This is a genomic window from Nocardia sp. NPDC005825 (genome assembly GCF_040630175.1).
Lineage (GTDB): Bacteria > Actinomycetota > Actinomycetes > Mycobacteriales > Mycobacteriaceae > Nocardia.
This window is the reverse complement of sequence record NZ_JBEXXC010000008.1, coordinates 1-225,719: the sequence shown is the minus strand read 5'-3', so window position 1 is coordinate 225,719 and position 225,719 is coordinate 1. Positions and strand designations below refer to the sequence as shown.

The window sequence follows — 225,719 nt, the reverse complement described above, 5'->3', positions numbered from 1 at the left end:
GAAGCTCTGATCCACTTCGACCGGTCCCAGGACGGCGAAGGCGGCTGGCAGGCCCTGCGTGACCGCGCTGCCGCCCTGCCCCACCGCCGTGACCGCCTCGGCCTCCTCGCCGCTCTCGGCCGCACGCTCCTGCGCGCCGGCGCTCCCCAGCACGCCCACGAGGTCTTCCGCCTCGCCCTCCGCACCCCCGACCCCGCCCGCAATGCCGTCGAGATGGTAGTCGCCCTAGAGGGCTGCGCCCGCGCCTATCACGTTGCGGGCGAACACTATTCCGACCACGTGCACCGACTATCGGCCGCGGCCCGCTGGATCCGCGACGCGTACGCCCTTCCCCAACTGACCGACCACGTCGGCATTCCCGACCCCACTCAGGACTCCGACGACCCCGCCATCTCCACGGTCGGTTCCGTCCTCGATATCGACGAGGCCATCGCCTACGCCCTCTCCACCCCGCCACTCCCCGCCGAACTCCCCGATTCCCCCGTCTCCCGCCTGACGAAACGCCAACTGGAAATCGCCCGCCTCGTCACCGAGGGCATGACCAACCGCATGATCGCCAGTCGCCTCGGCATCGCCGAATGGACAGTCGTCAACCACCTCCGCCAGGTCATGACCAAACTCGACTGCCCCTCCCGCCTCCACGTCGCCCTCGTGATCAAACAACAAGCCCAGCAAACCGCCTGACCGTCCTATCAACTCGGGTGCGGCGCACCACCGAAGTCGAACGCGATGAACAGCAGGGCCAGCGGAAGAGCGACGATCGCGAACCACAGTGTCGCGGGCAGAGCCGCAGCCCGCGTATACCGATACCGTGACCCCACCACCCCGATCGCGATGATCACGGCGAACGTCGCGACCCAACTAGCCCAATACCCGACCGACCCCACCCCGTACTCCACCGGCCCGTCCTCCGTGACGGTAGCGGCCCGGTGCGGGTCGGTAATCCCCACACTGCGCTGAAGCACGATGATCGCGCACGGGTAGGCGAAACCCAGTACCGCCCCGACGATTCCGCCCGCAAAGCTCCCGACCGCTTCCAGCGCAGCCCCACGATTCCTATCCATGCGCGGAACTCTCGCCGCCCCCACTTACCGAATTCTTAAGACCCACAGGGGTTCTGTCGGGACTTCCTTATCGCGTGTTGGTCCAGAGCCTGACCGGCTGCAGGTCGTCCTGGTCGGCCCATTCGGGTTGCGGCGGCGGCGCCTGCACCGCGTTCTTCTTCTCGTCTCGAAGGAACTGTTCGTACACCTTGTGCGCCTGCGCTTCCGCATCGGCGCGCGCCGCCCGGTACTGCTCGATGATGGTCCGCTCGAGCTGCTGGGTCCCCTCGGCGATGGCATGCGGCGCCAGCTTGATCTGGGTGATCTGCCCGTAGGCGTCCACCTCGATCGCCATACTCCGGTCCGCGGCGCGAGCCTGCGCTCGGACCACCCCGATGGCCTCATCGATCTTCTCGGCCCGCGCGCGACGCTGGTCCACGTGCTTCGCTCCCCTTTTTCCCGATCGTCCATGCCGGGATATCTCCCCCCGACTGCCGACACTGTACCGACACCGAGCGCCCGATTGGTTCGCAGATCGTACCGACCGCTAACATTCAGTAGCACTATGGCCAGTGCTGGGGGAGTCATGAAGCGAAAGCTGTTGGTGGGGAGGTAGACATGGTTGCCTTCGATCCTGAAAAGTTGCGCACGCTCGCGACCGATACACGCACCCATGCCGGTGCGATCGGCAAACTGAACCCGATCGGCGAGCACAACCGTGACGCCGCTCCCGGCGCGATGCCGTTCTCCGCCTTCGCGAGAAACGTCCAGAGCGTACTCAAAGCGATGGATCGGGTGGTGACGCTCCATCAAGGCAGACTCGACCAGTTCGCGACTCTGACCGATAACGCAGCCGGAACAGTCGACGGGATGGAAGAGGCGAATGTGGCCGGATTCAAGGGGATCAAGTGAGCGGGGAGAAGATCACCATCTCCACGGTGCTCGGGTGGAAACTCGATTCCGCACGCTTCGCAGGCGCGGACGCGATGAACGCCGGTATCACCCTCGAGGCCGAATCCCTCAACGCCGACAAAGCGATTCAGGGTTCTGATCCCTACTTCGGTGAAGCCGGTGGCAGTGCCGCCCGGACCATGTCGACCAAGTTGAAGAACGAGGCGGTCACCAGCGGTGATGTCCTCGATGCCATCCACAAGCAGATCGACGCCACGGCTGCCGCACTGCAATCGGATATCAAGAGTTTGCAGTCGGCCGTCGACGACGTCAAAGACTCGGAGTGGAACCTCTTCTACGACGACGAGACCGGTGACGTGAAGTCATACGACTCGAACTGGGAGACCATCAAAAAGGCCTGGGGCAACCCGGCTTCCGTCGCTTGGAAGACCGCCGCCTGCCTCAGCTTGGGCGCGAGTCTCAAGCAGGCGTTCTGGGATGTGCAGGCAACCGACAAGATCGGCGCGCGCGACCTCGCCACGCAACTCGAGCACGTGTCCGATGCTGTCAAGGTGGTGCTGGCCGGCATTCCGGAGGACGCCGCGCTCCGGGATATTCTCCTGAAATACCAGGTGGACGCCACGAAGTCCGAGATCGTGGTCTGGCCCGACTCGACCACGCTGAACCTGATCAGGTTGTACAAGCCCGACATGCAGCCGGTAGAGATGACCGTCGAGGAAAAAGCCGCGATGGATAAACTCTGCAACCCGGCCTACGGCGGCAATCCGATGAACTACATGAAGTTCAACGACATCAAGGACGAGGCCGAAGAGTTCGGAAAGAACAACAAGTACACCGACGTGAATCCGGACTCTAAGGATGATGGTCACGGGGACGCGGCCCGGCATGCCTACTGGAACGCGCGCATGACCCAGGAGTTCGGTGCCGACTGGGCGAAGCAGTACGCGACTGCTCACGAGGGCGTCGGCGGAAACGGTCCGCAGCGCGAGGCGATGGACCTCAAGAACAACGATGTCGGCCGTCAGATCGGTCTGGCGAACATGGATGCGTCGAAGGACGACCTGAAGTCAGCGGTCATCGCAGCGGTCGACAAGGGCGATACCGTTGTCATCCACCATCCCGACCCCAACCCCAACGCTCCCGCCCAGATCGCCTTCAGCAATACCGTTCCCTGGACAGATACGACAAGTCCAGAACAAGTGGATATCCCACTTCCGGGCAAGGGAAAGTGAGTGCGAGACAAGTGAAAAAAGCCACGATCGTTGTCGGCATCCTGATCGCTCCACTGCTGGCCGGATGCGCCGCCAAGCCTGACAAGCCTGCCGCGAAAACATGTCAATCCGAAATCCGCCTCGACAGCAAGCCGGAGCCGCTCGGCTCGAGCAAGGCGCTGTCGGCGGAATTCAAGACCGCTGGGTACAGGGAGCAACCCATCAGTTTTGGTGAGGTCACTCGTGCGGCTGGTTGGTCCGATGACTGGGACACGGTGATCGACGTGTCCTCGGCAATGGACGACAACTGGCTGAACAAGATGGCGGAAACCCCACCCGGCACCTGCTGGAAGGGTCTACCGCCCCGGAACGGCTCGGATCCGGCATCTTTCGGGTACTACGTCTTCCTGAAGGACCGGCAGGTGGTGCAGTCCGTGACGTGGGATACCGGGTACAGGGTCCTGGAGTTCCGCGCGAACGAGCGACTGACCCACGAAACCATGCTGAACGCTAAAAGCGGAGGACTCAGAACGTACTGAGGCCGCCGTTCAAGGCCCCTGACTCACGAGTCACTCGTGGAATTCGAGGATCGGGCCGAATCCGGCGAGCTGGAACACGATGTCGACGAACAAGTCGGGTGGATGGCTTGCGGCGATCGCGGTGCACCAGGTGTCGGATGTTGGGGTGGGGGTCTGGCCCATTGTGGACCAGCCGGTGAAAGGTGTTCCGGTGTAACGGAAAGTCGCGCCTGTCTCGTGCAATTGGTACAGCTCGCTAGCGGTGGCGGCGATGGCGACGGTTGCGGGGTTGCGGTCGAGTTGTTCCCAGCCGGTGAGTGGGGTCCCGGTGTAGCGGAAGATCGCGCCTGTTTCGTGGAGTTGGTAGAGCTTGTTGGCGCCGGCGGCGATGGCGACGGTTGCGGGGTTGCGGTCGAGTTGTTCCCAGCCGGTGAGTGGGGTTCCGGTATAGCGGAAGATCGCTCCCGTTTCGTGCAGCTGGTAGAGGTCTTGGCCGCCGGCGGCGATGGCGACGGTTGCGGGGTTGCGGTCGAGTAGTTCCCAGCCGGTGAACGGCGTTCCCGTGTAGCGGAAGATCGCACCGGTCTGATGCCGCTGATAGAGCCGGTCGGCGGAGGCGGCGATCGCGCATGTCACCGGGTTGGCGTCGATGGCCTGCCAACCGGTGAAGGGGGCCGCGTCGGGACCGAGCACGAAAAGCGCACCCGTCTCATGCATTTGGTACAGGTCGGCGTCATTCGCGGCGATCGCTGCGGTGAGGGGATTTCTGTCCAGCTGCTCCCAGCCGGTCAGCGCGGGACCGGTGAAGCGGAAGACAGCGCCGGTGTCGTGCAGTTGGTAGAGCCTGCTCCCGACCGCGATCGCGCGGGTCGCCGGATTCTTGTCGATTTCGTTCCACTCGGACATGGTCGGTACCTGCCTGCCGGTGTGGTGGTCAATGGGAGGGCAATGCGAACCAGTCTCCGCTCCAACCGGTTTCGCCCGCGCCGCTGAAGGCTATGGAGATCGGCTTGTCATCGTTGCCGATGGCGAAGAAGTCGAGGAGGAACGGCTTTCGGCTGACGACGGCGAGCTGTTGTGTCCGGTGATCGAGCAGCGTGGTCCCGGGCACCGGGCCCCAGCAGGCGCCCCAGCCGCCCCGGGCACTCCAGCCGTTGCCGAGTTGCCGCCCGTCGGGAGCGACCGCCGTGACGAACATGACGCCGGCCGGCTTCGACACGAGCACCGTCAACTGCTGGGTGGTGTGGTCGAGGGCCAGCCGAGTCTCGCCGCCCAGGGTGGCGGGCAAGGTCACCCAGTCCTCTCGCCAGCCGTCGGCGGCGTTCCAGAACGTACTGATGACTCTGTCGTTGTTGTTGATGGCGAACAGGTCCAGGTTGCCGGGCTTGCGGGCCACCGCGCTGATCTGCTGTGTCCGGTGGTTGATCAGGGGGTTGCCCGGCAGTGTCATCCAGTCGCCGCGCCAGCCGTCGGTGGCGGTCCAGAACGTGGTGATGGGCTTGTCGTCATTGCCGATGGCGAACAGGTCGAGGTTGCCTGGTTTACGGGCGACGGCGGTGATGCGCTGGGTGGTGTGGTCGAGAAAGGTGTTGCCGGGCAATGTCATCCAGTCACCCCGCCATCCGTCCGTCGCGGTCCAGAACGTGGTGACAGGTCTACCGTCGTTGCCGATGGCGAACAGGTCTATGTTTCCGGGTTTACGCGCCACCGCGGTGATGCGCTGGGTGGTGTGATCCAGAAAGGTGTTGCCGGGCAACGTCATCCAGTCGCCGCGCCAGCCGGTCGGATTGTCCTGAGATCCACTCGCGGCACTCCAGAACGTGGTGATCGGCCGTCCCTGATTGTCGATCGCGAACAGATCGAGAACCCCGGGTTGGCGCGCGATCGCGGTGATCTGTTGTGTTCGGTGGTCGATGAGGGTGTTGCCGGGCAAGGTCATCCACTCACCGCGCCAGCCGTCGGTGGCGCTCCAGAACGTGGTGACGGGTCTGTCGTCGTTGCCGATCGCGAACAGATCCAAATGCCCGGACGCCCGCGTCACGGCCGTGATGTGTTGTTTCGTGTGATCGAGCAGCATGGTCGCCTCTCCCATGGCAGGTGCCGTCAGATCATTTCGATGGGAAAGCTCTCGGTTCAGCGGTAAGGCCTACTTCGGACAGCATGCGGAGACGTGGGCTACAGCCCGGCTGAGATATTACGCCGCACTGGATATAGCCTGGGCCGATTCCGATAACAGGTCTGTGCCCCCGGGATGGCACGTGCAGCATCTACAACAAATCGACCCCGCCGTGAGCTGCAAATTTCCGCCGACATAGCGATCACGCGGCGGATCCATCGCCGGTCGCCAATATAGGGCCAACTGAACGGGTGGGCCGCTAGCGCCCCGGATTCGACTCCGTTGTCTTCAGCGCGAAGAGTGGCGACGCGCGACCGGAAAGCCCGGACGGTGGCTCCGAAGAGGAGAAGTAGCCTCCGCGGTCCGTCCGTGGTGAGCGGTGATGCCAAAGCCGCGCATTTCGATTCCGAACGTACACACTGACATGCCGCATGCCGCGCTGATCGAACCGGCCGGCGCGGGGTGCGGCGGCCGGAACGTGGTGCGGTGCAGAACACCAACGGTCTTGTCCGCAAATACCTTCCCCGGCATCTGGATAGCGCTGACCCGGGTCGGCTATGGCGCCGCGCGCCAGAGCGTTTCGATGGGGAGCGCGCGGAGGCGATCGCCGAACGACAGGGAGTGTTGCCCTGAATAGAGGACGTAGCCGGCGACGAAACGATCACCGAGGCGTTCCTGGAGATGGCGGAGTCCGGCGAAATCGGGCTTGTGGAGAGTGGCGGCGGATTTGACTTCGATACCAATGACGCGGCCGTCGGCGGCTTCGAGCACCGCATCGACTTCGACTTTGTCCTTGGTGCGGTAGTGCCACAGTGTCGCGCGCTCGTCGTTCCAGGTGAGTTGGCGCGCCAGCTCCATGAGGACGAAGTTCTCGAGGACGGTACCGGCCGCGCCACCCGGGTCAGCGAGTCGAGCAGGACCCTGGCCGAGCAGGTGGCACAGCAGACCCGTGTCGACGAACGCGAGTTTGGGGGTGCCGATCGCGCGATAGGTCGCGCCGCCCGACCAGGCGGGGATGGTCTTGATGAGGAACACGGTTTCGAGCAGTGCGAGATAGCGGGTGACCGAAGAACGGTGTAGGTCGAGCTCACCGGATAGCGTTGCGGGAACCAGCAGATTGGCACTGCGAACAGCGAGCAGCTGCAACAGCTTCCGGAGCTGGGGTGTGCGCTCGATGGCGGAGATCTCCTGGACATCACGTTTGATGAGGGTGTCGAGGTAGCTCTCGAAGAACGCGGCTCGTCGGCGGTCGGTGCGTCGGACCGCTTCGGGGAAGCCACCGGTGGCGGCGCGTTCGAGATAGTCACGACGGCGCAGATCCGAGTCATGAGTGAGCTGGTGGCCGTGTGCGAAGGTGAACATATGGCCGCACCTTTGCTGCGCACTTGGACGCCAATACGCTGCGCATCTGGCCGCTTGCCGTCTCCGCCTACAGGCCAGCCGAAATTCAAGGATGGCGACCCGGCCCAGTGCGGACGGGCGCTCGCGCCAGAAAACCCGCCGGAGGCGGACGCTGAGGACTGGTTCGTCGATCGACCACGACCAGCTTGTGTTCGGTGCAGTCCGCCTGCGCCGCAACCGCTTCGGTCGAACTCGCAGACAAGGGATGTCTCTAGGCGATCCGCATTGGGTCGGGGCAGGAACGATCTGATGCGAGATCCAAACCGTCCGAGTTGTCGCATTGGTGCCCCCGGTCGGGTTCGAACCGACACTGTGCGGATTTTAAGTCCGCTGCCTCTGCCAATTGGGCTACGGGGGCGTCTGGGTCAGACTACCGAGCCGTACGTCCGTACGGGTAGCAGGTATTCGGGTGGGGGAGGGTTCACAGGGGAGGGGATTACCCGGTGTGGGCGATCATGATGGGGGTTTGGACGGACAGCAGCAGGGACTGGCTGGTGGAGCCGAAGATCTTGCTGGTGAAGCCACTTCGGCCGCGGGTGCCGACCACCAGGAGTTGGGTGCCGGAGGAGAGTTCGAGGAGAGAGCGTTCGGGGGTGTCGTGGGTGGTTTCGCGGTCGATGCGGACGTTGGGGTAGCGCTCCTGCCAGCCGGCGAGAGATTCGGCGAGGACGTAGTCGTCGAGGGCGTCCATCTCCGGGTCGTCGGAGGCGCCCTCGGCGTGCAGGGCGATGACTGCCACGCCGCGCACGGACGCCTCCTCCAGGGCGGCCTGGATGGCGGGCTCGCTGATCTTGGTGCCGTCCACGCCGACCAGGATCGGGCGGGTCGGCAGATCCACGGGGAGCGGGACGCCGTCGCGGACCACCACGAACGGGCAATGGGCGCGCCGCGCCAGCACCGAGCTGACCGAGCCGAGCAGGGCGCGACGCAGGGTGCCGCCGCCGCGCGCGCCACCGACCAGCATGCGGGCGGAGTGGGTGCGCTCGAGCAGGGTGGGGACGACAGCGCCATTGGCCAGTTCCGTCGTAATGGTGAGACCGGGGGAGGCTTCGGCGGCCGCTCGGGCGGCGGTGTCCAGCAACCAGTTGCCGTGTTCCTCGTACCGCGCGTAATCCTCGGTGGTGAGCACGGTGCCCAGGCCCAAGCCCTCGTCGGTGGTGATCTCGAGAACGCGCAGCAGGTGCAGCGGCGCGTGGTGCAGGGCGGCGGTGTGCGCGGCCCAGGCCACGGCGGAGCCAGCCGATTCGTCCACGGCGACGATCACGGTTTCCCCGGTCGACATTGCTACGTCCTCTCCCACCGGCGAATCACACGGTGCGGCTACGAGATAGCTGAACGATCGCTACCGACCCTACGCCGCCCTCGTCGGGGAGCGTCCGAGCGGCACCGCGACATGCCTCACCGAAGAACCCGCGGCCGCGACGAGGGGTGTACGGGCTCGGCGCGGCCGCGAGCGCGGGTCGCGAGGCGACCCGGGGACATCCTGATACCTGAACCGCTGTTGAGGTCAAGTCGCGCTCAGGGGCGCTCGGCGCCGGGCGGCCACAACACCGTGACCGGCAGCCCGCGGGCCCGAGCCGTCGCCACCACATCCGCGGTGCCGCCGAAACCCCGCGCGGGCAGCCCGTCCCACACTGCGAGCAGTTCATCCGCCTCGTCCAGCATGCGCAGACTCCCGGCCTGATGCGCCGCGGAATTCGACTCCTCCCGATCCAGGGCGATCACCCGATCCGCCGCGGCGAGTAGCCGGTCGTACACCGGATGGTGGACAGCGGGCAGACTCGCCCGATACCGCCACGCCGGAATAACCGCGATCAACCGCCCGCCCACATCCAGAATCGCCTGGGCGAACAGCGAATCCGGTCCGTCCGCGAGGCAACTCACGCCGGTCAGCCCCGGCCCGCCCGGCCGGACGCGCGCCGCGACCTCCAGCCGCAGCGCCCGATCCACCAGCGCCAGCGTGGCCGGGGGCAGCCCGCGGTGCCCGGTGATGGCGACGCTCGTCATCGATCGTCACGTCCGTACAGAGTCGCGAGGGCGTCGTCGAGCGCCCTGGCCTCGACGGTACGCGCGGGCAGGTCGGCGCGGAATGTCCTGGCCAGCCTGGTGATTCGCTCACTGTGATAGGTGAGCCCCACGCTCAGCGCCTCGGCGGCGAGCGCACAGCCCGCCTCGATGTCGCCGCCGCGGGCCAGCACTCGCGCGTGCTCCACCTTTGCCAGCGCCCGCGGCTTCTCCGCGGTGAACGCGGCGTCCGCGGTCTCGAACGCCACCCGCGCCGCCCGATGATCACCCAGCCGGGCCAGCGCACTGGCCTGATACCGCGCCGCCTTGGGCCCGTCGAACACGAACACCCACGGCCACCGCGGTTCCCCGCGCTGCCGATCCACCAGCCGCTCGGCCCGCCGCAACGCGCCCAGCGCCGCCGCCCGATCACCCGTCTCCGCGTACGCCACGGCCAGCAGCGACGACATCCACGCCCCGGCGCTGTCGGGGGCATCCGTCCCCAGCTGCCCGGCAGCCGTGCGCAACAAGGTCAAACCCGCTCGGCCGTCACCCATTTCGACCGCGTAGTGCCCGAGACTCGCCGTCATGTACGAGACCAGCAGCGGATGATGCGTCCGCTCGGCGTGCCGGATGGCTTCCACGTACCGCCGCCGCGCCGCCGCGTCATCCCCGCGGTCGGCCGCCAGCCACGCTGCCAGCCCGGCGATCTCGGACAGCGCCCGGAATCCGCCGGAGGTGCGTAGTCGATCCCGCACCACACCGGCTACCAGCGCCAGGTGCGCGTCGACCACGGGCGCCAGCCGATCCGAGGGCACCGAGGATTCCATCCGCCGGTAGTTGGCGGTCGGCCCGGCCAATGTGTCGATGAGCTCGGATTCGGTTGGCGCGGAGTTCGACAACACCGCGTTCGTGGTCGCCACGAGCGCACCGGACAGGAATTGCTTGCGGTTCACGCCCGCGTCATCCGCCGCGCGACGTGGAGTGCTGAACCCGAGTTCGGCATCGGTCGCCACATTCAGGACGGCCCGCAACGCGGACCGGTAATGCTTTCTGGGCCATGTCGTTTCGCCTCGCTCCCACTTGCCGACGTGTCGCTCGTCGACGGCCCCGCGCTTGCTGGTGGCCCGGAAGACGTGATCGTTGACGGCGTTCGCCAACTCCTGTCGGGTCATCGAATGTCCCGGCGCACCGGGGGATTCCATGCGCAGTCGAGCCTCGATGAGCAGCTCGTTCCGTCCGGTCACGGCATGCGGCCTCTCTGCTGGACCTCTCCCGAGAATAGGTCTTCCACGGGTTTGCCGTGCCGCGCTGACCCGGATTTGCCCCGTACTTTCCCCATCGCACGCCATCGATCAATCGGATTCGGCGGACCAACGTTGAAGTCGGCACAGTCGCCGTCAGTGAGCACACCTGAGGAATAGCCATGACATCGGAACCCCACGCCATCGGATGGTTGCGGAGCGACATTTCGGGCGAACGTCGCGAATGGGATGAGGCCCGGATTCGCATCATGGCGCACCGGCTGGGCTATGACCTGCGCAAAACGGTGGTCTTCGGACCGTGGACCGACCGACCGGTCCATCGTTTGCGGGTGCTCGTCTCGCGGCTCGCCCTGGAGGCCGTGATCGTGCCCAGCGTGGAGCACTTCGAAGGCGGTTGCGTGCCCGCGGAATTGGTGGCGGTCACCGATGTCATCACGGTGACGCCGGAGAACACATACGCCCGCTACGCGACAGGGGAGTTGCCCGCGCGGTCCTGGGCGCGGGGGCTGCCATCGCGGTGACCCAGTTCACATCTACGCCTCTTGCAGATACCCCTGGGGGGTATTAACTTGATCTTTCGTAAGGCAGTGAAAGCAGCTGAGAGGGACAAGAAGATGACCACCCAGGCCCACACCGGACACCACAACCACGCGGCCCACGGCGAGCGCAACGCGCATGCCGGCCACGAAGGCCACGGTGCCCATGCCGCCCATGCCGATCACACGGCGCACGCCGGGCATGCCGAGCACGCGGCTCACGCCGATCACAACGTCCATGCCGGACACGGCGACCACGCCGGCCACGACGCCGGAGCCCCCGGCGGTCTCCAGGTCACCCAGGACGGCTACACCCTCGATCTCGCCGAAAAGGTCGTCGCCGCAGGCGAAACCGAGTTCCGCTTCCGCATCCTCGGCCCGGACGGCGCACCCGTCACCGAGTTCGACGCCATCCACGACAAGGAACTGCACCTCATCGTCGTGCAGCGTGAGCTCACCGGCTTCTGGCACGTGCACCCCGAACGGCAGGGCGACGGCACCTGGACGGTCCGCCTGAACCTCCCCGAGGCGGGCGCCTACCGCGCCTTCACCGACATCGCGCCGCGCGCCCTGGGCCGGACCATCACGCTCGGAGCGGATTTCGCCATCGCCGGTGACTACCGGCCCGGCACCGCGCCGCAGCCCGACCGCACTTTCGCGGTCGACGGCTACGAGGTCACCCTGGACGGTGACCTGGTCGCGGGGGAGGGCCGACTGCTCACCCTCACCGTGCGCAAGGACGGCGAGCCGGTCACCGACCTGCAGCCCTACCTGGCCGCGTACGGCCACCTGGTGATCCTGCGCGCCGGGGACCTGGCCTACGTCCACGTGCACCCGAACGGCGAGCCCGGCGACGGCGTCACCGCGCCCGGCCCGGACGTCACCTTCCACACCGCCGTCCCCGGACGCGGCACCTACCGCCTGTTCCTGGACTTCAAGCACGGCGACAAGGTTCGTACGGCCGCCTTCACCCTCCCCACGGTCTGATCCTCGAGGCCCCCAGCACTCTCGAGGCAGACGGTCACTGACAAGCACGACCGGATACCTGGAAAGGGCACCCGCCACAGCGGGTGCCCTTCCGGCTTTCCGCACCTCTTCTCGCAGTTCAGGCCCTCACAGGGAACTCCCAGCCGTCTCGAAGCTGTGGGCAAAACCCGCGGCATAGGCTCCGCGACGACAGAGAGAAAATCGGGCTGGAACAGCAGAAAGCGGGTGGCATGTCGACCATCACCGGTGTTGCGGACGATGCGGCCGTACCCAAGGACGGTGACGTGTCCCCGGCCGCCGGGCGGCCGCGCTGGGAACTACCGGCCACCGCCGCGCTGCTGACCGCCACGGCCGTCGTCTACCTGTGGGGACTCGGCGGGGCGGGCTGGGGCAACGGCTATTACGCCGCGGCTGTGCAGTCGGGCACCCAGAGCTGGAAGGCGCTGCTGTTCGCCTCGCTGGACCCGCAGAACTCCATCACCGTCGACAAGCCGCCCGCCGCCATGTGGGTGATGGCCTTGTCCGGCAGGATCTTCGGCTTCAACGCCTGGTCCATGTTCGTGCCGCAGGCGCTGATGGGCGTCGCGTCGGTCGCGCTGCTCATCGCGGCGGTGCGACGCTGGGCCGGACCCGCGGCCGCGCTCATCGCCGGTGCGGCGCTGGCGGTCACCCCGGTGGCGGCCATGATGTTCCGCTTCAACAACCCCGACGCCCTCATGGTGCTGCTGCTGGTGGCCGCCGCGTACTGCACGGTGCGGTCCATCGACGCACCGGGACAACGCTTCTGGTCCAGCGGCACCGGCTGGCTGGTCGGCGCGGGCGTGCTCATGGGGTTCGGCTTCCTCGCCAAGATGATGCAGGCGTTCCTGGTCCTGCCCGGCCTGGCGCTGGTGGTGCTGGTGGCCGGCGCGGGCGGATGGCTCACGCGCATCACGCGATTGGCGTCCGCGGGCGTGGCGCTGGTGCTGTCCGCGGGCTGGTACGTGGCGCTGGTCGAACTGTGGCCCGCGAGCTCGCGGCCCTTCATCGGCGGATCCACCAGCAACAGCCTGTGGGAGCTGGCCGTCGACTACAACGGTCTCGGCCGGATCCTGGGCAACCACAACGGTGGCGGCGGCGGACCCCGCAACATGCCGTCGACCGTGCCCACACCCTCCGCCGTGCCCACGCCGTCGGCGGTGCCGAATCCCTCCGCCCTGCCCACCCCGGGCGCGCACCCCGATCCCTCCCAGATGCGCGGCGGCTTCGGCGGATTCGGTTCGCAGCCCGGCATCACCCGCCTGTTCTCCGGCGAATTGGCCACCGAGTTCTCGTGGCTGCTGCCCGCCGCGCTCATCGCACTGATCGTCGGGTTGTGGCTGACCCGTCGGCAGCCGCGTACCGACCGCGTCCGCGCAGGCCTGCTGCTGTGGGGCGGCTGGCTGCTGGTCACCGGGATCGTGCTCAGCTACATGAGCCGCAGCTTCCACTCCTATTACTCGATGGAACTGGTCCCCGCGATGGCCGCTGTCCTCGGCATCGGCGCGACCCAATTGTGGCAGCGCCGAAGCCATCTCGCGGCGCGCAGCACCCTCGCAGTCATGGCTCTCGCCACGGGTATCTGGTCGTTCGTGCTCCTGCACCGCACGCCCGAATGGCTGCCGTGGCTCCGCTGGACGCTCACGGCCTTGGCGGTGGTCACCGCGGCCACGCTGCTGATCGCCCCGAAACTGCCGCGGTTCACCCTCGCCATCGGTGTGTTCGCGCTGCTGGCCGGGCTGCTCGGCCCCACCGTCTACACCCTCGAGACCGTGTCCGGCGTGCACAGCGGTGGCAGCCCGATCGCGGGCCCGGCCCGGAGCCAGCGCGGCGGTCCCGGCCAGAATGCCGGTGGCCCAGGACAATACGGCGGCGGACAGCGCGGCGGGGTCGCCGATCCGCAGATCGTCTCGCTCGTCGACGGCAGCGATGCCCGCTGGGCGGCGGCCGCGATCGGCGCCCAGGATGTCGGCACCCTCGAATTGACCACCGGCAAGGCGCTGCTCGCGATCGGCGGCTTCAGCGGCCGCGACCCGTCGCCGACGCTGGCCCAGTTCCAGCAGTACGTCGCCGACCATCAGATCGGTTACCTGCTGATCCGCCCCCGTCAGGGCAACGAGTCCGAGCCCGGCGGCGCCTCGAACCAGGAGCAGCCGACCAACCCCCAGTCGGGTGGCAACACCCATGCCGGTGGCGGACACCAGCCCCGCCAGGACCAGAACGGCCAACAGCCGGGTGGTCAGCAGTCGGGTGGTCAGAACCCCGGCGGGCAGGGCTCCGAATCCAACGGATCCACCGGCGCCGAGATCACCGCCTGGGTGAAGGCCAACTATCCGGTGACCATGGTCGGCTCGGTGGAGGTGTACAACCTCAACCCCTGACCCCCGACCGCCCTCTCCCTCCCTATCGCTCGCATGCACGGGTGCAGGCACCCTCCCGTAAGCCGCCCGCACCGGTGCATGCTTCTCAGTACCCGGCCGATGGAACGAAATCGCGACCGGGACCGACCAGTCCGGTGAGACGAATCGGTGGATGCGAAGGGCGGGGGCGGCCGTGCGAAGTTACAGTGACGAGCGAGAAATCGGGTCCGGCGGGAGGTCGGCGATGGATGGGGTGCGGGCGCGGGTGGGCGTGCTCGGTCCGGTGCAGCTGACCATCGACGGGGTGGCGCAGCAGCTGGGCGGGCCCAAGCAGCGGGCGGTACTGGCCTACCTGGCCATCAACGCCAACCGGCCGGTCTCGGTGGACGCGCTGGCCAGCGCCGTCTGGGAGGACAATCCGCCGCCCGACGTGCGGGTCAGCCTGCACGCCATCGTCTCCAACCTGCGCAAACCGCTGCGCGACGGCGGCATCGACGCCCGGACCATGCTCCAGCACATGGGCACCGGCTACCGCATCGTGGTCGAGGACTCCGCCTGCGACGTCTTCCGCTTCCGGACCCGCCGCGAGAACGGCATGCGCGCGCTGGCCGCCGGACGCTTCGCCGCCGCCACCGAGGCGCTCTCCGACGCCCTCGCGCAGTGGCGCGGCCCGGTGCTGTCGGATCTGCGCGGACTCGGGTTCGCCGACGCCTACGCGGTCGCCCTCGACGACGAGCGGATCGGCGTCATCGAGGCCCGCGCCGAGGCCGATATCGCGCAGGGCCGCGCCGAGGGCGTGGTCGCCGAACTGAACCTGCTGGTCCGCGACCATCCGCTGCGGGAATCGCTGTGGGAGCAGCTGATCACCGCGCTCTACATGACCGGCCGCCAATCCGACGCGCTGGAGGCTGCCCGCCGCCTGCGCGGCATCCTCGCCGAGGAGCTCGGCATCGATCCCGGTCACCGCATCCGGGAACTGGAATCGCGGATCCTGCGTCAGGACCCGCTCAGCGTGCGCCAGGTCGCCGCCGCCTCGGCCACCCGCGCCACCACCATCGTGGACCGCAGCTGGCACGAACCGCAGGCGCTGCTGCGCGACCGGTCCGGGCACGTGCACCCGGTGGTCGGTTCCACCACCCGGATCGGTCGCCTGTCCGACAACGACATCGCGCTCGCCGACGGCCGGGTCAGCCGCCATCACGCCCTGCTCATCGACAACGGTCACACCTGGGTGATCAAGGACCTGCACTCCTCCAACGGCGTGTATGTCAATGGTGCGCGCATCGTGGACAGCGGGTTATTGTCCGACGGAGCGGTGTTGCGCATCGGCGACACGGAACTGGTGTTCGTGCTGGTCCGCACCGATGACAGCACCGGTTGAATTAACTGACCCTTCACCGGTGAGCCCCCTCACCGCCACGAATCCCCAAGGTCGGTCGGCGATCCTCGTGATAGCCGTTCCGATGCTCATTAGGGGATGCCATGGATCGGAGGCGTTTTCTGAAGCACGCCGCGCACGCCGGTGGTGCGGCCGGAGCCATGTCGATGCTCCCGCCGAGCCTGGCCCAGGCCTGGGCCGAACCCGCCCCGCCCGGCGGCTGGGACCGCATCGAGCACGTGGTGATCCTGATGCAGGAGAACCGCTCCTTCGACCACTACTTCGGGTCCATGCCCGGCGTCCGCGGATACGCCGACCTGAACGCGCTGCAACTGTCCACCGGCCGCTCGGTCTTCCACCAGCCCGACGGGGGCCGCGTCGTCCTGCCGTACACCACCACGCTGCAGAACATCGACGGCACCGACCACGGAACCCGCACCGGCCACGACGCTTTCGCCGCCGGCCGCAACGACGGCTGGATCAAGGCCAAGGGCGAGGGCACCATGGTCGGCTACGACCGCGACAGCCTCGGCTTCTACTACCAGCTCGCCGAGGCGTTCACGCTCTGCGACGGCTACCACTGCTCGGTGAACGGGCCCACCGACCCCAACCGCATGTACCTGTTCACCGGCACCGTGGAAAACCCGCTCGCCCTGGACAATTACGCGGAGAACCTGCAGGTCTCGCTGTTCTCCGACGACCTGAAACTGCGCTGGATGCGCAGCCTGCCGGTCACCGGCATCGTGGACGCGGTCCTGGGCCTGGTGCACGGCCTGACCGGCGCGCTCCCGACGCCGGTGGCCGCCGCGCTGGCCGGACTGGTCGGGCCGCGCACCGGCAACCTGTTCCTCTACGACGCCCTGCTCAGCCCCGACGCCGGGCGCTACGTCAACGACATCATCTTCGGCCTGCCCTGGACCACCTACGCCGAACGACTCCAGGACCGCGGCATCGGCTGGCGCGTCTACCAGGAGTGGGACAACTACACCGACAACGCGCTCGACTTCTTCCTGCCGTACCGCGAGGCCGCGCGCACCGCGCTGAAGTACACCAACGGCGGGCGCGGCGTCGCCTTCGAGAACTTCTTCCGCTACTACTCCGACCTGGAACGGGATCCGAGCCTGGAACCCGCCTACGCCGCCGCCCTGAAACGGGGCATGGACGAACTGTCGGCCGGGCAGCGCGCGCTGGTGGAGCGCGGGCTGTTGCGTTCGCGCACGGGCACTCTGGTGGATTCGTTCCGTACCGACGTGGCCACCGGACGACTGCCCACGGTGTCCTGGATCGTCGCGCCCTACGTCGACTGCGAACATCCGGTGATGGGCCCGCGCAATGGTCAGGCCCTGGTCCGCGGGGTGCTGGAGGCGCTCGCCGAACACCCGGACGTGTGGAACAAGACCGTCTTCATCCTCAACTACGACGAGAACGACGGGTACTTCGACCACATCCCGGCCCCGACCCCGCCGCCGGGCGCCCCGGGCGAGTACTTCGGCCGCCACAATGTCGGCCTGGGCGCGCGGACCCCCGCGATCGTCGTATCGCCGTGGAGCAAGCAGGCGGTCTCCTCCGAATTGTTCGACCACACCTCGGTGCTGAAGTTCCTGGAACGCGTCACCGGCGTGGCCGAGCCGAATATCAGCCCGTGGCGGCGGCAGATGTGCGGCGACCTGTCCGCCCTGTTCGACTTCGGCTCCCGGCGCACCCTCATCCTGCCGAACGCCTCCCCGCGCGCCGAACAATCGATGTCCGGTGTGGCGCAACCGCTTCCGTTCGTCCAGCGGATGCCCAAGCAGCAGAGCGGCAGCCGGTCGCGGGTGCCGCTGCCGTACCGACTACAGGCGCGCTGTGCACCGGGGGCCGACGGCGGGGTCACCCTGACCATCGACAATGGCGGGACCGCGGCGGCGCACTGCCTGGTGTACCCCAACGCCTTCGCCACCGATTTCACGCCGACCCGCCTCGACCTCGCCGGCGGCGGCTCGGTCACCCACGACCTGCCGGCCGTGAACGGCCACTACGACTACACCCTCTACGGCCCGGACGGCTTCCAGCGCCGATTCGCCGGAGACCTCGGCGGGCCGTGTGGCGGGCTGCGGGTCACCGCCACCGCCGCGGGCTCCGGGAAGCGCGCACTGGCGTGGACATTCGAAAACCCTGGGACGAAGCCTGTTTCGGTGCGGGTGGTCTCGAACGCGTACCGCGGTGACGGCCCCTGGACCATCGATATCGCCGCCGGGTCGACGGAGCGCCGGGACATGCGCTGCGAGAGCGACGCCGAGGGCGCGGGCTGGTACGACCTGTCGGTATCCGCCTCCGCCGACGCCGGATTCCTGTGCCGCGTCCGCGGATTCGTGGAGACCGGCGCTGCCGGGAAGACCGCCGACGATGCTGCGCCCTTCACCCGGCTGCTGCTGGACCGATCCCTGTACGAGCCCGGCCGGGATTTCGTCGTGAGCTACGGCCTCGCCGACGCGGTGGCCGGGCACCGGCTCGCCGTCTACGCCGATCCCGGCGGATTCAGCACCGCCGTCCCCGCGACGCCGGTGCTGCGCGGCCTCGCCCTGGGGAACGGGGTGACCCGGGATCAGGTGGTCCTCGGCGTCACCGAGCAGGCGGCCCCGGACGCCGCGGGCACTCCCATGGCCGGTGTGCGGCAGGTGGCCGCCGTCGACCCCGGCCCGCGGCTGGGACCGCTGCCCACCGGCTCCTACCTGCTGCATCACCTCGATGACGCGGGTCGTCCGCTCGCGCATCCGGTGCGTTTCCGGGTGCTCTAGGACCGATCCGACCGGCTGGTACATCAGGACGACTTTGCAACAGGTTCTAGACATATTGCGTGTTTTGTCTTACGGTCGGTTCATGAGTTCAATGGCGTCTCATGCGGTGCGATTCGAATTGCGATCCGGGGAGACCTGGCGCGATCCGTATCCCATGTATTCCCAACTGCGCGACCATGATCCGGTCCACCGGGTCGTCCCCGAAGGCCGCGAATCCGATGACTTCTACGTCCTGACCCGGCACGCGGACGTGTACGCGGCCGCCCGCGAACCCGAGAACTACTCCTCGGCCTCCGGACTGACCGTCGACTACGTGGACCTGGTGGCCGCCGGCTTCGGCGCCGCCAAGCCGTTCGTGTTCATGGATCCGCCCGACCACACCGACTTCCGCCGCCGCGTCTCGCCGGGATTCACACCCCGCCAGGTGAATTCGGTGGAGCCCGAGGTGCGCGCCTTCGTCATCGAACGCATCGAACGGCTGCGCGCGGCCGGCGGCGGCGACATCGTCAAGGAACTGTTCAAGCCGCTGCCCACCATGGTGGTGGCGCACTACCTCGGTGTGCCGGAACAGGATCGGGGCCGCTTCGACGACTGGACCGAGAACATCGTCGGCGGCGCGGTCGCCGGGGCCGGACTGGCGGCGGGCGACCAGAACGCCTTCACCGCGGTCGGGGAGATGGTCGGCTACTTCAGCGAACTCATCGACCGCCGCCGCAAGGAACCCGGCGACGACACCATCTCGCACCTGCTGGCCTCCGGGCTGGGCGAGGACGGCGACAACGAGGGCCTGCTCGCCATCCTGGGCTTCGCCTTCACCATGATCACCGGCGGCAACGACACCACCACCGGAAACCTCGGCGGCGCGGTGCAACTGCTCACCGCCTACCCCGAACAGCGTCGCCTGCTGGTCGAGAACCCGGCCCTGATCACCGACGCGGTCGAGGAATTCCTCCGCATGACCTCCCCGGTGCAGGGTCTGGCCCGCACCGCCACCCACGACATCGAACTGCACGGCGTCACCATCCCCGAGGGCCGGCGCGTGCTGCTGTGCTACGGGTCGGCCAATCGCGACGAACGCGAATTCGGCCCCACCGCGGGCGAACTCGACGTGCGACGCAACCCCAAGCGGATCATGACCTTCAGCCACGGCCACCACCACTGCCTGGGTGCGGCCGCCGCGCGCATGGTCGCCCGGGTCGCGCTGGAGGAACTGCTGTCGCGCTGCCCCGACTTCACCGTCGACCTCGACGCGGTGCAGTGGGCGCACGGCAACTACGTGCGCTGGCCGATCTCGGTGCCGTTCCGCGCGCAGGCCTGAGACTCCGGGCCGTCCGCAGCCTCGGACGGCCCGGTTGCACCGCCCTCGTATCGCGCGGGCAGAGTGTGAGGGCACGGGTCCGGCGTCACTGTCGCCACCGGACCCGTGACCGGAACACGGGACACGGGAACGGGTCCGGATCGGATGGGAAGGGACACCGCATGAGCCGAGACTGGCTGGCCGACGGACGGGCCGACCTGGCCGCCGAACGCATTCTCGACGCGGCCGCGCGCCTGTTCGCCGAGCGGGGCGTCGCCGCGGTCGGCATGGGCGATATCGCCAAGGCGGCCGGATGCTCCCGCGCGACCCTCTACCGCTACTTCGAGAACCGCCAGGCCGTGCGCCTGGCCTTCGTGCACCGCGCCACCCGCCGCATCGCCGCGGGCGTGTTCGAGCAGGTCGCCACCGTCGAGGATCCGGGCGAACGGGTGGTGGCCGCCATGCTCGGCTCGATCCACGCGGTCCGCGCCGACCCCATGCTCATCGCCTGGTTCCGGCCCGGTGAATCCGGTGCGGCCGGGCGCATCAGCCAGGACTCCGACGTCATCGAATCGATCGCCGCGGGGCTGTTCGCGCCCACGCCGCTCACCGATCCCGAACGCAGCCGCCTGGCTCGCTGGCTGACCCGGATCATCGTGTCCTTCCTCGCCGCACCCGGCCGCGACGACGCCGAGGAACGCGCCATGCTCGAGGAATTCGTGGTGCCGGTGGTCAGCCGCGCGTTCGTCTGAGCCCGCGTCCGGCTCCGGTCAGCGGCCCGTCCGGTGGCCGAGGTGATGACCGAAGAGACGGTCCGACAGCATGGTCGCGAGATCGTCGACGGCCTCGCGCGCCACCCGCATCGGCAGCACATGGAAGACGTGCCAGAGATGCGGAAACTCGCGATGCCGCAGGGGCGCGGCGACTTTCGCGGCCAGCGCCGCGAACTCCCGCGCGTCCCCGGCGAGCAGATCGTCACCCGACGAGTGCATCACGATCGGCGCGAGACCGGTGATGTCCCGATACAGCGGGGAACGAGCCTGCCGCTCCTGCTCGGGAACACCGGGCAGGTAAGCGTCCATGAACTGCGCCATCAACGGCGGATTCAGCAGCGGCTCCCGGCTCGGATCACAGTGGAACGCCGAAGAACTCGCGGACATATCCAGGACCGGGCAGATCAGTCCCAGGATCGCGGGCTGCGGCTGATCCTCGTCGCGCAACCGCATCGCCAGATCCAGCGCCAGCCCGCCACCGGCCGAATCACCCACCACGGCAATGCGTTCGGCCGGAATGCCCTGCGCCACGAGCGCTCGATAGGCCGCCACCGTGTCCTCGATGGGTGCCGGGTGCGGGTGCTCGGGAGCCAACCGGTAGTCGAGGGAGTGGACCGTCGTGCCCATGGCCGCCGCCAGCGCGCCGGTCAGGGGCCGGACCATGCTCGAGTTGCCGATCACATAGCCGCTGCCGTGCAGATACAGCACCGCCGCGTCGGCGGGAGCCCCACTCGGCGTGAGGGTTTCGACCGGGACGCCGCCCAGCCGACCGGCCGTGACGGCGACAGCGCGGGGTGCGCGGGCGAAGGCGGTGCTCGCACCGACCCGGGCACGCACCCGGTTCCAATCCGGAGCCGGGCCGAACATCCAGTGGCCGATCAGGCGGGAAACGAAGCGCCACACTGCTTTCTCCACGATCATCACTTCCCGCTCGGAACACTGTGCTTCAGATGGTAATCCACCGGATCGGGCGTGCCGCGGATCAGCTTCTCGTAACGGCCCGGCGTCCACGGCCACAGCTCCGGCAGCCCGTCCTTGCCCAGGTACCAGCTGGTGCAGCCGGTGGTCCACACCGTGTTCGGGGCGGCGGCGCGCATGCGCGCGTTGTAGCGGTCGGTGGCGGCGTGGGTCGGCTCGATGGTCGTGAATTCGCCTGCGCGCCAGCGTCGCAGCCAGCCCACGATGCGCGCGGACTGCGCCTCGGCGACCGCGGTCAGCGGATGGTTGGCGAAGGGGCTGTGCGGGCCCACCAGCATGAACAGGTTGGGGAAGTCCGGCATCATGACGCCCTCGAAGGCGCGCGGCCCGTCTGTCCACGCCTGGTCCAGGGTGCGGCCGTGGGCGCCGGTGATCGCCATCGGGCGCATGAACGCGTGCGAGTCGAATCCCGTTGCCAGCACCAGGATGTCGAGCTCGTGCAGGCGGCCGTCCGCGGTGACCACACCGCGCGCCTCGACGCTGTCGATGTGCTCGGTCACCAGCGTGACATCGGGTCGCTGCACCGCCTGGTAGAAGCGGTCGGACACCACCAGCCGCTTGCACATGGCCTGGTAGTCGGGGGTCAGTTTGCGGCGCAGTTCGGGATCCTCGACCGAGCGCAGATGGCGTTCCACCACCCACTGGATCAGCTTGCGCACCCGCCCGGGATGGACCAGGCCCTGTGAGAACACGGCGAACGCCCCGCGATTGAACCAGTAGGGGGCCAGGCCCAGGGCGGGCACCAGCTGGTACAGCCGTTTGGACACCGCGGTGTACGGGCGGTTCACCGTCGGCAGGATCCACTGCGGCGTGCGCTGGAACAGCACGACTTCCGAGGCCACCCCCGCCAGCGCGCCCACCAGCTGGGTGCCGGTGGACCCGGTCCCGATGACGCCCACCCGTTTGCCGCGCGGCTCGACCTCGTGCCGCCAGCGCGACGAATGCATGACCGGGCCGTCGAAGTCGTCCAGCCCAGGGATGTCGGGCCGGGTCGGGTGATGCAGGAATCCCGTTGCGCACAGCACGAAGTCGAAGCGTTCGGTGGCGCCGTCACCGGTGGTGACCTGCCAGCCGTCGCCGTCGAACACCGCGCCGGTGACCTCGGCGCCGAAGCGGGTGTTGCGGTGCAGACCGTGTTCGCGCGCCACGCCGACCAGGTAATCCTTGATCTCCGGTCCGGACGAGTACAGCTGCGTCCATTCGGGATTCATAGCGAATCGGAACTGGTAGTACCGCGACGGCACATCGCACACCAGGCCCGGATAGCTGTTGTCGCGCCAGGTCCCGCCGTAGTCGTGGGCCTTCTCGAAGATGGTGAATTCAGGGAATCCGGCGCGTTGCAGGGCCACGGCCATGCAGATGCCGGAGATTCCGGCGCCCACGATGGCGATCCGCGGTGAGTTCATGGGACGGCAGCCTAGACACGTGTCTCTCGGGTCGGGAAGGGTTTGGCGAATATCGGTAGACATTCCGTCATTCGCTAGACACAGTGTAAAGCGAATGCTACCGTGTGCGCCAGGTCACAACGTCTAGGCAAGGAAACACGATGCGCGCACTCCAGTGGACCGGCCCGGAAAAGGTGCAGATCAACGACATCCCGGTACCGGACATCGGACCCACCGACCTGCTGATCAAGGTCGGCGCGGCGGGCGTGTGCCATTCGGACCTGACGCTGGTGAACTTCCCCATCCAGCTGCGCGAGGACCCGCTCACCCTCGGCCACGAGGTCGCGGGCACCATCGAGGCCATCGGCTCGGACGTCAACGGCCGCGAGATCGGCGAACGCGGCCTGGTCTACCTGTTCTGGACCTGCGGCGTCTGCCGCGAATGCGTGAGCGGCAACGAGAACGTCTGCCTCGCCGCCGGCCGCGTCGCCATGCCGCCCACCCCGGGCCTGGTCCTCGACGGCGGCATGGCCGAATACATGCGGATCCCGGCCAGCGCCTTCGTGCCCATCGGCGACCTCGACTTCGTGCAGGCCGCCCCCGTCGCCGACGCAGCCCTCACCGCGTACCACGCGATTCGCGGCGCCCGGGAAGCCCTGCGGCCCGGCGGCACCGTCGTCGCCATCGGCATCGGCGGACTCGGACACGTGGGCGTGCAGATCCTGCAGGCCACCTCGGGCGTCCGGGTGATCGCGGTCGACCAGGCCCAGGAGAAGCTGGACCTGGCCCGTGACTGCGGCGCCGACATCGGCTTCCTCTCCGGCGACGACACCGCCAAGCAGATCCTCGACCTCACCGACGGACGCGGCGCGGACGCCGTGTTCGACTTCGTCGGCGCCGACTCCACCGCCAAACTCGCCTGCGAGACCGTCGCCCCCAACGGCGCCTACCGCATGGTCGGAATCGGCGGCGGCGCACCGGAGATCACCGCCGGACCCGCGGGCGGCCCGGGCTGGCCCTGGGGCGCGACCGTGCGCAAGTCGCTCGGCGGCACCCGCGGCGACCTGCACGCCTGCGTGGCCCTCGCACAGGCGGGCAAGATCCACATGGAGGTCGAACGCTTCGACCTCAACGACGGCCCGGAAGCCCTGCGCCGCCTGGACGCCGGACACATCCGGGGACGCGCCGTCCTCGTGCCGTAAGCGGCGAATCAGTCCTCGGCGGGCTCGATCTCGCCGAGGAACTTCGCGACCCGCGCCGCGATCTCGTCGGGGTACTCGCCATTGATGGCGTGCGACGCGTCCGGCCACACCTCGAACTGGCCGCTGGGCACCAGCTTTCGCGCCCGGTCCGCCAGCTTGCGGGAATTGTGCACGATGCTGCGGCCCGCGAAGATGCCCAGATAGGGCTGAGTGAGCGCCGAAAGCTGTTCCCGGGAAATCCGATTCGTCATCGGCAAGTACGCGGCGAAGTCCTTCATGCCCGACGCGATCAACCGCCCCTCCGGCATGTCCTGCGGCGCGGACACGCCACCGGAGATCCAGCTCAGCAACCCATTGCGCCACTTCTCCGGCATGCCGGGCAGCACCGAGCCCAGCGAGATGACGATCATCTTCCAGGTCATCGCGCCGAACACGAACGGCGCGTCCAGGGTGATCAGCGACGCGACCCGCTCCGGGTGGCGCACCGCCAGATTCACCGCCGACCATCCGCCGATCGACACCCCTAGCACGTGCACGGGCCGAGACTCCAACTCGGCCAGCGCCTCCGAGAGCCAGGTCGCCTGATCCGCGTCGTCGGTCAACTGCTTGGTCTGCACGCTCAGGCCCGGCTCACCCAGCAGATCCAGCGTGATCACCGGACGCACCGCCATCAACCCGGGCAGATTCGCCGCCCACAGCGGGGTCGCGGCCTGCCTTCCCGGCAGCAGCACCAGCGGCGTCGCGTCCCCGTCGCCGAACCGGTAGGCCCGTACGACGCCGAAACTCGTCGGCACATCGATCGTCTCGCGCACCGGCGGCAACTGCTCGAACCCGTCCTGGTACGCCTGCGCGTACCGCCGATACCCCGCCGCCTCGCGGAAGTACCCGACCCGCTTGCCCTTGAACTTCGGACCCACGTTGCTCTCGGGAAACTCGACCATGGAATCCAGGCTAATCTCCACGGCATGGGGAGGTTCTGGCCGATGCTGGCCATCACGACATGCATGCTGCTCACCGCCTGTGGGTCCGGCGACACCACCGCGGATTCGCAGGCTCCGGCGTCGACTTCGACGCCGGTCGCGGCGAAGACGACCACCAAACCGGCTCCGGCCACGACGGTGGACACGGCAGCCCTGCCGATGTGCGGTGACATTCGCGGCGCGGGCGCGGGCGCGCACGAGGTGCTGCCGGACTGCCGATTGACCTCTCGCGACAGCGCGGGGCTCTCGTTCATCGTGCGGCACAAGGCGAGTGCCGGCGGGCACGACCGGACGAACATCGAGGTCACGGGGAGCGGCGGAAAGTCCCTTCAGACCCTGTACATCCAGGACACCGAGGTGCCCTCTGAGCCGTACCTGGCAGACCTGGACGTCGACGGCCGTGACGAGCTGATCGTGCCCATCTCCACCGCGATCGTGGGGAACTCGAACTACGTCATCTACCGGCCCAAGACCGACAAGCTCGAATTCGTCGAGGCCGGACGCGTTTTCGGCATCGGAGTCGATCGCACGGCGAGCGGCTACATCGCGGGGGAGGCCAAGAACGGTCCCGCGGACAAGTACATCGAATTCCAGAAGTTCGTCGGATCGAAGCTGGTGTTCGTCGCGGAGATCATCCGGACCTACGACAAGGACGGTCACAGCACCTGCCGCGTCGACGACGAAAAGGGTGTTCCCGAGTCCGAATTCAGCGATGACGAAGTGATCCGGCGCTTCTGCGGTGAGCAGCTGCTGCGCACGGCTCCGGTCGGCTGATCTACTGCAATCCCGTGATGCGGCGTTGTAGCCAGCGGCGGGCTTCCGCGTCCCGGGCGTGCACCAGAATCTTGCGGCGGCCGCTCGGGGAGAGCGCGGACAGCAGGTGGGCCAAGCGCTTCCGGGTATCCCAGCTGAGCAGGTAGCGGACCGCGCCCGCGGTGGCGCGCTCGTCGGCCAGCTCCACCGCCAGCGCGAAGTCGGCGTGGTCCTCGAGCAGGAGGAACTGCGCCGGAATGCGTTCGTGCGCAGGGTATCCCGAGTACCTCCCGGTGCCGCCGGCGAACCAGGAGCACAGTCGCAGGATTCGATCGACGGGATCCGGGTACGCCATGAGGAGCAGGGCGCGGGCCTCCTCCACCTGGGGTCCGGTCAGACCGCCGCCGGTGGTGGACGTATCCAGGAAGAGACCGGCGAAGGGGATGAGCGGTTCGGGAATCTCGGCCACCCAGCGGTATGCGATGCGGTCGCTCTCGGCCTGGCGCTGCTCGGCCGCGCGGAACTCCTGCAGCGGCACCGGGACGCCGCGCACCGCCAGCCATTCCAGGGAGCGCATCCCGTCCGCGAGCCGCGCGTCCTGCGGCCAGCCGGGCCAGCGGATCGAGTAGCCGTGATGCAGGGTCACGGAGGTGAGGGGGCGTTCGTCGGCGTCGAAGAAGTCGAGGACGGCGTCGCCCCAGCACATGCACACGAAGCCGGGCAGGTCGGAGACGCGCAGCGCCTCCCGCAGCGCTCGCACGGCAACCGGGTCGCGCTCCTCGATCAGGGTCGGCGCGTCGCCCGGCATCTCGCGGACCCGGACTCCCCGGGCGCCGGCCAGCACCCGGTCCAGCGCTTCGGGATCACCGCCCGTGGCCTGGCCCCCGACACCCATACCGAAACAGTAATCCGACCCGACGGTCCCCGGCGTGGCGCGGTGACGGCACGCTGGGATCTTGCCGTTGTCCAGCCAGTTGCTGAACTGGTACGTACCAGCCGATGCTACGGTTTCGTGTGATGCCGATAACTCCGGCCACCAGCGACGGCACACCGACCGGGAGCCTGCCGGTGACCGATCGGTGAGAACTACTTTGTTGCCGAGAAGCCAGATTTAGGAGAGATAGTGGCGCTATCGGACTCCCCGCGAGACACTGCCGGTCCCGCTGCCCCGCGCGGAAGCGGATTGTTCCGGACCAAGTCGGTCGAACAGTCGATCCGCGACACCGACGATCCGGACGCCAAGCTCCGCAAGGATCTGACCTCGTGGGACCTCACGGTCTTCGGCGTCGCGGTCGTGGTCGGCGCGGGCATCTTCACCCTGACCGCGCGTACCGCGGGCAACATGGCCGGGCCCGCCGTCTCGCTGGCCTTCGTGTTCGCCGCCGTGGCCTGCGGCCTGGCCGCCCTCTGCTACGCCGAGTTCGCCTCGACCGTCCCGGTCGCGGGCAGCGCGTACACCTTCTCCTACGCCACCTTCGGTGAGCTCATCGCCTGGATCATCGGCTGGGACCTGATCCTGGAATTCGCGCTCGGCACCTCGGTCGTGGCCAAGGGCTGGTCGCAGTACCTCGGCACGGTCCTGAACACCCAGCCCATCTGGCACATCGGATCGGTCAAGTTCGACTGGGGCGCGGTGCTGCTCATCGCCATCCTCGGCGTGCTGCTGGCCATGGGCACCAAGCTGTCCTCGCGGGTGTCCGCGGTCGCGGTCGCCATCAAGCTGGCCGTCATCGTCCTGGTGGTCGTGGTCGGCGCGACCTACTTCAAGGCCTCCAACCTGAAGCCGTTCGTCCCCGAATCGGTCCCCAATGCCGACAGCGGCGCGAGCGCGGTGCACCAGACCCTGTTCCAGCTGGTCACCGGCGGCGGCAACAGTCACTTCGGCTGGTACGGCCTGCTCGCCGCGGCCTCCATCGTGTTCTTCGCGTTCATCGGCTTCGACGTGGTCGCCACCGCCGCCGAGGAGACCAAGGACCCCGCCCGCAATGTGCCGCGCGGCATCCTGGGCTCCCTGGCCATCGTGACCGTCCTGTACGTGGCCGTGTCGCTGGTGCTCACCGGCATGGTGTCCTACAAGGACCTGCAGGGCAATGACGCCACGCTCGCAACGGCTTTCGCCATCCACGGCGTCACCTGGGCCAAGAACCTCATCTCCATCGGCGCGCTGGCCGGTCTGACCACCGTCGTCATGGTGCTGTTCCTGGGCCAGACCCGGGTGCTGTTCGCCATGGCCCGCGACGGGCTGATGCCGCGCAAGCTCGCCCATACCGGCTCCAAGGGCACCCCGGTCCGGATCACCGCCATCGTCGGCGTCGTCTGCGCGGTGCTGGCCGGGTTCGTCGACTTCGGCACGCTCGAGGAAATGGTCAATATCGGCACGCTGTTCGCGTTCGTGCTGGTGTCCATCGGCGTGGTCGTGCTGCGCCGCACCCGCCCCGACCTGCCGCGCGGATTCCGCGTGCCGCTGGTGCCGCTCATCCCGATCCTGTCGGTGCTGGCGTGCGCGTGGCTGATGTTCAACCTGTCGGTGGAGACCTGGCTGCGGTTCGTCATCTGGATGGCGATCGGCATGGTCGTGTACTTCGCCTACGGGCGCCGGCACTCGCTGCTGAACAGCCGGGATGTGAAAACCGGTAGCTGATCGGGTGCTCAGGTTCGGTGCCGGTGGTGTGTCGTCACGGATTCACCTCCCGGAATGCGGTTCAATTGCTCTCGAATAGTGAGAGTTGTGCCACAAGTTCCGCCCATCAGCACCGCTTCAGCATCCCGAGAGGAACCGATCGTGAGCATGCTCCTCGCCGTGCATGACGCTTACACCTCGGTTGTCGCGCAGATCGGCAACCCCACCCCGGAGACGCCGCCGGTGGCGGACAAGCTGATGAAGCTGGTCCGCTACTTCACCTGGTTCACCATGCTGTCCGGCGTCACCGCCATCACCTACGGCGGCGGCCGGTTCGCCTGGGAGAAGTGGAGTGGCGGCGGGCTCGAGTCACCGAAGATGGTGGCCGGGGCCATGATCGGCGGCGCGACCGCCACCAGCGCCGGCACGATCATGAACGCTGTCATCGGCAGCTAGCAGGACGACTCTCGGAGCTCGGGTCCTCCGCCCCGAACGCCCACGAGACGCCCCCCGACGGGTGCGCCGGAAAACCGGCGCACCCGTTCGCGTTTCGACACCTAGCCCTGGGCCAGCATCTTGTTCATCTGATCGATCTCCTGCTGCTGGGCGTTGACGATGGCCTGCGCCATGGCCTTCGCATCGGCGTTGGCGCCTTGCGTCAGTTCGGTGTTCGCCATGGTGATCGCGCCCTTGTGGTGCTCGATCATCATCTGCATCCACAGCTTGTCGAACCCGGGGCCGGACAGGCTCTCCAGCTTCGCCATCTGATCCTTGGTCATCATGCCGTCCATACCCGCGTGGCCGCCCATATCGGCGGACGGGGCGGGCTTGCCGAAACTCTGCAGCAGCGTGGTGATCTGCTGCATCTCCGGGGTCTGCGCCGCCTCCACGGCCTTGGCCAGGGTGAGCAGCTCCTGGTTCTGCGAGCGGGTCGGAACCAGCTTCGCCATCTCCACGGCCTGCGCGTGATGCGGGTACATCATCTGCAGGAAGGTCACGTCGGCGTCGTTGAAGTCGCTGCGGGTGGCCGCCTGTGTCGAGGTGCCTGTCTTGCCGTGATCCATGCCGGGCATGGTCCCGTGATCCATGGCCGCGGTCGTGGTGGTGGCCTTCGAGCCCTCGCTGTCATTACTGCTACAGCCCGCCGCGACGAGCGCGGTGGCGGCGGTGACGGCGATCAGGGCGAACTTGAGACGGGTGCTGAACATGGTTGAACTCCTTGGGGTTTGGTGAGTGATCCGGATCCGGGCATGCCGAAGCCCGCGTCCGCGCGAGGTAACGCGGCGCGGCGGGCCCATCAGATCCGCAGAATCGCCAGGTCGGCCAGGGAGAGAACCGTCCACGGAGGTGGACGGGCGGGGAATCCGCGCGGATGGCGCGGGGTCGAGACGAGTGTGTCGCGGCGGCCGGGTCCGACCCAGGCCAGCAGAGCCAGCCCGAGGCCGAGCAGTAAGGCCGTCAGGACGAACAAGCAGCCGTGCATACCGGCGTGGCCATTGCCGCAGTCACCACCGCAGCCCGGCACGGACATGAACTGATCCATTGCCGTCGACACCACGATCGGTGCGGCCTCAGGCAACATGTCGGGCAGGGGTATCGGAGCATCGTGCGAATCGGCCATCGCGCTCATGGCGGGACCGGAATCGTGGCTCATGCCGTCGTGGTTCATGCCGAACACGAGGGCGTGCATGGCCACCAATCCGGCCAGCAGTGCGAGCAGCCCGAAGGCCCGGATGAACCGGGTGCCGGGGGACCGTTGCTCGACCACCCGGACATTCTACGCACGTGGGTCATACCCCCTCTCGGTATCTCCGCCGGGACGCGCCGGACTCGCCGCCGCGAGGATCGGCGGGGCGGCCGGTAGCCTGGCGGCCGTGTCACAGCGCGAACTGGTCATTCTCGGAACGGCCAGCCAAGTACCGACCAAACAGCGCAACCACAACGGCTATCTGCTGCGCTGGGACCGCGAGGGCCTGCTGTTCGACCCGGGAGAGGGCACCCAGCGGCAGATGAGCTTCGCGGGCGTGGCCGCCAGCGGGATCACCCGCATCTGCGTCACCCACTTCCATGGAGACCACTGCTTCGGCCTGCCCGGCGTGCTGGGCCGGATCAGTCTCGACGGCGCACTGCAGCCGGTGGACGTCTACTTCCCGGCTTCGGGCGAGGTGTTCTACGAGCGGCTGGTGGCCTCCGCCGAGCACGACCGGCTGGGCGAACTGCGTCCGCACCCGATCACCGAGGCCGGTGGACTACCGGCGCAGGGAGCCGGTTTCACGCTGCGGGCGGCGCCGCTGTCGCATTCGGTGGAGGCGTTCGGGTACCGGCTGGACGAGCCGGACAGTCTGCGCTTCATTCCCGAAAGGCTGCGCGAGCTCGGGCTGGCGGGGCCGGTGGTCGGGGAATTGCAGCGGCGTGGCGCGGTCGAGATCGGCGGGCGCACGGTCACTCTCGACGAGGTGAGCGAGGTGCGCCCGGGGCAGAGCTTCGCCTTCATCATGGACACCCGTCTCTGCGACGGCGTCCACGAGCTGGCCCAGGGCGTCGACATGCTGGTCATCGAGGCGACCTTCGTCGACGCTGACGAGCAGCTCGCCGTCGAGTACGGCCACCTCACCGCGGGCCAGGCGGCGCGGGTCGCGGCCAGGGCGGGCGTGCGCACCCTCGTGCTGACCCACTACTCCCAGCGTTATCGCACCCTGGATCAGCATTTGGCCGACGCCCGGGCGCATTTCGACGGCGAGATCGTGATGGCCGAGGACCTCATGCGGATTCCGGTGCCGCCCCGCCGCTGAAGGGTGCGAAGTTTCGTCGCGGCCCCGCCGCGGGGCCGGGCGCGGGCATGATGGTCGGCATGGACGCGCACAAGGAGCTCATCGCACTCGCCGACCGGTACTGGGACGCCATGCTGGAATCCGCGCCCAGTGAGGCGACCCTGTTGGGGGACAGGCGATTCGATGATCGGATCGAGGATCTGTCGGCGGGCGCGGAGGAGCGGTTGCTCGGCACTTGGCGGGGGCTGCTGGCCGAGGTGGACGCGCTGGACGCGGCGGGGTTGAGCGCGGAGGACCGCACCACGCGGAGTCTGCTGCGGACCGAATTGGCTTCGGCGGTCTCGTATCTGGAGTGGCGGCCGGTGGAGATGGCCTCGGACCAGATGACCGGGGTGCACTCGGCCATGTTGACCATGGCGCCGCAGGTGAACGCGCCCGCGCCGGAGAACGCGCGCAATCTGGTGCTGCGGTACCGGCAGTTCGGGACCCTGATGGCGCAGGCCGTGGAGCGGTTCCGGGCGGGGCTCGCCGCAGGGCGCACGCCCGCGCACATCACCATCGAGCGGTCGATCAATCAGCTCGACGGGTACCTGTCCGCCGATCTGGCCGACGATCCCTTCGTCACCCTCGCGGGTCCGGCCGACTGGGATGGTGAAAACGCTTGGCGCGCCGAGCTGACCGAGGTCGCGCGCGACGTCATCCGTCCCGCGTTTGCCGCCTATCGGGAGGCGCTCGACACCGAGCTCCGGCCGGTCGCCCGCCCCGACGAGCGGCCCGGCCTGTGCTGGCTCGGCGACGACGGCGCGGACATCTACCGCCGCCTGCTGCAACGGCACACCACCCTGCCCGACCTCGGCGCGGACGAGATCCACCAGCTGGGCCTGGACGAATTGGCCGGGCTGCGGGCCGAATACGAGGAGATCGGCGGGCGCGAGTTCGGTCTCACCGACCAGACCGCCATCTTCGCCCGGCTGCGCGAGGACACGGCGCTGCGCTACACCGACGCCGCGGACATCATGTCCGACGCCCGTGCCTGCCTGGCCGCTGCCGAGGCCGAGATGCCCCGCTGGTTCGGCCGGCTGCCGCGCCAATCCTGCGACATCCTGCCCGTTCCCGACTTCCTCGCCGCCGACGCGCCCGCGGCCTACTACTTCCCCCCGGCCGCCGACGGCTCCCGCCCCGGCGCGTACTACGTCAACCTGCGCGAACCCGGCACCCGCAACCGCTACGAGACCGCGGCCGTCGCCTACCACGAGGCCATTCCGGGCCACCACCTCCAGCTCACCATCGCCAACGAGCTCGACCACCTCCCGCCCTTCCAGCGAATGTCGTTCTCCAACACCGCCTTCGTCGAGGGCTGGGCGCTCTACACCGAACGCCTCGCCGACGAAATGGGCCTCTACCCCGACGACCTCGCCCGCATCGGCATGCTGGCCGCCGACTCCTGGCGCTCCTGCCGCCTGGTGGTGGACACCGGCCTGCACGCCAAGGGCTGGACCCGCCAGCAGGCCATCGACTTCATGGTCGCCAACGCCCCCGTCGGCGTCGAGGAGATCCGCGTCGAGATCGACCGCTACATCGCCATGCCCGGCCAGGCGGTCGCCTACAAGGTCGGCCAGCTCGAGATCCGCCGCCAGCGCGCACAGGTCGCCGAGCGCCTGGGAACCGCCTTCGACATCAAGGCCTTCCACGACAAGGTCCTCGGCGCCGGCTCGGTCAGCCTCCCGGTGCTCCGCGATCTGGCGGCTGCGTTGTAGAGGAGCCGGGCGAGAGCCTGGAGACCCCGGAAACAGGGGCATGTGAGCGCTTGTGTTTCAGATCAGGATTCGCGGTGGGAACGGAGGTCGTCGAAGAGAGAGGTTTCCACTGTGGGTTCTCCCAGTGCGCAGCACGGCCGCCGGATCGGCTGGGGCACGGCGGGATTCGCCGCCGCGATGGCCGTGGTCACGGTGGGCGCGCCCACCGCGTCGGCCGAGATCCTGGCGTTTCACATTGTCAGTTCCGAAACCTATTACACCGGAACCGCATACGGCGTCGGCGCAAGCCTGAACTACGGCGATGCGGACAAATGGGTGAGTTTCTATGACAACGGCCAGTGCATTACGGGCGTGGAATCGGCACACGTCGGCGACAGCGAGTTGCGGCCCTGGGCCAGCATCAAATGGGTCCCGGCGACGGCCGGACATCACGTTCTCTCCGTCGAGTACGCGGGGCAGAAGATGACGGTCGCTGTCGACGTTCAGTCGGCCCCCGCGGGCAGTACACCCGCCACACCGCCCGCGACATCCCCGTGCGGATTGGCCGGGCAGCTCGGCACGGGCAGTGCCGGATTGTCGGGCAGCGCCGGACTGTTCTGACTCCGCATGCCCGGGCCGCTCCGCGCGCCGCGTCGACGGCCGTGGGAATAGCGGCCCGGGCGATGTGTTCGACTCGTTGGTGAGTCGGGTTGTGGAGAAGGGGTTGCCGGTGACGGCTACGGATGTGAAGTCGTCGATCGGATTGCGGTCGGAGCGGGGGCCGATCCTGGCGGCGTTGATGTTGTCGACGTCGCTGGTGGCGCTGGACTCCACGGTGATCGCGACCGCGGTGCTCACCATCACCGACCAGCTCGGCGGATTCGCGCAGTTCCCTTGGCTGTTCAGCATCTATCTGCTGGCGCAGGCGGTGACCGTGCCGATCTACGGGAAGCTCGCCGACATGGTGGGGCGGAAACCGGTGATGCTGTTCGGGATCGGGGTGTTCGCGCTCGGGTCGCTGCTGTGCGGGCTCGCCACCAGCATGCTCGGACTCATCGTGTTCCGGGCGGTGCAGGGCATCGGGGCGGGCGCGGTCAGCCCGATCGCGATGACCATCGCCGGCGACGTCTACACCGTGCAGGAGCGAGCCAAGGTGCAGGCGTACCTGGCCAGCGTGTGGGCGACCTCCTCGGTGGTGGGTCCACTGCTGGGCGGGGTGTTCTCCGAATACGTCAGCTGGCGGTGGATCTTCCTGGTCAACCTGCCGCTGGCCGCGTTGGCCGGTTGGATGATCCAGCGCAAGTTCACCGAAAGCGCTCCGCGGCAGAGCCATCGGATCGACTATCTCGGAGCCGGGCTGCTGACCGTCGGCGCGGGCGCGCTGATCCTGGCGCTGCTCGAGGGCGGGCAGGCCTGGGCCTGGGGTTCGGCCGCCAGCCTGGCGCTGTTCGGCGGTGGCGCGGCAACGCTGGCGGCGTTCGCGCTGGTGGAGCGGCAGGCCGCGAATCCGATTCTGCCGCTGTGGATTTTCACCCGTCGCGTGGTGGTGGCCAGCAGCCTGGTCTCGTTGCTGGTCGGCGCGATCCTGTTGGGGCTCACCTCGTATGTGCCGACCTTCGCCCAGGGCGTACTGGGCAGCGGCGCGATGATCGCCGGGCTCACCGTGGGCGCGCTCACGCTCGGCTGGCCGCTGGCGGCGTCCCAGGCCGGGAAGGTGTACCTGCGCATAGGTTTCCGATCGACCGCCATGATCGGCACCGTCCTCGCCACCGTGGGCGCGGCATCACTGCTGCTGGTGGGGGCCGGCTCGAGCCTGGCGCAGGTGGCCATCGGCTGCTTCATCGTCGGGATGGGCATGGGCCTGGTCGCCACCCCGACCCTGATCGCGGCGCAGTCGCAGAGCGAATGGTCCGAGCGCGGCGTGGTGACCGCCACCAATATGTTCGCCCGGTCGCTGGGCAGCGCGGTCGGGGTGGCCGTGTTCGGCGCGGTCGTCAACGCGCGCCTGGGCGACGCCGACCATCCGGCCGCGGCGGATCTCGCGCCCGCGGTGCATCTGGTCTTCGTGGGCGTGGCCCTGATGGCGGCGGTCATGATCGCGGCGGCCGCGTTCATGCCCCGGGGCGACGGGAGCGCGGCGGAAATCCATTCGGCGTGAACGGGAATTGCGCGCGGGTCATCTTATTCCGGAAAAAGGGCCACCGGCGGTGCCGAATGGAATAGTCCGGCAATGATCTAGCACACTGTAGGTGTGGTTGAGGTCGAGGACGTATTGCGCCGGTTGCGGCGGTATCCGGATGTCGAAGCGGTGAACCTGTACGCGGTCGATGCCGCTGACCGGCTCATGCTCGATGTCGCCGCCGATTCGCTGGCCACCGTGGGAGATCAGCGGGTGGCGGTGATCGACGACGGCTACGGCGCGTTGACGCTCGGCGCGATCGCCGCGCACGACCTGCGCGGCGTGCGCGTGCATCAGGATTTGCTGACCGGAGAATTGGCGCTCGCCAACAATGCCCGAATTGTCGGACTATCCGATCGCTATTCCACCGAGGAATTGGGCCCGGACCTCCTCGCCGATGTGCGCGTGGTGTTGTGGCGGCTGCCGCGGGCCCTGTCCGGCCTGGCCGAGACCGCCGACGCCATCGCGCGTTTCGCGCTGCCCGAGGTGGAGGTCTTCGCCGGCGGCCGCGACAAGTACCTGACCCCGGCCATGAACGAGGTGCTGGCCGAATCCTTCGGCTCGGTCCGCGCCAGCCGCGGCCGTCAGAAGTCCCGCATCCTGCTCGCGGCCGATCCCAAACCCGTTGGCGAACCCCGTTTTCCGGTGCGCAACCGCCTCGACGAACAGGACCTGGAGGTGGTCGCGCACGGTGCGGCCTTCTCCGGCCCGCGCCTGGACATCGGCACCCGCTTCCTGCTCGACCACCTGCGCCGGATGAAGCCCGATGCCCGCGACGCCATCGACCTCGGTTGCGGCACCGGCATTCTCGCGGTCGCCCTGGCCAAGGCCCGCCCCGGCATTCGGGTTACAGCGACCGACCAGTCCGCCGCCGCCATCGCCTCCACCCGCGCCACCGTTGCCGCCAACGATGTCGCCGACCGGGTCACCGTGCTGCGCGACGACGCCATGTCCAGCGCCCCGGACAACAGCGCCGACCTGGTGCTGTGCAATCCGCCCTTCCACATCGGCGCGGCCGTGCACACCGGTTCGGCGATCAAGATGTTCCAGCAGACCGGCCGCGTCCTGCGCCCCGGCGGCGAACTCTGGACCGTCTACAACACGCACCTGAACTACCGCAGCGTCATGGAGCGCATGGTCGGCAGAACCGATGTGATGGGCCGCAATCGCAAATTCACCGTGACCCGGTCGGTGTGTGGTCTGCGCGACGCCGAACAATAGGGTTCATGGGACGAATCGATCTTCGAATCTTCACCGAACCCCAGCAGGGCGCGTCCTACGACACCCTGCGCACGGTCGCCAAGGCCGCCGAGGACCTCGGCTACGACGCCTTCTTCCGCTCCGACCACTATCTGAAGATGGGCGACGCGGACGGCCTGCCCGGCCCCACCGACGCCTGGATCACCCTGGCCGGGCTGGCCCGCGAGACCAGCCGCATCCGGCTGGGCACCCTGGTCACCTCGGCGACCTTCCGGCACCCGGGCGTGCTGGCCATCGAGGTGGCCCAGGTCGACGCCATGTCCGGCGGCCGCGTCGAATTCGGTTTCGGCGCGGGCTGGTTCGAGGCCGAACACGCCGCCTACGGCATCCCGTTCCCGGCCGAGAAGTTCCCGCGCTTCGAGGAGCAGCTGGCCATCGTCACCGGCCTGTGGTCGACGCCGGTGGGGGAGACCTTCTCCTTCGCGGGCGAGCACTACACGCTCACCGACTCCCCGGCGCTGCCCAAGCCCGCGCAGGACCGGGTCCCGGTCATCATCGGCGGCATGGGCGCCAAGCGGACCCCGCGCCTGGCCGCGCGGTACGCGACCGAGTTCAATGTGCCGTTCCAGTCCGCCGAGGCCAGCGCCGACCAGTTCGATCGGGTCCGCATGGCGGCCAAGGACATCGGCCGCGATCCCGCGGACATCACCTTCTCCAACGCCCTGGTCGCGTGTGTCGGCGCGAGTGATGCCGAGGTGGCGCGGCGTGCGGCCGCCATCGGGCGCGAGGTGGGCGAGCTGCGCGCCAACGGCCTGGCGGGCAGCCCGGACGAGGTGGTCGACAAGCTCGGCCGCTACGCGGACATCGCCGGGACGCGCCGGGTCTACCTGCAGGTGCTGGACCTGTCGGATCTGGACCACCTGGAGCTGATCGCCACTCGTGTGATGGGTCAACTGAACTGATCCTTCGGTAAAGCTGAGGTAAAGTCCGTTTGGTCTGATCTGGTGGGGTTCGGGAACTCCGGGCCCCCACCACGCGTTGGACGAGTAGCTTCACTGGCCACGACCGACGTGAGCCGCGACTCCAGAAAGGGACGCACGGAAATGCGCTCCACATCCAACCCGGTCTTCCGGAACTTGCAGCCGCAGCAGGGCGGCTATGCCGGCTTCGGCTCGGCGCCTGGAGCCGGACAGTTCCCCAGCAACCCCTACGGCCAGCAGCCGCCGCAGTACCCGGGCGGGTACCAGCAGCCCTACCAGCCGGCCGTGCCCACCACCCGTCCGATGACCATCGACGATGTCGTCCAGAAGACCGGCATCACCCTCGGCGTGGTCACCCTGACGGCGATTCTGTCCTACGCGCTCACCTCGGCCAACCACGGCCTCGCCATGCTGTTCCTGCTGGTCGGCGGTCTCGGCGGCTTCGCGCTCGCCATGATCATGACCTTCGGCCGCAAGCAGGACAACCCGGCGCTGGTGCTCAGCTACGCGGCGCTGGAAGGCCTGCTGCTGGGCTCGTTCTCGTTCCTGTTCACCAATGTGGAGATCGGCGGCGTCGGCGGCTCGGGCCTGATCGCGCAGGCGGTGCTCGGCACCTTCGGCGTGTTCTTCGGCATGCTCGTGGTCTACAAGACCGGCGCGATCCGCGTCACCCCGCGCTTCACCCGCATGATCGTCGGCGCCATGATCGGCATCCTGGTGCTCATGCTCGGCAACCTGGTCGCCGGTTTCTTCACCTCGGGCGGCTTCGGCCTGCGTGACGGCGGCCCGCTGGCCATCGTCTTCAGCCTCGTGGTCATCGGTGTCGCGGCCTTCAGCTTCCTGCTGGACTTCGACGCCGCCGACCAGCTCATCCGGGCCCAGGCTCCGGAGAAGGCGGCCTGGGGCGTGGCGTTCGGCCTGACCGTCACCCTGGTCTGGCTGTACCTCGAGATCCTGCGCCTGCTGAGCTACTTCCAGGACCGCTAGTCCGGAAGGGCTGACGGACAGCTGAATACGCGAGTGGGCGGGCATCGGGAATCCGGTGCCCGCCCACTGCTGTGTAGCCAAGCCTGAGAACAGCTTCATGCTGTGTAGCCAAGCCTGAGAACAGCTTCATGCTGTGTAGCCAAGCCTGAGAACAGCTTCACTCGTTGGTCACCACCTCCTTCAGCACGTCGGTGGCGACGTGATCGGTGCCGCAGTGGTCGGCGAGGATCGCGACGCTGGAGCAGTTCCGCACGCGCAGCGGCAGGATCGCCTGATAGGCGTCCGACTCGTACCAGTCGAGAACGGCCTGGTGGTCGGGGAATTCGATGACGATGGCGATCGCGTCGGCCGGGCCCTCGATGACCCGCTGGGTGCCGCCGTGGACGATGAACCTGCCGCCGAACGGTTCCAGCGTGGAGTCGATGCGCTCCAGGTATTCCACGATCTCCGCGTTGAGGTCCACGTCCCACAGATTGGCGATGGCGTAACCGGGCATTTCGAGCTCCTCGATCGGATTGCTGTGCTGCCCTTGATGTTTCCGCCTATGCGGAACGAAGTCGATTACCTGCCGGGTAATACCGCCGGTCCCGGCCCGGGAAAACGAAAACGGGCCGCCCGACCGTGAGGTCGAGCGGCCCGCGTCAGTGCGGAGTGATCAGCTCAGGCGCTCGATGATCATCGCCATACCCTGGCCGCCACCGACGCACATGGTCTCCAGACCGAACTGCTTGTCGTGGGTCTGCAGGTTGTTGATGAGGGTCGCGGTGATGCGCGCGCCGGTCATACCGAACGGGTGGCCGAGGGCGATGGCGCCACCGGACACGTTCAGCTTGTCCTCGTCCATGTTCAGCTCGCGAGCCGAACCCAGGACCTGAACGGCGAAGGCCTCGTTGATCTCGTACAGGTCGAGGTCGTTGATGGTCATGTTCGCGTTCTTCAGGGTGTTGCGCACGGCCTCGATCGGGCCCAGGCCCATGACCTCGGGCGACAGGCCGGAGACGCCGGTGGCCACGACGCGGGCCAGCGGGGTCAGGCCCAGGGCCTTGGCCTTGGTGTCGGACATGATGACCAGCGCCGCCGCACCGTCGTTCAGCGGACAGGCGTTACCGGCGGTGATGGTGCCGTTCTCGCGGAAGACCGGCTTCAGCTGCGAGATCTTCTCGTAGGAGGTGCCGGCGCGCGGGCCGTCGTCGGTGGTGACGACGGTGCCGTCGGGCAGGGTCACCGGGGTGATCTCACGCTCGAAGAAGCCGGCCTTGATGGCCTCCTCGGCGCGGTTCTGCGAACGCACGCCCCAGTGGTCCTGGTCCTCGCGGGAGATGCCGGTGAAGGTGGCGACGTTCTCGGCGGTCTCACCCATGGCGATGTAGACGTCCGGGAGCAGGCCCTCGGCGCGCGGGTCGGTCCAGGTGGCGTTGGAGGCCTTGGTCGCCTGGGTGCGGGCCTCGGCGTCGGCGAAGCGCGGGTTGTGGCTGTCCGGCCAGCCGTCCGCGGTGCCCTTCGGGAAGTTGGAGACGGTCTCGACACCGGCCGAGATGAACACGTCGCCCTCGCCCGCCTTGATGGCGTGGAACGCCATGCGGGTGGTCATCAGCGAGGAGGAGCAGTAGCGGTTGACGGTGACGCCCGGCAGGGAGTCGTAGCCGAGCTGCACGGCGACCGAACGCGCGATGTTGAAACCGGCGTAACCGGCGGGCTGGCCGCAGCCCAGCAGCAGGTCGTTCACATCGTTGACGTCCAGGCCCGGCACCTTGTCCAGGGCGGCCTGCACCATCTGCGCGGCCAGGTCGTCCGGTCGCATGCTCACCAGAGAACCCTTGCCGGCGCGGCCGATCGGCGAGCGGGCGTACGAAACGATGACGGCCTCAGCCATGAGGACTCCTTTTTTGCTGGGGTGATCCTCTTCGAATTTACGACGGGTGTGTTGAGCGTCCTACATCCGGTATGCCCGTATCCCATCCACTGGTCTGTGGGATATCGCTCACTCGGTCAGGCGGGCACGTCGAAAGCGCTGTGGGACGGGATGTTCGCCATGTCGGTGTAGACGGTGACGACGATGTGGCCGGGTCCGGTGTCCTGGAACAACGCGTAGTGCTCGCTGCCGTAGAAGCCGGCGAGGACGGGAACTCGATATTCGCCGGCGGCGCCGGTGTTCATGTTGCGCCAGGCGACGGTGGCGGTGGTCTCACACGTCGGAGCGAAGGAGAACTCGCCCGGATCGAACCCGGCGACCGGCAGCGCCTGCACGTTCAAGATCGCCCGGCCCGGCCACTGCGAGCTGGTGTCGGCCCAGGATCGGATATTGCCGCCGCACAGCATCGCATCGTGGTACATGCTCGGGACCTGCGGAAACTCGATGGTTCCGGCGGTGGCGGGAGCGGCGGAGATGATCATGGTCGGGCTGCCGAGAACGGTCAGCAGGGAGGCGGCGGCCAAGCTCGTCGGCATCCTCATGGGGCGATGGTAATTTCCGGCAAGCGTGATATCGCCGACGTGCGCGAAGGCCCGCATATCCTTTCTGCAACGATGATGGGTATGCGCATCGCTAACCATGTCGTCGATCTGATCGGAAACACCCCGCTCGTCCGGTTGAACTCCGTGGTGGGGCCGAACTCGGGACTGGTGGCGGCGAAGGTCGAGTACCTCAACCCGGGCGGCAGCTCGAAGGACCGCATCGCCGTCAAGATGATCGACGCCGCCGAGAAGGCCGGGCTGCTGAAGCCCGGCGGCACGATCGTCGAACCGACCTCCGGCAATACCGGTGTGGGCCTGGCCCTGGTCGCGCAGCAGCGCGGCTACAAGACCGTGTTCGTCTGCCCGGACAAGGTCAGCGAGGACAAGCGCAACGTGCTGCGCGCCTACGGCGCCGAGGTCGTGGTCTGCCCGACCGCGGTCGCGCCGGAGGACCCGGACAGCTACTACAACGTCTCCGACCGCCTGGTCCGGGAGATCCCGGGCGCCTGGAAGCCGGACCAGTACTCCAACCCGGGCGGCCCGGAATCGCACTACGAGACCACCGGTCCCGAGATCTGGCGCGACACCGAGGGCAAGATCACCCACTTCGTGGCGGGCGTCGGAACCGGCGGCACCATCACCGGCACCGGCCGGTACCTCAAGGAGATCTCCGGCGGCAAGGTCAAGATCGTCGGCGCGGACCCGGAGGGCTCGGTCTACTCCGGCGGCACCGGCCGCCCGTACCTGGTCGAGGGTGTCGGTGAGGACTTCTGGCCGACCGCCTACGACCCGGCCATCCCGGACGAGATCATCGCCGTCTCCGATGCCGACTCCTTCGAGATGACCCGCCGCCTGGCCCGCGAGGAGGGCCTGCTGGTCGGCGGCTCCTGCGGTATGGCCGTGGTCGCGGCGCTCAAGGTCGCCGAGCGCGATCCGGACGCCGTGGTGGTCGTGCTGCTGCCGGACGGCGGTCGCGGCTACCTGTCGAAGATCTTCAACGACCAGTGGATGAGCTCCTACGGCTTCCTGCGCTCGCGCCTGGACGGCACCACCGGCGGCGAGGTGCATGTGGGCGATGTGCTGCGCGGCAAGTCCGGTGAGCTGCCGGACCTGGTGCACACCCACCCGCAGGAGACCCTGCGCGACGCCATCGAGATCCTGCGCGAGTACGGCGTCTCGCAGATGCCGGTCGTCGGCGCCGAGCCGCCGGTGATGGCGGGCGAGGTCGCCGGCTCGGTCACCGAGCGCGATCTGCTCTCGGCCGTGTTCGAGGGCCGCGCCAAGCTCACCGACCCGGTCTCCATGCACATGAGCCCGGCCTTCCCGCTGATCGGCGCGGGCGAGCTGGTCTCGGCCGCGACCAAGCTGCTCGAGAGCACCGACGCCCTGATGGTGGTCGACGACGGCAAGCCGGTCGGCGTCATCACCCGCCACGACCTGCTGGGCTTCCTGAGCACCGACGCACTGGTCTAGTTCACCGCGAACACCCACCGCCCGCCGGAACCCGTATGGTTCCGGCGGGCGGTTCGCTGTCCCGTTCGTGATGCCCGGCGGCGACCTCGGCCAGGTCGGTGAGGCTGGGGCAGCGGCGCAGCACCCGTTCGGTCCAATAGCTGTGCAGCCGAATCCTTTCCCAGTCGCCGGGGCGGATGGGGCCGGGGTGATCCCAGATCGAACTGGCCGCGCGGCCGAGGTCGTGCAGCAGGGCGGCGGCGCGCAGGCTCGCCCGATCGGCGGCGGTCAGGCCCGCGAGTTCGGCTGCGGCGTCGGCGATTTCGGCCACGTGCGCCGAATGTCCCAGCAGGTAGCGGCCTTTCGGATCCACCACGATCGACCGGCGTGGAAGACCACCCGCCGATCGGCTTCGTCCAGACGTTGCTGGGCGGCGACCGCGTCGGCAACCAGGCAGACCGCCAGATCCTTCTCGAACGGCATTCCGGTGGCCAGATCGGTGCTGGGGACAGGGCCGCCGGCACCTCGGTGACCCGGTGGATGCCGTGTTCCGACCTTGATCGGCGCGGTACATCGTTGCGGGGTCTTTATCGGCCGTGAGAGTTGTGGCGTGTGTGATTTGAGATAACCACTGAGATTTGCTGGACCGTTACCAAAGGCCTCCGGAACACCGGTGAAACCCCGCGAAATATGCCAAATGTCGGTATATCGCGATCCGAGGGCGAAATAGTTCTGTGATCTGAAACACTTAGCGGTTTCAATTGAATCACCAGGTCAACGCATGTATTAATGCAGGTCCCAGGGGTGCGCCTGGGGCCGATTCACCTGTCGTTCATCTTTGATTCAAGCTGTGTTCACTATGCGCAACCAAGCTGTGACCTTGTCGGAAACAGACCGCAAGTCTGGATGGCGCAAGGAGATGTGAACACACATGCGGAACGTGATCACCACATCGGTGCGCTGAGGCCCACGGCCGGGAGGCCGTCGCCCTCGCTGTCGCCCTCTAGGTAGGGCGCCAATTGCATAGACCCGTAACGGGTTTCACAACAGCATCCACAACAGCCCGCAGTGTGCAGGTGAGCGTCGGTAGACGCCCGCGTGACCAAGCGCTGCCATTTCAGGCCCGCGAGCCCGAAACCGAACAGGAATCCAAATTCGCCATGCCCAAGAATGTTATGTCTGCTCTCAGTGACCCTGCCAAACGTAGCAAGGTAGTTGCCACCGCTCGGACGGCCGGTGCCGCCGCTCTCGCCCTCGGCGTGTTCGGCTCCATCTTCACCGCCGCCGGCGCCGCCAACGGTGATGTCGAGCCCGCTGCGCTGAAGCAGACCCTGGCCGCCGCCACCGCGCCCGCCGCAACCGTCAAGTTCGCGTCGGCCGGCGAGCACCAGGCCGCGGCTCCGGCCCCGGCCCCGATGCCGGCCCCGGTGCCCGAGGCGGCGCCGGCCCCGGCGCCCGCTCCCGAGCCGGCTCCGGCCCCCGCGCCGCCGGTCTACGCCGACAACCTGGACGGCTGGATCCGCCAGGCGCTGGACATCATGGCCCAGCGCGGCATTCCGGGCAGCTACGACGGCATCTTCCGCAACATCATCCGGGAGTCCAGTGGCAACCCGCAGGCGATCAACCTGTACGACTCGAACGCCGCCATGGGCATCCCGTCCAAGGGCCTGCTGCAGGTGATCGACCCGACCTTCGCCGCCTACCACGTCGACGGCACCCCCTTCGACGTCTGGGATCCGGTCGCCAACATCGTCGCCGCCTGCAACTACGCGGCGCACCGCTACGGCTCGATGGACAACGTCAACAGCGCGTACTGATCCACCGCTCCGGCGTTCGACGACACCACGATGGCCCGCCCGATGAGGGGCGGGCCATTCGTCGTATTCGGGCGGCTGTCCGATCCGATTGGGCAACACTTTCGCAAACCGCCGGATCCAGGGATCGACTCGGCGTATAACGGCCCCGTGGAGCAGTTCCGGCACCCGGCCGGAACAGATAGCGAAGGGACGGGGTCATGCACACCTCGAGTTCGGCTATCGATATCCAGATCGGGCGAGGGCTCTCCGACGCATGGAGTTCCATCGCCACCTGGGTGCCCAAATTCGTCGGGTTCCTGGTCATCCTGCTCATCGGCTGGTTCGTGGCGAAACTCGTGGCCCGGCTGGTGACCCGAATCCTGCACCGAGTCGGCTTCGACCGCTTGGTCGAACGCGGCGGCATCAAGGACATGCTCGCCCGCGGGCGCTACGACGCCACCGGCATCATCGCCAAGCTGGCCTACTACGCGGTGCTGTTGATCACACTGCAGCTCGGCTTCGGCGTCTTCGGCCCGAATCCGGTGAGCACCATGCTGAATTCGGTCGTGGCCTGGCTGCCGCGACTGGCCGTCGGCATCATCATCGTCTGCATCGCCGGCGCCATCGCGCGCGTCGTCCAGGACATGGTGTCGAACATGCTGAGCGGTCTCGACTACGGCCGCATGCTGGGACGCATCGCGGCCGTGTTCATCTGGGGCATCGGCATCATCGCCGCGCTCAATCAGATCGGCGTCGGCACCTCGGTCACCATGCCGATCCTCATCACCGTCCTGGCCACCGTGGGCGGCATCCTCGTCGTCGGTGTCGGCGGCGGCCTGATCCGGCCCATGCAACAGCGCTGGTCGGGCTGGCTGGACACCATCGAGGGTGAGATGCCCGAGGTGAAGGGCCACGCCCAGGCGTATCAGCGCGGCCGCGAGGATGCCGCGCGTCAGCGTCAGGCCCAGGAGGCCATGGCCGCGCAACGGGCCGCCATGGCGCAGCAGCCGACCATGGCGGGTCAGGGCATGGGCCAGATGCCTCCGGGTAAATGGGCCGAACCCGGCAGTGGCGCAATGGGTTACGGACAGCAGGGGTATCAGCAGCAGGGTGGGTACGGGCAGGGCGGCGGCCAGATGCCTCCGCAACAGCCCGGTCAGATGCCCCAGCAACAGCCCGGTCAGATGCCTCCACCGCAGCCCGGGCAGATGCCTCCGCAGCAGACCGGCCAGATGCCGGCGCCCGGAACCGGCCGGATGCCGTCACCGCAGAGCGGCCAGATGCCATCGCAATCCGGCCAGACGCCCCAGAGCGATCAGCCGACGCCCCCGGCGCCGCGCCCCGATCGGGGCGGCCAGCTACCGCCGCACGGCGACCAGGATCGCGGCGACATGTAGCCGACGGTCTTCCGGGGTCAGGGAGCTCTCAGTAGCTCCCTGATCTCGTTTCGGGGTTCAGGAGGCGCGGGCGAGCGAGCAGACGGCGGCCAGGCGGAGATGCAGCCAGTCGGCGTCCTGCCAGTCCAGGGGAGAGCGCGGGAGGGCGGCTTGTTCGGCCTCCCGGAGGTCCTCGAGGATGCCGCGGGCGTACCCGGCGAGCAGCACGCTGACCGGGACCAGGTTGGAGTTCTCCACGCCCAGGTCGAGGATGTCGCGGACGGCGGCGGCGTGCTGATCGATGACCGCGCTGACGCCGGGGAAGACCGCCGCGGCTTCCAGGGCGGGGGCTCCGTGGGTGCGCTGCAGTCGATTCAGGGTTTTACGCGCCGAGACGACGAGCAGAGCGGAGCCGGGCACAAACACCCGGCGATGCTAGCAACCCGCCCGCGGCCCGCGGATCGAGTGTGATATATCACGCATTCATCCGGAAGTCCCGCTCAGCGGAAGGCTTTCGAGCCGGTCAGCGCCTCGCCCAGCACCAGCTGGTGCACTTCCGCGGTGCCCTCGTAGGTGAGCACGGATTCCAGGTTGTTGGCGTGCCGCAGCACCGGGTACTCGAGGGTGATGCCGTTCGCGCCCAGGATGGTCCGGCATTCGCGCGCGATCGCGATGGCCTCCCGGGTGCTGTTCAGCTTGCCCGCGCTGATCTGCTCGTTGGAGATCACGTGCCGGTCCTTGAGCCGCCCGAGGTGCACGGCCAGCAGTTCACCCTTGCCGAGTTCGAGCGCCATGTCGGCGAGCTTGGCCTGGGTGAGCTGGTAGGCGGCGAGGGGCTTGTCGAAAACCTCGCGGGTGCGCGAGTATTCGATCGCGGCGGACAGGCAGTCGCGGGCCGCGCCGAGCGCGCCGAAGATGATCCCGAACCGCGCCTCCGACAGACAGCCCAGCGGTGCCGCCAGGCCCCGCGCCTCGGGCAGCTGCGCGTCGGCGGGCAGCCGGACGCCGTCGAGGGAGAGTTCCGCGGTGATCGAAGCCCGCAGGGACAGTTTGTGTTTCATCTCCCGCGCGCTGAATCCCGGTGTGTCCGTGGGCACCACGAAGCCGCGGATCACGTCCCGCTCGCCCTCGCGCGATTGCGCCCACACGATGGCGACATCGGCGACCGACCCGTTGGTGATCCACATCTTCGAGCCGTCGAGGATCCAGTCGTCCCCGTCGCGTCGCGCCCGTGTCCGCATGCCGCCCGGATTGGATCCGAAATCGGGTTCGGTGAGCCCGAAGCAGCCGATCACCCGCCCGGCCGCCATCTCCGGCAGCCACCGCAGCTTCTGTTCCTCGGACCCGTACTTGTGGATGGCGGTCATGGCCAGTGAGCCCTGCACCGACACCATGCTGCGCACCCCGGAGTCGACGGCCTCCAGCTCCAGGCAGGCCAGCCCGTACGCCGTCGCCGATGTGCCCGCGCACCCGTACCCCTCCAGATGCATCCCCAGCAGCCCGAGCTTGCCCAGCTCCGGAGCCAGCTCCCGCGCCGGGAACGTCCCCTCCTCGAACCATTCGGTCACCCGCGGCCGCAACCGTTCCGCCGCGAACGCGCGCACGGTCTCGCGGATGGCGCGCTCCTCGTCACTGAGCAGGGAGTCGATGGCGAACAGCTCGTCTACGGTGACCATGCGCCCACGATAGGACCGCCCGCGCGAGGCCCACAACGCCGCGCCGATACCGACCCGGGGGCGGGGCGGACCGGCCGCGTCCTTAGGCTGTTCGCATGAGCGATCAGCTGGGTTTCTCCACACGGGCGGTGCACGCCGGGTTCGATCCGGACCCTCAGACCGGTGCGGTGAACGTGCCGATCTACGCGAGTTCGACCTTCGCCCAGGACGGGGTCGGCGGCATGCGCGGCGGCTACGAGTACGCGCGCACCGGAAACCCGACCCGGACCGCGCTGGAGGCCAACCTGGCGGCGCTCGAATCCGGCGCCTACGGGCGGGCCTTCGCCTCCGGTATGGCGGCCACCGACTGCGCGATCCGGGCCAACCTGCGCCCCGGCGACCACATGGTGATCCCGAACGACGCCTACGGCGGCACCTTCCGGCTCATCGACAAGGTGTTCACCCAGTGGGGCATCGAGTACTCGGTCGCGCCGATCTCCGACGTGGACGCGGTGGCCGCTGCCATGCGCCCCAACACCAAGCTGGTGTGGGTGGAGACCCCCACCAACCCGCTGCTGAACGTCGGTGACATCGCGGCGCTGGCCGAGGTCGCTCACGCGGGTGGCGCGAAGCTGGTCGTGGACAACACCTTCGCCTCCCCGTACCTGCAGCAGCCGCTGCTGCTGGGCGCGGACATCGTGCTGCACTCGACCACCAAGTACCTGGGCGGTCACTCCGACGTGGTCGGCGGCGCGCTCATCACCAACGACCAGGAGCTGGACACCAAGTTCGCGTTCCTGCAGAACGGCGCGGGCGCGGTCCCCGGCCCGATGGACGCCTTCCTCACCCTGCGCGGCATCAAGACCCTGGCCCTGCGGATGGATCGGCACTGCGACAACGCCGAGACCATCGCCGAGTTCTTGGCCAACCACCCCAAGATCGCCCAGGTCATCTACCCCGGCCTGCCCGAGCACCCGGGCCACACGGTGGCGCAGAAGCAGATGCGGCGCTTCGGCGGCATGATCTCGGTGCGGGTGCACGGCGGCAAGGAAGCGGCGCTGGAGTTCTGCTCCAAGACCAAGATCTTCACCCTGGCCGAGTCCCTCGGCGGCGTGGAATCGCTGATCGAGCACCCGGGCGCCATGACCCACGCCTCCACCGAGGGCTCCGCCCTCGAGGTCCCCGCCGACCTGGTCCGCCTCTCGGTGGGCATCGAGGACATCAGCGACCTGCTCTCCGACATCGAGCAAGCCCTCGCCTGATCGAAAACATGAAGCGCCGCACCAAGATTTGGTGCGGCGCTTCGTCGTTTGCTCGCTCCCAACCGCCGGCACGGGTGGGACCGTCAACGGCTCTCTGCCGCCCGCTGAAGTCGCGGAGAGGCGGGGGAGCTGTCAGCTGTGGTAGGGCTCCGCGGAGACCAGGGTCACCTTCATGGTCTTGCCGTTGGGCAGAGTGTATTCGCGGGTGTCGCCGACCTTGGCGTCGATGAGGGCGCCGCCCAACGGGGAGTTGGGGGAGTAGGTCTCGAGGTCGGTGCTGCCGAGGCCCTCTTCGCGGGTGGCGATGAGGAAGGTTTCGGTGTCGGACTCGTCGCCGTCGTAGTAGACCTTGACGACCGAGCCGGGCAGGGCGACGCCGGACTTGGTGGGCGCGACGCCGACCTTGGCGTTGTTCAGCAGTTCCTGCAGCTGGCGGATCCGCGCCTCCTGCTGGCCCTGCTCTTCACGCGCCGCGTGGTAACCGCCGTTCTCCTTGAGGTCGCCCTCTTCACGGCGCTCGTTGATTTCGGCCGCGATGACGGGACGGTTGGCGATGAGCGCGCCGAGTTCGCTCGTGAGCCTCTCGTGCGACTCCGGGGTCAGCCAAGTCACGGTCTCAGTCATCTCGATCACTCCCTAGTAGTTGTCCCCGGCAAGCCGGGATTCCCTGATGCCCGCTCCTGAAACCCATCCGGAGATGGGCACACAGCAGCAATGGACAGCCAGAGCGATCCCTGGGGAGAGTCCCGACAGCGCCGGCCGTCAATGCAGCAAACACGGCTCCGAACGCCGGAACCGTGTATCGGGTCATTTTAGCACGATTTGAAAATGCGCAGGTAGAAGCGGCAATGCGGGTCGCATACCCGACTTTTCACCCGGCGCGCAGGTAGGCCGGCACATGCTCGGTGCAGCCGTAGACATTGGCCGCGCCGGCCCGGCGGGCGGTCTTGATAGTGGTGTCCATGCGGACGGTGCCGGCGTCGGAGCCGGGAACCAGGATCTCGCGGCGGCCGACCTCGTCGGTGTCGCCGTCCATGGCGCGCACGATGCAGGCGACCGCGGTGCCGGGATCCTTGCGGGTCACCTTGAACTCGATGGTGGTGGTGGAGTCGTCGACGACGGTGTAGCCGAGGCGTTCCGGTTCGATGTCCTGCGGCCCGTAGGTGCGGAAGCCCAGGTAGGCGACCACGAGTCCGCCGACGAGGACGATCGGTCCGAGGGCCCAGGGCAGCCAGCGGCGGTTCTTCCGCGGCTTTATCCCGTACCTGTCGGCCGGTCTTTCGCTCATATCGGGGACGCTCCCGGGGGGTAGGTCGGAACAAACAACGATCGGATGGAACTATAGGGAATGGATATCCGATGCCTGTGTCTGGACTCGGCACGTGCCAATTGATACAGCTCGACGCTACGAGGTGAAACGTGATCGGTGAGGTGAACGAGAAGTGAGTGGTCTTCGCCTCATGGCGGTGCACGCCCATCCCGACGACGAATCCAGCAAGGGCGCGGCCACCACCGCGCGCTACGCCGCCGAAGGCAACGAGGTGCTGGTCGTCACCCTCACCGGCGGGGAGCGCGGCGACATCCTGAACCCCGCCATGGACACTCCCGGCGTCAAGGACCGCATCACCGACGTCCGCCGCGAGGAGATGGCCGCCGCCGCCGAGGCGCTGGGCGTCCGCCAGACCTGGCTGGGTTTCGTGGATTCCGGTCTGCCGGAAGGTGATCCGCTGCCGCCGCTGCCCGAGGGCTGCTTCGCGCTGGTGCCGCTCGAGGAGGCCGCGGAGGCGCTGGTGCGGGTGGTGCGCGAGTTCCGTCCGCACGTCATCACCACCTACGACGAGATGGGCGGCTACCCGCACCCGGACCACATCATGTGCCACCGGGTGTCGGTCGCGGCCTACGAGGCCGCCGGTGATCCGGAGCGGTTCCCCGACGCGGGTGAGCCCTGGACGCCGCTGAAGCTGTACTACGACCACGGCTTCAGCCTGGCCCGGCTCGAGGTCTTCGCCGCCGAGTACGAGCGCATCGGCGAACCGTTCCCCATGCAGGAGTGGATGGACCGGATGCGCAAGTACGCCGCCGAGCGCGGCGACATCATGGCCCGGGTGACCACCCAGGTCGAATGCGCCAAGTACTTCCCGGCGCGGGACGACGCGCTGCGCGCCCACGCCACCCAGATCGACCCCAACGGCGCCTTCTTCGCGGTGCCGACGGAGATGCAGCAGCGGCTGTGGCCGACCGAGGAGTTCGAGCTGGCCAAGACCCGCGTCAAGACCGCGATCCCGGAGACCGACCTGTTCGCGGGCATCGACGACGCCGACACCGAGGACGCCGCCCGATGATGATCACCCTGCTCGCTCAGACCAACAATTCGCCGACCGGCCCGGAGTTCGGCAAGGCGTCGCCGCTGGGGCTGGTCATCGTGCTGGTGTTGCTGGCGGGCACGATCCTGCTCATCCGGAACATGAACAAGCACATCAAGAACCTGCCTACCGAGTTCTCCCCGGAGCACCCGGAGGCGGATCAGGAAGCCGACGAGGGCACCGAGCACGGGATCGCCGCGCAGGAGGACGACGACGCGTCGCCGCGCAGCGAGTCCAAGCCGGAAGCCACCAACGGCACGGCCTGACCCCGACGATGTGCAGCGCCCCCGGTCGACGGACCGGGGGCGCTGTCGTTTCCCGGCGCCCGGAACAATTCCGGTCACGCCGCCGTTTTCGCTCCGGAGAGCGAAACAGCCGGAGTGGAAAGGGAAATCGCGATGCCGAGCCCGGAGATGCGCGAGTTCATCGAACAGTTCGAGCAGCGCCGGGCGGCCCGGCCCGATACCCCGCCGGCGCTGGCGGAACTCCGGGCCGGTTTCCTGCCCGCGGGCCGGAAGTACGAGGTTCCCGATGATGTTCGGGTGAGCGCGGTGTCGGCGGCGGGCGTCCCCGCGTACTGGCTGGACGCGCCGGACACGTCGCCGGACCGGGTGCTGGTGTTCGTGCACGGTGGCGGCTTCACGCTGGGCTCGCTGGACAGTCACGGCGAGCTGGCGGCGCGGCTGGGGCGGGCGGCCGGGGCGCGGGTGGTGTTCCCGGAATACCGGCTGACGCCCGAGCATCCGTATCCGGCGCCGGTCGAGGACATCCGCGCGTTGTGGCGCTGGCTGCGGGAGGACCAGGGTGTAGCCGCGAGTTCTGTTGTGCTGGTGGGTGATTCGTCGGGCGGCAATCTGATCGCGGCGCTGCTGCTGGAGTTGCGGGACGCCGGGGCGGAGCTGCCCGCGGCGGCGGTGCTGCTCTCGCCCGCGTTGGATATGAGCGGGTCCGGTGTCTCCATGACCGAGCGTGATGGGCAGGACGCGATCTTCACGCCGGGCATGCTGCGCGGGATCTTCGCGACCTATCTGGACGGCGCGGATCCTCGGATCCCTTCGGCCTCACCGCTTTTCGGGGATCTGGCCGGGTTGCCGCCATTGCTGATCCAGGCCGGGACGGCCGAACTGCTGCTCAGTGATGCCGAGGGTTTCGCGGCCGCCGCGCGCGAGGCGGGCGTGGAGGTGGCGTTGACGCTGGGTGAGGGTCTCCCGCACGTCTACGTGATCATGCGCGACACCCCGGAAGCGGCCGCGGCGACCGAGGAGATCGCGGCTTTCGTGCGCAAGCGACTGGGCTGAGCCGGTTTCGGTCCGGGGTCGCCCGGTCTCACTCGAGGGTCGGCTGGTCGTAGAGCGTGAATCCGCCCTTGCCGTCGGTGTCCATGCCGAGGAATCGCCCGGCGTGGAAGGGATTGTTGGCGAGCAGCCGGACCACCGTGTTGTCCGGATCGAAGAGGTCGAGGACCGCGCCGTACTCGCCGCGGTCGAAGACCTCGCCGCGGGTGTAGTCGAGTTCGTCGGCGCGGGCGGCGAAGGCGTGCAGGTCGTCGACGGAGTCGACTTCCAGCGCGAAGGCGTCGAACCCGCCGAGATCCGGTTGCCCGGCGCAGTATTCGCGTTCGCGCAGCGCGATGCCGAATCCGCTGGGGTGCATGAGCTGCGCGCCGCGCAGGTCGCCCTCTTCCCGGAATTCCCCGGCCAGGCGCAGGTCCAGGAGGTCGGTGTACCAGGCGACGCTGCGCGCCAGGTCGCTGACCGGCAGCTTGACGTGGCGGATGCGGACGAGTCCGGCCATGGTGGCTCCTGATTCGGTGCGCGCGGTGTCGTGGGGCGGGAACCCCGCAAGGATGCCACTTCCCGGCCGCCGTGGCGTGGAACGACGCCGAAAACGCCGGTCCTGGAATACCTCTGGGGGGTATGTGGTTGCGGTGAGTCCACGCTCGATCTCGTCAGAAGGTGGCATTCATGGCTACGCCGACCCTGGACCGGTCCGCCGACGCGGCCAATACCGTTTCCTCCCATGTGGTGGGGGTGATGGTGGAGGCGGCTCTGCGGGCCGGGGCCGACAAGGAGCAGCTCGCCCGGCTGCTCGGCCAGGATCCGGCGCTGCTGTCCGACGACGCGCTGCGCATCTCGACCCTGAAGGTGTCGCGGCTGTGGGAGTTGCTGTACGGGCTGGCCGGGCCCGAGGCCGGCGTCCTGGCCGCCGAACGGGCCGAGCGCGGACGGCTCAATGTGTGGGATTACCTGATCGGCACCGCGCCGACGCTCGCCGAAGGGCTGCGGGATGCCGCGCGCTACAACAACGCCATCTGCGACCGCCGCGTCGACCTCGAGGTGATCGAGGACGGCGCACTGCTGACCGTGCGCTACGGCATCTTCCCGCACGCGGGCGCCGCGCAGACCGCGCACCGGGAGTTCGTGATGGCCGTGATCGTGCGCCGCGCCACCGAGAGTTTCGGCGCGGCGGGGCTTCCCGTCCGCGTCGACTTCACCCACCCGGCCCCGGCGGACCGCGGTTACCTGGTCCGCGCCCTCGGCACCGCGAACCTCCACTTCGGCCGGCCCGCGGACGCCATCACCTTCATGGGCTCCCCGGCCGATGCCGGGCGGACCGCGAGTGACCCTGTCCTGCAAGCGATCCTGCGCTCCCACGCCCAGCAGGTCATCGACTCGATCGCGTCCGAACCGGGGTGGCTGGACGCTTTTCGCGCGGCTCTGCACGCGACGCTGCCGGACTCCGGCGGGGACGGCGTGCGCCTGGAGAAGGTCGCCCGCGCGCTCCGTCTGAGTGAACGCACCCTGCAACGCCGCCTGGCCGAGCACGGCACCGGCTGGCGCACCGAACTCGAAACCCTCAGGCGCGATACGGCGCTCGCCCTCCTGCGCGACCCGGCCGTGCCGGTCCGCGTGGTGGCTCTGCGGCTCGGCTACCGCGATCACCGGGTCCTGGCCCGGGCCTTCCGTCGCTGGACCGGCCAGTCGCCCGCGGGTTTCCGCCGCAGCCTGGCGCGGTGACCGGGCCCGGCAACGGGATCCACCAGGGCCGGATCAGGCCGGGTCGGCGGTGAGGTGGAGGTAGGCGGTGTCCAGGGGGATGTCGACGGCGAACCAGGCGGCCGGGCGGTCGTCGTCGCGCGGGCACCATGCGGTGGCCACGCACAGGCGGGCGGCCTCGTCGGTGGCCAGGCCGGGCAGGTGCCATTCGATCCGGGCCGGATCCCGGTAGCGGACACCGTATTCGGCGTCGTGGTCGTCGGCATGGATCTGGTGCGCCCAGCTGCCGGGCATGAGGCGCGCGTCCTCGGCCTGCATGGCCAGCAGTTCGGAGTCCGGGCCGCCGATGCACACCATGAAGTGGTCGTTCTCGATGCTCACCGCCGCGAGGCACTCCCCGGTGTCCGGTCCGCTGGTGGTCCCGGCGGGCAGATCGGTCAATTCGGCCGTGAACACCAGTCCGGGGACCGCGCTGTGCGCCTTCACCTGCCAGATCCCGGCCCACAGCGCGACCGGCGCGCCCCCGTCCCAGGCGGGCATCTCGATGCTCCCGACCAGCAGGTCGACGGTGGCGTCCCGATGCCGCCACCGGTGCAGATGCGACCCGTTGGGCAAGCGCCACAGCGTGTTCGGACCGGCGGGCAGCAGCTCCGACCCGACGGTGACGCCGAACCCCACGATCCCGAGCGGGGTGTCGATCACGGCGGGACGACGGTCTACCTGAGCGAGATGGTCGGTGGGGAGCATGAACCCATCATGCAGGGTGTGTATCGGAGCCCGCTGACCGGTTGCACCCGTTAGTTTTTCGTAAAGGAAATTTCCGGGTGTCCGGCGCGGGATTAGCGTTTGTGGTGTCGAACAGCTGCGGTTCCGGGGGGTGGGGTTGATGGCGGCGGACGTGATCGGCAAGTTCGCGCGGGTGACGGCCGCGATCACCCCCGACCACCTCGGCGAGGTATTGATCGAGGTGCGGGCCGGGTCCGAACGGTTCCTGGCGCGTGCCGCCGACAGCGAGTCGACGATTCCCAAGCACGCTCAGGTGCTCGTGGTCGGCAGTCTGGGTGGCCGGACCGTCGAAGTCGTTCCCGTGAAATGAAGGTGCATCGTGGACATCCTGGTCATTGGTTTGGTCGGGTTGGTGTTCGTTGTTCTGCTGGCCGGAATCGGGTTGCTGCGGCTCGCGTGGCGCGTCGCCGAACCCGATGAGGCGCTGATCATCTCGGGCTTCCGGGCCGGATCGGGGCCGGGCGGGTCGGGGGAGAGTATGGGGTTCCGGATCGTCACCGGGCGCGGGTGCCTGGTCGCGCCGGGATTGACCAAGGTACGGCGAATCTCGCTGGAGGCGCACGAATCCCAGATCGTGGTGCCGTGCGTGAGCCGGCAGAAGATCAATCTGCAGCTGACCGGTGTGGTGATGTACAAGGTCGGCGACGACTACACCTCGATCGCCAACGCGGCGCGGCGGTTCCTGGACCGGCCCACCGACGAGCTCGAGACCAAGGTGCAGAACGTGTTCATCGGTCATCTGCGCGCCATCGCGGGCTCGATGACCGTGGAGGACATGATCAGTGATCAGGACAAGTTCTCCGAGCAGGTGCGGGACCGCTGCTCGCACGAGATGGAGTCCTTCGGCCTGGTGATCGACTCGTTCCAGATCCAGTCCATCGCCAGCGAGTCGAATTACATCGCCAATCTGGCCATTCCGCATCAGGCGGAGGTTGAGCAGCACGCCCGCATCGCGCGCGCCAATGCCGAACGCGAGGCCATCGCGCAGGAGCAGGCGGCGCAGGCGCAGGTCGCGTTGTCGGTGCGCGACACCCAGATCAAGAAGGCGGGATATCAGGCCGAGGTGGATCGGGCCACCAAGGACGCCCAGCAGCAGGGCCCGCTGGCCGAGGCGACCGCCCGGCAGGCGGTGGTCGAGGTGGAAACCAAGGTCGCGCAACTCGAGGCGCAGCAGAAGGAACAGCAACTCCAGGTGGAGGTGCGCAAGCCCGCCGACGCCGAGGCCTACAAACAGACCACCCTGGCCACCGCGGCTCGTGACGCCCGCATCAGTCAGGCCGAGGCCGACGCCGAGGAGACCCGGCTGCGCGCGGAAGCCGCTGCGGCGCAGACGAAGGTGCAGGCCCTCGCCGAAGCCGAATCGATCAAGGCGCGGGCGGCCGCGCAGGCCGAGGCGACCCGGCTCACCGGTCAGGCCGAGGCGGACGCGATCAAGGCGCGCGGTCTCGCCGAGGCCGACGCCGTGCGCGCCCGGATGGCCGCCGAGGCGGCGGGCATCCAGCAGCGCGCGGAGGCGATGAGCAAGAACCAGGAGGCGGTGATCGCCCAGCAGATCGCCGAACACCTGCCCGAGATCGTGGCCGCCGCGGCGAAGCCGTTCGAGCACGTCGGGCAGTTCACGGTGCTCAACGGTGCGCAGGGCGTGACCTCGGCGCTGGCCGAGATCATCCAGCAGGCCGGGACTCTCGCCTCCATGGCGCGGGAATCCCTGATGCCGGTGCTCGAACCGGAGACCGCGTCGCCCAACGGCGAGGTCGGTCTCAGCGTGAACGGCCGCTGATCACGGCGGTCAGCCGCTCGTGATCGAATCGACGAGCGGCCCCGCCATCAGGCCGTACATCAGGCACAGGAAGATCGTGTGGGTCACGCAGAAGAACGCGAAACGGCCCACGGCGGCGGTGGAATCGAAGTGCTCGGCCAGCGTGTCCCGCACCCGCTGGGGGGCGCGGACGTCCCAGCTGTTCACGCGCAGGTAGCGGCCCAGATAGATGCCCACCGAGACGGCGAGGACGATCAGCACGACCAGGACGCGGGCGGCGGTGGAGTGCATGGCTCCGTCGTCCGCGTCACCGAAGAACGCGATGACGACACCCATTTGGACGATCAGGACGCTCAAAACCAGGTTCACCACACCGGCCAGGGCGAAGGACAGGACCGCGACGATGTCGTACCAGAGCGGGACCGGATCGTTCGGCCAGCGATGGTTCAGATTGAGTTCGGTGATCAGGTAGCTCGAATTCGGCAGCAAGAGTAGCCAGATCAGCAAACCTGCCGCACCCACCGCGATCGCGATCCCGCGGTTGGTGGCTACATCGACCAGTCCGGTCACCACGATCAGGCTCAGCAGGATGCCGAGTGGCACGATCGAGAGGAAGAAGTTCCACAACATGGGCCTGTAGACCGGTACCCGATAGATCCGTGCGCGCAGGAAGATGAGTAGCAGCGCATAGGCGTTGAGTCCTAGAACATAGAGCAGCAGTAGTTCCCCGGGCTTCATACCGGAAACCTATCGTTCGCAAGAGCAAATATTCGGCAATGGCTCGGCGGGAAGAATCCCACCGAGCCATCACCGATTCGGTCGCGGCTGTTCGGACATCAGGCGGCAGCCGAGACCTCCTGGTCGCGCCGGGCCGGGGACCGGAAGGTCGCCAGGGCGAGCGCCGCCGCGCCGACGGCGATGATGCCGGCGGTGACGAACGCCGCCGAGAAGCCGTCGGTGAGGGCGGCGGCGTCACCGAGCCGGTCGGCGCCCGCGTTCGCCGCGATGGCGGTGACCACGGCCAGGCCCAGGGCCGAACCGATCTGGTAGCCGGTGTTCACGATCCCCGAGGCTAGGCCGCCCTCCTGCGGCGGCGCGGCCGAAATGGCCGTCTGCAGTGTGGGAATGAAGGCCAGCGACATGCCCAGCGCCGCCACCAGCGAACCGGGCAGCACGTCGATCCAGAAGTTGCCGTCGGGACGGATGAACGACAGCCACGCCAGTCCGGCGGCCAGGACGACCAGGCCCGCGACCGTCATGGTGCGAGCGCCGAAGCGCGCGAACAGTTTCGGCGAGATCGCGATCATGCCGACCATGATGAGCGCGGTCATGGGCAGCAGCGCCGCACCCGACGGGAACGCCGAATAGCCCAGCACCTGTTGCAGATACAGGTTCAGGAAGAACCACATCGGCACCCACGCCGCGCCCAGCAGCACCTGAGCGAGGTTGGCCGCGCCGAGGTCGGGTGCGCGGAAGATGCTCAGCGGCATGAGCGGTTCGCGGCGGCGGGCCTGGATCGCGATGAACGCGCCGAGCAGGGCGACGGCCGCGGCCAGCACCACCCAGGTGGAGGTGGCCGACCAGTCTCCGCGTACCACGGCGAAGACCGCCGCGCCCAGTCCGAGCGTCGCTGTCACCGCGCCGAGCAGATCCACCGACGCGTGCGGGGCCATCGCGCCGTCGGGCACCAGGGCAGGGGCGGCGAGCAGGGCTACCAGCGCGATCGGGATGTTGATGTAGAAAACCCAAGGCCACGAGGCATATTGGGTGATCAGACCGCCGAGGAACACGCCGGCCGTACCGCCCGCGGGCGCGGCGGCTCCGTAGACGGCGAACGCCTTGGTCAGCTCGCCCGGGTTGCCGCCGAACAACATCATCAGCAGGGTCAGGGCGGACGGTGCGATGAGGGCCGCGCCCGCGCCCTGCACGCCGCGTCCGATCAGTTCCACCGCGGCGTTTCCGGCGAGTCCGGCGACCAGCGAGCCGACCGCGAGGATGCCCCAGCCGGTCTGGAAGATCCGTCGGGCGCCGACGATGTCGGAGAGTTTTCCGCCGAGCAGCAGCAAGCCGCCGAAGACGACCACGTAGGCATTGAAGACCCAGGACAGGTTCTCCTGCGAGAACCCCAGCGCGTCCTGCATTTCCGGCAATGCGACGCCGATGATCGAGGTGTCCATGATGACGATGAACTGGGCGAGGGCGATGAGCCCCAAGGCGATCCAACGCCGCGACGGGGGCGGCGCGGTGGTGTGGGTGGACATAGGAATCACTCCCTGGCAGAGGTATCGGGCGGCCGGGTGGCCGCTGAGGTTCCAACTCGTCCATTGGTACCCCCGTGGGGTATATGAAGAACAGTCCGGAACAGTGTGACCCTTCTCATACCCATTGGGGGTATGGGTACCAATGCGGGTGCTGGTCTGCGCGAAAAGGCCATTGGCGCCGACACTTTCGCGAGATTTGGGCGGGGACACGCCCCGGCGACAGTTGACACCGACCCGGTGTCGGCTGTGAGGATTGGCCGATGATGAAACGAACGATCAATAGCTTGACCGCCGTTGCCATCCTCGGAGCCGGCGCGGCGGTCGCCGCGGCACCGGCCGGCGCCGAACCCGGCAGCCCCTGCCAGCTGGGCTGGTCGAATGTCGAACCGCGTTCCTGCGTGCAGAACAGCTTCAACACCGGCCCGGTCTTCACCGTCGGAAACGGTGTCTGCGCGGGCATGTTCTCGGTCGGCGGCACGGCTTTCGATGGCCCGCTCTACCAGTACTCCGAAGCGCCGGGCACCTCACACTCGGTGATCCTGCGCATCAGCCAGGGCTTCTCCCTGCTGGGCAATTGGGCCCCGACACTGCTGGCCTGTGACGTCAATGCCGTCATCGACTGGACCAATGCCGACACCGGCCAGCAGGGCAGCGTCACCCGCTTCATCGCCGCGGGGCAGAGCAGCACCTATCCGGCCATCTTCCCGGTCAACACCGGACCGGGCCGCGTGCACCTGACCATCCGCACGGACCGCCCGAACGTCCCGGTCAACCTCGACGTCGTCGTGCCCTAGCGTCGAATTCGGCCACGATCGGGCTCCCACTCGAATCTCGGATTCGGGTGGGAGCCTTCGTTCATCGGGCCGTCAGGAACTGGTGCAAGCCCTGGGCGACGGCAGCGTCACCCTGGACGGTCGGGTGGCCCGGCTGCCCGTACCAGTCCGGACCCGGGGTGAAGATGCCGTTCAGCCACGGGTCGGGGGAGCACAGTCCGTGGCCCGCGGTGACCGCGGCGGCATCGAAGTACTCGACCCCGAGCGCGGCGGCCCCGTCCCGCGGAGCGGTTCGGAGACTGTCGAACACGTCGGTGACCGCCCCGGCCCGGGGCAGGCCGACCGGAACACCCAGCACGCCCATGCAGATCGCCTGATCACCCGGCGTGTGCAGCTCCTGGTACCCGACCAGCACGATGCGCGCGTTCGGCGCGTAGTAGCGGATGTAGGTGACGATGTCGCGCAGGTGGTCGACGTAGTCCTGCCCGGTCAGCAGCGCGGGCGGATTGGCATTGGTGGCGGCGTCGGCCGTACTGCACCCGCGCAGCACATCGAGCAGACACGGCACCAGCTCGTTCTGTGCGGCATGGTCCGCGCCCCAGGCATCGTTCAGACCGAACTGCAACAGCACCGCTTGGGTTCGCGGCCCGAACGCCCCGTCCGCGGCCGCCTGCCGCGCCTCGGTCAGCGCCGTCCAGAACCGGTCCTCGCCGTGCCGCCACATGTACGCGCCGACGCAGGACACGTCCGCCACATCCTTGGTCGCCGACAACCCCATCCGGTCCGCCAGCTGATTCGGCCAGGAGGTCGGCAGATGCGGGCAGGCCACGCCGGTCGGCTGCGGCTGCATGGTCGACCAGGTGGCATTGGCCGTATTCGAGTCACCCATCACGACCAGCGTCTTCCCCGCATTCGAGGCGGCCGGATCGGTGTCCGCCCCGGCCACCGGTGCGGTGAGGCCGCTGATCAGCGCCGCCCCTCCGAAGACCATCGCGACGGCGGAGAGAAAACGGCTCATGGTCCTCGGCATTTCGTGCGGTAGAGATTCGGGCGCCCGTACGGGTCGCCAGATCCTAGCGCGACCCGTAGGGCGGAACCGCTTATTCGGGGGTGACGATGGCGAAATCCGGGTTGGGTTCGTCGAACAGAGCGGTCAGCTTGACGAAACTCTGGGCGTCACCGGCAATGGTGAGCGCGCCGGACTGGACCGCGGCCCCGATGTCCTGGCCGTCGAGCAGGACGCCGATCAGGGTGGCCCGGGTGAGGGTGAAGGTGACATCGGCGGGCGGGAGCTTGTCGCCGTCACGGCGGTCGAAGTGGATGAGCACGCCGTTGCGCAGCTCGAGGCGGTGGGTGCGCTTCTCATCGGTGAAAACCCAGTCGCTGACGGCCTTTTCGTGCCAGGCCTTGGGGCCGTCCAGGCGCAGCGACAGGGCGTCGAAGACCTGGTCGACGGTCAGCGCCGCCATCATGGACGGGGAGCTGGCCTTGGTGGGGGTGCCGACATTGCCGTTGCGCAGTTCGTAGGCGCCCATCAGGAAGAAGTTGCGCCAGGTGGCGTTCTCGGCGCCGAAGCCGAGCTGGTCGTAGGTGTCGGCCAGCAGCGACTTCGCGGCCGTGTTGGCGGGGTCGGCGAAGACGACGTAGTTGAGGACCTGCGCGACCCAGCGGTAATCACCCGCGTCGTAGGCCGTGCGCGCCTTGCGCAGCACCTCCTCGGCCCCGCCCATGAATTCCACGTGCCGAGTGGCGGATTCGACCGGCGGATGCTCCCACAGATGCGCGGGATTGCCGTCGAACCAGCCCATGTAGCGCTGGTAGATGGCCTTCACATTGTGGCTGACCGACCCGTAGTAGCCCCGCGCGTGCCAGGACCCGGCGACCGCCGGGGGCAGCTCGATGGTCTCGGCGATCTCGCTGCCGACATAACCCTGGTTCAGCCGCCGCAGTGTCTGGTCGTGCAGGTAGGCGTACAGGTCCCGTTGCAGCGCAAGGTATTCCACCAGCCGCTCGGTATCCCAGGTGGGCCAGTGGTGGGAGGCGAACACGACATCGGATTCGTAGCCGAACAGGTTGATCGACTCGGTCAGGTACTGCGACCAGACGTGCGGGTCGCGCACCAGCGCGCCACGCAGGGTCAGCAGGTTGTGCAGGGTGTGAGTGGCGTTCTCCGCCATGCAGAGTGCGCGGTGGCCGGGGAAGTGGAAGTTCATTTCCGAGGGCGCTTCCGTGCCCGGGGTGATCTGGAAGACGATGCGGACTCCGTCGACCGTCATCTCCTGACCGGTCTCGGTGATGTCGTGGGTCGGCGCGATCAGCGTGACCGTGCCCGTGGAGGTGGTCTGTCCGAGGCCCGCGCCCACCTGGCCCTTGGGTCCGCGGGGGAGCGCCGCGCCGTACATGTAGGCGGCGCGGCGGGCCATCGCCGTTCCGGCGTAGACGTTCTCGGCGACCGCGTGCTCGAGGAATCCGGCCGGCGCGATGACCGGGAGACGGCCCGCGTCCACGTCCGCCTGGCTGGTGACGCCATACGCGCCGCCGAAGTGGTCGACGTGCGAGTGGGTGTAGATGAGGCCGGTGACCGGCTTGTCGCCGCGGTGCGCGCGGTAGAGCTCGAGTCCGGCGCGCGCGGTCTCCTCCGAGATGAGCGGATCGATCACGATCACGCCGGTGTCGCCCTCGATCAGGGTCATGTTCGACAGGTCCAGCCCGCGGATCTGATAGATCCCCGGGGTCACCTCGTAGAGGCCCTGCCGGATGTTCAGCCCGGCCTGCCGCCACAGGCTGGGATTGACCGAGGACGGGCAGGAGTCGTGCAGGAAGCTGTAGGAGTCGTTGTCCCACACCACATTCCCGTCGGCGTCCTTGACCACGCCGGGCTCCAGGGCGGCGATGAAGCCGCGGTCGGCGTCCTGCTGGTCGGTGGTGTCCCCGAACGGCAGATCGGCGCTGACCCGCTTGTTCTGATCGATGATGAACCGGCTCGGTTCGGTCGTCGTGCTCACTGCCTGCCTCCTGTTCCGCCGGGTGGATCCGGCGAGATGGACGATTCGGATTCGTGGAGCTGGGTGTCGAGCGGTGTCAGGGCGTGACCGCGAGGGCTCCGCCGAACTGGGTGATGAGCAGGATCGGGGCCCAGATCGGCGCGGTGAGCGCGATCAGGGGTGAAGCGAGGATGCCGAGCAGGATCAGCACGGAGTCTCCTAGTGGTCGGCGTGCAGGACTTGGAGCCAGAACACCGGCAGGTACTGGCTGACACAGTCGGCCAGAACCGTTGCGCCGGGCGTGAATTGGGCGTACGCCGGGCCGGTGGTGAAGTCGGGGGCCGCGGCGGCCGGGTCGCCGCCGGGCGGCGACCATGAGCCGGGCGGGTAGTTGACCACGGGGGGCAGGCCGCGGACCGTGGGCGGGTCGATGCTGTAGAGGCCGCACTTCCACCATTCGCCGGGCGCGGACTCGACCTTGATGACGCCGCCCGGTTCGGGGGTGAACTGCGGCTGGGCCGTCGCGGTCGCGGCGGTGAGCGCGCAGGACGCGGCGCAGACGGCCAGGGTGATCGGAACGCGTAGCGGGCGCACGGGGGGCTCTCCTAGTAGCTCACGACATCGGGATGTGGCGACGATGGGCTGCCGACGGTGTTCGACGCTAGTGTGCGAGTGGTGGTAGCTGTGCGATTGCCACTCACCTTGTTTGGATGATTTCGTTGCGAAAAAATACAACCAGTCGGAACTAGTCTCTCCTAAACTTCCCACTCGGTACAGAGGAAAGTTCAGCTAGACCGAGTGTCCGCCCCGCTGTTGTCGACACCGAAGAAGGGTCGTGTGGTTGTGAACCTCGAGAAGAGTGGCGAGCACCGAGGGTTTGCGGTGATGTCGCGAAGGTCTGGGCTCGGGATCGCGGCGATCGGTTTGGCCGCGCTGACCGCTGTCACGCTGACCGCGTGTGACAGCTCCTCCGACTCGAAGAACGGTTCGACGAGCTCGACCGCCTCCAGCGCGTCGGAGACCAAGGTCGCGGAGTACCCGTTGGGTAAGCCGATCACCGTCACCTCCGACAATTTCGTGCGCGCCGAGAGCGACCGCCAGTTCGACATCGGTGTCAAGGAGGGCGCGTTCGGCAAGTGGAACCACTTCCGCGAGCTGATGCCGATCGACGCCCAGGCCGTGGTGCGCGCCAATCGGGACACCTTGTACTCCAACGCGATCGTCGACCTCGACGCCGGTCCGGTCACCGTCACCATGCCCGACGCGGGCAGCCGGTTCATGTCGCTGCAGGCGATCGACGAGGACGAATACACCCCGCAGGTCAGCTACAAGCCCGGCAAGTACACCTTCGACAAGGACAAGGTTGGTACGCGGTACCTGATGCTGGGCGTCCGGATCTTCGTCGACCCGAACAGCCCATCCGATGTCGACGCCGTGCACAAGCTGCAGGACCAGATCGGCCTCGAACAGTCCGGCGGCCCCGGCACATTCGAGATTCCGCAGTGGGACCAGGCGAGCCAGGACACGACCCGCGCCGCGCTGATCACCCTCGCAGCCGGTCTGCCCGACACCAAGAACTCCTTCGGACCCCGCGGGCAGGTGGACCAGGTGCGGCACCTGATCACCGCCGCCTCGGCCTGGGGTGGCAACCCCGAGCAGGACGCGCTCTACCTCAATGTCACCCCGCCGGAGAACAATGGCCAGGTCAACTACAAGCTGCACGTGAAAGACGTTCCCGTGGACGGCTTCTGGTCGGTCAGCCGTTACAACGCCCAGGGTTACTACGACGCCAACGCGCAGAACGCGTACACCGTCAACGGCACCACGGCCGAGAAGAACGCCGACGGCTCGGTCGACATTCAGCTCGGTGGCTGCGACGGCCAGGTCGCCAACTGCCTGCCCATCGTGCCGGGCTGGAACTACATGGTCCGCCTCTACCGCCCGCATCAGAGCATCCTCGACGGCACCTGGACCTTCCCGCAGGCCGAACCCATGCGCTGATCCGCGCCGGACGGCCGCGATCCGGCCGCCGATATGGCCCTGCACCGGGTCGTGTCGGCGGCCGTCTTGTCGGTTGGGTCACAGGAGGGTTGCCTGCCATTCTTATTGCAGTCAGACTGCAATAAGAATCCACTGCGAGCCCATCGCATCCAGGGCTCGAGCCGTAGCGACCTCGAATAGCTGGGAGGCAGCCGACATGCTGGTGACTGAGGTGACAGTGCAGAAGTCCGCTCCGCGAACCCGATCCACCGCGGCCGAGATGTGGGGCAAGTTCCGGGCGCTCGGCGGGCCGGGGCATCTGCTCGACGGCGCGGCGCCCGCCATCGGCTTCCTCCTCGGCTACGCCGCGGTGAACGCCAAGATCGGCGTGCTGGCCGCGCTCGGGGTCGCCGGTCTGATCTCCCTGTATCGCCTGGTGAAGGGAGACTCGGTCAAGGTGGTGTCCGCATCCCTGGCCCTGGTCGTGGTGTTCTCACTGTTCGTCGGCATAACCGGCGAGGGGCGCGGGTTCTATCTGCCCGACCTCATCATCTGCGCGGTGTGCACCGTCGCGTTCGGGATCAGCCTCCTCGCCGGGCGGCCGCTGAGTCACTGGGTCAGCCGCAAGCTGGGCCTCGAACGCGCCGAGGCGCGTGACCCCGACGGCCGGATCGCGCTGCACCGCAAGGTGTCTCTGGCCTGGTTCGCCTTCTGGGCGCTGCACCTGGTGATCATGGTTCCGCTGTACCTGGCGAACAAGGTGGTGGTGCTCGGCGCCGTCGCCCTGGTGCTGGGCAAGCCCGCGCTGGTCGTCATGTTGGCGGTCACCTGGCTGTGGCTGCGCCGGTCTCGCTGAACCGATCTCCGCCCGGGAGGCGGTGAAACGGACGCCGCCGCCTCTGCGCTACTCGGTATTGCCGACTACTGGTACTGTGCGCTACAGTCTAGTGGTAGTCAGTACCACTGAATAGCGTGGTCCGATGAAAGGAGGCGGCTACGGACAACTTGACCGAGATGCTCAAGGGGACGCTCGAAGGGTGCGTTCTCGAGATCATCGGAAACCAGGAGACCTACGGCTACGCGATTACCCGCCGGCTGAATGAACTGGGATTCGTGGACGTCATCGAAGGCACGGTCTACGCCATCCTGGTGCGCTTGGAGAAGAACGGTTTGGTCGATGTCTCCAAGCGACCGTCCGAGGTCGGTCCACCGCGAAAGTTCTACGCGCTCAATGACGCAGGACGTCAGGAGCTCGCGACGTTCTGGGAGAAATGGGAATACGTCTCGGCGCGTATCGATGAGCTCAAGGGGAGTGGGAAATGAAATTCTGGGAAACCGTCACGGGCGGCGACCTCACCAGGGAGTACAAGTCTTTCGACGCTCGGGCCGAGGCGCTCCCCGCCGAGTATCGAACGGCGTGGGATGCGATCAAGATCCAGCTCTCTCCGTACTCGGACTTCTCGGGCCGCAACCTGATGCCCATCCTCGACGGTGCTCTGGGGCTGCTCGAAGAGGCGGCGGAGGACGGTCAGAGTGTCCACGAGGTGGTGGGCGACGACATCAAGGGCTTCTGCGCGGCGATCGCGGGCGGAGAGGGATCCAAGGGCTATCGCGATAGATGGCGAAAGCAGTTGAACGACAACGTCGCCAAGAAGCTCGGCCGGCTAGGAGGATAACGTGGGCATCCGCGACATCATCGAAGGTAAGCGGGAGTGGCGGGCGCATGTCGCGCGGGTCAAGGCGCTCCCTGCGGACTACCAGATCGTCTACAAGGAGATTCAGAAGTACTTCTTCAAGGTCGGCCCGGTCGACCTGGTCGGCGGGAACCTGCTCCCGGGGCTTCTCGACTTCTTCGAGGAGGGCGCCGCGGCGGGCACCGGAGTCATCGACCTCATCGGCCCCGACGTCGCAGCCTTCTGCGACGACCTGATCAAGGACTCGGACACCTACGCGGACATCTATCAGGAGTCCGCCCGCAAGGATGCGGCCAACTGAATCTCTCGACGAAGCCGCCGTGGCCCTGATGGTTCACGGCGGCTTCGGCTTCGAGATCGGGGGATAACAAAACGGACAAGTCGTCAGCAAAGTGGTGGCTAATCTATGTGTTCGTGACCTAGCGTCTGACTTCGGACATTCTTCCGTGCTCGTTTTCATCGTTCTCGATTCGTAGGAGCTGATGAGATGCTTGCTGGAATCGCCCGCTCAGCGGTGGTTGCCGCGGTGGCCGCCCCGCTCCTCGCCTTCGCCGCCGCGGGCCCCGCGGCGGCGGCCGAGCCCGCCGCGGCGGCCGTGGATCGGCCCGTCGCGGTGCAGAACGTGGACGCGCCTTATATCTCGATCACCCTCTGCGTCCACATCCCGACCCCGGGATCGGCCACCCTGGACTGGTGCATCTAGCTGATCCACTGTCCTGGAACGGGTTCGGCACCGCCGCGCAATGCGGTCATCCAACGGAGAGGAACAGCTATGCAGGCCGGCGTCCGCGTCGCCACGCTCAGCGTCATCGCTGCCGCGTGGATTCTTCCCGCTACCGGTCCGCTACACGCGGATCCCGGGGCGTGCACCGTCCCCACCGACACCACGAAGCACAACCTGATCCTGTACGGCGGCACGCCCGCCGCCCCCGCCGCCCCCCGTGGCCAATCCATGACCATCGTGCGGTTCCCCAGCCAGAGCGCCCTGCAGTACATGGTCGCCGGAACCGGGGCCTGGCATGACGGCAGCTACACGTACACCTCGACCGAGCCCGGCGTCGCCGTCCTCGACGCCACCGAGACTGCCGCCGACGGTCCGGTCACCTACTCGGTCACGCTGCGCTGCCAGACCAACGAATCCGGCTCGTTCTCGTACACCGGCCCGGGTTCGAACACCGACAATGCCGCTCCGGGCAATCCGGCCACCTATCGATTCGCCCGCACCGCGATCTGATCATGGCCGAGGATTCCAAACCATCCGTGCTGTCGCGCATTTCGATGAAGCAGTGGTTCTCCATCTTCCTCGTGGTGCTGGCGGTGGTGTTCATCGTCGAGAACCGCCACCGCGTGGACATCGAGTTCCTGCTGCTCACCATCCGCTCGCCCATGTGGCTGGTGCTGCTGGTGACCTTCGTGGTCGGGTGGATCGCGGGCATCCTCATCCGACGGCGCTGACGCCTCCCGCCGATCCGCCGACGACGCTGTCGCCGACCGGATGTGGGAGGCTGGGGATATGAACCGATTGGGCAGCGCCACCTCGCCTTATCTGCGTCAGCACGCCGGGAATCCGGTGCACTGGCGGGAATGGGACGCGGCGGCGCTGGCCGAGGCGGCCGAGCGGGACGTGCCGATCCTGCTGTCCATCGGGTACGCGAGCTGCCACTGGTGCCATGTGATGGCGCACGAGTCGTTCGAGGACGAGGCGACCGCCGCGATCATGAACGAGAACTTCGTGTGCATCAAGGTGGATCGGGAGGAACGGCCCGATCTGGACGCGGTGTACATGAACGCGACCGTCGCCATGACCGGGCAGGGCGGGTGGCCGATGACCTGCTTCCTGACCCCCGACGGGGAGCCGTTCTACTGCGGGACCTACTACCCGAAGACGCCTCGGCACGGGATGCCGTCCTTCACGCAGGTGCTGACCGCGGTGGGGGAGACGTGGCGGAATCGGCGGGACGAGGTGAACACCGCGGCGGCGCAGGTCGGAGAGGCGCTGCGGCAGCAGACGGCGGGGTTGCCGGACGCCGGGGTCGGGATCAGCGCCGACCTGGTGCAGCACGCGGTCTCGGCGGTGTTGAAGGATGTGGACCCCCAGCACGGCGGGTTCGGGGGCGCGCCGAAGTTCCCGCCGTCGGCGCTGTTGGAGGGGCTGCTGCGGCATTACGAGCTGACCGGGGATCTCGGTGTGCTGCAATCGGTTTCGTTCACCTGCGCGGCCATGGCCCGGGGCGGGATCTACGACCAGCTGCGGGGCGGGTTCGCCCGGTATTCGGTGGATGCGGCCTGGGTGGTGCCGCATTTCGAGAAGATGCTGTACGACAACGCGCAGTTGATCCGGGTGTACGCGCACCTGGCCCGGCGCGGGCTCGACGTGCCCGGCGGTGAGCAGGGCGGAGAATCGCTGGCGCTGCGGGTGACTCGCGAGACCGTGCAGTTCCTCATGACCGATCTGGGGACCGAGCAGGGGGCCTTCGCGTCCGCGCTGGACGCCGACACCCACCTCGAACCGGGGCAGCCCGGGGTCGAGGGAGCCACCTACGTCTGGACGCCCGCGGAACTCAACGGGGTGCTCGGGGCGCTCGACGGGGCCTGGGCCGCAGAGATCTTCGGGGTGACCACGGCCGGGACCTTCGAGCACGGCACCTCGGTCCTGACCCGGTACACCGACCCGAAACCGGTGGACCACGAGCGATTCGAGGCCATCCGGGCCGCCATGTCGGCGGCGCGGGAACTGCGGCCGCAACCCGAACGCGACGACAAGGCGGTCACGGCCTGGAACGGCATGGCCATCGTCGCTCTCGCGGAAGCCGGTGCCGCGCACGGGCATCCGGAGTGGATCGCGGCGGCGGTCCGGTGTGCGCGGTTCCTGCTCGACACCCACGTGACCGACGGACGGGTCTGCCGCGCCTCGCTGGGCGGCGTGCCCGGTACGGCGGCGGGCGTGCTCGAGGACTATGCCTGGCTCGCGCTGGGACTGCTCGCATTGCATCAGACCGCCGACGGGGACTGGCTCGCCGAGGCGCAGCGCGTCCTCGACGCGGCCATCACGCACTTCGCCGACGCGGACACCCCGGGCAGCTGGTTCGACACCGCCGACGACGCCGAGACCCTGCTGACCCGGCCGCGTGACCCGCTGGACGGCGCAACCCCCTCGGGGACTTCGGTTCTCGCCGAGGCCCTGCTCACGGCCTCCGCGCTCACCGACCCGGATCGGGCTTCCCGCTACCGGCAGCTCGCCGACCAAACCCTCGCGCGGGGCGCGGTTCTGCTGGCTCGTGCGCCCCGCTCGGCGGGCCACTGGCTCGCGGTGGCCGAGGCCGCACTGCGCGGGCCGATCCAGGTGGCGATCTCGGCCGGCCCCGACGGCGAATCCGGCTGGGCCGCAACGCTGGTGGCGGCTGCCCGTGCCGCCGCGCCGGGCGGCTCGGTCATCGTCTCCGGCGCCGTCGACTCCCAGCCCCTGCTGGCCGACCGCCCGCCGGTGCGCGACACCTCCGCCGCCTACATCTGCCGCGGCTCGGTCTGCGACCTCCCGGTCACCACGGTCGACGACGTCCGCGCCGGACTGCTTCCGCCGGAATCGGCCTGACGGTCTGCCGGCGGTCCTCCCGTACCCGTGCCTTCCGAAGGCGCGGACACGGGTCTGGATTGTCAGGCCACGCGAGATCGCATGGCCTGGACTCGGTTTCCCGCCAGCACGGCGGCCGGAACGGCGACCAGGACCGCGAGGATATGCGCGGCGCGGAAAAGCCCGATCAGCGCGGAGGCCGGGTTCCAGCCGGTGAACAGCACACCCGTGGAATCGGCCGCGAGCAGCGCGTCGAGCGGCTCCGCCACCAGCGAAGCCAATCCGACGGTGCCCAGCCCGACCACGAGAATCCCTCGCGCCCATCGGCTTCCGAACAACATGCGTGCCGCGAGCCAGAAAACCGTCAGATAGATCGCCGCCCGAACCCCCAGCCCGGCCGCGACACCCGACAGCCCGACCCCGGGATCCTCGAGCACCCGCGCCGCCCGCACCAGCGTCTCCGCCACCCCGGCGACCAGGGCCACCACCACCGCCCGATACGCGAGCACCGCCCGCTCGGGCCGCTCCCACCCTGCCGCCGACTTCCGCTCGAACGCGCCGATCTCCTCCATGCACTCACTGTCGGGGCTTCGGCCTCGCCGGGAATCACCCTCGGGTACGAGCCTGCGTCGATCGCGTAGTACGACAGTGGGATCGAAGGGCCCGGCGGATCGACCCGGTATAGCCAACGCGCATATTCCGTTGCCCGGAGGGACTGGGCGGTCCTACAGTCCGGGGCGTGTTGAGGTTATCCGTGTATTGCCAGGTCCCGCCGAGTTCGCACCCCACGTTCGCGTGGATTGAATGATCAGCGATCGGCGGGTTCCGGGGGTTGGGGTGCGGCCGGTCGGGGGTCGTCCTGCGGGGCGGTGCCGTTGCGGTGGATCGACGCGGGGGACGCGGGCACGGCGGCCGGTACATCGGTCCAGCCCGGAGTGGGTTCCTTGCGGCCGCGGAGGTGGAGAGTGTCGTGCAGGATCCACTGTGTGCGCTCGGCGTCGGAGGCGGCTTCTATGACCGCCTGAGACGCGAGAATCCGGCGGGGAACCAGTTTCGCCTCGGTGGTCAGACGGGCGGCCTCGTTGACAGCGTCGCCGATGACCGTGAATTCCAGGCGAGTGTCGGTGCCGACGTCACCGGCGAAGACGCAGCCGCGGGCGATGCCGATGCCCACCTCGAGTTCGCCGAGCGCGGCCACCTCGTCGCGGATGCGGCGGGCCGCCTGCAGTGCGGGGGTGGCGTTGTCGTCGAGGGCGATGGGCGCGCCGAAGATGCACAGCGCCGCATCGCCTTCGAACTTGTTGACCAGACCGTGGTTGTCCTCGGTGGCCGCGACCACGATGGTCAGCAGCCGGTTGAGCTTGGCCACGAAGTCGTGCGGGGCGAGCTCGGTGGCCAGCGCCACCGAACCGGTGACGTCCACGAACAGGGCCGTCGCCTCCCGCATGTCGCCGGTGAGGCTGGGGCTGCCGGACAGCGCCCGTTCCGCCACCTCGTCACCCACGTGCCGCCCGAAGACGGTCCGCATGCGCTCGCGCTCACTGAGATTGGCGGCCAGCTCGTTCACCGAATGCTCGAGCCGGCCGATCTCGCTGGTGCTGTTGATGGTCACCCGCGCCTCGAGATCGCCGTGCGCGATCCGATCGAGCGCGTCGCGCAGGGTGTGCATGGGCGTGGCCACCGCGCGCGCCAGCGCCGCCGTCGCCACCACACCCGCGGAGAGGCCGACGATGGCCAGATAGATGCCGGTCCGGATGCGGTCGTCACTGTCGGTCGAGGGATCCGCGAGCACGGTGACCAGCATGAGCAGCGGCACCGCGCCCGCCACCGCGAAGGTGACCAGCACCCGCGCCAGCACGGTATTGCTCCAGTGCGCGGTCTCGTCGAGCACCTCGGCCACCACCGGAATGGTCGGCCGGATCAGCCGGTCCACGATCAGATAGGTGAGCGCCGCCGACTCCAGCCCGCCGAGGGTGAACATCGACAGCACCACCGGGAAACTGCGGTCCTCGGTGGCATGGGCGAAGATGGCGGCCGCGATGATCACGCCCGGCAGCCAGATGGCCAGCGCCCGGATGGTGATGGCGAGCGGCAGCCGCAGTAGTCGCCGGGCCTCGTGTTCGGTGGGCGGCCGGTGCTGATCCAGCCAGCCGAAGTAGTGCCGCCGGTCGCGCACCGCGAGCACGATGCCGGCGAGCGCGCCGATGGCCGGATAGATCGAGACCCCGATGAAGGTGGAGATCCAGTTCGAACCGAGCCGGCTCAGGAAGCCGCTCAGGAACAGTTCGGTGGTGATCACCGCCAGGCCGCCGAGGTTGCACGCCATGACGACAGCAGACAGACCCCCCGGCGCCCGCAGCGCCCACAGGATGAGTCTGCTGGTCACGCAGCAGACTTTAGGGAACTTTCGGCCGAGATTGCACCTTTGTGGGGAATTACTCGATCAGCTCAGCACGACCAGCCAGACCGCGACGTAGTGGCACAGCGCCGCGATCACCGTTGCGGCGTGGAAGAACTCGTGGTGGCCGAACACCTCCGGCCACGGATCGGGCCAGCGCGCGGCGTACAGGATCCCGCCCACGCTGTAGGCGATCCCGCCCGCGAGCAGCAGCATCACCGGCGTCCAGCCGACATTGCCGATGAGCGTCCCGGCCACCGGGACGATCGCCCAGCCGAGCAGGAGATACAGCGGCACCCCGACCCAGCGAGGGGCGGTGGGCCACAGCATCTTCAGCGCCACCCCCGCCAGCGCGCCCGCCCACACGATGGCGAGCAGCACGTTCCCGGCGGTCCCGCGCACCCCGAGCAGCGCGAACGGCGTGTAACTGCCCGCGATGAACAGGAAGATCATCGAGTGGTCCGCCCGCTTCATCCACATGCGGGCGCGCGCGGTCTTCCAGTTCACCCGGTGATAGGTCGCGCTGATCCCGAACACCCCGCACACGGTGATGCCGTAGACCAGCGTCGACCACGCGGCCTTCCCGGACACCGTGCTCGCCACCGACACCAGCACGATCACCGCGATGGCGGCGACGCCGACGGCCCAGGCATGGATCCAGCCGCGCAGGCGGGGCTTGATGGCGGCCAGTTCGTCGCGGACGGTTTCGACCAGACCCGCGGTGTGATCAACGGGCTGCACGATGTCGGCCATATGTTCCTCCTCGGTAACCTACGGTACCGTAGGTTGTCTTCGATGCACGAGGTGACCGCTGATCTCGTAACGGTCGGGGTAACTCGTCGGGTACGTCCAGAATGGGTTCGGCACCCGGCTGTTGGCCGGTGCGAAAGTTTCTACGGCTCTTTCGACCGGCAAAATACGCGGGGAGGCGGGTGAGCGTAGGGTTGCGGCCGTGAAGTTTGTGGGTCAGGTGCGTGGACTCCCATATCGCGTATACGAAGCACGGCTGGCCAGGCAGCTGGCGGGTAAGCAACATCCGCGGCACGTCGCGGTGATGTGTGACGGCAATCGCCGCTGGGCCAGGGAGAACGGGTTCAGCGACATCTCGCACGGCCATCGGGTCGGTGCGCTGAAGATCGCTGAGCTGGTCGGCTGGTGCGGTGAGGCCGGCATCGAGATGGTGACCCTCTACCTGCTCTCCACCGAGAATCTGCGCCGCGATTCCGACGAGCTCGAGACCCTCTTCGAGGTCATCACCGACGTCGTCGACGAACTGTCTGCGCCGGAACAGGATTGGAGCGTCCGCATCGTGGGCGCGCTCGATCAGCTGCCCGCCGAGTTCGCGCGCCGGCTCAGCGAGGCGGCCAAGAGCACCGAGGGCCGCACCGGGGTGCACGTCAATGTGGCCATCGGCTACGGCGGTCGCCAGGAGATCGCCGACGCCGTCCGCTCTCTGGTCCGCCAGGAGATGGACGCGGGCGAGACCGGCGAGGATCTGGTGCAGTCGATCACCGTCGACGCCATCGGCCAGCACCTCTACACCTCGGGTCAGCCCGATCCGGATCTGGTCATCCGCACGTCCGGTGAGCAGCGCTTGTCCGGATTCCTGTTGTGGCAGAGCGCCTATTCGGAGATCTGGTTCACCGAGGCGTACTGGCCGGAATTCCGGCGCGTGGATTTCCTGCGGGCCCTGCGTGATTACGCGGCCCGGCATCGCCGCTTCGGAGTTTGACCACCCCGGTCAGCGAGAATGCGGCGGGTAGTCCCGCAACAGTCGGTCAACGGTTCCGTTGCAGTGCAACGGCTTAGGCATTCGCGGGGCGGTCGCTGCCGTACCGTCTGGTGGTATGAGCGAGCTGCGTGAGGACTCGAGCGGCCTAGCGGAATCCCAGGTCGTCGCGGTGCCGTACCTGAGCTATGAGGATTTCGGGCGGAGATTCCTCGAGTACGCCGCCTCACCGGAGCGGATCGCGGGGGCGTTCGGGAAACTCACCGGGGAGGCGTTCGAATTCGGGCCGATCGGCGCGGGACCGGGAAAACTGGCCAAACTCTCGGCGACCGTGCGGCTCGGGCAGCCCCGGCTCAATCGCGAAGTGGACGACATCATCTCGTTCGACCTGGTGATCCCGCTCAAGGTCGACCTGCTCATCGACCTCGCGGTGGACCGCTACCCGTTCCGGGTGGACGGCACCATCCATCTGCATCTGACGGTCCGCACCGCCGAACCGCTGCGGGTGCTCATCGAGATCGCCGAACCGCAGCCCAGCAATGTGCGGATCAATGTGGCCAGCGCCACCCGCCGCGGCGAACTGCTGCGCATCATCGCCAGCGTGGATCACGAGATCCGGCGATTCGTGGCGCGCTACATCGCCACCGAGATCGAGAAGCCGCACATCAAGGCCGCCACCGACATCGATGTGGGCGCGCGGCTGGACGCCGCCTGGACGCTCTGACGAGTTTCAGAGCTTCCGCAGCCGCAGCCGGTTGATGGTGTGGTCGGAGTCCTTGCGCAGCACCAGGGTCGCGCGCGGCCGGGTGGGCAGGATGTTCTCCACCAGGTTCGGCCGGTTGGTGTTGTGCCAGATCTCCTTGGCCTGGTTGGTGGCTTCCTGGTCGTTGAAGTTCGCGTAGTGGTGGAAGTGCGAGTTCGGGTCCTGGAAGGCGGTCTTGCGCAGCGACAGGAAGCGCTGCACGTACCACTTCTCGATGTCCTCGATGCGGGCGTCGACGTAGACCGAGAAGTCGAACAGGTCCGACACCATCAGGCGCGGACCGGTCTGCAGCACGTTGAGGCCCTCGACGATGAGGATGTCGGGCTGGCGCACGCAGTGGTATTCGCCGGGCACGATGTCGTAGGCGATGTGCGAGTAGACGGGCGCGCACACCTCGGACGCACCGGATTTCACCTCGGTGACGAAACGCAGCAGCTTGCGCCGGTCGTAGGACTCCGGGAAGCCCTTGCGGTGCATGATGCCGCGCCGGGTGAGTTCGGCTGTCGGGTAGAGGAATCCGTCGGTGGTGACCAGATCCACCCGCGGATGGTGGTCCCAGCGCGCCAGCAGCGCCTGCAGCACACGCGCGGTGGTGGACTTGCCGACCGCGACCGAGCCCGCCACGCCGATGACGAACGGCACCTGACGGTCGGGGTGGGTCTCGCCGAGGAAGGTGGCGGTGGCGGCGAACAGGCGCTGCCGGGCCGCGACCTGCAAGTGGATGAGTCGGGCCAGTGGGAGGTAGACCTCGGCGACCTCTTCGAGGTCGATCTGCTCCCCGAGACCGCGCAGGCCGACCAGTTCCTCTTCGGTCAGCACCAGGGGAGTCGCCTTGCGCAGGGTGCGCCACTGCTTGCGGTCGAATTCCACGTAGGGGCTGGGCTCGCTCATCCGTGCCATTACTCGTGTCCTTGCATTCGACACTCGTGTCCTGGGATCTGACACTCGCTCCGCGTCGCCAACACTCCACGCATAGCCGAATTGTGCTCGGCTCCAACATCGAGGTGAACACCAGGTGTTGCTACTGGCCGGTAACCAGAGTGAGATAGGCGACATCACAGCCGCCGGGCGTGTCGGGTGAGGCTGCGCAGCACCGGGATCCGGGCCGCTCACGCGCGCGGCATCCCCTAGGGTCGAGATATGGCAGCGCATCCCTTGGTGACCGAGTATCTGCGGCTGGGACTGGCCTTCGACCGGTTGGAGGAGGGGTTCGTCGACGCCTATACCGGCGATCCCGCCCTGCGGCGCGAGGTGGAGAACGCGCCGAAGCCCGAGCCGCGCGATCTGGCGAACCGGGCCGCGGCGCTGCGCAAGGAATTGCCCGAGGCGGGCCTGTCAGCGGAGCGGGTCGAGTTCCTCGACGTCCACCTGCGCGCGCTGGAATGCTCCGGGCGCAAGTTCGCGGGGGAGGACATCTCCTTCGTCGACGAGGTGAGCGCCTACTTCGACGTGGACATCGCCCCGGGCGACACCGAGGACTACCGCGAGGCGCACCGGCAGCTCGACGAGGTGCTGCCCGGCGACGGCCCGCTGCTGGATCGCATCTCCGCGCACCGCCGCCAGGACGAGATCCCGCCCGACCGCCTGCGGGAATGCGTGGCCGCCTTCTCCGGCGCGCTGCGCGAACTGGTCCGCGACCGCTACCCGCTGCCCGACAACGAGCACGTGGAATACGAAGTGGTGGGCGACAAGCCGTGGTCGGGCTTCAACTACTACCTGGGCAACTACCAGTCCCGGGTGGCCATCAACTCCGATCTCAAGCAGCACCTGTCGCAGCTGCCCGCGCTGATCGCGCACGAGTCCTACCCGGGCCACCACACCGAGCACTGCCGCAAGGAGGCCGGACTGGTCGGCGCCGGGCAGGACGAGCAGACGCTGTTCGTGGTGAACACCCCGCAGTGCCTGATGGCGGAGGGGCTGGCCGATCTGGCCCTGAAGTCGATCGTGGGCCCGGGTTGGGGCCGCTGGGCGCAGGAGATCTACGCCGATCTGGGACTGCGTTTCGATGGTGAACGCGCCGAGCGGATTTCGACGGCGTCAGCGAACCTGTTGAGCGTGCGCCAGGATGCGGCACTGTTGCTGCACGACCGCAAGCGTGATTCGACCGAGGTCGCGGAGTATCTGCAGCGCTGGAGTCTGGTCACGCCGGAGCGGGCCACGCAGTCGCTGCGCTTCCTGTCCTCACCGCTGTGGCGGGCTTACATCTCCACCTATGTGGAGGGCTATCGACTGCTGGGCGGCTGGCTGGATCGGGCGGGCGATGCCGCCGAGCGGTCCGAGCGTTTCCGCCGTCTGTTGGACGAACCCCTCACGCCCGGCGCGATCCGCCGCATGTGAGGGGTACTCCCCGAAGAGTCCGGAAGGGTCAGGCACCCCAGGCGTTGCAGGACGCGCCGCCGCTGGAGGCGGTGCACAGGGTGCGGAGCAGGGTGAACAGGATGTCGGTCGGGCCACCGGTCGCGATGTTGAACAGCATGTGATGAATCCTCGAAATCTGGGTAGGGCCAAGGACACTGACCCATCTGGGTCAGCCGTGCGTCACCTTACCCAGATTTGTTGCTCCGCCATAGCCTGTATCTGTGATTCTGTCCACTCGAAGGACTGTTAACGCGGTTGGCTAGGATGGGAGGACCGCGACTGGCGCACTCGAGGTGGAAGTAACCACCGGGAAGCACCCCAAGTCCGGCACCGCGCGCCTGGGTGCCTGGCGATCCCCGAATCCCGATTCGGGGTACCCGGACGACGGAGGTGCGCCATGCACGATTCTCTGAACCCACTGACCGACTCCGCGGCGGCGGCCAATACACTCGGCGGCGTGACGACCCAGACGAGCGCCTCTGTGAACAGCCAGTCCCTCGCCGAACTCGACCCCGAGGTCGCGGCCGCGATGGGCGGCGAACTCGCTCGCCAGCGCGACACCCTCGAGATGATCGCCTCGGAGAACTTCGTGCCGCGCGCGGTCCTGCAGGCGCAGGGCAGCGTGCTCACCAACAAGTACGCCGAGGGCTACCCGGGCCGCCGCTACTACGGTGGCTGCGAGAACGTCGACATCGTCGAGGATCTGGCCCGCGCCCGCGTCAAGGAGCTCTTCGGCGCCGACTTCGCCAACGTCCAGCCGCACTCGGGCGCGCAGGCCAATGCCGCGGTCCTGTCCGCGCTGATGAACCCGGGCGAGAAGCTGCTCGGCCTGGACCTGGCCCACGGCGGTCACCTCACCCACGGCATGCGCCTGAACTTCTCGGGCAAGCTCTACGAGGTGCACGCCTATGGCGTGTCCAAGGAAGACCACCGCGTCGACATGGACGAGGTCCGCAAGATCGCCCGCGACACCCGCCCGAAGGTGATCGTCGCCGGCTGGTCGGCGTACCCGCGTCACCTGGACTTCGCCGCCTTCCGTGAGATCGCGGACGAGGTCGGCGCGTACCTGTGGGTCGACATGGCGCACTTCGCCGGTCTGGTCGCGGCCGGGCTGCACCCGTCGCCGGTCCCGCACGCCGACGTCGTGTCCTCCACCGTGCACAAGACCCTGGGCGGCCCCCGCTCCGGCCTGATCCTGGCCAAGCAGGAGTTCGCCAAGAAGCTGAACTCCAATGTCTTCCCGGGTCAGCAGGGCGGCCCGCTCATGCACGCCATCGCCGCCAAGGCCGTGGCCTTCAAGATCGCCGCCGGCGCGGAGTTCGCGGAGCGTCAGGCCCGCACCATCTCCGGCGCCAAGATCCTGGCCGAGCGTCTGACCCAGGCCGACGCCAAGGACAAGGGCATCACCGTCCTCACCGGCGGCACCGACGTGCACCTGGTCCTGGTCGACCTGCGCAACTCGCAGCTTGACGGCCAGCAGGGCGAGGACCTCCTGCACGAAATCGGAATCACCGTGAACCGCAACGCCGTTCCGTTCGACCCGCGCCCGCCGATGGTCACCTCCGGCCTGCGCATCGGCACCCCGGCGCTGGCCACACGCGGCTTCGGCGACGAGCAGTTCACCGAGGTCGCCGAGATCATCGCCGCGGCGCTGACCGGCTCCGCCGACCTGGACTCGCTGCGTCAGCGCGTCTCCAAGCTGGCCCAGGACTTCCCGCTGTACGACGGCCTCGAGGACTGGCGTCTGCTGGGCTGATCCCCGCCGAACGACCGAGCGCCCGCCACAATCTCACGATCGTGGCGGGCGCTCGTCGTTTCAGAAGGTCCAGAACCTGCGCGGGCCGCCGGTGAGCTGGGGAGCGTCGGCGGAGACGGTGGCGATCAACTCCTTGGGATGCGGGTTGACCCAGTGGCGTTCCGTCGAACCGTCGCGGAACACGACCGTGGGCACGGTCTCGTTGCCGTCGGCCACCGATCGGACGAACGCCGCCGCGTCGGGGTCCTGCCAGATGTCGACCTCACGGTGAACGATGCCGTGCCGGTTCAGGACCCGGCGCATGCGCGAACAATAGGGACAGCCGGGACGCCGGTAGACGATCAGCTCCGCGGTGGCATCAGCGCTCATTCCCGGAGTGTAGGACCGCGGCGACGGAACGGCCTATGCTGCAAGGGGATCGGAGGCGGGGATGACGACCACCGTTTTGCTGCTGGGATTGAAGTCGGCCGTGGTGGACGAGGTGCGCGAGCGCGTCGGCCTGCCGGAGGTCGATATCCACGCGGGCACGGGACTGGCCGATCTGCGGGACACGTTGGCGCGCACCCCGATCGACCACGTGATCATGGGTGCGGGCCTGGATCTCGAGGACCGGCTGCGCATCGTGCGCGCCGTCTTCGAATCCAGTGACCGCACCACCGTCCACATGAAGGACTTCGCCTCGGGGCCGCAGGGATTCGCGCCGTTCGTGCGTGCCGTGCTCACCGGACTGCACGGCACGCCGGCCGGCTGAATTCCGCTGTCGTCTCAGGCGTGCTTGGTGAGGTAGTCCACGTACATCGGCCGCAGCACCTCGCCCAGTTTGCCTTCCCCGGCGTGGAAGTAGTCGTCGAGCAGGGCCGCGGTATTCCAGATGTCGACCTCGCCCTCGCCCTGCTTGCCCGCCGCCACCTCGGCGCCGGGAATCGCCTTGAGCAGCTGCCACAGGAATTTGACGTCGCCGCGTCGGGCGGCCAGCTTCACGGCGCGGTCGTGCAATTCCTTGGTGGACAGCGTCGCCAGATCCGGAGTTTCGGCCATGGTCTCGACTGTAATGGAGCACATGACACAGCAACCGGGATACCGGGTCAAGCGCGTCTACGACGCCCCCGATGCCGCCGACGGCCGCCGCGTGCTGGTGGACCGGCTGTGGCCGCGCGGCATCAGCAAACAGCAAGCGGCCATTGACGAATGGGCCAAAGACGTGACCCCGTCGAACGAACTTCGCAAGTGGTATCACGCCGCGCCGGAGACACGCCGTGCCGAATTCGAGCGCAAGTATCGAATCGAGCTCGGGGCCGATGCGGCCCGCGAAGGTCTGGCGCACCTCCGGGAGGAGGCCGCCACCGGTCCGTTGACCCTGGTCACGGCTACGAAAGAGCCGGAGCACAGCCATGTCCCGGTACTTCTCGCAGAATTGGGCGAAACGCCCTAACGGGACTCCCGTTAACCCGATCTTCACGAATGCGCCCGATAGTCCGGCGGCCGGATCGCGAATTCGGCGGTAGCGTCGGGGGTGCGGGCCGCGTAGGTGTGGCTCGTACGGGAGGTCCTGATCGTGACTGAGCAACTCAGTACGAGGGGGCCGGCACCCGGCCCTCGGGTCGTACGACCCCAAGGCTGACCGGCCCAGCGAGAACGCTCGCGCGGTGTCGCGCGAGTGGCAAAGGAGCCCACCGTGACTGATGCACGCTCCGTCAACGCTCCCACCAGGGACGCCGGCTCTGACCAGAGCCCGCGGCCCACGACACGGGGAGTTCGCGCCTCGCAGTCGTCCGATTCCGGACCGAAAACCTTCGTAGTCGACACGTCGGTGTTGCTGTCCGACCCCTGGGCCCTGACCCGCTTCGGCGAGCACCACGTGGTGCTGCCGCTGGTGGTGATCAGTGAGCTCGAGGCCAAACGGCACCACCACGAACTCGGCTGGTTCGCTCGCGAGGCGCTGCGCATGCTGGACGATATGCGCTTGGCGCACGGTCGGCTCGATCAGCGGGTGCAGGTCGGCACCCAGGGCGGGACACTCCAGGTGGAGTTGAACCACACCGACCCCGCGGTACTGCCCGTCGGATTCCGCACCGACAGCAACGATTCCCGCATTCTGGCGTGCGCGCTCAACCTGGCCGCCGAGGGCCAGCGGGTCGCACTGGTATCCAAGGACATTCCGCTGCGGGTCAAGGCCGGCGCGGTCGGCCTGCAGGCCGAGGAATACCACGCCCAGGATGTCGTCATCTCCGGGTGGACCGGCATGGTGGAGCTCGAGGTGGCCACGGCCACCGTCGACAAGCTCTACGCCGATTCGGTCATCGATCTCGACGAGGCTCGGGACATGCCCTGCCACACCGGGATTCGCATGGTCAGCCCACGCGGCAGCGCCCTGGCCCGGGTCACGCCGGACAAACGGGTACAGCTGGTGCGCGGCGACCGGGAGGCGTTCGGACTGCACGGGCGCTCGGCCGAACAGCGGATCGCGCTCGATCTGCTGCTGGACGAGAGCGTCGGCATCATCTCGCTCGGCGGGCGGGCCGGTACCGGTAAATCCGCGCTGGCGCTGACAGCCGGACTGGAGGCGGTGCTGGAGCGCCGCACGCATCGGAAGGTGGTGGTGTTCCGCCCGCTCTACGCGGTGGGCGGGCAGGAGCTCGGCTATCTGCCGGGCTCGGAGAGCGACAAGATGGGGCCGTGGGCGCAGGCCGTCTTCGACACCCTGGAGGGGCTGGCCAGCCCCGAGGTGATGGAGGAGGTGCAGGCGCGCGGCATGCTGGAGGTGTTGCCGCTCACCCACATTCGAGGACGCTCGCTGCACGACTCCTTCGTGATCGTGGACGAGGCGCAGTCGCTGGAACGCAATGTGCTGCTCACCGTCCTGAGCCGGTTGGGCAGCGGATCGCGGGTGGTCCTCACCCACGATGTGGCGCAGCGCGACAACCTGCGGGTGGGCCGGCACGACGGCGTGGCCGCGGTGATCGAGAAGCTCAAGGGACACCCGCTGTTCGCGCACGTCACCCTCACCCGCAGTGAGCGGTCGCCGATCGCGGCGCTGGTCACCGAGATGCTGGAGGAGTTCGGACCGAATTCCTGACATTCGGTAGGTAGTTCACCCGCCTGGTCGGAGAGCGACGCGCTCTCCGACCAGGCGTTTTCTCGGCAAGAGGCGGTGGCGAGAGCCATCCCTGGTGTGACAACGAGACCACGGTCGCCGAGAAGTAGCGGCGATAGCTTTTTCGAATTGTTGCCGAAGGTCCCCATATTTGCCGATCTGCCGCTAGGTTGTTCGCGTGCACAACGTTTTGGCCGATCGGGACCTGCTGGATTCACTCGCGGCGGAGGTGGAGAACAACCTCACGCGGCATATCGACCTCAGCCCGGAGTGGCAGCCCCACGACTACGTGCCGTGGTCCGACGGCCGCAACTTCCAGGCCATGGGCGGAACCGATTGGGACCCGGCGCAATCCGAGCTGAGCGAGGTCGCCAAGACCGCCCTCACGGTGAGCGTCCTGATCGCCGACAACCTGCCCTCCTACCACCGTGAGCTGGGCAAGTACCTGCGCACCGGCCCCTGGTGGCGGTGGGTCGGCCGCTGGACCGCCGAGGAGAACCGGCACGAGATCCTCATCCGCAACTTCCTCATGGTCACCCGCGCCGTCGACCCGATCGCGCTGGAGCGCATGCGCATGGCGGCCATGACCGCCAGCTTCAACCGTCCCGGCATGCACCTGCTCGAGGTGCTCGCCGTGGCCGCCTTCGAAGAGGCCGCCGCCGCCGTCCGGCACCGCAATACCGCCCGCCTCGCCGACGACGTCATGGTCGCGTCCATCGCCGACCGCCTGGCCGCCGACGACGAACTGCAGGCCGTCTTCTTCGCCAACCTGATCTCCGCCGCGCTGGACCTGGCCCCCGACCAGACCCTGCGGGCGATCGCCAATCGCGTCGCCGACTTCCAGGTGCCGGTGATCGAACTGTCCGACGGCCGCTCCAGCGACGAGGTGCTGGCCGCGGCCGGGATCTACGACCGCGCCCAGGAGCCCGAGCTGGTGTTCGGACCGCTGCTCGAGCAGTGGAAGGTGTTCACCCGCACCGACCTCGGCGAGGAAGGCGAGAAGGCGCGCGCCGAACTGGCCCACCTGCGCCCCTGAACCAAGCCGACGCGGGTGGATCGGTCGACGCGCCTGAATGGGCACCGCGACCGAACCGCCCGCCGTGCCCCGGAACCGCCGGGGCCCCCAGCCTGACGCCGCGCCTCGTGCGCGGTTTCGATGCCGACGCCCGCCGCGAGAATCGTGGCGGGCGTTGTGCTTTCGCGGGGCAGCCGTTGTGCCGACGCGGCTCAGTGCGGGAGTATCGCGCGCACCACGCCGGTCGCCGTGCCGCGCAGGACGTTCTCCCACGAGAAATGGTCGTGCCACAGCGTGATGCGGCCATTGCGGAACTCGAAGGTGCCGCACACCCAGAACGCGATCTCGATCGGGCCCACCCGCAGGTAGTCGGTGCGCTCGGTGAGCACCACCCCGTCGTCGGTCGCGGCGATGTGGTGCATATCGGCCCGGAAGCCGAAGCGCGGGTTGTTGAACAGGCCCAGCACCCAGCGCACCCGGTCGATACCGCGCACGTCGGGCAGCGAGGTGTTCTTCCAGACGATGCCCGGGTCGGCCAGTTCGAGGGCCTCGGGCACGATGTTCATCTCCAGCGCGGCGAAGAATTCGCGCACGGTGGTGACCGGATCCTGCTTCAGCTCGGGTAGCTCCGCCATCTGCCGAGCGTAAGCCGAATCCGGGCCGCGGCACAGACATTCCCGGCAACTACCGCCGTGTCGCGATGAGCGACGCCACCCCGTCCAGGATGCGCTCGATGCCGTAGTCGAGGGCATTGTCGCGGCCCGCCGTGGCCGCGCTCCCGGTACCGGGGACGGCTTCGGCGAGCGCCACCGCCGCGTGCGGGAAGCGGTCGGCCTGGGTGAGGAACACCGCGGTCATCTCCCGCGCCAGCTCGCCCTCGAGGTCCACGCCGGCGGTCCCGGTCTGCAAGCCCATCCCGCGTACGTGGTTGAGCAGCAGGACGACGGTGTCGAGGCGTTCCGCGTGGGTCAGGCCGCTGCGGTCCAGCACGGCGAGAGCGGTCTCCAGCCAGGCCAATTCGTTGGGGCCCATCACCCGGACACCGGTGGCCAGTTCGTTGAGCCAGGGGTGGGCTACGGCGTTGCCGAAGAAGGTTCCGGACCACTCCCGCAGGTAGGCCCGCCACGATTCCGGATCGGCGGGGTCGGTGTGGTTCTCCGGCGGTGAGCTCAGGGCGGCGTCCAGCATGAGCGCGGTGAGCTCGGTCTTGCCGGGGACGTAGCGGTACAGGGCCATCTTGGCGCAGCCGAGCCGTTCGGCGAGCCGGGCCATGGACAGGCTGGCCAGGCCTTCGGCGTCGGCGAGGGCGACCGCCTCGGCGACGATGCGCTCGAGGGTGAGCGAGGGTTTGGGCCCGCGCCGGGGGCGGTCGGGGGTGCCCCAGAGCAGTTCGCGGGTGGTGGGTGCCGGCATGGTCGCCATCCTTCCGGATTTCTGGGTTGACACCTAACTGCGTCCACCATACTCTATTAATCATCAACAGCGTCTGCCGGACGCAGTTACTGAAGGGGTCATCATGCGCAACACCACCGTCCTCGTCTCCGGAGCCAGCGTCGCCGGTCCCGCCCTCGCCTACTGGCTGCACCGCTACGGCTTCCAGGTGACCGTGGTCGAGAAGGCGCCCGCCCTGCGCACCGGCGGACAGGCCATCGACTTCACCGGCGAGACCCACATGACCGTGCTCGAGCGGATGGGCGTGCTCGCCGACATCGAACGCCGCCAGACCGGCAAGACCGACATGGTCATGCTCGACGAGTCCGGGCAGCAGCGGGCCCTCATCTCCGGCGACTTCACCGGCGGCGACGTCGAGATCCTGCGCGGCGACCTGGCCGCGATCATGTACGAGCACACCGCCGGCACTTGCGAATACCTGTTCGGCGACACCGTCACCGCGCTCACCGAGACCGCCGACGGCGTGGACGTCGAATTCGCGCACGCCCCGGCCCGGCGCTTCGACCTGGTCGTCGGCTGCGACGGAATCCACTCGCGGGTACGGAAACTGGCCTTCGGACCCGAATCCGAATTCCTCGCCTACCGGGGTTACTACTACGCGCTCGCGGGCGCGTCGCTGTGGGAGGACGCCGACGCCCCGCGCGAGCGGGCGGTGTCCCGCGGCTGGACCGCGCCCGGGCGGCTCGCGGTCGATGGCGGGGCGAAGGCCGCGCAGATGTACATGTTCGCCTCACCCGAACTCGATTACTCGCGAGACGATTTCGACGAGCAGCGCCGGATCGTCGCCGAGAAGTTCGCCGGCATGGGCGGCGACGTGCCCGCCATGCTGGCCGACCTCCCGCACCTGGACGGGTTCTACCTGGACTCGCTGAGCAAGGTGACGATGAAGAACTTCGTGTCCGGACGCGTGGCCCTGGTCGGCGACGCCGGGTACGGCAACACCCTCGCCGGATTCGGCACCGGGCTCGCCGTCGTCGGCGCGTACGTCCTGGCCGGGGAACTGGCCGTCGCCGACGGCGACCACACCGTCGCCTTCGCTCGCTACGAGGACATCATGAAGCGCTACCTGCGCAAGGCCGACGACGCCCGCCCCGGCCCGTTCCTGGCCCCGAAAACCGCCCTGGGCCTGCGTCTCCGCAACTGGTTCCTGGGATCCTGGGCCTTCGACATGATGCTGAAGTACGCCGATTCGGCGAAGAACGACATCGAACTGCTCGACTACCCGGCGCTGGTCTCCCACTGAGCCGGTCGCCGTGGGTTCAACGCCAGGGCCCGAACAGCCCGTTCGCGTAGTCGGTCAGCGCGTTCTGCAGGAACGGCCCGAAACTCACTCGGGCCACACCCAATTCGGCGAAGTACTCCCGCCCGCCCTGGGTGGGGATGCCGATGGCATTGACCGGCAACGGCAGTTCACCGGTGAGCCGCCGCAACACCTCCGGCTCGTGCCGGCCGACCGGATAGAGCACGTCGGCCCCGGCGGCCGCGGCGAGACGCAACCGCTCGAGCGCGCTGTCCAACCGCTCCGCCGGAGTCCCGGTATCGGGACGCAGGAACACATCGGTGCGCGCGTTCAGCACGACATGCACCCCGGTCGCATCGGCGGCCTGCCGCAACTCACCGACCAGATCCGCGTGCTCCTGCGGCTCCCGAAGTCGCCCGCCCTCGCTGTGCACGGTGTCCTCGATATTGAGACCGACCGCCCCGGCCTCCAGCAGACCCTCGATCAGGGTCGCGGGCTTCTGCGCATACCCGGACTCGATGTCCACCGAGACGGGAACATCCACGGCGGCCGTGATCTCCCGAATCCGCGAGGTCACCTCGGCGAAGGTCATCCCCTCCCGATCGGCCTTCCCCAGCGAATTCGCGAGCGGATGGCTCCCGACGGTGATCGCCGAGAACCCGGCCTCCCGAACGAGAGTCGCGGACCAGGCATCCCACACGGTCGGCAGGATGACGGGATTACCGGGCTGGTGCAGAGCGAGAAAATCGGCGGCTTGCTGCTCGAGGCTCATGATTCGATCCTGCCTGACGGTGTCGGTCGGCGAAAGGTGGACTGCGCCACCGGCACCGGTCTCACGCCGGTGCCGGTGGCGCCGAGGTCAGTTGCCGTCGACCTTGGCCATCGAGAGCACGTTCAGGCGGCGGTCGAGTTCCTCGAGGGACAGGTTGTCGCCGATCAGGCCGCGGTCGATGACCGTCTGGCGGATCGTCTTGTGTTCCTTCAGGGCCTGCTTGGCCACGGCGGCGGCTTCCTCGTAGCCGATGGCCGAGTTCAGCGGGGTCACGATGGACGGGGAGGATTCCGCGAGGTGCCGCAGCCGGTCGACGTCGGCCACGAGACCGGACACGCACTTGTCGGCGAACAGGCGGGAGACGTTGGCCAGCAGGCGGATCGATTCGAGAACGTTGCGGGCCATCACGGGGATGTAGACGTTCAGTTCGAACGCGCCGTTGCCGCCGCCCCACGCGATGGCGGCGTCATTGCCGATGACCTGCGCGGCCACCTGCGTAACCGCTTCGGGCAGGACCGGATTCACCTTGCCGGGCATGATCGAGGAACCGGGCTGGAGATCCGGCAGCTGGAGTTCGGCGAGGCCGGTGAGGGGGCCCGACCCCATCCAGCGAATGTCGTTGGCGATCTTGGTGAGGCTGATCGCGACCGTACGCAGGGCGCCGGACAGCTCCACCAGCGCGTCGCGGGCGGCCTGGGCCTCGAAGTGGTCGCGGGCCTCGGACAGGTGGTCGAGGTCGGTCGCCTTCGTCAGTTCCGCAACGACTTTCGCGCCGAACCCGGCGGGAGCGTTGAGACCGGTGCCGACGGCGGTGCCGCCGATGGCCAGCTCACCGACGCGCGGCAGGGTGGCCAGCAGCCGTTCGACGCCCGCGCCCACCTGGCGGGTGTAGCCGCCGAACTCCTGGCCCAGGGTGACCGGGACCGCGTCCATCAGGTGCGTGCGGCCGGACTTGACGACCGACTTCCACTCCCGCGACTTGTCCTGCAAGGCCAGCCGCAGATGGTCCAGGGCGGGGATCAGTTCCTTGATCACGGCCTCGGTGGCCGCGAGATGCGTTGCGGTGGGGAAGGTGTCGTTGGAGGACTGCGACATGTTGACGTCGTCGTTGGGGTGCACGGTCACGCCGTCGCGGGCGGCGATGCTCGCGATCACCTCGTTGGCGTTCATGTTCGAACTGGTGCCGGACCCGGTCTGGAACACGTCGATCGGGAACTGGTCGTCGTGGCGGCCGTCGGCGATCTCGTTGGCGGCCGCGATGATGGCGTCGGCCTTGGTCTTGTCCAGCAGGCCCAGATCGCGGTTCACCGCGGCGCAGGCCGCCTTCAGCAGGCCGAGCGCGCGAATCTGCGCGCGCTCCAGGCCGCGTCCGCTGATCGGGAAGTTCTCCACCGCGCGCTGCGTCTGCGCGCGCCACAGGGCGTCGACGGGGACACGAACCTCACCCATCGTGTCGTGCTCGATCCGGTACTCGGTCATGAATTCGACCCTAGGCCCGTCCCGCGCCTCGCGGGAGTGCCACGCCTGAGGGAATCGGCACACGCGCGCCGGGAATAGGGCCGCCCGCGCACCGGACGCGAAACCGCCCCGGTGGATGTATCCACCGGGGCGGCAATCAGTTTGGCGATGCCGATCAGGGCAGCGGCGGGGTGGCGTGCTCGTCGCCCACGAAGTCCACCGACGCGTACTCGCGCAGCTTGGTCAGACGGTGGAAGCCGTCGATCATGCGGATGGTGCCGGACTTGGCGCGCATCACGATGGACTGGGTGTAGGCGCCGCCACCGTAGTAGCGCACGCCCTTGAGCAGGTCACCGTCGGTGACGCCGGTGGCGCTGAAGAACACGTCGTCGCCGGAGACCAGGTCCGTGGTGGACAGGATCCGGTCCAGGTCGTGGCCGGCGTCGATGGCCTTCTGCTTCTCGGCATCGTCCTTCGGGGCCAGCCTGGCCTGCAGCGCGCCGCCCATGCAGCGCATGGCGGCCGCGGCGATGATGCCCTCGGGGGTGCCGCCGATACCGATCAGCATGTCGACGCCGGACTCCGGGCGAGCGGTGGCGATCGCACCGGCCACGTCACCGTCGGAGATGAGGCGGATGCGGGCGCCCGCCTCGCGCACGGCCTTCATGTGCTCGGCGTGGCGGGGACGGTCCAGGATGCAGACGGTGAGGTCCGAGATCGCGGAGTTCTTGGCCTTGGCGACGCGGCGCAGGTTCTCCGAGATCGGGGCGCTCAGGTCGATGACATCGGCGGCGTCGGGGCCGACGGCGATCTTCTCCATGTAGAACACGGCCGACGGGTCGAACATGGCGCCGCGCTCGGCGACCGCCAGCACGGAGATGGCGCCGGGGGAGCCCTTCGACATCAGGGTGGTGCCGTCGATCGGGTCGACCGCGAAGTCCAGCTCGGCGCCGGTGCCGTCGCCGACCAGCTCGCCGTTGTACAGCATGGGCGCTTCGTCCTTCTCGCCCTCACCGATCACCACGATGCCGCGCATGGAGACGGTCGCGACCAGCTGACGCATGGCGTCCACGGCAGCGCCGTCGCCGCCTTCCTTGTCACCCCGGCCTACCCAGCGGCCCGCGGCCATGGCGCCGGCCTCGGTGACCCGGACCAACTCGAGTGCGAGGTTGCGGTCCGGTGCCTCGCGGCGGCTGGATGCGGTCATGAGAGGAGCCTCCTTGTTGTCAACTGCTGCGTAAATTGTCGCATTGCGGTTTTGGGCTCCACGCAAGTACTGACGTTTCACTTTCGCGCTGGTCGTGGACGTTTACGGGAAACGCCGCACACGAACGGGTTCGTAGAGGGCACTGTGAGCCGGGTCGCATCCGGGGCCCGTGGATACTGTGTGCGTGTCGTACCAAAAGCCGCGCAGCCAGAACGACTACAAGGACCTCATCTGGTCCTTGCTCCCGCTGGTGCTGATCTGCCTGGTCATCGCGGGCATCGCGAGCCAGTGCTCCTTCACCACGAAGGGGCCGACACAGGGCCAGATTCCGAACTTCGACGTGAAGACCGCCCTCGCCGACGACGCGCGGCACCTGTCGTTCCCGATCCGGCTGCCCGCCCTCCCCGACAGCGGCCCGGACAAGTGGACCCCCAACTCCGGCAGCCACGACACCATCACCGGCACCGGCGGCGGCGACCTCAGCACGGTCGGGTTCATCAGCCCCGAGGGCACCTACATGCAGCTGACGCAGACCAACGCCACTGTGGACGCGCTCGCCAAGAAGTACGCACCCGTGAAGGTCGCCACCGGCAGCGAGCAGCGCGCCGACCACAAGTGGAGCGTATTCGCCGAACCCGGCTCCGAGCCCGCCTGGATCTCCGACTTCGGCGACGTCCGGATTCTGATCAAGGGCGCGGGCAACGGAGCGGCCTTCAACACGCTGTCGACCGCCATCGGCCAGGCCCAGCCGCTGCCGCGCGGCTGATCTCGGCGACGCCGGGCCCGCTGTCCGGGCCGGGCGTCCCGCGTAGTCGCGTCTACTCCGCCGAAGTGCGGTGCGCGAGGGCGTCTTCCACGCGCTTGCGGGCACCCGCGAGATGCTGTTCGCAGCGGGTGGCCAGCGCCTCGCCGCGCTCCCACAACGCCAGCGACTCGTCCAGGTCCATGCCGCCCTGCTCCAGCATCTTGACCACGTTCACCAGTTCGTCGCGAGCGCGCTCGTAGCCGAACCCGGCGATCTCGGTGCGTTCGTCGTCGGTCATCAGGAGTCCTTCCGGGTCGGGCGGGGAGCCAGGGATTGGGAGCCGAGGGCCGCGGCGGAGATCGCGCCGTCGGCCACCCGGATACGGAGCTGGGTGCCGGGCGGCGAGTCCTCGATGGCCCGGACCACCTCGCGGTCCTTGCCGTTCACCCGCTGCACCACCGCGTATCCGCGGGCCAGCGTGGCGGCCGGGCCGACCGCCGCGAGCTTCTCGCGCAGGTGCCGGGTGGTGGTGGACTCGCCCGAGAGCCGATGATCCACCGCGCGCTGGGCGGCGGTGCGCAGACGCTCCACCTCGTCGTGCCGCTGGTCGAGCAGGCGCAGCGGGTCGGCCAGCACCGGGCGCGAACGCAATTGGGTCAGGGCGCGGGCCTCCCGGTCCACCCAGCCGCGCAGGGCCGCGTTGGCGCGCGACCGAAGCTCCTGCAGCAGCGCGGTTTCCGCGGCCGCGTCGGGGACGATCCGCTTGGCGGCGTCGGTGGGGGTGGCGGCGCGTAGATCCGCCACATAATCCGAGATCGGATTGTCCGGTTCGTGGCCGATGGCGCTGACGATCGGGGTCTTCGCGGAAACGATGGCGCGGCACAGGGTCTCGTCGGAGAACGGCAGCAGATCCTCCGTGCTGCCGCCGCCGCGCGCCAGCACGATCACATCGACCTCGGGATTCGCGTCCAGCGCCGTGATGGCCTCCAGGATCTGCGGCACCGCGGTCGGGCCCTGCACGGCGGTATTGCGGATCTCGAACCGCACCGCGGGCCAGCGCTGCGTCGCCACCGTCACCACATCGTGCTCGGCGGCGCTGGCGCGGCCGGTGATCAGGCCGATCCGATTGGGCAGGAACGGGATCGGACGCTTGAGCCGCGGATCGAACAGGCCCTCCGCCGCCAGCAGCGCCTTCAACCGCTCGATGCGGGCCAGCAGCTCGCCGATGCCCACCGGGCGAATCTCGGTGACCCGCAACGACACCGTGCCGCGGCCGGTGAAGAACGACAGCTTGCCGTACACGACGACCCGGCTGCCCTCCTGCAACGGCACCGCGGCACCGCGCAGCAGCTCCGGATCGCAGGTCACCGACAGCGACATGTCCGCGGCCGTGTCCCGCAGCACCAGAAACGCGGTGCGGGTGCCCGGGCGCAGATTCATCTGGGTGATCTGGCCCTCCACCCACACCGCGCCCAGCCGGTCGATCCACTGCGCCACCTTGACGGCGATGGTCCGCACCGGCATCGGGTTCTCGGCGGACGAGCTCGGCGGCTTCGCGGCGCCCGGCGTCGTTTCGGTGCTCACGCCGACGATTCTGTCAGTGCCCACCGACGCGACAGCGCAGCGCCCACGACGACACAGCGCCGACCGTCCGGGGCGGGTGCCCGTGCGGTCGGCGCCGATCGAGTGATTACTGGGCCGAGACCGTCGCGATGCGGTTGGTCAGCATGGTGACGAAGGGTGCGCGGTCGAGCGTCTGCTTCTCGTAGTCGAGGAGGGTTGCCAGATCGTCCACCGACAGCTGACGTAGTCGCGCGCGCAGCTGGGCGATGGTCATGTCCGCGTACGCGAAGCGGGTCGCCACTTCGGGCTCGGTGACGGTGGTCTCGGGCTCGGCGGCGACCTCGGGCTCGGCCGGGGCGGGCTCGGCGTCGGCCACGAGTTCCAGCTTGGCCGGGGCGCTGCCGTTGTGGCCGTTGGTGGCGGCCTTGGAAGCCATTGCGGGCGCGGCGGTCTCGGTGGCCTCCGGTTCGGCAGCCTCCTGCGCGGCCGATTCGGCGGGCACCGGAGCGAATTCGGGCTCGGTGAAGAGATCGAAACGGCTCCGGTACGCCGATTCGGCGCCGAAGCTGGAAGTTTGCTCGTTGTCATCGTCCTCGTCGAAGGTGGCCCACGCGGGCTGCTCCTCGGACTGGGTGAGCAAACGGTCGAAGACGGCGTCGCCCTTGAGGGCGAGGCTGGTCACGAACTGCTGGAGGTGCATGGTGGTCTGCAGCATCTGGCTGATCGCGGTGATCGGGAAGTTGATCGCGGTCGCCGGTAGCCGACGAGTTTCCTCGAGGGCGTAGACGGCGGCCCCGGCGGCGACCCGGGCCAGGAACGGAGGTCGGAACATGCCCCTAGCCTGCCCGAAACGCCGTGTGATGCAAAGGTGACAGCGCACGAAAAATGATTGTGATGCCAACCTCCGCGCGAATGCGCGCCGAGCCGCACACGTATTCTGTGGGGCATGTCCTCGGGTATCCCTTTGAACGTCGGAATCGTCCGGTCCGCGGCGGGTGATGCCGGCGCGCCGCTGAGTCCTTCGCACAAGCGCGTACTGCTCGCCGAACCCCGCGGTTATTGCGCCGGTGTGGACCGGGCGGTCGAAACCGTGGAGAAGGCGCTCGAAAAGCACGGCGCCCCCCTCTATGTCCGCAAAGAAATCGTGCACAACCGGCATGTGGTGGAAACCCTGCGGGACCGCGGTGTGATCTTCGTCGACGACACCGAGGAGGTGCCGGAGGGCGCGCTCGTGGTGTTCTCCGCGCACGGCGTCTCCCCGGCCGTGCACGAATCCGCCGCCGCCCGCAAGCTGCACACCATCGACGCCACCTGCCCGCTGGTCACCAAGGTGCACCAGGAGGCCAAGCGCTTCGCCCGCGACGACTTCGACATCCTGCTGATCGGCCACGAGGGCCACGAGGAGGTCGAGGGCACCGCCGGTGAGGCGCCCGAGCACGTGCAGCTGGTGGACGGCCCGGACGCCGTCGACGCCGTCACCGTGCGCGACGAGAACAAGGTGATCTGGCTCTCCCAGACCACGCTGTCGGTCGACGAGACCATGGAGACCGTCAACCGGCTGCGGCAGAAGTTCCCCAAGCTGCAGGATCCGCCCAGCGACGACATCTGCTACGCCACCTCCAACCGCCAGACCGCGGTGAAGGCCATGGCCCCCGAATGCGATCTGGTGATCGTGGTCGGCTCGCGCAACTCGTCCAACTCGGTGCGGCTGGTGGAGGTCGCGCTGAGCGCGGGCGCCCGCGCCGCGTACCTGGTGGACTACGCCCGCGAGGTGGATGCCGCCTGGCTGGAGGGCATCGGCACGGTCGGCGTCACCTCGGGCGCCTCGGTTCCGGAGATCCTCGTCGAGGGCGTGCTGGAACTGCTGGCCGAGCACGGTTTCGGTGAGGTGGTGCCGGTCACCACCGCCAACGAGACGCTGGTCTTCTCGCTGCCGCGCGAACTGCGCGCCGCGCGCGGGTAATCCCGCGGCCGGGTTATCCGGCTCCGAAAACACATTCGCGCCTGCCACATTCGTTGTGGCGGGCGCGAATTGCTATCCGGATGATCTTATTTCGTCCCGAATTTCGTGATTGCCGGAAATATACGGCGATCGTCGCTCGGGTGTCGCGGTCAGCGTTCGATGCGGCCGGAATCGCGTTCGCGATAGCGCACATTCGGACGCGGATGCGGGGGCACCTCGCCCGGCTGCGGACGGCGACGACGGCCGCCCTCGGCCGCGGGGGCCGGATTGGCGGCGGGCGCCGCGCCGCGTCCCGCGGCCTGCTCGGGACTCTGGGCGCGCCGGCGGCGGCCCTCGCCCGCGGCGGGCTCCGGCGCGGGCTGCGCGGGCCGGCGTTCCCCGGTGCGGGTGCGGTCGGCCGGGGTGGCGCGACGCTCGCCGCCGCGGGGCGGCTCGGCGGGGACCGCGCGGCGTTCCCCGGTGCGCGGCTGCTGCTCGCCGTACTGGCCGCGGCGGCGGCCCTCGGCGGGGGCGGCGGACTGGTCCGGGCGCGCCGGGCGGCGGCGGCCCTCGGTGGCGGGCGGGGTGCGATCGGCGGCGGCCGGATCGGCCTCGCGGGAGCGGCGGCGGGTCTCACCGGACTGCCGGTTCGCGCCCACCCGCGGCGGTCCGGCGGCGACCCGGCCGGTGGCGCGGCGGGACGAACGGGCGGACTCGGTTTCGGTGGGTTCGGTCACGCCCGCGTCCGTGGTGTCGTCGCCGGGCCGGAAGCGGCGTCTGGCTGGGTCCTTGGCGTCGGCGGGCCGGGTGCGCTGGGCGCGGGCGCCGCCGGGGCGGGTGGCGCGACCCCGGAGTGTGCGGGCCTCGCCGTCGGACCCGTCGTTGCTCTCCTTGCGGTGCATGGCGATCCGGACCGCGCCGACGATCAGCACCAGCGTGGTGGCCAGCGCCATCGTGGGGAACCGGTTCACCAGCGGGATGGCCAGATTCAGCAGGATCTCGCGCAGCTTGAAGCTGCGGGCGGAGCCCAGCAGGAGCTGATACGACACCGGCACCGCGATGAACAGCAGCAGCGGCGGCAGCACCAGCGCGGTGAACAGTCCCCGGAAACGGACCGCGAGCACGGCCAGCAGACAGCCGATCACGTACAGGCTGGCGAACGTGCCGGTGAGCTCGTCGCCGCCCATCGAATCGATCAGGAACCCGACGAACGTGCACGTCACGGCGATCAGGACCGCGATGGGGGCCGAGACGCCGGGAACCGACGGCAGGATCGAACGGTGCGACGGGGGCACCTCGGTTCGCTCGCGTTGGGTAACTGCCACGTCAAGCACACTAAGGCATGTCGGTGTTTCACGAGGCAGGCGACATCAGGCAGGTATTCCGAATCGCATGAACCAGGAGTTAGCTGTGGCGCGTGCGCCCTGGGACCGAGCGGTTGCTCAGGCCTCGTCCGCCGCGTCGCCGCGGAACCGATATTCGTCTCCGGAGAAGCCGACCGCGCGGGGCCAGCTGTCGATACTGCGGACCTCCGGCGGGGCCGCGTCCGCGACGCCGAGATCGTGCATCTTGCGGGCCGTCACCAGCACTCGCGACTCCATGGACGCGACCGTGTGGTTGTAGGCGTCGACCGCCTTGCCCAGCTGGGATCCCAGCCGGTCCAGGTGGCGGCCGGTGGTGCCGAGCCGGGTGTAGAGCTCGCGGCCCAGCTGCTGGATCAGGGCCATGTCCGCGGACATCGCCTCCTGCCGCCAGCCCAGCGCCACCGTGCGCAGCAGTGCCATGAGTGTGGTGGGCGTCGCCAGGACCACGTTGCGACCGAAGGCGTACTCGAGCAATCCGGAATCGGCGGTGAGCGCCGCGTCGAGGAATGGATCACCGGGGACGAACAGCACCACGAAATCGGGGGAGGGGTCGAAAGCCGCCCAGTACTCCTTGGCCGCCAGCTGATCCACATGATTGCGCAGGTGCCGCGCGTGCAGGGCCAGGTGATTGGCGCGTTCGCGCGGGTCCTCGGTCCCCGCGGCGTCGAGGAACGCGGTGCACGGCACCTTGGCGTCCACCACGATCTGACGGCCGCCGGACAGCCGCACCACCAGGTCCGGCCGCACCACCGTGTCGCCGCGGCGGGTGACCTGGGTGTCGAAATCGCAGTGCCGGGCCATCCCGGCCAGCTCCACCACCCGTTCCAGCTGGATCTCGCCCCAGCGGCCGCGCACCTGGGGGGCGCGCAGGGCGGCCACCAATTGACCGGTCTGCGTGGACAACTGATGCGACATCCGCTGCATGCCCGCGACCTGTTCGCGCAGGCCCGAATACGCGTTGATGCGGTTGTGCTCGACCTCCCGGATATGCCGGTCCAGACTGCCGACCGCGTCGCGCAGCGGTTCCACCAGCGCGCCGATCGCATGCGATTGCCGCCGCGCCGCGTCCTCGCTGGCCGCCCCGAGTGATTGCCGCAACAACCGCTCGTTGTCCCGCATGGCCGCCAGTCTCGCCTCGGCCATCGCACCCCGCTGCCCCGCCCTCGCGGCATGCCCGAGCCAGCCCAGGGCCAGCCCCGAAACGAACACCAACAGCAGCGCTAACAGCATCGGTGCGGTCATGGCCTGTGATAGTGCCGTACGGCACCGACAATCCGGTGAATCCGGCACCGGTGCCGTGTCTTTGGGGTGCGAAGTTGCCGGGGACGCGCCGAGGGCGGATGAATTTGTCGGAGCGATCGCCTAGCGTTCTCCGACATGCGGATCCTGCACACCTCCGACTGGCATATCGGGCGCACCTTTCACGGCGTCGATCTGCTGACGGATCAGGAGTGCTCGCTGCTGGCCATCGCGGAATTGGTGCGGGCCGAGGGGGTGGACGTGGTCGTGCTGCCGGGGGACGTGTACGACCGTTCCATTCCCAGCGCGGATGCGATCGCGGTGTGTAATCGCGGATTCGAGGCAATTCGGGCAGCGGGGGCGACGATTATCGCGACCTCCGGAAATCATGACTCGCCGACTCGGCTGGGTGCGCTCGGGAGTTTCGCGGCGGCGGGCGGATTGCATTTGCGCTGCCGGATCGCGGATGTGGCGCGACCGATCGTGCTGTCCGACGAGTTCGGTGAAATTGCCTTTTACGGCATTCCGTACTTGGAGCCGGAGATCACCCGGGTGGAATTGGGCGTACCGCAGGCGCGTTCACACGCCGAGATTCTGGACGCGGCCATGGCGCGGGTGCGCGCGGATCTGGCCGGGCGGACCGGAGCCCGTTCGGTGGTGCTGGCACACGCGTTCGTGGTGGGCGGTGAGGCGACGGGCTCGGAGCGGTCCATCTCCGTCGGCGGGGTGGAGACGGTGTCCCTGTCGGCGTTCGACGGGATCGACTACACGGCCCTGGGCCACCTGCACTCGCCGCAGACGCTGTCGGAGTCGGTCCGGTATTCGGGATCGCCGCTGCCGTACTCGTTCGGTGAGCGCTCGCACCGCAAGGCCGTGTGGATCGTGGATCTCGACGCCGCCGGGCTCGCGGAGGTGCGGCGCCACGACCTCCCGGTGGTGCGGGGGCTGTCCCAGCTCACCGGACCGCTGGAATCCCTCCTGGAATCGCCGGAGCACGCCGGAGCCGAATCCCACTATGTTTCGGCCACCCTCACCGACACCGCGCGCCCCGTGGACGCCCTGCGCCGGCTTCGCGACCGCTTCCCGCACGCGGTCCACGTGGAATGGCAACGCCCGGAAGGCAACCCGGAACTCCGCTACCGCGAACGCGTCCACGGCCGCCGCGACACCGAGATCGCCCAGAGCTTCCTCTCCGACGTCCGGGGCGTCCCGACCGCGGGAGAGATGACCTGGCTCGAACGCGCCCTCTCCGCCGCCACCCGCGAAAAGGACGGCCCCCGCCGCGTTTCCGCGCCGGATGAGCGCACGGTGGTGCCCGCCGCGGCCGAGGCGGAGCGGGTGGTCAGTGCGGCCGGGTTCGACGGGTCGGTGCGTGGGGCGGACGCGGCGGATGCGGATGCCGCGCTCGGGCTGTTCGATGTGGAGGAGTTCGGTCTCGGGACGGGTGAATCCGGCGAGACCGCGGACGGGATGACCGCGTGAGCGTTGGGGTGCGGGGCATTTCGGCGTGTCCCGCCGGTGCGGGCGCGCGATCGGTTGTCGAATGGGTCGAGGCGTTGCGGGAAGGGGTCACGGCATGCGGCTGCATCGGCTGGAGCTGACGGCGTTCGGTCCGTTCGCCGAGACGGCCGTGGTGGATTTCGACGAGCTGGGCGCGGACGGGCTGTTCCTGCTGCACGGGCAGACCGGGGCCGGGAAGACCACGGTGCTCGACGCCATCGCCTTCGCGCTGTACGGGAAGGTGCCCGGCGCGCGTGAGGAAGGCAAGCGCCTGCACTCCGATCACGCCGACGAGCAGACCCCGCCCCGGGTGCTGCTCGAAGCCACCGTCGGCGGCCGGACGCTGCGGCTGATCCGCTCCCCGGAATTCCAGCGGCCCAGCAAGCGCGCCAAATCCGGGTGGGTGAAGGAGAATTCGGTCGCCACGTTGGAGTGGCTGGACGGCCGTGGCCAGAACCTCTCGCGCATCCCCGACATCGGCGACGAGGTGCTGCGCCTGCTCGGCATGAGCGCCGACCAGTTCTTCCAGGTCGTCCTGCTGCCCCAGGGCGATTTCGCGCGCTTCCTGCGCGCCGACAACGAGGAACGCGAGAAGCTCCTCGAAAAGCTCTTCGACACCGAACGTTTCGGCACCGCCGAACAGTGGCTCATCGACAAGCGCCGTGCGAGCACCGCCGAACTCGACACCCGCAAACACGGCGTGGATGCCCTGATCGCCCGCGTCGGTACCGCCGCCGGTCTGCCCGCCACCGACTCCGCCACCATCCTCGAGTCGGTCGCCTGGTCGCAGTCCCTGCTGACCACCGCCCGCACCGCACTGACCGCCACCTCCGTGGACCTCCAACAGCGCCGGCAGGATTCGTCGAAGGTTCGCGCCGCCGCCGAGGCCGAGCGCCGCCGCCACGACCTGTTTCGTCGCCGCGCCACGGCCCAGGCGCAGCTCGCCGACTTCACGGCGACCGCCACCCACCGCACGGCCCGCCAGTCGGAACTCGACCGGGCTCGTCGCGCGGAACCGGTCGCCGCCGCTCTCGCCGAGGCCCGCACCGCCGCCGTCGCCTTGCGCCGCCGCACCGACGACGCCACCCGTGCCGCCGAACAACTCGCCGATCGCCTCCTCGACCCCGCGACCGCCGAACTCCCCGGAACCACCTGGGCCGCAGCCGACCTGGTCGCCGCCGAGCTCGCGGGCACGGACCTCGCCACCGACCTGACCGACCTCCCCGGACCTGCCCGGGTAGCAGCCGATCCGGCCGCCACGGAACGTCCGGGCAACGACCTCGCGACCGACCCGGCCGACGTCCTCGGGACCGAAGGCCGGCCGGACTCCACGGGGACCGGTCGGCTTGGCGAACGCGATGAGCCAGGTCGTGACGGTGATGTCGCCTGGGACAGCGGCAATGCCACGAATCCGACTCGGTCGTCGGTCGATACTCCGGGGCGGGTTGCCGGTGGTGGGCTCGAGGCGGCGGTGCAGCGGTGGAGCGCGCAGGTGGGGGCGCTGGACGAGGTACGGGCCGATGCGGAGTCGGCAAATCAGCTGACCCGGGAATTGTCGGGGCTGCGGACCGAGCAGAAGGATCTGACGGCTCGGGCGGCGAAGCTGATCGCGCGGTTGGGGGAACTGCCGGAAGCTGTTGCCGGGGTCGAGGTTCGGTTGCGTGGGTCCTCGGACGCGGCGGCCGCACTGGCCGGGCTGGAGGCCGAGTGCCTGCGCCTGCGGACGTCGGCGGAGGCCGCGGTCGAGCTGGAGCGGAAGCGGGGTGAGCTGGCGCGGGCGGGGACCGGGTTCGAGCGGGCGAGGACCGCGCACGCGGAGGCGTGGAAGCGGACGCAGGCGCTGCGGGAGCAGCGGATGGCGGGGATGGCCGCGGAATTGGCGGAGGCGCTGGTCGAGGGGGAGCCGTGCGCGGTGTGCGGGTCCGACGCGCACCCGAATCCGGCCCGGCCCGCCGAGCACGCGGTGTCCAAGGCGGACGAGGACGCGGCGCTGGCCGCCGAACGGGCCGCGGAGGCCGCACGGGAGCGGGCGGGTCAGCTGGTCGCGGAGCTGGAGCGGGCCGTCGAGGTGCTGGTCGAGCGGGGCGGCGACGTCGACAAGGCGGAACTGGCCGCGGCGCTGGACGATTCGACGCGGCAGTTCACCGCTGCCCAACGAGCGGCGGGGCTGGTGGACGGGCTCACCGCCGAGCTGAACACGCTGCGCGCCGATCAGACCCGGCTCCAGAACGAGGCGCGCGAGTGCGAGAGCCGCGTGAGCGTGACGACCGAGCGGATCGTGGCCACCGATCGTCGGCTGGCCGAACTCACCGAACGGCTGCGTGCCGCCGCCGGAGCCGACGGCACCGTCGAGCGGCGGCGGGCGCGGCTGGCGGCCCTGGTCGACGAGGCCGGTGTGGTCCGCGCGGCCCGCGTCGAAGCCGTCACCGCCCGCGAGCAGGTGGCCGCGGCCGCCGTACGGGTCGAAAAGCTGTCGTACGAAGCGGGTTTGGTGGAATCCGCGCCCCCGGTGATGGGGGAGTCCGGCCCGGATTACGCCGTGCTGGGCGAGTACGCCCGCGCGGTGGACGCCGCCTCGCGCACGACCGCGCAGCAGTCGGAGATCGAGGACGAACTCGTGGCCGCCGACCGCGCTCGCGCCCACGCCGAGGCCGTCCTCGCCGAACCGGAGATCCGCGCCGCCGGGGACACGGAACCGGGCGATCCGGGCGAGCTGGAAAACGCTGTGGCCCAGTCGGAATCGGAACTGAACCGGGCGGTGGCGGCGCACGCCGAAGCGGAGCGGCGGGTCGAGCAACTGACGGCCCTCTGCGCTCAATTGCAGACCGACGTAGAACACATCGCACCCCTGCAACGCGCTCATGAAGAACTGGCCCGTCTGTCCGAGGTGGTCGCGGGCCGCGGCGAGAACAACCGCCGCATGTCCCTGCGCTCCTACGTCCTGGCTGCCCGCCTGGAAGAGGTGGCCCTGGCCGGATCGGTGCGCCTGCGCCGAATGTCCGGCGGCCGCTACGAATTCGTCCACACCGACGCCGCCGGCCCCCGCGGCCGTCGAGGCGGCCTGGGCCTCGACATCCGCGACGACTACACCGGCGCGGTCCGCCCCGCCAAGACCCTCTCCGGCGGCGAGACCTTCATGGCCTCCCTGTCCCTGGCTCTGGGCCTGGCCGACGTCGTCTCCGCCGAATCGGGCGGCCTGGTCATGGACACCCTCTTCATCGACGAGGGTTTCGGCAGCCTCGACGCCGACACGCTCGACTCGGTCATGGGCGTCCTCGACGAACTCCGCTCCGGCGGCCGCGTGGTCGGCGTGGTCAGCCACGTCGACGAAATGCGCCAGCGCATCCCCAGCCGTCTCCACGTCATCCGCGGCCGCACCGGCTCCCGCCTGGAAACCTCGGTCGGCGCGTAGCCTCCACCGGACCGGGCCCGGTTGTGGCTGCCGACTTACGTCCGAGGTACCCGGTCAGGCGCGAGAGAAGCGAACTTCGGCCCGGGCGCGGGCTTTGGCGGCCTCGACCTCGCGGTCTTTCGGCGGGGCGTTGGTGGTCAGGCCCTCGAGCAGGCGGGTGGTGGCCGCGGTGATCTCCTCGACGGCGAGGTCGAAGGCGGCCTGGTTGGCCTGGGAGGGTTTGGCGGTTCCGCTGATCTTGCGGACGTATTGCAGGGCCGCCGCGTGCACCTCGTCCGGGGTGGCCGGCGGCTCGAAGTTGTGCAGGGTGTGGATGTTGCGGCACATGGTTGCGAGCGTACGCCGGGGCACCGACACCCCCGGTCAGAGCGATGTCGCTGGTCGGGAGGGTGCGGATCAGGCGGATTCGTGGTCGAGCAGCCAGCGTTTGACGGGCAGTCCGTAGCGGAAGCCGCCGAGGCTGCCGTCGGTGCGGATGACCCGGTGGCAGGGGACGAACAGGGCGGCCGCGTTGCGGGCGCAGGCGTTGGCGGCGGCGCGGGTGGCGGCGGGGCGGCCGGAGATGACCGCGAAGTCGGTGTAGGTGACCGGCTCGCCCGCGGGCACCTTGCGCAGGATCTCCCAGGCGTGGGTGAGGAACGGCCCGGAGACCTGCCGGACGGGAATGGCGTCGATGGCGGTCAGATCACCGGCGTGATAGTCGGCGATGGCCCGCGAGACCGGCCCGAGCGAATCGCGGGCCCGCAGTTCGGCGGGCCGGATGCTGGGGTGGATGAGCACGCGCAGTTCCTCCGCCGAGGCGGTCCAGCCGGAGGCCAGGACCACGCCGTCGGCGTCGACCAGGGCGGTGAACGGACCGGCCGGCGTGACCGTGGTGGCGTAATCGGCTGGTGCGCGGGTGACTTCGGGGCTCACGAGGGGGATCCTCCGGTTTCGCGTCGGCGTGATCAGGGGTGGGGCGGGGTGGCTCGGGTGCGGCCGGTCGCCTCCGGCTTCGTTGAAGCGCGTGGTTCGGGGTTGGCCAGGGCGTGCTTCCACAGGTGCATGGTCAGGTAGGAGCGCCACGGCGACCAGCGGGCCGTCGCGGTGAGATCCACGCCGAGCAGCGCGGCCCCGCGCCGCACCACCAGGTCGGACGGCAGCAGCACGTCGGGGTCGGCGAGCAGGCGCATCGTCACGTAGTCGGCCGTCCACGGCCCGACCCCGTCGAGGGCGAGCAGGTCGCGGCGGAGTTCGGCGGCGGTGCGTCCGGAGTGCAGCACGAGGTCTCCGGAAGCGAGGGCCTTGGCCGCGCCGACGATGGCCTCGATCCGGCGTCCCGGCCCGGTGAGCACCTCGGAGCCGTGTTCGGCGATGGCCTCGGCGGTGGGGAACAAGTGCGGGATGGGCCCGTCGATGGGCTCGCCGAGCTGCTGCACCAGTCGCGCGGTGTGGGTATTGGCGGCCGCCACCGAGATCTGCTGCCCGATCATGGTGCGCAGCAACAGCTCCGGACCGTCCAGGCAGCCCGGCACACGGATGCCCGCGGGCAGCACGATGTCGTTCGCCCGACCATCGCCGTTCGAACGCGGCACGAATCCGCCGACGGGCGACACGGCACCGTTCGCGCCCACGGCGCCGTTCGAGCGGTGGGCTGTCGGATCCGCCCCCGGCACCTCACCGGGTAGGCCGAAACGTAACGGCATCCCCGCCATGCCCGCCGTCAACGCCTCGTCGATACCGACCGGATCGGCGTCGAGGTCGAGGAAGTGCCGGATGCGCGCGACGGTCGGCGCGAGGTCCCGCATGTCCTGCAACGACAGCGCCGCCCGCACGTGCCCCGGCTGAATCGACAGTCGAATGGTGGTGTGACCGTGCGGCGTTCGCAGACTGCGCGTGTACACCCCGTTCTCGTACAGCTCCAGCCCGGGCACCGCGTGCGCCGCGAGGAACCACTCCAGCCACGACCGGTCCAGGGGTTCCCGGTAGGGCAGTCGCAGGGTGAGCAGTCCGTTGGTGGCGGGCAGGGTGTCGCCGTTGCGGCGTCGCGATTCCTCGCGCAGCGCGGTGGGGCTGACCGCGAAGACCTCGCGCACGGTGTCGTTGAACTGCCGGATGCTGGCGAATCCGGCCGCGAACGCGATGTCGGACATGGGCAGCCGGGTGGTCTGGATGAGCAGTCGCGCGGTGTGGGCGCGGTGGGCGCGCGCCAAAGCCAGTGGGCCCGCGCCGAGTTCGCCGGTGAGCACCCGGGTGAGCTGGCGTTGCGAGTAGCCGAGGGCGTTGGCGAGGGCGGGCACGCCGCCGCGTTCGATGACGCCGTCGCCGATCAGTCGCATGGCCCGGGAGGCCAGGTCGGCGCGGGTGTTCCACAGTGGTGACCCGGGCGCGGCGTCGGGCAGGCAGCGGCGGCAGGCCCGGAATCCGCCCTGCTGGGCGGCGGCAGCGGTCGGCAGGAAGGTGACGTTCGCCCGTTTGGGGGTGATGGCCGGACAGGAAGGGCGGCAATAGATTCCGGTGGTGCGTACCGCGGTCACGAAGTGACCGTCGAACCGGGAGTCCCGGGTGGCCACGGCGCGGTAGCAACGCTCGAAGTCCAAGTCGTTCGCACTCACGCATACCACCATGGCAGCCCGAGCGTCCCCGCGCTAGCGGGAATCAGCCATCACCGTCGGCGGAAAACCGCCACCCGGGCTCAACAGCAGCGGTTCGCCGGATTCTTGTCCGCGGCGGCGTGCCGGTCGCGCCAGTAGTCCCGTTCGCTGGGAATCGCGCAGCCGGGGTGGTGCAGGCGCTGATGCTGCACGTAGCGGGCGTAATCGTTGCCGCCGAGGATCGAGTTGAACCACCAGGCAACGGCTTTCACTGCCCGGATGAGGGCGAGCCCCGCCCGCCGCAGTGGACCTGCGGTGGACGGGGCGTCGGGGGTGGTCATCGGGGCGTCAATGCCTCGCGCCGGGTGCGACGACCTTGCCCTCGGCGATCAGGGCGTCCCATTCCTGCTGGACCTCCCGTTCCGCCTTGCCGGCGATGAACCCCTTGGGGCCGAACAGTTTCGACGGCACTTCCTCGGTCTCGGTGGTCGAGCTGCCACCCGCCCGGATGGCCTTCACGCAGACCCAGACGCCGACCAGCGCCACGATCAGCACCATCACCGCGAACACGATCGACAGCGTGCCCTGGATGAAGGTATTGCGGATGATCTTGTCCATATTGCTGATCTGCACGTTCAGCGCGTCGACATCCTTGATGCCCTTCGGCAGCTGACCGCTGTCCCGGGCCGCGATGTAGGCGTTCTGCTTGTCGATGGTGTTGTAGTGCAGCGTCCAGTAGCCGATCTTCGGATCACCGGAGAAGATCTTCTGGAACGAGGCCGTCATGGTGACGATCAGGTCCCAGACCAGCGGAACCGCCGGGATCCAGGCCCATTTCAGCAGGCCCTTCTTCACCACGATCACCAGCACCACCGTCAGCGCGATGGCCGCGAGCAGCTGGTTGGAGATGCCGAACAGCGGGTACAGCGTGTTGATGCCGCCCAGCGGGTCGGTGACGCCCATCAGCAGCACCGAACCCCACGCGGCCACCACGAGTCCGGAGCAGATGAACACGCCCGGCCACCACGACGGGTCGCGGAACTTCTTGGCGACGCCGCCCAGGTTGCCCAGCGAGTCCGAGAGCATGAACCGCGCGACCCGGGTGCCCGCGTCGATAGTGGTGAGGATGAACAGCGCCTCGAACATGATGGCGAAGTGGTACCAGAACGCCTTGAGGCTGTTGCCGCCGATGAATTTGTGCATGATCTCGGTCATGCCGATGGCGAGGGTGGGCGCGCCGCCGGTGCGGGAGTAGACCCGGGACTCGCCCGTGCCCGCCGCCACGTCGTTCAGGTACTGCGCGTCGATCGGGTTGCCGCTGAGGCCGAGCTTGTTGACGCTGTCGGCGGCCGCCTGCGCGGAGGTCATATTGGGGGTGTTGATCGCGAAGTACAGGTGCTGGTCCAGGATCGACGCCGCGATGATGGCCATGACCGCGACGAACGACTCCATGAGCATGCCGCCGTATCCGATCATCCGCGCCTGCGACTGCTTCTCCAGCAGTTTGGGCGTGGTGCCCGAGGACACCAGCGAGTGGAAGCCCGACAGCGCGCCGCACGCGATGGTGATGAACAGGAACGGGAACAGGCTGCCCGCGAAGGACGGTCCGTTGGAGTTGCTCGCGAACTGGGAGACCGCGGGGGCCTTCAGTACCGGCATGGTGGCGAGCACGCCGAGGGCGAGCAGGCCGATGGTGCCGATCTTCATGAAGGTCGACAGGTAGTCGCGCGGGGCGAGCAGCATCCACACCGGCAGCACCGAGGCGACGAAGCCGTAGATGATCAGCATCCAGGAGATGGTGGTGCCCGACAGCGTGAACAGGTCACGGCCCCAACCGGATCCGGCGACCCAGTTGCCGGAGATGATGGCCAGCATCAGCGCCGCGAAGCCGATGATCGACACCTCGCCGACCTTGCCCGGACGCAGGTAGCGCAGGTACAAGCCCATGAACAGGGCGATCGGGATGGTCATGGCGATGGAGAACACGCCCCACGGGCTGCCGCCCTCGAGGACGTGGGTGGTCTTGTTCTCGGTCGCCGCAAGGGCATTCACGACGACGATGCCGAGCACGGCGAGCAGGATCATCATGATGACGAGCACGGCGACGATGGCCGCCACGCCGCCGACCACACCGAGTTCGTCGCGCGCCATCTGGCCCAGCGAGCGGCCGCGGCGCTTCACCGACGCCCACAGGACCAGGTAGTCCTGCACCGCACCGGCCAGCACCACGCCGACGATGATCCAGATGGTGCCGGGTAGGTAGCCCATCTGGGCGGCGAGCACCGGGCCGACCAGCGGGCCGGCACCGGCGATGGCGGCGAAGTGGTGGCCGAACAGGACCCGCCGGTCCATCGGCATGTAGTCCTTGCCGTTCTCCATCTCCTCGGCGGGAGTGGCGACGTCGTCACGCGGCTTGGTGATCTTGTATTCGATGAGCCGCGCGTAGAACTGGTAGGCGAGCACGTACGTGCACAGGGCCGCGATGACGATCCACACCGCGTTCACGTTCTCGCCGCGCATGAACGCGAGGATGGCCCAGGCGATCGCGCCGACGACGGCGATGGCGAGGAAGATGCCCTTCTTCGCCGTTGTCATGGGTGTCCGGTCCACGACGCCCACCGGTGGCAGGTCGGGATCCGTCCGGAGGTACTCGATGGTCGCCATGCGCCAACTCTCCCGTGCGGTACAACGGTCACTGATTCAAATGGTCACAACGTAGCCCAACCGACATGCCTCTGAACCGGCTTTGACCAGCCGTTCACCTGCAGGTCGGACCGCCGGGTTCGGTTGGCCCGGGGGACGCTGTACCGGGCTCGGCGGGGGTGTTGCGATCCGGTGCGATGCCCGCGAGTTCGCGTGTTTTCGACGTGTCGCGGGTAGCTCCCCGTATGCTGCCATGCTGGTTCGAGATCTACGTCACGGTGGTGGCATTAGTTCGTTTAGTTCACGGATATATCCTTCCGGCCGCCCCGTCGCCCGAGTCATGACCCGCCGTCCGCGACCGGAGGAGACGCGATGCCGCAGCACCTCGGCCCGTCCGGCGCGCGGGAGATCGGCGGCGCGCGCGGCGGTTTCGACCGGCGGACCCTGCTGCGCTCGGCCGCGGCCGGTGCACTGCTCGCCGCCGGCGGCTGCGCGGGCGGGGACGACGACGCGGTCACCTTCTTCTTCCAGGCGCGACCCGAGGAGGCGCGGACCCGGCTGCGGATCATCGACGAATTCCAGCGGCGGCGACCCGATATCCGGATCCGCACCATCATGTCCGGGCCGGATCCGTTGCAGCAGATGCTCACCTACTGCGCGGGCGGCAAATGCCCGGACGTGCTGATGGCGTGGGAACTGCTGTACGCGGGGCTCGCGGATCGCGGGGTCCTGGCCGACCTGCGTGAATTCCTGGATCGGGAACCGGATTACGCGGCGCGGCTGCGGGCCGACGGGTACGCCACGCTGTGCGACACGTTCGTCTGGGGCGGCGGGCAGTACGCGCTGCCGGAGCAATGGTCCGGGGTGTTCCTCTACTACAACCGGAAGCTGTTCGCCGAGGCCGGGATCCAGCCGCCGGTGCGCTGGTCGGAGGCGTGGAGCTTCGACGAGTTCCTCGCGGCCGCGCGGACGCTCACCCATCGGGACGCCGACGGGCGCACTCGCCAATGGGGTTTCGTGGACGCGTGGGTGCCGTACTTCTCGGCGGCCTGCTTCGGGGTGAACAACGGCACCGAATGGTTCAGCCCGCCGGTGCGGCCGGACCACACGAATCTGGGGGATCCGCGGTTCGCGGCCGGACTCCAGTTCTATGCCGATCTCGCGGTGCGGCACCGGGTCGCGCCCAGTGTCGGTGACCGGCAGTCCGTTTCGGCCCAGGACCTGTTCCGCAGCGGGAAGGCCGCCATGCTCATGGGCGGGCACTGGCTGTACTCGGAGTTCACCGACCGGGACGGGCTGGACTTCGATGTGACGGTGTTGCCGGTCGGGCCGCACGGGGGACCGGGGGCGATCACCGATATCGGCAGCACCGGGCTGGCCATCGCGGCGAGCAGTCCGCGGCGGGAACAGGCGTGGGAGTTCGTGAAATTCGCGACCGGGCCGGAAGGGCAGGCCATCATCGCCGAATCGGGTCTGTTCGTGCCGGTATTGCGGTCGGCCATGCGATCGCCGGGCTTCGCGGCGGCGCATCCGGGGGTTCGGAATCTGGAGGTCTTCACCGAGGGGCCGGAGAATTCTCGTCCGCTGGCGGTCACGCCCTTGTGGGGCAAGGTGGAAGCGCTGCTCGAGCGGGGCTGCAATCGGGTGTTGCGGGGTGCGGCGACGGCGGAATCGCTGGGCGGGCAGACGTCTTCCGATATCGACCAGTTGTTGCGGGCGGCGGTATGAGACGGGGATCGGAGCTGGATCGGCGGCGGGCGCGGGCCGGGAAGTTGTTCGTAGCGCCGAATGTGGCCGCGATCCTGGTGTTCATGCTGTTCCCGCTGGGGTTCTCGCTGTATCTGAGTTTTCACTCGTGGGATCTGTTCAGTCCGCCGCGGTTCGTGGGGGTGGCGAATTACCGGCGGTTGTTCTCCGAGGATCCGCTGTTCTATATCGCGCTGCGGAATACGGCGGTGTTCACAGTGCTGACGCTGGTGCCGACGGTGGTGATCAGCCTGGCCGTGGCCGCGCTGCTGAATCGGAAGCTGCGGGCCATCGGGGTCTTCCGCACCATCGCGTTCCTGCCGTTGGTGGCGTCGACCGTGGCGATGGCGGTGGTCTTCCGCTTCATCTTCGCCAGTGATGACGGCCTCGCCAATATCCTGCTGGGCTGGATCGGCGTTGGTCCGATCCCGTGGTTGACCGACCCGCACTGGGCCATGGTGTCGTTGAGCCTGGTCACGGTGTGGAAGTCGGTGCCCTTCGCGACGGTGATTCTGCTGGCCGCCATTCAGGGCGTCCCCGAAAACCTCTACGAGGCAGCGAAGATCGACGGCGCCGGTGGTTTCCGGCGGTTCGTCTCCATCACCATTCCGCTGATCCGAGGCGCGCTGTCGTTCGTCCTCGTCATCACGGTCATCAACTCCGTCCAGGCCTTCGACCAGGCGTACGCGCTGACCGGCAGCAACGGCGGTCCCGAAACCGGCACCTATGTTCTGGGAATCATGCTGTTCCAGAACGCCTTCCGCTTCTACGAAGTCGGCTACGCGTCGGCTCTGGCCTGGATAATCTTCGCGATCCTGCTGGCTTTCACCCTCATCCAGCAGTGGTTGTCTCGTCGCGCCGAGGTGGACCGATGAAACGCCGTCTGACCGCAGCCGTCCTCAGCTACCTGGCCTTGATCGCCGTGGCCTGGTGCGCCCTCACCCCGATCCTCTGGTCCATCTCGGCCTCCCTGAAGTCCGACGGCGAACTGACCGACGCCGCCCCGCTGCCGTCCCACCCCCAATGGTCCAACTACCGAGAGGCTTTCGCCTCCATCCCGCTCGGCCACATGCTCCTGAACACCGTCGTCTACGCGGCCTGCGTGACAGTCGGCCAAGTCTTCTTCTGCTCCCTGGCCGGTTACGCCTTCGCCCGCCTGGAGTTCCCCGGCCGCGAGGCCCTCTTCCTCGGCTACCTGGCCACCCTCATGGTCCCGCTGACCGTCACCGTCATCCCCCAATTCCTGCTGATGCGCGCCTTCGGCTGGATGGACACCCCCTGGTCCATGATCGTCCCCGGCCTCTTCGGCAGCGCTTTCGGCACCTACCTCATGCGCCAGTTCTTCCGAACCCTCCCAGTAGAACTGGAGGAAGCCGCCACCCTCGACGGCTGCACCCCCTGGCAAACCTACTGGCGAGTCCTCCTCCCACACACCAAACCCGCCGTCATGGTCCTCGCGGTCCTGACCTGGATCACGGTCTGGAACGACTTCCTCTGGCCCCTGATCATGATCCAACGCAACGACTACGCCACCGCCACCCTCGGCCTAGTCCGCCTCCAAGGCCAATACTCCACCAACTGGCCCCTCCTCATGGCCGCCGCCACCGTCATCCTCCTCCCCCTCCTCCTCATCTACGCCTTGGCCCAACGAGCCTTCGTCCGAGGCATAGCCCTCTCCGGCCTCGGCGGCCGCTGACCTCACTCGACCACGAGCGAGAATTGCGCGGCGAGCTCAGCGATGGTTCCCGACCCGCTGCCGGACTGCCGTTCCGCCGCAATCGATGTCGGCGCTTTCACGCTGTGGGGTGACATGGTGCTGAGCAACCGAGCCAGCCCCTCGTTCGAAATGTCGTGAAACTGAATCTTGAACTGCGTATCGGCAGGGTGCCGCGGTTCGTCATAGTCGACCGCCCCCACATGAACATGCACGTTGCCGCCGGGTTTGCCTACGCGCGTCAGGACACCGACCGGAAGCGCAACCCCGGCGGTCTCGACGGTCGTCGGCTCGCACCACTGGGTGCAATCCTCACAATCGCTGGTGCAGAGAACGCCGCAGCCGTCAGGGCACGTGATTTCGATTCCGCAGATTCCTGAACATGTCGCCATGAGCTCCTCCTAGACGAATTGACTGAGCACTCGACCGGGAACTTGCTTCACTGCGGGGACCATGCGCCCATTGATTCTATTCCGACCTATCGGTCTCGTATCGCCGAATCGGCCGACCGGCGCCAGACGCCGCCCCTACGGCGTCTCCATCGCGGATCCCCTGGTCAGGCCGACATTCGATCCCCGCCTCCATGCCCTCCACACGTCGGACGGTGCATCAGCCGCGGTAACCGGTGCCGGGGATGCGGACCTGGTACTGCGGGCATAGATAGGTCTCGGGCACGGCTTCGGTCGCCGGGACACTCCAGATGTCATGTTTGGTCCTGACGGCCAGATACTGGTCCTTGGCTTCGCGATAACACCGCATCCCCATGATCGGTCCGCTCACCGGGGAGTAGTCGGCATACAGGCAGGTGAAGCAGCACGCCAGCGATGTGCCCTGCGGCAACGCCGTGATCAGTTGCTGTAGTCCGGCTTCGAAAGCGTCGCAATCGGTCTCGTACTCCGCGCCATCCAGCGCCAAGCTGAGATGCAGCTTGTCGCGCTGCGGTTCCGGCATGAGATCCAACGTGAACCGGATGGCCTCCACTCTCCTGATGCCCGAAACCACGACAGTGCACGGCACCTCGCCGCTGAGCCTGCATCGTGTCAGCGCGTCGAACCGATCCTCCAACGACAGCACCTCCCGTGCCCGCGGATCCGGCGGATCCGGCTCGATACAGTCGAGGTCACCCCCACTCAGCGGTATCCCCCGAACCACCGTCGAGATCTCGTACCCTCCTGCCCACCCCGCCACCTCATACGGCTCGATCCGCCACCTGATCACCTCACGCCCGCGCGCGTCCTCATAGCTGCCGGGAAACGCCCACGGTGGCATTCGATCCTTCACGAATCCAATTGTCCTGCTGTAGGTCTGACAGCCGGTTGCTTTCGCGAAGGAATGCAGCCGCCGCAGTAGGGCAAGATCGACGGATGTTCGCCACCGCGTTCCTCCAGTACTCCGGTAAGGGACCGATGCGGCACGAGGAGATGTTGCTGGAGCTGGGGCTGAAGCGCTGCGGGATTCCAGTGCAGTACTACACGATCAAGCGGATCCACCGTCGGCAGCTGCCGTTGGGCCCGGACGTGTTCATCGCCGGCGACATGGACGCGATGCACGGAGCCATGCGCCAGCTGGCCATCCCGGTGCCCGAACCCGACGACTATCCCGCCTCCCTGACCGAGTTCCTCCGGCGAAGGGTGTGGACCGCGACCTTGGGAGAAGTCGAGCGTGCCTTCGATAGCGGCTCCCTCCCACCGACGTTCATCAAGCCCGGCGACAAGCGAAAGAGCTTCACCGGCACAGTCTGCTACTCGGAACGAGACGACCGCGCCTGGCGTGGTGCCCTATTGCGATCGAATTGGCGGTTCTCGCCGCGCGGGTCGAATCCGTGTGGGACACCTGGCAGAACAGCGGTGACAGGTACAGCGGGCCCGGAGGAAACCTATGCTCGTTTGGATCATTCCGCCCGACGCGCCTGCCGACATGGGTTCGCGGTGACGGACCTCGCGGTCGGTCCGGAACGTCGGGGTTGTCGGTCATGGCGGAGGAAATGGAGGGGTTTCTGATGAACGGGTATTCGCGATGGCGCGATATTCGCAGGGAGTTCGTCGAACGGGCAGGCGGCGACGAAGCCGTTGCCGCCGGGAAAGAAGCGCTACTGGCGGAAGTGACCAGCCATCGGCTTGCCGAGATTCGGCGTTGTCACCGTGGGTGATCCGATCGAGATCGATGCAGAGGCTCTGGCGATCGCCGCCGAGATACTGGGTACCGCCACCGTGGAGGCGACAGTCAACACGGCACTTCGCGAGGTAGGGGACCGCCTGGTTCGCATCCGTGCTCTCGCGCTGTCCGGAGACGCAGCGGCGAGTGGGGAATTCTAACTAGTCAGGATGTCATTCAACGCTTTCGTGATGGCCTGTCGTAGAGAGTCGTGCTGGGGGCCGAGGAGGTGTTCGGGGGCGTTGCGGACCGCTCCGTAGAGGTGGACGGGGCCCCTGCGGAGTTGGTCCGGTTCCCAGCGGTAGCGGGCGTGGACATGGGCGTGGAGGTGGTGCCAACTATTGCCGAGGACTTCGTAATTGATGCGCCAGAAGTCGGGGTCCGCTGCGCGACAAGCTGTTTCGACCGCTTCGCCGAGGATGATCAGGTCGTGCATGAAGGTCAGGCGGTCAGCGCGGGGGAGTTCGGTGAGTTGATCGGCCTGGCCGTCATGGATCAGGAGGCAGTAGCCGGGGAGGTGTTGGGTGGAACCGATTACCGCCCAGCCGGTTCGCATGCGTGTGAGGACTGTCGGGCTGGTGCCTTGGCGGGCGGCGCCGAGCGAATCCGTGCGGTAGTCGATAGGTGTGTCGCTGATTTCGTCGCTCATTTCCCCTCCGAGCAAGGACGAATCGTCTGTCGATCATTCCTCGAGAGCGGAATCGGCGCTCGCGGTTGAGGAAATCGATCGGTGTTATGGGAACGATCACGTTCGGGTTTAGACGCTGGTGGCGGTGGTCGGCGAAAGGGCTTTCGAGGTCGTCGCGGTTTGCGGACGGTTAGCGTGGGTATCGGTTTGTTACATGCGAGAGAAGACGGAATCGAGCAACGCCGGGCTTCCGTTGCGGAGGTCGGTTGCCGCGAGTGCCATGGGCAATGCCACCGAGTGGTTCGACTACGGGGTGTATGCGGCCACGGCCGGGTATCTCACGTCCGCTTTCTTCCCGGGATCGCTGGGGACGCTGGGGACCATGCTGGGGTTCGCGGTCTCGTTCCTGCTGCGGCCGCTGGGCGGCATGGTGTGGGGGCCGCTGGGGGATCGGATCGGGCGGAAAGCCGTGCTGGCGACCACGATTCTGATCATGTCGGCGGCTACCGGGGCCATCGGTCTGCTGCCGACTCATGCTGTGGCCGGGGTGTTCGCGCCGATTCTCCTGATTCTGCTGCGCGTCGTGCAGGGCTTCTCCACGGGCGGCGAATACGGCGGCGCCGCAACGTATCTTGCCGAATGCGCGGAGGATCGCCGCCGCGGATTCCTGGGCAGCTTCCTCGAGTTCGGCACCCTCGCCGGATTCGTCGGCGGTTCGGCGGTCGTGCTGGCCTGTCAGCTGGCCCTCGGCTCGGACGCCATGTACGCGGGCGGCTGGCGCATTCCCTTCCTGTTGGCCGTGCCGCTGGGCCTGACCGGCTGGTACCTGCGCGGCAGGCTGGACGAGTCGCCAGTGTTCACCGAGCTGTCCGAGGAGGAGACCCCGCCGGGCGGGCTGCGCGCGGTGCTCACCACCTACCGGCGTGAACTACTCACCTTGATCGGCCTGGTCGTGGCCCTCAACGTAGTGAACTACACGCTGCTCACGTACCAGCCCACCTACCTGCAGCGGACCATCGGCCTGGGTGAATCCACCACCACCGCCATGATGTTGATCGGCCAGCTGGTGATGATGGTGTCGCTGCCGTTCTTCGGCCGGCTCTCGGATCGGGTCGGCCGGCGTCCGATGTGGCTGGTCTCGCTGGTCGGGCTCGCGGTCGCCGCCATACCCATGTATTGGCTGATGGGGCGTGGAACCGTCTGGGCTGTCATCGGATTCGTGGTGCTCGGACTGTTGTATGTGCCGCAGCTGTCGACGATCAGCTCCACTTTCCCGGCGATTTTCCCGACTCACGTCCGGTACGCCGGATTCGCCTTGGGTTACAACGTGTCCACCGCGCTGTTCGGCGGTACCGCGCCGCTGGTGAACGAGGCCGTCATCGAACACACCGGTTGGTCGCTGTTCCCGGCGGGCTATATGGTCGCGGCTTCTCTCGTCGGACTGGTCGCCTGCGCGTTCCTCCGCGAAACCGCGGGAACCTCGCTGCACGGCACCGAGATTCCCGAAGCCGAGCTCGTACCCGCGATGGAAAGGTGACCGCGATCGCGCGTTTCGCGGCGCGGCGGCTACGTGTCGGCAATCGGGCCTTGAATAATCCGGTGGATGGACATGATCCGCTGGAATCGTCGATCCGTACTGGCTTCGATCGCCTTGTTCTCGCTCGGAGCCGGGGTCGGGGCGCGGCCGGCGGTAGCGCGGGCGGCGGCGGGGACCCGGTACACGATGACCGCGTTCACCAACAGCAGTGATTCCGAGCTGTATGTCTACGAATCCGAGGACGCGACCAACTTCGAGCTACTCGGAGCGAACGCCTATCGGCCGCCGGCCGGGCTGGTTCGAGACCCCAGTCTGCTGAGACATACCGATGGGTCGTACTACATCACGTACACCACCGCCGGAGACGGCCACACGATCGGATTCGCGCGCAGTACCGACCGGATCAACTGGACCCACCTGTCCGACTACCCAGTGCCGGTGCCGAAGGCCGAAGCCGCCTGGGCGCCAAAGTGGTTCACCCACATGTCCGGCTTCGTCGGTGTGCTCGTCTCCATCTCGCAGGGCCACGGATTCACCCCCTACCTGATGATCGCGTCCGACCCGGCGCGCCCGATCTGGAGCCCGCCGATTCCGCTGATCGGAATCGGACCGCAGCAGCCCGGTCACCTCGGCTTCATCGACACCACCATCGTGGCGAACAACGGGAGCTACTACGCGTTCGCCAAGAACGAGTCCACCAAGTTCATCGAGCTCGCGGTCGCCCCGCATCCGCTCGGGCCGTACCGGTTCATCGGCCTCGGCGACTGGGCCGGATGGGGCGCGCCCCGGGAAGGACAGTGCGTGGTCGCACTGCCGAGCGGCGGCCATCGGATCTACTTCGACGCGTACACCGAAGCAAAGTACTTCTACAGCGACAGTTTCGACGGATTCCGCACCTGGACGGCACCCGTCGAGCTACCGGAACTGTCGGGAACGGTCCGTCATTTCACGGTGCTGTCCGAGCGGACGATCGCGCGGTGACCCTCACTCCGTGGCGGCCGCATAGCGGCGGGCGAGAGTCCGCAGATGTGCGACGAGTTCCGGCGGCTCGGTGACGCGGAAGTCCATCATCAGCATGCTGAGGTAGATGGCGATCGTCTCCAAGCGGTCGGCCCCGGTCAGCAGCAGGCAGGAGGAGTCGTCGAGCGGCTCCACCACACCGACCGTCGGGTTGATTCGGGCGATGACCGTCTCGGCGGGTTCCAGCACCGTGACGCGAGCGTGGACCTGCCAACCGGTGGAGGCTATTTCGCGCAGCACGAAGGCGACGAGGTCGGGGTCGGGGAGCGCTCGTGCGGCGAAATGGCGTGTGCCGGGCTGGATCTCGGACATCGACGCAACGGGCAGCGCCTGCCAGGCATGGGTGGCGAGGCTGTAGGCGACCAGATACCAGCGGCGCTGCCAGCTGATCAGCCGGTAGGGCTCCAACTCCGCACCATCGGCGTGGAGGGTCGTGGCGCCGCGGATGGCGGTCGCCAGGGTGGCGAGCGTTTCGGCGGGCACGGGGGCGTCCGGCTCCCGGGAGCCGGTGACGGCCGGGCCGATATCGGTCACCGTGCGCAGGGCGGCGACCTTCCGCTGCAGCCGTTTCGGGAGGATGCGGTCCAGTTTCGATTGGGCGCGTTCGAGATTGGCCTGGATATCGGTGATCCCGGTGCTGCCGTCGGCGGCCACGTTCATGGCGACGGCCACCGCGACGGCCTCGTCGTCATCGAGCAGCAGCGGGGGCATGGTGGCTCCCTGGCCGAGCCGGTAACCGCCGACCGGCCCGCGGGCGGCGTGCACGGGGTACCCGAGATCGCGGAGTCGAGCGACGTCCTGACGCAGGGTGCGGTCGGTGACGTTCATGCGTTCGGCCAGGTCACGACCGGTATGGGCGCCTTCCTGGAGGAGCGTCAACAGGCGGAGCAACCGGGTTGTGGGGGAGGTCACACCGAATCCCTTCACTCGGCTCTGGTAATTAGGAAGAAATCTAGCCTAATCGGGTCATATCTTTATCTCAACGGATCGAAACGACCTGAGAGGCAAGAACAATGAACGCGAACCCGCAGACCGACAACTCGCCCGCCGCCACCCTCGCCCCGGTCTGGCGTGACGTGCTCGCCGCCTCCCACCAGGCGCTCGCCGACGTCGTCGCCGGAGTCGCCCCGGACCAGTGGGGCAACCCCACCCCTTGCTCCGACTGGACGGTCACCCAGGTGGTCCAGCACGCCGCGGGCGACCAACTGGCCTACGCCAAGTTCCTCGGCATCGGCGACGGCCCCGCCTACAACCCCTTCGAGCCGTCCGGCAGCATCGACGGCGCCGCCACCGAACTGGTCTCCGCCGCAATCGAACCCACCGCCACCGCCTGGGCCACCGTCACCGACGGCACCGAAACCGTCCCCACCCCCCTCCCGCACGGCGAACTCCCCACCCCGGTCGCCGCCGTCATGTGCGCCCTCGACGCCGCCGTCCACGCCTGGGACATCGCCATCGGCACCGGCCAGCCCTCGCCCCTCACCGACGAGCTGGCCGCCCACCTGCTCACCGCCTCCCGCGGCCTCATCGAGCCGCTGCGCGACTACGGCGTCTTCGCCCCCGTCGTCACCGACGCCCCCGCGACCGACAGCCCCGTCGTCGCCGAACTGCTCGCCTACCTCGGCCGCACCCCGCGCGCCTGACATCGGTAGTGGAGGCAGGCCGTCGGCGCGCCTCCACTACTCCCGTCAGTGAGGCGACAACTCGAACTCGTTCGGCTTCTCCAATGCACGCCGTGCACTCGCCCTCCGGCCTTTGACCGGGAGATACAGGGTGTTTCCGCCGCTGGTTGTCTTGTGGATCCACCCTTCCGATATCAGCTTGCTCAGAGCGTGCGGGACGAGATTGCGGCTCGCCTGGTCCAATCCCCGGGTGAGCGCGCTCTCTCGGCGGCCGGACCCGCGCTGGTTGTAGATCTTTTTCAAGATCGTCAGTGCGACTCGATCGGTAGGGTCGATGCTCAGTTGCAAGATCCCGGCGGTAGTGGACGATTGCTGAGAGAATTGCTCGATACTGCATTTGGAAAAGTAACTTTCGAGCCACTCGGGCAGTGATGAAGCTCCGTCCAGGAATCCGATGATGCATTTGCTGAAATGGGGTACATCGGCGCCTTCTTCGGTGGTCGAAATGTCCAGCACCTGAATTACGCAGTCTTGGTACGAAAGTCGTTTACTCAGCTTATCGCTGGTCATCTGAAGGTCATGAAACCAGACGCCTTCGATGATAAAGCTGTCGAGGGACTTCTCCGGAATATCGTTCGACCCCAATGTGGAAACTACTCGGAGTGTATCCGCCAATACTGCATCGAAATTGCCCTGATCCTGTCGTCTTTTGGCGGAGGCCAGCACGGATCTCGCGGATGTCTTGTTGTTGCCCTCAGTGGTCTTTTCTCTGCTTTCGATAGCGCTGGCTGCAACCTCGATACTGAGATCGCTCGCTGATGTCACCCAGGATGCGGCCATCGACAAGGGATGCTCGGCAAACGGATTAATAAGGTGTGCGGCAAGATCCTCGCCATACGCGGTGTCAGCCAGGTCGCGGTCGACGAAGACTCGAGTATCTGAGTCGTTCTCCCCTGCGATTGCAAGCCCGGGTAGACGCATCAGGAGAAGATTTCCTTCTTCGTCGGGTTGCCTGTTGTAGATCTCGATGAAGGCCTTTCGCATGACATCCATGCCCATGGGCGTCGTCTCATCGCCTTGGGATTTGGCGAGAGTCGCGACTCTGGAGATGATCGATTTGATGACGGCGGGGCGTACAGCGGTCAATCCGCCCGCTTCCCGCTGGCAGATCGCGTCGAAGAATCCCCTCCAGGCCACTGCCGCGCTGAGCTGCTCCGACGAGTCGAAATCGGCGAAATCCCGGCGTCGGACGAGGTAGCCGATGAGCAGCGGTCGCGTCGGTATCCATTCGGGCACAGCCCAGTCCTCGACCTTCGCGGCGCTCAGGTACTCGGAGAGTTGTTCGTCGGTGAAGTTGTCGATCTTGAGGATGCCCGTATCCGGGTGGAACCCCAGCGCGTCCGGCATCTCGACGTATGAGGAGAAGTATTGTGGGCGTCCGCATACCACGACCCCGGTGCCCGCTGGTGTCTCCTCGACCAGTCGGCGAATCGGAAACAGAGCCTTCCTTCGGACATCTTTGAGGTCGGACGCTCCGCCCAGCCATCGCGACGGAACCACTTCGTCGAATCCATCGAGAAGAAGGATGCAGGACCCGGCGCGCCACGCGGATATCAGATTTCGTTCGCTGCCGAAACCGACCTCCTCCGAGTGGCGTCGAAGGATCTCAGCCGGCGTCTTGAGTCCTGCGCAGTCCCGAAGGTTTATGTGAACCGGGAACGGAGTCGCTCGTTTGCTCCGGATATGTTTGTCCCGGAGGTCCATGTACAGTTCGCGGAGCGCGTGACTCTTCCCGACACCGAAGTCGCCGACTACCACCGAGCGAAATCCGTCGATCAGTTTCGTCGCCAGCTCGGGCGTTTCCATTCGATTGTTGGCGGCATCGAAGTAGCAGACCTTGACGTTGATCTCCGGTGACCCGGAGTCTGTTCGGTACGACGAAATGCTGCCGAACGGCGCATTGCTGCGGCAGCGTAGATAGTCTTCTGAATTGCACAGGCGGCTCTGTAACACCGAAATGCTTACGGCATGTATTGTTCCGCCGAACTTGCGGGATACATCCTGGACCGCTCCTCGTTGATCGGCAGTCGGTTCTTCTCGTGTGACGAACCACCCGGTGCGCGCCTTGAACTTGTTCTCCGGGATCTTTCCAAGATCTGTCAGGAGTTGCGCGATCTTTTCTGCGTCCCCCTTTGCCTTCTCCTTCTTCTTGCTGATTGTGAATTCATAGGCATGAATGGCGTCGTCGGTGATGAACACTCCATCGCGTTCGCTTCCGCGATGCATGATGGAACCCTGGAGACCAGTTGGGTTGTGAATCGCCCGAGCTATTCCGAGTGCCCTTACCTCGAATTCGCGTGGATCTTCGTCCGAGATTTGCATCGTCGCCCCCGGTGCTGAGATCAGATGGAGAAAGCCTACTCGTCTGCTTGTGTCCCGTGGCGGTATTCGTGCGTGCCAATAAATGGGCGGAACGGTCGGTTCTAAGTTGTTTGGGTCCGACGGGGTGACGGCGAAGGGAGAGCGTCCGGGTAGACTCCTGCTCTCGTGAGTCTCACCCTCGGAATCGTCGGCCTGCCCAACGTCGGAAAGTCGACGCTGTTCAACGCTCTGACGCGCAATGACGTGCTGGCCGCGAACTACCCGTTCGCCACCATCGAGCCGAACACCGGCGTGGTGCCGCTGCCCGACCCGAGGCTGGCCACGCTCGCCGAGATCTTCGGTTCCGAGCGCCAGCTCCCCGCCGTCGTGACGTTCGTCGATATCGCGGGCATCGTCAAGGGCGCGTCCGTGGGCGAGGGCCTGGGCAACAAGTTCCTGGCCAATATCCGTGAGGCCGACGCCATCTGCCAGGTCGTGCGTGTGTTCGCCGACGACGACGTGGTGCACGTCGACGGCAAGGTCGATCCCTTCGCCGATATCGAGGTCATCGAAACCGAGCTGATCCTCGCCGATATGCAGACCTTGGAGAAGGCGGTCGTGCGCCTCGACAAGGAAGCCCGCATCAAGAAGGACCGCAAGCCGGTCGCCGATGCCGCCAAGCAGGCGCAGGAAATCCTGGACGGCGGCCGCACTTTGTTCGCCGCGCAGAATGAGCTGGATGTGGAGCTCCTCAAGGAACTCTCCCTGCTCACCATCAAGCCGTTCCTCTACGTCTTCAACGCCGACGAATCGGTCCTGACCGACGAGGCGAAGAAGGCCGAACTCAAGGCCGCCGTCGCCCCCGCCGACGCCGTCTTCCTCGACGCCAAGATCGAGTCCGAACTCATCGAACTCGACGACGAGTCCGCCCTCGAACTCCTCGAGTCCATCGGCCAGTCCGAGCCCGGCCTGCACGCCCTGGCCCGCGCCGGCTTCCACACCCTCGGCCTCCAGACCTACCTGACCGCAGGCCCCAAGGAATCCCGGGCCTGGACCATCCACCAGGGCGACACCGCACCCAAGGCGGCAGGCGTCATCCACACCGACTTCGAACGCGGCTTCATCAAGGCCGAAATCGTCGCCTTCAACGACCTCGTCGACGCGGGTTCCATGGCGGCGGCCAAGGCCGCGGGCAAGGTCCGCATCGAAGGCAAGGACTATGTCATGGCCGACGGCGACGTGGTGGAATTCCGCTTCAACGTTTAGTCCCCCCTCGGACGCGTGGTCCGCAGGCAAACCGCCACGCGCACAGACTCATTGAGCCCCGCCCGGTGTTCCGGGCGGGACTCAGCTGTGTCGATGGCTGTCCGCGGTGGCCGGTTCGGTCAGCGCGGTATGCGGCAATAGAGTGCGTCGCGAGAGCCGGCGAGGACGAGGTGAACGTTCAGGGCGGGCCAGCCATGCACCGGCATCAGCCGGGGCAATAGGCAGTCTCGGCGGCGTTCACGAAGGCCATCGCCGAGCCGAACTCGCCTGGCTCTTCGCTCAAGAACTCGGCCAGACTGTGCTTCGATAGGCCGCCCGCGAGCAGATCGCAGACGGCACGGCCACCCTCGGAGATGCCCGGGAAATCCGAGATGATGTCGGGAAGTACCTGAATGCCATCCCGCTGGATGAGCAGGAACCCGAAATGCGCGTCCTGTAACGGGCCGTAGTTGTGGGGGCCCGCGACCGGCCGAAGCTCTGCCGACGGCAATGCCGAGGCGGGGGCGGCGAACAGAACAGCGGCGGCCGCGGCGGCGAGCCCCGTAGCGATCTTCGCGAAGAGCAAGACGATTCCAATCGTGGAACAACTGCGCGACCCGGTGATCGCCACGACGATCGTAATTGAGGTCGCCGAACTTGCCGCGATGAAATGGGATGGTGGGGCGTCAGCGCACGACCGAGTAACGTACGCAGGCGAATTCGCCGTTATGGGCGACTTCCGTGGTCTTCAGTTCGAGACGGCGGGGGAGCAGGGGTGCGCCCGCGCCCAGCGTGACGGGGGCGATGGAGACGATGATTTCGTCCAGCAATCCCTGATCGGCGAATTGGCCGACCAGCTCGCCGCCGCCCATCAGCCAGAGGTCTTTGCCGTCGGCGGCCGCGGCCATCTCCTTGTGTACGACCTCCACCAGCTCCGAGGTCAATCGGACGTCGCGGCCGTCGTCGAAGGCCGGGAACTCGCGATGGGTGAACACCCAGGTCGGCATGTTGTAAGGCCAGGGCTCGGTGGAATTCTCATTGATCCATTGATAGGTGCTGGCGCCCATGGCGATCGCGCCCGCACCAGCCGCGAACCGGTTCAGTCCCAGCGGGCCGTCCCAGTCGACCTGTCGAGACAGCAGCCAATCCAGGTTGTGGTCGGGGGTCGCCAGGAAGCCGTCCAGGCTTGTAGCGGTGTGGTAGACGGTCTTGAAGGTCACGTCATCCTCTCTGGTGTAGCCATTCGATGGGATCGCCGTCGACGATTTCGGTTCCGGCGACGGACAACTCGGTTCGCAGCCAATGCCGTACGAGATACCGGCGGTGGATGGAGTAGCTGAGGACGTGGGCGATTACGCTGCCGACGACGAAGCTCTGCGGCGGCTCGCACAGCGCATCGATCAGAGTGTCGTCCCACCCGCCACGCCGGGTGAGATCGCGGATGGTATCCAGCCACCGAACCGCAACGCGCTCATGGCGTTTCACCAATTCCGGGAGAGCGTCGTCGGCGGCCGTCGGGATGTCCTCGCCGTCGATCGCGGCCAGCCACACCTCCTTCGACTCGATGAGATGGGCGAGCACGGTGGCAATGGATTCCTCGGGCCCCCGGAACGACTCCACCAGCAGGCCCGGAAATCGCACCCGCTGGTACTGCGATTCGTCGAGTTGCCCTGCCACACTGAGGAGTTCGCGGGTGTCGTCGATATCGTGATGGATCAGCACGGTCGTGGGATCCAGCCCGGCCTGTTCTTTCGGCGCACTCGTCACCCACAGCGACATGGGCGGGTGAAAGTGGATGCCATTGCTCGTCGGCAACCACCGTCGGCGCTCGTCCGCGGGAGTCAGGCTCGGCGGATGCCCGAAGGCGGCGCTGAACGCGCGGCTGAAGCCCTCCACCGAGTCGTACCCGGCCGCGTACGCGACGTCGGTCACCGACTTACCCGTCGACAGCTCCCACGCCGCCCGCTCCAGCAGCACCCGCCGCTTCAGCGCCACCGGCGGCTCGCCGGTACCGCGCGAGAACTGCCGGGTGAAATGGAACGGCGTAACGAAGGCATCAGCCGCCATCGCACCGAGCGTGGTGTTGTTCTCGTCCAGCACCGCGTCGAGCAGTTCGCGTAGTCGATCTCGTCCGGTCTTGGCCACACGACGAGTCTGCCAACGCGGCCCCGAAACCCGCTTGACCGATCTTGCTCAGCCTCCGACTCCACCTCGGCCACGGGTTCAGGCCGTACTCACACTGCAAAATGACGCGTTCCGGCAGCGACGGATCAGCGGTCAGCGGCATTACTCCCTGCCTGGTCGGCTACACAGCGTGTCGTTCTTGTCGGGTTACCAGGCGGGTTGGTAGTGCTGGCACTACCTCCCACCGGGCGGTGGCCGTAGTGGCGATTCGGATGCTGGCGGGATGGAGCGCGGCGGTGCGGATTTCTACCGTGGTGGTGCTGTAACCGCCCGATTGTCCGAAGGGAATCCGTTGAAAACGAAGATGTTTGGTGCCGCCGGGCCGATACTCGTCGCGGCTCTCGTCACGACCGCCTGCCAACCCGACCGGCCCGCCATCTCAGCACCGAGCGCGACGACGACATCGGCCACCGCTGTCGATAGAACCACGCTCCAGCGCGATGCCGACGCGATTCGTGACATCGGGATTACGGGTGTGCAGGCAAGGCTGGTCGCCGCCGACGGCGGTAACACGGTGGTGACCAGTGGTGTCGCCGATACCGCGAGTCGGAGTCCGGTCTCGGGCGATGGGTATTTCCGGACCGCCAGCGCTACCAAGACATTCACCGCTACCGTGCTGCTGCAGCTGGTCGGTGAGGGCAAACTCAGCCTTGATGACACGGTCGAGAAGTGGTTGCCGGGCGTGGTGCGCGGTAACGGCAACGACGGCACGAGGATCACGGTGCGCCAACTACTCAACCACACCAGCGGACTGGAGTACCCGAATCCGTACCAGCTGGCCTCCCCGGAGGACTACCACCGCTATGCCCTCGATGTCCCGACCCCGCCCGAACAGGTGGTGGCCACCGCTGTCCAGAGTCCGCCGACCTTCGCCCCCGGAACCGGCTGGCGCTACAGCAACACCGGCTACCTGCTGGCGGGCATGATCATCGACAAAGTCACCGGCACACCGTGGTACGAGGAAGTCCGCAACAGGATCATCACCCCTCTCGGCCTCGAACACACCAGCTACCCCGGCAACACGGTCACGATCCCCGCCCCGCACGCCATCGGATACACGCAATGGCCCACAGGCGGATTGGTCGACACCACCGAAAACCGGATCGGCCTGTTCGCCGCCTCCGCGGGCGCGCTGATCACCACCACAGCCGACCTCAACACCTTCTTCCGGGCATTGCTCGGCGGCAAACTCTTGAAGCCCGAACAACTCGCTGAAATGAAGAAGACCGTCGACACCGACTCCGAGGTCAAATCGATCTTCCCCGGTGCCCGCTACGGCCTGGGCCTGTTCTCGATCGAATTGTCCTGCGGTGGACGGTATTGGATGCACGGCGGCGACATCCCCGGCTACAAAACCAGAGACGGCGTCACCGACGACGGCACTCGCAGCGTCGTGGTGTCCATGTCCACCCTCCTGCAAGACACCGAAGCCCACCAGATCGCCCAGGAAAACACCGCCATGGCCCTCGTCGACCACGCGTTGTGCCGTACGGGAAACAACTAGGTGCGGCCGCGGCTGGACCGGTGGAGCGGATACCGAGGTTGTTTGGTTCCGGAACGTGAGTCGAGGGGGTATCAGGGTGTTTGACGTGCGGATACTGGACGGCATGGTGGTCGAATTCCGAAGCGGAGTAGCGTCACCGTCGAAGACCAAGTAGCTCGAGTGCGGAACTTCCGGACGAAGGGGCGACTCATGGCAGCCGATGTCGATTTTTGTGTTGTGGGTGCGGGTTTTGCGGGATTGACCGCCGCGCTGCGGCTGAAGCAGGCCGGCCGCTCGGTCGCTCTGCTGGAGGCGCGTGACCGGGTCGGAGGTCGCACCTTCACCGAGTTCCTGCCCGACGGGACCTGGATCGATCGCGGCGGCGCGTGGGTCGGCCCCGGGCAGGACCGTATCAAGGCCCTGATGGCTGAATTCGGCGTGACCGAATACAAGGAGTATGTCGATGGCGACGCGATGATGATCGTCGACGGCAAGAAGCACCGTTACTCCGGCACCATTCCCTGGGCGATGAGCCCGTGGGCGATCGCCAACCTCGGAGCCGGCCTGTTCGAGGTCGGGCAGATGTGCAAGTCGATCCCGTTCGAGGCTCCGTGGGAGGCCGAGAAGGCCGGCGAGTGGGATCGAATCTCCTTGGGGGAGTGGCTGAGTCGAAATATTCACTCCCATCAGGCGCGCGAGATGCTCGACATGGCGTTCGCCGGCATTTACACCTCGGCCGCCTCGGAGGTGTCGTTGTTGTGGGCGCTGCACCAGATGGGCTCGGGCGGCGGGCCGGTGTTCGTCATCTCCAACAAGGACGGCGCCCAGGACGCCAGGGTGCACGGCGGTATGGGTGCGATCTATGGGCCGATGGCCGCCGAACTCGGTGACGCGCTGCATCTTTCGAGTCCGGTGGATCTCATAGCGCAGGACGAGGACGGCGTCGGTGTCCATTCCGGGCGGCTCACCGTCCGCGCTCGGCACGCGATCGTCGCCGTGCCGTTGGCCGTCGCCACGCAAATCGCCTACGAGCCAATGCTTCCCGTCGACCGCACCTTCCTGCACCGGCGCATGCCCAGTGGTGCTGTCTACAAGATCTCGGTCGTCTACGACACCGCGTTCTGGCGCGCTGACGGCCTGTGTGGACAGTCGGCCGCGCCCGGCAGCCCGGCCACTCTGACCATCGACGCCTGCACGGACACCGGCACCCCCGGCATCATGTGCGTGATCACCGAAGGTCCCGCGGCTCGCAAGCTCGGGCTACTCGATCCGGCGGAACGCAAAGCTGTGGTGATCAACGAACTGGTCGACCGGTTCGGGGCGAAGGCCTCGTCCCCGGTCAGCTACCACGAGCAGAACTGGACGGTCGAGCGCTACTCCGGCGGCGGAATGATCAGTCATGCGCCACCGGGTGTGCTCACTGAGTTCGGTCACGCGCTACGCACCCCCTGCGGGCGGATCCACTGGGCCGGGAGTGAGAGCTCGGCGATCATGTGCGGCTGGATCGACGGTGCGGTGCGATCGGGGGAACGTGCCGCCGCAGAGGTAATGGCCGCTGAAGGCGTTGTGGCGAGGTAGGTTTACCGCGGCCATGAGGACATGTCGGATCCTGACCGCCGGCACGGCGACCGCCACACACTGTGGGTGCACGGCGCGCCGACGTCGGAAACCTCGTCACCGGGTCGTCGGGCCACTACGGTCGATGCATGTGTCGCATAATCGCTGGTCTTCCTGGTCGGCCGCAGTGATCGGCACTGCCTCGGCTCTGCGGTGTCTCGGTGCGGCGGCGTTGCTGCTGGCCGCGGTGACGCCCGTATCGGCCGCGCCCGCGAGCGCGACGCCGAGTGCGTCGGAGTTGGGGCATGTGGGACGGTGGATCACCGATGAGGACGGCCGTGTGATCACCCTGCACGGCGTGAACCTCGTCTACAAGTACCCGCCCTATTTCCCGGCGGCGGGCGGCTTCGGGGACAGTGACGCACAAGTCCTCGCGGACAACGGGATGAATGTGGTGCGGCTGGGATTCGCGTGGAGTGCGGTCGAGCCGCAGCCCGGCGTCTACGACGAGGACTACATCGCGCAGATCCATCAGACCCAGCAGGTGCTGGCCCAGCACCGGATCTACGCCCTGGTCGATTCCCATCAGGACGGGTTCAACGAAATGGTCGGCGCGAGCTGGAACGGCTTCCCGGACTGGGCGGCCTTTCCCGACGGTCTCCCGACGCCGCCGAATCTGGGCCTGGCCGGCGCGTATCTGCTGAGCCCGGGGCAGAACCGGACCTGGGCCAACTTCTGGAGTGATCATCCGGCCTCGGACGGCATCGGTGTGCAGGAGCATTACGCCGCGATGTGGTCGCATGTGGCGCAATACTTCGCCGGTGAGCCCTATGTGCTGGGCTATGATCTCGTCAACGAGCCGTGGCCGGGCGCGAGGTATCCGGAGTGCATCGTGAACGGATGCCCCGACTTCTCGCGCGACGCGCTCGCCGCCTTCCAGGGCAAGGCGATGCAGGCCATCCGGCAGGCCGACCAACGGCACCTGCTGTTCTACGAACCCTTCCTGACCACCGACTTCGGCGCGCCGGTGCGCATCCCCAACCCGACCGGCGACCCCAACGCCGGGCTGAGCTTCCACGACTACTGCCTCGGGCCCATCCGCACCTGCCCGGCAAACGGTTTCGACAACACCCGGGCCGAGAACACCGTCGGGCTGGTGACCGAATTCGGCGCGACCGACGACCAGGCGATCCTGGCCCGGGTGACCGGCAGCCTCGACGACAACATGGCCTCGTGGATGCTGTGGTCCCACAGCCAGAATCAGCTGCCCTCCCATCCCCAGGCGCCTCCCACCGGCGCGAACCTGATGAGCCCCGGCGTCGGCGTCGTGCGCCCCTACCCGCAGGCGGTCGCGGGCACGCCGCAGAACTGGCAGTACGACCCGGGCACCGCGACCTTCACCCTCCGATACGACACCGCACCCGTCGACCCGGGCCGGCCCTTCGCCGGTGACGCTCGAACCGAGGTGTTCCTGCCCGGCAGCAACTATCCCAACGGCTATCAGGTCCAGGTCGACGGCGCCGATGTCGTGTCCGCGCCCGATGCCGAATTGCTGGAGCTCAGGGCCGCCCCCGGGCAGGGAACCGTGCAATTGACGGTGACCGCCCGCTGAAGACCGGTTCGCCTCGTCTCGGTCGTGGAAGTCGTTCTGTGCCAAGATCATCGCCACCGCCACCGCCACCACAACGACCACGAGCCCGGTGCGCTGGTGAGCGCACCGGGCTTCGGGTCAGGCGGGGCGTGGCGAGGGTGGGGGTTGCGTGCAGGGGGTGGTTCGCCAGGTGGGGCGGCGGTGGAACGGGGGTGGGGGCGGGGTGGTGGGGCGTTTGTCGGCGGGCACGGGCTTGCTCCTTCGGGGGCGGCTAGTTGGTGGTGGGGCGGGTGGCCAGGACTGCGGCGGTGGCCAGCAGACTCAGGGCTGCGGCGAACCAGAGGACGGTGGTGAGAGGGAAGGTGTTGGTGAGGAGGCCGCCGAAGAGGGCACCCAGGGCGATCGCGAGATTGAAGACGGCGGTGTTGAGGGCGGTGGCGGGTTCGGCGGAGTTCGGGGCGGCGCGGAGGATCCAGGTTTGGACACCGACGGGGATGCCTCCGAAGGCCAAGCCCCACAAGAGCATCAGGAAGGTGCCGGTGATGGGGACGGTGCCCAGTGCAGCGATCAGGACCAGGACCGTGGCGAGGGAGACGCTGATGGCGACGATGGTGGCGCGGACGTTGCGGGCGGTGGCCGCGCCGGTGGTGAAGTTGCCGATGATGCCCGCTACGCCGAAGGCCAGCAGGACCGGGCCGAGGAGAGACCTGTCGATTCCCATGTGGGACTCGACGATCGGGGCCGCGAAGGTGAAGGCGGCGAAGTGGCCGCTCACGAGTAGGAACGTGATGAGGACGCCGGTGCGGACCACGGGGTTGCGGAACTGATCGGCGAGGGTGCGCAGATGGACGGGGGTGTCGGCGGGCAGGGCGGGGAGGAGCCAGAGCAGGGCGGCGACCACCAGCAGGCCGAGACCGCCGAGCAGGCCGAAAGCGATGCGCCAGTCGGTGAGTTCGCCGATCAGGGTGCCTGCGGGGATGCCCAGGACATTGGCCGCGGTGGCGCCGCCGAAGGCGATCGCGGTGGCCTTGGGAACGTCTTTGCCGGGGACCATGCGGACGGCGATACCGGCTGCCAGGGACCAGAATCCGCCGATGGCAATGCCGATCAGCAGGCGGGAGATCAGCAGGACCGCGAAGTTCGGGGCGAAAGCGGATAGCAGGTTCGCGCCGACCATGAGAGAGATGAGACCGAGCAGGACGTGACGGCGGTCGAGGCGGCCGATGGCCACCGGAAAGATCGGCGCGGTGGCGGAGGCGACCAGGCCGGGCACCGTAACCATCAGGCCCGCAGTGCCTTCGGAGATATCCAGGGCGCTGCTGACCGAGGTGAGCAGCCCGACGGGGAGTTGTTCGGAGGTGACGACAGCGAAGGTGCCGACGGCTACCGCTCCGACACCGAGCCAGCGGGTGAGCGGCACCCGCTCGTCGGTGCCCGAGGGGGCAATGGTGGTGGTCATTGTCTTACTCCTTGGCGTTGAGAGGGTTGCTGACGCGTTCAGACGGTTCCGCCGTCGACGCGGATGACCTGCCCCGAGATCCAGGCGGCGGCATCGCTGGTCAGCCATGAGACGACCGCGGCGACATCCTCCGGTTGCCCGAGACGACTGCGTGCCGAGGACGGCAGCGGGACGCCGGCAGCGGGATAGATGGAGTCCGAAACAGGCCCTGGCGCAACGGCATTGACGGTGATGTCCCGGCCCGAGAGTTCTCGCGCGGTGGCCGACACGAGGTGCTCCACCGCGGCCTTCGCCGCCCCGGACATTCCCGACGCGTTGGGCCCGGTACACACGAGCGCACCGGTGATGACGACATAGCGGCCGTTGTCCGCGAGATGCCCCGCCGCGGCCCGCAAGGTATTGAAGGCGCTGCGCGTGTTGTGGTCGATCAGCAGATCGAAGTCCGCGTCGGTGTGCTCGGCCAGCGGTTTGTGCACGACCGCCCCGACGGCGTGCACCACGAGGTCGAGGCGACCGTGGCGGGCGACCACACCCTTGAAAAGGCTGGTGACGTCACAGGATTGGATGGCGTCGGACCGGATTGCCTCCGCCCGCACCCCGTAGCTGTCCAGTGCGGCCAGGGTCCGCGCGGCGGAATGCTCGCCGTGGGCGTAGCTGATCACCGTCGTCGCGCCGCGAGCGGCGAGCAACTCGGCGCACGCGGCCCCCTGATCATGGCTGCCGCCCACGACCAGCGCGACCTTACCGAGGAGATCCCTTGTGCCGGTCGGCTTTTGCTGCTGTTCCGGGATGGTCGTAAGGGGTTGCACCGGAGTTCCTTTCGTAGCAGTCGGTGTGTTGCCACAAGCCTGCTAGGTCCGCGGGGAGAGCGGAAACAAAAGAACTCGGTACCCGTCACCGAGGAAACCGGTAGCCGAGCGAACGATAGTGTGGCTGCTGTGATCGACCTGGATATCCGTCAGTTGCAGTCGTTCCTGGCCGTCGCGGCCGAACTCAACATCACGCGTGCGTCCGCTCGCCTGCACCTGAGCCAGCAGACCGTCTCCACCCAGATCCAGCAGCTCGAACGGGCGATCGGCGTGACACTGCTGGTCCGGACCTCGCGTGGGGTCCTGCTCACGCCTGCCGGCGAGGAACTCGCGCGCGGCGGCAATGCCGTGGTAGCCGAACTGGGTGATCTCACCGATCGAGTCCGTGCCGCCGACCGAGTCCGCCTCGGCCGCCTGCGCCTGGCCTGTTGCCCCTATGCCACAGCGCTGTTCGCCACCGAGATCGCCGATGCCATGGAGGCCGCGGTCCCCGGACTCGAGGTCGAATTGACCACCGTGCACACTCCGCCGGAGGAACGCGCGCTCCTGCTTTCCGGCGAGGTCGACGCCGCATTCATCTGGCTCCCACTCGGCGACGACCGATTCCAGTACGCGGCCGTCCGAAGCGATCCGCGCATGGTCGCCCTGTCGCCGAAACACCCACTGGCACAGCAGGAATCGGTGACACTCGCCGAACTGGCCGACGAGCCGGTGCTGCGCCCGGACATCTACCTGTCCGAACAAAACCTCTGCCACTGGCTCGCCGACCCGCGCCCGGACGGCACCCCTGCCCTGCGCGGATCGGTCGTCGACAAGGTCGAGGACGCCCTGATGATGGTCGCGCGCGGCAAGGGCATCTGGCTCGCCCCCGAACCCCTGACTCGCTGGATCCCCAGCACCGCCGTGGTGTGGCGCCCAGTGATCGACGCACCCGCGTCCGACCTCGCCATCGTCTGGACCGGCAGCGCCCCACAGCATCTCATCGCCCGCATGATCGCCGAGGTCCGCACGATCATCGGCAGCCCCGAAACCGCCCTCGTTTGATCCCGGATCAACGGAGGGGCGGTACGCCATCACGGATTCGAACCCCGAACCCGCTGATCGAGAGTTCCCACCCGCTGGTTCTGCGCGCCACGCCCGACCTCCCGACTCGTGCTCGCGGGTGCGCACCCTACGAGACACGGCTCCAGGTGCTGTAGCAGTTGGGCTGGTTGGTCAGGAGGCTCGGGCGGTAAGGATTCTGTAGCCACATCTCCGCTACCGATGGTTTCGCCTGCGCGTGGTCGGGTATGCGAAGTGTCCCGATGAATGGGATGCCTCGTAGTCGATTCGGGCAAATGGCTGCTTCTGTGAGACGCGACACTCCGAATGCCGGTTCTTCGGCAGACCTGAAGTGGCGTTCGCCACGATGAAAGGCCTTCCCACCCATGCGAATCCGATCTCTTCGACTATCCGTTGCGCTGATGGCGACCGCGGTCGCGGCCACAACCGCTACCGCCGGCGTCGCATCCGCCGATATCGACCTCGGAAACACCGGCAGCAGCTCCGGCAGTAGCAGCGGCGAAATGGTCATTACCCTGGTGCGCCACGCCGAGTCCGCCGGTAACGTCTCCGGTCTGATCGACACCAAGGTGCCCGGACCCGACCTGACCGAACGCGGCCGGACACAGGCCGACAACTTGGCCACCCAGCTGGCCGACAAGAAATACGACTGCGCCTTCGCGTCCAACATGGTGCGTACCGAGCAGACTGCGGCACCGACTGTCGCCAAGCAGAACCTGAGCCTCAACATTCAGCCCGGTTTCCGGGAGATCGAGGCAGGCCAGTACGAGGGAACTCCCGAGGCCCAGGCGATGGCGGGGTACCTCCAGGCGCCGCTCAAGTGGCTCTCCGGCGACCTGAGCGCCCGAATTCCAGGCTCCATCGACGGCAACGAGTTCGACGGCCGCGTCGATCAGGCACTGCTCGAGGTGCAGCGCCGCCACTGCGCCAACCCGGTGATCTTCTCGCACGGCGCCACCATCATGTTCTGGTCCATGCTGAATGCCAGCAACGCCGACAAGAACAAACTCGGCACCGATCCGATGCGCAACGGCGGCCACGTCGTCCTCAAGGGCAGCCCGCAGAAGGGCTGGACCATTGTCGAGTGGGTCGGCCATCCGGACCTCGGCTGATTCACCCTTCCGCGCCCCGGATGTCACCGACACAATCGATGGCACCGGGGCGCAGTTGTAACTCGGCCCAGGGTCCCCGTCTTGCGCTGGTGGATGGCGTGGGCGTAGTAGCTGTGCTGTGATCGGCCGTGGTTGCCGGCGATACGCTGTTGGTATGCAACCGCCCGAGGTCGCCCTCGAAAACTTCGACGCCGTGTACGACTACTACCGCGATCATCGACAGAATCTGTTGAAGGCGAAGGCGGCGTACTGGTTGCTCGGGCGTCGCTTCCAGCCGCGGGTGGGTTTCGCGGCGGGGGCCCGGAAAGAATTGCGGGACTTCATCTCCGAAGGTCGGCCGCTGGTCATCTCGATCAATCATCTGTCGGAGAAGGACCCCTACACGGTGAGCGCGGCGGCCTGGCGCAGTCCATTGCGGCCCGTCATCGGGCACACCAGGGTGCTGGCCAAGCATGAGGTCTTCGCCCAACCCAAACTGCGGAGCACGCTCGACATGATGGGCGGCATGCCGGTATTTCGCAGCAAGGACCATGAGAACTCCTCGGTCAACGCCGCTTCGAGGCGGTTGATCGACACCTGTGCGGAGGTCATGGCGCGGGGCGACAGCATCGCTTTGTTCCCCGAAGGCACCTGCAACTACGTCGACCACACGCGAGTACTGGAACTGGGCGGGGGTATCGGGCACATCGTCTGTCGTGCTCGCGAACTCGGCGCGGACCCGGTGCTGGTCAGTCTCGGACTCAGTTATGGCCCCCGGGAGGATCCCGCCGCCGAACTGAGCACAGCGGATGTCCGGTCGGCCAGCTTCTACTTCGGGAGGCCGGTCGGCGAACTCCCCTCACAACCCGCCGACATCACTGGCCTGGTTCGCGAGGAGTTGCAGGCCGCTCTCGACGGTGCGGTCGCGGCCTACTGAGCGACGGTCCAGCGAGATCACCATGAGCCGACGTCGGTGGCGGCGGGCGGGTGCTTCGCGTTCAGTCAGGGCCGGCGCGAGTACGAGCAGTCGACGTGACTCTGGCGTTCAGGCATGGTGGTGTTCTTTCGCCTCGAAACCGCTACCGCCACTTAATCTTCCGCGCCCTTGGGCATCAGCGGACATTCTTCGACCGGGCAGTGTCACGGGTCTTGCCCCGTTCGTTGGTAGAGTCCGGGAAAAGGGAGGCTGAATGGGATTCGCTGCACAGCATGATCGTTCGGCGGTTGCCCTGATCCAGCGTCGGATACGAGCGGGGGTGCTCATAGTCCTGGGACTCGCGTTGATGTTGGGCGTACTGGTAGCCCCGCTGGTCCTCGCTCTGCAGAAACTCTCGGATCTGATGGCTGGTCATTTGTCATAGTGACGAGCGTGTCCGACAGCCTTGTGTTGCATTCGGCAGTTGCGGACATTCGACCGGCTGTGTACCAGGCCGGGAGGGCCGGGGCCGATTCATGGGAGGCGGGCATCCATTGATGAAACAGGTAGCCGGAGAAGATGTTTCGTCGACCGAAGCAGACTCGGGGCCGACATCTCGATCATCGCGCAAGCAGCGCATCATTTGGGCCATCGCCGTTCTCGCGCTGTTCGGGACGGGAACCGCCATGCTGGGCGTGGACCCGGACCGTTACTACCGGCTCGACAACCTGCAACCATGGTCCACGCTTACGTGCTGGACAGCCGCGTTCGTCCTCCTTGTCGCCTTCGCACGTCGACTCGCCCGCAACCGCATGCTGTGGATGGTCTGTGCCACCATCCTCGGCATCCTGACCTTCCCCCTCTGGCTGATTTCGCTGCTGCTCGTTTCCTCCTCGTCATCCCGCGATGACTTCACCCGAATCGTGCAGGTCCAGCCCAGTCCCGACGGCCAGGTACAGGCCGTCACCGAAACCTTCTACAACATGATCGACCCCTCCTGCCGAGTGTGGCTCCGCGAACCCGACGGCCTGTTCGCCCGCCGAGTCCTGCTCTGGCAACAGACTGAATCCGGCTGCGCGCACATCCGGTTCCTCGACAACACCACCATCGAAATCGACCGGCGCGATGGCCGGCCACCCGTGACCACTACGTTCGATCCGGACCGCATGCAGGTAGCCAAGTCCTTCACGCGGTAGCGCAGTGCCGAGTGCTCGGGCGACGCCCTGACACTTCGCCCTCGCATGCGCATGCCCTAATGTGTTCGCTGGATCGTTGCTTTGCTCACCGAGAAAAAACTCCAGGAAGGCGAAGAATCACGATGACCAACGAACATGTCGAGCACCACGAGCATGCCCACGTTCACGGTGAGGGTTGCGGGCACGTCGCGATCCCCCACGGGGACCACGTCGACTACGCCCACGACGGGCATCTGCACCGCGCCCACGACGGGCATTACGACGAATGCGAACCCGCCGGGCACCAGGCGCACGCCCATGCCGACCATACCCACGGCGACGGATGCGGGCATGTCGCGGTCCCGCACGGAGACCATGTCGACTACCTGCACGACGGTCATCGGCACGCCGCCCACGGCGACCACTACGACGAGCACTGAGCCTGCGGGCGGCGAAGCTGGGCGAGACCGGTAGTCTGCCGGTAAATCCCAACGCGCACAGACTTATTGAGCCCCACCCGGTGTTCCCGGGCGGGGCTCAGCGCGGTTCGGGCTGTCTACGGTGGCCGGTTCCGCTGCTCGGACAATTCCTCGTCGTCATCGAGCTCCACGACCGGCGCCGCGCCGGAGTCCGGCGGAGCCACTCGCGGGCGTCATGCCCAGCGCGGCGCAGAGCGCGGTGATCGTGGGGGCGCCGTCGAGTCCGCCGTCCTCTCGACGGTAGAGGCGGCACGACACGCTCGGGGGCTGTCCCGGCACCGCGAACGGGTCGCGGCCGTCGACCAGAAGCGTGGGTGATCCGGTCATTCCCGCGGTGGCGGCCTCGGCGGCGTCGTCGATGACTCGGTGCTCGATCTCGATCTCGGCTCCGGCGTCGGTGAGGGCGTCCCGGAGTCGTTGTTCGAGCACGGCCACGTTCGGGCAGTCCGTGACCTGGAGGATTTCCAGCTTCATAGCCTCATTCTCTACCCGGCTACAGCGTCGAGGCCGCTTGGAAAGTCACAGGCCCGAGGTCCCGGTCCAGAGGTCTTTGGACCCCTTTTCCTCGGTGGGCCGCCCGGGAATCCTTGAATCGCGGGGTGGGGATCCCAAGCGAAGGACCAGCAGTGAACAGTTTCCCGGCATCGGCTTCGGGGGCCGACAGTCCGCGCTCGCAACCAGGTGGGGATCCGTCCTCGATGGCGAAGATCCTGGTGGTCGAGAGCAGTCCGGCCCCGGCCGAGCTGCTGGAACTGACGCTGGCCTCGGGGGGATATCGGGCCGTGCGGACGATCAGCGCTCGGCGGGCGTTGAACAACGCGCTGCTGACACCGGACCTGGTCATAGTCGGCCCGTCACTGGCCAACACGAACCCGCCCGTCCTGTGCGGGCTGCGGGCGCGGACCGACGCCCCGATCCTGGCCATGAGCAGTGACACCGATGCGGACACCGTGGAACGGGTCCTGACCGGCGACACGTCGGAATGCCGGGTGATCCCGCTCCCGGCCCGGGACCTGCTGACCCACGTCGCCGCCCTGCTGCGTTCCGCCCCGGCCCGGAGCCTTTCGCGATGGCCGTCCGATTCGTCAGCACCGGCGAGCGCCTACCTCGGATGGCCCGCGACCCGGCCGACGGAGCGGGCGCGCACAGCTGGACCTCCCGGTTGGGATGAGAACAGCAATCGCATCGAATCGGACAGAAAGCCACTGACATACCTGGTCGCCACGTTCCTGATCGCGGCGATGGCAGTCTGTTTTTCGCTGATCCTGGCATAGCGCATGCTGCGCGCCGAGCCGGAATTCATCCTCCCGTTCCTGACCGTGCGCGCCGAACAGACTCGTCACCGCCGGCCGCGTGTAGCGGTCAGGTGCAGGTGGTGGGTGCGGGTCGACCGGTGAAGCGGTCGTGAATCCAGGTCATGGTGGTGGTGAAGAAGGTGGTCAGCAGGTTGAGGCCGTGGCCGATGATGGTGCCGGGCAGGATGGTCGGTAGCTGGGTTTGGGTGAGTTGGATGGTGGCTCCGTCGCTGCACCAGCGGGCGGCCAGGTCGCGGACCGGTGCGGCGGGGACGATGTCGTCGTTGTCGCCGGTGGTGACGAGCATGGGGACCGTGGGGGTGCGGTTGCCGAGGGTGAGGTTGGCGAGGATGCCGGCGATGGTGGGGTTGCTGTTGAGGACTTCGGACAGTGGCCGGCCGGTGATGGTCCATTCCGAGGTGTGGTGCAGGCCGTAGCGGAGGACGGTTTCGGCGGCGCATTGGTTGGCGACGTCGTTCATCATGGCGCGTCCGGCCGGATTGATCAGGGTCGAGAGTTGTTGTGCGGCTTCGGGGTAAACGGCTTCGAGCCCGTTGAGGACGTAGCCTGTCGCGCCGATGAGCAGACCGCCGTCGGCATGGTCCACCACGGCGAGCGGGTCGGCGGGCGTGGCGCCCGCGATGATGCCCTTGATGTCGAGTTCCGGCGCATAGTCGGCGACGTGTTCGGCGACGCTGCCCGCGGCATGACCGCCTTGGGAGTAGCCGGCGAACACGATCGGGCCGTGCGCGGGGATCGCGGGGTTGCCGAGTCGTTGGGCGGCCCGTGCCACGTCGAGAGCGGTGTGGGCTTCGGCGATCGGGTTGATGAAGGCGGTCGTTCCGGCGACGCCCAGTCCGGGGTAGTCGGGGACGACGACGCTGTATCCCTCTGCCAGCAGCGCGTAGAGGAAAGGCTGCTCGTATTCGGCCATCACGTCCAGTGGCGGGGTGTATTGGACGAGTCCGGGGATCTGCAGCGAAGGTGCGCATTGCCGGCCCTGGCCATGAGTGCCGTTGAGGTACACCACCAGTGGTTGCGGCCCGGGGCCCTGCCATGACGTGGCCGGTGTCAGGAGCAGCCCGGTCGCGAGGGCCGGGGCATCATGGGCGTCGCTGGTGTGGAACATGATTCGGGTCGCGGTCCCGGGGTAGACGCCGCTGGGGCTCGGCAACGACAGCGTCAACGGCGCCGGTTCGCTGCGGATCACATCGCCGGGATCGCCCGGCGGCAGTGGATCGGGTGTGTCGTAGAAGGCGGGGATGGTCGGGGGCGTCGCACTCGCGGGGGCCGCGAACGCGGTGGTCGCCGGGAGTGCGGTCAGTGTCACGCAGAGAATGCGGAACAGAGTGCGGCGCAGCGTCATTGCCGATACCTCGAAGTCGATTGTCGCGGTGGTCTAGGAGCGCGCGGCGGAATCGCGGCGGACGCGAGCGTCGTAGGCGTCACGGGCGGCGGTGTCCAGGCGCTGCAGTACCCGGTCCCTGGTGAGATGGCCACGGACGGCGGCCAGTAGGCGGTCGGGCAGCAGCGCCGCGGCGAGTTCGTAGGCGCGCATCCAACCCGGGACCGCGACCAGGGTGCGACGGTGGGCACAGGATGCGACGACGGCGGCCGCGATGCGCTCGGGATCGACAGTAGGCAGCACCCCGCCGAGCTGTACTCCGGCGACCAGGTCGGTGCGGACCGCCGAGGGCAGCACGGCGGTGACGGTGACGCCGGTGCCGTGCAACTCGTCGCGCAACGATTCACTGAACCCGATCACCGCGTGTTTGGAGGCGCAGTAGGAGGCCAGCCCGGCGGCGGGCACCTCACCGAGATACGAAGCGACATTGACGATGTGGCCGCGGCGGCGGTCGAGCATTCCGGGCAGGGCGAGTTTGGTGCCGGTGAGCACGCCCTTGACGTTGATGTCCAGGATGGCGTCGGTGACCAGGTCGTCTTCGTCGGCGAAGCGGCCCATCGGCATGATCCCCGCATTGTTGACCAGGATGTCCAGCGGCCCCTCGATGGCCGCGAGGAACGCGGTGAACGACTTGCGGGAGCGTACGTCCAATTCGTAGCCCTTGCCGCCGATCTCGGCCGCGGCCCTCTGCGCCGCGGCCGCGTCGATATCACCGATCCAGACCAGAGCGCCTTGGGCGGCAAAGGCTTTCGCGGTGGCGAGGCCGATGCCGCGGGCGCCGCCGGTGATCGCGACGGTCGCGCCGCGCAACTGCATCGGTGTCATGTCAGCGTGCCTCGACGGTCTCGTACCAGTGCGCGATGAGCGGGTATGCGCCCTTGCCGTTGTTCCAGGTCTTGCGGGCCAGGTGCACGCCCGGCACGATCTGCACCACCTCGTCGCGAATATTGCGGAACCGCTGGGGATTCGACTCGATCGGCGAGAAGTCCAGAATCAGCGCGTCGGTGCCGGGCGAGGAGTACGCGCCCTCCACGTAGGTGATCATGTCGAGTCCCTCGTACAGGCCCCCGACCCTGGTCAGCAAGCCCGGGAACACGAATCGGGCGACAGCTCCGAATCCTCTCGTGAATTGGTTGGTGCTGTCGCCCTGCGCGTTGTACTTCTTGCCGAGCCAGAAGTTGGACGAGTCGACTCGCACGCACGCCGCCTTGATCACGGTGAAGATCGCGCGGCCGACCGGGTCCAGACCCTCCCAATCGCCCCAGCCGATCACGTGCCCGCGCGACGGGCCCACCGGATGCGGCGGAGTGCCGAGCGCGAACAGCTCCGCGATCTCGGCCTTGGTTTCCGGCTTGTCGAAGTCGCGCGTCAGCCGCGCGAACCAGCCGAGGACGGCGTCCTGCGCGCCCTGCAGGTCGGTGTCCGCGAGGGTGCGCAGCTCGGTGACCCGTGCGGCCACCGGAGAGACGGTGATGGTGTTCGTGTTCTGAGCCATAACCAGTATGGAACGCCAAAATGAACGATGAGTCAATAACTGACTGTGAATTCATTTGTTGACTGTAGGATCATCGCGGTGCCCACCGCTACGATCGCCGACATGGCCCAGCCCCTCTCGCGCGTCGAACGCCGCAAGCAGGAAACCCGCCGCGAGATCCTCGATACCGCCCTCGCGTGCTTCGGCGAACGCGGCTACCACGCCACGGGCATCTCGGACATCGCCAAACGGGTCGGCATCGCGCAGGGCACCTTCTACTTGTATTTCCAGAGCAAGCACGACATCGCCGAGCAGGTCCTCGACGACCTCCTCGAACGCCTGACCACGGCCCTGGCCGAGACGCCGCCCGAAGCGCCCGCGAACCTGGCCGACTACCGGGCTCAGGCAGACCGCATCGCCGAATCCCTCACCCGCGTCTTCAGCGACGACCCCCGCGCGGCCCGATTCCTGCTGCTGCAAGCCGCCGCCATCGACGACGACATGGCCGAACGCGTCCTCGGCTTCCACGACACCGCCGCCGGGTTGCAGAGTGTCTACCTCCAGCACGGCGTCGACGCCGGCTACTTCCGCGCCGACCTCGACGTCGAATCCGCCGCCCGCGCCGTCAACGGCATGCTCTTCGCCGCCGTCCAATACCAGCTCCGCGATCCGGGCCCGCAGGCGTTCGACCGCCTCACCCGCGCCGTTCGCGAGATCATCTACCGCGGCCTCGCGGGCGAAACCCCACCCGAAGCCACGCCCCGAAGCTCATAGCCTGCGTATAGGTTTTCACGAAAACCGGTGAGCCCCGGCCGAATCCGGACCGGGGCTCACTGGTTTCGGAGTTCGGCTGGTCAGCGGCCGGCGTGATCGTCCTGGCGGTGGCCGGCGGAGTTGCCGCCAACGGGGACGGTGAGGAAGCGTGGGTTTTCCACGTCCTGGGGTTGGCAGTTCGCGGGGGCGTTGACGGGGTTGCAGCGGGCGGGGGTGCCGCCGGGGACCTGGACGGCGTAGGTGTTGTGCAGTCGCGGGTCGGGTTCGGGGTAGTCGGTGCTGACCCATTGGGCGCCGGAGGCGAAGGCGGCGTCGCGGGCGGCGGTGTTGTTGGTGCGGGCTTCGATGGTGTTGATGTCGGAGCGGGTGCGGACCATGTAGCCGGCCTGGACGAGTTCCTTGATGCGGGCGGCGTTCTGGACCGACTCGTCGGCCAGGATCACCGCGGCGTCGGGGTTGCCGGGCTGCGAGGTGGGGAACAGGACGCGACCGGTCAAGCTGCCGTCCGCGCGCAGGTAGTCGCGGCGATGGCGGTCGCCGGCCAGGCAGTTGCAGTCGACGAACATGAACTTCCCGCGCGACTCGGCGAGCGTCGGCCACTGCTTGTCCAGGACGGCCGCCTCGAGGGTGGGGTAGTTGCCCTTGACGTCGTCCGGGGTGATGATCTGCTGTTCGAAGAACACCGATCGGATCTCCGCGTCCACCCGGTCGTAGTCGGCCGGACCCCATTGCGGCATAGGGGGATTCGGGTCGGTGCGCAGCAGGTCGATGTCCTTGAATTCGACGAAGACCATGATCGGCAGGTGCCCGGGGTTCCGGCTCGACCACTGCTTCAGTTCGGTCAGGCACGAGGTGAACTTCACGCAGTTGGTCTGTTGATCGACCTGCGGGACGTGAAAGACCTTCAGACCGGGCTCGGCCCACGCGGGGTCGGCCATCCGGGTCGGGGCGCCCACTTCGGCCAGCATCGGGGTGTTCACGAAACGCCCGCCCGCCGGATCGGCGTTGACATCGAGCTCGACATGCCGGACGCCGAGCCGGCTCAGCTGCTCGGTGAGCGACTTGTGCTGGTAGTCGAGCCCGGCCTTGATCTGGTCGATCGGATACTGAGCGCCCAATGACGGCGGCAGCCCCTGCGGGATCAGACCCGAGTGATAGCTGTTGTGGGTGCCCATCGACTGGATCTGATTCATCCGCAGGGTGTCGTCGAGGGCGTAGGGCTTGCCGAGGCCCGGATCGGGCGCGGCGTGGGCCGCCACGACCGGGAACAGGCCGGCGAGGACCGTGGCGGCTGCGGCCAGGCACCACCGCGAGCGGCGTCGGGGACTTCTCATGGACAACTCTCCGTTCGGATAGCGGCACATAATCGCAGGTCAGGGTGGCCTGCGGCGGATGCCGACTGCTATCGATCGCAAATGCTAAGTGACCACTAAGCATTTGCAAACGGATTCGATCCCGGCTGTCCGGTGAGTGGACACGGACCGGTCCGCAGGGCGGGTGGCGGCGAGCCAATACTGTCGATGGACAGCACTGGATCGCGCAGTTCGACGAAAGGTCCGCGATGACTTCCGCACAGCCGGCCTCGCCCGATGGCCGCAAGGGCCGAGCCAGGCCGCGTCGCCGCTACATCCCGGGCGAGGAGACGCAGGAGCGGATCCTGACCGCGGCGGTCGACCACTTCTCCCGCTACGGGTACGCCAACGCCTCCATCGCCCGGATCGCCAAGGATGCGGGTATCAGCGATGCCGCGGTCATCCACCACTTCGGCACCAAGGAGGAACTGTTCCTCACCGCGATCGACCTGCGCGAGCAGCCGTTCGTGCCCATTTATGAGCGGCCGGTGTCGGTACGAGAACTGTTCGCGCAGTTCGTCACCGCGGTCCGCGAGAGCATGCGGCACCCGGAACTTGTGCGGTTTCGTGCGGTGCTGTCCGGGCAGGCTTTGCTCGAATCGAACCCCGCCGCAGAACGACTGCGCACCAACATGACCCTCATCCTCGAAGCCCTCGTTCCCGTCCTCGAACAAGGCATCGCCACCGGTGAACTCGAGCCGGGCACCGATGCTCGCCAGACAGTCCTCGAACTGCTGGCACTCAACGACGGGCTGCGACTGCAATGGGCCGCCCAGCCCGACGAGATCGACCTGCCCAGCGTCTTCGAGGCCGCGGCCGACGCTCTATTCGCCCGCGTTTCCATTGATGGGCAGGGGCTTTCGCCGACCGGCGCGCAGCGGTCGAGCTAGCGATCCTTGACGATGACTCCGAGCGTGTGCGCGAACGCCGGAGTCAGATCGAGCAACTGGGTGCGGGTGACGAGTGCGCCGGACAGTGACTCGATCCCGTCGGCGATATCGATCGACCGTGCCTCGCGGAGATCCACGTTCGTCAATCGGGCCCGGCGCAGCGAGAGCCCCTCGATCTCCGAGCCGGGGAACGAGACCGAGGTCAGCTCAGCCTCACTGATATCCACGTGGCGCAGTACGCAATCCACGAACGACACGTCCCGCAGCTCCGCTCCGCGCAGATTCACCGATTCGAACTTGCAGTTGTGGAAGGTGACCCGGCGCATCGTCGCGCCGAAGGCCTCGATCCCGGAGAACGCGTCGACCACGAATTCGGCGTCCATCCATGAGGTTTCGGACAGATCCGTGCGAATCCAGCGGCTGCCCTGCACCCACACGTCGTTGAAACGCGCGTGCCGGAAAGCACCGCCGGTAACGGTAGTGGCGGAGATGGCACACTCGGTGAACACGGCATTGCGGACATCGGGTTCGTCCAGTTCGAGACGGTCGAAATGCGCGCATTCGTAGGCGCCCTCGTCGGTGGCGTCCGTACGCGGCTCCAGGAAAGGTGCGAAGGGCAGGTCGGAGAGTTCGCGTGGCATATCGGATTCCTCTCCGCCGGGTCAGAGCCAGCCCGAAGGCGTGCCGCGACCGCCGTGTCCGCCGGTGGGGGCGATTTCGGCGATGCGTGCGAGATCCTCGGCGGTGAGCGCGATCTCGGTGGTGGCGATGTTCTGCGCGACACGGTCCGGATTGCGGGAGCCCGGGATCGGCACGATGTGATCCCGCTGCGCGAGCACCCAGGCCAAGGCCAGCTGGGACAGCATCACGCCCTTGCTGACCGCGAGTTCGATGAGCTGCTCGACGATATGGGTATTGGCGTCGTAGTTTTCCGGCTTCCACCAAGGCATGTGACCGCGGAAGTCGGTCGGGGCGTAGTCGCCGGATGGTTTCGCGGTGCCGGTCAGGAAGCCGCGAGCCAGCGGCGAGTAGGCGACGAACCCGATGCCGAGTTCCTCGAGCAACCCGAACAGCGGTTCGGCGTCCAGGGCGAAGATCGAGTATTCGGTTTGCAACACCGAGATCGGATGTACGGCATGCGCTTTCCGGATCGTCTCGGGTCCGGCTTCGGACAGGCCGAGGTATTTCACCTTGCCCGCGTCGACGAATTCGGCCATGGTCCCCACCACGTCCTCGATCGGGACGGCCGGGTCGACCCGGTGCTGGTAGAGCACGTCGATGTGGTCCACGCCGAGGTTGCGTAGGCTGGCGTCGACCACATCGCGGATGTGATCGGGGCGGGAGTCGGTGCCGAAATCGGGAGTGAAGCCGAATTTGGTGGCGATGACGACCTCGTCGCGGACCGGCGCCAGCGCTCGGCCGAGCAGCTTCTCGCCCTCGCCCCACCCGTACATCTCGGCGGTGTCGAAGAAGGTCACGCCCAGTTCGTGGGCGCGGCGGATCGCGGTGACCGACTGGTCATCGTCACTGGGTCCGTATCCGACCGCGGTGCCCATCGATCCGTATCCGATAGCCGACACCTTCAGGCCCTGGTTGCCCAGTGTCCGGTGCTGCATGACTGCCTCCTCGAGAATCAAACCAAACTGTTTGGTTTGACGATAGGGCAGGCGTCTGCTGGCGTCAAACCAAACAGTTTGGTTCTGTTAGGCTCGGTGCATGACTCCCCGAGCCGACTCGACCCGTGACCGCATCCTGGAGGCGGCCAAAGCCGAGTTCGCCCGATACGGGATCGCCGGGGCCCGGATCGACCGCATCGCGAAGGCGGCCAAGACCAGCAAGGAACGCGTCTACGCCTACTTCCGCGGCAAGGAGGAGCTGTACCGGTTCGTCGCGGCCAGGGAGCTGGACGCGGTCGCGGAAGCCACTCGGATGGACGCCACCGACCTGCCCGGCTATGCCGGACGAGTCCACGACTACTTCACCGGTCACCCTGACAATCTGCGCCTGATGCGGTGGGGTCAGCTCGAATTCGCTGACAACGCTCCCGACAACGCCACCCGCGACATCGTCTCCCGCAAGACGGATCAGCTTCGTCATGCTCAACGGCAGGGGCACCTCGACAGCTCCTGGGACCCGCTCGACATCCTCATGTTCGTCAATCAGCTCGCCATGGCGTGGGCTGATCAGCCCGAGCTCCCCACCGGGGCGGAGGCGCGAGCGGCATTCCTGGCAGCCCGTCGCGCGGCCATTACCGCCGCTGTCGGAAGACTCTTCCCCGCAGTCTCTTCCTCGTCCGCCCAGCAGGAGTCCGGAGCCGGGCTTCGGGGTTGACATCGATCCTGTTCGGTCGGTTAGGCTCTGACGTGATGACTACCGGGACGGGCTTGCGCCGCACACGGATTGGTTACCCGGCGCTCTTCTGAGCACCGAGAGGGCCGGTGTCCACGGCCCGCCTGTCGAGCGAGGGCTTCGCCGGATCGCGCGGGCTCCGCCTTCGTCGTGTTGAGCACAGGACATCAACTACGACAGAAGGATTCATCGATGACTGAAACGCGCGGTATGTCCATCGACGTGCGGACGCCCGATGGTGTCGCCGACGCATATGTGGCCTGCCCCGACGATGGGGACGCCCATCCGGGAGTGCTGGTGATCCAGGACGGTTTCGGGGTGCGCCCCAGCCTGCGGGCGCTGGCCGATCGTATTGCCGCCCACGGCTATACCGTCCTGCTGCCGAACGCCTACTACCGGCACGGGCGCACACCGGTGATCGAATTGCCGGACCTCATCGACCCGGCCCAGCGGCCCGAGATCTTCCAGCAGCTCTTCCCCATGATCCGCGAGCTGACGCCGGACGTACTGCGTTCCGACGTCGGCGCCTACCTCGCGTGGCTGGCGGCATCGCCGCGGGTCACCGACGGGAAGGTCGGTATCACCGGCTACTGCATGGGCGCGCGGCTGGCCGTCATGTCCGCCGCCATGTTCCCGGACCGAATCGCGGCGGTGGCCGGATTCCACGGCGGACCACTCGTCACCGACACCCCGGACAGCCCACACCTGACCGTCGGAAACATCACCGCGGAACTGTATTTCGCCCACGCGGGCGAAGATCACCACATGACCCCGGAGCACATCGCCCAGTTCGACAAGGCGCTCGAGGCCGCCGGTGTCCGCCACCGCACCGAGGTCTACGCGGGCGTCCAGCACGGCTACACCCAGGCCGACACCGCGGCCTACGACTCCGCGGCGGCCGAACGGCACTACCGCGAACTGCTGGCCCTCTTCGACCGCACTCTGCGCCGGTAGCGGAGGATAGCGGCAAACTCCGAGGTCGGTCGCGCAGGGAGGCTGTTAGGGTGAAACATCATGAGCCCGTACGCAATTGGGTCAATATCGCACCGTGACGTGGCAGCCGCCGCTTCCGGGCTGCCGACCTCCGCTGTGTTGGTCTGCTGACTGGTGATCGTTCCTATCGGCCCGATTCAGCGGTGGCCGCCCACGCCCCCTTCGTCGTGACCGTTGCCCATATCGCCTTCGTTGTTGTGATCATCGGGGAAGTACGTGCAATTCGGATTGTTCACGTCGGGGTACGGGCAGAGCTCTGAATCGTTGCCCGTGCCCACGGTGCCGGGATCATCCGGATCGGCGGCGGCGATGCCGGAGCCGAACGAAACCGTGAGAATGGCCGTAGCCAGCCCCAATGCCGCGCGCTTGGATCTCATGGGAGGCCTCCTCGTGTCGAGTGCCCACAGCGAACGCACACTTCGGAAGCTAGCCCAGAGTTAGCCCCTCTGGCGTGGATGTTGCAGCACTGTGTTCTAACGGGCCGGGGGCCGGATTCTGGCGGGTCGGGGTCCCGGGGGGCCCGTGCTCACTCGCGGCGAGGGCCGCGGGGGTCATGATGGTGGAATGAGTCTCGGATTCCAGGAGAACATCCCGACCGACCTGGATACCGGCTTGCTCCGGGCGGCGATCGCCATTGCCGGGCGGGCGCGGGAACGGGGGAATCATCCATTCGGGGCATTGCTCACCGGACCCGACGGGGTGGTGTTGCTGGAGGCCGAGAACACGGTGGTGACCGGACGGGACGCGACCGGGCACGCGGAGACGAATCTGGTGCGGGCGGCCAGCGCCGCTTATGATGCCGAGTTTCTGCGTGGCTGTACGGTTTACACCAGTTGTGAGCCCTGCGTCATGTGCGCCGGGGCGATCTATTGGGCGAATATCGGGCGGGTGGTTTATGCACTCGGGGAAGACCAGCTTCTGGGGCTGACCGGGGCGAATCGGGAGAACCCGACGATGGCGCTGCCGTGCCGGGCGGTATTCGCGGCGGGGCAGCGGGGGATCGCCGTGGTGGGGCCGGTCGAGCTCGCGGAGGCGCGGGCGGTGCACGGCGGGTTCTGGCGCGGAACGACGGCGTAGTAATACCTTCCAGCGCATAGGTATTCGACGTTTCCGGAGGTCGCGGCGGGATCGCCGGATGGTAGCGGACGGTCGGCTCGGAATCGGCTGAATGACACCTGTGAAAATAGCGGCGCGACGCGCGGAAAAGCGCTCGAAATTTACATGCCGCCTGCGGCGCGGTGCGCTGGTGTTCCGCTATCGTTCATCCCACTATCCGATGCTGCTACTGGCGCGCCAGGGCTGGTTCGTCGATTCCGGAGTGGGTGGCCGGGGCGGCCAATGCCTGACGCGACCCCCGACCGTCTCCGAAAGATCGAGGGAACGTGCCCGTACCCGTTACTCTGACCGGCCGTCTGGTACGGCTGGAACCCCTTGCGCCGCAGCATGCGTCGGGTCTCGCGGAGGCCGCGGCAGGGAATCGCGACGATTATGCGTTCACTCCCGTCCCGCACGGTGTGGACGAAGCGCTGGAATACATCGCTCAGGCGCTGGCCGGGCATGCCGCGGGCACCTCGGTGGCCTTCGCCATCGTGGCCATGGCCGGCGGCCGGATACTGGGCTCCACCCGGTTCACCCGCTTCGACTACTGGCAGGGTCCGGTGGTGTGGCCGCTGGTTCACGGTGCGCCCAGCGACGATCCGCTGCTGGCGGTGCCCGACGCCGCCGAGATCGGGAACACCTGGCTGTCCCGGGAGGCCCGCGGCGCGGGCATCAACCTGGAGTCCAAGCTGCTGTTACTCCAGCACGCCTTCGAGGTGTGGCGGGTGCGGCGCATCGCCATGCGCGCCGACGTCCGGAATCTGCGCTCCCGCATAGCGATCGAACGGCTCGGCGCCACCAGCGACGGGGTCCGGCGGGCCCATTCGCGGGGGCTGGACGGCGAGGTGCGCAGCACCGCGTTCTATTCGATCCTGGAGGACGAGTGGCCCAATGTCCGGGCCATCATCGAGGGCGAGCTGGCGGCGCTGCCCGCGCCGGGGACGCGCAGTCGTCTGGTCGGCGCGTAGGCGGCAGAAGCGCCCGCGAACCCGTTCGGACCGGCCGGAAGACCGGTCGGTCCGACCTATGGCCGGCGACTATAATTCCGGGTGTTGCACCGGTCGGGCGTCGAGGAGAGATCTGTCCGAGTCTGGTCACTCGGCGAGCCGGCATCACCTCGGATGACCATGCCAGCAACCCTTCTCCGGAAGGAGCGGCGCATGCCCGACCCCATGCGCACGAAAGTCTGCCTCTCCGACAGCGTGTCCGGATCCCCGGTCCTGAGCCTGTTCCTCGTCCCCGAACCCCGCGTGCCCGGAGCCGGAGTCCTGCACCTGGTCGAGCAGACGCCGCTCGCCGCCGGACCCCGCTGGTCGCCCGCCCCGATCCCGAGCCCCAACCCCCACCTCGTCGAGTGGTTGCACGCGCACGGCGTACCCAGCATCCGAACCCGATTCCTGGCCTTCACCGCAGGACAGCACGACCCGCACCGGATGCACGTGGTGCTGCACGATCACTTCATCGCCGATCCCGAGCCCCCCATGGGGCTGGACGCGGACGATCCCGACGAACTGGCCCGGCTCGAGTTGCTCCCCGAACATTGGCTCGGCCCGCGGCGCATCGACGACTTCCACAACTACGCGGTCCGGTCCGCCATGCTCGCCGTCTACCGGCATTTCGGCGTGGACCGGCGCATCCCGCTGATGTACCACGGTTACGCCGAGCCCGAGGACGGCTGGTTCGAGATCCCGGCCGCGGAGGCCTAGTCGAACGGGACGACGGTCAGCAGCCACCACGGCCGCTGCGGCGAGCGGAACTCGAAGGTCTGCACGTACATCCGCCGCTCCTTGCGGGTCAGCGGATCGTTCATCAACACCGTGCGCTCGTAGGGCGCGGCCGGGACGACCCCGCTGTCCCACAGGCGATCCCAGTCGGGGGAGCGGCGGGCCAGATTGACGATCTCCTCCACCCGATCCGGCCGCAGCTCGGGGGCGGCGGCACGGAACGCCGACACCATCACCTGCGCCTCGGCCTCCCAGTCGCCCAGCCGATAGCGGGCCATGGGTTCGAGCAGGATCGCGGTCATCAGATTCGCGCCCGGACCGGTTCCGGGGAACAATTTCCGGAAGGCGTCGTTGGCTGCGACCACGTCGTAGCCGCCGTCGTGCAGGCAGGCCGGATGCGGGAGGCTGTGTAGCACCGCGAGATCGGCGTCGGGCGGCGGAGAGGGGTCGAACACCCTAGGCAGTGTGCGGGATAGCTCTTCGGAATGACTTCGTATCGAGTTAAGCCGGATCACAAGACTGGGTGCTGTCGCAGAATTTCTGCCATATTGAGAGGATCCTGTTTGGTTTTATTCGAAGTGGGTACGGGGGTCGGACACCGGCTATGGCGCTGATACGGATCGGGGTGCTGGGCCCGCTGCACATCAGCATCGATGGCCAGCGCGTGCCCCCGGGTGCGCCCATGCAGTGCGCGGTACTGGGCCGGCTGGTCGCCGCCGGCGGCCGCGTGGTGCCCACCGAACGGCTCATCGACGACCTCTGGCACGGCGACCCGCCCGCCAAAGCCGTTGCCGCGCTCCAGGTGTACATCCACAACCTGCGCCGCGTCTTCGAACCCGACCGGCCGCGCCGCGCCCACTCGCGCGTCATCGTCTCCGAATCCCACGGCTACGCGCTCAACCTGGAACCCAACCAGGTCGACTCCTGGCTCTTCGAACAACTGCTGCACGGCCACGAGGCCGCCATGCGCGATCCCGCCGGACGACCCGAACCCCTCGAACAGGTGCGGGTGCTCGACTCCGCGCTCGCCTGCTGGCACGGCGGCGCCTTCGAATCGTTCCCCGGCATGACCTGGGCGACCCAGGAGACCGCGCGGCTGCAGGCGCTCAAGATGACCGCGGCCGAACTGCGCGCCCAGGCGGCGCTGGAGATGAACCGGCCCGCCGAAGTGGTGCTGGCGCTGCGGCCCATCCTCGAGGAGCATCCCGGCCGCGAGGAGACCGCCCGCCTGCTGGCCCTCGCCCAATACCGACTGGGACAGTCGCTGGACGCGCTCGCCACCGTGCGCCGCAGCCGTGAATTCCTCACCCTCGAATTCGGGGTCGATCCCGGACCCGCGCTGCGCGATCTGGAAACCGCCATCCTCACCCACTCGGTGGACGCCGAGACCACACCGCCCGCCGTGGTGGTCCGACCCGCCGAACCCGAACCCCTGCCCGCCCCGGAACCCCTGCCGGACAGCGGATATGCCACCCAACGCGACGCCGTGCTGGCCGCCGCCGAAGCCGCCGCCGAAGGGCACGTGCGGCTGGTCTGGCTGTCCGGCGAGGCCGGGGCCGGGAAGACCACCCTCGCCACCGCCATCACCGCGCACCTGAGCGAACGCGGCTGGACCACCGTCTTCGGCCGCTGCCCCGAGGTCGACTCCGCGCCGCCCGCCTGGTCCTGGGCCGAAGTGCTCACCGGAATCGACGCCGCTGACCCCGAAACATTCACCGCCGCAGACGCTTTCACCCTCGCCCGGCGGGTGGTCCGGTCCTGCCGGGAACGATCCGCCGGGACACCCGTCGCCATCGTGCTCGAGGACGTGCACGGCGCGGACACCGCCACCCTGCAGGTACTGCGGCAGGTGGTGAACTGGCTGCGCGACAGCCCGATCCTCATCATCGCCACCCTGCGCGGCACCGAGGCCGGGCCCGGCGTCCGCGACACCGCCGCCGCCCTGGCCCTGTTCACCGCCGACCGCATCGAACTCGACGGACTCGACATGGCCGGGACCCGCCGCGCCGCGGCCGCCGCCGGACTCACCGCCCTCGACGACCGCACCGTCGAACTGCTGCGCCGCCGCACCGGCGGCAACCCGTTGTTCGTCCGCGAACTCGCCAAACTCATTGCCGCCCAGGGTCTGACCGACGCACTGCCGGACAGCGTGCGTGACCTGCTCGGGCGCCGGATCGCCCAGCTGCCGCCGGGGGTGGTGGACCTGCTGCGGCACCTGTCGGTCTGGGGCGACAGCGATATCGCGACCCTCGCGGGCTCCACCCGGCAGTCCCACGACGCCGTCATCGATCTCGTCGCCGCCGGTGAGACCGCGCGGCTGCTGCGCACCGACCGGGCCGGGCGTGTCACCTTCGACCACGCGCTCGTCCGCGAGACCGTCTACTACGACCTGCCCGCGCTGCGCCGCACCCGAATGCACCGGGCCGCTTTCGAATACCTGCGCCACGACCCCGACGCCGCGACCCGCAACCCGTTGGCCTCGGAACGTGACGCGGATGCCGGAAGGTTGTCGACCCATCCCCCAACCGACGGCGCGGGCTTCCCCATCGAGGCGGACCGGGCGCTGTCCGCGCTGCGCGGCGCCGACGAGGTGGTCGCCGCCCTCCTCGGAATGCCGCGGTACGCCAACGGATCTCGCATCCATCGCACGCTGTCGGCCCTGCGCGGCGCGGACGAGGTCGCCGCGACCACCCCCGTCGTTCCGGATCCGCGCGCGCCGAAACCCGATCCGTCGGCACTCTCGGCCGCGTCGCTGCGGATGGCGGGATTGTTCCAAGCGGGAATCAGGCACGCCGCCGGCGACGCCGCCGCGTCCTTCACGCACGGAACCGCGGCCGCGGTGAATGGATTGCCCGGCGCCACGAGCGCAACACCCAGCGCGGCGAACAAGTCGGCCATGGCAGCGTTGAGTACGTCAGCGGTGGGCGGGTTCGCGGCCGAGTTCCCGTTCGCCGGAGCGTATTCCGACGCCGAGGAGCCTCAGGTTCCCCACGGGCGGGATATCGATGAGCTCGCCCATCACGCGGCGCTCGGCGCCGATGGCGAGACCGCGACCGTGGCGCTGCCCTATGTGCGGGCGGCGGCGCGACGCTGCGTGGAGCGGCGGATGCGGGCCGATGCGGTGCGGCGGTGGCGGTCGGTGCTGGCGTTGCACGATCTCGCCGGGCACACCGGGGACGGTGCGGCGCAGCGGGATCGGCTGGCGGTGCTGGAGGCGCGGTGTGAGCTGGTGGTGGCGCTGGCCTACGACGGGCAGCACATCGCGGCACGGGCGGCGCGGGCGCAGGCACTGGATCTGGCCCAATCGGTCGGTGGGACAGCGGTTCTCGCGCACGCCGTCACCTGCTGGCCGACGCCGCTGATCTGGTCGGTGCACGACTGGCACACGCCGGATCCGGGGCTGCGGGGGCCGTTGCGGGCCGCGTCGGCCGATCCGGTGCAGCCGGTGCGGACCCGAATCATGTTGCAGGTCACCGCTGTTTTCGATCGCGCCGTCGAGGATCCGGCCGCCGCCTGCGTACTGGCGGCCACCGCGATGGCGCTGGCCGAACCGCTCGGCGACCCGGATCTGCTGTGCACGGTGCTCAACGCGCAGGCGTTCGCGGCCTTCGCGGCGGGCGGTTTCCTGCGCGCCCACGACCTGCGGCGCTACGCCACCCACCTGCTGCGCATCTCCACCGAGGCCGAACTCACCGAATTCCGCGCGCTCGCCCACTATCTGCTGTTCCGCGCCACTCTGGCCGACGCCGACCTGGTCGCCGCCGCCGAACACGCCGCCCAGGCGGGGGCCTACGCCACCGACGGGCAGCTGCGGCACCTGCTCGACGCCATCGCGCCCTTCGGCATGGTGCTGGAGTTGTTGCGCGGCAACACCGATGAGGTGCTGCGGATGCTCGCCGAGGGCAGCACGGGCATCGACGACCTGGTGGCGCACTCGCTGGAGGGCGCGGCCGAACCGACCCGCGACACCAACGCGCTGCACGTCGGCATCGCCGTGTCCATCGGCTGGCTGCGCGGCGATATGTCGGAGTACCTGAACGACCTGCGCGAACGCACCGCGCTCAAACCCGAACTGTTCGTCCACGGGTACGCGCTCGCGCTGGTGAACGCGGGCCGCCCCGAGGAAGCCCGCCGCACCCTCGCCGCCGCGCCGCCCCTCGCCCCGCAGTTCTGGTCCACCTTCACCGCGGTGAAGGCCCGCCTGGCCATCGCCCTCGACGAACCGGCCGACGCGCGCGACATCTACACGCAGCTGCTGCCCTACGCGGGCACCGTCTGCGGGCTGGAGTCCGGGGCCTCGGCCATGGGGCCCATGGACTTCGTGCTCGCCGAACTGGCCGCCTACCTCGGCGACCACACGCGCGCCGCCGGGCACCGGTCCGCCGGGACGGAACTCCAGACCCGGCTGCGCACCCAGCTGGGCGAGCTCGCGCCCGCAGGCCTGGGCCTGATGCGGGCCGGGCGACTCGGCGCGATCGGCCACGGCCGCCTCGAACCGGCCGCCGAATCGGCCGTGCGGGCGGGCGAGGGAACTTCCCACCGGTGTGAGACGTCCTAACCTTCGAGGCCGGTCACCGGCCGAAGGGGGAGGGCGAAATGACGAAGTGGGTGCGCGGCCGCCGGACGCTGGTGGCCGTCCTGGTGCTGGCGGTGGTCGGCGGCCTCGCGGCCGGGGGAGTGGCCGGGGTGCGCTGGTGGCAGCACGGACACCCCGGGACGAATCCGTTCACCGGTCCGCGAAACCTGGCCGGCGGCCTCGTACACGATTTTCCGGCGATCGATTCGACCGGTTTGACCGCCGCGCAGAACCGCGTCGTGGATGTGCTGCGTCAACAATTCGAGGAACAGAGCGGGCGCGACAAATACTCCGAGGGTATTGCCGAACCGTGGTGCGCCGACTTCGTGAGCTGGGTGATGCGTGCCGCCGGGCAACCTTTGCACAATCCGAATTCCGGATCATGGCGCATACCGGGCGTATACACGTTGGAGGAGTACTACCGGGGCAGCACCGTTTCGAGGAGGCGAACGCAGGTTTTCTACCGAGTGTCGGAGACGTTGTCCTGTACACCGATTCCAGTGTGTTCCATCAGCACACAAATATTGTGATCGCGGTGGATTCGGATACGATCACCACGGTGGGTGGCAATGAAGCCGGAGAATCCGGTGGCGTCGCCATCCACGAATTCCGCCCATCCGGCACAACGGGGCTGGTCGGTTTCGGGCGATTGGGAACACGCTGATTCCACATTCTGGAAACACGCGGGGCGGGGTGTACAACCGAGCGCATCTTCCGCCTACGATGGTTTCGGCGGCGCCCGGCAGCGTCGCCGATTGATCCCTGTCCTGCTGCCCCCTCATCGGCAGGACAGGGGTCCCCGCCCGACGAAAGAGCTGGATGACGTTGCCCGACGCACCGACCTGGATCGATTACGCCGAATTCGGCGAACGTTTCGTGGCGGCGGCGGTGACGGAATCCCGGATCGAATCCGCGGTCTCCAGTGTGGCCGGTCGGGGCATCACCATCGGGCCCTTCGGAATCGGGCCCGCGGGACTGGCCCGCTTCGTGGCCAAGGGCAGTATCGGCAAGCCCACCATCATCCGGCGCGCCCCCCACGTGCACTTCGACGTCATGCTCCCGGTCACCCTGCGGGTCGACGTCACCCTCGGCGGGCAGCGGCTGCGGCTGGAGGCGGTCGTGGAGATCGACCTCACCATGCACGCGCGCACCGCGGATCCGCTGCTCATCGTCATCGACATCCCCCCGGTCACCGGCCGCGACGTGAGCTTCGTCATGCGCGCGCAGGCCATCGGCACCGCCTGGGAAGTCCTGCTCAACCCGATCGCGCAGCTGGTCCAGCGCGAGGTCGCCAACCGGATCAACACGATCCTGGCCGACCCGGACTCCCAGCGCGGCCGCACCTTCGACGTGCAGGCCATCCTGGACGGCACCCGCTCGCCCTACAAGGGCCGCCCCACCCACGAGTGGATCGGCTACGACGAGTTCGGGCACCGGTTCTTCGACCTGATCGTCACCGCGGACCGGGTCCGGCAGGTGGTGGAGTCGATGGCCGGTAAACCCATCGAGGTCGGGCCGCTGCGCACCGGCCCCGGCAACAAGGCCGAGGTCTGGGTGCAGGGCAGCGTGCGACTACCCAAGGTGGCCGCCGCCGCAACGGTCATCCCGACGGCCCCGACCGCGCCGCGGATCGCCGAATTGCCCAGGGCCGCAGCCGAATCCGCCGCGGCCGCGCAGGCCGCCGAAGCCGCTGCCGCCGAAGTCCACGATCCCGCGCTGGTGCGCTTCGACCTCACCATTCCCGTGAGCCTGGACATCAGCGTGGACGTGCTGAAGACCAATCGCTACCGGGCCGAGGTGAACGTGCCCGTGGCCCTCACCGCGCGCGCCGCCGAACCGTTGCTGATCGTCATCGACGCCGCCCCGCCCCGGGCCCGCGACATCGATCTGGAGATGACCGCCGAGGGCTGGCGGGCCGCCGCTCTGGGCAAGCTCGCGGGTATGCGCAAGCAGATCGCCGCGCAGGTGGCGACGGTCGTGCGGAGCGAGGTCGCGGATGTCTCGCGCCGGACCATCGACGTGGGCGCGCAGCTGAACAAGACCCGCGTCTGACGGTCTCGGCAGCCACGAGAATTCATAGCTATTTGTTCGCTGTCGGCCGGTCGTTGCCTGATTTTCCATTGATGTGACATATGGTGCCGATGTGCTCGATGAGTCTGGCGATTCCAATGTGAATATGGTGAAATGAGGGCACGTTCAGGGGCTCCCGGCGCGCGGATGATCTTGTTGTCATCGGGGAAGGTGCGCCGGGTACGCCGCAGGTGGACCGCATAGGTCCAGAGCCAGACTCCTCCAGCACTCGATCGGAATGTTCGACCAGTGCGCGAAGGAGCCGTGATGAGTTCTGCCCCTGTCAACCGACGGAATTTCCTCTCCGGGGCGACGGCCCTGGCCGCCGGGATCACCGCTGGAATGGCCCTCCCACCCGCCACCGCCGCCGCCAAGGAATCCCTCGGCACCCTGCTCGACTACGCGGGCGGCGTCCCCGCGGCCCAATCCATCAGCGACGACGGCCATATGGGCGTCATCCGCTACGTCTCCGACCGGCGGCCCGGCGCGGAATGGATGGAAGGCAAGCCGCTGCTCGCCCGCGAGGTCGACGCGTTGCGTGCCGCCGGCCTGTCGGTGGTGTCCTGCTACCAGTTCGGCAAGGGCCCGACCGCCGACTGGCGCGGCGGCTACCCGGCCGGATTGAAGCACGCCGCACGGGGATTGGTGCTGCACAAGGCCGCGGGCGGACCGGACAGCGCGCCGATCTATGCCTCCATCGACGACAACCCCAGCGACGAGGAGTTCGAGTCGATGATCGAGCCCTACCTGCGCGGGTGGGAAACCGTCATCGGGCACGGGCGCACCGGCGTGTACGCCAACTCGCCGACCATCGACAACATTCGCGACGTCGGGCTGGGTTCGTTCTTCTGGCAGCACAATTGGGGCACCCCGAAGGGCTACGTCCACCCTGCCGCCACCCTGCACCAGTTCGAGATCGACAAGCGCGAGGTGGGCGGCATCTCCGTGGACGTGAACTCCGTGCTGGCTCCCCAGTACGGCCAGTGGTGGTAGTCGCCTAGGTCTGGCAGTGGCAGGTGGGGTCCTGCGCCAGATCGGGCTCCTCCGCGACGACCCGGAGCATCAGATGGGGATCGTTGTGTTCCTCGCCGTCGCCATTGGCGAAGGTCTGCCCATTGCCGTTCCAGGAGAACAGCGAGAAGCGGGACAGGCCGGAGAAGGCGGATCCCAGGCTGCCGAAGGAGGCCGAGGAGATGAGAGAGCCGAACGAGCCCACCGACCCGATCGACAGCACCGAGCCCACGCTGCCGATGGACAGGATCGAATAGGCCGAGCCGATCGACAGGATCGATCCCTCCGAGCGAATCGAGAGGATCGATCGGCGCGAATGCAGTCCCCGTAGGGGGTTGGAAACAGCGGCCATACTTAGCGGTCTACCACAGGAATCCGCTCCTGCAAACGATTTCGCCCCCGCCGCTCCCGGGCTTTCGCTCGGGAGGGACGGGGGCGAATTCTCGGCGTGCGCCGAGACTAGACCGTGAAGAAGCCGATGGTCGGCAGGAAGGAGCAGGTGATCGGCTGCGCCTCCGGGTCGGACTGGGTGGTCAGCGAACCCGAGACGATGGCGACCACGCGACCGGCGCCGGTGTTGGCGATGGCCGACAGGGTGGCCGGGCCGTCCGGGTTGATCTTGGCGTCGTCGGTCAGGTTCATGGTGCCGGTGGCGCGGGTGTCCAGGTTCAGCCACTGCACCGTCATCGGGGTGGGCTGCGGGTCGGTGGGCCGCTTGGTGCCCAGCGCGGTGAACACGAAACCGGCCTGGCCCTGCGCGGGGCCCGGCGGGGGCAGCTGCGCGGGACCGGCGACGGCCAGCGCGGTGCCCACCGAGTCGGCGGACGAGGAGATGCAGCCCTTGCCGATGGTCGGCCACAGGAACTGCGAGATGACCGGACCGTCCTCCGGAATGTCCGGGCCGCCACCGCCACTGCCGTCGAGGAACTTGATGACCGCGAGCAGCGTGGTCTTCACCTGCGGCGGCAGGTTGCTGTTCTCCAGCAGCTGCTTGGCCTGGGCGAGGATGGTGTTCTTGGGGCCGGCATCGGCGATATCGGCGGGCCCGGCGGCCGCGCCCACGATGGCGGGGATCAGCGAGGCCAGGGCGTCGACCGGAACCCCTTCGGGGATCATCGGAATCGACACCGCGCTCAGGGGCGCGGGCGCGGGCTTCGCCTCTGCCGCAGTCGGCACGGCGACGGTGGCGCAGGCCGCCAGGGCCAGCGCGGAGACTGTGAACCGCGTTCCTCGGGTGCGAAGCACTGGTGTAGCCGTCCTTACCTCGGGTACAACTAGCGGCGATGGAGCCCCATCGCTCCGCGCCACTCTAGGGACCGGGCTGCCGTGTTGTACAGCCAGCGTGTGATCTTGGCGAACTTGATCAGCTGACGCTATCGAACGAGCGACCAGAATGCGTGTTACTGATGGGGCCAGTGATGCAAATGTTACGCACAGTGTCCGATGCGCGGCGCAATTCGGGGTACGACTAGGCTGGCCGCGGCCGTAGACCGCCTGAGCTGAAAGACGTGCCGCGTGAAACGACACTTCCACATGGCCGCCGCGGCACTGGGTATTTCGGTGCTGGCCCGCCTGCTGTGGGTGCTCCTGTTGCCCAATGGCATGAACTTCGTGGACCTTCATGTCTACGTCGACGGCTCGGCGAATCTGGGTAGCGGGCATCTGTACGAGTACACCGATGCCAGTAAGACGCCCGACTTTCCACTGCCCTTCACCTATCCGCCGTTCGCGGCGCTGGTGTTCTACCCCTTGCATTTCCTGCCCTTCGGCGTGGTCGCCATCGGGTGGCTGCTGGCGACGGTGGCGGCGCTGTTCGGCGTGGTGTGGTTCGCGCTGGAGATGATCCTGGGTTCCGAGGCCATGCGCGAACAGCGTTGGCGCACAGCCGCTGTCGCGTGGACGGCGGTCGGGATGTGGCTCGAGCCGGTGCGTACGACTTTCGACTACGGCCAGGTCAATGTGTTCCTGGTGCTGCTGGCCATGCTCGCGGTGCGCAGCTCGCGGTGGTGGGTGTCGGGCACACTGGTCGGCGTCGCGGCGGGCATCAAGCTGACCCCCGCGGTCACCGGGCTGTACTTCGCGGCCCGCAAGCGCTGGTTCACCGCGGCGTGGTCGGCGGTGGTCTTCTTCGGCACCATCGGCCTGACCTACCTGCTGACGCCGGGGGAGACCAACAAGTACTTCCGGGAGCTGCTCGGCGACGCCAAGCGGATCGGCCCGGTGGGTTCGTCGACCAATCAGTCGCTGCGGGGTGCGCTCAGCCGCCTGCTCGGCCACGACGTGGTGTCGGGTCCGGTGTGGATCGCCGCGGTGCTGGTGACCGCGGTACTGGCGTTCTTCGCTTGGCGCGCACTGCGTTCCGACGATCGGCTGGGCACGCTGATCATCGTGCAGCTGTTCGGGTTGATGGTGTCGCCGATCTCGTGGTCGCACCATTGGATCTGGCTGGTGCCGGTGATCCTGTGGCTGATCTACGGTCCGCTGCGCGACGCGCCCGGGGCGCGGGTGCTCGCGGGGTACTGGCTCGTGGTGACCTTGATCGGCGTGCCGTGGGTGCTCGGGTTCTTCCAGGATTCGATCTGGACCATCTCGCGGCCGGGCATCCTGTCCTGGCTCGGCGCGGTGGATGTGATCGGCGTGCTGGCGCTGTTCGCCTGGATCATCTGGGCCGGTCGCCTCGCGAGTCGTAGCCGGACGGACGCTGAAGTGAAAGTCGCGGTGTGAAATTCGCAATAGGCGAGTCCCGGTGCCCACGTTTCTTGGGTGCGCGAGATATTCGTTACTACGGCTACGCTTATCCGCGCGCCGTCAGGCGAGATCGCCAGCCGTGAACTCCGGTCGGTGACCAATCCGACCCGAAAGTCCGTCTGTGAATCGACGTTTCCACCTGGCTGCCGTCGCCCTCGGCATCTCGGTGCTGGCTCGTGTGGCCTGGGCGCTGTTCTGGCCCAGCAACCTGATCCTCGTGGACCTGCACGTCTATGTCGAAGGCGCCGCGAATCTCTTCGGCGGGAACCTCTACGAATGGACCGATTCCTCTCGGTCGCCACAATTTCCGCTACCGTTCACGTATCCGCCGTTCGCGGCGCTGCTGTTGTATCCATTGCATTTCCTGCCCTTCGACGTGGTCGCCGTGGGCTGGTTGCTGGCCACCGTCGGGGCGCTGTTCGGCATCATCTGGATCGCCCTCGAGATGATCCTTGGCCCGGAGGCCATGCAGGAACAGCGCTGGCGCACCTCCGCGGTGGCGTGGACCGCGGGCGGCATGTGGCTGGAACCGGTGCGGTCCACCCTCGACTACGGCCAGGTCAACGTGTTCCTGGTGTTCATGGCGATGGCCGCGGCGCGCAGCACCCGGTGGTGGCTGGCGGGCGCGTGGGTCGGTCTGGGCGCGGGCATCAAGCTGACCCCGGCGGTGACCGGGCTGTACTTCGTGGCCCGCAAGCAGTGGCTCGCGATCGCCGCCTCGGTGGGCGCGTTCGTCGGGACCATCGGGCTGACCTACCTGCTCACGCCCAACGAGACCAAGAAGTACTTCGGTGAGCTGGTCGGCGACCCGCACCGCATCGGACCGGTCGGCTCGGTGGTCAACCAGTCGCTGCGCGGCGCGCTCAGCCGCCTGGCCGGGCACGATATCGGCGGCGGGCTGCTGTGGAAGACGGCAGTGCTGGCCACGGCGGTGCTGGCCTTCTTCGCTTGGCGCGCACTGCGTTCCGACGATCGGCTGGGCACGCTGCTGATCGTGCAGCTGTTCGGCATGATGGCCGCGCCGATCTCCTGGTCGCACCACTGGATCTGCCTGGTCCCGCTGGTGCTGTGGCTGCGCTTCGGCCCGCTGCGCGACGCTCCGGGCGCGGGCCTGATGCGCGCGTTCTGGCTGTTCAACACGATCGTCGGCATCCCGTGGCTGCTGGGCACGCTGCAGACGAACATGTGGGAGATCTCCCGGCCCTGGTACCTGGCCTGGGCGGGTACGGCCAATGCGGCCGGGGTGCTGGTGCTGTTCGGCTGGATGATCGCGGTGAAGCGGCTCAGCCCTGCTCCCGCAGTCGATCGATCTCCCGTGCGAGAGCCATATCCAGTGGCGTGAGGCCGCCGGCGGAGTGGGTCGAGAGCGTGAAGGTGACCCGCCGCCAGCGGATGTCGATGTCGGGATGGTGGTCGGCGGCCTCGGCCGCGGCCGCCACCCGGCGGACCAGTTCGATTCCGGCCAGGAACGAGTCGGCCTGGATGGTGCGGCTGATGCTGTCGCCCTGGCGGGTCCATTCGGGCAGGTCGGTCAGTGCCTTGGCGATCTCGTCGTCGGAGAGCAACACAGGACTCATAAGTCCTGGTCTACTCCGATTTCAGGCGGCGCGTGCGGCTTTGAGGCACTTCTTGAGTTCCTTGCCGCAGCAGCCCGCGGCCTCTGCCTTCTTCATCTTCATGATGACCACAGGGCATTTCATGCACCGCGTTTTCTTGCGGCAGCATTTCTTCTTCGGCTTGAGACGCGAGACGTCCTTTGCCTTGACCTTGCCCATGTTGGTTAGCTTAACCTAACCTCTGGCCGTTGAACAGGTGACCCACGTCGCCCGGTAATGTGTAGCTCGCCGCATGCCCGGTGGAGTTCGCCATGTCTCGTCGTAGGCAGCCCCACGCATGAGAACCCATCCGGGTCGGCTACAGACTTTTCACCAGGAGGAATCAAACGTGTCGTCTGTCGAGTTCCGCAACGTCGCCATCGTGGCGCACGTCGACCACGGCAAGACAACACTGGTCGACGCCATGCTCCGGCAATCCGGTGCGTTCGCCGAACGCGCCGAACTCGTCGACCGGGTGATGGACTCCGGTGACCTCGAGCGCGAGAAGGGCATCACCATTCTCGCCAAGAACACCGCTGTTCACCGGCATAATGCCGACGGATCGGTCACCGTCATCAATGTCATCGACACCCCCGGCCACGCCGACTTCGGTGGTGAGGTCGAGCGCGGCCTGTCGATGGTGGACGGCGTCGTGCTGCTCGTCGACGCGTCCGAGGGTCCGCTGCCGCAGACCCGCTTCGTGCTGCGCAAGGCCCTCGCTGCCTCGCTGCCCGTGATCCTGGTGGTCAACAAGACCGACCGCCCGGACGCCCGTATCGAAGAGGTCGTCGAGGAATCCCACGACCTGCTGCTGGACCTGGCCTCCGACCTCGACGACGAGGCCTCGGAAGCCGCCGAGCTGGCCCTCGACCTGCCGGTGCTCTACGCCTCCGGCCGCGCGGGCGTCGCCTCCACCAGCCGCCCCGAGAACGGCCAGGTGCCGGACGCGGAGAACCTCGACGAGCTGTTCGAGGTCCTCATGAAGTACGTGCCGGCCCCGAAGGGCGACGCGACCAAGCCGCTGCAGGCCCACGTCACCAACCTCGACGCCTCCCCGTTCCTGGGCCGAATCGGCCTGGTGCGCATCTACAACGGCACCCTGAAGAAGGGCCAGAACGTGGCCTGGATGCACGGTGACGGCGTCAAGACCGTCAAGATCACCGAGCTGCTCAAGACCGTCGGCGTCGACCGTCAGCCGGGCGAAGAGGGCGTGGCCGGTGACATCGTCGCCATCGCGGGCATCCCGGACATCATGATCGGCGACACTCTCGCCGACGTCGAGAACCCGGTCGCGCTGCCGAAGATCACCGTCGACGAGCCCGCGATCTCGGTCACCATCGGCACCAACACCTCGCCGCTGGTCGGCCGGGTGTCGGGCCACAAGCTGACCGCCCGCATGGTGAAGTCGCGCCTGGACCAGGAACTGGTCGGCAACGTGTCGCTGCGCGTGCTCGACATCGGCCGCCCGGACGCCTGGGAGGTCCAGGGCCGTGGTGAGCTCGCGCTCGCCATCCTGGTCGAGCAGATGCGCCGCGAGGGCTTCGAGCTCACCGTCGGCAAGCCGCAGGTGGTCACCAAGGTCGTCGACGGCAAGACCCACGAGCCGTTCGAAGAGCTGACCATCGACTGCCCCGACGAGTACCTGGGTGCCGTCACCCAGCTGCTGGCCGCCCGCAAGGGCAAGATGGTCCAGATGAGCAACCACTCCGCCGGGTGGGTGCGCATGGAATTCATCGTGCCGTCGCGCGGCCTGATCGGTTTCCGCACCGACTTCCTCACCGAGACCCGCGGCACCGGTATCGCGAACGCGGTCTTCGACGGCTACGCGCCGTGGGCCGGCGAGATCCGCGCCCGCCACACCGGTTCGCTGGTCTCCGACCGCAACGGCTCGGTCACCCCGTTCGCCATGATCCAGCTGGCCGACCGCGGTCAGTTCTTCGTGGAGCCGGGCGCGGACACCTACGAGGGCCACGTGGTCGGCATCAACCCGCGCTCGGAGGATCTCGACGTCAACGTCACCCGCGAGAAGAAGCTGACCAATATGCGGTCCGCCACGGCCGACGTGTTCGAGACGCTGGCCAAGCCGCTGCAGCTGGACCTCGAGGGTGCGATGGAGTTCTGCACCGACGACGAGTGCGTCGAGGTGACGCCGGAGATCGTGCGCGTGCGCAAGGTCACCCTGAGCGCCACCGACCGGCAGCGTGAGATCTCGCGTCGCAAGGCGCGTGACCGGGCCGCCGCCCAGTAGGAAACCCAACTCTCGGGACTCTCAGGGGCAAACCCCTGAAACCTCAATCCGCCCACCCGGCTCGATCCGGGTGGGCGGTCCTGTATCGCGGACGTCGCCGGGTGCTGGCGACGGTAGCCGGGCGCTGTGAAGGGGATCCAGTAAAGTGCCGAACGTGAGAACGGGGGCGCGGAAGCGCGCATCGATGCGCGCGGTGCTGGTCTCGGTGGCGACCCTGCTGGCGGTCGCGACCGGCTGCACCGCGAATCCGCCGCCGCCCATCGAGTCCACGGACTCTCCCAAGACGCAGCCCGCGAAGCCCGGCAAGAATTCGGTCGTGGTCGCGGTGGACGACATCGGGATCGGGTTCAATCCGCATCTGCGGTCGCAGCAGTCGCCCGCGACGGCGGCGGTGGCGTCCATGGTGTTGCCGAGCCCGTTCAAGGCCGCGCCGACGCCGGGGGTGCCGGGTGCGACCGACTGGATTCTGAATCCGGCGCTCATGGTGTCGGCGGACGTGACCTCGCAGGAGCCGTTCACGATCAGCTACCAGATCAAGAACGAGGCGTCCTGGTCCGATGGTGCGCCGATCGCGGCCGAGGACTTCAAATACCTGTGGCAGCAGATGATCACGCAGCCGGGCACGGTGGATCCGGCGGGGTATCGGCTGATCTCCGATGTCAGTTCCGCGGCGGGCGGCAAGACCGTGAACGTCACGATGACACAGCCGTATCCGGCCTGGCGGCAGCTGTTCACGGATCTGCTGCCGCAGCATCTGGTGAAGGACAGCGGTTTCGAGCAGGGCCTGGTCGACACCATCCGGATCTCGGGCGGCCAGTTCCGGATCAAGCAGGCCGATCGCGGTCGCGAGGAGATCCTGCTGGAACGCAATGACCGGTACTGGGGTCAGCCCGCGGTGCCGGATCAGATCCTGTTGCGGCGCGGCGGAACTCCCGCGCAGGTGGCCGAGTCGCTGCGGGTCGGGGACGCGCAGATGGCGCTGGTGCACGGCGGGGTGGCGTTGCAGGCGCAGCTCGCGGCGATCCCCTCGGTGCGCACGGCCGTGATGGCGCAGTCGCGGGAGATGTCGCTGGTGCTCAACGGGCGCAGCGGGGATCTCGCCGACGTTCGGGTGCGGCGCGCGGTGCTGGCGCTGCTGGATCCGGTGCTGCTGGCCACGGTCGGCGCGCAGACCGGCAGTTGGGTGGAACCGGTTCGGGCGCAGGTGCTCTCGCCGTCGGATCCCGGCTACGCGGCCACGCAGCCGCCGCGGCTGCCGGTGGAGGAGGCGTTCGCGTTGCTCGCGGAGGCCGGGTTCGCGCGGGCCGCGGAGACGCCCGCGGTGCCGTCGGCGACCTCGCCCGCGCCGCAGCCGCGTCCGCTGGCCAAGAACGGCAAGTCGTTGACGGTGCGGGTCGGTGCGGTGGACGGCGACACCACGTCGCTCGCGGTGGCGAATACCGCGGCCGACCAATTGCGCAGTGCCGGAATCGATGTCATCGTCCGCAGCGTCACCGCGGCGACGCTGTACGGCAAGGAACTGACCGACGCCGGGATCGACGCGGTGGTCGGCTGGGAGCGCACCGGCCAGGATCCGGCCACCGTGCTGGCCTCCCGGTACGGGTGCGCGCCGGTGGCCCCGCCGGGCGACAACGGCGACACCACGGTCGCGGACGGCGCGAAGAAGTCGCCGTCGAATCTGTCCGGGGTCTGTGATGCTGCGCTGCAGCCCGCGATCGACGCCGCCCTGCGCGGCCTGGATCCCGGCAAGGTGATCGCCGAGGCCGAGCCCCGGCTGTGGGAGATGTCGACCGTGCTGCCGATCGTGCAGGACACCCAGGTGGCCGCGGCGGGCCCGCGCGTGGACGGGGCCTCGCTGAGCGGCGCCATCCAGACCGGCATCTTCGCGGATGCCGCCAATTGGCGGAGGCTGCCGTGACCATCGATTCCGCGCGCCACGGCCTGCTGCTGGTGCACGCGCACCCCGACGACGAATCCATCACCACCGGCGGCACCATCGCCCACTACCGCCGTCGCGGCGTCCCGGTCACCGTGGTGACCTGCACGCTCGGCGAGGAGGGCGAGGTCATCGGCGAGGAGTACGCGCAGCTGGTGGCCGGGTCGGCCGATCAGCTGGGCGGCTACCGGATCGCCGAATTGACCAGGGCCCTGGACGCGTTGGACGCGGGTGCGCCGCATTTCCTGGGCGGTGTGGGCCGCTGGCGGGACTCCGGAATGGCCGGAACGCCGTCAGCGCGCAATCCGCGGGCCTTCGTGAATTCCGGGACCGCCGCCACCGACGCGCTGGTGCGGGTGCTGCTGGAGCTGCGCCCGCGGGTGGTGATCGGCTACGACCCGCGCGGCGGGTACGGGCATCCCGATCACATTCGCGCGCACGAGATCACCATGGCGGCCGTGCACACGGCCTCGGACTGGGGCTGGACGGTCCCGAAGGTCTATTGGACGGTCACCGACGCCGCGGTGCTGGCCATGCACACCGAGGCGTTGAAGCGCCGCACCGTGGATCAGCTGCCGGGTGCGCTGCCGCGCGGCTGGCGGCTGCCGCACGAGGGCGAATTGGCTTGTGTCCCTGCGGAATCGGTGACCACCGCGGTGGACGTGTCCGATGTGCTGACGGCGAAGCGGGCGGCGCTGCGGGCGCACGCCACCCAGGTGACGGTGGCTTCTTCGGGCCGGGAGTTCGCGCTCTCGAACGATGTCGCCCAGCCGGTGCTGCCGGAGGAGCATTACATTCTGGTGCGGGGTGAGCGCGGCCCACTCGGCCCCGACGGTCGGGAACATGATCTCTTCGGCGGGCTGGAATGAGAGACTGAGGCTATGTACAACTGGGACCTCCAGAACGCCATCGCGGCGTTCGTCGAGAGCCAGCGGCCCTACTTCGAGTGGCAGCACGAGCTGTACCTGTCGGTGCTGTACGGCTTCGTGGACATGCAGAGTCACCTGCTGACGCTGCTCGGTTTCCCGCCGGTGCCGTGACGGCCGCCGTCGGAGCCCGCCCGGGTGACGCGGTGGCGGGCCCGCGCCCGGGCCGCGTCGTGCTGAACGCGGTGATCGCCGGGCTGCTGCTGATCGACGCCGTGATCACCCTCGGCCTCGAAGTGCTGTTCCTGCCTCTCTACGCGGGAAAGGCCGCGATTCCGGAGCCCATGCCGGTGCTGGCCGCCGCGGACTCGCTGGCGTCGAGCATGACCTCGGGTGCGATTCCGGTGCCGATCGCGGCGCTGGCCGCGGCGGTCGTCAATGTGCTGCTGGTGATGGGCATGGGGGTGGCGACCGATCGGATCGGCGTGATGGCGTTGCCGATCCTGGTGTGGGCGTTGGGCTTCCTGATCTGCGCGGGTTTCAGCCCGAGCGGTTACGCGCTGCTCATGGGCGACTGGCCCACCATGCTGCTGCTGATCTGCGGTCTGCTGCCCGCGGGCATGTACCTCTATTACCGCGCCACCGCGCGTCTGGCGTCGGCCGGAGCCTGAGTCTCCGGGGCGCTGTCACACTTCGTCGTCCCGTCTCGTCCTTCTTGCGGAATCGCGTTCGCGAGAGAGACGAGGGGAAGACGATGGGATTCGACGAACTGCGCAACACCGTTCGGGGCCGCGTGCTGGAGGCCGGTGACGCCGACTTCGATCAGGTCGCGCGGCCGTGGAGCCTGGCGGTGACGCAGCCGGTGGCGGCGGTCGCCGAGGCCGCCGACGCCGAGGACGTGGCCGCCGTGGTGACGTACGCGCGCGCCGCGGGCCGTCCGGTGGTGACCCAGCCGACCGGGCACGGCGCGGCGGGCGGCGTCGAGACCGCCATCCTGCTGCGCACAGGCGCGCTGGATCGCCTGGAGATCGATCCGGCGGCCCGGGTGGCGCGGGTCGGCGCGGGCGTGCAGTGGGGCCGGGTGCAGGCGGCCGCGGCCGAGCACGGGCTCACCGGCCTGGCCGGCAGCAATCCGGTGGTCGGGGTGACCGGCTACACGCTGGGCGGCGGCGCGGGCTGGTTCGGTCGCAAGTACGGGTGGGCGTCGAACGCGGTGCGCGCCTTCGAGATCGTGGACGCCGAAGGCCGCCCCGCCCGGGTGACCGCCGACAGCGATCCGGACCTGTTCTGGGCGCTGTCCGGCGGCGGCGGCGATTTCGCGGTGGTGACCGGGCTCGAATTCGAGCTGTTCCCCGTGCCCGAACTGTACGGCGGCCGGGTGATGTGGCCCGCCGAGCGGCTGCCCGAGGTGTGGGAGACCTTCCGGGCCTTGACTTCGCACGCGCCGGACGAGCTGTCGGTGTGGTTCCAGCGTTTCCAGTTCCCGCAGTCGCCGGAGATGGTTGCCCTCGATGTCGCCTACCTCGGTGACGCCGGCACCGGCCGGGACCTGGTGTCGGCGCTGGACCGGATCGGCGGCGCGGTCTCCGATTCGCGGGCGCCCATGACGGTCGCGGAGATCGGGACCATCACCTCCGAGCCGACCGATCCCAGCCCGGCCATCGGCCGCACCGAACTGCTGCCCGAACTGACGGCGGAGGCGGAGAAGGTCCTGCTCGGCGAATCCGTTGCGCCACTGGCCAATATCCAGGTGCGCGGCCTCGGCGGCGCGTTCGCCGGACCGGCCGCCGGCGCGCGCGGCGCGCTGTCCGACGGGTACCTGGTGTATCTGCTGGGCATCGGACTGCCGCAGCTGCGGGACGCGGTGCACGCCAAGGTGGACAGCCTGGTCGAGCTGTTGGGTGATCAGGTCACCGGGCGCAAGCCCCTCACGTTCCTGTCCCCGGGCGAGTCGGCGGCCGCCGCGTTCGACGCGGCGACCCTGGACCGCCTGCGGGCCGTCAAGCGAGAGCGCGACCCGCACACTGTGATTCGCTCCAACTACCCGGTCCAGGGCTGAGCCGGTTCACGGCCGGGCCGGGACGCCCAGCTGTCCCGTCGTGACCGCCTCGATGAGCTCCCACGCCTGCTCCAGCGGCAGATCGATGACGTGATACCGCTTCTTGCCCGCCGCCGACGCCGCCACCACCGTGGCGACGCCCGCGCGGCGCTGGAAGAAGGTCTGGCGCACCGTCCAGCCGATGACGCCGGGGGCTTCCAGGCAGTCGCGGTCGCGGTCCAGGCAGCCGCTGCGGGTGATGAGCCAGGCGGGCTTGCCGTCCGCGGCGGGCAGGACGGCGTGGCCGAGCCCGTGGTACCGGTCCCACCCGAGGGCCGCGGCGAGCGGCACGGATACGGCGAGCGCGATCCAGACCCAGAGCGGAACCTGGCCTCCCGCAAGGGAAATCACCAGCAGGACCGCGGCGGCCGCCGCGAGCGGGCCCAACGCGCGGGTGTAGCGGCGGCGACGCGCGGCGGGGCCGTGGGGGAGCAGCGGCACGGTCACGAGCGCCGAGGCGTCGACGGCACCCACCGCCGATACGGCGGAGATCGGTTGTCTGGCAAGCGATTCCGTGTCCGCGGTGCGGGCCCGGCCGGTCCCGAGCAGGTGGCCGAGCGTCCGGTGCACGGCGGCGCGCGGAGCCTGCGGCAGGATCTTCTGCCGCGGGCTGGTGCCGGTCATGATGGCCTCGAGCTCGGCGGCCCCGGCCAGGCGCAGCAGCAGCGGCTCGTTCACCGTCGCGCCGCGCAGGCGGGCCAGGTCGAGGGTGGTCTGACGGGTGGTGAGCAGGCCGTGCCGGATGGTGAGGGTCTTGCCGTCGTCGTGGACCAGGAGGCCGAACCAGGTCAGCAGGTAGCGGGCGCAGGCGGCCACGCTGACCACGACCACGAGCAGCACGATCAGCAGCGCGATGACGCCCGCGATGACGCCCGCGCTGCGGTGGCCGACATCCTGAACGGTGCCGGACTTCAGGAAGATCTGCGCGAAGCCGTACTGGAAGGCCAGACCCACGACCGGGGCGATGATGGCGAAGCCGGTCAGTGAGAGCGGGGCGTACCGCACCCACTCCGCCTGCCAGTGCGCGATCTCCACGGCATCGCCGGCGACGACCGGGGCGGCGGCTTCGGTGGTGATCGACTGCGGGGCAGTCGATTCCGCGCCTGCCCGGGTGTGCGCCAGCAGTGCGGTCCGCAGGTCCGGCACCAGTTTCGCGTCCAGGGAGTCCAGCTTGAACTGTTCCCGCTTGTCCGCGTGCTGCCCGGTGCCGATGGACAGCACGGCCAGGCCGAGCGCCCGGTGCAGCAGGTCGGCCTCCACGTCCACCGAGCGGACCCGGTTGCGTGGGACGGAGAGTCGTTTGCGCTGGATCAGGCCGGTGCGGAGCTCCACATTGTCGGGCGTGATCCGGTAGGTGGTGGTGAACCAGCGGGTGAGCGCGAAGGCCACGATCACGCCGACCACGGTGAGGCTCCACAGCGGGCTGTCGGCGCGGGCGCCCGCGACCAGCGTGGCGATCAGCACGGGGATGAAGCGGATGAGTTCGGTGACCGGGTGCACCAGCAGCATGCGCTTGTCGAGCCGCTGCCAGCCCGCGCCGGCCGGTTCGAGGCTCGCGGGCAGCGGTGAAAGCTGTTCTGTCGGATAGGAATCGGAGAAGGCGTCCTCGTCGGGCGGCAGGCTCACGTGGCGTCCCCGCGGTGCTGGGCGGCGATCGCGGTCAGCTGGGTGACGGTGTCCCGCGCGTCGGCCAGCGCCAGCGCGCTGATGTGCACCGCCCCCGCCGAGGAGGCGGTGGTGACGGTGACGGTGGCCAGCCCGAGCAGTCGCTCGAGCGGCCCGCGATAGGTGTCGACCGTCTGCACCCGGGTGATCGGCGCGACCCGGCTCTCCTGGGTGAACCAGCCGGTCCGGGTGTAGACGGCCTCGTCGGTGATCTCCCACCGGTGCACCGCGTACCGCCACAGCGGAATCACCACGATGCTGAAAACCGCTGCCAGCAGCACGATTCCGAGCACCACTCCCTGTAGGCCGCGCCGGTGCGTGTCGAACAGCGCCCAGATCCCGACCCCGAGGACCGGCGCCACCCAGGACAGGGCGGCGCTCAGCGCCCACAGCAGTTTGGCTCGGGGGCTGGGCCGCCGGGCCGGCTCGGCCAGCAGGCCGCCGGGAGCGAGGGGCTGGGACATGGTGCCCATGCTTGCATGAATCGGCGTGCGGAGGCGGTTGTTGCGAGCGAGTACCGGACGCTCGGTTCTGTCGCCTCCGCCGCCGTGGCGGACCGGCTACTTGGGCGTGACGCGGTACAGCCCCGTCGTGGTGCCCTGGTACTGGATTCGGCCGGGCGCGATCGTCCCGACCATTTCCAGGGTGTCGTTGATCGTGGTCGCGCCGACGAACTGCTCGGAGTCGACCTTGCCGGTATTGGCGTCGATCACCGCGAAGCTGTAGTTGTCGGTGACGCCCGCGCTGCCGCTGCCCAGACCCGCGCTGCCGCTGCCGAGCGCGCTGCTGCCGCTGCCGAGCAGCGAGTGCCGGGTGAAGGTGTAGATCTTGCCGTCCGCCACGGACAGGCGCGGCACCGCCGAGGACGGCACGGTGTTGGTCCAGACCACGGTGCAGCCGGAGCCGGTGACGTCGATGCGGGTCATACCGCCCGAGATCGGCGCGCTGGCGGGCTGGCTCGTGCCCGCGTTGGGCGGCAGGGCCGGGTACGGGTAGCCGTAGGTGCTGGCCACGAACACGCTGTTGCCTGATCCGATGGGGGAGTTCTCGGTGCCGTCGATGGCGGGCACCGAGCAGACGGGCGTGCCGGTGGCCGTGTTGTAGACGAGCAGGTTCTCCTTGGCGGCGGCGTTGTCGGTGATGGCCAGGTATTCGGTGCCGTCGCCGGGGCCGAAGAAGGTCGGGGTGGCGCCGGTGCCCCAGCTCAGCTGGCCGGGTTTGCGGGCGGGACCGCGGTCGTAGGCCTGCCGCCAGGCGATCTGCGGATTGCCGCTGCCGTCCACGGTGAGCAGGTAGAGGGCGTGGTCGGTGGCGACGGCCATGCCCTGGGGCCCGGTGGCGATGCTGTTGGCCACGTTCTCGCCGGGCGCGAGCACGATGGAGCGCGCGCTGCCGTCGAGGTTGACGAATCCGGCGGCCGCGCCGTCGGTCGCGAACCAGACCCGGCCCTGGTAGTCGGGGGAGACGGAGCTGACCGCGTCGCAGTCGCCGCCACCGCAGTGACCGGTGACCGCCTGCGTCACATCGGTTTTGGACGCGATGGACAGCGACCACTTGCCGTCGGAGCCGCGCTGGTGCCCGATCCGCAGCATGTTGCCCGAGCCGTCGACGGTGACCATCCGGTCCTGGTTGTCGAGGTAGGCGTAGACGCCGCCGAGCAGGCTGCCCTTGGTGAGGTCGAGTTTCGCGAGGGTGTTGCCGTTGCCCGGATCCAGCAGCAGCACCTCGGGCGCGCGGTCGGTGATCTTGGTGCACAGGGCCTGCGGGAGGCCGTCCGCGCCCTGCAGGATGGTCGGGCAGGCTGCGCCCTGTTCGTGGAAGTCGGCGTTCACCCCGCCGGTGCCGACGCCCGGCAGCGGGGTGGTGTCGGAGGCTTCCGAATCGCCGTGCATGGTCGCGGTGCCCACCGGTCCCAGATAGGGATTGGCCGGTGGGAGCGGCCCGAAAGCCGATGCGGTGCTGGTGGCGATGGTGAGCAGGGCGGTGGCGCCGAGGCCGGCGACGACGGCGGCACGTCGGATTTGCGCGAGCACGAAGATCTCTCCCTTTTCTGCTGGGAAGTAGTCGCCCGCGAGGCTATTGGATCGTTTCCGAGATTTGAATAGATGTACTCGAGGATGCAAGTAATTGCATCGGAATAACCTCGGCGGGCTCGCGGGTTGCCTCCTTCCATGGCACCCGAGTCGGATCAGCGGGATGGATGGCGCATGATCGTGGACGTGACGGATCTACCCACCCCGAGCCTGCCCAGCGCGCCGCGGGAGCAGGTGACACCCGATGCCGAGGCCATGCGGGCCGCACTGGGACGGGCCCGGGACGGCGCGACGCTCGACCTGGACGCGGCCGTGGTGCTGCTGCGGGCGCGCGGCGCGGACCTGGTCGAGCTGTGCGAGTCGGCGGCGCGGGTGCGCGACGCCGGGCTGCGGGCATCCGGGTACGCGGGCGAGACCCTGCCGATCACCTACTCGCGCAAGGTGTTCATCCCCATCACCCACCTGTGCCGCGACCGCTGCCACTACTGCACCTTCGTCACCGTGCCCGGCAAGCTGCGCGCCCAGGGCAAGGGCATGTACATGGAGCCCGAGGAGATCCTCGACGTCGCCCGCCAGGGCGCCGAACTCGGTTGCAAGGAAGCGCTTTTCACGCTCGGCGACCGTCCCGAGGACCGCTGGCCCGAGGCCCGGCAGTGGCTCGACGAGCGCGGCTACGCCTCCACCCTGGACTACATCCGCGCCATGGCGATCCGGGTGCTCGAGGAGACCGGGCTGCTGCCGCACCTGAACCCCGGCGTCATGACCCATGAGGAACTGGCGTGGCTCAAGCCGGTGTCGCCGTCCATGGGCATGATGCTGGAGACCACCTCCACCCGGCTGTTCACCGAACCCGGTCAGGCGCACTACGGTTCGCCGGACAAGGATCCGGCGGTGCGGTTGCGGGCGCTGACCGACGCCGGTCGCCTCGCGGTGCCGTTCACCACCGGCATCCTGGTGGGCATCGGCGAGACCATTGTCGAGCGGGCCGAGTCCATTCTCGCGATTCACCAGCTGCACAAGGCTTTCGGGCACGTGCAGGAGGTCATCGTGCAGAACTTCCTGGCCAAGCAGGACACCGCCATGCGGCACAGCCCCGACGCCGGGATGGAGGAGTTCCGCGCCGCCATCGCGGTGACCCGCCTGGTGATGGGCCCGGGGATGCGCATCCAGGCCCCGCCGAACCTGGTGTCGCTCGAGGAGTGCCGGGCGCTGCTGGGGGCGGGCATCGACGACTGGGGCGGGGTCTCGCCGCTGACCCCGGACCACGTGAATCCGGAACGACCGTGGCCGAACCTGGACACCCTGGCGGGGATCACCGCCGACTGCGGTTATGTGCTGACCGAGCGCGTCACCGCCCACCCGGAATACGTGCTGGCGGGCGAACCCTGGATCGATCCGCGCATCGCGGGCCATGTGGCCGCGCTGGTCGACCCGGTGACCGGTCTGGCCGCCGACGTGCGGCCGAAGGGCCTGCCGTGGGCGGACTGGGACGACCTCCCGCGGCCCGGACGGGGTCCCGAGGTGACCGCGCGAAGTTAGGGCAGGCTGTGCAAGAGTAATGTTGGCTGGCCGGGATAGGGTTTCGCCGGGGGGAGGTATCCCCCTCAGGTGTGGACAGACTAGGAGAGCGGCAGTGCCGTACATCATCGCTGAACCGTGCGTTGACGTGAAGGACAAGGCGTGCATCGAGGAATGCCCCGTGGACTGCATCTACGAGGGCGGACGCATGCTGTACATCCAACCCGACGAGTGCGTGGACTGTGGTGCGTGTGAGCCGGTCTGCCCCGTGGAGGCCATCTTCTACGAAGACGACACCCCGGATCAGTGGGCCGGTTACGTGAACGCCAACGTCGACTTCTTCGACGACCTGGGTTCCCCGGGCGGTGCCACCAAGGTCGGCAAGGTCGACTACGACCCGCCGTTCATCGCCGCGCTGCCGCCGATGGCGAGCGAGTAGGACCGAGATTTGACCGCGCGTGGCCGGGTCAGCGCACTGCTACCCGATTTCCCCTGGGACACCATCGCTTCCGTGAAGGCGAGGGCCGCTTCGCATCCGGACGGCATCGTCGACCTCTCGGTCGGGACCCCGGTCGATCCGGTGGATCCGCTGATCCGCGAGGCGCTTTCGTCGGTGGCGGAGGTGCCCGGGTATCCGACCACGCACGGTACGCCCGAATTGCGTGAGGCCGTCGTGGCGGCCCTGAAGCGGCGATTCGGGATCACGGGGGTGGACCCGGCGGCGGTGCTGCCGGCCATCGGCACCAAGGAGCTCATCGCCGGGCTGCCGCGGCTGCTGGGGCTGGGCGCCGAGGATCTGGTGGTCATCCCCGAGGTCGCGTACCCGACCTACGAGGTGGGCGCGCTGCTGGCCGGTACCCGGTACCTGCGCGCCGACAGCACGGTGGCGCTGGGCCCCGAGCGGCCCGCGCTGATCTTCCTGAACTCGCCGTCCAACCCGACCGGCAAGGTGCTCGGCGTCGACCATCTGCGCAAGGTGGTGCGGTTCGCCCGCGAGCGCGGCGCGATCGTGGCCTCCGACGAGTGCTACCTGGGCCTGGCCTGGGAGGGCCGCGCGGTGTCGATCCTCGACCCCGAGGTGTGCGACGGTGATCACACCGGCCTGCTGGCCATCCACTCGCTGTCCAAGACCTCTAATCTGGCCAGCTACCGCGCGGGTTTCGTGACCGGTGACCCGGAACTGGTGGCGGAGCTGCTGGAGGTGCGCAAGCACTCCGGCATGATGCTGCCGTTCCCGATCCAGGCCGCCATGACCGCGGCGCTCGGCGATGACGCACACGAGGTTCAGCAAAAGGACCGCTACCGTGCCCGCCGGGTGGTGCTGCGAGATGCGCTGCAGCGCGCCGGATTCCGGATCGACGATTCCGAGGCGGGTCTGTACCTGTGGTCGACGCGCGACGAGCCGTGCCGCACCACCCTCGATTGGCTGGCCGCGCGCGGCATCCTGGCGGCCCCGGGCGAGTTCTACGGACCGCGGGGGAATCAGCATGTGCGCATTGCCCTCACGGCCACCGACGAGCGCATCGCGACCGCGGCTGATCGCCTGACCAGCTGATTTTCGGTTACCCGGGCCCGCGTGATACCGTCTACGACGTCGCCAGGCCGGATGGCCGAGCGATTCGTAAGGCCCTGTGGCGCAGTTGGTTAGCGCGCCGCCCTGTCACGGCGGAGGTCGCGGGTTCGAGTCCCGTCAGGGTCGCAAGTACGAGAGCCTCCCCACCGATTTCGGTGGGGAGGCTTTTTTGCTGTCCGCCCGCTGACGCACCACCGATTGCTCGCTGGTAGCGAGATATGTTGTCAGCTCTCGTTTTGTGAAAACTGACACACGTTCACTCCAGAACATCTATAACAAGTTCTCATCGCAACTCGATGAGGAGTATTTCAGTGCGTGGATTGTCTTATGAAACCCCCGGCAAGAGTGTTTACGGCAGCAATGTCAGCCGACGAGGGTTCCTAGCTGCAACGGGGGTTGTTCTCGGGGCGGCCGCGCTACTAGGGAAGCTCCCAGCGGCCAGGGCCTTACCCGCCGGGTCGATCAATGACGGCGATCAGATGCCGGTCCTGGTAATTGGAACAGGTTATGGCGGCGCGGTCGCGGCCCTGCGGCTCGCGCAGGCCGGTCAGAACGTGGTCATGGTGGAGAAGGGCATGTCCTGGAGCCAGCCGGGTTCCGACGGCAAGGTCTTCTGCAACATGCTCAAGCCCGACGGCCGCTCGTTCTGGCTGCGCACCGAGACCGACCAGCCCGTCAACCACTTCATGGGCGCGCCCTACAACAAGTCCATCTCCCGGTACACCGGCGTGCTGGATTCCGAGCAGTTCAGCGGGATTCGCATCTACCAGGGCCGCGGCGTCGGCGGCGGCTCGCTGGTCAACGGCGGTATGGCGGTGACGCCGCAGCAGAGCTGGTTCCCGACCATCCTGCCCTCGGTGGACCCGGGCGAGATGTACAGCACCTACTACCCGCGCGCCAATGCCGGGCTGAAGGTGAACAACATCGACTCGAACTGGTTCGAGAACGCCGACTGCTACCAGTTCGCGCGCGTCGGCCGTAAGCAGGCCGAGCGGTCCGGCTTCAAGTGGACCTTCGTCCCCAACGTCTACGACTTCAACTACATGAAGCAGGAGCAGGCCAACACCGCGCCGCGTTCCGCCCTCAACGCCGAGGTCATCTACGGCAACAACTACGGCAAGAACTCCCTCGACAAGACCTATCTCGCGGACGCCTCGGCCACCGGCAAGGTGACCATCGTCCCGCAGCACGTGGTCACCACCGTGTCCCCGGCCAATGGCGGCGGGTTCTCGGTCGTGATGAACCAGATCGACACCAGCGGCAATACCGTGAAGTCGAAAACGGTTACGGCGCAGAAGGTCTTCTTCGCGGCCGGCAGCGTGGGCACCAGCAAACTGCTGGTGACCCAGAAGTCCACCGGCAAGCTGCCCAACCTGCCCGACTCGGTCGGCGCCGGCTGGGGCAACAACGGCAATGTCATGGTGGCCCGGCAGAACCAGGCCTGGGACGCCACCGGCAGCCTGCAGTCCTGCATCCCCTGCCTGGGCATCGACAACCTGGCCGACAGCGGCGGACCGGCCTTCGCCGAGGTCTCGCCGTTCCCGGCCGGGATCGAGACCTTCGCCAGCCTGTACCTGGCCATCACCAAGAACCCGAACCGGGCCAAGTTCACCTACAACTCGGGCAGCGGCGGCGTCGACCTGAACTGGCAGACCGCGTGGAACCAGCCGGGCATCGACGCGGCCAAGCGGATCTTCGACAAGATCAACAGCAAGGAAGGCACCATCTACCGGACCGACCTGTTCGGTACCTACAAGACCTGGGGCGACGACTTCGCGTACCACCCGCTCGGCGGCTGCGTGCTCAATGTGGCCACCGACAACTACGGCCGCCTCTCGTCCTACCCGGGCCTCTACGTCATCGACGGCTCCCTGATCCCGGGCTTCACCACCGTCAACCCCTTCGTAACCATTACGGCTCTGGCGGAACGGAATATCGAGAAGATCATCGCGGAGGACTTCCACTGACGTAAAAATTCCGCTCTGACGGCCGCCGGGGCGTGTTCTGTCCGGCCGGGTGGGGGCGATCGCGATAGTGTTGGATATGGACGCTGTCACGGTTGTCCCCGCTCCCGTCAATGAACCGGTGCACACCTACGCCCCCGGCAGCCGCGAACGCGAGCTGCTGGCCGGGCGGCTGGCCGAACTCTCCGCCGAAGCCGTTGAAGTGCCGCTGGTGATCGGCGGCAAACATCAGCCCGGCGCGGGTGAACGCCGCGATATCGTGATGCCGCACCGGCGCCGGCACGTACTGGGGACCTACGCCAACACCACCCACGACGAAGCCCGGGCCGCCATCGCCGCGGCGACCGCGGCCGCCCCCGGCTGGCGGGCCATGCCTTTCGAGGAACGGGCCGCCATCCTGCTCCGCGCCGCCGACCTGCTGTCCGGGCCCTGGCGCGAGACCATCGCCGCCGCCACCATGCTCGGACAGTCGAAATCGGTGCAGCAGGCCGAGATCGACGCCCCGTGCGAGCTGGTGGACTTCTGGCGATTCAATGTCGCCTTCGCGCGCGGGATTCTCCAGGAACAGCCGCAATCCTCACCGGGCGTGTGGAATCGGATGGACTACCGGCCCCTGGAAGGGTTCGTGTGCGCCATCACGCCGTTCAACTTCACCGCCATCGCCGGGAATCTGCCCACCGCGCCCGCGCTCATGGGCAATACGGTCATCTGGAAACCGTCGCAGACACAGACGCTTTCGGCCTACTACACCATGAAATTGCTGGAGGAGGCCGGGCTGCCGCCAGGGGTCATCAACATGGTGACCGGTGCCGGCGCGCAATTGTCGGAGGTCGTGCTGGCCGATCCGCGGCTTGCGGGCATCCACTTCACCGGATCGACGCGCACCTTCCAATACCTGTGGCAGACGGTGGGCTCGAATATCGGCCGATACCACGGTTATCCGCGGCTGGTGGGCGAGACCGGCGGCAAGGACTTCATCCTCGCGCACCCCTCCGCCGATCCGGATGCGTTGCGCGTGGCCATGATTCGCGGCGCCTACGAGTATCAGGGACAGAAGTGTTCGGCCGCCTCGCGCGCCTATGTTCCGAAATCGGTGTGGCGGCGGATGGGCTCGGACTTCCTGGCCGACGTGGAGTCGCTGACCTACGGGGATGTCGCCGATCTCTCGAATTTCGGTGGGGCCGTGATCGATGATCGCTCCTACGCCAAGTGCGTGGCCGCCATCGGGCGCGCCCGGGAGCAGGGCGTGTCGATTGCGGCGGGCGGCGGCTACGACGACAGCGAGGGCTGGTTCGTGCGGCCGACCGTGCTGCTCAGCGACGACCCCGGCGACGAGTCCTTCGAGACCGAGTACTTCGGGCCGATCCTGTCGGTCTACGTCTACGACGACGGCGCGCCCGATGCCTTCGAGGAGATCATGGACGTGGTGGACGGGACCTCACCGTACGCCCTCACCGGCGCCATCTTCGCCCGCGACCGCCAGGCCGTCGAATCCGCCACCGGCACACTGCGCTTCGCGGCCGGGAACTTCTACATCAATGACAAGCCCACCGGCGCGGTGGTCGGTCAGCAGCCCTTCGGCGGTGCCCGGGCCTCGGGCACCGACGACAAGGCGGGCTCCCACCTCAACCTGCTGCGCTGGGTCGCGCCCCGCACCCTGAAGGAGACGTTCGTCCCACCCACCGAGTTCCGCTACCCCCACATGGAGGCGTGATGAATCCACTGCGCCCGGCGATCCTGGCGGCCGCCGGGTCGTCCCGGATCAAGGACGTCATCACGAAGGTGCCGGTGACCGCCGCCGTGGTGCGGCGGTTCGTCGCGGGGGAGACCCGCGCGGACATGGTGCCGGTCGCGCGGGCGCTGCTGGAGAGCGGGCGCTCGGTCAGCGTCGACTTCCTGGGCGAGTACACCACCGACCGTGCCCAGGCGGATGCCGCGGTGGTGGAATACTTCTCGCTCATCGACGACCTGGCCGAGGTGGACCGGACAGCCGCCGGGGTGCTCACCGACATCCCGCGGGTGGAGGTCTCGCTCAAGCTGTCGGCGCTGGGCCAGTCCCTGGGGCAGGACGGCCCGGCCATCGCCGCGGAGAACCTGCACAAGCTGTGCGCGAAGGCAGTCGAACGTCACGTCTGGGTGACCGTCGACGCCGAGGACCACACCACCACGGCCGACACCTTGCAGGCGGTCCGCAATGCCCGAGCCGAATTCCCTTGGCTGGCAGTGGCTTTGCAGACCTATCTACGTCAGGCCGAGGACAATGCCCGCCACCTGGCCGCCGACGGCACCCGGATCCGCCTGTGCAAGGGCGCGTATCAGGAGCCGGACACCGTGGCCTATCGGCGGCGGGCCGAGGTGGACGCGTCCTATCTGCGCTGCCTCGAGGTCGTACTGCGCAACGCCTGGTATCCCATGATCGCCTCGCACGATCCGGCCATGATCTCCGCTGCCCTGTCGCTGGCCGCCGAAAACCACCGCAAGCCCGGTGATTTCGAGTTCCAGATGCTCTACGGCATCCGCGACGCCGAGCAGCGCCGCCTCGTCGACGACGGTCAGTCCCTGCGCGTCTACATCCCCTACGGCACCCAGTGGTACGGCTACCTCATGCGCCGCCTCGCCGAGCGTCCCGCCAACCTGGGCTTCTTCCTGCGCGCCCTGGCCGACCGCCGCTGACGGTCGGGCGGCTCAGACCAGCGGACGGCCGAAGCGGCGGCGCAGGCGCATGTCCGCGAGGTAGAAGTTGTACGGGAACAGGCGGATCACCGTGGGCATGCGGGTCCAGACCCCGGAGACCAGGCGCAGGAAGCCGGCGAAGAGGCGCTCGTCGCGGGCGGTCCAGGTCATCGACATCTCCTCGCGCAGGTGCTGCGGGAGCAGGGCGGTGACGATGAAGCGGTGCAGTCCGCCGAAGGTGAACCGGAGCGGCCAGGCCAGCATCTTCAGGTCGGTGAGGTCGTTGAAGTACTTGCGGGTGGGCCCGTCGATGGTCTTGGTCGCGAGGTTCTCGTCCCAGTACACGTAGAACTCGTCGCGGGTGGCGGGCCACATCTCCGGACGCATCTGCAGGGTGGTGCCCAGGCGGGCGCAGTACTGGTAGAAGGCCTCGGCCAGTTCGGGATCCATCGGGCCGCGCATGCGGTGGTAGAGGTCGTCCACGCCCCAGTACAGGCAGGCCGCCACCCACAGCTGGAGCTTGGGGTCGAAGGCGTTGTACTTGACCGGGCTGCCGGGCTTGGAGTGCACGCTGCGGTGCGACTGGTTCACGGCCTCGCGGTAGGCGCTGCGGTCGAGGTCGTCGCCGAGCAGGGCGACCGACAGGTAGGTGAGCGTGGTGCGCAGTCGCTTGAGCGGGTGCAGGGTCACCTTGCCGCTGTTCACGTCACTCTCCATGACGCCGTAGGCGACCGGCTTCAGCGACAGCTGCATCACCACATTGGCCGCGCCGCCGAGGAAGGCCGCGATGCCGTCGATGTGCTCACGGATGTCGGCGGGGGTCAGCGGCTGGTAGGCCGGGGGGAACTCGTCGAACTTGCGCAGCGGGGCGGTCATCGTTGACTCGACTTCCTCGTCGTCACTCCTCGCCAGTGAGGAGAGTGTGAGAAATTTCGCCACTCACCTTCTCATCATGGGATGCCGGTGTCAATGTGCGAAGATTAGTGCCTCACCGTTTCTTTGCGACCGGAAAGGGCCCGGACCATGGCCAAACTGGCCAAACTGCTGCCGCTCGTCCGCGGATCCGGCCCCGAGGACCGCAATCAGGCCAAGGTCCTCGACGCCGCCCTGCTCGCCTTCCTGGACTTCGGCATCAAACGCACCAGCATGGTCGAGGTCGCCCGGCGCGGCGGACTCTCGCTGGCCACCCTCTACCGGCGCTTCGCCGGGAAGAACGATCTCATCCAGGCCGTCGGGCTACGGCAGGCCCGCCAGTTCATCGACGATGTGGACGCCGCCGTGCAGGGGCCGATCGAGGCCGACGCGAGCGCCGAGGAGCAGATCGTCGCGCTGTTCGTCGCCTTCACCGAGGGCCTGCGCAACAACCAGCTGCTGGACCGGCTGCTCAAGACCGAACCCGAGATCGTGCTCCCGTATCTGACCGTGCAGGGCGCGCCGGTGATCGAACTGGGCCGCGACTACCTGGCCGAGTTCACCGCCCGCCTCCAGGCGGAAGGCAAACTGCCGCAGTACGATCCGCTGCCGCTGGCGGAGATGACCGCCCGGGCCGCGCTCTCGCTGGCGCTCACCCCGCAGACCGTCATCCCGCTCGACGATCCGGAGGCGCTGCGCAAGTTCGCCCGCGAGCACGTGATTCCGGGCTTCCGAATCCTCTGACCGGCAACGGGTTTCACACCAGCTTCAGGCCCAGCCGGCGGCGCAGCCGCATATCGGTGAGATAGACGTTGAGCGGGAAGGCGCGCAACGAGGTCGGCACCACCGACTCGACCGCGCCCGCCGCCCGCAGCATCCCGGCCAGTGCCCGGTCCTGACGCGGCGTCCAGGTCATGCCCATCTCGTCCCGGAGGTGTTGCGGCAGCAGCCCGGTCACGAAGAAGCGGTGCACGCCGGCGAAGGGTGCGCCCAGCGGTCCGGGCAGCATCTTCAGGTCGATGAGATCGTCGAAGTACGCCTTGATCTTCGGGTCGATGCGGGTCTTGGCGAGGTTCTCGTCCCAATACCGGTCGAAGGCGGCGCGGTCGGCGGGCCACATCTCCGGGCGCACCTGCAAGGTCGTGCCCAGGCGGGCGGCGTGGTGGTAGAAGGCGTCGGCGTCGTAGTCGTCCATCGGGCCGTGCATGCGCTCGTAGATGTCGCGGGCGCCCCAGTACAGGCAGGCCGCCACCCAGAGCTGGAGTCTCGGGTCGAAGGCGTTGTACTTCACGGTGCTGTCGGGGCGGGACCGGACGTACTTGTGCACGGCGTCCACAGCCGCGCGGTAGGCGGCGCGGTCCTCCTCGTCGCCCAGCAACGCGACGGCCAGATAGGTGAGAGTGGTGCGCAACCGCTTGAACGGATGGACCATGACGTTCCCCGACTCCACCGGACTCTCGACCACGCCGTAGCCGACCGGGGGATTGGAGAGCTGCATGATCACGTTCGCGGCAGCGCCGAAGAAGCCGGCCGCGCCGTCCAAATAGCGGCGGACATCGATCTCCGGTGCGGGTGCGGCGGATTCGACTGTGCGGGGCAGCGGCCTGGTCATCGTTGACCACATCCTCTGGTGAGAAGGTTGTATAGAAACTGTCTTACCCACTCGGGGTGTCTGTCAACCGGCCGGTCCGCTTCGCAAGCGATTCGTTGCGTACCGCGGCGGCAGGTCTCGGTGGGTACGCCTCGGGTAGCGTGAGCCCGTGTCGCCGCTCTTGCTGAGTTCGCTGAATCCGGCCGCCATCGCCGCCGGAGCCGATATCCCCGATGCCGTCACCATCGACGGGGAGACCCTGTCGCGCAGTGATCTGCTCGGCGCGGCCACCTCGGTGGCCGAACGCGTCGCCCAGGCCCGCCGGGTCGCGGTGCTGGCCGAACCGACCGTGACCACCGTGCTCGCGGTCATCGGCTGCCTGATCGCCGGGGTCACCGTGGTCCCGGTCCCGCCGGACGCGGGCAGCGCGGAGCTCGCCCACATCCTGCGCGATTCCGAGGCGCAGGCCTGGCTGGGCAACGCTCCCGAAGGCTCCGAACTGCCGGTGATCCCGGTCCGCAAGCATGCCCGATCCTGGCACCGGTACGCCGAACCCGCCGGGACCGCAACGGCTTTCGTGCTCTACACCTCCGGCACCACGGGCGCGCCCAAGGGAGTGATGCTGAGCCGCGCCGCCATCGCCGCCGGGCTGGACGCCCTGATCCAGGCGTGGGGCTGGACCTCGAACGACGTTCTGGTGCACGGCCTCCCGCTGTTCCACGTGCACGGCCTGATCCTCGGCCTGCTCGGCCCGCTGCGCGCGGGCAGCCCGCTGGTCCACACCGGCAAGCCCACCCCCCGCGCCTACGCCGACGCGCACGGCACCATGTACTTCGGCGTCCCCACCGTGTGGTCGCGGATCGTCGAGGAGCCCGACGCCGCACGGGAATTGGCGAAGGCGCGCATCCTGATCTCCGGCAGCGCCCCGCTGCCCGTGCCGGTGTTCGAGCGGCTGGCCGATCTCACCGGTCACGCCCCGATCGAGCGCTACGGCATGAGCGAGACCATGATCACCCTCTCGACCCGGCCCGACGGCGAACGCCGCCCCGGCTGGGTGGGCACCCCCGTCGCCGGGGTGGAGACCCGGCTACGCGACGAGTCCGGCGCGCCGGTGCCGCACGACGGGGAAAGCGTTGGCGGACTCCAGGTTCGGGGCCCCATGCTGTTCGACGGCTACCTGGGCAAGCCGGAGGTGACCGCCGAGAACTTCACCGGCGACGGCTGGTTCAAGACCGGTGACGTGGCCGTCATCGACGCCGAGGGCTTCCACCGCATCGTGGGCCGGGAATCGGTGGACCTGATCAAATCCGGCGGCTACCGGATCGGCGCGGGCGAGATCGAGACCTCCCTGCTGGGGCATCCCGCGGTGGCCGAGACCGCCGTCATCGGCGTCCCGGACGAGGATCTCGGGCAGCGCATCGTCGCCTACGTGGTGCCGCGCGACGCCGCGGACGCCGCACTCGCCGACGAGCTCATCGCCCATGTGGCGGGCGAACTCTCGGTGCACAAGCGGCCCCGCGAGGTGCGCCTGGTGGACGCGCTGCCGCGCAATGCCATGGGCAAGGTGCAGAAGAAGCTCTTGTCTTGACCTGAAGCGCGGTCGAGGTTCTAGCGTGGTCGCCATGACCGCATCCCTGTCGCCCGCTCAGATCGACTACTTGAACAGTCAGCGGCTCGGACGGCTCGCCACCGTCCGGCCCGACGGCTCCCCGCAGAACAATCCGGTCGGCTACCGCTACAACGCGGCGCTCGGCACCATCGACATCGGCGGCCACCACATGGGCGCCAGCCAGAAGTTCCGGAATCTGTCGAAGGAGGACCGGATCGCCTTCGTCGTCGACGACGTGCCGTCCGTCGACCCGTGGACCGTGCGCTGCCTCGAAATCCGCGGCACCGCACAGGCTCTGCGCGATGTCGAACCGTTCTACCCCGGCCTGTCCCCGGAGATCATCCGCATCACCCCCGAGCGCGTCATCGCCTTCGGCATCGACTGACACCGAGGTTCTGCTGCCGAGGGTTTCGGGGTCTGGCCGCCGGTCGGAGCCGCCTCTAGCGTCCTGGAGGTTGTTTCTCGTCATCCAGGAAGGCCGAACGATGCCCACCGCACTGCGCACCACCATGGCCGCCACCGCAGTCCTCGCCGGACTGCTGGCCCCCGCCGCCGCGGCGACCGCCGCGCCGCTGCCGCTCACCCCGATGCAGCCCGCCGAGCCGGTCGCCGGGACCACCACCACAGGATCGGTGAACACCGGGCCCACCGGCACCGGATCGTTCGATCCGTCGGCTGCCGGTTCCGCGAACCTCATCAAGTCGCTCCAGACCGGTTCGGGCAACTGCAACAACACCACCCCGATCCCGCCGCTCGACGGTCAGCCCGCACCGTGGTGTGCCATTTACAAGTGAGCGCGCCCGGCGGCTGAGCCGGTAAACGACGAAAACCCCTGCGGCCCAGGCCGACAGGGGTTTTCTTCCGCTACGGCTCAGTCGTTGGCGTGCAGCGCCGCGTTCAGCTCGATGCCGGTGCCCTTGCGGGGCCGCACCTCGACCGCGCCGGTCAGCGAGTTGCGGATGAACAGCAGGTTCGACTTGCCGGACAGCTCACCGGCCTTCACGATCTGGCCGTCGGGCAGCGCCACCTTGGTGCCCGCGGTGACGTAGAGGCCCGCCTCCACCACGCAGTCGTCGCCGAGCGAGATGCCCAGGCCCGAGTTCGCGCCCAGCAGGCAGCGCTCGCCCAGCGAGATGACCTGCTTGCCGCCGCCGGACAGGGTGCCCATGATGGACGCGCCGCCGCCGACGTCGGAGCCGTCGCCGACCACCACACCGGCCGAGATGCGGCCCTCCACCATGGAATTGCCGAGCGTGCCGGCATTGAAGTTGACGAAGCCCTCGTGCATGACGGTGGTGCCCGAGGCCAGGTGCGCGCCCAGGCGCACGCGGTCGGCGTCGGCGATGCGGACGCCGGAGGGCAGCACGTAGTCCACCAGGCGCGGGAACTTGTCGACGCCGTACACGGTGACCTGGCCGCGGGCGCGCAGCTTCAGGCGGGTCAGCTCGAACTCCTCGGTCGAGCACGGACCGTGGTTGGTCCACACCACGTTCGCGAGCAGCCCGAAGACGCCGTCGAGGTTCGCGCCGTGCGGGCGGACCAGACGGTGCGAGAGCAGGTGCAGACGCAGGTAGGCGTCGTGGGTGTCGATCGGCGCGGCGGCCAGGTCGGCGATGACGGTGCGGACCACCACGGTCTCGACCCGACGGTCCTCGTCGACGCCCGCCGAGGCGGCGAACTTGGCGTACTCGGGATCGGAGGCGTCCAGCCGCACCGTGCCCACCTCGTCGGCGGAGAATTCGCCGAGCGTCGGGTACGGGTACCAGGTGTCGAGGACCGTCCCGTTGACGGTGATGGTGGCGATGCCGACTGCTGCTGCTCCCTGAGTACTCACGTTCCCACACGTTACCGGGCTGCGAATTCATACCGCATGCGGTGCCGATTTGTGCCAACGCAGCCACCGTGCGAAGAATTGCGGTTATTCCTCCTTTAGGGTGGATCGAGTGACCATCGATCTGAGAGCCGACCCGATTTCACTCACCGCCGCGCTCGTGGATATTCCGAGCGTCTCTCGGAACGAGAAGGTCATCGCCGACATCGTCGAAAAGGCCCTGCGCGAACAGACCACCGGATTCGAGATCCTGCGCCACGGCAATACCGTGCTGGCGCGGACCAATCGTGGCCTGCCCAGCCGGGTGATCCTCGCCGGGCACCTGGACACCGTGCCGATCGCCGACAATGTGCCCGGCCACTTCGAGACCACCGCCGACGGCGAACGGCAGCTGTGGGGTTGCGGCACCGTCGATATGAAGTCCGGCGACGCGGTCTTCCTGCACCTGGCCGCCACCGTCGCCGACCCGGTGCACGACCTGACCCTCATCTTCTACGACTGCGAGGAGATCGCGGCCGAGTACAACGGGCTGGGCCGCATCGAACGCGAACTGCCCGAATGGCTCGAGGGTGACCTCGCGATTCTCGGTGAGCCGTCCGGCGGCTGGATCGAGGCGGGCTGCCAGGGCACCTTGCGGGTGCGGCTCACCACGGCCGGCGTGCGCGCCCACACCGCGCGAGCCTGGCTGGGGGACAACGCCATTCACCGGCTCGCCCCGATCCTGGAGCGGCTGGCCGGATATCGGGCCCGCCAGGTCGAGATCGACGGCTGCACCTACCGCGAGGGCCTGTCCGCGGTCCGCGTCGAGGGCGGCGTGGCGGGCAATGTGGTGCCCGACGTCGCGACCGTGGACGTGAACTTCCGCTTCGCCCCCGACCGCACCCTGGACCAGGCCACCGAGCACGTGCGCGAGGTGTTCGCCGGACTGGAACTGGAATTCGAGCGCACCGACGGCGCGCCCGGCGCTCTGCCCGGCCTGTCGAATCCGGCCGCCAAGGACCTCATCGAGATCGTGCACGCGCACGGCTCCGGCGGGGTGCGCGCCAAGTACGGCTGGACCGATGTCTCGCGGTTCGCCGCGCGCGGCATGCCCGCGGTGAATTTCGGTCCCGGCGACCCGAACCTGGCGCACAAGCGCGACGAGCACCTGCCCGTCGATCAGATCACCCAGGTGGCCTCGATGCTGCGCAGCTACCTCACCGGCGAGAAAAGCCGATGAACTGTTCAGCACCACGCTGAACGAGCGACCGACAGCGGTCATGCGCTCGCTGTACGGTTGCCTGTATGTCTGCTGACGGCGAAAACGAGGGTGCGGGTTTGTCGAAGACACCACGATTCCGGGGCCCGATCATGTTGCGGCGGGACCGCAAGAAGGGGATCGGCACCACCGATCAGCATCTGCTCGACGAGCGCGGTCCGGCCGACTGGGTGCACACCGACCCGTGGCGCGTCCTGCGCATCCAGGCCGAATTCGTCGAGGGCTTCGGCGCTTTGGCGGAGGTGCCGCGCGCGGTGGCCGTCTTCGGCTCCGCCCGCACGCCCACCGACTCGGCCGAGTACCAGGCCGGGGTCGCGATCGGAAGCGCCTTGGCCCATGCCGGTTTCGCGGTCATCACCGGCGGCGGGCCGGGCGCGATGGAGGCGGCCAACCGGGGCGCGTCGGAGGCGGGCGGCTACTCGATCGGCCTCGGCATCGAGCTGCCGTTCGAACAGCACCTCAACGAGTGGGTCGACCTCGGCATCAACTTCCGGTACTTCTTCGCGCGCAAGACCATGTTCGTCAAGTACGCGCAGGCGTTCGTGTGCATGCCGGGCGGCTTCGGCACCCTCGACGAGCTGTTCGAGGCGCTGACCCTGGTGCAGACCCACAAGATCACCCGCTTCCCGATCATCCTGTTCGGCACCGAATACTGGTCGGGACTGGTGGATTGGATGCGCGACTCGCTGCTCGGCACGGCCAAGATCGCGGCCGGAGACCTGGGGCTGCTGCACGTCACCGACAGCGTCGACGAGGTGGTGGAGATCGTCACCCTGGCCGCGCAGGCGCGCCGGGAGATGGACGAGACAGGGGTGGAGGAGCAATGGTGAGCGACGCCTACGCGGTCTGCGTGTACTGCTCGGCCAGCGTCGACGATCCGGTCGCGCTGGACCTGGCCACCCGGGTCGGCGCCGAGATCGGCCGTCGCGGTTGGCAGTTGGTGTCCGGCGGCGGCAACGTCTCCATGATGGGCGCGGTCGCGCAGGCGGCGCGGGCCGCCGGGGCGCACACCGTCGGCGTCATCCCCAAGCACCTGGTGCACAAGGAGGTCGCCGACACCGACGCCGACGAGCTGGTCGTCACCGACACCATGCGCGAGCGCAAACAGGTCATGGACGAGCGCGCCGACGCCTTCCTCACCCTGCCCGGCGGCATCGGCACGCTCGAGGAGCTCTTCGAAACCTGGACCGGCGCCTACCTGGGCGTGCACGCCAAGCCGGTGGTGGTGCTCGACCCGCAGGACCACTACCGCGGCCTGTTCGACTGGATCGGGGAGCTGCGGGTGCGCGGCTACGCCGGACTGGAGGCCATCGACCGGGTGCTGGTGACCAAGAGCTTCGACACCGCCTTCGCCGGACTGCGTCTCACCCGCTGACCGGAACTCTCCGGTTTCACTCGACAAGATCGGACGAATCGGTCAGGGTAGGCACACGAGAGCGGGGCGTGCGCACGACCCGGTGAGGAGCACAACGAAGTGAGTACCGAAGCCCGATCGACGGTGAGCCTGCTCGACCTGGTTCGCGCCCTGCCCGGCATGGCGCGACAAGCCCCCGGCATGGTCCGCAATGTCGGGCACCTGCTGGTGAAGCCCGGCGACCAGGCCTCGATCGGGCTGTTCTTCCAGCGCGGCGCGGCCAAGCACCCGGACCGGCCCTTCCTGAGATTCGAAGGGCGCGAATACACCTGGGGCGAGGCCAACGCGCTGGTCAATCGGTACGCGAAGGTGCTCGCCGCGCACGGCGTCACCCGCGGCGACGTGGTCGGCATCCTCATGGTGAACCGGCCCGAGGCGCTGTTCACCGTGCTCGCCACCGTGAAACTCGGCGCCACCGCGGGCCTGCTCAACCACAATCAGCGAGATGTGGTGCTGCAGCACAGCTTCGGGCTGCTGAACTCGGTGCTCGACGTCATCGGCGAGGAGTGCGCCGACGCGCTGGACACCCTCACCGAGACGCGGCCCGCCCTGCTGTGGACCGACCGGCTCGAAGCCGAGGCCGCCACCGCCGACCCCTCGAATCCCGCTGTCACCGAACAGATCACGGCCAAGGAACGCGCCTACCTGATCTTCACCTCCGGTACCACGGGCCTGCCCAAGGCCAGCGTCATGACCCACATGCGCTGGACCAAGTCCATGGCCGGGATCGGCGGGCTCGGGGTGCGATTGGACGGCAACGACACGCTCTACAGCTGCCTGCCGCTCTATCACAACAACGCCCTCACGGTGGCCCTGTCCTCGGTGATCGCGGGCGGCGCCACCTTCGCGCTGGGCCGCAAGTTCTCGGCCACCCGCTTCTGGGACGACGCCATCGCCAACCGGGCCACCGCCTTCGTCTACATCGGCGAACTGTGCCGCTACCTGCTCAACCAGCCCGCCAAACCCACCGACCGGCAGCACGCGATCCGGCTGTGCGTCGGCAACGGGCTGCGCCCCGAACTGTGGGACGAGTTCCAGCAGCGATTCGGCATCGCGCGGATCGTCGAGTTCTACGGCGCCAGTGAGGGAAACGTCGCCTTCATCAACGCCTTCTCCGTCGCCCGCACCGCCGGATTCACCCCGCTGCCCTTCGCCATCGTGGAATACGACGACGCCACCGGCAAGGCGCTGCGCCACCCCGACGGCCGGCTGCGCCGAGTGCCCGCGGGCGGGGTCGGGCTGCTGCTGGCCAAGGTCACCGACCGCTCGCCGTTCGACGGCTACACCGACGCCTCCGCCACCGAATCCAAGCTGGTGCGTGACGGTTTCGCGGACGGCGACTGCTGGTTCGACACCGGCGACCTGGTCCGCGACCAGCGCTTCGGCCACATCGCCTTCGTGGACCGGCTCGGCGACACCTTCCGCTGGAAGGGCGAGAACGTGGCCACCACCGAGGTCGAGGGCGCGTTCGACGGCATCGACGAGGTCACCCAGGCGGTCGTCTACGGCGTCGACATCCCCGGCACGGACGGCAAGGCGGGCATGGCCGCGGTGACCCTGCACGAGGGCGCGCACTTCGACGGCACGGTGGCCGCCAAGGCCCTCTACGACCGCCTGCCCACCTACGCGGTGCCGCTGTTCATCCGGGTGGTGCCGGAACTGGAACAGACCTCCACCTTCAAGAACCGGAAGGTGGAACTGCGCAAGCAGGGCTACGCGCCCGACGGGGAGACCGCGTTGTACGTGCTCGCGGGCCGCACCGAGGGCTACGTTCCCGCGTATCCGGAATACGCCGCCGACGTCGCCGGGGGCCGGGCGCCGGGCAACTGACGCGCAACTGAACAGCAGCCGGTCGGGGCCCAGTTCCGGTCGGCTGCCCAGCAGTGCTGTCACTGCCCTCGGTACATTGGGGGGCATGTGTGCGCCGTTGCCGACATTGTGCGGGAAGCCGGTGGCGACGGATCGGGCGCTTGTCATGGCGATCGTGAACCGGACGCCGGACTCCTTCTATGACAAGGGCGCGACGTTCACCGACGAGGCCGCCCTGCGGGCCGTGGACACCGCGGTCGCCGGCGGCGCGGATCTGGTCGACATCGGCGGGGTGAAGGCCGGGCCCGGGTCGGATGTGGACGCCGCGGAGGAGTCGCGCCGGGTGGTGCCGTTCGTGGCGGCTATCCGCGAGCGTTATCCCGAGCTGCTGATCAGCGTCGACACCTGGCGCGCCGACGTGGCGCGGGCCGCGGTCGCCGCGGGCGCGGATCTGATCAACGACACCTGGGCGGGCGCGGACCCGGAACTGGTCGGCGTGGCCGCCGAACTGGGTGTGGGAATCGTCTGCTCACATACCGGGGGCGCGATTCCGCGGACCCGCCCGCACCGGGTGCGGTACGCCGACGTAGTGACCGAGGTCACCGAGACGGTGGTGGCCGCGGCCGAAAATGCTGCGGCGGCCGGGGTGGCCAAGGACTCGATTCTGATCGACCCGACCCATGATTTCGGGAAAAATACCTACCACGGGCTCGAATTGTTGCGGGCGATAGACGTTCTTGTGAAAACCGGATGGCCCGTCTTGATGGCGCTGAGCAATAAGGATTTCATCGGAGAGACTCTTGGTGTCGAGCTGTCCGAACGATTGGAGGGCACATTGGCAGCGACTGCTTGGTCGGCCGCCGCGGGTGCTCGCGTCTTTCGTGTGCACGAGGTGGCCCAGACCCGCCGGGTCGTGGACATGATCGCCGCCATCCAGGGTCACCGCCCACCCGCCCGTACTTTGCGAGGTCTCGCATGAAAACAGACTGGGTGAACACCAACACCTTCGACCGTCCCGACTGGTCGGTCCCCGAACTCGTCGCGGCCAAGGGTGACCGCACCGTCTCGGTGGTCCTGCCCGCCCTCAACGAGGAGGCCACCGTGGCCGCCGTGGTGGCCAGCATCCGGCCCCTGCTCGGCACGCTGGTGGACGAACTCGTCGTCCTGGACTCCGGGTCCACCGATGCCACCGCCGCCCGCGCACAGGCCGCCGGAGCCCGCGTGGTCACCCGGGAACAGGCCGTCCCCGAACTCGACCCGGTCCCCGGCAAGGGCGAATGCCTGTGGCGGTCGCTGGCCGTCACCAGCGGCGACCTCATCGCCTTCGTCGACTCCGACCTCATCGACCCCGATCCGAACTTCGTGCCGAAGCTGCTGGGCCCGCTGCTCACGGTCGACGGCATGCACCTGGTCAAGGCGTACTACCGCCGCCCGCTGCGCACCGGCGAATCCGTCGACCACCACGGCGGCGGCCGCGTCACCGAACTGGTGGCCCGCCCGCTGCTGGCCGCGCTGCGCCCCGAACTCTCGAATGTGCTGCAGCCCTTGGGCGGCGAGTACGCGGGCACCCGCGAACTGCTCACCGCCGTGCCCTTCGCGCCGGGCTACGGCGTGGAGATCGGCCTGCTGCTCGACACCTACGACCTGCTCGGCCTCTCGGCCATCGGGCAGGTGAATCTCGGTGTCCGCCAGCACCGCAACCGACCGCTGGCCGACCTCGGCGTCATGAGCCGCCAGATCCTGGGCACCGTCCTGGGCCGCAGCGGCATCCAGGACTCGGGCGCGGCCCTGACCCAATTCCCCATGGTGGCAGGCGAATTCATCGCGAACACGACCGACGTCTCGCTCGCCGACCGCCCACCCATGAACACCCTGCGCTCCGAGGAGGCCGCGGCCTGACAGGGTAGCCGAGCCCGCGAACCCGCCCGGAGCGAAGCGCAGGGCAATCAAGCTCTGTCGTGGCGATAGATCGGAGTTAGCAGATCGGCCTCGATCGGCTCTCCGGTGGAGCGGTCGTAGCGCACACCGACCACCGCCGAGAACGGGTGAGTGGCCGCCCGCTCGTGCAGGGTCGCGAGCCGGGTGGCCAGCAGTCGGATCGCGCCCAGCGAGGCGGGCGGATGCAGGCCGTCGATGACCAGCACGCTGCCCTTGCCGTCCGGGCGGGGGAGGCGGGCCAGGTACGCGATGTCGTAGGGCTCGGTGCCGCCCGGGCGGTAGACCCGCCGCGCGGCCCGGTCCTCGATGCCCCGCCGCACCCGGCCGGCCCGCGCCACCGTGCGGCGCAGCCGGGGATCGGCGGCCACCAGGTAGCGCAGGCTGGGTGACAATTCGGGCCCGCCGAGCACGATCAGGCCGTCCCGGTCCAGATCGAGCGGGCGGCCGGGTAGGAACCGCTGGACATTCGCGGTGAAGCCGAGCTCGCGCAGCAGCTCCACCAGCCGGTGCGGCGCGGCCGCGTCGGGCGCGCCGACCAGGGCCATGGAGCGGGTGGTGCTGCGCACGTCCGGCGTGAGGATGGTGAGCGGACCGTGACCGAAGAACAGGCCCTCGGGCACCGGGCCCTGCGTGCTCACCTGATGGATGCGGGCGCGGGAAAGGCCCGCGGCCGCACCGATTCTGGCGAACGTCCAGCCCTCGGCATGTAGTTCGCGGATGACTGCGCGGCGGATGCGCGTCAGCTCATTGATCTGCTGCTGCGCGGCTGCCACGCCTTCGGTGGCGGCTTTCAGGCGTTCGACCTTGTCCTCGATCGCGAATACCCGGGCCACCTCGTCGGCCGACATGTGCGCAGTCTAGATAGCTGGACAGCATCATGCGTCAAGTCCGGTAGACAGAATTGATCTCAGGTGGCGTCGGGATCCACCGGCGGACGTTCGTTGCGCTCCAGCGGTTTCTGTTCCTGCGGCATGGAAATAGGGGCGTATCCGGTATTGCTGGAACCGTTTCCGCTGTTCGCGGGGCTGCCCGGCTTGTCGAATTTGGTCAGGTCGGTGAAGCTGTCGAGGATCGAGTCATCCCCGTTCAGCAGGTGTTTGGTCACCACCGACCGGGGATTCATACCCCGCAGTTCGTTCAACTGCTCCAACGGTTTCCGGATCTCGTCGAATTCCGGGCCGAGCTCATTGCGCAATTGCTGGGAAGCGCCGGTCGCGTAATCGCGGGCCTGTTTCAAGGCGTGCGCGGTCCAGCGAACGGCACCCGGCAGTCGCTCCGGACCCAGAATCACGAGGGCGGCGACAAGCAGAATGAGCATCTCGCCCCAGCCGATATTGCTGAACACGAGTACAGGCTACCTACTCGTTCTTCTTATCCGTTTCCAGCGTCACCGGAACATCGACCTCACGGCCGTCGCGAATGAGTTTCACGTTCACCGTCTCGCCGATCTCGTGGGACTGCACCGCCACGGTGAGCTCCTCGGGACCCGACACGTCGCGGTCGCCGACCTTCACGATGACGTCGCCCTCGACGATGCCCGCCTTGGCCGCCGGGCCGCCGGCCTGCACGTCGGCCACCGCCGCGCCGCTCATCACGTCATTGGCGACCAGCTTGGTCTTGGCGCTGACGCCCAGCATGGGGTGGTAGACCTTGCCGTCGTGGATCAGCGCCTGCGAGATGCGCTTGACCTGATCGACCGGGATCGAGAAGCCCAGGCCCACCGAACCGCCGCTCTCGGACTTGATGGCCGAGTTGATGCCGATCAGCCGGCCCTGCATGTCCACCAGCGCGCCACCGGAGTTGCCGTGGTTGATCGCGGCGTCGGTCTGCACGGCGTCCAGGGTGGCGTCGGTGTCGGTGCCCTCGCCGCCCACCTTCACCGGCCGGTGCAGCGCCGACACGATGCCGGAGGTGACCGTCTTCTCCAGGCCCAGCGGCGAGCCCAGCGCCAGCACCTCGTCGCCGACCTGCACGTCGCCGGAATTGCCGAGCTGGATCACCGACAGGTTCTTCACGTCGACCTTGAGCACCGCCAGGTCCGTCTTGGTGTCGCGCCCGACGATCCGGGTCGGCACCCGCTGGCCATCGGAGAACACCACGTCCAGCTTGGCCTTGCCCGACTTGTCATTGGCGGCCAGCGAGATCACGTGGTTGTTGGTGACGATGTAGCCCTCGCCGCTGATCACCACGCCCGAACCGGTGGAACCGGTGTCGCCCAGCCAGGCGCGGACCGTCACCACCGAGGGCATGACCGCGTTGACCACCTTGGTGATCTGGTTGTGCGAATCCGGGGCCGCGGGCGCGGACTGCAGGGTCACCTTGCGGGAGGTCAGCGCCGACGCCGACGAACCCGTGAAGGCCCCGACGAAACCACCGATCAGGCCGATCACCGCGGCGACGGCCGCCAGCAGCGACAGCGCCCGCCACGACACCCGGCCACCGAACAGCACCTCCCGCGCGCCCAGCTTGGGTCCGGGGGTGAGCGGCGGCGCCGGGGGCTGCGGCACGGCCGGAGTGCCCAGGCGCGCGGCCGAATTCGGATCCCGCCACGGGTCGGCGGGCACGCTCGGCGCGGCGCTCTCGCCCTTGGCCTCGGGGTCGCGCTGCAACAGCTCGGACGAACCCTCCGGACGCCCGAACGCTTCGGCCAGCACCGAATCCGGCGGCCGGTTCTGAATCTCGGAGCCCCCCGCCGCTGCCGCGGCCGCCGCACCCGCGGTGCGGGTCGCGAACGAGCCGTTCTGGCCGTTCGGGCGGCGGAAAGCGCGCGCGGTGTGATTGTCCACGTGCGGCCGGTACACCGGCCGCGGCCCCAGCACCGGTGCGTCCGACGGCCGCAGGTTCCCCCGATCGGCCGCCGAATCGGAGGTCGCCTCCCGTTCGGGCTCGGGCCCGGTGTTCTTCGATTCGGTGGTCACGCTATGGACTCTACTTGCGCCACCACGAGGTCCACCGTCTGCTGTCGAACGAATCTTGGCGCAGCCCGAAGGAACTCATGCCGCGCGCCAGCGGACCCCGATCCCGATCGGCCGGATCCGGCGTGGGGTGATTGGCGCACTCCTGCAACAGCGCCCGCGGAATCCGGCTCAGCGTGTCGTGCAGGCTCAGCGGCGCGGAGATCTGATCCGAGGACTGCCGCAGCGCGATCCGCGCCTGCTGCTGGGCGTCCACCTCGGCCGCGCACTCGCGGCACACGGAAATGTGGTGGGCGGCACGCAGATACGCGTTCATCCGTAGTTCGCCGTCCACGTAGGCGGCGATGGCCTCACTGGCCAGATGCTCGGTGGGGGCGAAACGCGGGGGACGACGGTGCGGTCGGTCCTCGCCGTTCATACGCTGCACACCCTTCCGGACGATTCGAGTTCTGCGGGCGAGCGCTGCCCGCGGGTCACCCGATCTGCTCGGCGGCGATGCGCCGCTCCACCCCATTATGCTCGAGTTGCTCGCGCAGTGCCTGACGTCCTCGGTGGATGCGGCTGCGCACGGTGCCCAGCTTGACGCCCAGCGTCGCGCCGATCTCCTCGTACGACAGACCCTCGATGTCACAGAGCACCACCGCGGCACGGAACTCCGGGGCCAGCGAGTCCAGCGCGGACTGCAGGTCCGGGTCCAGATTGGCGTCGTGGTAGGCCTGCTCCGGATCGGGACCCTCGGACGGAACCCGGTCGTAGTCCTCGGGCAGCGCCTCCATGCGGATGCGGTTGCGGCGGCGGACCATGTCCAGGAACAGGTTCGTGGTGATGCGGTGCAGCCAGCCCTCGAAGGTGCCGGGCTGGTAGTTCTGCAGCGAACGGAAGACCCGGATGAAGGTTTCCTGGGTCAGATCCTCGGCGTCCTGCGGGTCACCGGTGAGGCGGTAGGCCAGGCGGTACACGCGGTCGGCGTGCTCACGGACCAGTTCGTCCCAGGTGGGCATGACAGTGCGGTCGCCGGTCGCGTCGAAGGCGGCGGTCCCGGTGAGGGCGGCCTCCTCGTCGGCGGGGGACAGCAGCAACGCACCGTCCAGCGGGCTGTCGCTGTCGTGCGGCTGAATCTGCGGGTGCAGGGTGTTGGCGTGTTCACGCGCCGCGTCGACCATGTGGATGGGGTTACCTCCTACTCGGGACCGTGAACCTCGGTTACCGGTGTCAACCCATCCGTTCGATCGGCTGTTCCCGTTCCCCGAGACCGCGGTCGCTGGCCTGGCGTGAGCATTACTCTGGTCGGTCGTGATGTGGCAGCCGTATGCAGAGGCTGAGGGACACCTGAGAAAAATCGCCACACCGGCCGGTCACCGCCACGCCTTACCGGTGTATCGCCATTAGCCTCTACTGCGTGAGCCTGACTCCCGCGGCACAGAACCTGCAGCGCAACCTCGAATACGTCGAGGAATCCGTCGCCGAGGACGACATCCTCGTCGGTGCGCGCGAACGCGCCCTCGAACTCGGCGCCGCCCCGGTCGCGCCGGCCGTCGGCGCGCTGCTCAGCATGTACGCCCAGTTGCTCGGGGCGCGGGCCGTGGTCGAGGTCGGCACCGGGGCGGGGGTGAGCGGGCTGTGGCTGCTCGACGGCATGCGTGAGGACGGCACGCTGACCACCATCGACTCCGAGCCCGAGCATCAGCGCGCGGCCCGTGAGGCGTTCCGGTCGGCCGAGATCGCGCCCGCGCGCACCCGGCTCATCAACGGCCGCGCTCTCGACGTGCTGCCGCGACTCGCGGACGGGGCCTACGACCTGGTCTTCATCGACGCCGCGCCGCTCGAGCACCCGCAGTACGTGGCGCAGGCGGTGCGGTTGCTGCGCGAGGGCGGGGCGATCCTGCTGCACAACGCGCTGCTCGGCGGGCGGGTGCCGGATCCGAACCAGCGCGACCCGCAGACCACGGCGGTGCGCGCCGCCACCCGGGCGATCGCCGAGGATCCGGATCTGACCAGCGTGCTGATCCCGGTGGGGGACGGCCTGCTCTGCGCCTCGCGCGGCTGAGATCCGCTGCCTCGCGCGGCTGAGATTTCAGCGCGCGGGGCGAGAACCCCACGCCCGGTGATGATTTCGACGTCGCCGGGGTGTTCCGCCCGGCGATATTCCGCGCGGCGATCATTGCTCGCATGCGTTTGTCCGCGCGCGGAAAATCCTCGATGCGCACGCCAGATTTCTCTGATGACCAATCGGACCGAATAGGTCCCGCGCTCCCTCTTGCGCTCTCTTTGAACGAGTGTTTAATCTATTGAACGTGCGTTCAATCGACGATCTGACCACCCGGGCGCGGATTCGCGACGCCGCGATCACCGTGTTCGGGGAGCAAGGGTTCGGGGTCGGCGTGCGTGCCATCGCCACCGCCGCCGGAGTGTCCCCCGGGCTGGTCATCCACTATTTCGGGTCCAAGGACGGACTCCGGGAGGCGTGCGACGACCAGGTACGCGCGACCGTCAAGGCCGCCAAACTGGAGTCGGTCCAGGACCCCTCACCCACCGCGACGATGCGGCAGCTCGCCGAGATCGAGGAATTCGCGCCGCTGATGGCCTACCTGATGCGCAGTCTCCAGGCGGGTGGGCCACTGCTGCGGAACTTCTTCGAGCACATGGTCGAGGACACCGAGCTGTACCTGCGGGCCGGGATCGCGTCCGGCACCGTCCGGGCGGTGTCCGACATCCCGGCCATGGCGCGCTACATCGCCACCCAGAACGGCGGCGGCATGATGATGTTCCTGCAGCTGTACGCGGCCGAGCACGACGGGCCCGTGGACTACCGGAAGGCGTTGCGCGAGTACGCCGATCACATGATGCTGCCCGCGCTCGAGCTCTACAGCTCCGGCCTGCTGGCCGACCGCACCATGCTGGACGCCTACCTCGACCAGCAAGCCGGATAATCCCTCGGCTCCCCACAATCGTTTTCCTACAAGGAGATTCGATGACCACTCCCGCCACCCCGGCGATCGAAGTCCGGGACCTGCACAAGAACTTCGGGCAGGTGCGCGCGCTGGACGGCCTCGACCTCGAGGTCACGCACGGCGAGGTGCACGGCTTCCTCGGGCCGAACGGGTCCGGGAAGTCCACCACCATCCGCGTCCTGCTCGGCATCCTGTCCCGCACCTCGGGCGAGGCCCGGGTGCTGGGCCGTGACCCGTGGACCGACGCCGTGGCGCTGCACCGCGACATCGCCTACGTGCCCGGCGATGTCACGCTGTGGCCCTCGCTGTCCGGCGGCGAGACCATCGACCTGCTGGCCCGCATGCGCGGCGGCATCGACGAGGCCCGGCGCGCCGAACTGATCCAGCGCTACGAGCTGGACCCGACCAAGAAGGCGCGCACCTACTCCAAGGGCAATCGGCAGAAGGTGGCGCTGGTGTCGGCGTTCTCGTCGAACGCGCGACTGCTGCTGCTCGACGAACCCACCTCCGGCCTGGACCCGTTGATGGAGCAGGTGTTCGGCGAATGCGTGGCCGAGGCGGTGGCGCGCGGCACCACCGTGCTGCTGTCCAGCCACATCCTGTCCGAGGTGGAGAAGCTGTGCCAGCGGGTGACCATCATCCGGGCCGGCAAGACCGTGGAGACCGGCACGCTCGCGCAGATGCGGCACCTGTCACGGACCTCCATCACCGCCGAGATGATCGGCAGCCCAGGCGATCTCAGCCGGGTACCCGGCGTCGAGGACATCAGCGTCGAGGGCAACACGCTGCACTGCCAGGTCGACAGCGAACACCTCGGCGAACTCATCCGGGTGCTCGGCGACGCGGGGGTGCGCAGCCTGGTCAGCCAGCCGCCGACCCTGGAAGAACTGTTCCTGCGCCACTATTCGCTCGACGGCGGCGCGCCCGCCGACGAGCGCGAGAAGGTGTCGAAATGACCGCCGTCACCGCCACCGCGCCCCGCATCGCCGAATCACCGTTGCGCGCGGCCGATTTCACCGGCACCGGGCAGCTGCTGCGGCTGTATCTGCGGCGTGACCGGATCGTGCTGCCGCTGTGGGTGCTGCTGTTCTCGTTGCCGCTGGGCAGCGTCTACATCAAGAGCGTCGAGAAGATCTACAGCACACCGGAGGACCTCTCGCACCTGGCGGCCAGCATTCTCGCCAGTCCCGCCCAGCTCGCCATGTACGGGCCCGTCTACAACCCCACCGATCTGGGGGCCGTAGGCATCTGGAAAGCGGGGATGTTCCACACGCTCATCGGTGTCGCCACCATCCTCACCGTCATCCGGCACACCCGAGCCGACGAGGAGAGCGGCCGCACCGAACTGCTGGCCGCCACCCGCGTCGGGCGCTTGGCGGGCCTCACCGCGGTGCTGATCATGACCTACGGTGCGGCGCTGGCGACAGGGCTGCTCGGATTCGTCAGTCTCGCGGGCACATCGGTGTCGAGAACCGGATCGCTGGCGTTCGGGCTGGCGCTGGCCGGGTCCGGCATCGTGTTCGCCTCGGTCGCGGCGGTCACCGCGCAGCTGTCGGTGAGCGCGCGGGTGGCGCGCGGGATCGCCTTCGCGGTGCTGGGCGTCACCTACACGCTGCGGGCCATCGGCGACGCGCGCGCCGGAGACGGGCCGACCAGTCCGCTCACCTGGCTCTCGCCGCAGGGCTGGTCACTGCAGGTGCGGCCGTACGCGGGCGACCACTTCGCCATCCTGCTACTGCACCTGGCCGCCACCGTGGTGCTGACCGTGGCCGCGTATTTCCTACTGGCACACCGGGATATCGGCGCGGGCCTGATCGCCGAACGACCCGGCGCGGCCGGCGCCGGACCCGCCCTGCGCGGTCCGTTCGGACTCGCGTGGCGGTTGCAGCGCGGCACCCTGCTGTCCTGGACCATCGGGCTCGGGCTGTACGGGCTGCTGATCGGCAGCGTGATCCACGGCATCGGCGACGAGCTCGGCACCAGCCAGACCATCAAGGACCTGATCACCCGCATGGGCGGCTCGGACTCGCTGGAGAAGGCGATGGTGAACTACGCGTTCACCATGGTCGCGGTCGGCGCGGCCGCGTACGCGGTGTCGGCCACGCTGCGGCTGCACGCCGAGGAGAGCACCGCGCACGCCGAGACCCTGCTCACCGGCGCGGTATCGCGAACCCGCTGGGTGGCATCGCATCTGGCGTACGGTCTGCTCGGGCCGCTGCTGGCCCTGACCGTGTCGGCCGGGCTCGCCGGGCTGATCTACGGCCGTGCCGCCGGGGACGTCGGCGGCAAGCTGGGGCAGACCCTGGCCGCGGCTCTGGTGCAGGTGCCCGCGGTGTGGACCTTCGCCGCCATCACCGTGGCCCTGTTCGGGCTGCTGCCGCGCTGGAGTTCCGTCGCCTGGGGTGTGCTGACCGCCGCCATCGCCGCGTTCCTGCTCGGCTCGCTGTCCGGTGCGCCGCAATGGCTGCGCGATCTGAACCCCTTCGAGCACGCGCCCAAGGTGCCGGGCGCGGCGTTCACCGCCACCCCGATCGTGGTGCTGCTCCTGGTCGACGTGGCTTTGATCACGGTGGGGCTCATCGCATTCCGCCGCCGGGACCTGCGCTCGGCCTGACGGCGACCGCCCCGCGAACGGCCGCTCAGGACATCCGGGGCGGCCGTTCGCGTGCCCGGGACACGGGCGACCCGGCAGCGAATCATCAGCTGCCGGTGCGGGTGTGGCGGGAGGGCGGTGGTGGCGGTGCAGGGGCAGTGTCCAGGGGTGGATTCGGGCCGGGCCGGGGGTGTACCCCAGAAGGGGATCGATTTTTCGCTAGGAGGTGGGGGAGATGTTCGAGGGACTGGCCCTCGGGGTGCACCTGCCGACGGGATGGCTGTGGCCTGCCCTGGTCGTCTTCGGCGGCATCCTGGGCGCGGCGCTACTGGTGCTCGTGCTGGTGAGCGGCGCCCGATTCGACGACCGCGAATCGCGCTATGTGCCGACCACGACGGGCTCGTGCCAGCCGTTCTGCGGCAGCGGCACACCCGCGCCCGGTTTCCCGATGCGACCCGGCATCACGAACTGATCGGTCGCGTAGAGGTTTCCGGGCGGCGTCGCCGGATACTCCACGAGAATAGTTCGACGAGTGGGGGTTCCCATGGGTCAGCGGATACCGGCCGTGGTCGGGTTGTACTTCCGCGACGGCGGGCAGTGGCGGCGCATCGCCGAATTCCGGCTCGCCGCGGACGGCCGCGCCACCTTCCGGGCGGTGGATCCGATCGAGGGCCTGGTCGCGCGGGTCTGGTACCACCAGGGCGTCGACATACTCGGCGAGCAGCGCACCGTGCTGCCCGGCGACGGCGCGGAATTCCTGCGAGCGCTACTGCAGCCGTTCGGTTTTCGCGACTACCGGTTCCGGGACGACAGCACGCCCCGCGGCGGGCTCACCCGGGCCCGGCACACCGTCTCCCGCAGCGCGGCCACGCCGTGCCCGGCTGATGGTGAAACCGACTGCGCGGCAGTGGAATCGGAATGCCCGCGCTGCGTCGAGTCCGAACCCGCTACCGGTGACCGTGCCCATCGGCCCGCGGCTTGGCGACTACTGGACGCGGACCGCATCCGCCTCTGAGGTGCGGCGCCCGAAGCGCCGCACCCGGATTCGCTACAGGCTGTTCGCCAGCAGCGCGTACTGCGCGACCGCCTTCTTCTTCGCCTCGGCGTCATTGGCCCCATCCGCGACGCCCACGTACTGCTTGTAGCGGACATAGCAGCGGCTGGGCTTCTTGTCCGAGGATCGGTGCACGCACTGGGAATCCGGCACCTTGTCGTCCACCGCGGTCGTGGTGGTCTCCTGCAGATTCCGGATCATCCCGGCCATCAGATCCGCGCCCGCCTGCGCGTCGCGCACCCGGATCACGAAACTGCCGTCCGCGACCGACATCTCGCTCGCGCCGGTATCGGCGACCAGCTTGGTCCAGAACCCCAGATCATCCGACGGCAGCACCAGCCAATTGGCCGGGAACACCGCGAACTTGTCCGGATCCACCGTGCGATGGTCGCGGTCCATCACCAGGGTGCGGGCCAGCAGGCGATCCGGATCCACCGGCAGCTGCGCGATCTGATCGTTCGGGGTCGCCGCGAACGCGTCCAGCACCGGGACCTCCGCGTCCAGGGTCTTCTTGGACCAGGACAGCAGGCCCTGCAGATCGGCGGTGGGCCGCAGAATGAACAGCGAGATCACGAAATCCTTGTGCGCCATCGCAACTCCGATGGTGGGCACGCCCGGCCGCCAGTGCGCGTACGCGTCCGGATAGTCGGGCAGGGTGAGCTTCTGGTTGACGTTCAGCGCCACACTGAAGTCGGCGTCCTCCAGCTCGCGGGCCGCCAGCTTCGCGGCATCCGCGGTCGGGAAGCGCAGCACGCGGGTGGTGATGGTGGTGCCGTTCGGATCCGGATTGTCGTTGACATCCTCACGATCGGAGCCGCTGGCCGCGAAACCGGCCACGAAGCCGCGATTCACCAGCACGTTCTTCACCGCGGAAGCCAGGTGACTGACATTGAGCACATCGTCGACGCTGGCCAGCACCGCGCCGCCGCGGCCGATGTTCAACGCCGGATCGATCTTCACCGCGGGCGCCACCGCGGCGGTCATGCGGATGCCCTCGAGCGTCGCGCCCTTGCCGCCGTTGTTGCGGTCGTAGGTGTAGCGGTTCACCGGATACGTCCCGGTGTCGAGGGTGCGGACATCCAGTTCGCCGGCGACGGCGGTGCCCGAGCGGCCGCAGCCGGAGGCCAGTGCGGCGATCAAGGCGAGACAGGTGAGTGCGGTGACGACACGCGCCGGACGGCCCATGATGATCCCTCCCGCGCGGCCCTGCGTCGGCAGCGCTCCCTATCGAAAGATTTTCGGGCCAACGACCGCCGACTGTCCACTCCTATACCGTGTCGCGATCAGACCCAGATGCCCTTGCCCACGGTCACGACGCCGCCATTGCTGACCGCGAAGCGCTCCCGATCGCGCTCGAGGTCGACGCCGATGATCTCGCCCTCGGTCACCACCACGTTCTTGTCCAGGATGGCGTGCCGCACCACCGCGCCCCGGCCGATCCGGGTTCCCGGCATGAGCACGCTGCCCTCCACCGTCGCGCCGTCCTCCACCAGCACGTTGGAGAACAGCACCGAATTGCGGACGGTGGCCGCCGACAGGATGCTGCCCGCGCCCACGATCGACTCCTGCGCGAGCCCGCCGCGCCCGAACTTGGCGGGCGGGAGGTTCTCGGCCGCACCGCGAATCGGCCAGTGCTTGTTGTAGAGGTCGAACACCGGGTCCACCGACACCAGGTCCATGTGGGCGTCGTAGAAGGCGTCGATGGTGCCGACGTCGCGCCAGTAGCCGCGGCTGCGGTCGGTCGCGCCGGGCACCACATTGGTGGAGAAGTCGTAGACCGACGCCGCGCCGCCGCGCACCAGGGACGGGATGATGTCGCCGCCCATATCGTGGTCGGAGTCGTTGTCGTCGGCGTCGGCGCGGATGGCGTCCACCAGCACCTTCGTGGTGAAGACGTAGTTGCCCATGGAGGCGAAGGTGACGTTCGGGTCGTCGGGGGTGCCCGGCGGGTGCACCGGCTTCTCCAGAAAGCCGATGATGCGGCCCGATTCGTCGGAATCGATACAGCCGAAGGCGCTGGCCGAGCTGCGCGGCACCCGGATGCCCGCCACCGTCACGCCCGCCCCGGACTCGATATGCGCCTGGACCATCTGCTCGGGATCCATCCGGTACACGTGGTCCGCGCCGAACACCACGATGTACTCGGGGTCCTCGTCGTAGATCAGGTTCAGCGACTGCATGATCGCGTCCGCCGAGCCGGTGTACCAGCGCGGCCCCAGCCGCTGCTGCGCCGGCACCGGGGTGATGTACTCCCCGCCGAACCCCGACAACCGCCAGGTCTGCGAGATGTGCCGGTCCAGGGAATGCGACTTGTACTGGGTCAGTACACAAATCCGCAGGTAACCGGCATTCACCAGATTCGACAGCACGAAGTCGATGAGCCGGTACGCGCCCCCGAACGGCACCGCGGGCTTGGCGCGGTCCTTGGTGAGCGGAAAGAGTCGCTTGCCCTCGCCACCGGCGAGCACGATCCCGAGTACGTGCGGCTGGCTCCTCACACCACTGAAACTACCGGGTGCACCCGAACGTGGAATGTCCAGCATGTGCCGTGTTCATCGCGATCTTGCTGGCCACGTCGATTGGTTGGCCGGAACGCGAGCGATTATTTTGGACCCGTGAGTTACCGCTCCGACGGAGCTCGTGGACTGCGAGTGGCCATGATGACCCGTGAATACCCGCCCGAGGTGTACGGCGGGGCGGGGGTGCACGTCACCGAACTGGTGCCCAGGCTGCGGGAACTGTGCGACGTCACCGTGCACTGCATGGGGGTCGCGCGCGCGGATGCGGTGGTGCACCAACCGGATCCGATGCTCTACGCCGCCAACTCCGCGGTCCAGATGATGTCGGCGCAATTGCGGATGGCCGACGCCGCCAGCTTCGCCGACGTGGTGCACTCGCACACCTGGTACACCGGGCTGGCCGGGCATCTGGCCGCGCAGCTGTACGGGATCCCGCATGTGCTGACCGCGCATTCGCTGGAGCCGCGGCGGCCGTGGAAGGCCGAACAGCTCGGCGGCGGCTACCGGCTCTCGTCGTGGTCCGAGCACAATGCCGTGACCTACGCCGACGCCGTGATCGCGGTCAGCGCGGGCATGCGGGCCGACGTCCTCGACGCCTACCCCCATATCGACCCGGGGAAAGTCCACGTGGTGCACAACGGCATCGACGCCCGGGTCTGGCATCCGGGTGGGCCCGCGCTCGGCTCCCGCGACGTGCTCACCGAACTCGGCGTGTCGCAGGACCGGCCGATCGCCGCCTTCGTCGGGCGCATCACCCGGCAGAAGGGCGTGCCGCACCTGCTGGCCGCCGCCCGCCATCTGGACCCCGACATCCAGCTCGTCCTGCTGGCCGGCGCCGCCGACACCCCCGCCATGGAATCGGAGGTGGCGACCGCGGTCCGCGCGCTGCGCGACGATCGCGACGGGGTGTTCTGGATCAAGGAGATGCTGCCGACCGAACTGGTCCGGCAGGTGCTCGCGGCCGCAACGGTTTTCGTGTGCCCCTCGGTGTACGAGCCGCTGGGCATCGTGAACCTGGAGGCCATGGCCTGCGGGACCGCCGTGGTCGCCTCCGATGTCGGCGGCATTCCGGAGGTGGTCGTCGAAGGGGAGACCGGTCGGCTGGTCCACTACGACGAGCACGCGCCCCACGACTACGAACGCGGCCTGGCCCGGGCCGTCAACATGGTGGCCGCCGACCCCGTCACCGCCGCCGCCATGGGGACGGCCGGGCGGGTCCGGGCCATCGACCACTTCGACTGGACGCAGATCGCGGCCCGCACCGCGCGCATCTACGACCAGATTCGCAAGGGCTGAATCAGAGCGGGTAGCGCATGAACACGTCCGCGCGGTCGTAGGGGCTGGGCGGCAACTCCGACGGCGGGACGTGGACGAAACCCATCGACTCGTACAGGTGCACGGCGCTCGCCAGACGGGCATTGCTGGCCAGGAAGAACTGCTCCGCGCCCAGCCCGCGGACCTGGTCGATGGCCGCCTGCAGCACCACCCGGCCGATGCCCCGGCCCCGGAAGCGCGGCGACACAGCCATTTTCGACAGTTCGAAGACGCCCGGATGCTCCTGGACCAGCGCCACGCAGCCGACGGCCGCACCGGCCAGCCGGGCGATGAGCACCTCGCCGCCGTTCGCGACGATGGCCTCGGCATTGTCGAGGGTGGCCAGGTCGGCGGCCTCGACCGTGAAGAAGGCCTCGATCCACTCCAGATTCAGGTCCCTGAAGGCGCGCGCGTCCTCGGGCCCGGCCATCGGCGCGACCACGATCGAATCGAGCTCGGGGGCTTCGGCTTCCGTCTGCTGAGTCACCACAAAAGCATGTCGGACGTCGAACCATAACGTCCAATACTTGATAGCTGCGATCGATATCATCAGCTTATGAACACCGGGGTGGAATTGCGGCACCTGCGCTATTTCCAGGCCGTCGCCGAGGAACTGCACTTCGGACGCGCCGCGGCCCGCCTGCACATCGCCCAGCCCGCCCTCACCCAGCAGATCCAGCGCCTGGAAACCCTGCTCGGCACCCGGCTCTTCGACCGCACCTCCCGCACCGTCGCCCTCACCCCGGCCGGGATCGTGCTGCGCGACCGCGCCGCCGCCCTGCTCGGCCACGCCGACCGCGACCTCGCCGAGGTGATCCGCATCGGCCAGGGCGGCCAGGGCACCCTTCATCTCGGCTTCGTCCCCTCGGTCCTGCCGCTCGAGCCCCTGCGCGGCGTCCGCGAATTCCGTGAACGCTTCCCGCTCGTCCACGTCGACCTGACCGAAGGCTTCACCAGCCACCTGATGGCGCGGCTGGCCTCCGGCACCCTCGACATGGCCATCGTCCGCGATCCCGACGACCAGCCCGGCACGGTCACCACCCCGCTCATCACCGAACCGTTCGTGGCGGTCCTGCCCGCCGACCACCCCGATGCCGCGCGCCCCACCCTGACCGGCGCCGAACTCGCCGACCACCCCGTGGTCTTCTTCCCCCGCGCGGCAGGTGAACTCGCCTACGAGAAGAACCTCACCCCGCTCCTGGAATCCGGCCGCCGACCCCACATCGTCCAGGAAGCCACGAACTGGACGATCATCCTCTACCTGGTGGCGGCGGGCCTCGGCATCACCATCGCCCCGCGCAGCGCCACCTTCACCGCACCGGACTCGGTCCGCATCATCCCCCTGACCGGCACCGAAGCCGCCACCACCATCTACACCGCGACCCGCGTCGGGGACGACCGGCCACTGGTCCACAATCTGCTCGCATTGCTTCCGAACCGCCCGGCCGCATCCCGCGAATAGCCGTGGGCGCCACGCTCATCCGGGACCGGACTCGCCAGGCTCAGCGTGGCCGGTACACCGAGACCGTCACGGATGCCGTCACCGCGACCGGATCGGGCAGCGCCGCAATCGCTTCGGCCCGGCCCACGTCCCCGTGGAACGCCGACGGACCCATCGCCACCACCCGCGCCACATCCTCGTGCGTGAGCGACATCGGATACTCGACGGCCTCCCGCCCCACCAGCTCGAAACGCTCCCCGAGGGATTCGGCGAGCCGATCCTCCTTGGCCGCGTCCACACTCACCATCCCCAAGGGCTCGATCAGCTCGCGCAGATGCCTCGAGGTCGGAGTCACCACCACGAACCGCCCGCCCGCGGCCAGCACCCGCGCCACCTCGTCGGCATTGCGGGGCGCGAACACCGACACCACCGCGCTCATCACCCCGTCGGGTACGGGCAGCCCGCGCCACGCGTCCGCCAGCACCGACCCCGCCCGCTCGTGCGCCCGAGCCGCCCGCCGCGCCGCCGCCTTCGAGACATCCAGGGCGATGCCGCGTGCCGTGGGCAGCGCGTCCAGCACCGCGGCCACGTAGTAGCCGGTGCCCGCGCCTATTTCGAGAACCGCGAGGCCGTGGTCCGCCGCTTCGGTCCGAGCGGGCCTCGGCGATTCCGCCACCGGACCTGACCGGACCCGGCCGCCGACCGTGCTCTGCGGCTTGGTGGGGGACTCGGCACGTCCGCCGCCCGTGCCGGCGGACAGGAGCGTGGCGGCCAGTCGTGCTGCGGACGCCGTGGCGATGGACATTCCGGGCGTGGTGATACCGGAGCGGGGTCGGTCGAGGCGAGGCGCCAGGTCTGTGCCGGATTCGGGTGGATCGGGGAGGCCCGTCGTGGCCGCGGGGTCGTCCACGCGGAGTGGGGCCGGTCGGGCGGTGGCAGCCGGGGGCGAGTCCGCTCCGAATATTGGGGTATCGGCAGCGCGGCCGGGCAGGGGCGTCGCGATCGCGGCGGCCAGGGCGGCGGCGATGGGGGTGAAATGGCCGGCGGATTGGAAGGCGGCGCGGGCGTCGAGCATGGCCGGGGTGTCGCCGGTCATCTTGGTGGACGCGCCGGTGAGGAGACTGACGTAGCCCTGTTTGGCCAGGTCGTAGCTGTGGCCGAGCCGGCAGCGCAGGGTTCGGGTCGGCGAGTCGTCGGCAGCCGGGTCGACGCCGACCGCCAGGGGGTGGCCGCACTGTGGGCAGGCCAGTAGGTCGGCGCAGGCCAGGAGCCGATCCGCGGGGGCGGGCTGGGCCGTGCCGACTATGGGGTTCTGTGTGTTGTCGTTCACCGCGATACCGGTAAGCCGGGGGCTCCGGGGAGGAGCCCCCGGGTTGGGCTCACCGGCAGCGATCAGCTGGTGACCTTGACGAGTTCGTCACCGAGCGCCGCGGCTTCATCCGGCGTGAGCTCGACGACCAGACGCCCGCCACCCTCGAGTGGAACCCGCATCACGATTCCACGCCCTTCCTTGGTTGCCTCGAGGGGACCGTCCCCGGTGCGGGGCTTCATGGCCGCCATCCTCTGCTCCCTCCAGATCTGCGCGGTCTGCTGCGCACTTTCATGGAACTCCAGTTGTCACCAACCAGGCAGCCCGCCGGTATGTGGCGGGCTACACCTTGCCCATTCTTCCCTATCGCGGATCGGGGCGGGTACCTGAGTTCCAAAAACCGACCGACGTGGCGTTCAGCGTGTCCCCACATTCACCCAGCAATCGGCGATGTGATCGTCTACCATCCCTGTCGCTTGCATGAGTGCGTACGCCGTGGTGGGTCCGACGAATTTGAACCCGCGCCGCTTGAGTTCTTTTGCGAGAGCGGTGGATTCGGGCGTGACAGCGGGCACATCGGACATTTTCCGAGGCCGCTTCCGCGGGGCCGGGGCAAAGCTCCAGAGCAGCGTGTCGAGACTCCCGTCGAGATCCCGGGCAACCCGCGCATTGTGGACGCTGGCCTCGATTTTGGCTCGATTGCGAACAATGCCCGGATCGGTCAGCAGGCGTTCCACATCGGCCTCATCGAACCCCGCCACCCGCTCGATGGAGAAGTCCGCGAATGCCGCCCGGAACGCGGGCCGCTTGCGCAGAATCGTGATCCACGCCAGCCCCGATTGGAAGGCCTCCAGGCACACCCGTTCGAACAGCGCGTCATCGCCGTGCAGCGGGCGACCCCACTCCTGATCGTGGTAATCCCGGTACAGCTGCGAACCCTCCGACCAACCGCATCGAATTCGTCCGTCGGATTCCACGGGCACGGTCATCGGGTCGCCTCGGGGCCCGGCTCGGCGGGATCGGCGGTCAGCACTTCGGGAACGTCCCGTTCGCCGTCCGGGCGTGGCGTCTCTTCAGGCGCGGCCGCCGGGACCGTCGCCCGCGCCAGCTGACCCTCGAGTTCGTCGATGCGGGCGGCGAGCCGGGTCAGCGCCCAGTCGACCTCGCCCGCCTTGTACCCCCGGAACACCTGCTGGAAGCGCAGCGCCCGCACATCGGTCCCGCTGATGCCCGCCACGGGCAGCACGGTCACCGTGGTGCCCTCCGGCAGCGGCCCGAGCTCCTCGGACCGCCCGAAGACCGCACTGGCCACCAGGAACAGCAGGGCGGCGACCAGTCCGACGATCAGCACGTACAGCAGCATGGTGAGCATGCCCCGAGCTTAGGGGTCACCGCCGCGGGCGTCCGCCCACACCCCGGCGGAATTCGGCCGTCGAATTCCGCACTGTCCCTTCGCTACAGGTGGCGGGTGGTGTCGATGGACAGCGACATGCCCGCCAGGCCGCGGCGGCGGACCGAGAGCTTCTCGGCGATGTCGAGCAGCGCCTTGCCCGAGGGGCTCTCGGGCGCGCGCAGCACGATCGGGGTGCCCTCGTCGCCCGCCTCACGTAGCTGCTGTTCGATCGGGATCTGGCCCAGCAGCGGCACATTCGCGCCGATGGTGCGGGTCAGGTTGTCGGCCACGGTCTGACCGCCGCCCGAGCCGTACAGCTCCATGCGCGAGCCGTCCGGCAGATCCAGCCAGGACATGTTCTCGATGACGCCCGCGATCCGCTGCCGGGTCTGCAGGGCGATGCTGCCCGCGCGCTCGGCGACCTCGGCGGCGGCCAGCTGCGGGGTGGTGACGACCAGGATCTCGGCATTGGGGATCAGCTGGGCCAGCGAGATGGCCACGTCGCCGGTGCCCGGCGGCAGGTCCAGCAGCAGGATGTCGAGGTCGCCCCAGAACACGTCCGCCAGGAACTGCTGCAGCGCGCGATGCAGCATCGGGCCACGCCACACCACGGGCGTGTTGCCCTCGGTGAACATGGAGATCGAGATGACCTTCACGTCGTGCGCGATGGGCGGCATGATCATCCGCTCGACCTGGGTGGGCCGCTGCGTGGTGCCCAGCATGCGCGGCACGCTGTGGCCGTAGATGTCGGCGTCGAGCACACCCACCGAGAGACCCTTCGCTGCCATGGCGGCGGCGAGATTCACGGTGACCGAGGACTTTCCGACGCCACCCTTGCCGGAGGCGACCGCGTACACGCGGGTGAGCGATCCGGGCTGGGCGAACGGGATGACCGGCTCGGCGGCGTCACCGCGCAACTTGCGGCGCAGCTCGGTGCGCTGCTCGTCGTTCATCACGTCCAGGTCGACGCTGACGGCGCCGACTCCGGGCACGTCGTTGACGGCCTTCGTGACCCGTTCCTGGATGGCGGATTTCATCGGGCAGGCCGAGGTGGTCAGGTAGATCACGACCTTGACCGCGCCGTCCGCGCCGACATCGACGCTCTTCACCATGCCCAGCTCGGTGATCGGTTTCCGGATCTCCGGGTCGTTCACCTTCGCGAGCGCGCCCCGCACATCCGATTCCGTAACCACTGGCATGGGCCCAAGTCTAGGAGCGCCGGTTTCGCGCCCCGATGCGGGGCACACTCATGTCAGATGCCGGGTGGTATCAGATGCGGGGGAGGGCGGCGGCCGCGGGAGCGATGCCGGAGCCGTACGCGGTCTCCCACGCCATCACGTTGGCGACGTAGGCCATCGAGTTGTTGTAGCGCAGGATGGCCCGGGTCTGCTGGCCCGGGTCACGCATGTCGAGGCCGCCCGAGCACAGGTACTTGCCCGCGGTGAGCGTGGCGTCGTAGATGTTCTGCGGATCGGCGATGCCGTCCCCGTTGCCGTCGGCCGCGTACTTGCGCCAGGTCTCGGGGAGGAACTGCATGGGCCCGACGGCGCGGCGGTAGCTGCCGGACAGGCCGTCCAGATCGCCGCCGTCGGAGGTCTGGATGACATTGTTGCCGTACAGGCTTCCGTCCAGCACCGGGCCGTAGATGGGCTGCAGCGGATTGCCGTCCTCGTCGACCTTGCCGCCGAAGCCGTGCGTGGATTCCACCCGGCCGATGCCGGCCAGCAGGTTCCACGGCATGTTGCAGGTCGGGTTCTCCACGGCCAGCACGCGTTCGGCGTTCTGGTAGGCGTCGTGGGCGATGCCGGGCATGCCGAGCGGTCCGGCGGCGCGGGCGGCGGGCACCCGGCCTTCGGGCAGCGCGACGGACTTGATCTCCGGGGGGCCCACGGGCGCAACCTGTTTGGCCTCGTGCAGGAGGGGTTCGGGGGCCGGGGCGGCGGGTGGGGCCGCCTCCGGGCCGGGTAGCTGTTCGTCGTCGCCGAACTGGTGCTGGAAGGTTGCCGCGAGCTTGTCGGTGAGGTGGCCATCACCCGCTCCGGTAACTGTGGCGAGCCCTGCGGGCACGAGCCCGGTCAATGCGATGACCGATCCACGACGAACTCTGGGGACCGGGGGTTTACGGTGACGACCCACTGTGTGGTGACCCTCCATTGCCATCGGTTGATACCGGGGAGATGCAACACAGGTCACGTTACCTCATCCGAGACCTTCTTGTTACATCTTCGTGATCAACTTTCAGGTTTTGAAGGAATGCCTAGTCAAACGCGAGTTCCGGAGCGACGCGCCGAAACTCGCGAATCACACCTTCGTTACGGAACCGGCGCGGGGGCCGGAGCCGGGAGCGGGATCGTGATGCCGAACGGCAGCGTGATGCCGGGCGCCGGAGTGGTCGGGTCGACGGCCTGCGGGGCGGCGTCCGCGGGCGGCTGCGGCTGCGCCTCCGGCGTCATGGAGGGCGTCACCGTTTGCTGGTCCTGCGGTTGCTGAACACCCTGCTGCGGCTGATCCTGCGGCTTGTTCTCCGCCTGCTGCACCGGCGCGGTGCAGGTGGTGATGATGGGCTGGTCCTTCGGCAACGGCTTGCCGTCGGGGCCCAGCTTCTGGTCGGCGGGCCGCGCGTCCTCCGGCTTCGCGCCGTCCTCGGCGGGCGTGTCGGCGGGCTTGGGATCCGGCTGCGGGGCCGGAACCGCCACCTGCTCACAGGGATTGGCGGGCACGGCCGGGGTGGCCGGGCAGAAGATGCCGCACGGGATCGGCGGCAGGCCCGCGATGGTGATCATCACCTGGGTCGCGCCGGGCGTGGTGGTCACGACCGTCTGCTGGGTGCCCTCCGGCGCGGGTCCGGCCGGAATCGTCGTGGAGGCCACCGTGATGTCCGGGCCGTTGACCGGAACGTAGTTGTTGGGCACCAGATCCGGCGAGATGCTCACCTGCTGCGGCGCGCCGCCGGTCCGGTAGGCGTTGGCCCAGCTGAGCACATTGGCCGCGTAGGAAATCGAATTGTTGTAGCGCAGCACCGCCCGCAGCTGCTGCTGCGAGTCGGCCAGATCCAGGCCGCCCGAGCACAAGTACTTCCCGGCCGCCAGCGCGGCGTCGAAGACGTTGTTGGGATCGGGTGTGCCGCTGCCCTTTCCATTGGCCGCGTACACCGACCAGGTGCTGGGCAGGAACTGCATGGGCCCGACGGCGCGTACGTAGTTGCCGTCGGCGGCCTTGATGATCTCGTTGCCGGGCAGTGTCCCGTCCAGCGCCGGACCGTAGATCGGGGTGACCGTGGTGCCCGCGGCGTCGGTGCGGCCGTTGTTGGCGTGGTTGGACTCGATGCGGCCGATACCGGCCAGCAGGTACCACGGCAGATGGCAGTTGGGGTCCGAAGACTGCAGTGCCAGTTCGGCATTGCGGTAGGCGGCCAGCACGATCTCCGGGATGCCGAGCAGTCCGCCGCCGCCGGGCAGGGCGATGTCGCGCAGCGGGACGGTGCCGCCGAAGAGCGGCATGCCGTCCGCGGGCGGAGTCATTGCGCTGAGTTTGCGGGGCGCCTCCGGAGCCGCCGGAACCAGTCCGACGAGCCGATCCGACGGCGTGTCGACGGGTGTGTTCAGACTCGCGTTGTGCGCGGCCGAGGCCGCGAGCAACGCGTCCGGCGCGGCCTGCGGGGCGACAGGATGGACCGTCGTGTTGGTGGCGGAACCGGCGGTGACCAGGCCCGCTATCAACAGCGCAGACGCTGTCACCGGAGCAGAAATTCTCTTCGCCACCACACAATCCCCTCAGTCGTGCGGCCGGAGCCCCGTGGTGACACGTGTGCTGCGGCAGTGTCTGGGTCGGTCGCTCGGAACAACGTGATCCAGGTTACCCATGAGTCAGCTTGTTCGGTACAACTTCTGTGGTCAGTCGCCATCTTTCTGTGCCGAAATTGCGACCTCATTGGCCTTACGATCGGTACCCTTCTTTGCCTTCCGCGCCTGGACGATCTCCCCGTCGACGGCCAGTTTCTCCAATCTGACCAGCGTTTCCTTGATGTCGTCCAGTTCCCTGCGCACGTAGTCGCGCGTGGCGACTTCACCCACGGCGAGTCGCAGGGCGGCCAGTTCCCTTGCCAGGAACTCGGTGTCGGCCTTCGTCTGGGCCGCTCGGGTCCGGTCCTCCTCGAGCGAGACCCGGTCGCGATTGTCCTGGCGGTTCTGCGCCAGCAGGATCAGCGGCGCGGCGTAGGCGGCCTGCGTGGAGAACGCGAGGTTCAGCAGGATGAACGGGTACGGGTCCCACTGCAGCCGCAGCGCGAACACGTTGAGCAGGATCCACACCACCACGATGACGGTCTGGATGACCAGATAGCGGCCGGTGCCCAGGAATCGGGCGATCCGCTCGCTGGTGACCGCGAGAGCCTCGGCGTCCCAGTCCAGGCCGCGGAAGCGATTCTCGAGGGGCGTCTCCAGGCGTTGGCGCGCACTGGATTTGTCGAGCCGTTCGCTCATGCGCGGCCTCCCGTCCCTTCGATCACGGGCATCCCGTGCACATCGTGATTGTCCTCGTCCTGCTCACGCCAGTCCTCGGGGAGCAGGTGGTCGAGCACGTCGTCGACGCTGACGGCGCCCAAGAGATGATTCTCCGCGTCCACCACCGGTCCGCACACCAGGTTGTAGGTGGCGAAATATCGGGTGACCGCGGTGAGCGGGGCATCGGGCCGCAGCTGCACCAGATCGGTGTCCACGATGCCGCCGACCAGGTTCGCCGGCGGTTCCCGCAGCAGTTGCTGGAAGTGGACGCAGCCCAGGTACCGGCCGGTCGGGGTGGCGGTGGGCGGGCGCACCACGAAGGCCATGGAGGCCAGCGCCGGGGTGAGCTCGGGATCTCGGATCCGGGCCAGCGCCTCGGCGACGGTGGTGGAGGCGGTCAGCACCACCGCGTCCGGGGTCATCAGACCGCCCGCGGTGTAGGGCGCGTGCTCGAGCAGGCGGCGGACCGGTTCGGAATCCTCCGGATCCATCAGCGCCAGCAGCGATTCCGCCTCGCCCGCGGGCAGTTCGCCCAGCAGGTCGGCCGCGTCGTCGGGGTCCATGGCCTCGAGCAGGTCGGCGGCGCGTTCCACACCGAGCTGCTCGAGCAGTTCCACCTGGTCGTTCTCGGGCAGCTCCTGGACCACGTCGGCGAGGCGTTCGTCGTCGAAGGCCGCGGACACCTCGATGCGGCGCTTGAGCGGCAGTTCCCGCAGCATGTGCGCGACGTCGGCGGCCCGCATGCCCTCGAACTGTCCCAGCAGCTGGGTGACGTCCTGGCCGGGCATGTTCAGTTCGGTCTGGGTGAGCCCGCGCACCTGCGCCCAGTCGACCACGTGCACCGCGCCGCGGCGGCCGAAACCCACACCGAGGCGGCGGCGTTCGCGCACCGCGACCCGGGACACCACCCAGTCGCGGGTGCGGCCCTGCTCGATGCCGAGGTCGACCACCACCACGTCCACGCCCGCCAGATGCTCGAGCTCGGGGTCGGCGACGCGCACGGTGGAGTCGAGAATCTGCGCGATGGCCAGCAGTTCGCCCGGCCGCTGCTCGAAGCGGCGCACACTGATGGTGCCGGTGGTGAGGGTGATCGAGCCCGGTTCGATGGCCTGCACCCGCAGCATGGGCACGAAAATCCGTTTCCGGGTGGGCAGTTCGACGAGTACACCCAGCACCCGGGGTTGCTGACGGTCGTACCGTATCGAAATCACGATGTCGCGGATGCGGCCGATAGACTCGCCGTCCGGTCCCAGTACCACCAAGCCCGCCAACCGGGCGGCGAAAACCTTCGTCGCTGCCATGTTTGATAAGGCTAGTGGGTCCAGCGCGTCGGAATCGCCGCGCCACGAGAAGGAGTGACCCATGACATCGCGTCGATCGGTGCTGGCCGTACCCGGCAGTAACCCGCGCATGATCGAGAAGGCCAAGGGGCTGGGCGCCGACGAGGTGTTCCTGGATCTCGAGGACGCGGTCGCACCGGCGGCGAAGGCGGCCGCGCGGGCGAACATCGTGGCGGCTCTCAACTCCGGCGGCTGGGGTTCCCAGATCCGCGTGGTGCGGGTCAACGACTGGACCACCGAGTACACGTATGCCGATGTCATCACGGTGGTGGAGGGCGCGGGCTCCGAACTCGACGCCATCCTGCTGCCCAAGGTCACCGACGCCGGTCAGGTGCAGGCGCTGGACCTGCTGCTGACCCAGCTGGAGAAGGCCAACGGCCTGCCGGTCGGGCGGATCGGCATCGAACCGCAGATCGAGAACGCCCTGGGTCTGCGCAATATCGACGCCATCGCCACCGCGAGCCCGCGGGTGCAGACGCTGGTGTTCGGCCCGGCCGACTTCATGGCCTCGATCAATATGCGCACCCTCGTGGTGGGCGAACAGCCCGAGGGCTACGAGCCCGGCGACGCCTACCACCACATCTATATGACGATCCTGCTCGCGGCCCGCGCCCACGGCCTGCAGGCCATCGACGGCCCCTACCTGGCGGTCCGCGATATCGACGGCTTCCGCCGCAACGCCGCCCGCACGGCGGCCCTGGGATTCGACGGCAAGTGGGTGCTGCACCCGGATCAGATCACCGCGTGCAACGAGATCTTCAGCCCGCGCCAGGCCGACTACGACCGGGCCGAGGAGATCCTCGACGCGTACGCCTTCCACACCTCGGCCGAGGGCGGCGCGCGCGGCGCGGTCATGCTCGGGGACGAGATGATCGACGAGGCCAGCGCCAAGATGGCTCAGGTGATCGCTGATAAGGGCCGGGCCGCCGGAATGGCGCGGACCACGCGTTTCGAACCTGCGCCTGTCGGCACGAAATAGCATGATGGAGTCATGACGAATCCCATGGGGAATGCGAGCCGGGGCCGGCAGCCCGCCCTGCCGACGCCGCCGTCGGGCTGGCCGATCGGCTCCTACCCAACCTACGCGGAGGCGCAGCGGTCGGTCGACTATCTGGCCGACAACCAGTTCCCGGTGGAGGGCGTGACCATCGTCGGTGTCGACCTCATGCAGGTCGAGCGCGTGCTGTACCGGCTGACCTGGGGCAAAGTCATTGGCGGCGGCATGGTTTCGGGCGCCTGGCTGGGCCTGTTCCTAGGCTTGCTGCTGAGCATGTTCACCACCGGCGGCACCCTCGGTCCGCTGGTGGTCGGCCTGGTCGGCGGCATCATCTTCGGTCTCATCTCCGCGTCCATCCCGTACGCGGCGACCCGGGGCCAGCGCGACTTCGCCTCCACCATGCAACTGGTGGCGGGCCGCTACGACGTGCTCTGTGACCCGAAGACCGCCGAGCAGGCGCGCGACATGCTCGCCAGACTGGCCATCTGAATCGATGGAGGTATTGGACAAGGTCCGGGCCGCGGTGCTCGGTCACTTCGGGGTGGAGTCCGCGGACGCGGCGTCGGTGACGTTCCTGGGTCTGGAGCCCATCGACATCCTGCGCATCCCGGACGGCGAGTTCGTGCACTACTCGACGTTGGGTGGCTCCCGGCATCCGATGACCGATCCGGCGGCGGCGCTCGCCGATCCGGTGCGCGGACCGCGCGCGGAGCTGGTGCTGACCCTGCGCGGCGGCGCGGGCGCCGGTTCGGGGCTGACCCGGACCCTCGGCGTGCTGGTGGCCGCGCCCGCGGTCGAAGGCGTTGTGCTGCAGGCGGACGCGCTGCTGGACCTGGGCGAGCCGATCTGGGCCAACGCGCCGTTCACGGCGGTCCTGCTGGGCGAGAGCGGGATTCCCCCGGTGGTGCTGCCCGAACCGGCCGAACCGGTGCGGTTCCTGGCGGTCGCGCCGATCACCGCGACCGAGGCCGCGTGGGTGCGGATCCGCGGCGCGGCAGCGCTGCGCGAAGCCTGGGGCGAGGCGGGGATCGATGTGCGTGACCCGGCCCGTCCGGCGGCGAGCCTCTAGCTCGCCGCGGGGTTGCTCAAAGCCATTTGTTCCGATGGAAATTGACGTAGAGGATCCCGCACAGGACGAGCATCACGGCTATCACGATCGGGTAGCCGTAATGGGCTCGGAGCTCGGGCATGAAATCGAAATTCATGCCGTAGACGCCCGCGATCATGGTCGGCACCGCGGCCATGGCGGCGTACGCGGAGATCTTGCGCATGTCCATGTTCTGCTGGACGCTCACCTTGGCCAGCGCGGCATTGATGAGGGCGCTGAGGGATTCGTTGAAGTCGAGGATCTGCTCGGTGACCGCGGTGTGATGGTCGGTGACGTCGCGCAGGTACCGGCGGATCTCCTTGGGCAGCGGCAGGGTGGTGTCGTGGGTGAGCACCTGCAGCGGCAGCGCCAGCGGCTTCACCGCCCGGCGTAGTTCCACCACTTCGCGTTTGAGCTGGTAGATCGCCTCGATCTGGAGTTTGTTGGCAGGGGTGAACACCTCCTCCTCCATGGCGTCCACGTCTTCCTCGATGTCGGCGGTGACCGTCACGTAGGTGTCGACGACATGGTCGGCCACCGAGTGCAGCACCGCGCCGGGCCCGAGCGCGAGTTGAGCGGGGTCGGATTCGAGGGCTTTGCGGACGCCGGCGAGCTGGCTGTGGTCGCCGTGGCGCACGGTGATGACGAAGTCGGGTCCGCAGAACACCATGATCTCGCCGGTGTCGACGATCTCGGCGACGGTGTTGCGTTCGTGCGCGAGGTACTGCACGGTGCGCAGCACCAGGAACAGGATGTCGTCGTAGCGTTCGAGTTTCGGCCGCTGCTGGGCCTGCACCGCGTCCTCGACGGCCAGGGCGTGCAGGCCGAAGGTCGTGGCGACGTCGGTCATCAGCTCCTTGCCGGGTTCGAGCAGGCCCAGCCAGACGAAGCCGTCCTTGCGCTCGCGCACCTCGGTGAGGGCGTTCTTGTAGGTGCAGTGGTCCCACAGCCGCTGTCCGTCCACATAGACGGCGCAGTCGACGATCGCGCCGTGTGGTGCGGCCGGTTTGGCGGGCGCCGGTTCGCCGGGCCGCCCGGGCCAGTGGAACGAGGGCAGCGGCGGTAAGGAGGACACATCAACGATGCTAATCGTCCCGGGTCGGGGTGATCGTTTGCGCCGCAGGCAAGATAGGTGGGGTGCGCATCGATCTCCACACCCATTCCAACGCGTCCGACGGCACGGATACCCCGGCCGAACTGATCACGAAGGCTGCTGCCGCCGGTCTCGACGTGGTGGCCCTCACCGACCATGACACCACCTCCGGCTGGGCCGAGGCCGTCGACGCCTTGCCGCCGGGTCTGACGCTGGTCCGGGGCATGGAGATGTCGTGTGTGGGGCTCGGCGAGGACGGTTACCCGGTGCCGGTGCACCTGCTGGCCTACCTGTTCGATCCGACCGACGAGTCCTTCGCGCAGGAGCGGGAGCGGTTGCGCGCCGAGCGGGTGGTGCGGTTGCGCGCCATGGCCGAGCAGATGGCCGCGGACGGCCTGCCCATCGATCCGGAGGAAGTGATGGCCTCGGTGGGCCCGTCGGCGGGCCGCCCGCATCTGGCCCGGGCGCTGGTGGCCGCGGGTGTGGTGCCGACGGTGGACGCCGCGTTCCAGGATCTGCTGGCCCCGCACGGCCGGTACTACGTCGAGAAGGCCGACACGCCGTTGCGGCGGGCGGTCGAGATGGTGGCGTCGGCGGGCGGAGTGTCGGTGGTGGCGCATCCGCGCGCCCGCAAGCGGGGGCGGCTGCTGGCGCTGGACCACATTCGCGAGCTGACCGAGTTCGGGCTGGGCGGTCTGGAGATCGACCACATCGATCACAACGAGGCCGACCGTGAGGTGCTGCGCGGGCTGGCCGCGGAGCTGGGGCTGCTGACCACCGGATCCTCCGACTACCACGGCGCCAACAAGACCATTCGGCTCGGTGAATTCACCACCGACCCAACACAATTCGAGGAAATTGTGGGCAAAGCCAGTGGGGTTCCGGTGATCACCGCGTGAAGGTGTTCCGGGGTCTGAGCGGGATCGTCGCCGGGGGCACGGTGGTGCTGGCGGTCACGGTCGCCGGGGCCGCGAGCATCGGTGCTCGGCGCGGTTTTCCGGGCCCCGGAGCGGAGTCGGTGACATGGCATGTGGCCGCCGCACTCGCGGTTGTCGCCGCCCAGATTTATGCGGATAGGCGTCAAGGTTTTGCCGCTTTTTTCGGATGCTTGGTTGTTTTCGGGATAGCGGGATATCTGCTGTGGGCGCAGTGGTGGAATTGAAATACGCATAACGGTTGCGGTGAGTTGAACTGTCGTCGAACATTTGTCGATATGACCGAATTCGACGCCGATGTGCTGGTGCTGGGAGGTGGCCCGGCCGGATCCTGGGCCGCCCTTGCCGCGGCTGCCGCGGGCGCGCGGGTATTGGTCGTCGACAAGGCCCGCTGTGGATCCAGCGGACCGACGGCGCGGGGCGGGGTCACCCTGTGGAACATCCCGTCGGGCGCGGCCCGCGAGGACGCCGTACGGCAGAACTTCGCGCACGGCGGCGGGCTGGGTGAACCGGACTGGATGTACCGGGTGCTGGAGGAGACACACCGGCGGGTCGGCCAGCTCGTGCACGGCGGCTTCCACTTCCAGGGCGAACACGCCGAGCGCCCGTCGCGGGTCTACCTCGACGGCGCGAAGTATCTGGGCAGGCTGCGGCGCAGCATGGTGATCGCGGGGATCCGGATCCTCGACCACCATCCGGCATTGCAGCTGATCACCGACAAGGACGGCGTGGTCTCCGGCGCGGCGGGCGTGGCGCTGCACGGCGAGTCGCCCAACTGGATCGTTCGCGCTCGCGCGGTGGTGCTGGCCACCGGCGGCTGCGCCTTCCTCTCCGGCGGCGCGGGCACCGACGTGGATACCGGGGACGGCCTGCTCATGGGCGCGGAGGCCGGGGCCGAGCTGTCGGGCATGGAGTTCTCCAACGCGTATTCGCTGGCCCCGGTGGCCGATTCGTGGCCGCTCGGGGGTCGCCCGGTGTCGGCGGTGTTCGCCTCGGACCAGGTCATGCATTTCGCGACGCTGTACGACGAATCGCGGTCGGTGCTGTGGGGTCAGGGATGTGGTTCGCGGGCACAGGCTTTCGCGGCCATCGCCGATGGCCGGCGGGTGTACGCCGCGCTGGACGAGCTGCCCGAGGCGGTCCGCGCCGAGCTGCTGCGGCTGGGCCCGAGCCCGACCGGTCAGGTGCCGATGGGCGCGGTGCTGGAGGGCACGGTGCGCGGCACGGGTGGATTGCGCCTGGTGGGACCGGATTGCGCCACCACCGTGCCGGGCCTCTACGGCGCGGGGGATGTCACCACCCGGGAGCCGATCACCGGCGCGGTCAGCGGTTTCGGCGGTCAGAACGGTGCGTGGTCCATTTCGTCCGGGGTGTGGGCGGGCGCCGGCGCCGCCGGTTTCGCGGAGTCCCGGCGCAAGCTGGGGAAGGCGCGGCCGGTGCCGGGTGTGGGGCTGGGGGACAAGTCCCGCCTGGATCCGCGTGCGGTGGTGGGGCTGGTCCAGGAGCACACGTTGCCCCTGCGGCGCAGCTACTGGAGGAGTGACGGCAGCCTGCGGGACAGCATCGGCGAACTGGACGGCCTGTGGCCGGGTGCGGAGTTGGCGCTGGGCGGAAAAGGTCCTGATCGGCTGTGGGCCAGGCAGGCCGCGGCGCTGCTCGCGGTGGCGCGTTGGACGAAATATTCGGCGCTCGCCCGGACCGAGACCCGGGGTATGCATCGGCGTACCGACCACCCCGGGGCGGGAAGTGACTGGCGGGTACGGTTGCTCTCGGGCGGTCTCGAATCCGTGTGGGTACGACCGCAACCCGTGGTAGCCGAGGCGGCGCCGGCGTGAACCGGGCGGTAGGTTACTGATCGGTCGAGCAGCCCCCATGACAACCTCACAGCCGTCTCCGCGACCGGGTTGTGACAGTTATCCGAGTTCGGGTTCCCACCAGCGAGTTTCCGTTCACCTGCGCGTGACGCGGCTGACTTACTCTTCAACGATGGTGAGGCGACGCGACGGACCCGGGGTCGATTTGGCACCCCGTCGCAGCGACTGGCAGAATGGGCCGATCCCGGCCGCAGCCACCGCCCGGCCCGGGACACTCGGTGATCACGAACTCCGACTCGCGGGTTCACCCGGGATCACCCCGACTGTCTCGTCCGGACACACCCCTCCGGTTCTCGCTCGACGATCTGTGCCGCCGTCGACCATTCCGTCGCGGCGAAAAGATATATATGAGCACCGAAACCATAAAAACAGCTATTACCGAACGGTAACCGTCAAACGGTTGAGTCCGAACCGATCAGGAGTGAAAGCGTGTCACCCGTGACTGAAGCAGTGAATGCCACCGAGGCCCCCGCGTCCAATGGCGCGAACCTGTCCGACATCACCACGGAAGAAATTTTCGCCGGGCATCTTGGCGGCAAGCTTTCGGTCGAACTCACCGCACCGCTGGAAACCCAGCGGGATCTGTCCATCGCCTACACCCCGGGCGTCGCGAAGGTCTGCCTCGGCATCGCCGAGGACGAGTCCCTCGCCAAGACCTACACCTGGGCCGAGCGTCTGGTCGTGGTCGTCTCCGACGGCACCGCCGTGCTGGGTCTGGGCGACATCGGCCCGCGCGCGTCGCTGCCGGTGATGGAGGGCAAGGCGGCGCTGTTCAAGAAGTTCGCCGGGCTGGACTCGATCCCGCTCGTGCTGGACACCAAGGACCCCGACGAGATCGTCGAGACCCTGATCCGCCTGCGCCCGAGCTTCGGCGCGGTCAACCTGGAGGACATCTCCGCGCCCCGCTGCTTCGAGATCGAGAAGCGCGTCATCGAGGCGCTGGACTGCCCGGTCATGCACGACGACCAGCACGGCACCGCCATCGTGGTGCTGGCCGGCCTCAAGGGCGCGGCCGCGGTGCAGGGCCGTGACATGTCCGGCATGAAGGTCGTGGTCTCGGGTGCGGGCGCCGCGGGCGTCGCGTGCACCGACATCCTGCTGGCCGCCGGCGTCTCCGACATCGTCGTGCTCGACTCCAAGGGCATCGTGAGCAAGGATCGCGGCGACCTGAACGAGTACAAGACCGCGCTGGCCGAGCGCACCAACCCGCGCAATGTGACCGGCGGCCCGGCCGAGGCGCTCGCGGGCGCGGACGTGTTCCTGGGTCTGTCGGCGGGCACCATCGCCGAGGAGCTCATCGCGTCCATGGCGCCGGAGTCCATCGTGTTCGCCATGTCGAACCCGAACCCGGAGATCCACCCCGACGTCGCCGCCAAGTACGCGTCCATCGTGGCCACCGGCCGCAGCGACTTCCCGAACCAGCTCAACAATGTGCTGGCCTTCCCGGGCGTCTTCAAGGGCGCGCTGGATGCCGGCGCGCGCCGCATCACCGAGGGCATGAAGGTGGCCGCGGCCGACGCGATCTTCAATGTGGTCGCCGGTGAGCTGTCCGCGGACAAGATCATCCCGAGCCCGCTGGACCCGCGCGTGGCCCCGGCGGTCGCCGAGGCCGTGGGCAATGCCGCCCGCGCCGAGGGCGTCGCGTGATCACACGCTGAACCGAGCCGGAAGGGGCGCTTCGTCATCGACGAGGCGCCCCTTTCGCGTTCGCGGGCGCGGGATTCGGTCGTCCCCCACATGGGGGAGGAAGGGTCCGGGCGGTACCGTGCGGCCATGGATGTGACCAGGTCACTGGCCCGGCAGTCGCTGCTGGTGGCCGCGGTGGCGGCCGTGCTGGACGGCGCGCAGATGGTGATGTGCGGCGGGTTCGGCCTGGCCCCGGTGGCGGCCACCGTGCTGACCGTGGCCACGGTGGCCGCGGATCTGGCGCTGGCGGCTCCGGCGGCGACGGCGGCCGCGGTGGCGGTGGCGCAGGTGGTGGTGAAGGTGTCGGTGGCGGTGTTCGCGCACCATTACGGGCTCACCGCCAGGGTTTTCGATGTCGGGTTCCTGGTGGCCGGGTATCAGGCGGGCGCGTGGCTGAGCGGGGTGGTGTCGGTGATGACGGTGACATTGCTGGCGGGCGGCGCGTTGACGGTGAACGCGATGGCGGCGCTGGCGGGCACGAACAATCCTGTGCGGCTGGTGATCTCGGCGCTCGGGGCGGGGGTGGTGCCGTGGCTGGTGGGCCGGTATACGGCGGCGCGCGGCGCCTATATCGCGGAATTGGAGCAGCGGGAGCGGCTGCGGCGGCAGGAGCAGCGGGCGGCGCTGGATCGGGCGCTGGCCGATGAGCGGGAGGCGATCGCGCGGGATCTGCACGATGTCATCTCGCATCATGTGAGCGCGATCGGGATTCACGCGGGGGTGGCGCGAATGGCTTTGTCGCGCAGTGATTCCGAGTCGGCTTCCCGATCGGTGAACGCGGTGGAGACCAGTAGCCGGGCGGCCATGGTGGATCTGCGGCGGCAGTTGGATCTGCTGCACGGCCGCGAGGACGACGGTGAGCGACAGCCCGGGCTCGCCGATATCGACGATCTGGTGCATCGGGTGCGAGACGCCGGATTGACTGTGCGCGTGACTGTTTCGGGGGATGCGCCGGTGCTGCCGGAGTCGCTGGACGTCATGCTCTATCGGGTCGTGCAGGAGATGCTGACCAACGCGCTGCGGCATGGTGGCGAGCGGGCCGAGCTCGAAATCGTCTACCGGCCCGGCTCGGTGGAGATCCGCGAGACCAATCCGATCACCGTCCGTGCGCCGGGGTCGGATGTGCATCGCGGTCTGGACGGCATCCGCCGCCGGGCCGAACTGTTCGACGGGACCGTGGTCCACGGTGCCGATTCCTCCGGAACCCGGTGGGATATCCGGGTTTTCGTCCCGATCGGAGTCGCATGAGCATCACGGTCCTGATCGCCGACGATCATGCGGTGTTCCGTTCCGGCCTGCGCGCGGTGGTGGACGCTCATCCCGATCTGGAGTGCGTGGCCGAGGTGGGGGACGGCCGCGCGGCTATCGAGGCGGCCGCGCGCACGCATCCCGATGTGGCGATTCTCGATGTGCGCATGCCCAAGCTGGACGGTTTGGCCGCGACCGAGGCGATCGTCGCCGCGGGCGGCACCCGGGTACTACTGCTCACCACGTACGACAGCGAGGCGAATCTGCACCGGGCGCTGTCGGCGGGGGCGAGCGGTTTCCTGCTGAAAAGCCTTCCCCCTGAGGAGCTCGTGGCCGCGATCCGGGTCGCGGTGCGTGGGGACGCGGTCATCGACCCGTCCATGACGCGCAGGCTCGCCACGCGTTTCGCGCTCGGTATCGCACCGTCGGTGGAGCCGCCCGAGCTGGCGCAGTTGACCGCCCGGGAGCGGGAGGTGTTGCTATTGCTGGCCGATGCGCGCAGTAACGGCGAGATCGCGGCCGCGCTGGGTGTCGGCGAGGAGACGATCAAGACGCACGTGTCCCGGGTGCTCGCGAAACTCGGTGTGCGCGACCGCATTCAGGCGGTGGTGTTCGCGCACCAGCACGGACTCGGCCGGTAGCCGGCCGAGTCCGTGTCGGCGATCAGAATCCGAAGGACCCGGTGCTCGGCTTGGGCGTCGGGGTCGGGGTGGGGGTCGGGTTGTCGGCCACGGTGACCACCTTGGTGGTCGACGAGGCGGCCACACCGGTGCGGCCGGAGAAGTTCGCGCCGATGGTGTACGAGCCCGCCGCGCCCGGGGTCCACACGATGGTGGCCTTGCCGTTCGCGTTGACCGGGATGTCGCCGAGGACCTGGTCGCCGGCCTTGAACTGGATGGTGCCGCCGGCGGCCGCCGGGGACACGGTGGCCTCCAGGGTGACCGGGGTGTTGATCTTGGCGCCGCTCACGTCGGTGATGACGGTGGTCGACACGGCGTCGCTGGACACGGTGATGGCCGGGCCCTTGTCGGTGTAGTTGCCGTCACCGAGGGATCCGCTGTAGTTCATGGAGGTCGGCAGCGGGGTGTCGCGAGCGCAGTTGACGCCGACGGTGTACTGGATCTCGAACGTCTGCGACTTCGGCGAAATGTTCGGGTACACCGGGTATTTCACGATGCTGAACTGTGCGCGCACCCAGTCGGGCGAGGTAATGGAGTCCAGGTCAACCTGGTCCCCACCCATCTTGGCCGATCCCGGAACCGGGGTGAGGCACGCGGGGTGCAGGTCCTTGACCGCGTAGATGTATTCCACCGGAATCCCGGTCCGCTCGAACTTGGTCGATACGGTCACCACGTCACCCGGCACCGGATTGGTGTTCGACACCGTCCGGGTGAACTTGCTGTTCCCGTCGTTCCAGGTGATCGACCCGGGCGCGGCCGAGGCCATGCCAGGCATCGCCGCAACCGCGAACCCAGCCGCCACCGCGAACGCGGCAACCGACCCGGCCGCCCGCTGCATACTTCTGTCCACCATCGTTTCTCCCACGCACCGGGCGCCCTCGATATCGTCATCAAGGCAGGATTCACCCGAGTTGGCGGAATTAGATCACGCCGTTTACTCCCACGGACACGATTCCGAAATGAACCCATGTCAGATGGGTCTTCGATCATCCGCGGTTCTGGTCGACTGACCACCTGTGGCGTTGCGCAGGTCGCGGCGGTGTGGGTCGGTGGTGGGCATGCCGGCCCCGATTCGGGGCCGACGCACAGCCCCTCCCTTTAGTGCTGGCTGTTCATGTAGGCGGAGCCGTTGGTCACGATGCCGAAGGCCTGGCTGAGCAGCGTGAAGAGGACACCTAGAACGCCCATGGTGATGTGTGTTCCTAACTTTTATGTTGAGCCGGAACCGTTTCCGGTCACCACACCGATATCACACGGGTGCCGGGCGCTGCACCTCGGTTTAGTTCAGGTGGCGTAGAGGGTGATGGCGTTGTCCGCGCAGCGGTCGATGAAGGCGGTGTCGAGGGGGCGCTCGCCGACGAGGAGGCGGAAATACAGAGGGGCGGACAGGGTTTCGATGACGTCGCGGGGGGTGGTGTCGGGGGGTAGATCGCCGCGTCCGATGGCCCGCCGGATGATCTCGGAGCTCTGGTCGAAGCGGGTGGTCCAGAAGTGGTGGCGGGCGGCCGCGATCTCCGGGTCCGGGGAGAGGGCGACCGTGGTGCCCACCAGCCGGGCTATGCCGGGGCGGGAGATCAGGTCGGCGATCTGCTGGGCCAGTTGGCGGAGGTCTTCCCGGAGGGCCCCGGTGTCGGGGATGGGGTTGGCTTCGGCGGCGAGTTCGGTGATGGCGTCGGCGATGAGGGCGGTGCGGGTGCCCCAGCGGCGGTAGATGGTCGTTTCGGCGACGGCGGCTCGGGTGGCGACCTCGGTGATGGTCAGGCCCTCGATGCCGTGGTCGGCGATCTGGTCGAGGGTGGCGGCGAGGATGGCCTGGCGGACTCGGGCGGACCGGCCTCCGGTCCTGCGGCGGGGGCTTGATTCCGGGTTGTCGCGGTCTCCGGGCTGGTCCATGCCCTGTTCATAACAGGTTCGGAGGTTAAAAGCTAACAATTCTGGCTTTAGCCTTCCTATCGAACGGGGCTTAATGCTAGCTTTCCTTGCGTTAAGGATGGGGACGAAAGGACACAATATGGCCGAGCCCATCGAGATTCGCGCGGACCTGGGTGGCCGGCGGATCGCGCGAGATCAGGTGCGGGCGTGGGAATCACGGCGGGCCGGTGCCGTGCTGGGGAAGCTCGCCGCGCGGCTCGGAGAGCGCGCGCTCGCTGAACTGCTGCCGGATCGCACGATGGCGGAGTTGCTCGAAGCTCCCCTCGATGAACAACGAGTCACATTGACGGACTTGAAGATTCGCCTCGGGCATGCCGGGATCTACGCAATGCTCAAACGGGATCTGCTCGCGTCGGAGCGGATGGCTCGCGCTGGGGTGGCGATGAGCCGGGGTCGGACGGCGCACTCCGCGATTCGCCTGGAGGTCCCGGGCTACTCCGCGGAACGGTTCGCCGCGTGGTTCGAGAGTCTGGTCCTCGACAATCGTCAGGCCGAGATGGTCGAGGCCTGCCCCGATCACTATCTGCTCCGCGGGCTGCCCGACGGACGGCAGGAAGTCGTCGAGACCACCGGCGGGTCGCCGATGCCGACCCGGTTCCTGGTCGACTACACCACGACCGATGCCCTGAGCGTTCCGATCGACCCGCGATATCCGATTCAGATCGCGGGGCACGCGGTGCTCGATGACGGTCTGGTCGTCGGCGGCGTCCGCCACCAGTTCCGCGACCAGGACGGCACGCTGAACGCGCTTCTCACCGTTCAGTTTCCGGCGACCTTGCCGGGGAGGTTCATCCGGCAGCATCGGTGGCATCTGGCCGCGGAGTTCAGCAACTGGCTGATCGCGGCCGCACCACTGGCCGCGACGGTCTAGGGGTCCCGAAACGCGCGTGGGGCCCGGTCGTTTCACATAAGCAAATAACAACCCGGAAAACAACTAACACCAAACATAAAAACGGATTCCCGCAGGAGAGTTCTAAGAGG

General features: G+C 68.3%; 224 protein-coding genes, 2 tRNA genes and 3 pseudogenes (1 of these 229 running past the window's edge). 128 read left to right on the top strand and 101 right to left on the bottom strand.

Annotated features, from left to right (window positions below; translation table 11 throughout):
- Positions 1-684: the final stretch of a LuxR C-terminal-related transcriptional regulator gene (locus ABZ382_RS22620; protein ID WP_357091902.1), read on the top strand. Its footprint begins 1,458 nt before the window's first position; only the last 684 of its 2,142 coding nucleotides appear in the window; the start codon falls outside the window, past its left edge; its stop codon occupies positions 682-684.
- Between the two features lie 8 nt (positions 685-692).
- On the opposite strand, the gene ABZ382_RS22615 is transcribed toward ABZ382_RS22620, so the two are convergent.
- Together ABZ382_RS22615 and ABZ382_RS22610 are read right to left on the bottom strand one after the other, a co-directional pair.
- The gene (locus ABZ382_RS22615) at positions 693-1,064 is read right to left on the bottom strand and encodes a hypothetical protein (protein WP_357091899.1); all 372 of its coding nucleotides are present in this window, start codon (positions 1,062-1,064) and stop codon (positions 693-695) included.
- A gap of 67 nt (positions 1,065-1,131) precedes the next feature.
- The gene (locus ABZ382_RS22610; protein WP_357091896.1) at positions 1,132-1,482 is read right to left on the bottom strand and encodes a YbaB/EbfC family nucleoid-associated protein; all 351 of its coding nucleotides are present in this window, start codon (positions 1,480-1,482) and stop codon (positions 1,132-1,134) included.
- A gap of 179 nt (positions 1,483-1,661) precedes the next feature.
- Between ABZ382_RS22610 and ABZ382_RS22605 the strand changes: the two genes are divergently transcribed.
- The 3 genes from ABZ382_RS22605 to ABZ382_RS22595 are packed head-to-tail and all read left to right on the top strand — an operon-like array spanning position 1,662 to position 3,705.
- Positions 1,662-1,955: a hypothetical protein gene (locus tag ABZ382_RS22605; RefSeq protein WP_357091893.1), complete on the top strand. Its 294-nt coding sequence runs from the start codon at positions 1,662-1,664 to the stop codon at positions 1,953-1,955.
- Entirely contained in the window at positions 1,952-3,187 is a 1,236-nt protein-coding gene (locus ABZ382_RS22600) for a hypothetical protein (RefSeq protein ID WP_357091891.1), read from the top strand. The genes ABZ382_RS22605 and ABZ382_RS22600 overlap by 4 nt, the downstream gene beginning before the upstream one ends.
- An 11-nt stretch (positions 3,188-3,198) precedes the next feature.
- Positions 3,199-3,705: a hypothetical protein gene (locus ABZ382_RS22595; protein ID WP_357091888.1), complete on the top strand. Its 507-nt coding sequence runs from the start codon at positions 3,199-3,201 to the stop codon at positions 3,703-3,705.
- Positions 3,706-3,735: 30 nt separating this feature from the next.
- Here the strand turns inward: ABZ382_RS22595 and ABZ382_RS22590 are convergent, their stop codons facing one another.
- From ABZ382_RS22590 to ABZ382_RS22560, 7 genes are all read right to left on the bottom strand, one after another.
- Positions 3,736-4,590, bottom strand: a complete 855-nt coding sequence (locus ABZ382_RS22590; protein WP_357091885.1) for a hypothetical protein — start codon at positions 4,588-4,590, stop codon at positions 3,736-3,738.
- A gap of 28 nt (positions 4,591-4,618) precedes the next feature.
- A complete protein-coding gene (locus ABZ382_RS22585) occupies positions 4,619-5,761 on the bottom strand; it encodes a hypothetical protein (protein WP_357091883.1) in 1,143 nt (380 codons plus the stop codon).
- A 594-nt stretch (positions 5,762-6,355) separates the two neighbouring features.
- A complete protein-coding gene (locus ABZ382_RS22580) occupies positions 6,356-7,162 on the bottom strand; it encodes a DUF4143 domain-containing protein (RefSeq protein WP_357091880.1) in 807 nt (268 codons plus the stop codon).
- A 320-nt stretch (positions 7,163-7,482) separates the two neighbouring features.
- A tRNA-Leu gene (locus ABZ382_RS22575) sits at positions 7,483-7,559 on the bottom strand.
- Between the two features lie 78 nt (positions 7,560-7,637).
- Positions 7,638-8,483, bottom strand: coding sequence for a universal stress protein (locus ABZ382_RS22570; protein WP_357091877.1), 846 nt, complete (start codon positions 8,481-8,483; stop codon positions 7,638-7,640).
- A gap of 236 nt (positions 8,484-8,719) precedes the next feature.
- Positions 8,720-9,208 (bottom strand): hypothetical protein, encoded by a 489-nt coding sequence (locus tag ABZ382_RS22565; RefSeq protein ID WP_357091874.1) that lies wholly within the window; start codon positions 9,206-9,208, stop codon positions 8,720-8,722.
- The gene (locus tag ABZ382_RS22560) at positions 9,205-10,452 is read right to left on the bottom strand and encodes a hypothetical protein (protein WP_357091871.1); all 1,248 of its coding nucleotides are present in this window, start codon (positions 10,450-10,452) and stop codon (positions 9,205-9,207) included. The genes ABZ382_RS22565 and ABZ382_RS22560 overlap by 4 nt, the downstream gene beginning before the upstream one ends.
- 179 nt (positions 10,453-10,631) lie before the next feature.
- Here ABZ382_RS22560 and ABZ382_RS22555 point away from each other — a divergent pair, with 179 nt between their 5' ends.
- The 7 genes from ABZ382_RS22555 (at position 10,632) to ABZ382_RS22525 (ending at position 20,575) form a co-directional block, all read left to right on the top strand.
- Positions 10,632-10,991 carry a hypothetical protein gene (locus ABZ382_RS22555; RefSeq protein ID WP_357091868.1) on the top strand — a complete coding sequence of 120 codons (360 nt, stop codon included), beginning with the start codon at positions 10,632-10,634 and terminating at the stop codon, positions 10,989-10,991.
- A 93-nt stretch (positions 10,992-11,084) separates the two neighbouring features.
- Entirely contained in the window at positions 11,085-11,993 is a 909-nt protein-coding gene (locus tag ABZ382_RS22550) for a hypothetical protein (RefSeq protein ID WP_357091865.1), read from the top strand.
- Between the two features lie 230 nt (positions 11,994-12,223).
- Entirely contained in the window at positions 12,224-14,392 is a 2,169-nt protein-coding gene (locus ABZ382_RS22545) for a glycosyltransferase family 39 protein (RefSeq protein ID WP_357091862.1), read from the top strand.
- A 223-nt stretch (positions 14,393-14,615) separates the two neighbouring features.
- Complete coding sequence (locus tag ABZ382_RS22540) at positions 14,616-15,752, top strand: BTAD domain-containing putative transcriptional regulator (protein ID WP_357091859.1); 1,137 nt, start codon at positions 14,616-14,618, stop codon at positions 15,750-15,752.
- 101 nt (positions 15,753-15,853) lie between these two features.
- Entirely contained in the window at positions 15,854-18,526 is a 2,673-nt protein-coding gene (locus ABZ382_RS22535) for an alkaline phosphatase family protein (protein ID WP_357091857.1), read from the top strand.
- Between the two features lie 82 nt (positions 18,527-18,608).
- Complete coding sequence (locus ABZ382_RS22530) at positions 18,609-19,844, top strand: cytochrome P450 (protein ID WP_357091854.1); 1,236 nt, start codon at positions 18,609-18,611, stop codon at positions 19,842-19,844.
- Positions 19,845-20,005: 161 nt separating this feature from the next.
- Positions 20,006-20,575 carry a helix-turn-helix domain-containing protein gene (locus ABZ382_RS22525; protein WP_357091851.1) on the top strand — a complete coding sequence of 190 codons (570 nt, stop codon included), beginning with the start codon at positions 20,006-20,008 and terminating at the stop codon, positions 20,573-20,575.
- 18 nt (positions 20,576-20,593) lie between these two features.
- Here the strand turns inward: ABZ382_RS22525 and ABZ382_RS22520 are convergent, their stop codons facing one another.
- Both ABZ382_RS22520 and ABZ382_RS22515 read right to left on the bottom strand, forming a co-directional pair.
- Positions 20,594-21,511 (bottom strand): alpha/beta hydrolase, encoded by a 918-nt coding sequence (locus tag ABZ382_RS22520; RefSeq protein ID WP_357091848.1) that lies wholly within the window; start codon positions 21,509-21,511, stop codon positions 20,594-20,596.
- A 5-nt stretch (positions 21,512-21,516) separates the two neighbouring features.
- Positions 21,517-22,980: an NAD(P)/FAD-dependent oxidoreductase gene (locus tag ABZ382_RS22515; protein WP_357091845.1), complete on the bottom strand. Its 1,464-nt coding sequence runs from the start codon at positions 22,978-22,980 to the stop codon at positions 21,517-21,519.
- A 140-nt stretch (positions 22,981-23,120) separates the two neighbouring features.
- Between ABZ382_RS22515 and ABZ382_RS22510 the strand changes: the two genes are divergently transcribed.
- Positions 23,121-24,161, top strand: a complete 1,041-nt coding sequence (locus tag ABZ382_RS22510) for an NAD(P)-dependent alcohol dehydrogenase (protein WP_357091842.1) — start codon at positions 23,121-23,123, stop codon at positions 24,159-24,161.
- A gap of 8 nt (positions 24,162-24,169) precedes the next feature.
- Here the strand turns inward: ABZ382_RS22510 and ABZ382_RS22505 are convergent, their stop codons facing one another.
- The gene (locus ABZ382_RS22505) at positions 24,170-25,102 is read right to left on the bottom strand and encodes an alpha/beta hydrolase (protein WP_357091839.1); all 933 of its coding nucleotides are present in this window, start codon (positions 25,100-25,102) and stop codon (positions 24,170-24,172) included.
- 24 nt (positions 25,103-25,126) lie between these two features.
- Here ABZ382_RS22505 and ABZ382_RS22500 point away from each other — a divergent pair, with 24 nt between their 5' ends.
- Positions 25,127-25,915, top strand: coding sequence for a hypothetical protein (locus ABZ382_RS22500; protein WP_357091836.1), 789 nt, complete (start codon positions 25,127-25,129; stop codon positions 25,913-25,915).
- Position 25,916: 1 nt separating this feature from the next.
- Here ABZ382_RS22500 and ABZ382_RS22495 read toward each other — a convergent pair whose 3' ends face one another.
- Entirely contained in the window at positions 25,917-26,789 is an 873-nt protein-coding gene (locus ABZ382_RS22495; protein WP_357091833.1) for a hypothetical protein, read from the bottom strand.
- Between the two features lie 288 nt (positions 26,790-27,077).
- Between ABZ382_RS22495 and ABZ382_RS22490 the strand changes: the two genes are divergently transcribed.
- Entirely contained in the window at positions 27,078-28,535 is a 1,458-nt protein-coding gene (locus tag ABZ382_RS22490) for an amino acid permease (protein WP_357091831.1), read from the top strand.
- 147 nt (positions 28,536-28,682) lie between these two features.
- Complete coding sequence (locus tag ABZ382_RS22485) at positions 28,683-28,970, top strand: hypothetical protein (protein WP_357092367.1); 288 nt, start codon at positions 28,683-28,685, stop codon at positions 28,968-28,970.
- 101 nt (positions 28,971-29,071) lie between these two features.
- On the opposite strand, the gene ABZ382_RS22480 is transcribed toward ABZ382_RS22485, so the two are convergent.
- Both ABZ382_RS22480 and ABZ382_RS22475 read right to left on the bottom strand, forming a co-directional pair.
- The gene (locus ABZ382_RS22480) at positions 29,072-29,722 is read right to left on the bottom strand and encodes a DUF305 domain-containing protein (RefSeq protein ID WP_357091828.1); all 651 of its coding nucleotides are present in this window, start codon (positions 29,720-29,722) and stop codon (positions 29,072-29,074) included.
- Positions 29,723-29,811: 89 nt separating this feature from the next.
- Entirely contained in the window at positions 29,812-30,282 is a 471-nt protein-coding gene (locus ABZ382_RS22475) for a DUF6153 family protein (RefSeq protein WP_357091825.1), read from the bottom strand.
- Between the two features lie 106 nt (positions 30,283-30,388).
- On the opposite strand from ABZ382_RS22475, the gene ABZ382_RS22470 reads away from it, so the two are divergent.
- The 7 genes from ABZ382_RS22470 to ABZ382_RS22440 all read left to right on the top strand — a co-directional run bounded on the left by ABZ382_RS22470 (position 30,389) and on the right by ABZ382_RS22440 (position 38,367).
- Complete coding sequence (locus ABZ382_RS22470; RefSeq protein WP_357091822.1) at positions 30,389-31,306, top strand: ribonuclease Z; 918 nt, start codon at positions 30,389-30,391, stop codon at positions 31,304-31,306.
- A 59-nt stretch (positions 31,307-31,365) separates the two neighbouring features.
- The gene (locus ABZ382_RS22465) at positions 31,366-33,042 is read left to right on the top strand and encodes a DUF885 domain-containing protein (protein ID WP_357091819.1); all 1,677 of its coding nucleotides are present in this window, start codon (positions 31,366-31,368) and stop codon (positions 33,040-33,042) included.
- A gap of 111 nt (positions 33,043-33,153) precedes the next feature.
- A complete protein-coding gene (locus ABZ382_RS22460; protein WP_357091817.1) occupies positions 33,154-33,642 on the top strand; it encodes a hypothetical protein in 489 nt (162 codons plus the stop codon).
- 109 nt (positions 33,643-33,751) lie between these two features.
- Complete coding sequence (locus ABZ382_RS22455) at positions 33,752-35,179, top strand: MDR family MFS transporter (protein ID WP_357091815.1); 1,428 nt, start codon at positions 33,752-33,754, stop codon at positions 35,177-35,179.
- A gap of 93 nt (positions 35,180-35,272) precedes the next feature.
- Positions 35,273-36,421, top strand: coding sequence for a methyltransferase (locus ABZ382_RS22450; RefSeq protein ID WP_357091812.1), 1,149 nt, complete (start codon positions 35,273-35,275; stop codon positions 36,419-36,421).
- A gap of 14 nt (positions 36,422-36,435) precedes the next feature.
- Positions 36,436-37,362 carry an LLM class F420-dependent oxidoreductase gene (locus ABZ382_RS22445; RefSeq protein WP_357092364.1) on the top strand — a complete coding sequence of 309 codons (927 nt, stop codon included), beginning with the start codon at positions 36,436-36,438 and terminating at the stop codon, positions 37,360-37,362.
- Between the two features lie 141 nt (positions 37,363-37,503).
- Positions 37,504-38,367, top strand: coding sequence for a Bax inhibitor-1/YccA family protein (locus ABZ382_RS22440; RefSeq protein WP_357091810.1), 864 nt, complete (start codon positions 37,504-37,506; stop codon positions 38,365-38,367).
- Positions 38,368-38,524: 157 nt separating this feature from the next.
- Here ABZ382_RS22440 and ABZ382_RS22435 read toward each other — a convergent pair whose 3' ends face one another.
- The 3 genes from ABZ382_RS22435 to ABZ382_RS22425 all read right to left on the bottom strand — a co-directional run bounded on the left by ABZ382_RS22435 (position 38,525) and on the right by ABZ382_RS22425 (position 40,821).
- Entirely contained in the window at positions 38,525-38,863 is a 339-nt protein-coding gene (locus ABZ382_RS22435; protein ID WP_357091807.1) for a DUF1330 domain-containing protein, read from the bottom strand.
- 159 nt (positions 38,864-39,022) lie between these two features.
- Positions 39,023-40,240, bottom strand: a complete 1,218-nt coding sequence (locus ABZ382_RS22430) for an acetyl-CoA C-acetyltransferase (RefSeq protein WP_357091804.1) — start codon at positions 40,238-40,240, stop codon at positions 39,023-39,025.
- A 116-nt stretch (positions 40,241-40,356) separates the two neighbouring features.
- Positions 40,357-40,821, bottom strand: coding sequence for a hypothetical protein (locus tag ABZ382_RS22425; RefSeq protein ID WP_357091802.1), 465 nt, complete (start codon positions 40,819-40,821; stop codon positions 40,357-40,359).
- Between the two features lie 81 nt (positions 40,822-40,902).
- Here ABZ382_RS22425 and ABZ382_RS22420 point away from each other — a divergent pair, with 81 nt between their 5' ends.
- Positions 40,903-42,294, top strand: a complete 1,392-nt coding sequence (locus ABZ382_RS22420) for a cystathionine beta-synthase (RefSeq protein WP_357091799.1) — start codon at positions 40,903-40,905, stop codon at positions 42,292-42,294.
- Between the two features lies 1 nt (position 42,295).
- Here the strand turns inward: ABZ382_RS22420 and ABZ382_RS22415 are convergent, their stop codons facing one another.
- The gene (locus tag ABZ382_RS22415) at positions 42,296-42,649 is read right to left on the bottom strand and encodes an HD domain-containing protein (RefSeq protein WP_357091796.1); all 354 of its coding nucleotides are present in this window, start codon (positions 42,647-42,649) and stop codon (positions 42,296-42,298) included.
- Between the two features lie 11 nt (positions 42,650-42,660).
- Here ABZ382_RS22415 and ABZ382_RS22410 point away from each other — a divergent pair, with 11 nt between their 5' ends.
- The 3 genes from ABZ382_RS22410 to ABZ382_RS22400 all read left to right on the top strand — a co-directional run bounded on the left by ABZ382_RS22410 (position 42,661) and on the right by ABZ382_RS22400 (position 45,466).
- Positions 42,661-42,873 (top strand): hypothetical protein, encoded by a 213-nt coding sequence (locus ABZ382_RS22410; protein ID WP_357091794.1) that lies wholly within the window; start codon positions 42,661-42,663, stop codon positions 42,871-42,873.
- Positions 42,874-43,448: 575 nt separating this feature from the next.
- Positions 43,449-44,090 (top strand): transglycosylase SLT domain-containing protein, encoded by a 642-nt coding sequence (locus ABZ382_RS22405; protein ID WP_357091792.1) that lies wholly within the window; start codon positions 43,449-43,451, stop codon positions 44,088-44,090.
- Between the two features lie 197 nt (positions 44,091-44,287).
- Positions 44,288-45,466, top strand: a complete 1,179-nt coding sequence (locus ABZ382_RS22400; RefSeq protein WP_357091790.1) for a hypothetical protein — start codon at positions 44,288-44,290, stop codon at positions 45,464-45,466.
- Positions 45,467-45,523: 57 nt separating this feature from the next.
- Here ABZ382_RS22400 and ABZ382_RS22395 read toward each other — a convergent pair whose 3' ends face one another.
- Both ABZ382_RS22395 and ABZ382_RS22390 read right to left on the bottom strand, forming a co-directional pair.
- Positions 45,524-45,871, bottom strand: a complete 348-nt coding sequence (locus ABZ382_RS22395; protein ID WP_357091788.1) for a DUF6401 family natural product biosynthesis protein — start codon at positions 45,869-45,871, stop codon at positions 45,524-45,526.
- A gap of 74 nt (positions 45,872-45,945) precedes the next feature.
- Positions 45,946-47,121, bottom strand: coding sequence for an acyl-CoA dehydrogenase family protein (locus ABZ382_RS22390; protein ID WP_357091786.1), 1,176 nt, complete (start codon positions 47,119-47,121; stop codon positions 45,946-45,948).
- 95 nt (positions 47,122-47,216) lie between these two features.
- On the opposite strand from ABZ382_RS22390, the gene ABZ382_RS22385 reads away from it, so the two are divergent.
- Positions 47,217-48,362, top strand: coding sequence for a cystathionine gamma-synthase (locus ABZ382_RS22385; protein ID WP_357091784.1), 1,146 nt, complete (start codon positions 47,217-47,219; stop codon positions 48,360-48,362).
- Positions 48,363-48,494: 132 nt separating this feature from the next.
- Here the strand turns inward: ABZ382_RS22385 and greA are convergent, their stop codons facing one another.
- On the bottom strand, positions 48,495-48,986 hold the full coding sequence (greA, locus tag ABZ382_RS22380) for a transcription elongation factor GreA (protein WP_357091782.1): 492 nt from the start codon (positions 48,984-48,986) through the stop codon (positions 48,495-48,497).
- Between the two features lie 247 nt (positions 48,987-49,233).
- Positions 49,234-49,650 carry a DUF4307 domain-containing protein gene (locus tag ABZ382_RS22375; RefSeq protein WP_357091780.1) on the bottom strand — a complete coding sequence of 139 codons (417 nt, stop codon included), beginning with the start codon at positions 49,648-49,650 and terminating at the stop codon, positions 49,234-49,236.
- Positions 49,651-49,822: 172 nt separating this feature from the next.
- On the opposite strand from ABZ382_RS22375, the gene mca reads away from it, so the two are divergent.
- The 3 genes from mca (at position 49,823) to ABZ382_RS22360 (ending at position 52,023) form a co-directional block, all read left to right on the top strand.
- Positions 49,823-50,704, top strand: a complete 882-nt coding sequence (gene mca / locus ABZ382_RS22370) for a mycothiol conjugate amidase Mca (RefSeq protein ID WP_357092361.1) — start codon at positions 49,823-49,825, stop codon at positions 50,702-50,704.
- Entirely contained in the window at positions 50,704-50,991 is a 288-nt protein-coding gene (locus ABZ382_RS22365) for a hypothetical protein (protein WP_357092358.1), read from the top strand. Before mca ends, ABZ382_RS22365 begins: the two co-directional genes overlap by 1 nt.
- Positions 50,992-51,123: 132 nt before the next feature.
- Complete coding sequence (locus ABZ382_RS22360) at positions 51,124-52,023, top strand: alpha/beta hydrolase (protein WP_357091778.1); 900 nt, start codon at positions 51,124-51,126, stop codon at positions 52,021-52,023.
- 28 nt (positions 52,024-52,051) lie between these two features.
- On the opposite strand, the gene ABZ382_RS22355 is transcribed toward ABZ382_RS22360, so the two are convergent.
- The gene (locus ABZ382_RS22355) at positions 52,052-52,519 is read right to left on the bottom strand and encodes a VOC family protein (protein WP_357091775.1); all 468 of its coding nucleotides are present in this window, start codon (positions 52,517-52,519) and stop codon (positions 52,052-52,054) included.
- A 170-nt stretch (positions 52,520-52,689) separates the two neighbouring features.
- Here ABZ382_RS22355 and ABZ382_RS22350 point away from each other — a divergent pair, with 170 nt between their 5' ends.
- Positions 52,690-53,742: an AraC family transcriptional regulator ligand-binding domain-containing protein gene (locus ABZ382_RS22350; protein ID WP_357091772.1), complete on the top strand. Its 1,053-nt coding sequence runs from the start codon at positions 52,690-52,692 to the stop codon at positions 53,740-53,742.
- 33 nt (positions 53,743-53,775) lie between these two features.
- Here the strand turns inward: ABZ382_RS22350 and ABZ382_RS22345 are convergent, their stop codons facing one another.
- Complete coding sequence (locus ABZ382_RS22345) at positions 53,776-54,468, bottom strand: hypothetical protein (RefSeq protein ID WP_357091769.1); 693 nt, start codon at positions 54,466-54,468, stop codon at positions 53,776-53,778.
- 139 nt (positions 54,469-54,607) lie between these two features.
- Between ABZ382_RS22345 and ABZ382_RS22340 the strand changes: the two genes are divergently transcribed.
- Entirely contained in the window at positions 54,608-54,817 is a 210-nt protein-coding gene (locus ABZ382_RS22340; RefSeq protein WP_357091767.1) for a hypothetical protein, read from the top strand.
- Between the two features lie 9 nt (positions 54,818-54,826).
- Positions 54,827-56,287: an SPFH domain-containing protein gene (locus ABZ382_RS22335; RefSeq protein ID WP_357091764.1), complete on the top strand. Its 1,461-nt coding sequence runs from the start codon at positions 54,827-54,829 to the stop codon at positions 56,285-56,287.
- Positions 56,288-56,296: 9 nt separating this feature from the next.
- On the opposite strand, the gene ABZ382_RS22330 is transcribed toward ABZ382_RS22335, so the two are convergent.
- Together ABZ382_RS22330 and ABZ382_RS22325 are read right to left on the bottom strand one after the other, a co-directional pair.
- Positions 56,297-57,004, bottom strand: coding sequence for a DUF1361 domain-containing protein (locus tag ABZ382_RS22330; protein ID WP_357091761.1), 708 nt, complete (start codon positions 57,002-57,004; stop codon positions 56,297-56,299).
- A 98-nt stretch (positions 57,005-57,102) separates the two neighbouring features.
- Positions 57,103-58,527: an MFS transporter gene (locus tag ABZ382_RS22325; protein WP_357091759.1), complete on the bottom strand. Its 1,425-nt coding sequence runs from the start codon at positions 58,525-58,527 to the stop codon at positions 57,103-57,105.
- 284 nt (positions 58,528-58,811) lie between these two features.
- Here ABZ382_RS22325 and ABZ382_RS22320 point away from each other — a divergent pair, with 284 nt between their 5' ends.
- A complete protein-coding gene (locus ABZ382_RS22320; RefSeq protein ID WP_357091756.1) occupies positions 58,812-59,321 on the top strand; it encodes a hypothetical protein in 510 nt (169 codons plus the stop codon).
- Positions 59,322-59,382: 61 nt separating this feature from the next.
- Here ABZ382_RS22320 and ABZ382_RS22315 read toward each other — a convergent pair whose 3' ends face one another.
- The 3 genes from ABZ382_RS22315 to ABZ382_RS22305 form a co-directional block, all read right to left on the bottom strand.
- Complete coding sequence (locus tag ABZ382_RS22315) at positions 59,383-60,318, bottom strand: SGNH/GDSL hydrolase family protein (RefSeq protein ID WP_357091755.1); 936 nt, start codon at positions 60,316-60,318, stop codon at positions 59,383-59,385.
- 82 nt (positions 60,319-60,400) lie between these two features.
- The gene (locus ABZ382_RS22310) at positions 60,401-62,305 is read right to left on the bottom strand and encodes an alkyl sulfatase dimerization domain-containing protein (protein ID WP_357091753.1); all 1,905 of its coding nucleotides are present in this window, start codon (positions 62,303-62,305) and stop codon (positions 60,401-60,403) included.
- A gap of 198 nt (positions 62,306-62,503) precedes the next feature.
- Positions 62,504-62,878: a hypothetical protein gene (locus ABZ382_RS22305; RefSeq protein WP_357091750.1), complete on the bottom strand. Its 375-nt coding sequence runs from the start codon at positions 62,876-62,878 to the stop codon at positions 62,504-62,506.
- A gap of 291 nt (positions 62,879-63,169) precedes the next feature.
- Here ABZ382_RS22305 and ABZ382_RS22300 point away from each other — a divergent pair, with 291 nt between their 5' ends.
- The 9 genes from ABZ382_RS22300 to ABZ382_RS22260 all read left to right on the top strand — a co-directional run bounded on the left by ABZ382_RS22300 (position 63,170) and on the right by ABZ382_RS22260 (position 69,550).
- Positions 63,170-64,285, top strand: coding sequence for a DUF1254 domain-containing protein (locus ABZ382_RS22300; RefSeq protein WP_357091747.1), 1,116 nt, complete (start codon positions 63,170-63,172; stop codon positions 64,283-64,285).
- A 196-nt stretch (positions 64,286-64,481) separates the two neighbouring features.
- Positions 64,482-65,120, top strand: coding sequence for a DUF3159 domain-containing protein (locus ABZ382_RS22295; protein WP_357091744.1), 639 nt, complete (start codon positions 64,482-64,484; stop codon positions 65,118-65,120).
- Between the two features lie 158 nt (positions 65,121-65,278).
- Positions 65,279-65,587, top strand: coding sequence for a PadR family transcriptional regulator (locus ABZ382_RS22290; RefSeq protein WP_357092355.1), 309 nt, complete (start codon positions 65,279-65,281; stop codon positions 65,585-65,587).
- Positions 65,584-65,940, top strand: a complete 357-nt coding sequence (locus ABZ382_RS22285) for a DUF1048 domain-containing protein (RefSeq protein ID WP_357091741.1) — start codon at positions 65,584-65,586, stop codon at positions 65,938-65,940. Before ABZ382_RS22290 ends, ABZ382_RS22285 begins: the two co-directional genes overlap by 4 nt.
- Before the next feature lies 1 nt (position 65,941).
- Positions 65,942-66,259 (top strand): DUF1048 domain-containing protein, encoded by a 318-nt coding sequence (locus ABZ382_RS22280; protein WP_357091739.1) that lies wholly within the window; start codon positions 65,942-65,944, stop codon positions 66,257-66,259.
- A 186-nt stretch (positions 66,260-66,445) separates the two neighbouring features.
- Positions 66,446-66,661, top strand: coding sequence for a hypothetical protein (locus ABZ382_RS22275; protein ID WP_357091736.1), 216 nt, complete (start codon positions 66,446-66,448; stop codon positions 66,659-66,661).
- Between the two features lie 69 nt (positions 66,662-66,730).
- Entirely contained in the window at positions 66,731-67,192 is a 462-nt protein-coding gene (locus ABZ382_RS22270) for a hypothetical protein (protein ID WP_357091733.1), read from the top strand.
- A 2-nt stretch (positions 67,193-67,194) separates the two neighbouring features.
- Entirely contained in the window at positions 67,195-67,413 is a 219-nt protein-coding gene (locus ABZ382_RS22265) for a hypothetical protein (protein WP_357091730.1), read from the top strand.
- Between the two features lie 58 nt (positions 67,414-67,471).
- Positions 67,472-69,550: a thioredoxin domain-containing protein gene (locus ABZ382_RS22260; protein ID WP_357091727.1), complete on the top strand. Its 2,079-nt coding sequence runs from the start codon at positions 67,472-67,474 to the stop codon at positions 69,548-69,550.
- A 62-nt stretch (positions 69,551-69,612) separates the two neighbouring features.
- Here the strand turns inward: ABZ382_RS22260 and ABZ382_RS22255 are convergent, their stop codons facing one another.
- The 3 genes from ABZ382_RS22255 to ABZ382_RS22245 all read right to left on the bottom strand — a co-directional run bounded on the left by ABZ382_RS22255 (position 69,613) and on the right by ABZ382_RS22245 (position 72,680).
- Positions 69,613-70,101: a hypothetical protein gene (locus ABZ382_RS22255; RefSeq protein WP_357091724.1), complete on the bottom strand. Its 489-nt coding sequence runs from the start codon at positions 70,099-70,101 to the stop codon at positions 69,613-69,615.
- 236 nt (positions 70,102-70,337) lie between these two features.
- Positions 70,338-71,915 carry an adenylate/guanylate cyclase domain-containing protein gene (locus ABZ382_RS22250; protein ID WP_357091722.1) on the bottom strand — a complete coding sequence of 526 codons (1,578 nt, stop codon included), beginning with the start codon at positions 71,913-71,915 and terminating at the stop codon, positions 70,338-70,340.
- 57 nt (positions 71,916-71,972) lie between these two features.
- Positions 71,973-72,680 carry a hemolysin III family protein gene (locus tag ABZ382_RS22245; protein WP_357091719.1) on the bottom strand — a complete coding sequence of 236 codons (708 nt, stop codon included), beginning with the start codon at positions 72,678-72,680 and terminating at the stop codon, positions 71,973-71,975.
- A gap of 199 nt (positions 72,681-72,879) precedes the next feature.
- Here ABZ382_RS22245 and ABZ382_RS22240 point away from each other — a divergent pair, with 199 nt between their 5' ends.
- Positions 72,880-73,659 carry an isoprenyl transferase gene (locus ABZ382_RS22240; protein WP_357091716.1) on the top strand — a complete coding sequence of 260 codons (780 nt, stop codon included), beginning with the start codon at positions 72,880-72,882 and terminating at the stop codon, positions 73,657-73,659.
- Positions 73,660-73,774: 115 nt separating this feature from the next.
- The gene (locus ABZ382_RS22235) at positions 73,775-74,380 is read left to right on the top strand and encodes a hypothetical protein (RefSeq protein WP_357091713.1); all 606 of its coding nucleotides are present in this window, start codon (positions 73,775-73,777) and stop codon (positions 74,378-74,380) included.
- A gap of 6 nt (positions 74,381-74,386) precedes the next feature.
- Here ABZ382_RS22235 and coaA read toward each other — a convergent pair whose 3' ends face one another.
- On the bottom strand, positions 74,387-75,319 hold the full coding sequence (gene coaA / locus ABZ382_RS22230) for a type I pantothenate kinase (RefSeq protein WP_357091711.1): 933 nt from the start codon (positions 75,317-75,319) through the stop codon (positions 74,387-74,389).
- Positions 75,320-75,559: 240 nt separating this feature from the next.
- Here coaA and ABZ382_RS22225 point away from each other — a divergent pair, with 240 nt between their 5' ends.
- Together ABZ382_RS22225 and glyA are read left to right on the top strand one after the other, a co-directional pair.
- Positions 75,560-76,756 (top strand): DUF885 domain-containing protein, encoded by a 1,197-nt coding sequence (locus tag ABZ382_RS22225; protein ID WP_357091708.1) that lies wholly within the window; start codon positions 75,560-75,562, stop codon positions 76,754-76,756.
- A gap of 478 nt (positions 76,757-77,234) precedes the next feature.
- Positions 77,235-78,533 (top strand): serine hydroxymethyltransferase, encoded by a 1,299-nt coding sequence (gene glyA / locus ABZ382_RS22220; protein WP_357091705.1) that lies wholly within the window; start codon positions 77,235-77,237, stop codon positions 78,531-78,533.
- A 60-nt stretch (positions 78,534-78,593) separates the two neighbouring features.
- Here glyA and ABZ382_RS22215 read toward each other — a convergent pair whose 3' ends face one another.
- Positions 78,594-78,902, bottom strand: a complete 309-nt coding sequence (locus tag ABZ382_RS22215; RefSeq protein WP_357091702.1) for a glutaredoxin domain-containing protein — start codon at positions 78,900-78,902, stop codon at positions 78,594-78,596.
- 61 nt (positions 78,903-78,963) lie between these two features.
- Here ABZ382_RS22215 and ABZ382_RS22210 point away from each other — a divergent pair, with 61 nt between their 5' ends.
- A complete protein-coding gene (locus ABZ382_RS22210) occupies positions 78,964-79,284 on the top strand; it encodes a hypothetical protein (RefSeq protein WP_357091699.1) in 321 nt (106 codons plus the stop codon).
- A 14-nt stretch (positions 79,285-79,298) separates the two neighbouring features.
- Here ABZ382_RS22210 and ABZ382_RS22205 read toward each other — a convergent pair whose 3' ends face one another.
- The gene (locus ABZ382_RS22205) at positions 79,299-79,571 is read right to left on the bottom strand and encodes a hypothetical protein (protein ID WP_357091696.1); all 273 of its coding nucleotides are present in this window, start codon (positions 79,569-79,571) and stop codon (positions 79,299-79,301) included.
- A gap of 22 nt (positions 79,572-79,593) precedes the next feature.
- Between ABZ382_RS22205 and ABZ382_RS22200 the strand changes: the two genes are divergently transcribed.
- From ABZ382_RS22200 to ABZ382_RS22190, 3 genes are all read left to right on the top strand, one after another.
- Entirely contained in the window at positions 79,594-79,965 is a 372-nt protein-coding gene (locus ABZ382_RS22200; RefSeq protein WP_357091693.1) for a DUF488 family protein, read from the top strand.
- Positions 79,966-80,208: 243 nt separating this feature from the next.
- On the top strand, positions 80,209-81,609 hold the full coding sequence (locus ABZ382_RS22195) for a PhoH family protein (protein WP_357091690.1): 1,401 nt from the start codon (positions 80,209-80,211) through the stop codon (positions 81,607-81,609).
- A gap of 196 nt (positions 81,610-81,805) precedes the next feature.
- Entirely contained in the window at positions 81,806-82,663 is an 858-nt protein-coding gene (locus ABZ382_RS22190) for an acyl-ACP desaturase (RefSeq protein WP_357091687.1), read from the top strand.
- Between the two features lie 191 nt (positions 82,664-82,854).
- Here the strand turns inward: ABZ382_RS22190 and ABZ382_RS22185 are convergent, their stop codons facing one another.
- Together ABZ382_RS22185 and ABZ382_RS22180 are read right to left on the bottom strand one after the other, a co-directional pair.
- On the bottom strand, positions 82,855-83,277 hold the full coding sequence (locus ABZ382_RS22185) for a limonene-1,2-epoxide hydrolase family protein (RefSeq protein WP_357091684.1): 423 nt from the start codon (positions 83,275-83,277) through the stop codon (positions 82,855-82,857).
- A 49-nt stretch (positions 83,278-83,326) separates the two neighbouring features.
- Entirely contained in the window at positions 83,327-84,055 is a 729-nt protein-coding gene (locus ABZ382_RS22180; protein ID WP_357091682.1) for a TetR/AcrR family transcriptional regulator, read from the bottom strand.
- Positions 84,056-84,158: 103 nt separating this feature from the next.
- On the opposite strand from ABZ382_RS22180, the gene ABZ382_RS22175 reads away from it, so the two are divergent.
- Positions 84,159-85,337 (top strand): FAD-dependent monooxygenase, encoded by a 1,179-nt coding sequence (locus ABZ382_RS22175; RefSeq protein WP_357091679.1) that lies wholly within the window; start codon positions 84,159-84,161, stop codon positions 85,335-85,337.
- A gap of 16 nt (positions 85,338-85,353) precedes the next feature.
- Here ABZ382_RS22175 and ABZ382_RS22170 read toward each other — a convergent pair whose 3' ends face one another.
- The 3 genes from ABZ382_RS22170 to glpX form a co-directional block, all read right to left on the bottom strand.
- A complete protein-coding gene (locus tag ABZ382_RS22170; RefSeq protein WP_357091676.1) occupies positions 85,354-86,106 on the bottom strand; it encodes an isocitrate lyase/phosphoenolpyruvate mutase family protein in 753 nt (250 codons plus the stop codon).
- An 87-nt stretch (positions 86,107-86,193) separates the two neighbouring features.
- A complete protein-coding gene (locus ABZ382_RS22165) occupies positions 86,194-87,585 on the bottom strand; it encodes a class II fumarate hydratase (RefSeq protein ID WP_357091673.1) in 1,392 nt (463 codons plus the stop codon).
- A 154-nt stretch (positions 87,586-87,739) separates the two neighbouring features.
- Positions 87,740-88,771: a class II fructose-bisphosphatase gene (glpX, locus tag ABZ382_RS22160; protein WP_357091671.1), complete on the bottom strand. Its 1,032-nt coding sequence runs from the start codon at positions 88,769-88,771 to the stop codon at positions 87,740-87,742.
- Positions 88,772-88,955: 184 nt separating this feature from the next.
- On the opposite strand from glpX, the gene ABZ382_RS22155 reads away from it, so the two are divergent.
- Positions 88,956-89,537 carry a DUF4245 domain-containing protein gene (locus ABZ382_RS22155; protein ID WP_357091668.1) on the top strand — a complete coding sequence of 194 codons (582 nt, stop codon included), beginning with the start codon at positions 88,956-88,958 and terminating at the stop codon, positions 89,535-89,537.
- Between the two features lie 52 nt (positions 89,538-89,589).
- On the opposite strand, the gene ABZ382_RS22150 is transcribed toward ABZ382_RS22155, so the two are convergent.
- From ABZ382_RS22150 to ABZ382_RS22140, 3 genes are all read right to left on the bottom strand, one after another.
- Positions 89,590-89,814 (bottom strand): exodeoxyribonuclease VII small subunit, encoded by a 225-nt coding sequence (locus ABZ382_RS22150; protein WP_357091666.1) that lies wholly within the window; start codon positions 89,812-89,814, stop codon positions 89,590-89,592.
- Positions 89,814-91,040, bottom strand: a complete 1,227-nt coding sequence (xseA, locus tag ABZ382_RS22145) for an exodeoxyribonuclease VII large subunit (protein WP_357092352.1) — start codon at positions 91,038-91,040, stop codon at positions 89,814-89,816. Before xseA ends, ABZ382_RS22150 begins: the two co-directional genes overlap by 1 nt.
- 166 nt (positions 91,041-91,206) lie before the next feature.
- Entirely contained in the window at positions 91,207-91,911 is a 705-nt protein-coding gene (locus ABZ382_RS22140; protein WP_357091663.1) for a lipid droplet-associated protein, read from the bottom strand.
- Between the two features lie 114 nt (positions 91,912-92,025).
- On the opposite strand from ABZ382_RS22140, the gene ABZ382_RS22135 reads away from it, so the two are divergent.
- Complete coding sequence (locus ABZ382_RS22135; protein ID WP_357091661.1) at positions 92,026-93,042, top strand: 4-hydroxy-3-methylbut-2-enyl diphosphate reductase; 1,017 nt, start codon at positions 92,026-92,028, stop codon at positions 93,040-93,042.
- A gap of 149 nt (positions 93,043-93,191) precedes the next feature.
- On the opposite strand, the gene ABZ382_RS22130 is transcribed toward ABZ382_RS22135, so the two are convergent.
- Both ABZ382_RS22130 and ABZ382_RS22125 read right to left on the bottom strand, forming a co-directional pair.
- On the bottom strand, positions 93,192-94,346 hold the full coding sequence (locus tag ABZ382_RS22130) for a DUF6542 domain-containing protein (RefSeq protein ID WP_357091658.1): 1,155 nt from the start codon (positions 94,344-94,346) through the stop codon (positions 93,192-93,194).
- 117 nt (positions 94,347-94,463) lie between these two features.
- A complete protein-coding gene (locus tag ABZ382_RS22125; RefSeq protein ID WP_357091655.1) occupies positions 94,464-95,627 on the bottom strand; it encodes a DNA recombination protein RmuC in 1,164 nt (387 codons plus the stop codon).
- A gap of 135 nt (positions 95,628-95,762) precedes the next feature.
- Between ABZ382_RS22125 and ABZ382_RS22120 the strand changes: the two genes are divergently transcribed.
- Both ABZ382_RS22120 and ABZ382_RS22115 read left to right on the top strand, forming a co-directional pair.
- Positions 95,763-97,106: an exonuclease SbcCD subunit D gene (locus ABZ382_RS22120; protein ID WP_357091652.1), complete on the top strand. Its 1,344-nt coding sequence runs from the start codon at positions 95,763-95,765 to the stop codon at positions 97,104-97,106.
- A gap of 94 nt (positions 97,107-97,200) precedes the next feature.
- Complete coding sequence (locus tag ABZ382_RS22115; RefSeq protein WP_357091649.1) at positions 97,201-100,536, top strand: AAA family ATPase; 3,336 nt, start codon at positions 97,201-97,203, stop codon at positions 100,534-100,536.
- A gap of 54 nt (positions 100,537-100,590) precedes the next feature.
- Here ABZ382_RS22115 and ABZ382_RS22110 read toward each other — a convergent pair whose 3' ends face one another.
- The 5 genes from ABZ382_RS22110 to ABZ382_RS22090 form a co-directional block, all read right to left on the bottom strand.
- Entirely contained in the window at positions 100,591-100,863 is a 273-nt protein-coding gene (locus tag ABZ382_RS22110; RefSeq protein ID WP_357091646.1) for a DUF2277 domain-containing protein, read from the bottom strand.
- Between the two features lie 69 nt (positions 100,864-100,932).
- Entirely contained in the window at positions 100,933-101,451 is a 519-nt protein-coding gene (locus ABZ382_RS22105; protein ID WP_357091644.1) for a methylated-DNA--[protein]-cysteine S-methyltransferase, read from the bottom strand.
- A gap of 32 nt (positions 101,452-101,483) precedes the next feature.
- A complete protein-coding gene (locus ABZ382_RS22100; RefSeq protein ID WP_357091641.1) occupies positions 101,484-103,142 on the bottom strand; it encodes an Ada metal-binding domain-containing protein in 1,659 nt (552 codons plus the stop codon).
- 68 nt (positions 103,143-103,210) lie between these two features.
- The gene (locus ABZ382_RS22095; protein ID WP_357092349.1) at positions 103,211-103,390 is read right to left on the bottom strand and encodes a YbdD/YjiX family protein; all 180 of its coding nucleotides are present in this window, start codon (positions 103,388-103,390) and stop codon (positions 103,211-103,213) included.
- 67 nt (positions 103,391-103,457) lie between these two features.
- Positions 103,458-105,773, bottom strand: a complete 2,316-nt coding sequence (locus ABZ382_RS22090) for a carbon starvation CstA family protein (protein WP_357091638.1) — start codon at positions 105,771-105,773, stop codon at positions 103,458-103,460.
- Between the two features lie 351 nt (positions 105,774-106,124).
- On the opposite strand from ABZ382_RS22090, the gene ABZ382_RS22085 reads away from it, so the two are divergent.
- Genes ABZ382_RS22085 through ABZ382_RS22075 form a run of 3 tightly spaced genes read left to right on the top strand, consistent with a single transcriptional unit; the run spans position 106,125 to position 109,194 of the window.
- On the top strand, positions 106,125-107,480 hold the full coding sequence (locus ABZ382_RS22085) for a sugar ABC transporter substrate-binding protein (protein WP_357091635.1): 1,356 nt from the start codon (positions 106,125-106,127) through the stop codon (positions 107,478-107,480).
- A 14-nt stretch (positions 107,481-107,494) separates the two neighbouring features.
- A complete protein-coding gene (locus ABZ382_RS22080) occupies positions 107,495-108,373 on the top strand; it encodes a sugar ABC transporter permease (RefSeq protein WP_357092346.1) in 879 nt (292 codons plus the stop codon).
- Positions 108,370-109,194 carry a carbohydrate ABC transporter permease gene (locus ABZ382_RS22075; RefSeq protein WP_357091632.1) on the top strand — a complete coding sequence of 275 codons (825 nt, stop codon included), beginning with the start codon at positions 108,370-108,372 and terminating at the stop codon, positions 109,192-109,194. The genes ABZ382_RS22080 and ABZ382_RS22075 overlap by 4 nt, the downstream gene beginning before the upstream one ends.
- A gap of 2 nt (positions 109,195-109,196) precedes the next feature.
- Here the strand turns inward: ABZ382_RS22075 and ABZ382_RS22070 are convergent, their stop codons facing one another.
- Both ABZ382_RS22070 and ABZ382_RS22065 read right to left on the bottom strand, forming a co-directional pair.
- Positions 109,197-109,604: a hypothetical protein gene (locus ABZ382_RS22070; RefSeq protein ID WP_357091629.1), complete on the bottom strand. Its 408-nt coding sequence runs from the start codon at positions 109,602-109,604 to the stop codon at positions 109,197-109,199.
- 217 nt (positions 109,605-109,821) lie between these two features.
- Positions 109,822-110,481, bottom strand: coding sequence for a DUF6304 family protein (locus ABZ382_RS22065; protein ID WP_357091626.1), 660 nt, complete (start codon positions 110,479-110,481; stop codon positions 109,822-109,824).
- Between the two features lie 95 nt (positions 110,482-110,576).
- On the opposite strand from ABZ382_RS22065, the gene ABZ382_RS22060 reads away from it, so the two are divergent.
- Positions 110,577-111,212: a hypothetical protein gene (locus tag ABZ382_RS22060; RefSeq protein WP_357091624.1), complete on the top strand. Its 636-nt coding sequence runs from the start codon at positions 110,577-110,579 to the stop codon at positions 111,210-111,212.
- Positions 111,185-111,361, top strand: a complete 177-nt coding sequence (locus ABZ382_RS22055) for a hypothetical protein (protein ID WP_357091621.1) — start codon at positions 111,185-111,187, stop codon at positions 111,359-111,361. The genes ABZ382_RS22060 and ABZ382_RS22055 overlap by 28 nt, the downstream gene beginning before the upstream one ends.
- 162 nt (positions 111,362-111,523) lie before the next feature.
- Here the strand turns inward: ABZ382_RS22055 and ABZ382_RS22050 are convergent, their stop codons facing one another.
- Positions 111,524-112,015: an HIT domain-containing protein gene (locus ABZ382_RS22050; protein WP_357091619.1), complete on the bottom strand. Its 492-nt coding sequence runs from the start codon at positions 112,013-112,015 to the stop codon at positions 111,524-111,526.
- Positions 112,016-112,208: 193 nt separating this feature from the next.
- On the opposite strand from ABZ382_RS22050, the gene ABZ382_RS22045 reads away from it, so the two are divergent.
- Positions 112,209-113,531, top strand: coding sequence for an MFS transporter (locus tag ABZ382_RS22045; RefSeq protein WP_357091616.1), 1,323 nt, complete (start codon positions 112,209-112,211; stop codon positions 113,529-113,531).
- A gap of 186 nt (positions 113,532-113,717) precedes the next feature.
- Entirely contained in the window at positions 113,718-114,512 is a 795-nt protein-coding gene (locus ABZ382_RS22040) for a family 43 glycosylhydrolase (protein WP_357091613.1), read from the top strand.
- A 3-nt stretch (positions 114,513-114,515) separates the two neighbouring features.
- Here the strand turns inward: ABZ382_RS22040 and ABZ382_RS22035 are convergent, their stop codons facing one another.
- Positions 114,516-115,463, bottom strand: coding sequence for a transcriptional regulator (locus ABZ382_RS22035; protein ID WP_357091610.1), 948 nt, complete (start codon positions 115,461-115,463; stop codon positions 114,516-114,518).
- Between the two features lie 101 nt (positions 115,464-115,564).
- On the opposite strand from ABZ382_RS22035, the gene ABZ382_RS22030 reads away from it, so the two are divergent.
- Positions 115,565-116,194, top strand: coding sequence for a TIGR03086 family metal-binding protein (locus tag ABZ382_RS22030; RefSeq protein ID WP_357091607.1), 630 nt, complete (start codon positions 115,565-115,567; stop codon positions 116,192-116,194).
- 45 nt (positions 116,195-116,239) lie between these two features.
- Here ABZ382_RS22030 and ABZ382_RS22025 read toward each other — a convergent pair whose 3' ends face one another.
- Positions 116,240-118,459, bottom strand: coding sequence for an NACHT domain-containing protein (locus tag ABZ382_RS22025; protein WP_357091604.1), 2,220 nt, complete (start codon positions 118,457-118,459; stop codon positions 116,240-116,242).
- Between the two features lie 261 nt (positions 118,460-118,720).
- Between ABZ382_RS22025 and ychF the strand changes: the two genes are divergently transcribed.
- Positions 118,721-119,800, top strand: coding sequence for a redox-regulated ATPase YchF (gene ychF, locus ABZ382_RS22020; RefSeq protein ID WP_357091601.1), 1,080 nt, complete (start codon positions 118,721-118,723; stop codon positions 119,798-119,800).
- A 205-nt stretch (positions 119,801-120,005) separates the two neighbouring features.
- Here ychF and ABZ382_RS22015 read toward each other — a convergent pair whose 3' ends face one another.
- From ABZ382_RS22015 to ABZ382_RS22005, 3 genes are read right to left on the bottom strand one after another with little or no spacing between them, the layout of a single operon-like run.
- The gene (locus ABZ382_RS22015; protein WP_357091598.1) at positions 120,006-120,410 is read right to left on the bottom strand and encodes a DUF732 domain-containing protein; all 405 of its coding nucleotides are present in this window, start codon (positions 120,408-120,410) and stop codon (positions 120,006-120,008) included.
- Positions 120,411-120,465: 55 nt separating this feature from the next.
- A complete protein-coding gene (locus ABZ382_RS22010; RefSeq protein ID WP_357091595.1) occupies positions 120,466-120,999 on the bottom strand; it encodes a dihydrofolate reductase family protein in 534 nt (177 codons plus the stop codon).
- Between the two features lies 1 nt (position 121,000).
- Entirely contained in the window at positions 121,001-121,924 is a 924-nt protein-coding gene (locus ABZ382_RS22005) for a helix-turn-helix domain-containing protein (protein ID WP_357091592.1), read from the bottom strand.
- 514 nt (positions 121,925-122,438) lie between these two features.
- On the opposite strand from ABZ382_RS22005, the gene ABZ382_RS22000 reads away from it, so the two are divergent.
- The 3 genes from ABZ382_RS22000 to ABZ382_RS21990 all read left to right on the top strand — a co-directional run bounded on the left by ABZ382_RS22000 (position 122,439) and on the right by ABZ382_RS21990 (position 126,615).
- The gene (locus ABZ382_RS22000; RefSeq protein WP_357091589.1) at positions 122,439-123,467 is read left to right on the top strand and encodes a serine hydrolase domain-containing protein; all 1,029 of its coding nucleotides are present in this window, start codon (positions 122,439-122,441) and stop codon (positions 123,465-123,467) included.
- A 189-nt stretch (positions 123,468-123,656) separates the two neighbouring features.
- Positions 123,657-125,024 (top strand): FAD-dependent oxidoreductase, encoded by a 1,368-nt coding sequence (locus ABZ382_RS21995; protein WP_357091586.1) that lies wholly within the window; start codon positions 123,657-123,659, stop codon positions 125,022-125,024.
- Positions 125,025-125,190: 166 nt separating this feature from the next.
- Positions 125,191-126,615 carry a cellulase family glycosylhydrolase gene (locus ABZ382_RS21990; RefSeq protein WP_357091583.1) on the top strand — a complete coding sequence of 475 codons (1,425 nt, stop codon included), beginning with the start codon at positions 125,191-125,193 and terminating at the stop codon, positions 126,613-126,615.
- Positions 126,616-126,865: 250 nt separating this feature from the next.
- Here ABZ382_RS21990 and ABZ382_RS21985 read toward each other — a convergent pair whose 3' ends face one another.
- Both ABZ382_RS21985 and ABZ382_RS21980 read right to left on the bottom strand, forming a co-directional pair.
- Positions 126,866-128,053, bottom strand: a complete 1,188-nt coding sequence (locus ABZ382_RS21985) for an MFS transporter (protein ID WP_357091580.1) — start codon at positions 128,051-128,053, stop codon at positions 126,866-126,868.
- Positions 128,054-128,091: 38 nt separating this feature from the next.
- Positions 128,092-128,862: an SDR family oxidoreductase gene (locus ABZ382_RS21980; protein ID WP_357091578.1), complete on the bottom strand. Its 771-nt coding sequence runs from the start codon at positions 128,860-128,862 to the stop codon at positions 128,092-128,094.
- Positions 128,863-128,991: 129 nt separating this feature from the next.
- On the opposite strand from ABZ382_RS21980, the gene ABZ382_RS21975 reads away from it, so the two are divergent.
- The 5 genes from ABZ382_RS21975 to ABZ382_RS21955 all read left to right on the top strand — a co-directional run bounded on the left by ABZ382_RS21975 (position 128,992) and on the right by ABZ382_RS21955 (position 133,546).
- Positions 128,992-129,906, top strand: coding sequence for a LysR family transcriptional regulator (locus ABZ382_RS21975; protein WP_357091575.1), 915 nt, complete (start codon positions 128,992-128,994; stop codon positions 129,904-129,906).
- Positions 129,907-130,325: 419 nt separating this feature from the next.
- Complete coding sequence (locus ABZ382_RS21970; RefSeq protein ID WP_357091572.1) at positions 130,326-131,036, top strand: histidine phosphatase family protein; 711 nt, start codon at positions 130,326-130,328, stop codon at positions 131,034-131,036.
- Between the two features lie 154 nt (positions 131,037-131,190).
- Positions 131,191-131,952: a 1-acyl-sn-glycerol-3-phosphate acyltransferase gene (locus ABZ382_RS21965; protein WP_357091569.1), complete on the top strand. Its 762-nt coding sequence runs from the start codon at positions 131,191-131,193 to the stop codon at positions 131,950-131,952.
- 536 nt (positions 131,953-132,488) lie between these two features.
- Positions 132,489-133,127, top strand: coding sequence for a hypothetical protein (locus tag ABZ382_RS21960; protein WP_357091567.1), 639 nt, complete (start codon positions 132,489-132,491; stop codon positions 133,125-133,127).
- A gap of 122 nt (positions 133,128-133,249) precedes the next feature.
- Positions 133,250-133,546, top strand: a complete 297-nt coding sequence (locus tag ABZ382_RS21955; protein WP_357091564.1) for a hypothetical protein — start codon at positions 133,250-133,252, stop codon at positions 133,544-133,546.
- Positions 133,547-133,702: 156 nt separating this feature from the next.
- Here the strand turns inward: ABZ382_RS21955 and ABZ382_RS21950 are convergent, their stop codons facing one another.
- A complete protein-coding gene (locus tag ABZ382_RS21950; protein WP_357091562.1) occupies positions 133,703-134,059 on the bottom strand; it encodes an alkylmercury lyase in 357 nt (118 codons plus the stop codon).
- A 224-nt stretch (positions 134,060-134,283) separates the two neighbouring features.
- Here ABZ382_RS21950 and ABZ382_RS21945 point away from each other — a divergent pair, with 224 nt between their 5' ends.
- A complete protein-coding gene (locus ABZ382_RS21945) occupies positions 134,284-134,859 on the top strand; it encodes a hypothetical protein (RefSeq protein ID WP_357091560.1) in 576 nt (191 codons plus the stop codon).
- Between the two features lie 88 nt (positions 134,860-134,947).
- Here ABZ382_RS21945 and ABZ382_RS21940 read toward each other — a convergent pair whose 3' ends face one another.
- The 3 genes from ABZ382_RS21940 to ABZ382_RS21930 all read right to left on the bottom strand — a co-directional run bounded on the left by ABZ382_RS21940 (position 134,948) and on the right by ABZ382_RS21930 (position 137,780).
- A complete protein-coding gene (locus ABZ382_RS21940) occupies positions 134,948-136,210 on the bottom strand; it encodes an alpha/beta fold hydrolase (RefSeq protein ID WP_357091558.1) in 1,263 nt (420 codons plus the stop codon).
- A 69-nt stretch (positions 136,211-136,279) separates the two neighbouring features.
- Positions 136,280-137,110, bottom strand: coding sequence for an SDR family oxidoreductase (locus tag ABZ382_RS21935; protein ID WP_357091556.1), 831 nt, complete (start codon positions 137,108-137,110; stop codon positions 136,280-136,282).
- Between the two features lies 1 nt (position 137,111).
- Positions 137,112-137,780, bottom strand: a complete 669-nt coding sequence (locus tag ABZ382_RS21930; RefSeq protein WP_357091553.1) for a hypothetical protein — start codon at positions 137,778-137,780, stop codon at positions 137,112-137,114.
- A gap of 78 nt (positions 137,781-137,858) precedes the next feature.
- Here ABZ382_RS21930 and ABZ382_RS21925 point away from each other — a divergent pair, with 78 nt between their 5' ends.
- Positions 137,859-138,533 carry a TetR/AcrR family transcriptional regulator gene (locus tag ABZ382_RS21925; protein WP_357091550.1) on the top strand — a complete coding sequence of 225 codons (675 nt, stop codon included), beginning with the start codon at positions 137,859-137,861 and terminating at the stop codon, positions 138,531-138,533.
- An 80-nt stretch (positions 138,534-138,613) separates the two neighbouring features.
- On the opposite strand, the gene ABZ382_RS21920 is transcribed toward ABZ382_RS21925, so the two are convergent.
- On the bottom strand, positions 138,614-139,867 hold the full coding sequence (locus ABZ382_RS21920; protein WP_357091548.1) for a Ca2+-dependent phosphoinositide-specific phospholipase C: 1,254 nt from the start codon (positions 139,865-139,867) through the stop codon (positions 138,614-138,616).
- A gap of 227 nt (positions 139,868-140,094) precedes the next feature.
- Between ABZ382_RS21920 and ABZ382_RS21915 the strand changes: the two genes are divergently transcribed.
- Entirely contained in the window at positions 140,095-140,775 is a 681-nt protein-coding gene (locus ABZ382_RS21915) for a TetR/AcrR family transcriptional regulator (RefSeq protein WP_357091545.1), read from the top strand.
- Here the strand turns inward: ABZ382_RS21915 and ABZ382_RS21910 are convergent.
- Positions 140,772-141,416: a pentapeptide repeat-containing protein gene (locus tag ABZ382_RS21910; RefSeq protein WP_357091541.1), complete on the bottom strand. Its 645-nt coding sequence runs from the start codon at positions 141,414-141,416 to the stop codon at positions 140,772-140,774. The genes ABZ382_RS21915 and ABZ382_RS21910 overlap by 4 nt on opposite strands.
- A gap of 21 nt (positions 141,417-141,437) precedes the next feature.
- Positions 141,438-142,391, bottom strand: coding sequence for an aldo/keto reductase (locus ABZ382_RS21905; RefSeq protein ID WP_357091538.1), 954 nt, complete (start codon positions 142,389-142,391; stop codon positions 141,438-141,440).
- Between the two features lie 100 nt (positions 142,392-142,491).
- Here ABZ382_RS21905 and ABZ382_RS21900 point away from each other — a divergent pair, with 100 nt between their 5' ends.
- A complete protein-coding gene (locus tag ABZ382_RS21900; RefSeq protein WP_357091535.1) occupies positions 142,492-143,106 on the top strand; it encodes a TetR family transcriptional regulator in 615 nt (204 codons plus the stop codon).
- A gap of 210 nt (positions 143,107-143,316) precedes the next feature.
- Positions 143,317-144,078 (top strand): dienelactone hydrolase family protein, encoded by a 762-nt coding sequence (locus ABZ382_RS21895; protein ID WP_357091533.1) that lies wholly within the window; start codon positions 143,317-143,319, stop codon positions 144,076-144,078.
- Between the two features lie 176 nt (positions 144,079-144,254).
- Here the strand turns inward: ABZ382_RS21895 and ABZ382_RS21890 are convergent, their stop codons facing one another.
- Positions 144,255-144,494, bottom strand: a complete 240-nt coding sequence (locus tag ABZ382_RS21890; protein ID WP_357091530.1) for a hypothetical protein — start codon at positions 144,492-144,494, stop codon at positions 144,255-144,257.
- A 187-nt stretch (positions 144,495-144,681) separates the two neighbouring features.
- Here ABZ382_RS21890 and ABZ382_RS21885 point away from each other — a divergent pair, with 187 nt between their 5' ends.
- The 3 genes from ABZ382_RS21885 (at position 144,682) to ABZ382_RS21875 (ending at position 146,921) form a co-directional block, all read left to right on the top strand.
- Positions 144,682-145,194 carry a nucleoside deaminase gene (locus ABZ382_RS21885; RefSeq protein ID WP_357091527.1) on the top strand — a complete coding sequence of 171 codons (513 nt, stop codon included), beginning with the start codon at positions 144,682-144,684 and terminating at the stop codon, positions 145,192-145,194.
- Positions 145,195-145,499: 305 nt separating this feature from the next.
- Entirely contained in the window at positions 145,500-146,183 is a 684-nt protein-coding gene (locus tag ABZ382_RS21880) for a GNAT family protein (RefSeq protein ID WP_357091525.1), read from the top strand.
- Between the two features lie 192 nt (positions 146,184-146,375).
- Positions 146,376-146,921 (top strand): hypothetical protein, encoded by a 546-nt coding sequence (locus ABZ382_RS21875; protein ID WP_357091523.1) that lies wholly within the window; start codon positions 146,376-146,378, stop codon positions 146,919-146,921.
- Here the strand turns inward: ABZ382_RS21875 and ABZ382_RS21870 are convergent.
- Positions 146,918-147,394, bottom strand: coding sequence for a hypothetical protein (locus tag ABZ382_RS21870; RefSeq protein ID WP_357091520.1), 477 nt, complete (start codon positions 147,392-147,394; stop codon positions 146,918-146,920). The two genes, ABZ382_RS21875 and ABZ382_RS21870, sit on opposite strands and share 4 nt — an antisense overlap.
- 149 nt (positions 147,395-147,543) lie before the next feature.
- Between ABZ382_RS21870 and ABZ382_RS21865 the strand changes: the two genes are divergently transcribed.
- From ABZ382_RS21865 to ABZ382_RS21850, 4 genes are all read left to right on the top strand, one after another.
- Positions 147,544-151,497 carry a BTAD domain-containing putative transcriptional regulator gene (locus ABZ382_RS21865; RefSeq protein ID WP_357091518.1) on the top strand — a complete coding sequence of 1,318 codons (3,954 nt, stop codon included), beginning with the start codon at positions 147,544-147,546 and terminating at the stop codon, positions 151,495-151,497.
- A 38-nt stretch (positions 151,498-151,535) separates the two neighbouring features.
- Entirely contained in the window at positions 151,536-152,045 is a 510-nt protein-coding gene (locus tag ABZ382_RS21860) for a hypothetical protein (RefSeq protein WP_357091515.1), read from the top strand.
- A 289-nt stretch (positions 152,046-152,334) separates the two neighbouring features.
- Positions 152,335-153,567: a hypothetical protein gene (locus ABZ382_RS21855; protein WP_357091512.1), complete on the top strand. Its 1,233-nt coding sequence runs from the start codon at positions 152,335-152,337 to the stop codon at positions 153,565-153,567.
- A 285-nt stretch (positions 153,568-153,852) separates the two neighbouring features.
- Positions 153,853-154,578 carry a DUF1906 domain-containing protein gene (locus ABZ382_RS21850; RefSeq protein ID WP_357091510.1) on the top strand — a complete coding sequence of 242 codons (726 nt, stop codon included), beginning with the start codon at positions 153,853-153,855 and terminating at the stop codon, positions 154,576-154,578.
- A gap of 4 nt (positions 154,579-154,582) precedes the next feature.
- On the opposite strand, the gene ABZ382_RS21845 is transcribed toward ABZ382_RS21850, so the two are convergent.
- On the bottom strand, positions 154,583-154,948 hold the full coding sequence (locus ABZ382_RS21845; protein WP_357091507.1) for a hypothetical protein: 366 nt from the start codon (positions 154,946-154,948) through the stop codon (positions 154,583-154,585).
- Positions 154,949-155,055: 107 nt separating this feature from the next.
- Positions 155,056-155,841 carry a hypothetical protein gene (locus ABZ382_RS21840; RefSeq protein WP_357091504.1) on the bottom strand — a complete coding sequence of 262 codons (786 nt, stop codon included), beginning with the start codon at positions 155,839-155,841 and terminating at the stop codon, positions 155,056-155,058.
- Between the two features lie 270 nt (positions 155,842-156,111).
- Between ABZ382_RS21840 and ABZ382_RS21835 the strand changes: the two genes are divergently transcribed.
- A complete protein-coding gene (locus ABZ382_RS21835) occupies positions 156,112-157,320 on the top strand; it encodes a mannosyltransferase (RefSeq protein ID WP_357091501.1) in 1,209 nt (402 codons plus the stop codon).
- Between the two features lie 145 nt (positions 157,321-157,465).
- Complete coding sequence (locus ABZ382_RS21830) at positions 157,466-158,686, top strand: mannosyltransferase (protein WP_357091499.1); 1,221 nt, start codon at positions 157,466-157,468, stop codon at positions 158,684-158,686.
- On the opposite strand, the gene ABZ382_RS21825 is transcribed toward ABZ382_RS21830, so the two are convergent.
- Positions 158,628-158,921 carry a 4a-hydroxytetrahydrobiopterin dehydratase gene (locus ABZ382_RS21825; protein ID WP_357091496.1) on the bottom strand — a complete coding sequence of 98 codons (294 nt, stop codon included), beginning with the start codon at positions 158,919-158,921 and terminating at the stop codon, positions 158,628-158,630. The two genes, ABZ382_RS21830 and ABZ382_RS21825, sit on opposite strands and share 59 nt — an antisense overlap.
- Positions 158,922-158,942: 21 nt before the next feature.
- Positions 158,943-159,119 (bottom strand): hypothetical protein, encoded by a 177-nt coding sequence (locus ABZ382_RS21820; RefSeq protein WP_357091493.1) that lies wholly within the window; start codon positions 159,117-159,119, stop codon positions 158,943-158,945.
- 169 nt (positions 159,120-159,288) lie between these two features.
- Here ABZ382_RS21820 and typA point away from each other — a divergent pair, with 169 nt between their 5' ends.
- The 6 genes from typA (at position 159,289) to ABZ382_RS21790 (ending at position 166,048) form a co-directional block, all read left to right on the top strand.
- Positions 159,289-161,187: a translational GTPase TypA gene (gene typA, locus ABZ382_RS21815; protein WP_357091490.1), complete on the top strand. Its 1,899-nt coding sequence runs from the start codon at positions 159,289-159,291 to the stop codon at positions 161,185-161,187.
- A gap of 184 nt (positions 161,188-161,371) precedes the next feature.
- Positions 161,372-163,105, top strand: a complete 1,734-nt coding sequence (locus ABZ382_RS21810) for an ABC transporter family substrate-binding protein (RefSeq protein ID WP_357092344.1) — start codon at positions 161,372-161,374, stop codon at positions 163,103-163,105.
- A gap of 2 nt (positions 163,106-163,107) precedes the next feature.
- Complete coding sequence (gene mshB, locus ABZ382_RS21805) at positions 163,108-163,992, top strand: N-acetyl-1-D-myo-inositol-2-amino-2-deoxy-alpha-D-glucopyranoside deacetylase (RefSeq protein WP_357092341.1); 885 nt, start codon at positions 163,108-163,110, stop codon at positions 163,990-163,992.
- A gap of 12 nt (positions 163,993-164,004) precedes the next feature.
- Complete coding sequence (locus tag ABZ382_RS21800) at positions 164,005-164,163, top strand: hypothetical protein (RefSeq protein ID WP_167333469.1); 159 nt, start codon at positions 164,005-164,007, stop codon at positions 164,161-164,163.
- Entirely contained in the window at positions 164,160-164,660 is a 501-nt protein-coding gene (locus tag ABZ382_RS21795) for a hypothetical protein (protein ID WP_357091488.1), read from the top strand. The genes ABZ382_RS21800 and ABZ382_RS21795 overlap by 4 nt, the downstream gene beginning before the upstream one ends.
- Before the next feature lie 83 nt (positions 164,661-164,743).
- Positions 164,744-166,048 carry an FAD-binding oxidoreductase gene (locus tag ABZ382_RS21790; protein ID WP_357091486.1) on the top strand — a complete coding sequence of 435 codons (1,305 nt, stop codon included), beginning with the start codon at positions 164,744-164,746 and terminating at the stop codon, positions 166,046-166,048.
- Positions 166,049-166,054: 6 nt separating this feature from the next.
- Here ABZ382_RS21790 and ABZ382_RS21785 read toward each other — a convergent pair whose 3' ends face one another.
- The 3 genes from ABZ382_RS21785 to ABZ382_RS21775 all read right to left on the bottom strand — a co-directional run bounded on the left by ABZ382_RS21785 (position 166,055) and on the right by ABZ382_RS21775 (position 169,785).
- Positions 166,055-167,713 carry a PH domain-containing protein gene (locus ABZ382_RS21785; protein WP_357091483.1) on the bottom strand — a complete coding sequence of 553 codons (1,659 nt, stop codon included), beginning with the start codon at positions 167,711-167,713 and terminating at the stop codon, positions 166,055-166,057.
- Entirely contained in the window at positions 167,710-168,216 is a 507-nt protein-coding gene (locus ABZ382_RS21780) for a PH domain-containing protein (RefSeq protein ID WP_357091480.1), read from the bottom strand. Before ABZ382_RS21780 ends, ABZ382_RS21785 begins: the two co-directional genes overlap by 4 nt.
- A gap of 96 nt (positions 168,217-168,312) precedes the next feature.
- The gene (locus ABZ382_RS21775) at positions 168,313-169,785 is read right to left on the bottom strand and encodes a hypothetical protein (RefSeq protein WP_357091477.1); all 1,473 of its coding nucleotides are present in this window, start codon (positions 169,783-169,785) and stop codon (positions 168,313-168,315) included.
- Between the two features lie 174 nt (positions 169,786-169,959).
- Here ABZ382_RS21775 and cofG point away from each other — a divergent pair.
- The 7 genes and pseudogenes from cofG to ABZ382_RS21740 form a co-directional block, all read left to right on the top strand.
- Positions 169,960-171,270: pseudogene (gene cofG / locus ABZ382_RS21770) on the top strand (7,8-didemethyl-8-hydroxy-5-deazariboflavin synthase CofG); the annotation flags it as partial.
- A gap of 148 nt (positions 171,271-171,418) precedes the next feature.
- Complete coding sequence (fdxA, locus tag ABZ382_RS21765; RefSeq protein WP_040812194.1) at positions 171,419-171,742, top strand: ferredoxin; 324 nt, start codon at positions 171,419-171,421, stop codon at positions 171,740-171,742.
- Between the two features lie 9 nt (positions 171,743-171,751).
- Positions 171,752-172,858: a succinyldiaminopimelate transaminase gene (dapC, locus tag ABZ382_RS21760; protein ID WP_357091474.1), complete on the top strand. Its 1,107-nt coding sequence runs from the start codon at positions 171,752-171,754 to the stop codon at positions 172,856-172,858.
- Positions 172,859-172,928: 70 nt separating this feature from the next.
- A tRNA-Asp gene (locus ABZ382_RS21755) sits at positions 172,929-173,002 on the top strand.
- Positions 173,003-173,355: 353 nt separating this feature from the next.
- On the top strand, positions 173,356-174,843 hold the full coding sequence (locus ABZ382_RS21750) for a GMC oxidoreductase (protein ID WP_357091471.1): 1,488 nt from the start codon (positions 173,356-173,358) through the stop codon (positions 174,841-174,843).
- 76 nt (positions 174,844-174,919) lie between these two features.
- Entirely contained in the window at positions 174,920-176,554 is a 1,635-nt protein-coding gene (pruA, locus tag ABZ382_RS21745) for an L-glutamate gamma-semialdehyde dehydrogenase (protein WP_357091468.1), read from the top strand.
- On the top strand, positions 176,554-177,513 hold the full coding sequence (locus tag ABZ382_RS21740; protein ID WP_357091465.1) for a proline dehydrogenase family protein: 960 nt from the start codon (positions 176,554-176,556) through the stop codon (positions 177,511-177,513). Before pruA ends, ABZ382_RS21740 begins: the two co-directional genes overlap by 1 nt.
- Before the next feature lie 12 nt (positions 177,514-177,525).
- On the opposite strand, the gene ABZ382_RS21735 is transcribed toward ABZ382_RS21740, so the two are convergent.
- Complete coding sequence (locus ABZ382_RS21735; RefSeq protein ID WP_357091462.1) at positions 177,526-178,389, bottom strand: oxygenase MpaB family protein; 864 nt, start codon at positions 178,387-178,389, stop codon at positions 177,526-177,528.
- Positions 178,390-178,536: 147 nt separating this feature from the next.
- Between ABZ382_RS21735 and ABZ382_RS21730 the strand changes: the two genes are divergently transcribed.
- Positions 178,537-179,169, top strand: coding sequence for a TetR/AcrR family transcriptional regulator (locus tag ABZ382_RS21730; protein ID WP_357091459.1), 633 nt, complete (start codon positions 178,537-178,539; stop codon positions 179,167-179,169).
- Positions 179,170-179,182: 13 nt separating this feature from the next.
- On the opposite strand, the gene ABZ382_RS21725 is transcribed toward ABZ382_RS21730, so the two are convergent.
- Complete coding sequence (locus ABZ382_RS21725) at positions 179,183-180,037, bottom strand: oxygenase MpaB family protein (protein WP_357091457.1); 855 nt, start codon at positions 180,035-180,037, stop codon at positions 179,183-179,185.
- Between the two features lie 148 nt (positions 180,038-180,185).
- On the opposite strand from ABZ382_RS21725, the gene ABZ382_RS21720 reads away from it, so the two are divergent.
- The 3 genes from ABZ382_RS21720 to ABZ382_RS21710 all read left to right on the top strand — a co-directional run bounded on the left by ABZ382_RS21720 (position 180,186) and on the right by ABZ382_RS21710 (position 182,419).
- Positions 180,186-181,604 carry an acyl-CoA synthetase gene (locus tag ABZ382_RS21720; protein WP_357091454.1) on the top strand — a complete coding sequence of 473 codons (1,419 nt, stop codon included), beginning with the start codon at positions 180,186-180,188 and terminating at the stop codon, positions 181,602-181,604.
- 34 nt (positions 181,605-181,638) lie between these two features.
- Positions 181,639-182,010, top strand: a complete 372-nt coding sequence (locus ABZ382_RS21715) for a PPOX class F420-dependent oxidoreductase (protein ID WP_357091451.1) — start codon at positions 181,639-181,641, stop codon at positions 182,008-182,010.
- 100 nt (positions 182,011-182,110) lie between these two features.
- On the top strand, positions 182,111-182,419 hold the full coding sequence (locus tag ABZ382_RS21710; protein WP_357091449.1) for a hypothetical protein: 309 nt from the start codon (positions 182,111-182,113) through the stop codon (positions 182,417-182,419).
- Between the two features lie 77 nt (positions 182,420-182,496).
- Here the strand turns inward: ABZ382_RS21710 and dapD are convergent, their stop codons facing one another.
- Complete coding sequence (gene dapD, locus ABZ382_RS21705) at positions 182,497-183,459, bottom strand: 2,3,4,5-tetrahydropyridine-2,6-dicarboxylate N-succinyltransferase (protein WP_357091447.1); 963 nt, start codon at positions 183,457-183,459, stop codon at positions 182,497-182,499.
- Between the two features lie 109 nt (positions 183,460-183,568).
- On the opposite strand from dapD, the gene dapE reads away from it, so the two are divergent.
- From dapE to ABZ382_RS21675, 6 genes are all read left to right on the top strand, one after another.
- Entirely contained in the window at positions 183,569-184,675 is a 1,107-nt protein-coding gene (gene dapE / locus ABZ382_RS21700) for a succinyl-diaminopimelate desuccinylase (protein ID WP_357091445.1), read from the top strand.
- Positions 184,676-184,740: 65 nt separating this feature from the next.
- Complete coding sequence (locus ABZ382_RS21695; RefSeq protein WP_357091443.1) at positions 184,741-185,544, top strand: TIGR00730 family Rossman fold protein; 804 nt, start codon at positions 184,741-184,743, stop codon at positions 185,542-185,544.
- A complete protein-coding gene (locus ABZ382_RS21690) occupies positions 185,538-186,089 on the top strand; it encodes a TIGR00730 family Rossman fold protein (protein WP_357091441.1) in 552 nt (183 codons plus the stop codon). Before ABZ382_RS21695 ends, ABZ382_RS21690 begins: the two co-directional genes overlap by 7 nt.
- A gap of 99 nt (positions 186,090-186,188) precedes the next feature.
- The gene (locus ABZ382_RS21685; protein ID WP_357091439.1) at positions 186,189-187,958 is read left to right on the top strand and encodes a long-chain-acyl-CoA synthetase; all 1,770 of its coding nucleotides are present in this window, start codon (positions 186,189-186,191) and stop codon (positions 187,956-187,958) included.
- Between the two features lie 85 nt (positions 187,959-188,043).
- Positions 188,044-188,916: a dihydropteroate synthase gene (gene folP, locus ABZ382_RS21680; RefSeq protein WP_357091437.1), complete on the top strand. Its 873-nt coding sequence runs from the start codon at positions 188,044-188,046 to the stop codon at positions 188,914-188,916.
- Complete coding sequence (locus ABZ382_RS21675) at positions 188,913-189,836, top strand: glucosyl-3-phosphoglycerate synthase (RefSeq protein ID WP_357091435.1); 924 nt, start codon at positions 188,913-188,915, stop codon at positions 189,834-189,836. Before folP ends, ABZ382_RS21675 begins: the two co-directional genes overlap by 4 nt.
- A gap of 47 nt (positions 189,837-189,883) precedes the next feature.
- On the opposite strand, the gene ABZ382_RS21670 is transcribed toward ABZ382_RS21675, so the two are convergent.
- The 5 genes from ABZ382_RS21670 to sigE are packed head-to-tail and all read right to left on the bottom strand — an operon-like array spanning position 189,884 to position 193,953.
- Positions 189,884-190,723 (bottom strand): hypothetical protein, encoded by an 840-nt coding sequence (locus tag ABZ382_RS21670; protein ID WP_357091433.1) that lies wholly within the window; start codon positions 190,721-190,723, stop codon positions 189,884-189,886.
- Positions 190,724-190,782: 59 nt separating this feature from the next.
- Positions 190,783-191,220, bottom strand: a complete 438-nt coding sequence (gene tatB, locus ABZ382_RS21665; protein ID WP_357091431.1) for a Sec-independent protein translocase protein TatB — start codon at positions 191,218-191,220, stop codon at positions 190,783-190,785.
- Positions 191,221-191,233: 13 nt separating this feature from the next.
- Entirely contained in the window at positions 191,234-192,793 is a 1,560-nt protein-coding gene (locus ABZ382_RS21660) for a trypsin-like peptidase domain-containing protein (protein ID WP_357091429.1), read from the bottom strand.
- Positions 192,794-192,803: 10 nt separating this feature from the next.
- Positions 192,804-193,208 carry a hypothetical protein gene (locus ABZ382_RS21655; protein ID WP_357091427.1) on the bottom strand — a complete coding sequence of 135 codons (405 nt, stop codon included), beginning with the start codon at positions 193,206-193,208 and terminating at the stop codon, positions 192,804-192,806.
- Positions 193,209-193,263: 55 nt separating this feature from the next.
- Complete coding sequence (gene sigE / locus ABZ382_RS21650; protein WP_357091426.1) at positions 193,264-193,953, bottom strand: RNA polymerase sigma factor SigE; 690 nt, start codon at positions 193,951-193,953, stop codon at positions 193,264-193,266.
- 236 nt (positions 193,954-194,189) lie between these two features.
- Here sigE and ABZ382_RS21645 point away from each other — a divergent pair, with 236 nt between their 5' ends.
- The 6 genes from ABZ382_RS21645 to ABZ382_RS21620 all read left to right on the top strand — a co-directional run bounded on the left by ABZ382_RS21645 (position 194,190) and on the right by ABZ382_RS21620 (position 199,349).
- Complete coding sequence (locus ABZ382_RS21645; RefSeq protein WP_357091424.1) at positions 194,190-194,837, top strand: O-methyltransferase; 648 nt, start codon at positions 194,190-194,192, stop codon at positions 194,835-194,837.
- 247 nt (positions 194,838-195,084) lie between these two features.
- A complete protein-coding gene (locus ABZ382_RS21640; protein ID WP_357091422.1) occupies positions 195,085-195,720 on the top strand; it encodes a TetR family transcriptional regulator in 636 nt (211 codons plus the stop codon).
- 41 nt (positions 195,721-195,761) lie between these two features.
- Positions 195,762-196,697, top strand: coding sequence for an ABC transporter ATP-binding protein (locus ABZ382_RS21635; RefSeq protein ID WP_357091420.1), 936 nt, complete (start codon positions 195,762-195,764; stop codon positions 196,695-196,697).
- Positions 196,694-198,355, top strand: coding sequence for an ABC transporter permease (locus tag ABZ382_RS21630; protein ID WP_357091418.1), 1,662 nt, complete (start codon positions 196,694-196,696; stop codon positions 198,353-198,355). The genes ABZ382_RS21635 and ABZ382_RS21630 overlap by 4 nt, the downstream gene beginning before the upstream one ends.
- Before the next feature lie 214 nt (positions 198,356-198,569).
- Positions 198,570-198,806, top strand: coding sequence for a hypothetical protein (locus tag ABZ382_RS21625; protein WP_357091416.1), 237 nt, complete (start codon positions 198,570-198,572; stop codon positions 198,804-198,806).
- A gap of 60 nt (positions 198,807-198,866) precedes the next feature.
- A complete protein-coding gene (locus ABZ382_RS21620) occupies positions 198,867-199,349 on the top strand; it encodes a hypothetical protein (RefSeq protein ID WP_357091414.1) in 483 nt (160 codons plus the stop codon).
- Between the two features lie 33 nt (positions 199,350-199,382).
- Here ABZ382_RS21620 and ABZ382_RS21615 read toward each other — a convergent pair whose 3' ends face one another.
- Positions 199,383-200,573 (bottom strand): hypothetical protein, encoded by a 1,191-nt coding sequence (locus tag ABZ382_RS21615; RefSeq protein ID WP_357091412.1) that lies wholly within the window; start codon positions 200,571-200,573, stop codon positions 199,383-199,385.
- A gap of 98 nt (positions 200,574-200,671) precedes the next feature.
- A complete protein-coding gene (gene glgC / locus ABZ382_RS21610) occupies positions 200,672-201,886 on the bottom strand; it encodes a glucose-1-phosphate adenylyltransferase (protein WP_357091411.1) in 1,215 nt (404 codons plus the stop codon).
- A 147-nt stretch (positions 201,887-202,033) separates the two neighbouring features.
- Between glgC and glgA the strand changes: the two genes are divergently transcribed.
- A complete protein-coding gene (gene glgA / locus ABZ382_RS21605) occupies positions 202,034-203,203 on the top strand; it encodes a glycogen synthase (RefSeq protein ID WP_357092338.1) in 1,170 nt (389 codons plus the stop codon).
- Between the two features lies 1 nt (position 203,204).
- Here the strand turns inward: glgA and ABZ382_RS21600 are convergent, their stop codons facing one another.
- The gene (locus tag ABZ382_RS21600; protein WP_357091409.1) at positions 203,205-203,708 is read right to left on the bottom strand and encodes a GNAT family N-acetyltransferase; all 504 of its coding nucleotides are present in this window, start codon (positions 203,706-203,708) and stop codon (positions 203,205-203,207) included.
- Between the two features lie 69 nt (positions 203,709-203,777).
- Here ABZ382_RS21600 and ABZ382_RS21595 point away from each other — a divergent pair, with 69 nt between their 5' ends.
- Complete coding sequence (locus ABZ382_RS21595) at positions 203,778-204,683, top strand: LysR substrate-binding domain-containing protein (protein WP_357091407.1); 906 nt, start codon at positions 203,778-203,780, stop codon at positions 204,681-204,683.
- A 40-nt stretch (positions 204,684-204,723) separates the two neighbouring features.
- Here ABZ382_RS21595 and ABZ382_RS21590 read toward each other — a convergent pair.
- The 10 genes and pseudogenes from ABZ382_RS21590 to ABZ382_RS21545 all read right to left on the bottom strand — a co-directional run.
- Positions 204,724-205,284, bottom strand: a pseudogene (locus ABZ382_RS21590) (methyltransferase domain-containing protein); the annotation flags it as partial.
- 378 nt (positions 205,285-205,662) lie between these two features.
- A pseudogene (locus ABZ382_RS21585) lies at positions 205,663-205,929 on the bottom strand (putative RNA methyltransferase); the annotation flags it as partial.
- A gap of 125 nt (positions 205,930-206,054) precedes the next feature.
- Entirely contained in the window at positions 206,055-206,222 is a 168-nt protein-coding gene (locus tag ABZ382_RS21580) for a DUF3117 domain-containing protein (RefSeq protein ID WP_083869218.1), read from the bottom strand.
- Positions 206,223-206,387: 165 nt separating this feature from the next.
- Positions 206,388-206,960, bottom strand: coding sequence for a DNA-3-methyladenine glycosylase I (locus ABZ382_RS21575; RefSeq protein ID WP_357091405.1), 573 nt, complete (start codon positions 206,958-206,960; stop codon positions 206,388-206,390).
- Positions 206,957-207,343 (bottom strand): DivIVA domain-containing protein, encoded by a 387-nt coding sequence (locus ABZ382_RS21570; protein ID WP_357091403.1) that lies wholly within the window; start codon positions 207,341-207,343, stop codon positions 206,957-206,959. Before ABZ382_RS21570 ends, ABZ382_RS21575 begins: the two co-directional genes overlap by 4 nt.
- Before the next feature lie 83 nt (positions 207,344-207,426).
- Positions 207,427-208,563 carry an Mrp/NBP35 family ATP-binding protein gene (locus ABZ382_RS21565; protein WP_357091401.1) on the bottom strand — a complete coding sequence of 379 codons (1,137 nt, stop codon included), beginning with the start codon at positions 208,561-208,563 and terminating at the stop codon, positions 207,427-207,429.
- Between the two features lie 70 nt (positions 208,564-208,633).
- Positions 208,634-209,518, bottom strand: coding sequence for a lytic murein transglycosylase (locus ABZ382_RS21560; RefSeq protein WP_357092335.1), 885 nt, complete (start codon positions 209,516-209,518; stop codon positions 208,634-208,636).
- A gap of 158 nt (positions 209,519-209,676) precedes the next feature.
- Entirely contained in the window at positions 209,677-211,101 is a 1,425-nt protein-coding gene (locus ABZ382_RS21555; RefSeq protein ID WP_357091399.1) for a lytic transglycosylase, read from the bottom strand.
- A gap of 156 nt (positions 211,102-211,257) precedes the next feature.
- Positions 211,258-211,845 carry a DUF1003 domain-containing protein gene (locus ABZ382_RS21550; protein ID WP_357091397.1) on the bottom strand — a complete coding sequence of 196 codons (588 nt, stop codon included), beginning with the start codon at positions 211,843-211,845 and terminating at the stop codon, positions 211,258-211,260.
- Positions 211,842-213,167, bottom strand: coding sequence for a CBS domain-containing protein (locus ABZ382_RS21545; RefSeq protein ID WP_357091395.1), 1,326 nt, complete (start codon positions 213,165-213,167; stop codon positions 211,842-211,844). Before ABZ382_RS21545 ends, ABZ382_RS21550 begins: the two co-directional genes overlap by 4 nt.
- A gap of 61 nt (positions 213,168-213,228) precedes the next feature.
- Here ABZ382_RS21545 and ABZ382_RS21540 point away from each other — a divergent pair, with 61 nt between their 5' ends.
- The 3 genes from ABZ382_RS21540 to ABZ382_RS21530 are packed head-to-tail and all read left to right on the top strand — an operon-like array spanning position 213,229 to position 215,272.
- The gene (locus tag ABZ382_RS21540) at positions 213,229-214,185 is read left to right on the top strand and encodes a CoA ester lyase (protein ID WP_357091393.1); all 957 of its coding nucleotides are present in this window, start codon (positions 213,229-213,231) and stop codon (positions 214,183-214,185) included.
- A 12-nt stretch (positions 214,186-214,197) separates the two neighbouring features.
- Positions 214,198-214,692 carry a general stress protein gene (locus ABZ382_RS21535; RefSeq protein WP_357091391.1) on the top strand — a complete coding sequence of 165 codons (495 nt, stop codon included), beginning with the start codon at positions 214,198-214,200 and terminating at the stop codon, positions 214,690-214,692.
- Between the two features lie 4 nt (positions 214,693-214,696).
- The gene (locus ABZ382_RS21530) at positions 214,697-215,272 is read left to right on the top strand and encodes a suppressor of fused domain protein (RefSeq protein ID WP_357091390.1); all 576 of its coding nucleotides are present in this window, start codon (positions 214,697-214,699) and stop codon (positions 215,270-215,272) included.
- A 16-nt stretch (positions 215,273-215,288) separates the two neighbouring features.
- Here the strand turns inward: ABZ382_RS21530 and corA are convergent, their stop codons facing one another.
- A complete protein-coding gene (gene corA, locus ABZ382_RS21525) occupies positions 215,289-216,275 on the bottom strand; it encodes a magnesium/cobalt transporter CorA (RefSeq protein ID WP_357092332.1) in 987 nt (328 codons plus the stop codon).
- 152 nt (positions 216,276-216,427) lie between these two features.
- Between corA and ABZ382_RS21520 the strand changes: the two genes are divergently transcribed.
- From ABZ382_RS21520 to ABZ382_RS21495, 6 genes are all read left to right on the top strand, one after another.
- On the top strand, positions 216,428-217,282 hold the full coding sequence (locus ABZ382_RS21520) for a PHP domain-containing protein (protein ID WP_357091389.1): 855 nt from the start codon (positions 216,428-216,430) through the stop codon (positions 217,280-217,282).
- Positions 217,279-217,545: a hypothetical protein gene (locus tag ABZ382_RS21515; protein ID WP_357091388.1), complete on the top strand. Its 267-nt coding sequence runs from the start codon at positions 217,279-217,281 to the stop codon at positions 217,543-217,545. Before ABZ382_RS21520 ends, ABZ382_RS21515 begins: the two co-directional genes overlap by 4 nt.
- Before the next feature lie 51 nt (positions 217,546-217,596).
- Entirely contained in the window at positions 217,597-219,153 is a 1,557-nt protein-coding gene (locus tag ABZ382_RS21510; protein ID WP_357091386.1) for an FAD-binding protein, read from the top strand.
- A 477-nt stretch (positions 219,154-219,630) separates the two neighbouring features.
- A complete protein-coding gene (locus ABZ382_RS21505) occupies positions 219,631-220,839 on the top strand; it encodes an NADP-dependent malic enzyme (protein WP_357091384.1) in 1,209 nt (402 codons plus the stop codon).
- A gap of 126 nt (positions 220,840-220,965) precedes the next feature.
- On the top strand, positions 220,966-222,126 hold the full coding sequence (locus tag ABZ382_RS21500; RefSeq protein ID WP_357091382.1) for a histidine kinase: 1,161 nt from the start codon (positions 220,966-220,968) through the stop codon (positions 222,124-222,126).
- On the top strand, positions 222,123-222,767 hold the full coding sequence (locus ABZ382_RS21495; protein WP_357091380.1) for a response regulator transcription factor: 645 nt from the start codon (positions 222,123-222,125) through the stop codon (positions 222,765-222,767). The genes ABZ382_RS21500 and ABZ382_RS21495 overlap by 4 nt, the downstream gene beginning before the upstream one ends.
- A gap of 22 nt (positions 222,768-222,789) precedes the next feature.
- Here ABZ382_RS21495 and ABZ382_RS21490 read toward each other — a convergent pair whose 3' ends face one another.
- Positions 222,790-223,659, bottom strand: a complete 870-nt coding sequence (locus ABZ382_RS21490) for an Ig-like domain-containing protein (RefSeq protein WP_357091378.1) — start codon at positions 223,657-223,659, stop codon at positions 222,790-222,792.
- Between the two features lie 431 nt (positions 223,660-224,090).
- The gene (locus ABZ382_RS21485; protein ID WP_357091376.1) at positions 224,091-224,699 is read right to left on the bottom strand and encodes a TetR/AcrR family transcriptional regulator; all 609 of its coding nucleotides are present in this window, start codon (positions 224,697-224,699) and stop codon (positions 224,091-224,093) included.
- A gap of 73 nt (positions 224,700-224,772) precedes the next feature.
- Between ABZ382_RS21485 and ABZ382_RS21480 the strand changes: the two genes are divergently transcribed.
- Positions 224,773-225,609, top strand: coding sequence for a hypothetical protein (locus ABZ382_RS21480; protein WP_357091374.1), 837 nt, complete (start codon positions 224,773-224,775; stop codon positions 225,607-225,609).
- Positions 225,610-225,719 lie beyond the last annotated feature (110 nt).

Coding starts and splice junctions, on each gene's coding strand:
- ABZ382_RS22615 (WP_357091899.1), bottom strand. CDS start 1,064: ATGGATAGGAATCGTGGGGCTGCGCTGGAAGCGGTCGGGAGCTTTGCG.
- ABZ382_RS22605 (WP_357091893.1), top strand. CDS start 1,662: ATGGTTGCCTTCGATCCTGAAAAGTTGCGCACGCTCGCGACCGATACA.
- ABZ382_RS22590 (WP_357091885.1), bottom strand. CDS start 4,590: ATGTCCGAGTGGAACGAAATCGACAAGAATCCGGCGACCCGCGCGATC.
- ABZ382_RS22585 (WP_357091883.1), bottom strand. CDS start 5,761: ATGCTGCTCGATCACACGAAACAACACATCACGGCCGTGACGCGGGCG.
- ABZ382_RS22580 (WP_357091880.1), bottom strand. CDS start 7,162: ATGTTCACCTTCGCACACGGCCACCAGCTCACTCATGACTCGGATCTG.
- ABZ382_RS22570 (WP_357091877.1), bottom strand. CDS start 8,483: ATGTCGACCGGGGAAACCGTGATCGTCGCCGTGGACGAATCGGCTGGC.
- ABZ382_RS22565 (WP_357091874.1), bottom strand. CDS start 9,208: ATGACGAGCGTCGCCATCACCGGGCACCGCGGGCTGCCCCCGGCCACG.
- ABZ382_RS22555 (WP_357091868.1), top strand. CDS start 10,632: ATGACATCGGAACCCCACGCCATCGGATGGTTGCGGAGCGACATTTCG.
- ABZ382_RS22550 (WP_357091865.1), top strand. CDS start 11,085: ATGACCACCCAGGCCCACACCGGACACCACAACCACGCGGCCCACGGC.
- ABZ382_RS22545 (WP_357091862.1), top strand. CDS start 12,224: ATGTCGACCATCACCGGTGTTGCGGACGATGCGGCCGTACCCAAGGAC.
- ABZ382_RS22540 (WP_357091859.1), top strand. CDS start 14,616: ATGGATGGGGTGCGGGCGCGGGTGGGCGTGCTCGGTCCGGTGCAGCTG.
- ABZ382_RS22535 (WP_357091857.1), top strand. CDS start 15,854: ATGGATCGGAGGCGTTTTCTGAAGCACGCCGCGCACGCCGGTGGTGCG.
- ABZ382_RS22530 (WP_357091854.1), top strand. CDS start 18,609: ATGAGTTCAATGGCGTCTCATGCGGTGCGATTCGAATTGCGATCCGGG.
- ABZ382_RS22525 (WP_357091851.1), top strand. CDS start 20,006: ATGAGCCGAGACTGGCTGGCCGACGGACGGGCCGACCTGGCCGCCGAA.
- ABZ382_RS22515 (WP_357091845.1), bottom strand. CDS start 22,980: ATGAACTCACCGCGGATCGCCATCGTGGGCGCCGGAATCTCCGGCATC.
- ABZ382_RS22510 (WP_357091842.1), top strand. CDS start 23,121: ATGCGCGCACTCCAGTGGACCGGCCCGGAAAAGGTGCAGATCAACGAC.
- ABZ382_RS22505 (WP_357091839.1), bottom strand. CDS start 25,102: ATGGTCGAGTTTCCCGAGAGCAACGTGGGTCCGAAGTTCAAGGGCAAG.
- ABZ382_RS22500 (WP_357091836.1), top strand. CDS start 25,127: ATGGGGAGGTTCTGGCCGATGCTGGCCATCACGACATGCATGCTGCTC.
- ABZ382_RS22495 (WP_357091833.1), bottom strand. CDS start 26,789: ATGGGTGTCGGGGGCCAGGCCACGGGCGGTGATCCCGAAGCGCTGGAC.
- ABZ382_RS22485 (WP_357092367.1), top strand. CDS start 28,683: ATGCTCCTCGCCGTGCATGACGCTTACACCTCGGTTGTCGCGCAGATC.
- ABZ382_RS22480 (WP_357091828.1), bottom strand. CDS start 29,722: ATGTTCAGCACCCGTCTCAAGTTCGCCCTGATCGCCGTCACCGCCGCC.
- ABZ382_RS22465 (WP_357091819.1), top strand. CDS start 31,366: ATGGACGCGCACAAGGAGCTCATCGCACTCGCCGACCGGTACTGGGAC.
- ABZ382_RS22440 (WP_357091810.1), top strand. CDS start 37,504: ATGCGCTCCACATCCAACCCGGTCTTCCGGAACTTGCAGCCGCAGCAG.
- ABZ382_RS22435 (WP_357091807.1), bottom strand. CDS start 38,863: ATGCCCGGTTACGCCATCGCCAATCTGTGGGACGTGGACCTCAACGCG.
- ABZ382_RS22430 (WP_357091804.1), bottom strand. CDS start 40,240: ATGGCTGAGGCCGTCATCGTTTCGTACGCCCGCTCGCCGATCGGCCGC.
- ABZ382_RS22425 (WP_357091802.1), bottom strand. CDS start 40,821: ATGAGGATGCCGACGAGCTTGGCCGCCGCCTCCCTGCTGACCGTTCTC.
- ABZ382_RS22420 (WP_357091799.1), top strand. CDS start 40,903: ATGCGCATCGCTAACCATGTCGTCGATCTGATCGGAAACACCCCGCTC.
- ABZ382_RS22405 (WP_357091792.1), top strand. CDS start 43,449: ATGTCTGCTCTCAGTGACCCTGCCAAACGTAGCAAGGTAGTTGCCACC.
- ABZ382_RS22400 (WP_357091790.1), top strand. CDS start 44,288: ATGCACACCTCGAGTTCGGCTATCGATATCCAGATCGGGCGAGGGCTC.
- ABZ382_RS22390 (WP_357091786.1), bottom strand. CDS start 47,121: ATGGTCACCGTAGACGAGCTGTTCGCCATCGACTCCCTGCTCAGTGAC.
- ABZ382_RS22385 (WP_357091784.1), top strand. CDS start 47,217: ATGAGCGATCAGCTGGGTTTCTCCACACGGGCGGTGCACGCCGGGTTC.
- greA (WP_357091782.1), bottom strand. CDS start 48,986: ATGACTGAGACCGTGACTTGGCTGACCCCGGAGTCGCACGAGAGGCTC.
- ABZ382_RS22375 (WP_357091780.1), bottom strand. CDS start 49,650: ATGAGCGAAAGACCGGCCGACAGGTACGGGATAAAGCCGCGGAAGAAC.
- mca (WP_357092361.1), top strand. CDS start 49,823: ATGGCGGTGCACGCCCATCCCGACGACGAATCCAGCAAGGGCGCGGCC.
- ABZ382_RS22365 (WP_357092358.1), top strand. CDS start 50,704: ATGATCACCCTGCTCGCTCAGACCAACAATTCGCCGACCGGCCCGGAG.
- ABZ382_RS22360 (WP_357091778.1), top strand. CDS start 51,124: ATGCCGAGCCCGGAGATGCGCGAGTTCATCGAACAGTTCGAGCAGCGC.
- ABZ382_RS22355 (WP_357091775.1), bottom strand. CDS start 52,519: ATGGCCGGACTCGTCCGCATCCGCCACGTCAAGCTGCCGGTCAGCGAC.
- ABZ382_RS22350 (WP_357091772.1), top strand. CDS start 52,690: ATGGCTACGCCGACCCTGGACCGGTCCGCCGACGCGGCCAATACCGTT.
- ABZ382_RS22345 (WP_357091769.1), bottom strand. CDS start 54,468: ATGCTCCCCACCGACCATCTCGCTCAGGTAGACCGTCGTCCCGCCGTG.
- ABZ382_RS22340 (WP_357091767.1), top strand. CDS start 54,608: ATGGCGGCGGACGTGATCGGCAAGTTCGCGCGGGTGACGGCCGCGATC.
- ABZ382_RS22330 (WP_357091761.1), bottom strand. CDS start 57,004: ATGAAGCCCGGGGAACTACTGCTGCTCTATGTTCTAGGACTCAACGCC.
- ABZ382_RS22325 (WP_357091759.1), bottom strand. CDS start 58,527: ATGTCCACCCACACCACCGCGCCGCCCCCGTCGCGGCGTTGGATCGCC.
- ABZ382_RS22315 (WP_357091755.1), bottom strand. CDS start 60,318: ATGAGCCGTTTTCTCTCCGCCGTCGCGATGGTCTTCGGAGGGGCGGCG.
- ABZ382_RS22300 (WP_357091747.1), top strand. CDS start 63,170: ATGTCGCGAAGGTCTGGGCTCGGGATCGCGGCGATCGGTTTGGCCGCG.
- ABZ382_RS22295 (WP_357091744.1), top strand. CDS start 64,482: ATGCTGGTGACTGAGGTGACAGTGCAGAAGTCCGCTCCGCGAACCCGA.
- ABZ382_RS22290 (WP_357092355.1), top strand. CDS start 65,279: ATGCTCAAGGGGACGCTCGAAGGGTGCGTTCTCGAGATCATCGGAAAC.
- ABZ382_RS22285 (WP_357091741.1), top strand. CDS start 65,584: ATGAAATTCTGGGAAACCGTCACGGGCGGCGACCTCACCAGGGAGTAC.
- ABZ382_RS22275 (WP_357091736.1), top strand. CDS start 66,446: ATGCTTGCTGGAATCGCCCGCTCAGCGGTGGTTGCCGCGGTGGCCGCC.
- ABZ382_RS22270 (WP_357091733.1), top strand. CDS start 66,731: ATGCAGGCCGGCGTCCGCGTCGCCACGCTCAGCGTCATCGCTGCCGCG.
- ABZ382_RS22265 (WP_357091730.1), top strand. CDS start 67,195: ATGGCCGAGGATTCCAAACCATCCGTGCTGTCGCGCATTTCGATGAAG.
- ABZ382_RS22260 (WP_357091727.1), top strand. CDS start 67,472: ATGAACCGATTGGGCAGCGCCACCTCGCCTTATCTGCGTCAGCACGCC.
- ABZ382_RS22255 (WP_357091724.1), bottom strand. CDS start 70,101: ATGGAGGAGATCGGCGCGTTCGAGCGGAAGTCGGCGGCAGGGTGGGAG.
- ABZ382_RS22245 (WP_357091719.1), bottom strand. CDS start 72,680: ATGGCCGACATCGTGCAGCCCGTTGATCACACCGCGGGTCTGGTCGAA.
- ABZ382_RS22235 (WP_357091713.1), top strand. CDS start 73,775: ATGAGCGAGCTGCGTGAGGACTCGAGCGGCCTAGCGGAATCCCAGGTC.
- coaA (WP_357091711.1), bottom strand. CDS start 75,319: ATGGCACGGATGAGCGAGCCCAGCCCCTACGTGGAATTCGACCGCAAG.
- ABZ382_RS22225 (WP_357091708.1), top strand. CDS start 75,560: ATGGCAGCGCATCCCTTGGTGACCGAGTATCTGCGGCTGGGACTGGCC.
- ABZ382_RS22215 (WP_357091702.1), bottom strand. CDS start 78,902: ATGAGCGCTGATGCCACCGCGGAGCTGATCGTCTACCGGCGTCCCGGC.
- ABZ382_RS22210 (WP_357091699.1), top strand. CDS start 78,964: ATGACGACCACCGTTTTGCTGCTGGGATTGAAGTCGGCCGTGGTGGAC.
- ABZ382_RS22205 (WP_357091696.1), bottom strand. CDS start 79,571: ATGGCCGAAACTCCGGATCTGGCGACGCTGTCCACCAAGGAATTGCAC.
- ABZ382_RS22200 (WP_357091693.1), top strand. CDS start 79,594: ATGACACAGCAACCGGGATACCGGGTCAAGCGCGTCTACGACGCCCCC.
- ABZ382_RS22185 (WP_357091684.1), bottom strand. CDS start 83,277: ATGGCGGAGCTACCCGAGCTGAAGCAGGATCCGGTCACCACCGTGCGC.
- ABZ382_RS22180 (WP_357091682.1), bottom strand. CDS start 84,055: ATGCCGGCACCCACCACCCGCGAACTGCTCTGGGGCACCCCCGACCGC.
- ABZ382_RS22175 (WP_357091679.1), top strand. CDS start 84,159: ATGCGCAACACCACCGTCCTCGTCTCCGGAGCCAGCGTCGCCGGTCCC.
- ABZ382_RS22170 (WP_357091676.1), bottom strand. CDS start 86,106: ATGAGCCTCGAGCAGCAAGCCGCCGATTTTCTCGCTCTGCACCAGCCC.
- ABZ382_RS22165 (WP_357091673.1), bottom strand. CDS start 87,585: ATGACCGAGTACCGGATCGAGCACGACACGATGGGTGAGGTTCGTGTC.
- glpX (WP_357091671.1), bottom strand. CDS start 88,771: ATGACCGCATCCAGCCGCCGCGAGGCACCGGACCGCAACCTCGCACTC.
- ABZ382_RS22150 (WP_357091666.1), bottom strand. CDS start 89,814: ATGACCGACGACGAACGCACCGAGATCGCCGGGTTCGGCTACGAGCGC.
- xseA (WP_357092352.1), bottom strand. CDS start 91,040: ATGCCGGTGCGGACCATCGCCGTCAAGGTGGCGCAGTGGATCGACCGG.
- ABZ382_RS22140 (WP_357091663.1), bottom strand. CDS start 91,911: ATGTTCCGACCTCCGTTCCTGGCCCGGGTCGCCGCCGGGGCCGCCGTC.
- ABZ382_RS22135 (WP_357091661.1), top strand. CDS start 92,026: ATGTCCTCGGGTATCCCTTTGAACGTCGGAATCGTCCGGTCCGCGGCG.
- ABZ382_RS22125 (WP_357091655.1), bottom strand. CDS start 95,627: ATGACCGCACCGATGCTGTTAGCGCTGCTGTTGGTGTTCGTTTCGGGG.
- ABZ382_RS22120 (WP_357091652.1), top strand. CDS start 95,763: ATGCGGATCCTGCACACCTCCGACTGGCATATCGGGCGCACCTTTCAC.
- ABZ382_RS22115 (WP_357091649.1), top strand. CDS start 97,201: ATGCGGCTGCATCGGCTGGAGCTGACGGCGTTCGGTCCGTTCGCCGAG.
- ABZ382_RS22110 (WP_357091646.1), bottom strand. CDS start 100,863: ATGTGCCGCAACATCCACACCCTGCACAACTTCGAGCCGCCGGCCACC.
- ABZ382_RS22100 (WP_357091641.1), bottom strand. CDS start 103,142: ATGGTGGTATGCGTGAGTGCGAACGACTTGGACTTCGAGCGTTGCTAC.
- ABZ382_RS22090 (WP_357091638.1), bottom strand. CDS start 105,773: ATGGCGACCATCGAGTACCTCCGGACGGATCCCGACCTGCCACCGGTG.
- ABZ382_RS22085 (WP_357091635.1), top strand. CDS start 106,125: ATGCCGCAGCACCTCGGCCCGTCCGGCGCGCGGGAGATCGGCGGCGCG.
- ABZ382_RS22075 (WP_357091632.1), top strand. CDS start 108,370: ATGAAACGCCGTCTGACCGCAGCCGTCCTCAGCTACCTGGCCTTGATC.
- ABZ382_RS22070 (WP_357091629.1), bottom strand. CDS start 109,604: ATGGCGACATGTTCAGGAATCTGCGGAATCGAAATCACGTGCCCTGAC.
- ABZ382_RS22065 (WP_357091626.1), bottom strand. CDS start 110,481: ATGCCACCGTGGGCGTTTCCCGGCAGCTATGAGGACGCGCGCGGGCGT.
- ABZ382_RS22060 (WP_357091624.1), top strand. CDS start 110,577: ATGTTCGCCACCGCGTTCCTCCAGTACTCCGGTAAGGGACCGATGCGG.
- ABZ382_RS22055 (WP_357091621.1), top strand. CDS start 111,185: ATGGCGGAGGAAATGGAGGGGTTTCTGATGAACGGGTATTCGCGATGG.
- ABZ382_RS22050 (WP_357091619.1), bottom strand. CDS start 112,015: ATGAGCGACGAAATCAGCGACACACCTATCGACTACCGCACGGATTCG.
- ABZ382_RS22045 (WP_357091616.1), top strand. CDS start 112,209: ATGCGAGAGAAGACGGAATCGAGCAACGCCGGGCTTCCGTTGCGGAGG.
- ABZ382_RS22040 (WP_357091613.1), top strand. CDS start 113,718: ATGACCGCGTTCACCAACAGCAGTGATTCCGAGCTGTATGTCTACGAA.
- ABZ382_RS22030 (WP_357091607.1), top strand. CDS start 115,565: ATGAACGCGAACCCGCAGACCGACAACTCGCCCGCCGCCACCCTCGCC.
- ABZ382_RS22025 (WP_357091604.1), bottom strand. CDS start 118,459: ATGCATCGCGGAAGCGAACGCGATGGAGTGTTCATCACCGACGACGCC.
- ABZ382_RS21995 (WP_357091586.1), top strand. CDS start 123,657: ATGGCAGCCGATGTCGATTTTTGTGTTGTGGGTGCGGGTTTTGCGGGA.
- ABZ382_RS21985 (WP_357091580.1), bottom strand. CDS start 128,053: ATGACCACCACCATTGCCCCCTCGGGCACCGACGAGCGGGTGCCGCTC.
- ABZ382_RS21970 (WP_357091572.1), top strand. CDS start 130,326: ATGGCGACCGCGGTCGCGGCCACAACCGCTACCGCCGGCGTCGCATCC.
- ABZ382_RS21965 (WP_357091569.1), top strand. CDS start 131,191: ATGCAACCGCCCGAGGTCGCCCTCGAAAACTTCGACGCCGTGTACGAC.
- ABZ382_RS21960 (WP_357091567.1), top strand. CDS start 132,489: ATGAAACAGGTAGCCGGAGAAGATGTTTCGTCGACCGAAGCAGACTCG.
- ABZ382_RS21955 (WP_357091564.1), top strand. CDS start 133,250: ATGACCAACGAACATGTCGAGCACCACGAGCATGCCCACGTTCACGGT.
- ABZ382_RS21950 (WP_357091562.1), bottom strand. CDS start 134,059: ATGAAGCTGGAAATCCTCCAGGTCACGGACTGCCCGAACGTGGCCGTG.
- ABZ382_RS21945 (WP_357091560.1), top strand. CDS start 134,284: ATGGCGAAGATCCTGGTGGTCGAGAGCAGTCCGGCCCCGGCCGAGCTG.
- ABZ382_RS21935 (WP_357091556.1), bottom strand. CDS start 137,110: ATGACACCGATGCAGTTGCGCGGCGCGACCGTCGCGATCACCGGCGGC.
- ABZ382_RS21930 (WP_357091553.1), bottom strand. CDS start 137,780: ATGGCTCAGAACACGAACACCATCACCGTCTCTCCGGTGGCCGCACGG.
- ABZ382_RS21920 (WP_357091548.1), bottom strand. CDS start 139,867: ATGAGAAGTCCCCGACGCCGCTCGCGGTGGTGCCTGGCCGCAGCCGCC.
- ABZ382_RS21915 (WP_357091545.1), top strand. CDS start 140,095: ATGACTTCCGCACAGCCGGCCTCGCCCGATGGCCGCAAGGGCCGAGCC.
- ABZ382_RS21910 (WP_357091541.1), bottom strand. CDS start 141,416: ATGCCACGCGAACTCTCCGACCTGCCCTTCGCACCTTTCCTGGAGCCG.
- ABZ382_RS21905 (WP_357091538.1), bottom strand. CDS start 142,391: ATGCAGCACCGGACACTGGGCAACCAGGGCCTGAAGGTGTCGGCTATC.
- ABZ382_RS21900 (WP_357091535.1), top strand. CDS start 142,492: ATGACTCCCCGAGCCGACTCGACCCGTGACCGCATCCTGGAGGCGGCC.
- ABZ382_RS21895 (WP_357091533.1), top strand. CDS start 143,317: ATGACTGAAACGCGCGGTATGTCCATCGACGTGCGGACGCCCGATGGT.
- ABZ382_RS21890 (WP_357091530.1), bottom strand. CDS start 144,494: ATGAGATCCAAGCGCGCGGCATTGGGGCTGGCTACGGCCATTCTCACG.
- ABZ382_RS21885 (WP_357091527.1), top strand. CDS start 144,682: ATGAGTCTCGGATTCCAGGAGAACATCCCGACCGACCTGGATACCGGC.
- ABZ382_RS21875 (WP_357091523.1), top strand. CDS start 146,376: ATGCCCGACCCCATGCGCACGAAAGTCTGCCTCTCCGACAGCGTGTCC.
- ABZ382_RS21865 (WP_357091518.1), top strand. CDS start 147,544: ATGGCGCTGATACGGATCGGGGTGCTGGGCCCGCTGCACATCAGCATC.
- ABZ382_RS21860 (WP_357091515.1), top strand. CDS start 151,536: ATGACGAAGTGGGTGCGCGGCCGCCGGACGCTGGTGGCCGTCCTGGTG.
- ABZ382_RS21855 (WP_357091512.1), top strand. CDS start 152,335: ATGACGTTGCCCGACGCACCGACCTGGATCGATTACGCCGAATTCGGC.
- ABZ382_RS21850 (WP_357091510.1), top strand. CDS start 153,853: ATGAGTTCTGCCCCTGTCAACCGACGGAATTTCCTCTCCGGGGCGACG.
- ABZ382_RS21845 (WP_357091507.1), bottom strand. CDS start 154,948: ATGGCCGCTGTTTCCAACCCCCTACGGGGACTGCATTCGCGCCGATCG.
- ABZ382_RS21825 (WP_357091496.1), bottom strand. CDS start 158,921: ATGAGTCCTGTGTTGCTCTCCGACGACGAGATCGCCAAGGCACTGACC.
- ABZ382_RS21820 (WP_357091493.1), bottom strand. CDS start 159,119: ATGGGCAAGGTCAAGGCAAAGGACGTCTCGCGTCTCAAGCCGAAGAAG.
- ABZ382_RS21810 (WP_357092344.1), top strand. CDS start 161,372: ATGCGCGCGGTGCTGGTCTCGGTGGCGACCCTGCTGGCGGTCGCGACC.
- ABZ382_RS21800 (WP_167333469.1), top strand. CDS start 164,005: ATGTACAACTGGGACCTCCAGAACGCCATCGCGGCGTTCGTCGAGAGC.
- ABZ382_RS21790 (WP_357091486.1), top strand. CDS start 164,744: ATGGGATTCGACGAACTGCGCAACACCGTTCGGGGCCGCGTGCTGGAG.
- ABZ382_RS21780 (WP_357091480.1), bottom strand. CDS start 168,216: ATGTCCCAGCCCCTCGCTCCCGGCGGCCTGCTGGCCGAGCCGGCCCGG.
- ABZ382_RS21750 (WP_357091471.1), top strand. CDS start 173,356: ATGCCGGTCCTGGTAATTGGAACAGGTTATGGCGGCGCGGTCGCGGCC.
- pruA (WP_357091468.1), top strand. CDS start 174,920: ATGGACGCTGTCACGGTTGTCCCCGCTCCCGTCAATGAACCGGTGCAC.
- ABZ382_RS21740 (WP_357091465.1), top strand. CDS start 176,554: ATGAATCCACTGCGCCCGGCGATCCTGGCGGCCGCCGGGTCGTCCCGG.
- ABZ382_RS21735 (WP_357091462.1), bottom strand. CDS start 178,389: ATGACCGCCCCGCTGCGCAAGTTCGACGAGTTCCCCCCGGCCTACCAG.
- ABZ382_RS21730 (WP_357091459.1), top strand. CDS start 178,537: ATGGCCAAACTGGCCAAACTGCTGCCGCTCGTCCGCGGATCCGGCCCC.
- ABZ382_RS21725 (WP_357091457.1), bottom strand. CDS start 180,037: ATGACCAGGCCGCTGCCCCGCACAGTCGAATCCGCCGCACCCGCACCG.
- ABZ382_RS21715 (WP_357091451.1), top strand. CDS start 181,639: ATGACCGCATCCCTGTCGCCCGCTCAGATCGACTACTTGAACAGTCAG.
- ABZ382_RS21710 (WP_357091449.1), top strand. CDS start 182,111: ATGCCCACCGCACTGCGCACCACCATGGCCGCCACCGCAGTCCTCGCC.
- ABZ382_RS21695 (WP_357091443.1), top strand. CDS start 184,741: ATGTCTGCTGACGGCGAAAACGAGGGTGCGGGTTTGTCGAAGACACCA.
- ABZ382_RS21690 (WP_357091441.1), top strand. CDS start 185,538: ATGGTGAGCGACGCCTACGCGGTCTGCGTGTACTGCTCGGCCAGCGTC.
- folP (WP_357091437.1), top strand. CDS start 188,044: ATGTGTGCGCCGTTGCCGACATTGTGCGGGAAGCCGGTGGCGACGGAT.
- ABZ382_RS21675 (WP_357091435.1), top strand. CDS start 188,913: ATGAAAACAGACTGGGTGAACACCAACACCTTCGACCGTCCCGACTGG.
- ABZ382_RS21670 (WP_357091433.1), bottom strand. CDS start 190,723: ATGTCGGCCGACGAGGTGGCCCGGGTATTCGCGATCGAGGACAAGGTC.
- ABZ382_RS21655 (WP_357091427.1), bottom strand. CDS start 193,208: ATGAACGGCGAGGACCGACCGCACCGTCGTCCCCCGCGTTTCGCCCCC.
- sigE (WP_357091426.1), bottom strand. CDS start 193,953: ATGGTCGACGCGGCGCGTGAACACGCCAACACCCTGCACCCGCAGATT.
- ABZ382_RS21635 (WP_357091420.1), top strand. CDS start 195,762: ATGACCACTCCCGCCACCCCGGCGATCGAAGTCCGGGACCTGCACAAG.
- ABZ382_RS21630 (WP_357091418.1), top strand. CDS start 196,694: ATGACCGCCGTCACCGCCACCGCGCCCCGCATCGCCGAATCACCGTTG.
- ABZ382_RS21625 (WP_357091416.1), top strand. CDS start 198,570: ATGTTCGAGGGACTGGCCCTCGGGGTGCACCTGCCGACGGGATGGCTG.
- ABZ382_RS21615 (WP_357091412.1), bottom strand. CDS start 200,573: ATGGGCCGTCCGGCGCGTGTCGTCACCGCACTCACCTGTCTCGCCTTG.
- ABZ382_RS21595 (WP_357091407.1), top strand. CDS start 203,778: ATGAACACCGGGGTGGAATTGCGGCACCTGCGCTATTTCCAGGCCGTC.
- ABZ382_RS21580 (WP_083869218.1), bottom strand. CDS start 206,222: ATGGCGGCCATGAAGCCCCGCACCGGGGACGGTCCCCTCGAGGCAACC.
- ABZ382_RS21575 (WP_357091405.1), bottom strand. CDS start 206,960: ATGACCGTGCCCGTGGAATCCGACGGACGAATTCGATGCGGTTGGTCG.
- ABZ382_RS21570 (WP_357091403.1), bottom strand. CDS start 207,343: ATGCTCACCATGCTGCTGTACGTGCTGATCGTCGGACTGGTCGCCGCC.
- ABZ382_RS21565 (WP_357091401.1), bottom strand. CDS start 208,563: ATGCCAGTGGTTACGGAATCGGATGTGCGGGGCGCGCTCGCGAAGGTG.
- ABZ382_RS21560 (WP_357092335.1), bottom strand. CDS start 209,518: ATGGAGGGTCACCACACAGTGGGTCGTCACCGTAAACCCCCGGTCCCC.
- ABZ382_RS21550 (WP_357091397.1), bottom strand. CDS start 211,845: ATGAGCGAACGGCTCGACAAATCCAGTGCGCGCCAACGCCTGGAGACG.
- ABZ382_RS21545 (WP_357091395.1), bottom strand. CDS start 213,167: ATGGCAGCGACGAAGGTTTTCGCCGCCCGGTTGGCGGGCTTGGTGGTA.
- ABZ382_RS21540 (WP_357091393.1), top strand. CDS start 213,229: ATGACATCGCGTCGATCGGTGCTGGCCGTACCCGGCAGTAACCCGCGC.
- ABZ382_RS21535 (WP_357091391.1), top strand. CDS start 214,198: ATGACGAATCCCATGGGGAATGCGAGCCGGGGCCGGCAGCCCGCCCTG.
- ABZ382_RS21530 (WP_357091390.1), top strand. CDS start 214,697: ATGGAGGTATTGGACAAGGTCCGGGCCGCGGTGCTCGGTCACTTCGGG.
- ABZ382_RS21510 (WP_357091386.1), top strand. CDS start 217,597: ATGACCGAATTCGACGCCGATGTGCTGGTGCTGGGAGGTGGCCCGGCC.
- ABZ382_RS21500 (WP_357091382.1), top strand. CDS start 220,966: ATGGATGTGACCAGGTCACTGGCCCGGCAGTCGCTGCTGGTGGCCGCG.
- ABZ382_RS21495 (WP_357091380.1), top strand. CDS start 222,123: ATGAGCATCACGGTCCTGATCGCCGACGATCATGCGGTGTTCCGTTCC.
- ABZ382_RS21490 (WP_357091378.1), bottom strand. CDS start 223,659: ATGGTGGACAGAAGTATGCAGCGGGCGGCCGGGTCGGTTGCCGCGTTC.
- ABZ382_RS21485 (WP_357091376.1), bottom strand. CDS start 224,699: ATGGACCAGCCCGGAGACCGCGACAACCCGGAATCAAGCCCCCGCCGC.
- ABZ382_RS21480 (WP_357091374.1), top strand. CDS start 224,773: ATGCTAGCTTTCCTTGCGTTAAGGATGGGGACGAAAGGACACAATATG.